This window comes from Spirosoma montaniterrae (genome assembly GCF_001988955.1).
GTDB classification, from domain to species: Bacteria; Bacteroidota; Bacteroidia; order Cytophagales; family Spirosomataceae; genus Spirosoma; species Spirosoma montaniterrae.
On sequence record NZ_CP014263.1, the window covers coordinates 4,945,515 to 5,176,200 of the forward strand.

Below are 230,686 nucleotides of genomic sequence, written 5' to 3' on the forward strand. Positions count from 1 at the left end.
GCATTCTGGCCTACACCGTGTTTGGGCAGGGCGCGAAAGACCCCATCAGCACCCCCGAACAGGCGAGGGCGTGGGTACAGCAGAACGCCAAACGCGGAGCCGATGGCATTAAGTTTTTCGGGGCCGAACCAACTATATTCAGAACCGCTCTGGAAGAGAACAAAAAACTGGGGCTGCGTTCGGCCTGTCACCATGCCCAGTTGGAAGTGGCTCGTATGAATGTGCTGGCTACGGCCAAAGCGGGCCTGACCAGCATGGAACACTGGTATGGCCTTCCCGAAGCTCTGTTTGAAGACAAAACCGTGCAAAACTACCCGGCCACGTATAATTACAACAACGAACAAAACCGATTCGAGGAGGCCGGTCGGCTATGGGAACAGGCCGCCAAACCTGGTACGCCAAAGTGGAATGCCGTGATGGACTCGCTTATCCGGCTCGACTTCACGCTCGACCCAACCTTTAACATCTACGAAGCCAACCGCGAACTGATGCTGGCCCGACGCGCCGAGTGGCACGACGACTATACGCTGCCCAGCCTATGGCGGTTCTACGGACCGAGTCGCATCTCGCACGGGTCGTATTGGCACAACTGGGGCACCGAGCAGGAGGTGGCCTGGAAACGCAACTACCAGCTCTGGATGCAATTCATTAACGAATACAAAAACCGGGGTGGCCGCGTTACGGCGGGTTCTGATTCGGGTTTTATCTATCAGCTCTACGGCTTTGCTTATATCCGCGAACTGGAGTTGCTGCGCGAAGCGGGTTTTCACCCCCTCGAAGTAGTGCGGGCCGCTACCATCAAAGGAGCCGAAGCCCTCGGCATGGCCGATCAGATTGGCTCGGTAGAAGTAGGTAAGTTAGCCGACTTTGTGATTGTGAAAGAAAACCCGCTGGCAAATCTGAAAACACTTTACGGCACCGGGGCTATTCATCTGAACGAGAAAAACGAAGTCGAACGCGTTGGGGGCGTTACCTACACGGTGAAAGATGGTGTGGTATACGATGCCAAACAACTGCTGGCCGACGTGCGCAAACTCGTTGCCGATGCCAAAGCCAAAGAAAACTTCGAGATCACTCAGCCCGGCGTTCCGGCGAAGGCCGGGAAAGTGGGGGGGAGTGGGAAGGACTAACCGGAGCAGCAGGACGCGCATTTCGTTTCTGTAGCAGAAACGGTATAATCAGGAAGCTAATACCGCTGAAGATCAGGTTGAAACCAAAGCCAACGGCGTGCAGGAACGTAGCGGCTGTAGCTCCCTGCGCCGTAGTAAAACCATACAAAACCAACGCCCGGCTGACAAAAAAGTGATACGTACCAATGCCGCCCTGTGTCGGAACGGCAATGCCCCCCAGCGAGCTGACGGTTAAAATGGTGAGTGCCGCCGACGGGGGTAACGACCGCGTGACGTCAAATGCCTGAAGCAGCAAATACGTGAACGCCCAACCCATTAGTTGATAAGAAACCGTCAGCCATACGAACAGAGCGGGTTTGGGCAGTCGCCGAATTGCCAGAAAACCCTCACGAAAGCCGTTGATGGCTCCTAACACTTTCGTAGTCAGCCGATGTTGGCGGATGTGCTGATTCGTGAATAGCCACCAGCCTATAAGCCCACCTGCGACTACCAGAACAAGCATGATTTCAGCCCAAAAAACATCAGGAAGGGCAAGGGTAAGGTTACTCAGGTAGGCTTTCATCCGAACAAACTCAACCAACACGGTCAACAGCAACGTCAGCAGTAACACAAACAAATCGATAACCCGTTCGCCTGCAACGGAGCCAACACTGTGCGAAAGCGGAATACCATCGGTACGTTGTAGGGTGCCGCATCGGGTCAGTTCGCCCGCGCCGGGAATAATCATACTCGCCATAGCTCCCGATAGTATAGCTATAGCAACTCGAAAGAGAGAAGGGCTGTAATGCAGAGCCTGTAATGTAAGCATCCAGCGAATGGCACGCAGCAGGTAATACATACCAAATACTACCGCTGCAACCAGCAAAACCCAATAATTTGCTTTTTGGAACTGGTCGGCAAGCTCGCCCAAAGGAACGTCTTTCAATACATACCACAGAAGCCCCAACGCCAGCAAAATAGAAATAGACTGGCTTACAAATCGCTTGTTCATCGGGGCAAATTAGTTATTTTACGAAACATACTATCGTAAGCTGGCAGAACTGGCACGGTATTAGTAGTTTTGATCTGTATACTCATTGGTATCGTCTAACCCATACAAAAATCTGTCCGTAACCTCTTTATGTCGAAGAAAAGGAAAGGTTCGCCCGTTGCTCCGGTCACGCCTTCGCCCAGCCGACTTGCCAAACCGCAGCCTGCTGCCGAACCCGTTTCGCTAAAATCGCAGCCCGTCGGGCCAGTCAAACCCGTTGAAACCCCCAACACTGAACAGCCTTTTGACTTAATTCGGTTCGACAGGCGGGTGAAGTGGTTTTTGGGCATATGCTTAGGATTGTTTCTGCTGCTCTCGCTGGCTAAAATTCATGCAGTTTCCATACCCATCTGGAATCAAATGATGCCCGATGGAAGTGATGCAAAGCGGGGGGTTATTTCTGGCGAATCGCGCCGAATCCGAATGGACGATTATGCAGTGATGGCACCGTGGATATTATCACAGACTAATCGAGGTTTGCCTCAGGAAAACGAAACAATTGGTGGTGGTAAAGCCCCCGTGCTGGTGACTCCGACTAATCATTTCAGCACACTGTTCCGTGCTGATTATTGGGGTTTCTTTTTCCTGAACGCTGAGCAGGGGTATGCCTGGGCATTCAATTTCCGGGCGATTCTGTCGCTGATAGGAGCAACACTTTTACTGCTGCTGCTCACACAAAATAATTTCTGGCTGTCTCTATTTGGAAGTACATGGCTATTTCTATCGTCAGGAACACAGTCGTGGACACACATACCAACTGTCATGATTGGTTCGGGCAGTCTGGCTGTAGTGGCTGCAATCTATTTATGTTTTGGTAAGAACAAAAGGCAGATCATTATTGCAAGTATAGGGCTATGCTATATGGTTTTATACTATGCGTTTATTTTATATCCGCCCTATCAGGTGCCGTTAGGCTATGTGTTTGCTGCTTTATTTCTGGGATACCTATTAACACATGTCAATAAGCAGCACCTAAGCTCTCAATGGCAAACTAAAATAATAGGAGCAATTAGTGCCTTGGCGGGGTCTGCCGTTATATTCTATCTCTACTTTACTGATTTGAAGCCGACCATCGATGCCATTACAAATACCGTTTATCCCGGCAAGCGTAGTGAATTGGGTGGTACAGGGTTCATTGCCAACTGGTTCTCGGAATATTTTAGCTGGCAGTTTAAAGACACGGCGTTTCCGGGTAGCTGGCTGAACCACTGCGAATTATCGCATTATATAACCTTTGCGCCAATTATCATTCCTTCATTGATACTTGTGTACGTTCTGACCCGCCAATTTGACTGGACGCTATTGCTACTTAGTGTATTTGTGGTGGCTGGCTATATCTGGATTGAAGTTGGTTTTCCAGCCTGGCTGGCAAAGCTGACATTGTGGAATATGAGCCCGACTCGTCGTATGCAAATTCCGTTTGGTATCGGGAACGTTTTATTGTCGGTTCTGTACCTGCATTATTTGACAACCGTTCGATTGCCGCGCAAAAATGAATGGGTACTGATGGCGGCTGTCATAATCGGTGTTATTGGTTTTGTTGGGTATGCTGTATACGTAAATGTTAATGACTCTGACGGTTTCTTCAAGGCATACCAACTATTTCTGCCAGCGGCTTTTTTTGCCGGATTGGGTATTTTATTGTTACCTACCTGGCAACCGTCTTACCGAACAGCCATTTTCGGAATTGCGATCCTCTTTTTTTTAAGCCCCAACTTAAGGCTTAACCCTGTCTCTAAAGGGTTGACGCCTATCACTGAGCATGTCTTGTACAAGGCTGTTCGTGATATTCAGAGCCGGGAACCCGAAGCCAGATGGGTGGTTTTTGGGGGGCAGTTCGTTTCGTATATGGTTACGGCAACTGGCGTTAATTTGCTAAGTGGTGTAAAATATACGCCACCAAGGCAGATTCTACGTGTTCTTGACCCGCAGGCAAAACGGGATTCAGCTTATAATCGTTACGCACACACGGTGTACAGCACATATATAAATCCGCAAAAACCAGACTCAGTTATCATGGTTAACACGTTTGAGGATGGCTATACAGTGGCTATGGACCCTTGCTCACCGCGCTTCAAAAAGCTGAATGTCAAATACATTATATTCGACCGGCAGCCGCAGCCAGTTGAAACGCGGTGCATGAAATTAGTTTCATCGTTAGGTTCGTTACAGATCTATCGAATAAACGATTGAGACCATGACTAAGGATAGAATTCTGGTCATTGTACCATGCTTCAATGAAGAAGAGGCCGTTGCAGCGGTAATTGAAGATATCAATCGGGCAAAAAACCGATATAGCCTACATCTTGACATACTGGCCGTCAACGACTGTTCGACGGATGGCACGTTGGCGGTGCTCAAAAGAGCGAACTGCCTGCATCTCGACCTGCCTGTGAACCTGGGTATTGGCGGGGCCATGCATGCTGGCTACAAATTTGCCTTCCGAAACGGCTACGACATAGCGGTTCAGATAGACGGCGATGGTCAGCATCCGGCAGATGAATTAATGAAGATTCTCCAGCCCATTTTCGATGGGGAGGCTGACATCGTAATTGGCTCGCGATTCTTAAACCGCAGCGGCTTTCAATCGTCGACCATGCGCCGGGTTGGCATCAATTATTTTCGCCGGCTAAATCAGATATTAATAGGGCAGACTATTTATGACAGCACGTCTGGCTTTCGGGCATTTAATCGGCTGGCTTTATCTACCGTGAACGTCTACTACCCTGATGAATACCCTGAACCAGAGGCTATTGTTCAGTTTGGTTTGCATCAACTCCGAATGACGGAAGTACCCGTGACAATGCGTGAACGACAAGGAGGAGTATCGTCTATCAATACCAGCAGAGCTATTTACTATATGGTCAAAGTGACATTGGGAACGCTGTTTATTTATGCCCGTCTACGAAATAAACTTAAGCATCAAATGGCATAAGTCATGGAAACGATACCTGTCGTCATACAAATTATTGGGCTGACTGGGGCCACCCTGTTCATGCTGTATATTTTTCGGTTGATTGTGCGCGGCCAGCTTCGGGAAGAATACTCGATTGTCTGGATATTATGCACGATTATCCTGATTGTTTTCTCAATCTGGCGACGCGGCCTGGAACAAATTTCGCTTGCCCTGGGCGTGTTTTACCCACCATCTCTGATTTTTCTGGCAGCCATATTCGCAATCATTATCTTTCTGGTACACTTATCGGTAGTGGTGTCTCGTTTACAAAATCATATCAAGACGCTTACGCACGAACTGGCTTATCTGAAACAAGAAGTGGCTATGTTAAAAGAAAACTCAGGACAAGCCGCTGACGGGCCACCCATATTAACAGAATCCTGATTGTATGGACCTACCTTCTATCAGCGTGATTACGCCATCTTTTAACCAGGGCCATTTCATCAGGCAAACCGTAGAATCTGTTCTTTGTCAGCAGTATCCCAAATTAGATTATACAATTATTGACGGTCTCTCAACTGATAATACATTATCGATACTTGAAACGTATAAAAGTCAGCTACGTCTGATTGTAGAACAGGACAGTGGCCAAACTGATGCTATCAATAAAGGTTTGCGTTCGGCTCAGGGAGAAATTGTTTGTTGGCTTAACTCAGACGATTATTTTCTGCCGGGCACGCTTCAGGCAGTTGGTACCTATTTTGCCCAGCATCCATCTTGTTTATGGCTAACGGGCGATTGTCTGATTGTTGACGAAGAGGGCACGATAATTCAGCAACCCATTCGGTATTATAAACGCTTATTGAGGCAATTACCTGTGCCTGTTTATCTGGGTCTAACAAATGCGGTATGTCAGCCCGCTACCTTTTGGCGACGTTCTATTCATGCGCAACTGGGCTATCTTGATGAGTCGCTCCGGTATACAATGGATTACGACTGGTGGCTGCGCTTGAAAAGCATACAACCTCCGGTTGTGCTGGCCCGGCCTCTCACAGCTTTCCGTATTCATAAAGATTCGAAGGGGGGCAGCGAATTTTCTCGTCAGTTTGAGGAGGATTATGCCGTTTTAACTAAGTACACATCCAACACATTGACCCGAACCGCACATAGATTGCACAATACGCTGATTAACAGTATTTATCGGGTGCTGAAAAAGGTGTAGGCATTGAGATATAAGGCTCGAACTTTTTGAAAAGAAAGCTGTGTGCCTATAAACAAGTAGATGCCAATCCATTTCAAAGGGTTTCTTGTGTGGCCTAAAGCAACGTTCTTAGCTTCGTAAGTCGATTTATATATATTGCCCCCTGTAATGTTTCCCTCTCTCATCGAAAAAACATGAATAAACCGCTTAGGAATACACGCCACTTCCCGTCGGTCGGTTATCTTATCAATCATCTGCAACCACAAGTCATAATCCATACAATACTGCAAATGCGTTTTTAACAGAATATTATGCTGTTTACAGAATGCTGGTCGGAAAAAAACATTTCCGCACATGATTGAGTCGGTAAACCACATTAAATGATAATCAAGATCACGCTTCAGGCGATTTTCGGTAACATTCGATGCTGTCCAATGAATTTTATAACTCCCATAGCATATAACCGGTTCTATACCTGTTTCGCTCTGGTAACTGTCCAGAAACGTATTTACATCATCGAGCACACAGTCGTCAACAAGGTAGTCGTCATTCCCCAACCAAAGTACATAATCGCCCTTCGCCGAAGCGATTCCTATATTTACGGCATCAGATAAGCCAATATCAAGGGGCTTGTCAACACGACGAACACGTTTGTCCAGTCTTGCTATATCATCGACTAACTGATGTGAGCCGTCTATTGATTTACCATCTACAACCACTACTTCGACGTTAGTGTAGGTTTGATTCCGAACACTTTCTATGCAGCGGATTATAAACTCGGCTCCATTAAAATTCGGAATAAGAATAGTAAAAAGGCGATTCATAAATCATCAGTTATTGCTTTACAAAGATGGCATCCTGCTGTAAAATGACGCCCGTTTTGGGATCAACCAGTTGCTCCAAAGACCCATAGTAAGCGTAACCAAAGTTCGTCAGGGTTTGATAAATCTCGTGAAAAGAAGAGTCGCCTTCATATAAGCTCTTAATAGCCGTTTCGATAATCACGATTCTGGCTTTATTGAACGTATCAACACCACCTGCAATAACATTTCGCTCATAGCCCTGTACGTCGATTTTTATAAGTATGTTACCGCTCAAATTGAGTTCGCTGGCTACATCGTCAAGGCGACGCACGGGTACGTGAATCTCTTTCGACTGATTCGTTTTAGGGTAACTCCTGCGATGTTCATCCGACATCCTGAGAATTGATGAGGCCGGACTATAGGCATTCTGGTTAAAAGGAACCTCGCCTGTCTTATCACCAATAGCATAATTGTATGCCGACAAGTTTTTGAATACGTTGGCTACGTATTCGAGTTTGGCAAAACAGGCAGGTATAGGTTCGAATGAGTGTACATAAGCAGAGGGAAATAGACTACAGAAGTTAATAGCCGCCTGCCCTACATTAGCTCCAATGTCTAAGATAGTATCAATCGCTAAATCGTGAAGCCACGGTGCCCTATATGCCCGGTTAGGCTGAATTTGTAGCCCGTGAGGTATCCATCGAACTAACCGGGGATTTGTTAGAAGGAAGAAAAAATCATCAATGTACTTCGCCAGTTTCATAAACAAATTGAATTAAATCAGCAAACAATTATCTGGACGATAGAATAAGCCTGTACCCGTTTTAGTGTATACTATGGGAGAGAGGCCCCAAAACTCCAATCGCTTAAAGCCAGCGTCTTTTAGCAAATTCAAACCAGCCTGCATTTGGCCACTATATTCAAGATTATCTACTATAATTACTCCATTAGATGAAACACATCCGATAGAGTTAGCAATACAATTATTACGATTTACACCGTCGACAATGACAATATCGTATAACAGGTTCCTTGTTTTAATATTTAATGAATAGGGAGTTTCGTCATTCACGTCCATAAAAGCCATATCATGATAGTCTGCTTTTAACTCCAGCGGCTCGTAAACAAGAATGGCATTATCGGGCAAATTTCCTTTAATGGTATTATACCAGTCTAAAGAATGCTCGATAGCATGAATAAGACCAACTCGTTTTGCGAACCAGCGGGTAGAATTGCCGCTACCATATTCATACACATTCATAAACTTATTGAGTCGAGGTTCAATAAATTCTATGAAGGGGTAACTTAACCAGGGAATGGGGCAATCAGTGACGTCAATGGCCTGCATCCGACGTACACTACGCAGCCAGCCACTTTGGTGCAGATAGCCCTTACGATCAAAAAGTAAGCCCCAGATCATTCTACTATTGAATCGGCGGGCAACTCTTAAGGCTTGTGTGTGCAGAAATTGATTCACAGATAAGAAACAAATAAAATTTTATAGTCCGCGACGGTAGGTGCAAATATTGGGCCATAAGATGACAACTGGTTGTAGGCAGCTACTCCTCCACCCGATAAATGCCCCGTTTGATAGCATCATCGAAAATAGCTTTAGCCTGCACCGGGTCGCCCCAGGGAAGTTGAACGCTGTTGGGGTTGGCCCGATATTGAGCGGCTGTCTGCCGAAGCTGAGCCGCACGGGCTTCAATGTTTCGGCGGTGGTGAACGTTTGTGCCCGACACAAACAGCAGCATCGCAAACAGCCCGTAAGCAACCGTTACGCTCGTTTGCAGTAGTCTGTGCGTAATTGCTTCTATTACCAGCACTACCTGACCCACAAACAGCATAACCGTGATAATGCCGTAACGCGTGCTGAACGCCTGCTGAACGCCAAACCCCGACCGCCCCGCTGTGAGCGATAGGCTTGTGAGGTATAAAAACAGAAGTAGCCCCACTAATGGCAGATAGTTCAGTAGGCGTCGGGTGTAGAACAGGTAAGCCACAGCCCCCGCTGTTATCAGGACCGATGCAATACCAAACAATAGGCTGATTGTGGGGCGGTTTGGGAAAAAAGCACCAATCAGTGAGAAAAAATATTGGATGGCCCGACCCGGATGATTCAGCAACGAATCGGCAATGTTGGGGTGATAGGGCGGGCGATAGTACTGCTGGAAATAGAGTATAATAACCATAGCTCCCAGCGCAGTCCAGATAGTTACTTTTCGGTATTGCTTCAACAAAAGCAATAGGGGTATGCCCGCTGCAAAACAGAACATGCCGTTGCCGCTGGTAAACGTCGCCAGTACTGCCATTGAACAGGCCAGTATAAACCAGGTCTGACCCGGTCTGACCAGACAATACAGACTGGAAAAGGCGAACGCAATGACATACAGGTTTTGCAAAGCCGCCATCGACCAGGTAGTTAATTCCCAGTATTGAAACAGGAACAGCGAATAGGCTACCGGGATAAAGAAAAAGAGCCGCTTCGGCCACGGATGCCGACGGAAAGCCGTTTTTAGGAAAAGTACCGCAAGCAATACGATAGACAGGTTTCCAACCAATGTCAGTCGGCGGAAATTCAGGACGCCAAACAAGTAATAATCTGCCAGAAAAACCAGCCGGTCGAATACGATACGATGCTCGTTATATTGTGAGAATAATAAGTCGACGCGTTTGGCAAAGCTGGTTTCAATGAAGACAAACGCAGAAACGAAAGAAAGTGCGCTATTAAAGTCGTCCTCGTATGGAAAATTATATGCGTTCTGGAAAACGGTAAGCGTATACCAACCGGCGGGTATGGCGAGCAATAGCCCCCAGAGCACCGGCAGAAATGGCATTAGCCTTCGCTGGTATGGATGGAGCGAGGGCAACTGAGCGTTTGCAGATAACGGCGTTCGGTTCGTACCGATCATCGAAATGGGCTATGAGAGCCTAAAATTACTAATGCTGCCCGACAAACCAAAAGGCTCGCCGTTCGGCATAGGTATGTTGGTCGCGGGGCGTCAGAAAACCGACATGACCACCCGTGCGGGGTGTTTCGAGGTAAATGTGTGGATGCGGTTGGGCCAGCCACCCCGGCGAACACTCAGGCGACAGCAATGGGTCGTTCTGGGCATTTAGCAGTAATGTTGGTACGGCAATATCCGCCATAAAATTGACTGCCGATGCCTGTTTATAAAAATCACTGGCACTTTGATACGCATTAACCGGAGCCGAAAAGAACTCGTCAAAATCGCGCCATTGCCGCACCTGCCGCAACTTATCCATGTCCAATTGTCCCGGAAACTGACTGGCCTTGTGGCTGATTTTGACCACTAACTTTTTCATAAACCGATTCCGATAGAACCGGTTAGAGGGGCGGTCGAGCAGTGCTGCACTGGCTCCCAGATCGGTGGGAGACGAAATGGCGACGCCCTGCCGAATAACGTCGGGCCGGTGTTTGCCATGAACGCCGAGGTATTTGAGCGTGATGTTGCCACCCATGCTGAAGCCAATCAGCGTAACGTGCTGGTAGGTCTTCGTTCGTAACGCATGACCAATTACTTCACCCAGATCACCGATTTCGCCATGATTGTATAACCGAAAAGCCCTGTTCATTTCGCCACTGCACGAGCGGCAGTTCCAGGCCAGCACGTCGTAGCCATTCTGGGCGAATAACTTCGCCATGCCACGCATATACTGTCGGTTGCTATCGCCCTCCAGCCCGTGCGTAAGAATAACTAATCGGGGTTTCCCTTTGTCAATCCAGTCGAGATCAACAAAATCACCATCGGCAAGCGTCAGTCGTTCGCGTTCGTAGGTCACGCCCGGCACCGTGCGAACCAAACTCGGAATAATGGTTTGCAGATGGCCGTTATATTGGTAGCTTGGCGGGCCGGTATAGGCCGAAAGAATAAGCGGCATACTGGTAATAACAGCTAATTTTGGGGGTTGTTTTGTCAGCGTTGTACTATGTCAGTTGCCAGATACGTATCGGTCATTCTCGCCAGCACCATCAAATTTGTGGGCGGCCCGCTGTCGGGGGCAGCTCTTGGACTGAGCTGGTTTGAGACGGCTCTTTGCACAATGCTGGGTATGATGTTGAGCGTAGTAGCAGTGGTATATGCGGGGGCCGCACTACAGGCACTCCTGCAACGATACCGTACAAAACCGCCCCAACGCTTTACGCGCCGAACCCGCCTGGCTGTGCGTATCTGGCAACGGTCGGGCATGGCTGGTATTGCCTTGCTAACTCCACTTATTCTGACGCCTATTGGCGGCACGGCTCTGGCGGTTTCGTTTCGGGTGCCTCGCCCTACCATACTGCTTTACATGCTGGTCAGCGCGATTCTCTGGGCAATCATTCAGACCATAGCCTTGTATCAGATTCCGGGACTGGCCGGGCTGCTGAACCGTTGACCTGTGCCAGCCACCGTTCGCTTTGGGCATACCGGGCTTCCTGTACTTCGGCCAGCGACTGACGGAAGTGGTGTAATACGCCCCAAACGTCGGTCTGAAAGCGGTTCTGCTGCTCCATCAACCTGAAAAATTCAACGGCATCAGCATGGGTTAAGTGGCCCGTTGTTCGTGCAATCGTCATAAAGGTCGCCATCACTTCGTCGGCCATGCGGGCATCTCCACAAATATACACATGGCAATCTGGTTGCTTAAGCATCGCCCATACATCGGGGTGATGTTGCCCAATCAGGTGTTGAACATACGTTTTTTGCGGCCCAACTCGCGAAAACGCGACCGATAAATGCGTCAGAAGGCCAATTTGCTCCCAGTGTTCCAACTCCTGCTGATATAGGTAATCGTGCTGGTTGCGGCAACCAAAATATAGCCGGGCCGATGCCGACGTAACGGATTCGCCCGATAACGCCAGGGTGCGTAGCTGCCACTCGCGGTACTGCAAAAAGCCAATAAACGGCGATAAGCCTGTGCCGGGACCAACCAGAATCATCGGCGCATCGGGGCGTTGTGGTGGCCGGAACCCCGACGTTCGAACCGACAGCCGCACAGTGGCTTTCTGCTCCGGGCTTAACCCCGCCAGGTAGTTGGAACATAAACCGGGCCGCACCTGACCCGATAAGCTAACCACCTGAATAACGCCGACCGTAACATGCATTTGGTCGGGATAGGTAGCCGGGCAAGAGGAGATAGAATACAGACGCGGCCTTTGCTTGGGTAGCACCTCCAGCAGTTGCCCAAACGATACCCGCACCGACGGAAAGGCATCGAGCAGATCGGCAATGGTGGCGTAACTTTCCTGCAAGTGCGCTTTCAGGCCCGTGCAGGCATCGTGCTGGTCGCCGAGGGCCAGCGTATCGGCCCAGTCGGTCAGGCGCGTTCGTTCTGGCGGGGCTTCGGCCTGCTGGGCCATCAGGTTAATTAATTCATCAAATGGCTCGCGCAGGGCCAGATCGAGTTCTTCGGTAAGTACCTGCCGTACCGATGCCGGTTGTGGATATGGATGATCGCCCGAAGAGCTTGCTCCTTCGTTATTGGCCGGGGCGGTCATAAACCAGGCATCGGCATCGATGCCTAAACGCTGACTGATGCGCTCGACCAGATCGGCGGGGTTGTGCGGATAAATTGCCACATGATCGCCCGTTTCATAGGTAAGCCCTGTTTGCCGGATGTCGAAGGCCAGAAACCGCGTAGAGCGGCTGTTGGGCACCAGTTCGCTAAGCAATTCGCGGTTTGCCAACACGGGTATAACCACACCGGGAAGGTGGTTTTGCGCATTGGTTTTTTGCGCCAAAGTTACTTGTTCAGGAGCGAGTAAGGTTACGGTCAGATGCCAGTCGTCGCTGCTGGTTTCATTTGTGTGTGGGCGGGAATCTCCCAATAAGCGCGTTACAATATCAAGCCATTGCCGAAACGTGTCGGCCTGACCGCGAATTTCGTCGCCCCGATGCATAATCGTGGTTCGTTTGCCGCCAATACGGGCCAGTTCACGGTCGATAGTGGCTCCGGCGGCACAGAAGTGTGGATAAACCGTACTGCCGAGTGCCATCACCGAAAAGTCGAATCCACGAAGCGAATTTGTTGGTATATGCCGCACCTGATCAACAAACGCCATCGCATTACCGGGCGGTTCGCCGTTGCCGAACGTAGACACCACCACCAGTACCGTCGACTCTTCGCCTAAACTCGCCGGGCTGTAGTCGTCTAAGGCCATCACGCGGGGGCGGTGGCGGTTTAACCGGCGGGCTGCCTGCCGGGCGTAACTCTCGGCAGTACCTGTTTCTGAACCGTACAAAATCAAAACGCGTTTTGGGCGTGCCCGGCTCACGGTGGTTGGCGTATGGCCGTTGGGCTGCGGTATGGCACCGGCCCAGGTTTCGGGGCACGTGTCTTCTCCGGCTACGGTCAGTTCATTGTCAATAACGGCCCAGCGGTCGGCAGCATAATGAAAATTAGGACTTAAATAGAAGTCGCGCATTTCGTGGTGCCAGACCGACGTTGAACTTCCGCCTGCTGCGGGTGTTACCCATGACCATTGCGCCGGACATTCCCGCCCGGCCCGTTTTTCGCGCTGATCGTGCGCTATGAACTGCCGGGAAGCCGTCTGATGATCGACCAGCGTAACTTTAGCTTTAGAGAACGAGTGCAAAACAGCAACGTTCAACTCCAGAAAGGCCCGGTCGCGCCATAGCGTTTGCTCGGTTGAGGTATCGAGACCCATTGTGCGGGCAATAAATTCGGCTTTATTATATCGCCCCTCTTCCCACAAATTGCGGGCAATTTCGGTTTCCATAAACCACCCGTTGAATGGTACACAACCGTAGCTGATACCGCCAATCTCCATCCGAAAATTAGTGATAGCCGGTATGGCGCACCACTGCAACTTCAGTGCGTCGAATTCGGGGTAAAATGGATGCTCGATAGGCACCATCAGCACGTCGTCTGGCTCGAATTCGTACATCCGGGGCAGATGACCGGGCACGTCGATGACCAAGGGCAGGTAATCGAAGGCCGTTTTTTGCGCTGGTGGCACCCAGCCCTGCCGAATAAGAGCTTTGGTTAAGGCCAGATTTGCCTGGTCGCCCAGTACAGAACCGTCTTCCAGTTCATAAGCGGCAAACCGAACATACTGACTATTCCAGATGCGCGGACCCCAGTGTTCCTGCGGCTGTTTTGGCCGAAACACATTCATGACAATCTGCATATTGCCGCCGTTAGTGGCAAGACGCATGTGTTCGGCACATTCCCGAAATATCTCGTCGGGGTCGGTAACGTGGCGCAGGTCGCGCACAATCAGATTCCGCCAGGCAATTCGGCCAATGCATTTCGAGGAGTTGCGCCAGGCGAGTTGTGCGCCATACGATAGCTCGTCGAAGGTGTGCGTATAGGTGCCTGTGGCATGAATTTCGCGTTCGATTTCGGCCAGCCGCCGTTCAGTTTTTGCAGCCTCCCAGTCTAACTCGGCAGCTATCTGACCGATAAACTCGCGTGCCTGCCGGATTGTCCGCTGCTGATTGACGATTGGCTGCTGCAATACGTGACTGACGCGGGTTAGCAGACGTTGCCAGGCTTGTTCGCGCTGGAGCGAGAAATTGGGAATATGCTGCTTCATAACCCGCAGCATTGGCTCAATCAATTTACCGTAGGCATCGGGCGGTACGCGGTGGTTGGTATGAACGCGGGCCAGTTCGCGCAACTCGGCCATGACATCATGACCCGTTTCAAGTGACTGAACCAGAAACGCAATGCTTTGCATTAAATGCTGCGCCAGCGTGTCGATATCGGTTCGCACAAAGTAGGGTAGAATGTCGGGGTGCGTTTCAAACAAAGCCCGGTAAAAATCGACGCCAATGGCAAGCGGTTTGGCAGCCAGCCGGTCGCCGTCGTGCCGCATGGCCCGTATCATGGCCGGGGTCAGGGCCTTGTCATAATCGTCAATTGCCTGTAGTGCGAGAGGTAAAATGTGTTGTGAGAAAAAACGATAGGGGGCCGACAGCGTGCCCAATGCCAGATTCTCGCGATCATATTCTTCGAGGTGTGGCACCTGGAGCAGCGTCCAGGTCCAGACACGCCGGGCCGTCAGCCAATGGCTGGGCCTCATACCCAGATCGGCCAGCAGTGTAACAGACGCTTCAATTGTTCGTTTTTGGGTCGACTGTTCGGGGTAAATGCCTCGGTAGCTTTCGCGTAGTATCCGCTCAGTATGCGGCATCAACTGCCGAACACCGGCGTCGAAGAGTTCGGCAAAGTAGCCTGGCATTTCATCGATAGCATCGCCGAAGCGTTCACGCAAACCGGGTTCTTCGTGCAGCAATCGCTCAAAAAACAACTCGATGAGCATGTCCTGAAAGGCCAGAAATTTATTCCATATATCCTTAACGAGTACCTGCTCCGGTGCCGTCAAGAGCTTATTGGCAGCCGGCTCATCGGTCGAGACAGGTAGCTCATCTCTCTCTTCATTCGTTGAAAATATAATCACAGTAGTAGTTTTGGTTGCCTGATGAGGGTCAGAGCAAATTCAGGCGACTCATAAGTTCTGACTTGTTGGCCCGGCTAATAGGAATCACCTTGTTACTGATAACCAAGGTGTTCTCTTCGATGTCAACAATTTTTCCGAGGTGCACGATGAACGAGCGATGTACGCGCAAAAATTGCGTACCTAACTTTTCTTCAAGCGACTTCATTGTGGTATACACCACGTGCGTCTGACTACTGGTGAATATTTTGACATAATCACCCGTGTTTTCTACATACGAAATGGCATCGAACGGCAGGCGAATATAGCGGCCATCGGTTTTGATGTAAATTTCGGTACGACCGTCGGCCACTTCGGGCCGGTTTCGTGCGCTGAGTTCCAGCACCTTTTCGACCGCCACCTTAAACCGGGGCAGCGTGATGGGCTTTTTTAAGTAATCAGTTACCTGATACTGAAAGGCATCGAACGCATACTCGGTCTTGCTCGTAGTCAGCACCACATACGGAATGGCAGGTAGCTGCTCAAGCAAATCAAACCCCGACAGGCCGGGCATCTCAACGTCGAGCCAGATCAGGTCAACGCTTTGCTCGGTCAGAAAATCAAGTGCAGCCGTTGCATTATCAAATACCGACAATACATCCAGCGACTCCTGTTGTTCGCACAGCCGTTGCAACGACTTACGCGCCATCAATTCGTCTTCAACGATAATACAGGTCAAACTCATTCGATTAGGCTTGACTTAGCTTTTGTAGTTCTTTTTTCAATACTGGCAATTTTTCGTCAATATTTCTAATGATAGTAGAACAATAATGTTCTAAATCATCTGTTTCAACACCTTCCGATGCTTTTTTTTCTATCTGCCGCATGGCGTCTTCCAGCGTCGTTAGTCCTACCATGCCAAGTGTAGGTTTGAGCCGATGCGCCAAACGAGCCACAGCGGGCCAGCTTTTGGCCCGGCAAAGTTCTGGTAACTCGTTGAATTCTGGAAGTACATCGGTCAGGAAAGACTGAAACATATCGGCAGCATAGGCGGCATCGCTGCCATATAATTCTTCCAGCCGTTCCCGGTCAAGGCCGTTGTCAGACGCGTACTCGTCCTTCGATACGAGCGGTTCGGTAGGGGCGTATCGTTGTAGAATAGCCAGCAATTGGCCCGGCTCGAACGGTTTGGTCAGAAAGTCAGTCATACCTACCTCCATAGCCGAACTTTTATGATCGAGCATAGCCGAAGCTGTCAGGGCCACAATAGGTACATGCTGATTTGGATTGTGCGTACTCCGAATGGCGACGGTGGCCTCGTAGCCGTCCATGATCGGCATCTGAATATCCATCAGAATCAAATCGAAAGGTTGCGTTTTAGCCACTTCAACAGCCTTCTTTCCATCTAAGGCTAATGTGTACGGAATTTTCCACTTGGTTAGCAAACTACCTATGTACTTTTGGTTCATAAGGTTGTCTTCTACCACCAGTACCCGGCAAACGGGCAGCGCATCGGCTACCTGCGCCAGTTTGTATTCGGGGCTGTTTTTGGGGTCGGGCAGCGTGTTGGCACGAGCGTAGGGTAAGGTAAACGTAAACGTGCTTCCCTGCCCAGACCGGCTTTTAACCGAAATTGTACCTCCCTGAAGCTCAACTAATTCTTTGGTGATTGCCAGCCCTAAGCCAGTGCCTTTGTGTTTGTGTCCCTGCGGGTTCACCTGCTTGAATTTCTGGAATACCAATCCCAGCTTCTCTGCCGGTATGCCAATACCGGTGTCGGCCACGGCAAACTCGATCCAGCACGTGTTTTCTTCTTCTTTGCGAACACGGGCCGTAATCTCGATGCTGCCTTCTTCGGTAAACTTTTCGGCATTGCCCACCAGATTGAGCAGAATCTGGTTCAACATCACATCGTCGCCTACGAAGTCGCCCGTTACGCGGGCGTCGAGCATCACGTCGATGGTAATTGGTCGTTGTTCAAGTTTCATCTCGAACACCTTCTGAGTGGCCCGCAGGAGGCCGCTCAAGTCGAAAACGCGGGGGTGAACTTCCACCCGGCCCGCTTCTATCTTAGTCATATCCAACAGGTCAGAAATCAGGCTATGCAAAAAATCGGCTGACGTTTTAAGAATGTCGATATACTCACGCTGTTGCCGCGATGGCTGCGTATCGAACAACAAATGCGACATACCAATGATGGCATTCAGGGGCGTTCGTATTTCGTGGCTCATGTTTGCCAGAAATTGTTTTTCGGCCTGACGGGCTTCTTCGGCAATGTGTTTGGCCGTTGCCAACTCTTCTTCGAGCTGTTTTCGTTCGGTCAGGTCGTAATGAATACCCATTGAGCCAACCTGTACGCCGGTTTCGTCGCTGATGGGTACGCCACTGATGAGCACCCAGATACGCTCGCCATTCTTGCGAATCAATTGTAGTTCATACGAACTGGCAATACCCAGCATCCGCTGCTGCTGCTGCCGTTCGAGCACGTCGGCAAACTCGTTGGGAATCAGCAGTTCAGCAGCATTTTTACCAATCAGTTCGTCTTCCGTGTAGCCCATCATACGGCAGAACCGTTCGTAGGCCCGCACCACTTTCTGCTCATTATCGACTTCAAGCAGGCCGAGTTCCATGTTATTCATGATACCCCGGTACTTCTCTTCACTCCGCCGAATTTGCTCGCGTGCGCGGTATTTTTCGGTAACGTCGGTATATCGCCACAGATGCCCTCTGTATTTCGCGTCTAAGAAAATGGGAATGTAGTCTAACTCGTAAATTTGCCCGTTACTCATGCTGATTTCCTCACCCACGCTGGTCTGACGCTCACGCAGCAGTTGGTCCATCCGGGCAACGAAAGCGTCAGGATGCACAAATAGGTGCTTGACTTCCTGGCGGGCCTGACCACAATCGTAACCCACTAATTCGGCAGGGCTGAGGGGAATCTGGAAGATGTCGCAGAATAGCTGATTTGCCAGCGTTACTTTACCATGTTCATCTTCTACCAAAACCCCCGACTGTAGATTGGTTATTAACGTTGCCAGCCGGATTTGAGTAGTCTGAAGAGCGATTTGGGCCTGTTTGCGGTCCGACACGTCGCGGGCAACGGCCACCATTTCGGCCACCTCATCGCCCGATTCGATTAGCCGAACTGTTTGCCCGATCCAGACCGAACGCCCGTTTTTAGCGATTACCGGAAACTCATGGTATGTGCTGTCGTGGCGGTTCTCCAGCATACCCTGGTAAAAATCGGCTAAGGGTTGCCGGTGTTCGGGAGTAACAAAATCAGTAAAGTGCTGCCCAATAATTTCGGATTCCGTATAACCCAATAATTTTTCAACCACCGGGCTAACAAAGGTGAAATACCCGGTTGGCGAAATTTTATAAATAATGTCCTGTACCGATTCAATGAGTTGCCGGTAGCGTTGATCACTTTCACGAAGTTCAGCTAACTTAGCCCGAATTTGTTGCTCCAGGTTTTCATTCAGGTGCAGAAGTTGCTCGTTGGCACTATGCAGTTGTTCGTTGGCATAGTACAGTTCGAGTGCTTTCGCTTCCAGAATAGCTTCGGCCTGCTGACGAGCCTGCCGCTCGCGGGCAAGCCTTCGTTTCAGTAAGTCAATGTTTTCCATACTGGCTCAGTCTTTCACAATATCGAACAGAACCACAGTGCCGTCGCTGGTCAGTTTTTTCTGAACCACAGTCGCCTTTTCGTTAAAATGGGTCAAACAGCCTTCAATCAGGCCATGCGCAAAGTCAGATAGTCGTCGTTCCGATTCGTATCGCATGGTAAGGTGGTTGGCGGCAGGCTGCTCAACAGTAAAATGAGGTAACTCAGCGTCAGGATATAGTTTTCTGACCTCAACGTGAATGTAATGATGCACCGAACTCAATAGTTCAAAGGCAGATGTTGCCCGCTCAACAAATGGGCGGTAACTGCGTGTAAAAGAAGCAAACATATATCGTCCGTACGTCCGAAGCAACTCTGGTACGGGTAGTCCTGTTTGTTGACTGAGATTGGTGACCAATGTTACCATCTCTCCGTGATCGTAAGTGCCTACGGCTGTATAAACGCCACCAGAAGCTAAAGATTCCTCACAAAGAAGAAGATCGACCAGCTCGTAACCAAACTTTTCTTCGACCATCTCCAGAAATTCAGTAAACACAATACCTTTCATGAAAAACCATTGGATTAAAATCGCACTAATTTATAAAAAAGCGGTAACATAATAGATTAGACAACAGATGAAAGTATATTTATCTATTGCGAATTCTGGCGAGTTTCACCAAAAAACGTGCAAAACATACGGTTCATCGAAATCTCAGGACCCTTTAGACGGAATTGATGCAGATTTGTATCATCAAAACGCACAGAAACAACAACGAATCTTAACCTCCTGCCCATACAACACAAATACAAGTCATGAAACTTACCCTAAACGACGAAGAAGTCATCCGGCAGTACTTGACCACCCGCCCTAACGACTGTTTTGAAACGCTTTACAACCGCTATGTGCAGAAGGTGTACAAACGGTGCTATTCCATCACAAAGGACTCGGAAAAGGCGCAGGATTTTACGCACGACATTTTTATTCGGATGTTCTCGCGGCTCGACCGCTTTCAGGAGCGTTCAACTTTTTCGACCTGGTTGTACTCAATTTCGTATAACTATTGCATGGATCAGCTTAAACTGACCAAGCGAAACCCCACCGTAACACTTGAAGAAGAATTAGACCATGAACCTTCTACGGCTTCCGACGAATCGGAAACGATGGAATATGGCCTTCAGCAACTGGCGCGGGCTATGAATGCGCTGGCTCCGCAGGAAGCGATGATTTTACGCCTGAAATATGAAGAAGGGCTTGACGTTCAGCAAATTGCTGCCAAACTCAACCTAAAAGACAGTGCCGTGAAAATGCGACTCAAACGCTCGCGTGACAAAGTGCGTCAGCTATGCGGCCCGTCGCTTTGGGGATAGGGAACCAATACGTCAAGCTACTTGTATATACATCTGTAAGCCATTTGCCGGGTTTACTCCTCAATCAATATTTGGCTTCATCAGCCCGCTGTTTTTTTCTGAATTTTCCTGCCACCCGGCAAATACAGCCCATTAGCGACTCACCGCCGACCCGGCAGGTTGAGTCGCTGATTTTTTTCTGAAATCGCCCCGAGAAAAGTATTTTTCAATCAGGCAGTACATCAGAATAAAAAAGTAACGGCTCCCCATCTCCTTGATTTTCAGTTTCGATTCGCCATACTTCCGGTTGGTCCAGCTATTCGGCACTACAGCGTAACTATAGCCCCGTACAATGGCCTTCAAAGGCAACTCAACCGTTAGATTAAAGTGTGGTGATAAAAAAGGCTTCACGCCTTCGATGGTTTCGCGCTTGTATAACTTGAAAGCGTTGGTGGTATCGTTGTAACTAATGCCCATTACAAGCCGCACAATGGCGTTGGCAATGCGGTTGATGAATTTCTTCAGGGGCGGGTAATCAATCACTTTCCCGTCGCGGCCCCACCGCGACCCAAATACGGCATCGACGTCGGTTTCGCGCATTTTGTTATAAAACCTCACCAAATCTTCGGGGTCGTCCGATAAATCGGCCATGAACACGGCCACACAATCGCCCGTGAAGCGTTCCAGCCCGTAGCGCACGGCATAGCCGAAACCGTTGGGGCCAGGGTTGGTGAAATAGGTCAGCGTTGGAATTTCGGTAGCTGCCAGTTCCTGCAGCACGCGCAGGGTGCCATCTTTGGAATTATCGTTGGTTACGCAGATTTCATGCTGAATCCCATGCTTCGCCAGCGTTTGGTATAACGCCCGCAAGGTAGGTGGCAGCGACTCTTCTTCGTTATATGCCGGAATAACAACGCTTAGTTTCATACGCAATGCGGGTGGAAACCCGCTTTTGACTCTAATTGTAAAAGAAAGATAGCAGTTTTTGATTTACATTCACTGCCGGTGTGGCATCAGCCGAATCGAACTATATAGTTTTCGCATTGGCTCCGGCAGCAAATAAGTCCAGACAACGTCTTTGGCTTTATCCCAGTCGGGTTGGGCCATATACAGATATTTGAGCGCAAGGCCAGCTCGCCGAAAGTAGCTTTGCTTATACTGTCGGGCATCGAGCATCATTCGGTAATACCGGGCAATGTTTCGGCGTAGCACACGGTCGTACTTATAATCGAGTTCGCGGTTGATGTCGGTATACATCTGGATGCGGTTCCGCAGAAAAGTCTCGTCGAAGTAATTGTCAGCGTAACTGGCCCCGCCCCGGTTTTTCCGATACACCGACATCACGTCGGGAATATAGCCAATCTTACCCAGTTTTGCTTTCAGAATCAGGCGCGGAATATCACCACTCGACGATTCGCGGAACCAGGTTGGATACTCGCTGATGTTGTTGCGGTACATGGTGCTCGACGTTGCCATGAACCAGATTTCATCTTCGCCGATCAGGTCATCGACCGTATAATACGGCTTCATGTCCGGCCCATTGAGCAGGTGCGAAGGCGTACCGTCTTCATAGGTAATAACGGCATTATGAAAAACCGTTGAGTAATCCGGGTGAGCATCTAACAGGTCGGCCTGTTTCTGGAGCTTAAGCGAGTCGGTCCAGTAGTCATCGCCGTCCATCAGGGCGTAGTACTCGCCTTTGGCGCGTTTAAGCGTTTCGAGGAAGTTGATACCGCCGTTTTTGCCCATATTGTGCGGGTGCAGAACGCCAATTACCAAACCGGGATGCGCCCGCTCATACTCCTGAATGATTTCACGCGTACCATCCGACGAAAAATCATCACCCACCAAAATCTCTATCGGGAACGTCGTTTGCTGCGCAAGGGCACTATCAATCGCTTTGCGAATAAACTTAGCCTGATTGTAGGTAATGATTAAAACGCTTACTTTCATTGTAAGAGGTTGTAAGTTGTAAGGTTGCAAGGTGTAAGGTTATGGCGGTACACCCTACCCCTTACAACCCTACAACTTATTTATGCGGTTACTTCTTTCGCCTGCACAATCTGCTCTTTCCAGCCCTGCGGCTCTTTATAGTCGGCGGGCGTTCCCCAGGGGTTATAAAACGGCAAAATTGCCACCCACCGACCGGCGGGGTCGTCCCAGCTAAAACGGTCGGCAAAGCTTGACGGGCTAACCCAGTGGGGCAGATCGTACCGGAACAGAATCATGTCGCCCATGTCCTGATAACCTTCTGTTTCAACGATATGGTCATTAATGACATAGCCCGTGCCGCCCGAATGGTAGTCCTGACCATATTGATTGAGAGCCAGAATCGTGCCTACTTTCTGCGGGTTCAGCGGGTGCCAGTGCCGTCCGAAGAAGCTGCCACCCAGCGGGTAATGCGTTACCTGCGGATGAAAATAGGGTTCACCCTTCCGAACGCCGTATGGCTCATTATTGCCCGTCAGTGAATTCCAGAATCGGCGCATAGGGTCGAAAACCTGGAGCAGGTTTTGTTGGGCTGGCTGTTCGAGGTCCAGAATGGCATCGAACGTATGGTCATGAAACAACTGCGGAGCCTGCTGAATTTTAGCAATGTGCAGTCGTTGTTTATGCTGGTTATTGTCGAACGTATCAGGCCCTTCGGCTAAGGGCGTTTTGGCGGCCCAGGCGCGGGTCGTCTCAATTACGTTGCGAAGTACGGCTTCGGGAATGCCGGTTTTGATAATCACGATGTTTGGCTCATTGACCAAACGCATCACCTCTTCGGGCGAAATTTCAGGAACGATCTGTCCGTCTTTAAATTCGGCGTTAACCTTGATGAGATACTTGGCTACTTCCTGCATACGATTATGTGGCAATTTGTGGCAAGTTAGACTCCTGTCCGGGCGAAAGCCACGTTGCGAGGGCTTTCTTACTGAGCGGAAACGTACAAAATTAAGGCATCTGCCCCAGTTAACACGCTGATCTTACTCAGGGTTTCATCTGATTTGTGGCATAGCCGAAGCCCGACGCCCCGAACCCGTTGCCATTATACAGCATTACCCACTGATTGCGGTGCGGGAAAATGTGACAATAATCCATCATGAGCGAGTCCCAGCCGTCTGCCGAGCGTTCGATGCCCGCCCGGTCGTCGTGGCGTTCCCAGTTGATGCCGTCTTTCGATTCGGCATAACCAATCCGGTAGCTGCGCTGCACGTCGGTGCGGTAATTGATGGCGTTCCGATACGAGAAGTACATTTTGTACAGCTCCCCGTCTTTATACACCGTTGGCCGGCCAATGGCGTCTGTAAATTCGTCATAACCCACACAAACGTGGCCCGTGCGTTCCCAGCGGATACCGTCCTGCGATTCAGCGTATTTTACGTCGTAAAATGGTTCGGGATGACCGTTGATGACCTCTATTTTTGTACACGACAAGTACCACATTCGCCACGAGTTACCCTCACGTATCACGCATGGTTGCGCTACCCACACCTGATCGTAGATCGAGCGGTCGAGCAGGGGGCCGGTGAACTTGCGCTCGAAGGTTAACCCACCGTCGCGGCTGATAGCCAGGCCAATGCCAAGCCGATAGCTGGCGGTTTCGCTTTTATTCCAGCCTGTGTAGTACAGCCAGATTTCATCGTCCGAATCGTCGGACTGAACCGGCAAAAACCACGAAGGCATAGCTCCGGTTTCATCGAACATACCCACGGCTCCTTTCGTCAGGCAGGGTTTATCGTGAACATACAGCACCTTACTAAGATCGTCGGGGTCAAGTTCAACGAAAGAGGTTGCCGAGGAACTGTTTTCGTCGCGGGTGGCAAAATAGACCCGGAGTTTGTCGTCGAGCGGATACCCAAATGGCACCTGCGCGTGGGTGCGGCTGAACGCCTGCGAGCCATCGGGTTTATAGATCAGTCCTTGTTTTGTCCACATAGGATGTTATAGCTGGTTGCGGTCTTGAGATAATGGTGATTTTGCCCGGTCGTTCCGCACAAAAATGCGTGTGTCGTGCACCATGCCAACGTATTGATACTGAGACTTTATAAGCTCCTGAAGTGGTTTTACCAGTTCATGTCCCTGCGTAGCGCGGTCGGTCATCCAGAGGTTGTTTTTTCCTACGGCGTCGACAAAGACGGCTGGTTTTGAGCGCATCATATTGCGAACGTAGCGTTGCTGGTAGGTTGCCTGTAACGGATGCGCAAACGCGCTGCGAATGGTATGATTTTCGGCTACGCCCTGCGGCATTTGGGTTTGCACGTAATAGTCGCATCGCCAACCCCAAACGGCCAGTTTTTCGCCAGGTCTGGCATATTTTGCAATCTCTTTCGACACCGGCGACTGCTGAATGGCCCAACCACCCTGCCATTCGCTGACGTAGGTATTCATCGGCTGTTTCTGAGCAATGCGCAGGCCCATCTGCACACCAAACACGAGCAGAAAAATTGCCAGCAAACCCAGCGGCCACCAGTGCCGCCGATTTTGTGGAGTACTTTGCAGCAACACGTCCCATGCCCGTGCCAGCAGCAGCAGCAGTGGCCCTATCAGAAAAAACAGGTAATGCACATACTCCGAACCTGTGCGCGTAATCGAGAAAATCGTTGCAAGTACGAGCAACACAACAAACCCTATTTTCTGCCAGCCTGGGCTAACTACCCGCACCGCCCGACGCCGGGCCATCACAACCGCCACCATAACCACAGCCAGTACCAACGTCACAAACCAGCCGAATGCTTCGCCTTTCTGAAAAAAAGCAGGCAAACGCAGCAGGCTAAGCAATTGATTGGAATCGCTGGCATACTGGAAGTTACCAATGATGTAGAACGTTACAAAATCGTCGTACATGCCATTGAGCCACATAAAGCCAATGAAAAGTGCCGAGAAGGCAAGCCCCCCCACGGCCAGCGCAGCCAGACGAACAGTTTTTTCGATACTCGTCAGGCCCGACCCTGCCAACACAACCAATCCTGCAAATAGCCCAATCACGGCGGCAATTGGTACGCCCTGAAGTTTACCATAAGGAATCATTCCTAACAGAAAACCAATTAGAGCCAGCCGCCAGATGGGCGGGCGCGTTTCGGTAAGCAATACCGCGTATAGCAGCGTACTCCAGCCCAACAACACAATGGCGACCAACTCGCTGTTGTAGTGGAGAAAATCGCCATTTTGCGTTAGGCCAAGCATAAACACCAGCGGTAGCAGAGCCAACCGGGCGGGCGTTTCACCAAACCAGCGTTGCGCGGTCAGAAAAAATAGCCATAAACTGAGCGCAACTAAGGCATAGGCCGTCAGGTGGGCCGAAATAAAATCGAAGGGTAGACCAACGAACGTAGGCAGGATCAGAAAGTAGCTGTCTAAAGGCCCTCCCGTTGTGCCATCGACCGACCGGAAATAAACGGGGTCTTGCCGCAACGTGAGAGCCTGCGCAATCATCTGACTTTCATCAGGATTGACCTCATTGTTGTAGACGATGCTGGGCAATCGGAGCAGAAACAGCAGACCAAGTGCGGCCACGGCAAATGCCGGACGGCTAAGCCGAAGCTGCACCGTTACCCACCCCAAAAGCCAGCATAAACCGTAAACAATCAGCCAGTAAATAAACGGGTTAGAATCGAACCGGAGCATAAGAATACCCGGACGCTTATTTAGCTACGGCCAGACGGGCTACCATGCTGTCGTGAATCTGCACCATCGTCGCCTTCAGATCATACGTCCACCACCAGCCCGGATAGTGGGCCTGGAACTTGCTCAGATCCGAGATGTACCAGATGTGATCCCCACTCCGGTTGGTCTCACTGTACTGGTAGTTCATCACGTTGCCCGAAATCTCTTCGCACAACCCGATGGCCTCCAGCATCGAGCAGTTGGCATACCGGCCACCACCCGCATTGTAGACTTCGCCCGCTCGGGGGTTCTGATAGAAATGCCAGAACATATTTACCAGGTCCCAACTGTGGATGTTGTCCCGCACCTGCTTGCCCTTGTAGCCAAAGATCGTGTATTGGGTGCCGGTGATGGCACACTTCATCAGATAACTCAGAAAGCCGTGCAACTGCGCCCCCGAATGGTTGGGGCCCGTCAGGCAGCCCCCCCGGAAAACGCCCGTCTTCATGCCAAAGTAGCGGCCATACTCCTGGACCATGATGTCGGCGGCTACTTTGCTGGCCCCGAAGATGGAGTGCTTGGTATGGTCCAGACTCATGTGTTCATCGATGCCGTGTTCAAAGTAGGCATGGGTCTGCTCGATTTCCCAGCGGGTATCGGTCTCGATGAGGGGCAGGAAGTTGGGATTGTCACCGTAGACTTTGTTGGTGGAGGTGAAGATGAAGACGGCTTCGGGGCAGTGCAGGCGGGTCATCTCCAGGAGGTTAAGCGTGCCGACGGCATTGACGCCAAAGTCGGTGAAGGGTTCGCGGGCGGCCCAGTCGTGGGAGGGCTGGGCCGCGGTGTGGAGGATGAGCTTGATGTCGGTTCCGAACTCCTGGAAGATGGTCTGGAGCTGGGGCACCTCGCGGATGTCGGCGGTGCGGTGGTGGTAGTTGGGGAAGGCGTCGGCGAGTCGGTTTCGGTTCCAGTCGGTGGAGCCGTCGGGTCCGAAGAAGTACTGACGCATGTTGTTGTCGATGCCGACGACGAGGTCGAATTTATCGGCGAAAAAGGCGACGGCTTCACTGCCGATGAGGCCCGCCGAACCCGTAACTAATGCAATATTCATAGTGTTTTCAGCGCGTATAGCGGCTTCGTTAACCGAAAAGTACTACTTATGAGGTTGTATTCCAGAACAAAGTAACGGAAATTTTCGCAGTTGTCGGTGCCGACAGACTACAGACCTGCGTAGTATTTTCGTAAATGGTTAAAGCACATTCAGCCTATACTTTAGATAGGTCTGTGCCAGCAGCGCAAATTTTTGCGGGTTTGGCACCCGGATGCGCTGGCTCTGGATAATGGAAGGCGGCAATTGTTTGATTTTATTGAAGAGCGTCTGATAGTACGTATAAGCCAGATATACGCCCATGCGGGCACCGCGAGGCAGGTTCATGATACCGATGTACGCTTCATCGAAATCGCGTTGAATATCTTCTTCGATACGTGTTTTGGCATCTGGGCCAAATTCAGAAAAATCGACGCCGGGGAAATAAGTGCGGCCCCGGTCTTCATAATCACTTTTAAGATCACGCAAAAAATTTACTTTCTGGAAAGCCGCGCCGAGTTTGCGGGCCGGTTCGCGCAGGTGATCGAACTGAGTGCAGTCACCTTCACAAAATACGCGCAGACACATCAGACCCACCACTTCTGCCGAACCATAAATATATTCGTTGTAGCCATCATCACTGTATGATTGCTCATACAAATCCATCTCCATGCTATGCAGAAAAGCATCGATAAGCTCGCGCTCAATCTTGTATTCGCGTACCACCAACTGAAACGATTGTAACACCGGATTCAGGCTAATGCCTTCTTCTATAGCCTGATACGTGTCGTGGCGGAAACGGGTAAGCAGCGTTTTTTTGTCGAAGTCGTGGAAGGTGTCCACAATTTCGTCGGCATAGCGAACAAACCCATAAATGGCGTAGATGGGCAGGTGAAATTTGCGGTCGAGGGTTTTGATCCCCAACGTAAACGACGTACTGTAATGCTCCGTGATTAATTTACTGCATTCCAGTGCGGTCTTATTGAACAACGCCATCATAGGGTTTTACGGAGAAAAGAATAGAGGAAAGTGGTAAGATGCAAAAAATTAAGCAAACTCCTTCACCACTTCATCAGCCACAACCAACCCCGAAATAAGTGACGGCGGTACACCCGGCCCCGGAACCGTGAGCTGACCCGTGTAGAACAGATTGTTCACTTTTTTGTTTTTCAGAGCCGGTTTCAGCAAAGCTGTTTGTCTAAGCGTATTTGCCAGTCCATACGCATTACCCCGAAAGGCGTTATAGTCACTCTTGAAGTCGCGGTGGGCGTAACTGCGTTTATACACTACATGGCTCCGAACGTCTTCACCCACGTAAGCTTCCAGACGCTCCATAATCATATGGTAGTACCGTTCGCGGGTAGTTTCGTCGTCGGCCAGATCGGGTGCGACGGGGATAAGCAGAAACAGGTTTTCGCAGCCATCGGGGGCTACGCTGGGATCGGTTTTCGACGGAGCCGACGCATAGAACAGCGGCTTGGTAGGCCACTGCGGGTCTTCGTAGATTTCGTGCGCGTGCTGTTTGAAATCTTCATCGAAAAACAAATTATGGTGTCGCAGCCGGGGAACGCGTTTGTTCACACCCAGATAAAACAGGAGCGATGAGGGAGCCATAACGCGCTTTTTCCAGTACGCGTCGTCATAATTACGATTTGCCGGGTCAACTAAGGCTGTTTCTACGTGATTATAATCAGCACCGGCCACAACCACGTCGGATTCAAAAACACCTTTGTCAGTTACCACACGACGGGCAGTTCCCTCCGTAACGTCGATTTTCTGAACGGTCTGATTGAGCAGAATCTTAACGCCTTTCTCCTCCGCCAAACTTACCATGCCCTTCACAATCTGATGCATGCCGCCCATTGGATACCACGTACCCATCGCCATTTCGGCATAGTTCATCAAACTATACATGGCAGGCGTATTTTCTGGTGTAGCACCCAGGAATAACACCGGAAACTCCACAATTTCGAGCAGACGCGGATGTGTGAAAAATTTGCGGGCGTGGGATGCGAACGACTGAAACACGTCTAAGCGCGTGACATCGTACAACAGTTTCAGGCTCAGAAACTCCGTAACCGAACGGCTGGGCTTCCAGACGAAGTTATTCATGCCCACGTCGTATTTGTACGACGCCTGATTCAGAAAATCGCGCAGCCGTGGGCTGCTGCCGGGTTCAAACTGCTCGAAAAGTTTTTCCAGATTGCTCAGACCAGCCGGAAGGTCGACGGCCTCGCTGGGGCTGAACACAACCGAGTAGGAAGGGTCGAGCCGAACAAGATCGTAGTAATCAGCGGGTTTTTTACCGAAGCGGGCAAAGTACGACTCGAATACGTCGGGCATCCAATACCAGCTTGGCCCCATATCGAACGTGAAGCCATTCGCTTCAAACACCCGTGCCCGACCGCCGGGCATACTATTTTTCTCAAGGATGGTTACGTCGTAACCTTTGGAGGCAAGGCTGGTGGCAGCAGAAAGACCCGCAAAACCAGCCCCAATCACAAGAACGCGCTTTGGCATCGGTGGTTTTTGAAATAGGTGACGATCAAAGCTTAGAGCGGTTGTAAACAGCCAATGGCTATGAATTTTAATCGTCAAACTACTTTTTTAACCACGAAAAGTAAAAAAAGTTGGACGGAATCCATCCAACTTTTCTGAACCTTCCTCTTTTTTAACCAAAAACTACTCAATCAATACACCTTAGACGGAGTGTATCGAGAAAAGTATCGCTTACGCATTAAAATAAGCGTAAACTTTTAGCTGGTCTTTCAATTCTTTGCGAGCTATGTGGATACGGTTTTTGACCGTACCGATGGGAATATCCAGCTTCGCTGCGATTTCGTGGTACTTGAAGCCCCGGAAATGCATCATGAACGGGGTTCGGTATGTATCGTCCAGGCTGTTTACGGCCCGGTTAATGTCGTCTTGGGCGAACGAAGAGTACGCCAGATTTTCGGTGCTGCTTTCCGTCGAGTTAATGTAGTGTAGGTTGTCGGTTGTGTCGATGAATGTGTTTTTCCGAACCATACGCTGGTAGTTCGTGATGAAGGTGTTTTTCATGATCGTGTACAACCATGCCTTCAGGTTGGTGCCGTCGGTATATTTGTCCCGATTGGTGAAAGCTTTCAACAATGTATCCTGCAACAAATCATTAGCATCCTCTACATCTTTGGTTAACCGGAGAGCAAATGGGCGCAGTGATTTAGATACTTTGCCGATATGATTGGTGAATTCGAGCGCGGTCATGGTTGTTTAAGAGTTTTATTTGTTGAATCAAATCTACACAGCTATTAAACAAATAAGCAACCACTCTTTGCAAATTTTTTTGACCTTTCTCAAAAAACAGCCTAAACAAGTCAGAAACAGGCATTTGAAAACATTAAAATTTCAAAAACAGAGACTATACGTTGCCCCCAAATAAGTGTGGAGTGTGGAATTTATCCCCCAATTTGTGGAATGTGGGGTGTAGAACTTGTTTAACATTCGGCTTTTTATCTTAAACAAAGTACACCCTGTTATTCGGCTAAACCAAACCTTCTCGCAATAAATCGTGTAGATGAACGAAGCCTTTCACCTGTTTTTGGTCAGCTACAACCAATTGAGAAATGTTCTTTTCCTGCATCAGCCGTAATGCCTCCACTGCATAATCGTCGGGGCTGATACAAACGGGTGTGGGCGTCATAACGTCCTGCGCATGAAGTTCCCAGAACGCGTTGTGCTGATAAGCCATGCGCCGAATGTCGCCATCGGTAATGATGCCTGCCAGCAAGCCAGCCTGATCAACAACCGCCGTAGCTCCCAGCCGATTAGCTGAGATGGTAAAAATAACATCGCGAACCATTGCGTCGGGAGATACACAGGGGCAGGCGTTGTGCGGAAAAATATCGACTACCTTTAAGTACAACTTCTTGCCTAATGAGCCGCCAGGGTGATAACGGGCAAAATCCTGCCGGGTGAAGCCGCGTGCGTCGAGCAAACTAACAGCCAGCGCGTCGCCGAGGGCCAGAGCCACGGTAGTACTGGTTGTGGGAGCCAGATTGAGCGGGTCGGCCTCGCGTTCGGCGTGGGCCAGCAACACAAAGTCGGCATGACGGGCCAGATACGATTTGCGGTCGCTGACGAGCGCAATCAGTGGCACCTCAGCCCGTTTCAGCAGTGGCACTAATGCCTTAATTTCAGCGGTGTTGCCGCTTTTGGAGATAGCCATCACCACATCATTGTGCTGAATCATGCCGAGGTCGCCGTGAATGGCGTCGGCAGCGTGCATAAACAACGCCGGTGTACCGGTCGAATTGAGCGTGGCTACGATTTTCTGACCGATAAGTGCGCTTTTGCCAACCCCCGTCACCACCAGACGACCCGCGCAGGCCAGCAGGGTATCGACGGCATCGTCAAATTGCTCGTCGAGTTGAGCAATGGCGTTTTGAATGGCCTCAGCTTCGGCCTGAAGTACCGAGCGGGCAATACTTTGATGATTTTTTGCTACTTTCAAGGCTTCTGTTCGCGAAGAAGAAAAAGAATGGTGTTATATTCGCTTACGTTTGTAATGCAAAGATACGGTAAGCCTGATTGTGTAAAGTAACTTTTGTACGTTTTATAGAATGATGCAGGTTGATCAGACGGTCTATGAGACCCTCAAAGAACGGCTTAAAGAGATTTTTGGATTCAGTCAGTTTCGGGGTGATCAGGAGGCCATTATTCACAGTATTCTATCGGGCCGCAACACGTTTGTGATTATGCCCACAGGTGCTGGTAAATCGCTTTGTTATCAGTTACCTGCTATTGTCAACGACGGTACGGCCATCGTGATTTCGCCCCTGATTGCGCTGATGAAAAATCAGGTAGATCAGCTCAATGCGTTTGGCATCAATGCTCAGTTTCTGAATTCAACCCTGTCTAAGACCGAAATGAATAAGGTCAAAAAAGACACGCTGAACGGTTCGCTGAAACTGCTGTATATCGCCCCCGAATCGCTGACTAAAGAAGAAAATTTAGACTTTTTAAAGAAAGCCAATATTTCATTCGTAGCTATCGACGAAGCCCACTGTATCTCAGAATGGGGGCACGATTTCAGACCTGAGTATCGAAAAATTCGGGGTATTGTCGATAACATCGGCAACCTGCCGGTTATTGCCCTCACGGCCACAGCTACGCCCAAAGTGCAGTTGGATATTCAGAAAAACCTGCAAATGGAGGAGGCCAATCTGTACAAGACCTCGTTCAACCGCAAAAATCTGTACTACGAAATAAAGCCGAAGGTCGACGCCAAAAAGCAGTTGATCAAATACATCAAGCAGAACAAAGGCAAGTCGGGGATTGTGTATTGCCTGAGCCGCAAAACAGTCGAAGAAATTGCCGAACTGCTGCGCGTCAACGACGTTCGGGCACTGCCCTACCATGCCGGGCTTGACCCACAAACGCGCATGGCAAATCAGGACGCTTTCCTCAATGAAGATGCCGACGTTATCTGCGCTACCATTGCGTTCGGCATGGGTATCGACAAACCCGACGTCCGGTTCGTGATACACTACGACGCGCCCAAATCGCTCGAGGGCTACTATCAGGAAACAGGCCGCGCCGGTCGCGACGGGCTGGAGGGCAACTGCATTATGTTCTACAGTTACGACGACATTGTTAAGTTGGAGAAATTCAACAAAGACAAACCCGTAACGGAACGCGACAATGCCAGGCACCTGCTAACCGAAATGGTTTCTTACGCGAACCTCGGCACGTGTCGCCGACGGCAATTGCTGGGCTATTTCGGCGAATATTTAGATAAAGACTGCGGTTTTTGTGACAATTGCCTGAAACCGACCGAAAAAATAAAAGTACAGCAGGAGGTAGTGCTGGCACTGCGGACGGTGCTCCAAACCGATCAGCGGTTCGACGTGGCGCACCTCGCCGATGTGTTGACGGCAACCGGCAATCAGTACGTAACGAGCTACGAACACGACCGGCTCGACGTGTATGGCAAGGGAAAAGAGTTTAACGAAGACTGCGGCTGGTGGTGTTCGCTCATAAAACAGATCGCAATTCTCGGCTATCTTGAAAAAGACGTCGATAACTATGGCGTACTGAAGCTGACGCAGAAGGGTCTGAACTATATCGAAGACCCGTACCCTGTCACGCTCGCCAAAGACCACGACTACGATCAGCAGGTGGCCGACCAAACCACCGACGATGACAAAGATGCGTCGCCGACGTCGGGCGGAGCCGCTTACGATGAGGAGCTGCTTAGCCTGCTGAAAGCGTTGCGCAAGAAAATTGCCAAAGAAAAGAACCTGCCGCCTTACGTCATTTTCCAGGACCCATCTATGGAAGAGATGGCGACGACGTACCCCACTACGCGCGAAGAAATGGCGCAGATCAACGGGGTAGGTATGGGCAAGGTGCAGAAATTTGGTAAGCCCTTCATCGAGCTGATTGCCAAGTACGTTGAAGAAAATGAGATCGAAACCGATAAAGACGTCGTCGTTAAATCGACGGTCAACAAATCGAAAGTTAAAATCTTCATTATTCAGCAAATCGACCGTAAAGTTGATTTAGATGAGATTGCCGAGTCGAAATCGTTATCAATGGAAGACCTGATGGAAGAAATCGAGCACATCTGCTACTCTGGTACGCGGCTAAATCTCGATTACTACATCAATCAGGTGATGGACGAAGACCGGCAGGACGAAATCTATGAATACTTCATGCGGGCCGAAACCGACAACATTGCCGTTGCCATGCGCGAATTCGGTGGCGACGATTTCACCGAACAGGACCTGCGCCTGATGCGTATCAAATTCCTCTCGGAAGTAGCAAACTGAGTGATGAATGATGAATGATGAGTGATGAGTGTTTTTTCAACTTGTTACTCATCGCTCATCGCTTATCACTCATCACTCAAAGAAATGAACATACTGATTCTTGGTTCGGGGGGGCGCGAACATGCATTTGCGTGGAAAATGGCCCAAAGCCCGCTTTGTGATACCCTTTTTGTTGCCCCCGGAAACGCCGGCACGACGCAGGTGGCTGTTAATCTGCCTATTGACTATAACGATTTCGACGGGGTAGCCGGAGCTATTCGCGCTCATGCTATCGACCTGCTGATTGTGGGACCGGAAGAGCCACTCGTGAAAGGCATTGTCGATTATTTGCGGCAACAGCCTGATTTGGCCGACCTGCGAATTGTTGGCCCCGATGCACAGGGGGCGCAACTCGAAGGCAGCAAAGATTTTTCCAAAGCGTTTATGCACCGATACGGCATTCCAACAGCCACGTCACGCACGTTCACACCCGACACGCTCACGGAGGGATTAGCCTATCTCGAAACGCATACACTTCCCATTGTACTCAAAGCCGATGGGCTTGCGGCTGGTAAAGGCGTTGTTATTGCCGAAACGCTGACCGAAGCGCAATCTACGCTGCACGATATGCTGGCTGGCGGTAAATTTGGCGATGCGGGCCGCAAAGTGGTGATTGAGCAGTTTCTGCGCGGAATTGAGTTGTCGGTGTTTGTGCTGAGCGATGGCACGAACTACAAAATTTTGCCCGAAGCCAAAGATTATAAACGCATCGGCGAGGGCGATACCGGTCCCAACACGGGTGGTATGGGTGCCGTTTCGCCAGTGGTGTTCGCCAATGAGTCGTTTCTGCGGAAGGTCGACGAAAAGGTGGTGAAGCCTACGTTGGCAGGTTTGCAGCAGGAAGGTATTCGCTATCAAGGTTTTATCTTTGTAGGTTTGATGAAAGTAAATGGCGAACCGTTCGTTATCGAGTATAATGCCCGCATGGGCGACCCCGAAACGGAAGTTGTTTTGCCGCGTATTCAGACTGATTTGGTCGAACTGATGGTGGCAACGGCAGATGGGGAATTAGACAAAATTACCTTGCAGATATCGGGGCAAACCGCCGTTACAACGGTGGTTGTATCGGGAGGATATCCCGATGCCTATGAGAAGGGCAAAGCTATTACAGAACTGGAGCGTCTGGACGATGTAACGGCTTTTCATGCCGGAACGCTGGCTCAGAACGGTCATATTTTGACCAACGGGGGGCGGGTGCTGGCCCTAACGGCACAGGCTAACTCGCTCGAAAACGCCGTTCGGAAGTCGCAGGAAGCGGCCCGGATGGTGCAATTCGACGGAAAACGATACCGCAAAGACATCGGGCTTGACCTGATTCGATACGCGGATTAACGATGAGAGATGAACGATAAGAGATGAGTAGTCGAGCCGCTCAGGTAAATGCTAAAACACTCATCGTTCATCACTTATCACTCATCACTATATAACTATGTCTTGTAAATCCTGTGCAACCGGTGGGTGCGGAACCCAACGTGGCGCGTCCGATGGTCAGAAAACGGCCACTGTCGGGTGTGGCAGCGGGGGGTGTAGCACCGGGGGCTGTAATAAACTGAATTCGTTCGACTGGCTGAGTGATATTGCCGTGCCGGGGATAAAACGATACGATGTCGTAGAGGTTAAGTTTAAAGGCGGGCGGAAAGAATACTACCGCAACGTGCATCAGCTTGACTTAACCACGGGCGATTATGTAGTCTGCGAAATGCAGTCGGGCTATCATATTGGGGCCGTGTCGATGCAGGGCGAATTGGTACGGTTGCAGGTGAAAAAACGGAGTGTCAAAATCAATGACGACACGAAAGTGATTCACCGCATTGCCACGCCGAAAGATATGGAACGGCACGAGCAGGCCATTCTGCGCGACCTGCCCGCGCTCTATCGTTCGCGCGAGATTGTGCGCGACCTGAAACTGAACATGAAACTCTCCGACGTTGAGTTTCAGTCGGATAACACGAAGGCTACCTTCTACTACTCGTCGGAGGAGCGCGTCGATTTTCGCGAGCTGATCAAGATGCTGGCGAGTGAATTTAAGGCCCGCATCGAGATGCGGCAGATTAGTCTGCGGCAGGAAGCGGGGCGTCTGGGCGGCATCGGCTCCTGCGGGCGCGAACTCTGCTGCTCGACCTGGCTTACTGATTTCAAAAACATCGCCACATCAGCGGCCCGCTATCAAAACCTGTCGCTCAACCCGGCCAAACTGTCGGGGCAGTGCGGGCGGCTGAAGTGCTGCCTGAACTACGAGTTGGATACGTACATGGACGCCCTGCGCGACATTCCAGCCATCGACAAACCGCTCGAAACGCAGAAAGGCCGGGCATGGCTGCAAAAAACCGACATCTTTCGTAAGCTGATGTGGTTTGGCTACAATTCCGAGAGTACGTGGCACTGCCTGCCCATTCCGCGCGTGCTGGAGATTGTGGAGTTGAATAAGCGCGGTGTAATTCCCGAATCGTTCGACGTGCTGACGCCAATTGGCGAAAAGGAAGCTGTTCCGATAGCCGCACTCAACAGCGACCTGCAAAAACTTGACGCCAAGTACGCTACAAAGAGTAGCAGCAAGAAGAAAAAGAAAAAATCGAAAGGCGGAGGTGGCGGAAATGCCAAACCCGCGCCGAATGGAACAGCGACTTAAAAATAAACAACCCCGGCTTGTGAAGGTCGGGGTTGTTGCGTCTAAAAATCACCCGTGTAAAACGGACTAAACACGTAGTAGCTGCTATCGCGTTTGGCCCGTTTCGGTGTAGTTTGAATGTATAAAATATAACGGCTTAGTCGGTTGGGGGTATTCGTAAGCCACTGCTTATAAGAACGCTCGCTTGTGTAGAGCCGGTCGACTTCCCGAATGTGAATAGTCTTGATGTCTGCCGGGGTTGCGTCGAGGCCGTTGATGTAAACGTCAATATCTTGCTGATAATCTGGTAGTAGGCTAAGATGATCGTCTTTGGTGCGTTCTACGAAAGCGCGTTTATCCTGAAAAAAGGTAGCTTCGAGCAACCGATTCATGGAAAAGGTATTGGCTTCACCAAACGGATTGTTTGTAATGGCAGACGCCATCAGAAATTGCTTCATGTCGCGCCGGTCTGCCGTGTTGGGCAAGGGTCGATGTGTAGTGCTGATTAATATTCGATGTCGGTCAGTGTCGGGTTGGCGGGATAGACTGGCCCGTCTGCTGTACATAAAAAGTTCGGCTACTTCGTCAAATGTTAGCTGTTCTAACGCATTTATCGTGGCTTCCTTGCCGTTAATATACACTTTCGTTTGTTCGCCGGTCGGCAGTTCGAGGGCTAACCGATTGTTGCGGATGCATAAATAATTCGGAAACGCTGTAAAATTGCCTGCTTTTACCCTACGTCCGTTCATTACTAAAGTACGCTCACGGTTTGGGAAAGCGGACACTATATACCACTCTTCATCAGCATCCAGCTCGCGAACGTGCCGGCGCGTTGCATTGGTTGGCGCAATGGGTTCAATGCGTTTCAGACTAATTTTTTCGGCCTGTCGCTCGTGCTGACAGGCCAATAATATCAATCCGATGACGCCAAGCCACAGCCCATATCGCCCCCACACTAAACGGTTCGATTTTGCCTGATTCAGCATCGCGATGCGTTGCTTCAGGTTGGGGCTGCTGAATCGGTTAGTGAAGGTATACATATGCTTACTTTTTAGCGAACTTGTCCGGGTAAGCAATTTCGAGCATGGGTGTACCCGCATAGCGGTCGTAGACGTCACGGTTGCTGAATCTGGTAATCAAGATAAGTCCTTGCTTTGCTCGTTCGTCACCAAATCTATAAACGGCTGCTTTTCCTTCGTATACCACCAGTTTCTTAACATTTAGCGGGTCGAGTTGGTGTAGTTGCTCCCGGCTCACTTCCTGACCGTCGATAAAAATGATGGCTTTACGGTATTCAGGATACGTGTCGAGGTGAAAATCGGGCGTTACATGAATGGCCGTTTGTCTTAAACCCATAAAGCTGCTTTCCAGAAAATCATTGCGGAAGAAAACGCGATAAACTCCTGATTGCAAGTTCATCGTAGACCTATAGTCCGACTGCTCTGCCGCATCACTCAGAAAGAATTGAGTGTTTTCACGCTGGGCTAATAGTTGCAACGACGCCGGAAATGACTCATCAATGGGGCCAATTTGGCACTGATTAGCGTTGCAGCGCAGACCAAACGACGGAATATTCATTCGACCACTTAAGCCGCCTACTGTGGTGCTAATCGGATGTCCGGGCTTCGGCACCTGCATACTCAGTGCAATTCGACTAATGCGCCCATCGCTTGAGTGCATCAACGTATCAACTGTTAATGAGATGTTGTTCTCAAGAAGAACCTGCCGCAGTGTGTCAAAACTCGATTGTGTAGTGCGGGCAGTAATCAGGCCATATATAGTTCCGTTCCTGCTCTTGACGTATGTATAGTCCACTTGTTTTTGGCAGGCAATGCCAAAGCCTGAAACACACAAGCATAACGCCACATAACGAATTAATAGCCAACGCTTCGAACGTGTTCGATTCATCATGACAATACGTTGTTTCAGAAACGATTTGCTAAATGAATTGGTTAGTCCCGGCTGATTCACCGACAGGCTCACTTTTACTAAGTTATATTGATACGCCCGCGCATCGACGCCCTCGGCCAGCACAGCGCGGTCGGCCTGAAATTCGAGCGTTTGATGCAGCAGGTGGCGGAACAAATACACCGCCGGATTGAACCAGCCGACAATGCACAATAACTCAGCAATAACCATATCGACACTGTGCCACGCCCGAACGTGTACGCGCTCGTGCCGCAGAATCTGCTCCAGTTCGTCGGGCGTGTGCCGGTCGGGGTTGACAACTACATACCGAAAAAACGAAAATGGCGATGCTACATTAGCATTCCGAACCAGTACGAAATCGTCGTAGGGTTCGTGTTCAGATTGTCGCAACAGTCGGCGCAGCGACCAGAGTTGACCCACAAACCGAACCATCAGACTCAGCGCAACCGCACCGTAGGCGAGCAGCACCCAGTTCGGCCACGACCAGCCGGGTTGGGGCATTGCGTTCGTGAAAGCGCGGTATGTGCGTTGATTGGGGTAAGTAATGGTCACGTCGGGCGTCGGTGGCGCGGGTGCCAGTTTGGGTAAAACTCGCTGCGCCGTTTGCTGCATCACCGCCCGCACGGGTTCGGGCCGGTAGTCGGGTAGTTGAAGTAGTGGCAACCCCACCGACGCAGTTAAGCCCAGCCACAACGCGGCCCGATTGGCGGCAAAAAACGTTTCGCGCCGAAGCAGCACGTAATAAGCCACTACCACCACCGCCAACAGCCCATTGGCAAGTAGCACATAGCGCAGCGTTTCCATAGTTACTTTTTTTCAATCATTGCCAGAATTTCGCGTAACTCATCGGCACTAATTTTCTCATTTTGAGCAAAGTAGCTTACCAGATTCTTGTACGAATTATCGAAATAATCGCCTACGACCTTCGTAATCACGAAGCGATTCTGGTACTGCTCTTTGCTGATGACCGAGTAGTATTCGTGCGTATTACCGTAAGCGCGGTGGCCGACGTAGCCTTTTTCTTCGAGGTTGCGTACAATAGTCGAAACGGTGTTGTAGTGCAGGGGCGGGTTCGTGAAATGCGGCACCATGTCTTTCACGTAACACGGTTCCATCTTCCAGAGTACCTGCATAATCTCTTCTTCTTTGGCGGTTAGCTTTTCCATACGACAAACGTAAAACTATTTTTGTAGTTTACAAACTATCTCCATCGTTTTTTGCGACTTTTGAAAAGCCCGGTCTGCGGACGTAATTTTGTTATGCTATGTTAAACGCTATGAGGTTATCAGGATGTGTGTTGCTGGTGGCGTGGTTGCTTATTGGCTGCGATCCGAACACCGTATACAAAGAATACACCGACATTGAAGACGGGAAGTGGTATATCAAAAACGCGCCCTCGTTTACGTTCGAGATCAAGGACGCAACGGTGCCGTACAATATCTATTACAATCTCAGAAATAACCTGTCATACGGGTATTTTAATCTGTATCTGACCCGTTACCTGCGCGATGCGAACGGTAAAGAAATTGAGTCGCGGCTCGATGAACTGATTTTGCTGGACCCCAAAACCGGCAAACCCAACGGCGACGGTCTGGGCGATTTGTTCGACCATAAGTTCTTGATGAAGCGCAATTACCGCTTCCCGAAGCCGGGGCAATACACCATGCAGATTCGGCAGTATATGCGGCAAGACCCGCTCCTGAATATTCAGAGTGTAGGCATCACCGTCGAGAAGGCCAACTGATTATGCTCTTTCGCCAGAACCGCTTCTTCTTTTTGCCCTATGCGCTGGCTTTGGTTGTGGTGGGCATGCTGCAACTGCTCTATTCGCAAACGCAGTTGATGCAGTGGGTAAATGCCCGCAACAGCCCCGCTGCCGACGTTTTTTTTACCTACGCCACCTACCTCGGCGATGGTGTTTTTTTCGTGGCGGTCTGCCTGATTGTGCTGATTTACAGCTGGCGGGTGGGGCTGATGACGTTTGCCAGTTTCGCGCTTTCGTCGCTGGTATCGGTGTTTTTGAAAACCGTAGTATTTACCAATTCACCCCGCCCGCTGCTGTACTTTGAACATTCCATTAAGCAATACCACCTTATCGAAGGGCTTGATATTCATAGTTATAATAGCTTCCCGTCGGGGCATACGACCTCAGCATTTGCGCTGTTTCTGATGCTGGCGTTGATCGACGACCGCAGGGCGCGGGGCTGGTTTTTCTTCCTGCTGGCCGCATTGACCGGCTACTCGCGGGTGTATTTGTTCCAGCATTTTGTCCAGGATGCTTACGTCGGGTCGCTGGTGGGTTCGGCGTCGACGCTGCTCGTCTGGTGGCTCATGCACCGGTGGGTGTACGCTACCGAATCCGGTCAGAACCGCGCACCAACTTTTCGTCGCGACGGATGAACCGGTTGGCAAGGGCGTTGCAGACCAAAGCCGCGATGATGGCATAGAAGCCCGGCAAGAACGTGCCCTGATCGTCGGGGTTGCCGTAGGCTTTTCCGGCATAGAGCGTTCGGTAGAGAATAATACCCATTACACCCGTCAGTAACAGCGCGTTTACGGCGCACAAAGCTGTCTGTGTCAGGCGGTTGCGATACTGTGAAATGGCGTACAACGACGAGAGCGCGACCAATGCTACCAGCAAACCCAAATACCAGACAGATGTTACCAACGTAGTAATGCCTTGCTTTTCGCTGTATTGCAGGGCCGTAAGCTGGGCCGTTTCAGAAGCCTGTGTACCAATTTTTTCCCACAACGGCAACGACAGGGCCACGCCCATTGCCACCACAATCAGAAACAGAAATATTGTTTGAACGCGTTGAATCATTGTTGTAACAGAAAAGAAATTTTGTCCGCAAAAGTAGCCTAATTCGTGACGATTATGCAAGCCGACATCCAACTCCTGCTCACTGCCGACGGGTCGCATACGGTCCGGCACGAAACCCTCGGCGTTACGTATCATTCCATACACGGGGCCGTGCAGGAATCGCAGCGGGTGTTTATCGAGTTGGGTTTGCAGGCTGCTTTCGAGCGATTTGCCAACGTGCCGCTGCGGGTATTTGAAATGGGATTTGGCACTGGCCTGAACGCCCTGCTGACTGCCCGCGAAGCCGAACGGCACGGTCGCCCGGTGGCCTACACGGGCGTTGAAGCCTACCCGCTACCGCCTGAAGAGAGTCAGAAATTGAATTTCGATGTGGCTTTAGGCACAACATTCCTGAATGCGCTGCACGCTTCGCCCTGGCACGAAACGGTCAATATCAGCCCATTTTTTACCCTTAACAAACAGCAAACGTCGCTGCAAAACTGGCAGACCAACGAGCGGTTTCATCTGGTCTATTACGACGCCTTTGCCCCGTCGGCTCAACCCGAACTCTGGGAGCCGGAAATTTTTCAGCGATTGGCGTGTTTCTTGCTACCGGGTGGTTTGTTGACTACCTACTGCTCAAAAAGTTACGTGCAGCGTAATTTGCGGGCGGCTGGTTTTACGGTTGAGAAACACCCCGGCCCGGCGCGTAAACGCGAGGTGCTGCGGGCTATTTCACCGCCAATTTTATGACAAGCAAGACGTTATCTATAAAACTGCTGTATCCATGAAACGTAGCCTGCTCTTTTTTGCCGCCTTCCTTATGCTGATCATCAGCGCGTTCCGCATGTCGCCCGCGCCGGTCAATATGCATCAAAATGCCAAAGCTGAACCAAAACGAATCAAATGGCTGACTGTTCAGGAAGCTTACGCGCTGACGCAGAAAGTGCCGAAAAAATTCGTCATCGACGTCTACACCGACTGGTGTGGCTGGTGCAAGGTCATGGACCGCGAAACGTTCACCAAACCGGCCATTGTCGATTACGTAAACCAGAATTTTTATGCCGTAAAGCTCAACGCCGAAGCACCCGGCGACATTACGCTGGGTAAGCAAACGTTCAAATACGTGAGCAGTGGCGGTGGTCGGGGCGTTCAGGAACTGGCTGCTGCACTTATGAAAAATCAGATGAGTTATCCGACAACGGTATTTCTGGACGAGAAATTTCAACTGATTCAGCCCATTCCGGGTTATCTGGAGCCGCGCACGTTCCACCAGATTATCACCTATTTCGGCCAAAATTATCACCAGAAAGAGCCATTCGACGAATATAAAACCGGCACCTACGCCAAAAACTTTCAGGGTTCGCTATCGAAGTAATTCTGTTCAGGTAAAGGGGAACACAGATTACACGGATTTTACGGATGAACACGGATATTTGTATAAGACAAATAAATCTGTGTCTATCCGTTAAATCCGTCCGGGCCGACGATTCGGTTCCCCTTTACCTTTGTGAAAATTAACCCGATACTCAATTTTATGAACAAACGACTGAGCCTGCTGTCAGCGGCAGGTATTGCATTTGCATTAGTGGCCGCGACACCGCCAAAGAAACCCGCTCATCTGCCCAAAGCCAATCCGCGCAAATACATCGACCCGCAAAATATGGATACGTCGGTGAAGCCGGGCGATAATTTTTACCAATATGCCAATGGCAATTGGTTGAAGCAGAACGCTATTCCGGCTTCGAAAACGTCGTGGGGGAGTTTCAACGAACTGCGCGAAAAAAGTCTCGATGCCATGAAAACGCTGCTCGAAGACGCCACCAAAACCACCACGCGGGGGCGGCTCTATCAGATGGTCGGCGACTTCTATACGAGCGGCATGGACAGCCTGACCATTGAAAAGCGCGGCTTCGACCCACTCAAACCCGATCTGGCGCGGGTCGATAAAGTAAATAATAAAACCGACTTCCTAAACGAACTGGCCTACCAGCGCACGCAGGGCAATAGCATGTTGTTCGGCTTCTTCGTGGCGCAGGACCGCAAAAACGTCTCCAAATACCTCCCGCAATTCAGTCAGGGCGGCACCAGCCTGCCCGACCGCGATTATTACCTGAAAAACGACGCCCGCAGCCAGAAAATTCGGGATGCGTATCTCGATAACGTGGCAAAAATGTTTGCCCTTGTCGGCGAAGAACCTACACGGGCCTCGCAAAATGCCGACATAATAATGCGGCTCGAAACAGCACTCGCCAAAGCGCAAATGCCCCGCGTGGAGTTGCGTGACCCATACAAAACCTACAATAAATTGACCGTTGCTCAGTTCAGTCAGCAAACGCCGGGCGTTAACTGGGCCGACCAACTGACCAAATACGGCGTTTCGGGGCAGGACACGGTACTGGTGCAAAATCCGAAGTTTTATCAATCGCTCGACAGTCTGCTCACCGCTACGCCTGTCGAAGATTTACGGACGTACATGCGCTGGCAGTTGGTGCGTGGGGCGGCTCCTTATCTGAGCGATGCGTTTGTGAGACAAAACTTTGCCTTCTCGCGGGTGCTGACCGGGCAGAAAGAACAAACACCCCGCTGGCAGCGCGTAAGCGGTCTGATTGATGGTTCGCTCGGCGATTTGCTCGGTCAGCTTTACGTACAGAAGTATTTCAAGCCTGAAGCTAAACAACGAATGCTTACGTTGGTCGACAACCTCGAAGCGTCGTATAAAGAACATATTCGGGGTCTCGATTGGATGAGCGAAGAAACGAAAAAGAAAGCTTTAACGAAGTTAACGGCTTTTAAACGCAAGATTGGCTACCCCGACAAGTGGAAAAACTACGACGGCGTAACCATCACCCGCGATGATTTTTATGGCAACGTAAAGTCGGCCAGCAAGTGGTCGTACAAGTATATGATTAACCGGCTCGGCAAACCCGTTGACCGTACCGAGTGGGGTATGACACCGCCCACCGTGAACGCCTACTACAGCCCGGTCAACAACGAAATTGCGTTTCCGGCGGCTATTCTGCAATTTCCGTTCTTCGATTTTGGAGCCGACGATGCCGTAAATTATGGTGGTATTGGTGCCGTAATCGGCCACGAGATGACGCACGGCTTCGACGATTCGGGACGGCAATACGATGCCGACGGCACCCTGCGCGACTGGTGGACGCCCACCGATGCCCAGAATTTTAAAAAACGCGCCGATCAGGTGAAAGAGCAGTTTTTTGGTTTTAAAGTGCTCGATTCGCTCAAAGTGAACGGCCAATTGACCCTCGGCGAAAACTTAGCCGACCTCGGCGGGCTGTCGATTGCCTACGACGCGTTCAAGAAAACGGCGCAGGGGCGGGCTAATCCGAAGAAAAGCCTGATCGACGGCTTCACGCCCGATCAACGGTTCTTTCTGTCGTGGGCACAAATCTGGCGTATCAACGTACTGCCCGAAACACAGGCCCAACTAATTCTGACCGACCCCCACGCGCCCGGCATTTACCGCTGCAACGGCCCGCTATCGAACATCACGGCCTGGTACAATGCTTTCGACGTGAAGCCGGGCGATAAGATGTACAAAAAGCCCGAAGACCGAATTAAGGTCTGGTAATTTTTGGGGACACAGCGATGCACGGAGGAGACACAGAGATACACTGAGCTATTCTTTTTGAGAAAAACTTTGTGTATCTCTGTGTCTCCTCCGTGCATCGCTGTGTCCCAAAGTTTCCCGAACAACTATGAAAACTGCCCATTTCCTTGCTCTTGCCCTGCTGACCCTGTCGTGCCAAACAAAACCGAAGCAGGAAACCACCGACAAACCCGCCACTGAGCAAACCGCAGCCCCCGCCGACCTGACCAAACGTCCCCCCAACGACGCGCCCCGTTCTGCTGCCGACCGGCTGGTTCGCGCCCTGTATTTTGAACACGACGCTAACGAAAACCCGTTTCTGGAAACGAAAGACCCATTGCTGGCCGAGCAGTATTTTACGAAACCACTGGCGGCTAAGTTGACCAAAAACGCTTCGAAGGCTGCGGCTAACCGAAGGAAAATCAACCCACTTTTCAACGTACCCGATTCGGCTATCGAGAAACGCTGGGTGCTGCCAGCCGTTATAGCAGGCGAAAAAGCCGTGGTGTTCGTAACGTATCAGACCAACGGCAAGGAGCAGGAAATGCGCTGCGAAATGGAGCAGCAGGCCAATGGTCGCTGGCGTATTGCTGACATTATGTATGCCGATGGCAAACGCCTGGCCGAGTTGGTGAACTAAGAACTATGTAGTCGATACAGTAAAGCCCGGTCATCTATACATGACCGGGCTTTTGGCTTGTCAAGGGGGAAAATACCCCAAAAAAAAGGGGGTTTTTGGGGCGAAAATACCTTGATCCCGGTATTGTCGGCGCGGGGGTGCGGGCCTAGTTTTGACAATCTGTTTGAGCATTGCCAAACGGAGTTATCCACACCTCTTTAGTCATGAACCCACTCCGCGATTCTATTAGCAAACTACTGTTTGCGGCTTACTGCTTAATCGGCATTGTCAATGCCCCGACTCGTGCTGCCAACGTTCCGGCAGACGAAGAGGTGCTGACGGTGGGCATCAGTTCGCTGATGCATGAGGAAACCAACGTGTCGGAGCAGTTCGCGCTTTTTCAGTTTTTTACCAGCAACCCGTTACTAATCAATGGAAAGCCAGTAGAAGTACTTCTGGCCGACCAGCCATTCTTCGCCAATTTCGCCATATCGGGTGTGGTTGGCGATAAGGGTGTTGACCTGAAAGTCTGGCAGGAAGGCAAAATTCTGAAGCGGGTCCGCACGACGTTTAAGGCCGGTAGCCGGGCCGCTTTGTTAAACACTATTTACGAGGCTGTAGCTCAGGCTATGTTTGCTGCCCTGAACGTGCCGCCCGACAAATCATTTAGCAAAGGCCGGAGTATGCGCGGGGTTTTGGTGTACCCGCCCGCTGCGGTCAACGCCGAGAGAGGCAGCGACCTCTTGCCCGGTTTCGTACCCTGTCCTGTACCCAACTCAGGCTTTCTGAACGACGCCTTCGTTTCACGCTCGACCATCAACATACAGACTCCCAAACGACTCGACGCCTTCAAAGACCCGGTCCAGATCGGGCAGTTGGGATACGCGCTCTATGACCAGCCTGACGAGTCATATTTTCTGCTACGAAACACCACCGTTCCCGACGCAATTAAAACCAACGTTCGCAAACTGGCTTTTCCGGTCTATAGCCGACCGGGCCTGCCGTTGGTTTATTTGGCCGCTGGCGAGCGTTTCGAGCAGACGCAGGACCCCGCCGGTGCAGCCAGTGCGTATCAGGCCGCGCTAATCGCCTGCAACAACCTGCATACCAGTCCATTCGAGAAGGCTGCTATCAAACAGGCCGCTTTTGGCCGCTTAGCCGAACTGGCCCGTCAGCGCGAACAGCCACAAACGGCTACGCTCATGAAACTGGCCCGCGACCTGAATCTGGCTTATCTGAACTCTGGATTAGCCGCGCAGGAAGGCAGTCAGTATTATTCGATTGTCAAACGGGTGGGCAGCATATGTGACCGCGTGGAAGCGCAGGCGCGACAGGTGCGGGCGCAGAAACGTAAAAACGGTTTTATGGCCTTAACCAGCCTGGCATCGGGTATTGCGGGCGTTGCCAGTGCCGACAATGCGGGCGCGTCGTCGCAGGCAATACAGTCAACTGCCGAAACTTACGGCAAGCAGGCACTCGACTACTTGGGGCAATCCGGGCAGTTGACACAGGAAGCCGAAGCCGCCATGGCCGACGTATCGTCTAATTTCGCGCTGCTGTTCGAGGACCGTATCGAAGCCATGGCCGACGACGATGCCGAGCAGATTGTGGCCGGGCAAACCTACCTCGCCCGTGAAATCACCTACCATTTACTGCACAGCCCCCTGCCTGAAATAGAACAGTTGCTGCTCGATTTTACGGTCGATAAAGGCCGGACTGGCGCGTTGCTGATGAACTACTTCGCCACGACCACTGAGGGTCAGCGGGTGGAACAGATTATGGCCCTGCGGAAGCAACTCAACAAAGTAGAAGCCCTCACCTATCTCTATGAGAGCCGGGGCAATAATGTACCTGCCAACCTGCGGAAAGAGTTTTAAACGGTTAAACTAACTCGGGTCAACAACAATGCGAACACGAATAGTTACCGGATCAATAATCTACCTTATCGCTTCATTGATAGCGAGTTCATACGCAATGGCGCAGTGTCCAGGTGCCACACCAGCCGCGTCAAACTGGTGTACGCTTCATTGCCATTGGTACGACTGTGTGCGACCCGGTGAGAAAACTCCATATGACTGCTGCGATTGCTTGCGTATCCGTCGAATAGATGAACAGAAGCGGATACAAGAACAATATCAGGCTCGTATCCGGTATGAAAGCGAAAAACGCGAAGCGGCCCGGAAGCAGGAAGAACAGGAGCGAGTAGCTGCTGAGGAACGCCGAAAACAAGACCAATATCGGCAGGCCCAACTCAACCTTGCAGCTCAGCAGGTAGAAATTAACCGCGAAGCTGAGGCCGCCCGGCAGCGCGAAGCCGCCGAGCAGCGACGACGCGAACAGGAAGCCGAAGAACGCGAACGAAAACGTCAGGCCGAAATTCAGCGCAAACAGATGCTCGAAGCGTCGATTCAGCAGCAGCTTCAGAATGCTACGGTGGCCCATCAGCAGGTGCTAACCGTTGGCGAAGTGAATCGGCAGCAGGTTGTAGGCGGTATTGGTGCGCTGGGGCAGCAGTTGGCCGAACAGTCGAGTCAGGAACGCGAACATCGGCAGCAGTCTGGCAGCGGCTGGCAACCTACCGATGCGCGGGTGCTGGGCAATGCGGGCTACACCGATTTGGAAGAAATGTCGGGCCGTACCGGGTCAGCCCCGCACCCTTCGGTAACCGCCCCGCCTGCCCGTGTCGGCGCGGGCGCGAACACGACCCAAACGCGTCCGTGGCCCACACCTGGCATATCAGCAACTACGCCCAAAGATGAGTTCGTAGCTACGGGGCCGGGCCGGTTTTATGTATGGGGAATATCGGGTGCGGGTTATGGCCTTTGGCTACAACAGGATGGTCGGCGAGTACTGCTCTACACCCTGACGCATCCTATTGCGGCCTTCATACCTGCGGCTGGCCAATCATTCTATCTCACCCAGGGCAACGCCGTGTATGGTGGCCGGGCTGGTCAGCCGCTTCAGGTGCTGGCTCAGGTAGCGGCTCCTATCGACGGGCTGGCCGTTGGCCCCGACGGGTCGCTGTTCATCTCGACGCCGGAGGGTGTAGTACGACAGCGAAACGGGCAGACGATTGTACTTAGCGGCCCCGACCGTCACGGCCCGTTGCGCCTGAACAATAAACAGTTAGAGGTATTCCTATCTGCCGAAAAACGTTCGGTTTCTGTTGTCATTCCTTAACTTCTATCTACATCATGAAACAACTGTTTACCCTACTCCGGCCCACGCTTCTGCTGTTGCTGTACCTTCATCAAGTAGGCGCGTCGGCCCAGACGCCCGCCCGGCGTCCTGACCAGATTGTGAAACTCGATAATTCGGTTATCGAGGTAATTATCAACGAAATTGACGAAACGGGAGTCAGCTACCGGCTTTTCGGTAATGCCAGCGGGCCGGTTAGTCGCATCAATAAAACCGACATCAGTTATATCCGCTATACCAATGGCGATGTAGAGCGATTTGCGCAAACGCCTGCTGCCACGGCTGTGGCTAAACCAGCCCAGACGCTGACTCGGCCAGCCGAGCCGGTAGCGAGTTCGGCACCAGCTACGCCTGCTCGTAAAGGTTTATCGGCATCGCAGCCGAAACCGGCCCGTAATGTGCCCGTTGCCGAAACCAATCGCTCAACCAATCGCCCGCAGGGGTTGCGCGACGCCGATTCTGGCGGATCGGGGCGGCAGACCAGCACACGCGGGCGGGCGTCGGAGCAGGCCGTGGGCGATAATCCTAAAGCCAGCGTATTTGCCACCGTCGGTGCCGGAGCCGCGCAGTATATGATTATTCAGAATACCGAGCGGTTTACGAGCCAGTTTGCCTTCGTGTGCCGGTTCGGGCTGGGCGTTCGGGTGCCGTTGTCCGAAAAACTGACACTCGAACCAACGCTTGAATACGCGCAGTTAGGCGGTGTCTGGACCGAAACCGACGATCAGGGAACAACCACTACGGCCACGCTGACGCTGAATAACGCGCAGTTTAGTTTGCCGTTGGTATATACTTCGACCAACACGGGCGGGCTGCGGTTTCTGGTGGGGTGCGGGCCGTATGGCATACTGGGAACAAGCGCGGTTATAAAAGCCAATGGTGAGAAAGAGATTCTTGAATACGGCTTCGACATGCGCCGGGCACACGTTGGAGCTATTGGCTTGCTGGGCGTTCGGAAAAATAAAGTAGGAGCATTGGCTTACGGAAGCTCCAGCCTCACAAACCTTTACGGCACAAAGTTTGGCGATACCAAAATCCGGGTACTTGCCTTTGGCCTTTCGCTTCGCTATTACTTCTGATTCACATTATTGCTATCGCACCATGAAAAACGCTATACGCATCGGAACGGGTTTACTGATTCTATGCCTCACCGATACCGGATTCGCACAGAACGCCCTGTACTTCACCAATGGCAACCGCATTGCGGGTGCACAGTTGGTTGAGCTAACCGACGAAAAAATCAAGTTTGCCGTGAAGCGGGGCGAGACAATGGTTAATTACAGCTACCGGCGCGAAAACGTGCTGATGGCGTTTAACCAGGACGGACACTTTTTGGTAACGTCAGACCTGAACGCCGACCCGACACAGGCTCAGCAACAGTTTCGTAGTTTTCTGATGGCTCAGCCGCGCCCGATTCAAACCGACCTGCTGGTGAAGGCCGTGCCACTAACGGTCATTCCGGCCACAATCTCTTATGAAAGTGACGAAGTAGTAAATTACCAGTTGCCGGGCGGAGGGGCCGGGTCGATTAGCAAAGCTGATTTGGTTGGGATTGTGTACCGCAACGGACGCCACCAGATTCTGCGCGACCCCGGCGAAGCGGCCCCGCTGCTCGCTACGGTTCGGCAGCAGCTTGCTACCGGCACCGGTTCTGTACCTGACCCAACGCCACAACCGGCCCCTGCACCCGCTGTTGCGCCCGTAGCTGCGGCTGTTATTGCACCTGCACCCATTGCCCCAGCCGTTACCGAATCTGCCCCCGCGCCGGTTGCGCCTGCTGCCGTTGCGCCGGTGCCGGTAACGCCCGCTCCGCAACCAATGATTGCTCAGACGAGCCTGACATCGACGCCCACAACCACACCAGCTCCTGTGGCAGTGGATAAGCCAAAACTCACCGACGAAGAATACCAGACGTATCGGACAAAGGCACTCCGAAAAGTCGATGAGTTTGCGTCGTATCTGAACGTGATTACCGATAAAAAGCTTACCGGTGACGAAAAAGACAAAGCCATTGAGCAGGCCGCTAAACTGTTTATGCCATCGGCCACAATTGAAGTTACTTCCGCCAGTCGGCCCGGTTCGCGCCGGTATCCCATCCGCGATTATTTGACCCGGCTGAAGCTGCTGCCCTACAGTTCAGCGAAAGTTGAATGGTCTGAAATACAATACATTAGAGAGTTGACACAAGCCGCCGATGGTAACTATTACGGTACCATAACGGGGCAACAGACTTTCACCGGCTACGGGCAGGGCGACAACGTGCTGTATTCCGACGTGACCCAGAAAAATGTGCGCGTGAAACTGCAATCGTACCAAAAGCTTATCGACGGGCAGGGGCAGGTTAATTGGGAAGTGCTACTGGGCAACATCGGTGTTGCGAATAATTAACCTCACCCGCGTTCCCTCCCCTGAAAGCAGGGGAGGGGTGAAGCTTGGAAGCTTCGCGTTTCTCATCTCTTCCCTGAAAGCAGGAGTTGGCGATCCGATGTTTCGGTGGGTTTTAGATCAGCTAATCATGAACGTGGTTTTACTTTTCCTCGGATGCTGTGCTTTGCCCGGTTTGTGCATGGCCCGGCCTGCGCCCTGTCTGCGGTTGGCGGGGGTAGTGCAGGACTATGCCACGCGCCAGCCGTTGGTGGCAACCCTTTCGCTGAAAACAGCCACCGGACGCGTTAAACTCGCCAGCAGTGCCGAAGCAACAGGCTCGTTTTCCGTCGATGTCAACTGCCCGGCTACAGCCTTAGTGATTGAGCGAACGGGGTATCGAACCCAGTCGTTGCCGCTTGATGGGAATGGGTCGACTGCCGGGCCGGTATACGTGTTTATCCCGCTGGTGTCGGTCGATAAGCAGGGTAGCGACCGGGCCTATCAGCAGTCGGAGCAAACGTTTTATGAGCAAAACCAGTCGGCCACACCAAGCGGGCGACCACAACGCGGCACGTTCGTCGTCACCGACGCCCTGACCGGAACCCCACTGCGGGCGCAGACCTGCCTGTTTTCGACCAACGCCAAAACCAAACGCTGTTTCGATGCCGACGCAGCCGGGCAGTTCCTGACGCAATTTACGCAGCAGGACATTGTGGCAATGGAAGTGCGAATGGCTGGTTATCAGCCGTATCAGGGCAATCTGATTGTAGAAAAAGTAGACGGGCGCAGCCTGCGGCACGACATTCGGCTACTACGGCAACTGACACTGCTGGCCGTACAAACTAACATAGCCAACGCCCGCTGCGAACTCCGCACCGCCGGGGGCGCGAAAACCATCGGACTGTTGCCGGTGCCGGGTGGCGAAGGGTGGTTTTGCGCTTACGACCTGCTGCCTCAGCGATACCAGTTGCAGATTACCGACGCCAGCGGGCGCGTAGTACGGCAGGAAGCGGTGACGGTGCGGCCCGGCCTGAATCTGCATCAGTTCATGCCCGAAAAGCCACCAACCACTGCCAGGCCACTGCCGGAGCCGGTAGTGGCCGTAACGAATCCGCCCGCACCGCCAAACGCTCCGCGCCGGAAATTGCAATTACCCGACGAACTGCCGCTCCTCTACTTCGATCAGGGCAGCTATCTGCTCGATGACGATGATAAGGACGTTTTACGGCAAGTGGCCGATTATCTGCGAACGCATCCCGGCTACCGGGTGAAATTAGTGGGCCACACCGACCCTAAAGGCGACGAGCGGCTAAATCGCTACTTAGCCGAGTTTCGGGCGAAGGTAATCGCCAATTTTCTGCACTGGCAGGGCGTACCCGACAACCGCATGGACGTAACGGGGCAGGGGAGCCGCTACCCGGTTTCGCCCTCCGACACCGACGAAAACAAAGCCAAAAATCGGCGCGTGTTCCTCAAATTAGAAGTTGATCCATGAGAAATAACTACATTTTTTACCTGCTCACGGCTGTTGGGCTGGCCGCGCTGCCGGGGTGCCATCAGGAACCGGATTTACCCGCGTCGATTATTCCGGCGAGTTGTCAGCTTGGCTTGGTCGAACTTGTCGAACAAGATTATCAGGTCAGAACGAACAACCAGTATGATGCTTTTGGGCAACTAAAAAAAGTTGACTATCAGTTTGTAATGCCTTCGCTGAACTACACCGCACAGACCGTTCACACGTACTCGTCCGACCGCTACTTGACGAATTCGGTAGAAACGGTTACTTATGTAGGTCGGCAACCGCAGTCGGGCGATGTGGTTTCGACGCGAACGACGTACCAGTATGACGGCACACCCAAACAAATCAGCCGGGTCGAATACGCCTATACCACCGCTGGCGGCAGGACGTACAGCGATACCGATGAATACCTCTATACGAATGGGCGACTAACGACCTACCAAACTAAAAACAGTGGTGGCGAAGTCATTCGCAAATACACCTTCGGAACCGACGGAAAACTACAGGCATACAGCGACGGGTCGGTTTGGACGAACACCGTAACAAACGGTAAGATTACGAAGCGCGAAAAGCCCGGCGATGGCAGTGTAATTACCTGTGCATTCGACAGTAAAGGGCAACGGCTGCAACTGGAAGAAACCTACCCGGCCACGAAGCGACGAATCGTGACGCAATACACTTACGACGACCGACTGAACCCCGCGCTTGCCCAGCTAAAACGGCGGGGCTTCCCCGACCTGGACCTCGGCGGCAGCACTCAGGTCAATAACCAAACGGCCATTCGCACGCAAACGTATCAAAACGACGCCCTCATCAGCGACGTAACGCAGACCATGCGCCATACCTACAACGCAGCGGGTTACTCGCTCGGCTCAGCCAGCAGCACCGGCGCCCGCATTCGCAACTATTACACCAACTGTCCCTGAACCATGAACGCGAAACAGTACCTTTTCATGCTCTGGCTAATTGGCTCATGGTCAGGTGGGTGGGCGCAAACGGCCCCGGCTTCGTTGTCGGCTCTGCCCAAAAAAGAAGCGGATGAGATTCGGTTTTTAGCCAAGAAAAAAATCGAAAAAGGACTGGCTGACCTGCTTAATACGCTTACCTTCGAGGACATTGGCGAGTTTGAACGCGACGCGCTGATTAAGAACAGCTTTCTGCCCAATGCAAATCAGGTGTTTTTCAGCGACGAGGTGATTCTGGAAGATGACATCGAACCCGAACATAAAAATCATGAAAACGTAGTTGACGTGCCGGTTGAAAAATACCTGCGTAACGTCGATTTGTTTTACGCCAAGACCGCCGAACCGAGCATTTCGTTCGGCAATGTTGTGGTTTCGCCAGTGCAGATAGGCGATGGCTTTCCGTATGTGAAGGTATTTTTCACGTCGAATTTTAAAAGCAAACACGCCAAACTCGACCAGCCGTATCAGTCCACAAGCCGGGTGGCCGAATTGCGGGCCGAAAAAGAGAACGGCAAATGGCAGGTTTACATCATCCGGCTGGCCTTTCTTCGACCCGGCGAAGGGTTGGCTAAATTAGGCAAACCGACGGGCGTAAAAAACCGCAAAACCACCGTTGCCGACTCGGCTAAAACCGAACCGCTCAAGGCCGTCGAACCGGTGGCAATCAAAGACCCGCAACCGAAACTGCCCGATGCAGTGCCGCAACTTTCGGTGCCTGCTGCCCAGACAACCGCCATAGCTGAAACGCAAAAATCAGCAGCGAAGAAGACCCGCAAAAAAGTGGAGGATAAAGCGGTTGTGGCTCCTGACCTGCAAAAAACACTGACAGCCGAACAGCAGCAACGCGCCCGTCGCTACCGTACACAGGGTTGGCTGTCGCTCGTGGGGGGCATAGCCGGGCTGGCCGGTAGCTATTTAACCTACTCGAAAATTCAGGCTGATTATCAGACGTATATGTCCAAAGTCGATGCGCTCAATGCCGACTATGACGTTTGGCGCGAAGTAGCCCGGCAACCCACGGGCGGGCGCATGGCCCCGCTGCCGCTGGCCGGATACGGGAGGCCCGGCATCTACGCGGCCTACGGGGCCGGGGCTGTGGGTGTTGGGCTAACCGTCAATGGCGTACTGCGGCTGATGAAGGCGGGCCGGGTAAAGCGAGCGAAGTAAACTATCTACACCAAAAAATTATCATTGTCATGAACAACAGCTACCGGCTGCTGGGCCTTCTCCTTCTCGTTACGCAAACGGGCGTGCTGGCGCAACTCGCCACCCGCCCTGCGGCAATCAGCCCCACGAATGTATGCCCTAAACAATCTATCACGCTCACGGCAGACGTAACCGACGACGGACGATTAGGGATACGTGAAAGCCCTACTGGTGGGGGTAAATATTGGGTCAGCTTTTATAATACAGCAAATCAGCTTGTACTTGATTTTCAGCCTTATAACGAAGAGTACGTCGGCACCGTTATAACTCGACCGGCTGGAACCTACACCGCTAATAACCGCATAACGGGTACTGTGCCCATTCCCGACAATCTACCACCTGGCACCTATTACTGCCGCATCTTTGCGGGTGAACAAAACGCCCGGCTAAACCCAAACAATGCCGCTAACAGCGGCAATTTTACGCTCCGGGCCACCCCCACCATGACCATTACCGACCGCGATAATGCAGGCAACGTGTTCGATGGAAACGTGTTTACAGGCGCGTCGGCGTCTGTTCACCTGATTATTACGGGCGAGGCTCCATTTACGTTCGATTACTTCAGCAACAGCCAATGGGTTGGCAATCCGAATAAAAACGATAGTCGCCAATGGATTTACCCAATCATTACGGGCGGGCTGTTCAACCAGTTTTCGATTCGCGGCTTCCGGGATAATTATTGCAGTAGCAGTACGGTCAGCGGTGCGGTAAACGTAACGGAAAAAGCGTTGTCGCTAACGAACCCAAGCCTGAACACAAACGGCATTTGTCCGGGCAATCCGTTGATAATCAATTATAACACCAACGGTTCAGGATCATTTCCGAATCCGACCGATTTCAAAGTACAATTGCTAAATACGGATGGGTCCGTCCTTCGCGAACTCGCTGCCCAAAGTCGCTCAAGTGACCCGGCGGGATATGCCGACGGCAACCCGCGCCAACTTACGGCCAGCATTCCGGGTGATTTGCCGCTGGGTGCGTACCGGGTTCGGGTGGTAGCAACGTCGTCGGCTTTTACGGTCAACAGCCCCAACAGCGATGTGTTTACCGTTACCCGCGCCGACGCGCCCAGTGCCCGAACCGCTTACAGTGTTTGCCAGAACGGGCCGGCTCAGACGCTGTCGGCGGAGGGGCAAAACCTGCGCTGGTATAATAATGCAGGGCAATTGCAGAATAATACACCCACGCAGGGCACCGATACGCCCGGCGTGTTCACGTACTATGTTGCGCAGGTCGTTAATGGTTGTGAGAGCGGGCGGGTTGAAATAAAAGTGACGGTCAACGGTAAATCAAGTTTACCGGGGGTAACGAACCGCGAGTTTTGCCAGAATGAGAACGCTGGTCAGTTATCGGCTTCGGGACAGAATCTAACCTGGTTCGATGGAAACGGGCAAAATCTTGGTGGCACTGCGCCAACTATTAGCACGTCGCAGGTTGGTTCGCAAACCTTCCGGGTGTCGCAGGACAACAACGGTTGCCGCTCCGATCAGGCCACGCTGACTGTGCGGGTTAAAGCCTTGCCACTGGCTCCTGCGTTACTCAGTCAGCCAGCCGCCGTTTGCCAGTTCCTTTCATTGAGCAACTCGGTGCTGACCAATGCCGTAAGCGGCCAGAATCTGCGCTGGTACGCAGCCGAGCAGGGCGGAAACAGCAACAATGTGGCTCCAACACCAGGCACCAGCACTCCCGGCACCCAAACGTATTTCGTGAGCCAGACCGTAGACGGTTGCGAAGGACTGCGTACCAGAATCGAACAAGTAGTTAACCCCGCTCCCGACCGACCGACCACAGCCACCAATCCGGTTCTTTACTGTGTAAACGATAGCCCGCGTGCGCTCTCCGCCGTTGGTACAGGACTGCGCTGGTATAGTCAGCCTGCGGGCGGTGCCAGTGTAAGCGAACCGCCTACGCCCGCTACCACCCAGGCCCGAACAACGGCCTATTATGTAGCACAGACGGGGGCCAACGGCTGTGAGAGTCAGCGACTTCAAATCGACGTCACGGTGCTGACTCAGCCGAACGCGCCGGGCATTGCGGCCAGCCAGTTCGTTTGCCAGAACACGCCAGCAGTGGCATTGCGAGCCACAGGGTCGGGGCTGCTCTGGAGCGGGTCGGGCATAACCGGCTCTTCCGAAACGGCTCCCGTGCCGCCCACCAGCACATCGGCGGCATTTGTGTATCAGGTGGTGCAGCGTGTCGGTAGCTGTACCAGCCCACCCGCGTCGACTACGTTCACGGTGCGCCCGGCCCCGGCGGTTCCAGCGGTTGAATCGCCCCTTAAACTCTGCAGCAGCACGGCTGCCCGCGACCTGACTGCTTCGGGGCAGAACCTCCGGTGGTACACGACTCCTGACCGTACCGACCCATCGACCAGCCGCGTTACCTTCAACCCAACCTCGTCGGGCAGTTTTCGGTATTACGTCACGCAAACCGATGGCAATGGTTGCGAAAGTCAGTCCAGCCAACTCGAAGTGCGGGTATCGGTACAGGCATCGGCCCGACTGACCGGCGATTCGATTGTAAACTTGTATGATAGTACCGCCATCCGGATTCGTATGACTGGTGATCCACCGTTTAGCCTGACGCTCTGGAACGGCCAAACTGTAGTTACATCTGATAACCCGTATGTGAAGTGGGAGAAACCGACCCCCACTGCTAACACGTATCAACTGCGTGGCATTGCCAACGACTGCGGAGCGGGCAACGCGGGCAACGTTTACCGAATCATTGTCTTAACGCCCTTAGCGACCGAACCCACCAGCGCACTTGTTGTGCTACGCGCGTATCCGAACCCCGCCACTGACCGAATTACGCTTGAATGGACAGCCCCCGCCCGCGAATCGGTAACGCTCGACATAGTATCAATTACCGGTCAATCGGTTTGGAAAGCTGTTCGGCGTGGTAGCGGGCAAATGCAGACCGAAACCATTCCAGTTGTGAATTACGCACCCGGTGGATATATGCTGCGGGCAAAACTCACGACGGGCAAGGCTGGCTGGCTACGGTTGATTAAACAGTGAGTCAGTACACAGTAAGAAATTATTTTTCAACAGAGATGTTGACAACACGATAAAAGCGTGTAATTTTGCAACTCCAAACCGAAAACGGGGCGGAAATTGTTCTTTTATAGTGTTTTTGGGGAGTTTCCAGAGTGGCCAAATGGATCAGACTGTAAATCTGCTGGCGTACGCCTTCGGAGGTTCGAATCCTCCACTCCCCACAGAAAAGAGGTTGTGAAGTTATAGAGTCATATAGTTATAAAGTTGGCGGGCGTGTTTGCAAAACTTTACGACTATACAACCGTACAACTCTACGACTTTTCTCTTGCGGAAGTAGCTCAATTGGTAGAGCGATAGCCTTCCAAGCTATAGGTTGCGGGTTCGAGACCCGTCTTCCGCTCCAGGATTTGAGTTATAAAGTTGTAAAGTCATAGAGTTATAAAGTTACTAATGCCTGACCAGCAAAACTTTACAACTTTATAACCATACAACTTTACAACTTACTTGTTTGCCTTCTTAGCTCAGTGGTAGAGCACTTCCTTGGTAAGGAAGAGGTCGTCGGTTCAAATCCGATAGAAGGCTCAAGACTTCGCGGAGAGGTCTATGAGTAAAGCCGTATCGTCATTGCGTTCTGAGCGCAGTTTCGAGCGGCTTGATTGACGTTCAGCGAGTTTATTTCAACACAAACAACAGTTCACAATAGCGTTTTAAACACATGGCAAAAGAGACTTTTGACCGCTCGAAACCGCACGTTAACATCGGTACGATTGGTCACGTTGACCACGGTAAAACGACGCTGACGGCTGCCATTACGAAAGTGCTGGCCGAAAAGGGTCTGGCCGCAATTCGGGACTTCTCCTCGATTGACAACGCCCCCGAAGAAAAAGAGCGGGGTATTACCATCAATACATCGCACGTTGAGTACGCTACGGCTGCCCGCCACTATGCGCACGTTGACTGCCCTGGTCACGCCGACTATGTGAAGAACATGGTAACGGGTGCCGCTCAAATGGACGGTGCTATCCTTGTAGTAGCTGCTACGGATGGCCCGATGCCCCAAACTCGTGAGCACATCCTGCTCGCCCGTCAGGTAGGCGTTCCTCAGCTTGTTGTCTTCATGAACAAAGTGGACATGGTAGATGACCCTGAGTTGCTCGAACTCGTTGAGATGGAAATCCGCGAACTGTTGAGCTTCTACCAATTCGACGGTGACAACATTCCTGTCATCCAGGGTTCGGCTTTGGGTGGCCTGAACGGCGATGCCAAATGGGTAAAAACCATCGAAGAATTGATGGACAGCGTAGATAGCTGGATTCCGCTGCCTCCGCGTCAGACGGACCTGCCGTTCCTGATGCCGGTAGAAGACGTATTCTCGATCACGGGTCGGGGTACGGTAGCAACGGGCCGTATCGAGCGCGGTGTTATCAACTCGGGTGAGCCGGTTGAAATTCTGGGCATGGGTGCCGAAAACCTGAAATCGGTTGTAACGGGCGTAGAAATGTTCCGGAAAATTCTGGACCGTGGCGAAGCTGGTGACAACGTAGGTCTGCTGCTCCGTGGTATCGAAAAAACCGATATCCGTCGTGGTATGGTAATCTGCAAACCAGGTTCGGTGAAGCCGCACTCGAAGTTCAAAGCTGAAGTATATGTACTGTCGAAAGAAGAAGGTGGCCGTCACACGCCATTCTTCAACAAGTACCGTCCGCAGTTCTACTTCCGCACCACCGACGTAACGGGCGAGATTTCGCTGCCTGCCAACGTTGAGATGGTAATGCCGGGCGACAACATTACGATTGACGTAACCTTGATCAACAAAATCGCTATGGAAAAAGGTCTCCGTTTCGCTATTCGCGAAGGTGGTCGTACCGTAGGTGCTGGTCAGGTAACAGAAATCGTTGAGTAATAACTGACTTAAAACAAGTGCATTTCATAACTGGGATGCACTTGTTTTTTGACTTTATTTCTTACCTTTGCAGTCCGTTTCAGGAAAAGTTATGGTCTGGCATTAAAACTGCTGATTGTTTACTGCTCACTGATGACTGATATACGGGTGTAGTTCAAGGGTAGAATAGCGGTCTCCAAAACCGTTGATGGGAGTTCGAATCTCTCCACCCGTGCCAATTCTTACTGAAAAATGGACAAGTTTATCGCGTTTCTGAAAGCCTCCTGGGAGGAAGTTCAGCACAACGTAACCTGGCCTAAATTCAGCGATTTGCAATCCAGTTCTACGTTGGTACTGGTGGCATCGCTGATTTTCGCGCTCATGGTTGGCCTGATCGATCTGGTATTTGAGAACGCGCTGAACGCCTTCTATCAGTCGTTCTGATTACAGCAGGCGTAGCAGTCAACGAAGGTTCGTTGGTTCGCTGACGTCAATAATCGAGAAGTTATGCCCAGCGACATCAAGAAAGCAAGCAAGTCGGCTTCCGACGAACCCAAAATACCCGTTGGTATTCACTGGTACGTAATTCGTGCCGTGTCGGGTCAGGAGAAGAAAATCAAATCGTACCTCGACAACGAAATCATTCGCCAAAAGCTGGATGAGGTTGTGCCGCAGGTGCTGATTCCGGCAGAGAAAGTATACGAGGTGCGAAATGGCAAGAAGCGTGTTCGCGAAAAATCGTTCTTTCCGGGCTATATTCTGATTTCGGCTGATTTAGCTAATAACCGCGCCCTCGATATGATTTTGAACATGCCGGGCGTTTTGGGCTTTCTGGGTAATTCGCAGGTAGGTACGACCTCGAAAATGCCGGTGCCGCTGCGTCAGTCGGAGGTAAACCGGATTTTGGGTAAGGTCGATGAAGAAGCACAGGAGGTGGCTACCCCGACGGTAGCTTTCCACAGAGGTGAGAATGTAAAAGTAATCGATGGGCCGTTCAGCAGCTTCATCGGTTCGGTAGAAGAAGTATTCGATGACCGGAAGAAACTGAACGTCGTCGTAAAAATATTTGGCCGGAACACTCCGGTAGAACTCAGTTACGCACAAGTAGAAAAAGAGAGCTGAGCTTCCAGGTTAGCTCTCTGCGTTTGATCGGTCTGCATCTATGCTTCCCTTTGAGAACAGCCGGTCAGGAAGTTGATGAATGAAGCCAAACAGACTATGTGACGAGTCTGCTGGTTGTCAAACATCAGAACGGGGCCGCTTCGGGCGGTCGTAAATCTTTTTTCACAATGGCAAAAGAAGTAGGTGGCTACGTAAAGCTGCAAGTCAAAGGCGGGCAGGCTAACCCCTCACCTCCGATTGGTCCGGCGTTGGGTTCCAAGGGTTTAAATATCATGGAATTCTGCAAGCAGTTCAATGGCCGGACGCAGGATAAGATGGGTATGGTGCTGCCGGTGCTGATTACGTACTACAAGGACAAGTCCTTCGATTTCGTCATCAAAACCCCGCCCGCTCCGATTCTCCTGATGGAGGCTGCGAAGCTGAAAGGCGGCTCGGCCCAACCCAACCGGAATAAGGTAGGTTCGGTGTCGTGGGACCAAATCCGCGCCATCGCCGAAACGAAAATGCCCGATCTGAATGCGTTTACGGTTGAAGCCGCCATGCGGCAGGTAGCCGGAACCGCCCGCAGCATGGGTATTACGGTGACAGGGACTGCGCCCTTCGAGAACTAATCAGACTTGCCCAAGCATTAACGAGACATGGCTAAGTTAACGAAAAAACAAAAGGAAGCTCAGTCGAAGTACGATGCCGCCAAAGAATACTCGCTCCAGCAGGCAGCCGAGATTCTGAAGGAGATTTCGTACACTAAATTCGATGCTTCCGTGGATATTGACGTTCGGTTAGGCGTTGATCCGCGTAAGGCCGACCAAATGGTGCGTGGCGTTGCTACGTTGCCCCACGGTACGGGTAAAACGGTTCGCGTTCTGGTGCTTTGCACGCCGGACAAGGAGAACGAAGCGAAAGAGGCTGGTGCCGATTACGTGGGTCTGGACGAATACATTCAGAAGATCGAGCAGGGCTGGACGGACATCGACGTGATTATCACGATGCCGAACGTTATGGCTAAAGTTGGTCGTCTGGGTAAAGTACTGGGTCCACGTGGTTTGATGCCGAACCCTAAGTCGGGTACGGTGACGCCGGAGGTAGGTAAAGCTGTTCGCGAGGTGAAGGCTGGTAAAATCGACTTCAAAGTCGATAAGCAGGGTGCCATTCACACCAGCATTGGTAAAGTGTCGTTTACGCCGGAAAAGCTGGCTGAAAACGCGCAGGAGATCATCAGCACGTTGCTGAAACTGAAGCCTTCGTCGGCTAAAGGAACTTACGTGAAAACGATCAACCTGTCGAGCACGATGAGTCCGGGAGTTACGATTGATAAAAGCACCGTTGCCGGTATTTAAGCCATGAAACGCGAGGAAAAAGGAGCCATTATTGAGGAATTAACTGGTAAGTTCCAGACGATTCCCTTCTTCTACATCACGGAGGCTAAAGGCATGACGGTTGCTGAAACCAACGACCTTCGCCGGATGTGTTTTGAACGGGGTATTGAGTACAAGGTGGTGAAGAATAGCTTCATCAAAAAAGCACTCGAAGCTCACGAAGCGGACTTTACGCCGTTGAACGAGACGGTGCTGCATGGTCAATCGGCGGTGATGTTTCACCCTGAAAACCAGAAAGCACCGGCGCAGCTTATCAAAGAGTTCCGTAGAACGAACGACAAGCTGCAATTGAAAGCCGCGTCGATTGACGCCAGCCTGTTTATTGGTGCCGATCAGCTCGATACGCTGATGGCCCTGAAAAACAAGCAGGAACTCATCGGCGAAATTATCGGTCTGTTGCAGTCGCCTGCTAAAAACGTTATTTCGGCGTTGCAGGGTGGCGGTAACAAACTGGCTGGCATTCTCAAAACGCTCTCGGAGCGCGAGGAGGCTTAATTTTCTGTCAAGGGCGGGTGCCCGAGACTTTCCAAACAATTGTATCACAATCAAATAAGAATACTAAAATGGCAGATTTGAAAGCGTTCGCTGAGCAGCTTGTAAGCCTGACTGTTAAAGAAGTTAACGAACTGGCTACCATCCTGAAAGATGAGTACGGTATCGAACCGGCTGCTGCTGCTCCTGTAATGGTAGCAGGTGGTGCTGCGGGTGGTGGCGATGCTGCTCCGGCTGCTGCTGAGAAGACTTCGTTCGACGTAATCCTGAAAGCACCCGGACCTGGTAAGCTGGCCGTGGTGAAATTAGTTAAGGATTTGACAGGTCTGGGTCTGAAAGAAGCCAAAGAACTGGTTGACACCGCACCGAAGCCGGTGAAAGAAGGTGTTGCTAAAGACGAGGCTGAAGCACTGAAGAAGCAACTCGAAGAAGCTGGTGCTGAAGTAGAAGTTAAGTAAGCAACTGCCTAATCGCATATCGCTCCAAGCAGGGGAGGCCAGGTAACTTATCTGGTCTTTTCCTGTTTGGAGAATTTTTGTCTTATGCTTGCAAAAGACAAACTTATTCTTATTGCCTTACGTTGTCTATTCACGCCCCTCGGGTAGGTTGACACCTGGGGTCTGAATAGCCGCTTAATTCGGGTGCCATTGCAAATCCTCGCAATGCGCTCACAGAGAATCGGTTACGCAACTAAACGAAGCACAATCTTGGCTACAAACGCGAAAATCAGTACGCGCAAAAACTTTGCGACGATTCAGCCAGTGATCGGATACCCAGATTTTCTGGACATCCAAGTGAAATCCTTCAAAGATTTTTTCCAGCTTGACACCCCGTCGAATCAACGTTCGGAGGAAGGGCTGTTCAAGGTTTTTCAGGAAAATTTCCCGATCTCTGACTCCCGCGAGAATTTCAAGCTGGAGTTCATTGACTACCTCGTTGACCCTCCCAAATATTCGGTCGACGAGTCAATTGACCGGGGACTTACCTATTCAGTGCCGCTGAAAGCCAAACTGCGTCTGTCAAACAACGATCCTGATAATGAGGACTTTGAGACAATTGAGCAGGAGGTGTTTCTGGGCAACATCCCCTACATGACGGAAAAAGGCTCTTTCGTCATTAACGGGGCAGAGCGGGTGATTGTTTCACAATTGCACCGGTCGCCGGGCGTGTTCTTCTCCATGAGTAAGCACACAAATGGCACCAAGCTGTACTCGGCGCGGATTATTCCATTCAAAGGATCATGGATTGAATTCTCGACCGATGTTAACAATGTCATGTATGCATATATCGACCGGAAAAAGAAATTTCCGGTAACGACATTGCTGCGGGCTATTGGCTTCGGTTCAGACAAAGACATTCTCGATCTGTTTGGCCTGTCGGAAGAAGTTCCGGCAACGCCCGCCAACCTGAAAAAGGCGATTGGTCGGCGGTTGGCCGCCCGTGTATTGCGGACGTGGACGGAAGACTTTGTAGACGAAGACACCGGCGAGGTGGTTTCGATCAGCCGGAACGAAGTATTGCTGGAACGCGACTCGGCGATTTCGGCAGACGACATCGATACGATTATGGAATCGGGCCAAAAGTCGGTCATCCTGCATAAGGAAGACATGAACATGGCCGATTACAACATTATTTATAACACGCTGCAAAAAGATAGCTCGAACTCGGAGAAAGAAGCCGTTGAGCAAATCTATCGTCAGCTACGGAACGCCGACGCTCCCGACGAGCAAACCGCCCGTGAGATTATCCAAAGTCTGTTTTTCTCAGACAAGCGATATGACCTCGGCGACGTTGGCCGCTACCGGATCAATAAAAAACTTCAGCTTGATATATCGGCTGATATGAAAGTACTGACGACGGAAGACATTGTCTCTATCGTGAAGTACCTCATCGGTTTGATTAACTCGAAAGCTGTTGTCGATGATATTGACCACCTCAGCAACCGGCGCGTCCGGACGGTGGGCGAGCAGTTGTATGCACAGTTCGGCGTTGGTCTGGCCCGTATGGCCCGAACCATCAAAGAACGTATGAACGTGCGGGATAATGAGGATTTCAAACCTGTTGACCTGATTAATGCCCGAACACTGTCGTCGGTCATTAACTCATTCTTCGGTACGAACCAGTTGTCGCAGTTCATGGACCAGACCAATCCGCTGGCCGAAGTGACGCACAAGCGTCGGATGTCGGCACTGGGGCCGGGTGGTCTTAGCCGCGAACGGGCTGGTTTTGAGGTACGTGACGTACACTATACGCACTACGGTCGGTTGTGTACTATCGAAACGCCTGAAGGTCCAAACATCGGTCTGATTTCATCGCTCTGTGTTTATGCGAAGATCAACAGCATGGGCTTCATTGAAACCCCCTACCGGATCATTGAAAACGGAAAGGTATCGATGGATAAGCCGGTGATGTATCTGACTGCTGAAGAAGAAGATACGCACTACATTGCGCAGGCCAATGCTGCAATTGATAACAAAGGAAACTTCCAGGTTGACCGATTGAAAGCCCGCTTTGAAGGCGACTTCCCAATAGCCGAACCTGGCAACGTAACCTTCATGGACATTGCTCCGAACCAGATTGTATCGGTAGCTGCGTCGATGATTCCGTTCCTCGAACACGACGATGCTAACCGTGCCCTGATGGGATCGAACATGCAGCGTCAGGCCGTGCCGCTGCTCCGCCCCGAAGCTCCGATTGTGGGTACGGGTCTGGAAGGCCGCGTGGCTGTTGACTCGCGGGCGTTGGTCATTGCCGAAGCCGATGGTGTAGTTGAGTTCGTTGATTCGACCAAGATTGTGGTTCGCTACGATTTAGACGACGATCAGATGGCCGTTACGTTCGATGAGGACGTGAAGACCTACAACCTGATTAAATTCCGCCGAACCAACCAGGATACCTGCATCAATCTGAAACCAACCGTGCTGAAAGGTCAGCGGTTAAAGAAGAACGACGTTCTCTGCGAAGGCTATGCTACGCAGGCGGGTGAACTGGCTCTGGGTCGTAACATGAAAGTGGCTTTCATGCCGTGGCAGGGTTATAACTTCGAGGATGCTATCGTGATTTCGGAGCGGGTAGTGCGTGAAGATATTTTCACCTCAATCCACATCGAAGAGTTTGAACTCGAAGTGCGTGATACCAAGCGCGGGGAGGAAGAACTAACGTCGGAAATTCCGAACGTATCGGAAGAAACGGTACGCAACCTCGACGAGAACGGTATCGTGCGCGTCGGAACGGAGGTAAAAGAAGGTGATATCCTGATCGGTAAGATTACGCCGAAAGGAGAAAGCGACCCAACGCCGGAAGAAAAACTGCTGCGGGCCATCTTCGGTGATAAAGCCGGCGACGTGAAAGATGCCTCGAAGAAAGCACCGCCTTCGCTAAAAGGCGTGGTGATCGACACCAAGTTATTTGCGCGCCCGGCCAAAGAAGACCGGGGTAAGCACAAAGACGAGGTGAAGGCCCTGATGAAAAAGTACGGTCGTGAATTGAACGACTTCCGGGCGCGGATGATCGACAAACTGGTAACGCTGCTCGATGGCAAAACCAGTCAGGGCGTGAAGCATAAGTTTGGCGATGAGGTGGTTAGCAAAGGAGTGAAGTTCAACCGGAAAAACATTACGGACAACCTTTTCCCCGATAAGAACCCCTACCGCGATGAAAGCGGCTATGCCGTACCGGAAGAAGTGAATCTGCTGGTCGATGTCAACCTTGAGGGCTGGACCGACGACGATAAGCTGAATCAGATGGTGTTGCAGTTGGTGAAAAACTACAACAACCGTCGGAGCGAAATTACGGGTCGGTTCAAGCGGGAGCGGTTTACCCTCGAAGTGGGCGACGAACTGCCCGCAGGCATCGTGAAACTGGCTAAAGTGTATATCGCCAAGAAGCGGAAGCTGAAAGTGGGTGATAAGATGGCCGGTCGTCACGGTAACAAAGGGGTGGTTGCCCGGATTGTGCGCGATGAAGACATGCCGTTCCTCGAAGATGGAACCCCAGTCGATATTGTGCTTAACCCGCTGGGCGTACCAAGCCGGATGAACCTCGGTCAGATTTACGAAACCGTACTGGCTTGGGCTGGTCAGAAGCTGGGCCGCAAGTATGCAACGCCAATCTTCGACGGAGCTACCGAACAGCAGGTTGTCGATGAACTCGACGCAGCCGGTCTGCCGTCGTTTGGCCGGACATTCCTCTACAACGGTTTGACGGGCGAACGCTTCGATCAGAAAGTTACGGTAGGTATCATCTACATGCTCAAACTCGGCCACTTGGTTGACGATAAGATGCACGCCCGTTCGATTGGCCCGTACTCGCTCATTACGCAGCAGCCGCTGGGTGGTAAGGCGCAGTTTGGTGGTCAGCGGTTTGGTGAGATGGAAGTATGGGCGTTGGAAGCTTTCGGAGCCTCGAACATTCTACAGGAAATTCTGACCGTAAAATCCGACGACGTGGTGGGCCGGGCGAAGGCTTACGAAGCTATCGTGAAAGGTGAAAACCTGCCGAAGCCAAACATTCCCGAGTCGTTCAACGTACTCGTTCACGAGTTGCGTGGGCTTGCTCTTGAAATTACGTTAGAATAAGGTATTAAGGCATAAGGTGCGCAGGTGTAAGAGTTTATTCTCAGGCACCGCTCACCTTATACCTTCTGCCCTTTTTAAAACCTATAATCTCCAACCAATGTCGTTCAAAAAGAACAAGAAACTCAATAGCGACTTCCAGAGCGTGACGATCAGCCTGGCGTCGCCGGAGTCTATTTTGGAGAGTTCCTACGGCGAAGTGACACAGCCGGAGACGATTAACTACCGGACTTATAAACCCGAAATGGGCGGCTTATTCTGTGAGCGCATCTTCGGGCCGGTGAAGGACTGGGAATGTCACTGCGGCAAGTATAAGCGGATTCGCTATAAAGGCATCATCTGCGACCGCTGCGGTGTTGAGGTAACGGAGAAAAAAGTGCGCCGGGAGCGTATGGGCCACATCGAACTGGTGGTGCCTGTGGCGCATATCTGGTACTTCCGTTCCCTGCCGAATAAAATCGGATACCTGCTGGGGCTATCGACCAAGAAGCTCGATCAGGTTATCTATTACGAACGGTACGTGGTTGTTCAGCCGGGTGTCAAAGCCGAAGATGGTATCAACCAGCTCGACTTCCTGACCGAAGACGAATACCTCGATATTATCGACAAACTGCCGGAAACCAACCAACGGCTCGACGACAAAGACCCGAACAAATTCATCGCCAAGATGGGGGCCGAAGCGTTGGAAATGCTGCTGTCGCGGTTGCAGTTAGACGAACTGTCGTACCAACTGCGTCATGCAGCGGCTACCGATACGTCGCAGCAACGGAAGGCCGAGGCTTTGAAGCGGCTGAAAGTGGTTGAAGCGTTCCGCGAAGCCAATGGCCGCATCGAGAACCGCCCCGAGTGGATGGTAATCAAGATGGTGCCGGTGATTCCGCCCGAACTGCGCCCGCTCGTCCCGCTGGATGGTGGCCGGTTTGCTACGTCGGATTTGAACGACTTGTACCGTCGGGTTATCATTCGGAACAATCGTCTGAAGCGGCTTATCGAAATCAAGGCACCCGAAGTAATTCTCCGCAATGAAAAGCGGATGTTACAGGAAGCCGTCGATTCGCTCTTCGACAACTCGCGGAAAGTAAACGCCGTTCGGTCGGAAGGCAACCGTGCCCTGAAGTCGCTGTCTGACATGCTGAAAGGTAAGCAGGGCCGTTTCCGGCAAAACCTGCTCGGTAAGCGTGTCGACTACTCTGGTCGTTCGGTTATCGTGGTTGGTCCCGAACTGAAGCTGCACGAATGCGGTCTGCCAAAAGACATGGCGGCTGAGTTATTCAAGCCGTTCGTGATTCGGAAGCTCATCGAGCGGGGTATCGTGAAAACGGTGAAGTCGGCGAAGAAAATCGTTGACCGCAAAGACCCCGTAATCTGGGACATTCTGGAAAACGTGCTGAAAGGTCACCCGGTTCTGCTGAACCGTGCTCCAACGCTGCACCGTTTAGGTATTCAGGCATTCCAGCCGAAGCTGATCGAAGGCAAAGCCATTCAGTTGCACCCGCTCGTGTGTACGGCGTTCAACGCTGACTTCGATGGCGACCAAATGGCCGTTCACGTGCCACTGGGTCAGGAAGCCGTATTGGAAGCGTCGTTGCTCATGCTGGCATCGCACAATATTCTGAACCCTGCCAACGGAGCACCGATCACCGTACCATCGCAAGACATGGTACTGGGTCTGTACTATGTAACGAAGGGGCGCAAAAGCATTCCTGAGTACCCAATTACGGGCGAAGGTATGATGTTCTATGGTGCCGAAGAAGTTATCATTGGCATCAACGAGGGTAAAGTTTCGAAGCACGCCAATATTAAGTGCCGGGTGAAAGTCCGGGATGAAAACGGGCAACTGGTTGAGAAAGTGATCGATACGGTAGCCGGTCGGTTGTTGTTCAATCAGGCTGTTCCTGAGGAAGTTGGCTTCATCAACGAACTGCTGACGAAAAAGAAACTGCAACAGATCATCGCCCAGATCTTCAAGATTTCGGGGGGGGCTCGCACGGCGCAGTTCCTCGATGAAATCAAAGAACTCGGCTTCCAGATGGCTTTCAAAGGCGGTCTGTCGATTGGTCTGAGCGACGTGATGATTCCTGAAGCCAAGCAGGGTCTGGTTGAAGAAGCCAAAGCCGAAGTGCAGAGCGTTTGGGACAACTACCTGATGGGTCTGATTACCGAAAACGAACGCTACAACCAGGTTATCGACATCTGGACGCGGGTAAACTCGCGCCTGACCGAAACGCTGATGAAGCAGCTCGAAGCCGATCAGGGGGGTTTCAATTCGATCTACATGATGATGCACTCCGGTGCCCGTGGTTCGCGCGAACAGATTCGTCAGTTGGGCGGTATGCGGGGACTCATGGCGAAGCCGCAGAAAAACCTGCAAGGCTCGGTAGGCGAGATTATCGAAAACCCGATTCTGTCGAACTTCAAAGAAGGTCTCGACGTATTGGAGTACTTTATCTCGACGCACGGTGCGCGGAAAGGTCTGGCCGATACAGCTCTGAAAACTGCCGATGCCGGTTATCTGACCCGCCGTCTGCACGACGTGGCGCAGGACGTTATCATCAGTGAAGACGACTGCGGTACGCTGCGGGGCTTACAAGTGTCGGCGTTGAAAGACAACGAAGACATCGTAGAGCCGCTGTCGGAGCGGATTCTGGGCCGGACAACGGTACACGATATTTATGATCCGCTGCTGAAAGGCGAAGATGGTAAACCATTGCTGATTCTGGCGTCGGGTGAACTGATTACGGAAGAAGTGGCCGCTGCCATTGACGAAACGAGCATCGAAACGGTTGAAATCCGGTCGGTTCTGACCTGCGAATCGCGGCAGGGCGTATGTGCCAAGTGCTACGGTCGCAACCTGGCAACGGGCCGTATGGTCGACATCGGCGAAGCGGTAGGCGTTATTGCCTCGCAGTCGATTGGTGAGCCGGGTACGCAGCTTACCCTCCGTACATTCCACGTGGGTGGTACTGCCTCGAACATTGCGGTCGATGCATCGATTAAAGCGAAGTTCGACGGCTTGATCGAGTTCGAGGAAATGCGGACGGTTGAGTCGGAAGACGCCGAAGGCAATCCACAAACGGTTGTGATGGGCCGCTCGGGCGAAGTTCGGATTGTTAATCCCGACGACCGCAACGTGGTGTTAATCAGCAACAACGTTCCATATGGCGCGTTCCTGCGGGTGAAAGACGGCGACACGGTGAAGAAAGGCGACGACATTTGCGCCTGGGACCCTTACAACGCCGTTATTCTGTCGGAACTGACCGGTACATTAACGTTCGACGCTATCGAAGATGGTGTTACCTACCGCGAAGAATTCGACGAACAGACGGGCTTCCAGGAGATGGTAATCATCGAAAGCCGCGACAAGGCGAAGAACCCGGCCATTGTGGTTCAGGGCACAACGACGCTGTCGCTGCACCTGCCCGATACCGATGCAAATGGCCTGGTGCAGAAGAGCTACAACCTGCCGGTTGGTTCGCGCTTAGTCGTGAAAGCGGGTCAGAAAATCAAAGCGGGTCAGCCGCTGGCGAAGATTCCGCGTAACGTGGGTAAAACCCGCGACATTACCGGTGGTCTGCCGCGTGTGACCGAACTCTTTGAAGCTCGTAACCCGTCGAACCCGGCGGTCGTCTCAGAAATCGACGGAGTGGTAACGTATGGAGCCATCAAGCGTGGTAACCGCGAAATCTTCATCGAGTCGAAAGACGGCACGAAGAAGAAGTACCTCGTACCGCTGTCCAAGTTCATTCTTGTGCAGGACAACGACTTTGTTCGGGCTGGTGCTCCGCTATCAGATGGTGCCATTACGCCGAGCGATATTCTGGCGATCAAAGGCCCGACTGCCGTTCAGGAGTATTTAGTGAACGAAATTCAGGAAGTTTACCGCCTGCAAGGGGTGAAAATCAACGATAAGCACATCGAAGCCATTGTGCGGCAGATGATGCAGAAAGTGGAGATCATCGACTCGGGCGATACCAATTTCCTCGAAGGTCAGGTAGTGGATAAGTGGGCGTTCCGTGAAGAAAACGACAAAGTTCTCGACGCGAAAGTAGTTATGGATGCTGGCGATTCGACCAACTTCAAGCCGGGTATGATTGTCACGAGCCGTCAGCTCCGCGATGAAAACTCCAGCCTGAAACGCCGTGATCAGGCCCTCGTAACCGTTCGCGACGCAATGGCCGCCGTTTCGCAGCCGACCTTGATGGGTATTACGCAATCGTCGCTGGGTACGGATAGTTTCATCTCGGCGGCTTCATTCCAGGAAACGACGAAAGTGTTGAGCGAAGCCTCGATTCGGGGTAAGCGCGACATGCTCGAAGGGTTGAAAGAAAACGTGATCGTAGGTCACTTGATTCCAGCCGGTACAGGTATCCGTCGTTACCAGAACACGATTGTTGGCTCGAAAGAGGAGCTGGAAACCATCACCGAATCGCGCGAACAGTTCGCCCGCAGCAAGAAACGGGCAACGGTGTAGTATTTATGCGTTGATATGAATAGAGCTGCCCCGGTCAACCACAACTGACTGGGGCGGCTTTGTTTTATACCTGAACGTAGCTAACTTTCCAATGTCATGATTAATCCATTTCTACAATCTTATCAAAATCAGCTCGTCAGCTTGTGTCGAAGATATGCTGTAGTGCGGTTGTACGCGTTTGGCTCAGTGACAACAACTAACTTTGATGAAGAGCTTAGTGATGTTGATTTGGTAGTAGAACTACCGGAGAGTTTGGCTCCTGAACAAAAAGGAGAGACCTATTTCAATTTGTTGTTTGATTTGGAGCGTTTGTTTAATCGAAGAGTTGATCTGCTAATGAACCCGTCTTTTCGTAATCCCTATTTTGCCCATGCCGTAGAGAAATCAAAAGAGTTAGTTTATGCAGCGTGATATACGAAAATATCTAACCGACATAGCTATTCATATAGATTACATCGACATTTTCTTAGGTGGAAACCGTGATTTCAAAATCTACGAGAAAGATTTGGCTACTCAATACGCTGTTGAGCGAGCATTAGGTATAATTGGTGAAGCCGTTAATCAATTACGTAAGACGGATGCTACTATCAACATCAGTGGTATGAACCATATTGTCGGTTTACGGAATATATTGATCCATGCCTACGATTCTATTAACAACGCAATTGTTTGGAGTGTAATCGTTAATCATCTGCCAGTACTCAAAATGGAGGTGACTGCGCTATTAGAAGAATTGGAAAGCAAATAGCGTTGTGAGATTAATCAGGCATTTTTCTTACTGATAATCCGATAAACAGTGGGTGACTTTCTGCTGTATTTTATTCAAAATAGTATTAATTCTCTCAGCCTCATGAACCCACAACAAAATCCTGACGGTTCGATTGATGTCGAACTGAGTGACGAAATTGCCGAGGGCGTTTACGCCAATCTGGCAATGATCGCCCATTCCAACAGCGAGTTTATTCTTGACTTTATTCGTCTGATGCCCGGTGTGCCGAAAGCAAAGGTAAAAGCCCGCATCATCCTTACTCCCGAACACGCCAAACGGCTCCTTGAAGCCCTGCGCGAGAACATCAGCCGCTACGAAGAGTCTTTTGGGGGTATCAGCGAGCCGAATGATACGTTTCGCTTCCCTCCAAGCGGTTTTGGCGGACCAGTAGGGCAAGCGTAACACAGTGAGCAGTTAACAGCGATCAGCCAACAATTTGCGATTATACGACATTGGATTGGGGGTAGCGTCAGCCAGACGCCAATGCAACATCAAATTGGTAGTAACAGGCAAGCATTCAGCTAATTGATCAAAACTGTTCGTTGATTCCTGTTGACTGCTCACTGTTTTTTCGTATCTTTGCACCTCAAATTTCGGGAAGACTGTTTTTTTGTAAACAAAACTAAGAATGCCTACCATACAACAACTGGTGCGCAAGGGTCGTGAAAAGCTGGTCGATAAGTCAAAATCGCCTGCTTTAGATTCCTGCCCCCAACGTCGGGGTGTTTGCACGCGTGTGTACACCACGACCCCGAAGAAGCCTAATTCGGCTCTTCGCAAAGTTGCACGTGTGCGTTTGTCGCACGGTAAAGAAGTGAACGCCTATATTCCGGGCGAAGGCCACAACCTTCAGGAGCACTCTATTGTACTGGTGCGTGGTGGTCGGGTTAAAGACTTGCCAGGTGTGCGTTACCACATTGTTCGGGGCGCGCTCGATACGGCTGGTGTAAACGGTCGTTTGCAGAGCCGCTCGAAATACGGTGCCAAACGTCCGAAACCAGGTCAGGCTCCGGCGGCTGGCAAAGGTGCTCCGGCCAAAGGAAAGAAAAAATAAGTTGTAGCGGTATAAAGTCATAAAGTTGTAAAGTTCGGTAAATCGGCAGCGCAACTTTATAACCTTACAACCATCCAACTTCACAACTCAAAATTTTTGACTGCCCGTTGAAAGACCACGGCAGAGTAAGATTCTAACATCTGAAGAAATCATGAGAAAGGCGAAACCGCCCAAGCGTTACGTACTACCCGATCCTAAGTATAAGGAGGTACTCGTAACCAAGTTTGTTAACAACCTGATGTATGAAGGCAAGAAAAGCCTGGCATACGCAATTTTCTACGACGCCCTTGATGTGGTTGCCAAGCGCACCAATGAGAGCGGTCTTGATACGTGGAAGAAGGCATTGAACAATGTAATGCCCTCAGTTGAAGTAAAAAGCCGTCGTGTTGGTGGAGCTACCTTCCAGGTGCCGACCGAAGTACGGGCAGACCGGAAGGTCGCGGTAGGCATGAAATGGCTGATCCGGTATGCTCGTTCGCGGGGTGAAAAAACAATGGTTGACCGGCTTGCTGCTGAAATCGTTGCAGCCTCGAAAGGCGAAGGTGCAGCCGTGAAAAAGAAGGATGATACGCACCGTATGGCAGAAGCCAACAAGGCGTTCTCGCACTTCCGGTTCTAAACATTTTTTATACAAACAGTTCTTCCCGCACGAAAGCCCGCTAATTGGTGGGTTTTCGTGTTTTCTGTACGTTTCGTTCCGTATTTTTGAGCTATGACAACGCTCAACAACAACCATCTCCGGGTTTCCATTCGCCCGCAGGGAGCCGAACTAACGTCTATTTTTCACAAATCAAGCGGTATCGAACACCTTTGGCAGGCCGATCCGTTGGTATGGCCGTGGCATGGGCCTAATCTGTTTCCGGTGGTGGGCGGTTGCCTGAACAACCAGTTACTGATAGATGGACAAGCGTACCCAATGGAGCGACATGGTTTTACCCGACGCAGTATGTTTGAAACAACTGAATCGAGCGATACGCACGCTGTGTTCACGCTACGCTCCAGCGATGTCACGCGGGTACACTACCCTTACGAGTTTCTATTTCAGGTTATTTACGAAATCGATGGACCTGTGCTCACGATAACGTATCGGGTCGTGAACGAAGACGACCAAACAGTTTATTTTCAGCTTGGCGCACATCCCGCTTTCACTGTGCCGTTTCGGACCGGAGAAGCTTATGAAGATTACTTCATTGAGTTTGAGAACGAAGAGCCACTCCAGACACATCGACTTACGGCAGATGGTTATTTCTCCGGCGAAACCGAATCTGTGCCAACCACTGGCAATCGCCTAATGCTGACGAAATCGTTGTTTGACCGCGACGCGCTTGTTCTCAAAAACATCTCGTCCCGTCGCGTGACATTGCAGAGCCAACACCACAATCACGCACTCAGCGTTTCGTTCTCATCATTTCCTTATCTTGGTTTATGGGCCAAACCCGGTGCCAATTTTGTGTGCATCGAACCCTGGTTAGGCTGTGCCGATAGCGACGGAGAACTTGTGCCTATTGAACAAAAGGAGCTGATTCAACAGGTCGCGTCAGGCAAGGTGTTTGAAGCCACGCTGACAATTAACGTTGAATGATTGAGTGGTTGAATGATTGAATGTATCCTGCTACTCCATTCAATCATTCAACCACTCAATCATTCAATTACTGCGTTTCTTCGAGTGGCTGGAAATCTTTAAACGTGCGCTTGATTGCCTTATCGGTGGCTTCTTTTTTGCTTTGCCAGTTGGCATCTAATTCAAGCGCAACTAACCCGCTCAGGCTCATAGAATTACGGAATTCGTCGGATTTTTTGATAAACTCGCTGCTTCGGCGGGCCGATTTCAGCGCAAACTCACGAGCGAAGACGTCGCCTTTGTTTTGAAGTTCGCTTTTTTTGCCCAGTACGTAATTGTATCGGTCAAGCAAATCCTTCATTGATTTACCGATTACTTCAGTTGCTTCGAGCGTACCCATCGTCAGCACCGCTGTGCCACCAATGGCCGAAATCAGCCGCGAATTGGGCGAATTAACGGCTGGAGCTACGCCCGTTACGGCACCTAATGATGCATTAGCCACCGAGCGATTTCGTTTGCCGCCTTTAGCCCGCTTATAATCACGCTTCAGCTCTTCTTCTTTTTCCGACAACTGCTCTACCAGCCCCCACGCCCGAACCAGCAATTGCCGGTACTGTGCATAGTAATAACGATCTTTTTCGGCTTCGTTCACTGTGTTGAAGACCGTAAATGTAACCCGACGTTCTTCACGATTCTGTGATTTATCGAGCGCGAAAAACGTGATTTGCACGTCGAGCGAGTCGTGAGGGTCTTTAACGAAGTCGTAGCCCGGTTGCCAGATGAACTCATATTGGTTCTCTGTATTTTTCACCAACGCCGTTTTAGGAATCTGCCGATTGTCGGATACGAAATCGAATGTAGCTACGTCATCTTCGCCATTAGGGTCCGACAGGTAGAATTTGAGATTGACCGTAGCATTTTCGCGTAGCCGATAGTGCGTATCTTTCGGAATTACCTGCACCGTAGGCGGCAAATCCATCTGTGTTACCTCTATTTTCAGGCGACCTTTGGTACGGGCTTTTGTGGGTTGATCTTCGACCCAAAATTCAATATACTGCGGGGCCTGTTTTAACTTGTTAAACTGATTGAGCGACAAAGTCCAGTTCAATTCACCCTGCGACGTTAACTTGCTGCCTTCTGGCATTTGATCGGCAATCGGAATAAAAACGATTGGGTCGCCATCGTCGTCGCGCACTACCTGCGGCTCCATCTTATACGCGTTCTGCGTCCGGTAGCTGACATAGAACGGGCGCAACTCACCAACAACCGGCGGTCGGTTCACGTGCAACACCCGAAACTCGACCGTCTGACTGGCCGAATGCCCACGTTGGTTATACACTTCAAAAGTTACCGGGAATCGTTTATTGGTTTGAATGCGTTCAACCAGGTCGAAGGAGGGCGTCCAGCTAAAATGGCCCAGCGAATCGAGTTGCATGCCTGCCTGCTTTTCCGAACCAAATCCAAACGTAAGCGTATCGGTTGGTCCGGCTCCGGTAGCTTTTAAATCAAACCGAACAGTGCCGCCTTCGGGCACTACGTTCCAGTTGGGTTGTGTCGGTAGAATCAGTTGGAGAGATTTGGTATCCTGCGCGTAGCCGCTTATGACAGTCAATGTCAGAAACGAATAAACCAGCGTACCGAATAGGCGCGTCATAGATGGTTAAGAATGGTATTACCTTAGAAAACGCAAAAGTAAAGCCAAGATTTTGCAGAAGGCTAATTCTGTCTACCCTTTTACACTTTTCTTAGCAAGCAGACTGTATTAACGCAAAAAAATTAAACTATTCCGGGAAATAGGCCAATAAAAAAAGCCCTTCTATACAAAGAGCTTTTTCTATGGCAACCTGCTAAACAACCTTAGTTTTTCTTCGGGGCCGTTTGGGCAGGAGCTGTACTGCCACCTGCCGTAGCAGGCTTGGCCGCAGCCGCAGCTTTAGCCGGGTCGATGCCTAACTTGCGCAGAACCAGTTCCGTGATGTTGTTCTCTTCAGGAGCAACGAGCAGAATGGGAATCGTGTTGGCACCAGCGTCGAGGTTAAACACATACTGGAAACCGCTTTCTTTAGCTACCGCATCGATGGCCTTTTGAATCTTCTGCACCACCGGATTCACTAATTGCTGATACTTATTTTGCAGCGATTGCTCTGCCGTGCGGCTGAACTCCTGAATGCGTTGTTGGAGACCCTGCAACTCGGTTTCGCGATCTTTGCGGATCACGTCCGACATTTGCGCGGCTCCTTTTTCATAGGCACTATACTTGTCTTCCAGTTCTTTCTGCATCCGCTTCAGTTCATTTTCCGACTGCGTCCGCTGAATAGTCAACTGATTTTGAATATCTTTTGCTTCAGGCGTCTGGCTCAGTACATAATCGATATTCGTATAACCTAACTTCAGCGGCCCGGCTGCCGAGGCAGTGGTGGTCGCGGTTGTTGAGGTTTGAGCCTGGGCGTTCAGGCCGCCCAACAGCAGGGCTGCGGCAAACGCCATGACGAGGTTTTTCTTCATCTCGAATTTGCTTGTTTGTATTACTTTGGATTTGTGATTGCTTTGTTGGCTGGGTTAGTTCCGGGCGTGCCCTTGCTGGCACCGTCGAGTCCTAACTCTTCCATGACGTAGTCGGTATAATCGTGACGCGGATTAGTATAGAGCATAACAAAATCAGACGCCTTATCGAACATAAAATCTAATTTTTTTTGCACGGATACTTTCTCAATTGCCCGATTCACCAATTCCATCGGTGCTTTCATGAGTTCCTTCTTTTTTTGGAAGAGCAGACCCTCATACCCAAACACCCGGTTGTTGTACTCGCGTGCTTCGCGTTCTTTTTCGCTCATCACGCGTTGCCGTTCGCGCTTCATGTCTTCGGTCAGCAGAATTTCTTCAGCCTGATAAGCGCGTTGCAGTTTTTCGATCTCAACGTACTTATCCTGAATGTCTTTCGACCACTTATCGGTGAATTTGTCAATCTCGCCTAACGCCTTCTGGTATTCAGGCATCTTGCTGAAAACAAACTCTGTATCGACATAACCGAACTTCTGCGCCTGTGCCGGAACACTCAGGCAAACGGCCCACAAAATTACGAAAAACAGGACTTTATTCATCGGTAACTGCACAAAAATTACGGGAAGTTGTTGATTGTCAGTTTCGATTACCTAACGCCCAAATTCATGGGTTAGATATATTCTATGGCGGAAGGTTTAACTGATGACTTTGTCATCCGACGATAGGAGGGATAACAAAATTATCTGAACTGCTGACCAATCGTGAAGTGGAACTGACCCGACGGCCCGGTTTTACCAGCCGCTGGCAGTGGGTCGAACCCGTAGCCGTAGTCAATACCAATCAGACCAAAAGCAGGCATGAAAATCCGCGCGCCAAAACCAGCCGACCGCTTCAAATCGAACGGGTTAAACTGCTTATAGCTGCCCCAGTTGTTGCCCGCTTCCAGAAAGCCCAGCACAAAAATCGTAGCCGACGGATTGAGCGAAACCGGATAGCGAAGTTCGGCAATGAACTTGTTGTAGACCACGCCACCGCGTGCGGCCTCCGTAGGCGTGGGCGTCCGGTCATAGTCAGCCGTGAACACGCTGCGGTCATTGTACCCGCGCAGACCAATAATGTCCTGCGCCAGCGCAAATTGCCCCTGTCCGGCCAATCCGGCACCGCCCAGTACAAACCGCTCGAATGGGCCGATTTCCGTTCGTTTGTTGTAATTGCCCAAGAAGCCCATATGAGCGCGGGCATTCAGTACTAATTTACCAAACACCGTCTGGAACCAACTGGCGTCGAACATCCATTTGTGGTACTCAACCAACTTGAACCGATCTTCCGGCTTTTCAATAGCCGCCGTATTACGGAACACCGACCAGGGGGGCGTAAACGAACCGCTTAGCGAAAACGACGAACCGCCACGCGGAAACTGCGGATTGTCGATGCTGTTGCGGGCTAATGTCGTATTGAACGTGATATTGTTCGATACGCCACTGTCGAAGCCTGGAATCTGGAACACGTTGTAACGATCCAGCACATACCGCTGATACGTAATCGAGTTGCTGAGCGAGAAAAAGTCATCGGGCACCCGCAACTGCCGACCTAAGCCCACCGTAAATGCCGTATTCTGGAATGAACCCGTCGGTGCCCGGCCCCGTAGCGGCTGAAACTGGGTACGCGGGTCGAGCGGATCGAAAAAGGTTTGGAAAACGGTGTGGCTGGCACTAACCGATAGGGCGTTCGGTTTGCGACCACCTAACCACGGCTCGGTAAACGATAGCGAATACACCTGAAACTGCCGCCCGTTGGCCTGAAAGCGCAATTGCACCCGTTGCCCATCGCCCGCTGGCAGTGGACGCCATGCACTGAAGTTCGGAATGTTCCGGGCCGAGAAGTTGTTGAACGTTAAGCCCAGCGTACCGACAAAGCCTACAAAGCCGCCCCAACCACCCGATAGTTCGATCTGGTCCGATGGTTTTTCTTCGACGGTATATTCAATGTCAACCGTTCCATCGTTCTGTGGTACGGGGTTGATACCGATTTTTTCGGGGTCGAAATAGCCCAGTGTAGACAGTTCGCGCTGGGTACGAATCAGGTTCGTTTTCGAGAATTTCTGGCCGGGCAGCGTCCGAATGGTCCGCATCACGACATGGTCGCTGGTTTTGGTGTTGCCGTTCAGAATCACCCGGTTAATAGTAGCCTGCTTGCCCTCGAAAACGCGGATTTCCAGATCAATCGAGTCGCCATCGATCATTTTCTCGACCGGCTGAGCATTGTAATACAGGTAGCCATCGTCCATGTAGAGCGAACTCAAATCTTGGCCGGGGTTGCCGTTCAGTTTCTTTTCGAGGTCTTCGGGGTTATACACGTCGCCTTTGCTGATGCCCAGCACTTCACGCAGCCGGGCAGCCGGGTAGAGGTAGTTGCCCGAAAAGTCGATGTTGCGATAGTAATATTTCTGCCCTTCATTCAGGTTCATGTTGAGCGAAATAGTTCGCCCACCTGCATTAATCACACTGTCGCTCTCAATGACGGCATCGCGGTAGCCAAGCTTGTTGAGATATGCAATCAGCTTCTGCTTATCTTCTTCGTACTTTTTCGGCACAAACTTCGACGGGCTGAAGAGCCGCCCAAAACGCATTTCTTTCGTATTCTTCAGCTTCAGCCGAATAGCCGACTCATCGACCTCGTTAAGACCCTGAAAGTTAATTTTGGCGATTTTTACTTTCTGGCCTTTATCGACCAACACGCGCATGGTAGCGTTGTTACGGGTGCTGTCGGGAATGGTTGTGATGCGGACTTTGGTGTTCAGATAGCCTTTGTCGACAAAGAATTTCCGAACGGCCATCTGGGTATTTTTGGTAATCGTGTTGGTCACGATTTTGCCCAGATTGAGTTTTACTTTGTCTTTAAGCTGATCCTGTTCGCCTTTTTTCACGCCCATAAACGACACCCGGTAAAGCCGGGGCCGCTCCTGCACCCGGAACATGAGCGTTATTTTGTTGTCGTTGACATTCGTGGCAAACATCTCCACGTTATCGAGCAGACCCGATTCCATGAGCTTACGAACAGCAGAACCAACAGCTTCGCCAGGAATACGTATTTTATCACCTACTTTCAGGCCCGACAGCGATACCAGCGAATTTGGGTCAAGGTAACGCGTACCCGTCACGGTCATAGCGGCAATCTGGTATTCTTTTGGGCTGGCATAGTTGAGCAGCGCATTCGTATCGTCGGTCGGTGTTTCAGGACCGCGCCCTACGCCCACGCGTACCTGTGCCTGACCGGGCAGCAGACTACCGAGTACCAGAACGGCGCCGATGATGTACTTTAGATGGTGTTTCAATGTCTTGTAATTATTTCACTAACTGTTCACTCGTTTTGCCAAATCGGCGTTCGCGTTGCTGATAGCTTAGCAGAGCTTCGTGCAAATGCTTTTTGCGGAAATCGGGCCAAAGCACATCGGGCATGTATAGTTCCGAATAAGCCAGTTGCCAGAGCAGAAAGTTGCTGATTCGCATTTCGCCACTGGTCCGAATCATCAATTCAGGATCGGGTATGCCACCCGTAGTAAGATGCTGACTGAATAGCATCTCGTCAATATCATCGGGTGTTATGTGTCCGTCGCGTACCTGAGCGGCCAACTGCCGTGCTGCCTCCAGAATTTCCCATCGGCCACTGTAGCTCAGGGCCAGAATCAGTGTCAGACCTGTATTATGGCTGGTTTCGCGGATGGCTTCGGCCAGTTCGCGCTGACAGTCTTTGGGCAGGCTTTCGGTGTTACCGATGGTTGCCAGCCGCACATTGTTGTCCATCAGTGTTTTTATCTCGTCGCGAATTGTGTGTACCAGCAAAGTCATCAGTGCATCGACTTCAAACTTGGGGCGGTTCCAGTTTTCGGTCGAAAACGCGTAAAGTGTCAGGTACTTAATTCCCAATTCGGCACATCCCTCCGTTACTTCTCGCACGGCCTTGATAGCGTTGCGATGCCCAAACACCCGCGCGGCTCCCTGCCGTTTGGCCCAGCGTCCGTTTCCGTCCATGATAACGGCTATGTGCTGGGGCAGATTGCCCGGCTCTATGTCTTCTTTCATCCCAATTGGGGAAATTTAAGAGTATTTAACAAACCGCGAAGATACGGATTTTCAGCGGTTAGTCTGTTTAAAGTTTCCGCGTACTTTTGCTCTATGAATACCATATTGACTCAATGGCAACGACTAACTGCACTCGTTTGTGTAGTACTAACCGCGTTTGGCTGTCAGCAGAATGACGACGCTGTGGCAACGCCTAAAACAATAACTGATCTGGTTCTTGAAGACAGTCAGTTCAGTCTATTGCGGGCGGCTGTCCAGTATGCCGAAGCCGGCGATGCGCTGAAAGCGGGCAACCTCACGCTGTTTGCTCCCAACGATGCCGCTTTTCAGGCGTCGGGCCTGACCGAAGCGGCTATTCGGTCGCTGCCCAAAGAGCAGGTGCGTACCCTTGTGATGTATCACGTACTGGCGTCGCCCGTGTCGTCAACGGCGGTGCCGCCGGGGCAGAACTCGGTGCAAATGGCGAGCCGGGGTGTGGCCTATCTGAACCGAACCAATTCTGGCGGTTTAGGTAATACTACGGCGTTACTTTTTATCAACAACGCACAGATAACCCGGCCCGATTTGGTAGCCACCAACGGCTATGTACACGTTATCGACCGGGTGTTGACGCCCTCGGCAGGCAGCCTGCTCGAAAGTATTCAGGCAAACCCGAACCTGACGTTTCTGGCGGCTGCCATTCGGCGGATTGGTGAGCCTACAACTCTACCGTTTCTGACAAGAGCCAGTTCGACCAGTACTTTTACGTTATTCGCGCCCAACGATGCGGCTTTCCGGGCCGATAGCCGGTTTGGTTCGCTGGCTGCCATTGAAGCGGCCAATCCGCAAACGCTCGCCAATGCGCTGCTCTATCACACCGTATCGGGTGTAGTGTTCTCGAACCAGTTGCAAACCGGCACCGTTGCCACGTTGTTGACCAATACCCGCCTGACGCTGACCGTTACAACCAATCAGATTTCGGTGAAAGGTAATCGAAATGCCACAGCCGCCACCATCCGAACGCCCGACCTGGTGGCTACAAACGGGGTCCTGCATATTGTTGACCAAGTGCTGATTCCGTAACACCTCAAAAACTCATGCTCTCAAAAATTCTTCTCATTCTGCTCGTTGTTCTGCTGCTATTCGTGCTGATTAGCATAGGCATAGGTTATACGATTTCAGCACCTCGCTACAAAGGACCAATCAGCGACCATTTCGATGGGAACGAATTTTTTACCCCCAACGCACCGAAGCCGGGCGGGTTCAAAGAAGTAATTGGCTGGCAACTGAACCACGAGCGAACTCAGCCGTGGGGCGCGTTTCACAACAACCAGCCCGGCCCACCGCCACCCGCCCGCGTATCCGGCGACCCAGTGCGTGTGACGTTCGTTAATCATTCAACGGTGTTACTGCAATTCGACGGGCTAAACGTGCTGACCGACCCTATCTACGAGCAGCGGGTTAGTCCGTTTTCATTTGCCGGCCCGAAGCGAAACTGCCCACCCGGTGTTCGGTTTGAGGATTTACCCAAAATTGACCTGCTGCTGCTGAGTCATAACCACTGGGATCACCTGGAAATTGGCACGGTAAAAAAACTCTGCGCCCGCGACCAGCCGCGCATAGTATGTCCGCTGGGTGTAAAAGCCTTTCTGGAGCAGCACGGTTGTCAGAACGTCAGTGAACTCGACTGGCAGCAGTCGGTCAGCCTGAACCCGCAAACTACCGTTCACTGCGTACCGGCGCAGCACTTTTCGGGTCGGGGCCTGTTCGACCGGAACGGAACGCTTTGGGCAGGCTATGTGGTTGATAATAAGACGGCTGGGAAATTATATTTCGCCGGTGACTCCGGGTATGGGCCGCATTTTCGGGCCATTGGCGAGCAGTTCGGGCCGTTGCGGCTGGCCCTCATTCCAATTGGTGCGTATAAGCCCAACTGGTTTATGTCGCCGGTGCATTGCAACCCTGCCGAGGCTGTGCAAATACACGAAGACGTGCGTTCGGAGCAGAGCGTTGCCATTCATTTCGGTACGTTTCCGCTGGCCGACGATGGCGAAACCGAACCCGTCGATGATTTACGGAAAGCCCTGATAGCGAAGAATATACCAGCCCAGCGATTCCGGGCGTTGAAAGCAGGAGAGGGATTTATTTTGAATTCCCGCCCATGAATTGCAACCCTTTTTATCGGGTTTTGGTCAGTATACAGGGTACGCGTCGAATTGAAGACATCATTTCATGTATAAGTTAGTTTTAGGTTTATTGGTTGTGTGGTTGGCAGGTGCGTTGTCGTCATGTAATAAAATTGCCGGAGTCGACCCCAGCACTACCCCCTCCGGTATTTTCATCCGCGACACCAGCATTCTGAACCGGTACGCGGCCAGTAAAGGGCTGGTGCTGACAACCACAGCGTCGAATCTGCGGTATGTTATTTCGAGCCGGAACCCAACCGGCAAGCAGGCTGCGCTGGGCGAAGAGCTTGAATTTAACTACGTACTGACCACTCTTACGCGTAAAGGTGGCACAGGGGCCGATTCGCTGGATGTTATTGAAAGACAAGTTGATACAACGTTCCGCGTGCAGCCGAATTTTTTTCCGTTTACAGATGGGTTGCTTATTTCGGGTCTGCAAGAGGCTATGTTGCTGATGCGTGAAGGCGAACGGGCTATATTTTTGATGCCATCGATTATTGGTTTTGGCAGTAGGGCGCAGTTGAATGGAGCTATTCCGCCGAATACGCCCATTCGGTGGGACGTAACGCTTCGGCGGTCGCGCTCCGAAGATCAGCGAATCCGGGAATATATTACCGCTAACAAACTGGTCGTTACCGACTCTACTACATTATCGGGATTGCGCATCATAAAAACACGCGCCAATCCTACCGGCGATTCGTTAAGTGCCAACCGCACCGCTATCTTCAACTATACAGGTCGACAGTTGCGGGCACGGTCGGCGTTTGGTTTCGACAGCACCGCTACCGGCCTGCGCCGGTTCAACGTACCCGGATTCAATGCCGGTCTTGCCAAACTTCGCGCCGGGGAGCGGGCCTTGCTTATCTTCCCATCGTCGCTTGGTTTTCAGAATGCCGGTATTGTTGTTAACGGAACATTTCTGGTGCCGCCCGGCACTCCGCTTCTTTACGACGTCGAGGTGACGTCGATTCGATAATCAAATTCAATTTTAGTGTATTTAGTGTATGGGTAATCATCGATTTTTTTTGCTTGGCCTGTTGCTGACAGGTGGGTTGGCCTCGTGTAGTCAGCAAGATGTTGGCATAACGGACGAAGAAATTTTTCAATCGAACAAAGCAGACATTGAGCGGTATGCCAGCAGCAAGGGTTTATCGACAACCGCCACGGCTTCTGGCCTGTATTATGCTGTAAAACAACCCAGTTCCTCAACTGTTACGCCAGCCGTGGGGCAGGAGGTTGAGTTCACTTATACGCTGTCTGTTCTGTCGAACAACAACGGCACCGTTACCGACCGCTTTGTCGATTCGGCCTATGCTACGAGACCCCGGTATCTGCATTTAGCCAATGTGAGCAGCGGTTTGTCGGAAGGTCTGGCCCGGATGCGCGAAGGCGAACAGGCCATTCTATTGTTGCCATCTGTCTATGCCTTTGGGCGCGACGGGGCTGGCAACGGGGTTGTACCGCCCAACGCACCCGTGCGAATCGACGTGTTGCTGCGTCGTACCCGAACGGAAGACCAGCAGATAAATGAATATTTGACAGCCAATAACCTGCGGCCAACTGAGGTAACGGTTCGAGGAGTTCGTTTCATTAAAACGCTCAGCATCCCCACCGGAGCGGCTCCCTCCAACGGTCAGCGGCTGTCGGTGCGGTATCGGGGGCAGTTACTACGTGAGAAATCCGCTTTCGACAGCACCGGCACCGGGCTTTACACAACGACGATTGGTCAGTCGGTGGCTGGCTTCGACGAAGGGTTATCCAAGCTTAGAGTGGGCGAAAAAGCTACGATCATATTTCCCTCGGCCATGGGATACGGCAGCAGCGGCAGAGGAACTATACCGCCGTATGCCCCAATGCGCTTTGACATTGAATTGGTATCGGCCCAGTAATTTTGTAGCCTGATCGGGCTAATCCGGTCAGGCTTTTTCATGAAAATTCAGCAGACGCTGCAACACGGCCCGGTGCGGGGCTTTCGATTTGGCTACTCGCCTACGCGGCTAATGCGGCCCGTGCCGGTCTGGTGCTATTACCTCAACGGGCTGCTAATCGACACAGCGCAACGGAATATGCAGCGCGACGTATTGCGCACGTTTGCCCGCTACCAAATTGGTCAGATTGCGCTGACGCACTTTCACGAAGATCACTCGGGTAATGCGGCTGCGCTGCGTGGGCAACATAACTGCCCCGTGCTGGCCGGGCCACTCACCGCCGAACGCATTGCCACCACGTTTCCGCTGCTGCCCTATGAGCGTTTCTGGTTCGGGCAGATCGAACCATGTCCCGGCGCATTGCCACTGCCCAATTTGCTTACAGCAGGCCCGTATACGCTCCGCCCAATTGCAACGCTCGGCCACTCAGACGATCATTACGTATTTCTGGAAGAGCGCGAAGGCTGGCTCTTTGCCGGTGATTTTTACATAGGTAATCTGAAAGTCTTTCGGCGTGGTGAGAATATTCATCAGATGATAGCTGCCACGCGGCACCTGCTCACCTATGATTTCGATACGGTTTTTTGCGGACACAATCCCGTACTGACGGGCGGACGTCGGGCTGTTGAACGTAAACTTCACTACCTCGAAACGCTGGTCGAACGTGTGCAGGACGCTCATCGGCGTGGTGTGCGTGGGCAGGCGCTGGTGCGGGCAGCAGGCTTGCAGGAGCAATGGTGGCTTCGGGCATTTACGACGAATGATGTTAGTTCTATGTATATAATAGAGTCGATACTAATGCGTTGATCGCCAAATAGATTATGTGGTAGTTTAAGGAAAGTTTAGAATATAAAAGCGATTTTGACCGTTTTATATACAATTCATTCTATTTTTACTCGAAAAATCGATTACTAACCTATGAGAAAATTATTTACACTACGCCTTGTTGGAATAAACGTGGCCTGCTGGTTACTGGCAGCCACTACCGTTCTGGCTCAGGGCGTTCGGGGCCGCGTTATAGACGGGGCTACCAGGTCGGCTATTCCGGGGGCAACCATCGTTGTCATGAATACCTCGGTTGGGGCGACCGCTGATGCAAATGGAGATTACTCGCTGAAGTTAGACCCCGGAAATTACACGCTTCGGGTAAGCTTTGTGGGGTATCAAACGGCCAGTGTACCCGTAACGGTTTCGTCTGGCGAGCCTGTTGTAGCCAATGTAACATTGAGCGATGCAGCCGAAAGTCTCGGAGAGGTTGTTGTGATTGGGTCACGTTCAACACAGGTGCGTACCAGTGTTGAGACAGTAGCCCCCGTCGACATTATTCAGTCGCGTGATTTGGTTGCAACCGGGCAGGTCGACATTACGCAGCAGTTGAATTTCGTGGCTCCATCGTTTAATTCGTCGCGTCAGACAGTTGCCGATGGTACAGACCACATTGACCCGGCCACTATTCGGGGACTCGGCCCCGACCAGGTGCTGGTGTTGCTAAACGGCAAAAGACGCCATAATCAGGCACTTATCAACGTAAACGGAACCATCGGGCGCGGCTCTGTCGGAACAGACATGAATGCTATCCCGTCGGCGGCTGTTGAGCGCATCGAAGTATTGCGCGACGGGGCTGCATCACAATACGGTTCTGATGCCATTGCGGGTGTTATTAACCTGCGTCTGAAAGAACGTCCGGGCACCAGTGTGATTGCTCAGGTGGGGCAGCAATACAAGGGCGATGGACAAGTGGCGCAGATTGGCGTGAACCACGGCATTAAGATTGGGCAAAAAGGCGGGTTTCTAAGCCTTACCGGCGAATTCCGCCATCGCGGAGCCACTAAACGCGCAGGCGATTACAACGGTCCGGTATACGTAAACTGGAACGTAGCCCGTGCCACAGGTGAAACAGATGCGGCTTACATTGCCCGTCGGCAGGGCTTGTACGACCAGGATCAGACCCGTATCCGGGCTAACAATTTCGATTTGTCGGACAACATGCTGATTGGCAACTCGCAGGTCGATAACATTGGTGGTTTTCTGAATGCCCGACTGCCCATAACCGCCAAAACGTCGTTCTACGCTACGGGGGGTATCAACTACCGGAATGGTAAAGCGGCTGGCTTTTATCGGTATCCATTTCAAACGTCGCAGGTTATTACCGCACTGTATCCCAATGGTTTTTTGCCGAATATCGAATCAAAAATCAACGATCAGTCGCTGCTTGCTGGTGTTAGTGGCGAGTCGAAAGGCTACCGTTGGGATATTAGCAATGTGTATGGGGGCAATAGCTTCCGTTTCGACGTAACGAACTCGAACAACGCGTCGCAGTTTGCGCAGGGAGCCAACGCGCAGACTAATTTCTATGCGGGTACGCTCAGCTTCTATCAGAACACAGCCAACGCCAGCGTTGCCAAAGATTACGGCTCGTCGGTAGGGCTTAAATCGTTTAACGTGGCGGTTGGGGCCGAGTATCGGATGGACTTTTACCGGATTCGGAACGGCGAAGAAGCCTCGTATCGCAACTTCGACCCCGCATCAGGCCGGGCCGGTGGTGCCCAGGTATTTCCGGGGTTTCAGCCAGCAAACGCGGTTAATGCCAGCCGAAACGTAGTGGGTGCGTACATCGATATTGAAACAGACCTGAGCGAGCGGCTACTCGTGAATACGGCAGCCCGCTACGAAAATTACAGCGATTTTGGTGGTAATCTGGCCGCAAAATTAGCCGCTCGTTATAAGTTCACCGACGCATTTTCCCTGCGTGGTGCGATAAGCAATGGGTTTCGGGCACCGAGCCTGCACCAACGGCAGTTTAGCGCGATCAGTACCGTTTTTGTGTCAACAGGTCAGGGACTCGAACCGCGTCAGACAGGTACATTCCGCAACGATAGCCCCATTGCCCAGGCTTTTGGCGTACCATCGCTCACGGCTGAACGCTCAGTCAATTACAGTGTTGGCGTTACGTCGCAACCACTTAGTAATCTGAGCATTACAATTGATACCTATCAGATTGACATTCGCGACCGGATTATTTACAGCAACCAGTTTACGCGCGGCACCAGTGGGGCCGGGCTAATTGTGGCTAACATCCTCAACGCGGCTGGGCAACAGGAGGTAAATGCGGCCCAGTTCTTCGCTAATGCGGTAAACACCCGTACCCGTGGCATCGACATCGTAGTTGCTACCAGCCCGCGTCTGAACAAAGGAACGCTCGACCTGACTTTTGCGGCTAACTTCAACGAAACACGGCTTACAGGCGACATTAAACGGCCCGCCAATTTACCAAACGACGCCGTGTTTGGTAACTTTTTGTTCAACAGACAGGATAGTGCCCGCCTGACGCTTGCACAACCCAAAAGCAAAATAGCCTTCACCGCCAATTACCGGCTAAATAAATTCGGAGCGGTGCTGCGCCTGACCCGATTCGGCGAGGTAGCTACCTACGACCCGGCAAATCCATTGCTCGACGAGTTCTTTAGCCCCAAACTGGTAACAGACTTCAGCGTTTCGTATCGGGTATTCAAGAACCTCACGGCTACACTTGGTGCTAATAATATTTTGGACGTATATCCCGACAAACTACAAAAAACGGCCCAGCCAACACCATCGCGTTTTGGTTCGGCAGTGCTCGACAATTCATCGTTCGGACGGTTTGTCTATAGCCGGAACGCCACTCAGTTTGGATTCAACGGGGGTTACTATTTCCTGAATTTATCGGCAAGTTTCTGATAAACGCAGCTACGAAAAAGCCTGCTAACATTAGTTGGCAGGCTTTTTCGTGACTCTTCGGTTAGAAATATCATTACTTCGGGGCCATCCGAATTGCACCGTCGAGCCGGATAACTTCGCCGTTGAGCATTGGGTTTTCCAGAATACTCTTTACCAGCAAGGCGTACTCAGCCGGTCGGCCCAGCCGCGACGGAAACGGCACCTGCTGACCGAGCGAGATGCGGGCTTCTTCGGGAAGGCCCATCAGGAGGGGCGTTTCAAACAGGCCGGGTGCAATGGTCATCACCCGAATACCCGACCGGGCCAGGTCGCGGGCAATAGGAAGCGTCATGCCGACAATGCCGCCTTTCGAAGCCGAATAAGCTGCCTGACCCATCTGCCCGTCGTAGGCTGCTACCGAGGCCGTGTTGATCAGCACGCCCCGTTCACCCTCCTGGTTAGGCTGGTTTTGCTCCATTGCCAGAGCCGACAACCGAATAACGTTGAATGTGCCGATAAGATTGATGGCGATGGTTTTTTGAAAAGCCGACAGCGAGTGCGCACCATACACGCCATCAACTTTGCCAATCGTTTTGCGGGCCTCGGCAATACCAGCACAGTTGACGTTGATGTGCAACCCACCGAACGTCTCAACGGCCAGATTGACAGCCGCCTGCACGTCGGTTTCGCTGGTGACGTCGGTTTTCTGAAACCGTACCGACTCTCCAAGTGCTGCGGCTAACGCCTGACCGCGTTCTTCGTTCAAATCAGCGATGATAACATTGGCACCGTGTTGCGCCAGCATGTTGACGGTGGCCTCGCCCAGCCCCGATGCACCTCCCGTAACGAGGGCCGTAGAATTCTGTAGGTTCATATCTTTTGTCAGGCTCAAACGCCATTCGGCAAAAAAGCTATCTTAGAGGTACAAACAACACGGCATCGGCCACAACTACGCCCGACGTGCCTTCATTGCTTAGCTCAAGATACGGCTTTCCAGTCGTGAGCGTGTGTTCGCCGAGGTTAATCCAGTCGCCGGTATGCTGTTGCTGGTCAAGCGTGATTTTTTGAACGGCTTTGCCCGTGTTGAGCCGCACGGTTATGTTATTGGCTTTATCGCGGTCCCGCGTTCCGGTTTGCGACCCGTGCTCGTCAGGATTGCCGCCCCCGCCTACCCGGTTAGGGTTGTAAACGTATACTATGTAACGGCCCGGTCGGTTATCTGGCAGCAGAAACCGTACCGACATGGGTTCTTTGGCCGGTTCGGCAACCAGCATCGACGTGCCATATTTGCCGCCATTGGTTTCCCGCAGCCAGTTGCCTTGCCGAACTACCCGCTGTGCGTCGTCATTATCGATTAGAATTTCGGGCTTCGCGCCATTCAGGAGCGGATTTTGCGCCAGTTGGTTTTGCAGTTTTTTTACGTCGATGTCCTGCACGGCTTTGTTTTCATCGATAGCCTGACACGCAGCTAAGGCCGACGACTGGGCCAGCACCATAAACACGGGTTCCATCCGAATGGAACCATAAGCTATGTGAGTGGCCGACAAGCAAACGGGCACCAGCAGATTTTGAATGCTGCCACGCTTTGGCACCAACGCCCGGTAGCTGACGGGGTAAGGCGGAAAGCCACCCACCTGCACGTCGCCCTCGTTCTTAACCATAGCCTGCCCATCTTTTTCGACGATAAGCCGCTGACAATTGTGTGAATCCATTGTATAAGCCGCCATACCAACGCCATCGGTCACGGTTGTTTTGCCTTCGCAGTTGGCCTGCGTCATCACATAATCGCCCACCATGCGCCGGGCTTCGCGGATATACAACTGGTGCGAGAAATTACCGTTGTCGGTATATTCATCTTTTGGATAGCCCCAGTTCAGCATTTCGTCGCGCAGATGTTTGGGTACGCGCGGGTCATGACCGATGAAATAAAACAACCCCTTCGTGTACTCTTCGTGGTCGCGGATTATTTCGGTTCGGCGTTCGTAACTGGCGTTTGGATAGTCGAAGTTAGCTCCGATCATGTCTGTCGAAAAGCCTCCGCAGTTGTTAATGTCCGTTTTGCGGTTGGGCATTATCACGAAGTGCATCAGGTTCCAGGTCAGTTCTTTCGGCTCGTGCTTCTGAATCTGCCGAAGCAGCAACGTATATTTGGTGGAGTCGTAACCAGCCGGGCGGGTAATCGGAATCCGGTTGGCGGGGTTGTCGGTCAGGCACATGCGGTAGTTGTATGCCTGTACTGAGGCATCGCCCGTACCATTGGGTTGCAGTTTGGCCGAACTAATGCCGTAGAGCAGACCGCTTTCGGGCTTGCCGGGAACAACATACGGATCAACACCGTCGGGAAACTGATGTTTGTCTAAAAGCTGAACGCCATTCCAGGTTTCGCCGTATTGGCTGTTGGCTTCGCGCCCAACCGTAAACGCTACGTCTGCCTGCGCCATCAGATCGCCTTCATACGAACAGTCGATAAACTGTTTGGCCCGAATCAGACCGCCATTATCGGGTTTTGGGCTGGTTTTTTGCAGAAACAGCCCCACAATTCGGTTGCCTTTTTTCTCGACGCCAGCCGCCCGGTGGTTATACAGTACAGTTATATTGGCTTCGGTAACGTATTGATTGAAAATCTGTTCGGCTACGTGCGGCTCAAACGTCCACTGCTCAAACTTGCCGTAATGCCTGCCGATACGGCGGTAAAAATCCCGTGCCAGCCCCGTAATTGCGAACTTATTGCCAATGTCGGTGGCACCCAGCCCGCCCGAACTAAGCCCGCCGAGGTGGCGTCCCGGCTCGATCAGCACCACTGATTTGCCCGCTTTTTTGGCTGCATAAGCCGCCATGACACCCGCCGAAGTGCCGCCGTACACGCAAACGTCTACCTGCGCTGGCTGAGCGAGGAGCGAGAAGGGAAGAAGGAATAGGAAAAGTGTTCTCATAAAATTGCCATTAATTCCCGCCAGTGTTGAATATCATACGTTGGCGGGTCGGCCACTAAAGTACCGGAAGGGTTGTAAAATACCGTATCCATCCCCACGCCCTTTGCGCCCAGAATATCGGCTTCATAGTTGTCGCCAATCATCAGGCTTTCAGAAATGCTGGCTCCGGCAGCTTGCAGGGCATACTCGAACACCAGCGGATCGGGTTTTTTAGCGTTGGCATTCTCGCTCGTAATCACATTCGTAAAATAATGCGCTATTTCGGCACTGTCCATCTTTACAGCCTGAATTTCAGCAAATCCGTTGGTAATGATGTGCAGCGTGTAGCGGCCCTGAAGATGGTCGAGCAACTCCCGCGCCGATTCCAGCAGGTGGGGCTTTCGGGGCAGTAGCCGCAGGTATTCAGCGTTCAGATCGTGTTGAACGGTTGCTTCGTCGATACCCAGCGAACGGTATACCATCGGGAAGCGGTGTTCGCGAATGTAGCTGTGGGCAATCAGATTTTTGTCATAATCGGCCCAGAGTTTTCTGTTGATCGCGATAAAATGACGGCTAAACTCCTCCGCCGACGCAATGCCTACCTCCGTCAGCCGAAATGTCTCGAACAATTCGGCCAGCGATTCGGCAGAGTTACGGTCAAAATCCCAAAGCGTATGGTCGAGGTCGAAAAAAAGGTGGCGGTACTTCATAGAAGAGTTGTAGGGTTATAAGGTTATAGGGTTATAAAGTTGCTCCGCCCGATTAGTTGCGCCCACAACATTACAACCCTATAACCTTACAACTGTATAACGTCAAAAATCGAGTTTAAGCCGCTCAACGGGCTGATCGTTCACTAAATGACTTTCCACAATTTCGGAAACGTCGTTGAGTTGAACATTACCGTAATAAGTGCCTTCAGGATATACGACAAGGGTGGGGCCGAAAGCGCAGGCATCGAGGCAACCCGTCCGTTGCGCCCGAATTTCTTTTTGCAGCCCGCGCTGCGTCAGTTCCTGCTTAAACGCTTCTACCAAAGCCAGACCGTGTTCGGTGCCGCAGCTTTTCTTGGGAGCGTCTTTCTGATTCGTGCAAATGAAAACGTGCTTTTTAAACTTCATGAGGGTGTTGTATTCGTTTGATAGCCAAAGATACACAGCATTCACCGCAACGCCGTCACCATTGCCCGGCCCGGCATGGTGCGATACCAGACAGTTTTGTGCGGTTTTAGCCCGGCAATGCGTTGCCATTCCTGAATTTCTTCAATCGAATAGTTACCTGCCGTACTGGTTAGCCCGTAGAACAGATCAGTGCTACTGCCGACCAATTCGGGTTTGCTGCCGGTTTCGGGCCGGATAAATTCATTCACGATAAACACACCCCCCGGCCTCAGAGCACGGGCAACTTTGCTGGCTACCAACTGATTTTGCTCCGGCGTAAAATGATGCGCCAGACTCGACAGCAGTACAATATCGTATTGAGCTTCGCCAAAATCATCGGTCAGGGCGTTGCCCGGCTGATGCCGAACGCGTTCGCCCATCCCCTGCCGGGCCAGTAATGGAGCGGCCTGCTCGATGGCTGGAGGCAGATCGAGAATAACGGATGTAAGACCCGGAAGTTTCTGGCACAAAGCCACCGAATGCTGCCCATGCGAACCGCCAATGTCCAGCATGGTTCGGGCTGATTTGGGTACCGGCACGCGCCGACCAAATTCGCGGGCTTCGGTGCTGCTGGCGGCTACCATTGCTTCCTGATAGTACCGCCACTGTTCGGGCGAAAGGGTATCGTGATAGTGAATGCCGCGTCCGGTTTCAAGGTAGGTGCCAAGATGAGCAAGCCAGTCCCACATTACCCGATTGTTGAATACCATCATACCGTGCACCGACAGCGGATCGCTCGATACGGCAAATCGCCGGGCCATGCGCGTAAGGGCGAAGCGGTTGTTACGAAACGTAAAATAACCCATTGCGGTGAGCAGGCCCATTAATTCGCCGAGGGCTTTCTGGTTTAGGTGTAGCACTGTTACCAGTTCATCGAGCGTTTTTGGCCCGGTTTTAACCGCGTCGAAAACGCCCCTGTCGGCAGCTTCGAGTACGGCCTTAGCCAGCACCGGCATAATCTGAGCATGAAGCAACGGAATAGGAGCGAGGTTGGCGCGCAGGGCCAGCCATTCAAGTGGATTTTCGGGCGTAATGGTTAGTTGCATGTAACATGCTTAACGGCTAATCTCAGGCAAAAGTTAACCCGAACAAAGGCGAAGGATTTTAGTTCTATTATATCCAACAGGTAGAGTTAATGTATTGACTCATTGGCCGATAGCCTGTAGAAAACGCTCAACGTGAAAAGAAATATACTAAGCGGTAGAGCCGCTGGTACACCACACCTTCTGTTGCCCGAAAAAAACCTCGTTGCGCACCTCACAGCGGGTAACAAAGATGCTTTCGCCCAACTGTATGATGTGTATGCACCAGCTTTACTGTCGGTAATTTGCCGAATTGTTGGCGATTCAGCCAAATCGGCTACCGTATTAGAGACGGCTTTTCGGCAAATTCACCAGCGTATTCCCACATATAAACCCAATAGTCAGCCCTTGTTCGTCTGGTTGATGGATATTGCCCGCCGTACTGCGCTTGATGCCGTTGCCGATGTCCAAAAACCTGCATTTCAGCCTCTCCAGTTATCAGCAACCGGCAGAATACGTGTGAGCCAAGCGGTCGCTGCTCCACCAGTAGCCACAACCGAACCGCACCTGAGCGAATTTTTGCAGGCGGTATTGCACAAAAACTGCACACCCGAAGAAGCAGCCCGGCTGCTGGGGTTGCCAGCCGACTCGGCACGGCAACAGCTACGTCTGGCAATGCTGCAATTTCGGGCGCAGCAGGTTTGATCAGGCTCGTTTGCCTTTCATGGCTACGGGCCGGGCCGGAGCTTTGCTGCCAGCAACGGTGTCGTGCTGAGTCATCGTAACGGGGTCCCAGCGTATCACTTTCTGTTTAAAGTAGCTTTCATTGCAGGCCAGCACCGGCGCGGCTGCCCGAAACCCAAACACGGGGTCTTCAATCGTTCCCTGGCTACCATCGCGAACGTTCTTGAAGAAATCGCCGAAATGCTTAGCGTGAGCGTCGTCATCTTTTGGCGCGTCGAACCGAACTTCTTTGGCCGGTTCGGCCACGCGTGCTTCGGGCGGATATTGTGCATCGTATTGTTTTCTGAACTCCTCCTGAACTTCTGGCGTAAAGGTAAAATAGCTGTCGTAGTTGCCATAGCCGGGGGCTAATGGTAGTTTTTTCTTGGTCAGAATCAGGTTGTCTTCCGAAAATTCGATCTGCCCTTCATTACCAATGATGCGCGTAACGTTGCTGATTTTGCCCGCGTTGGCGAAGTTGACCCGCAGCACCATCTGAAAGGCTTCGTGTTCATCGGTTTTGGGGTAATCCATCACGCTCGTCATTACGTCGGGCACGTCGCGGCCATCTTTCCAGTAGGCCAGATTCCCCGACGAGAAAATGCGCGTCGGGCCGAGCGAATTCGTTACGAAATGTACGCCTGTAATGAGGTGAACGAATAAATCACCTGCTACGCCCGTGCCGTAGTCTTTATAATTGCGCCACCGGAAAAACCGTTTTGCGTCGAATGGGCGTTTGGGGGCATCGCCCAGAAACCGGTCCCAGTCGAGTGTTGTCAGTGAGGCATCGGGCGGCACCGAGTAGTTCCACGCGCCGATGGCATTGAAGCGGTCGTTGTTCGATTCGATATAATTAATCTGCCCAATATCGCCTGCCTGCACCAACCGTTTTGCTTCCTGAAAAGCCGCGCTGCTGATACGCTGACTGCCTACCTGCATGGTTTTACCCGATTTCCGCCACGCGTCGATTACAGGTTTACCTTCGTTGATGTGCTGCACCATTGGCTTTTCACAATAAACGTGCTTACCCGCTTTCAGTGCTGCAATGGTAATGTGGTCGTGCCAATGATCGGGTGTTACCACCAGTACCGCATCGACGTCGGGCCGGGCCAGCACCTCACGAAAGTCGCGGGTAGTAAACAGGTCGGGATTCTGAAAAGCGGTTTTGGCGGTTTGCAATCGTCCGTCGTAAAGATCGGCTACGGCCACTAATTCTACGTCAGGATTACGCAGGGCCGCTTTAGTGTCGTAGTTGCCCTGGATACCCATGCCGATGGTGGCGATGCGAATTTTATCATTTGGGCTAACGCGCTTCAGGTTCGGAATATAGGCGGGCGCGTTGCCCAGCGCGGTTTGCAGCCCCCCGGCAGCGGTCAGGGCCGAAGCCGCCGAAAGGGTTTTTATGAAAGTACGTCGGTTGGCGTTCATGACGATTGCGGTTTTATGTAAAAGGGGCAGGCGGGGTAGGATTTACCCAGCTTAATACCCCTATGCCGCAACAGAGAATTCTTCTACCTTTGCAGCTATGCAATTGATTAACTCGATAGCCGCCGAGTTCAAGCGTGAGTTGCGCCAGCTATACGGCGACCAACTCGCCGGGTTAGTGTTGTTCGGGTCATATGCGCGGGGCGACCAAAACGAGGAGTCGGATGTTGACTTTGCGGTTGTGTTGAAGAACCCGGAAACGCGCTCAACCGACGAAGTGATTCGGCTTGTACCTGTCAGTACGGCCCTTAGTTTGAAGTACCGATGCATTGTGTCGGTGTTGCCGGTTTCTGAGCAAAAACTCAATACGTCGATGCAGGGCGTTTATCAGGAGATCAGACGGGAGGGAATTCGGTTATGAGTCGTTTGTATGAAGCGCAACAAGCTCTTGAGCGGTCAAAAGAAACAATAGACGAAGCTATTTATAATGTTGAAGGCGGCTTCACAACTGCGGCTGTCAACCGAGCTTATTACGCTATATTTTATTGTTTAACAGCCCTTCTGCACACTGAGGATGTTTACACAAAGCGGCATTCTGGTGCACATGGTAAATTCCACGAACTGTTTATCAGAACGGGAAGATTTCCGGCTGAAACGGCCCAATGGGCGCAGTATGCTTTTCAACTTCGTCAAACAGGAGATTACGATCTCGAAGCGGATATAACCGAAGAGCAGGCCGCGCAGTCTTTAGATTATGCCCGGCAGTTTTATAAATTGTGCCTATCCTATTTCGAGCAGTTGATAAGAGAAAGCTGAATAGGTACTATGAAGAAAACAGGTTGGAAAAAGCAGCGTGAACAAATAAAGGAGAAACTAATACGTTCCCGTCAGCAGCGTGCCGAAAAACTATATGGTAAACAAATTGGAATGATTGACGACTGGATGCGTAATTCAGACTTGCCTTATACTGATTGGGAATTTGACGGTGATAACTTGTACGTTTATGTTTCTTCTAAAGAATATCAGCTTGCGCGAGATGTGAAAGAAAATGAAGTAAGCGGACTTTATGGTATAGAAATGTACACGTTATCAGACCTTGTTGAAGCGATAGCAGGATTCGACCTCGTTACAAAAGAATTAAAAAACTTAGAGATGGTCGATAGTTTCAAATAGACCTGACATTTACGTAGAATTACATATAAGTAAAACTGTTAAATCGATTGAATTGTGAAACTCATCAGAAGCCCGTGGCAAGACACATTTTTTGCCTTATTAGGCGAGTGCAGGAATCGGCTACAAGTAGCATCCCCCTACGTGAAGCATAGCTTTGTTAGCCAATCCATTGCAGGCAAGTGCTCGTCAGCGAAAATAGAGTTGATAACGTCGCTCAAGTTTATGGATTTTTATCAAAAAGCATCTGACCTCGAGGCTATCAAACAACTACTGCAAACGGATAATCAAGCATTCAAGAACCAATCATTACATGCTAAATTGTATATTTTCGATAATCGAAAAGCAGTAATCAGTTCTGGAAACTGGACTCAGGGTGGGTTGGTCAGAAACTATGAGTATGGCGTACTTATCGAGGATAAAGAAACAGTTGATAAAATTTCTGACGATTATGAACAACTAAAATTAAACGAACATACAACGCCAATAACCTACGAACATCTACGTGAAGTCGAACAGTTAATTTTAGTCGCTCCGCGTATCCAACGTATCAAAGAAGCAAATTTCATCATTGCTAATGGGCTTTCCGGCTGGAAAAAAGATGTTTTTGATGTATTGTGTACTATTGGAAAAGAGGAAGTGAACCTTAGCGAGATATTGGCTTATACATCGCAATTAGAGCGTAAACATCCGAACAACAACCATATACAGGCCAAAATACGTCAATAGCTACAAAGTCTTAGAGATATTGGATTGTTAGATTTTCTTGGAAATGGAGTTTACAGAATGCTTTGGTGACAGCGAGTACCTTGACGTTCAATACTCTTCAATAAAATTTCCATTCTATTCTGCCCGATTCTGTCATAATCTGCGTTATTTCGCAGATAGTCTAATTGTCGTAAACTGCTGAATGGTAGGTATTATTATGGGTAGTCTCTCTGACCGTAAGGTAATGCAGGAGGCTGCCGACGTGCTGACCACGCTGGGCGTGTCGTGGGAAATGGAGATTGTGTCGGCGCACCGAACGCCCGAAAAAATGGTTGAGTATGCCAAAGCCGCCCGCAGCCGGGGCCTGTCGGTTATTATAGCCGGGGCGGGTGGAGCGGCTCATCTACCTGGCATGGTAGCCTCGCTCACCACGTTGCCCGTGGTGGGTGTTCCCGTGAAATCAAGCAATTCTATCGATGGCTGGGACTCGGTACTGTCGATTCTGCAAATGCCTGCCGGTGTACCCGTAGCAACGATGGCACTCGATGGTGCCCGCAACGCCGGTATTCTGGCCGCGCAGATTGTGGGTACATTCGACGCGACCGTTGCCGAGAAGCTGGCGAATTTCAAAGAAGAACTGAAAGCGAAAGTGGCTGACATGAACAATCAATTAGTGAACAGTGGAAACAGATAACCGCACTACAAATCCCCGGCCTGCCAGCAATTCAAACCTGCCTGCTATTACGCTGGTGGTGCTGATTGGCATCATTGCCGCGCTACTCTACGTGGGCTACGACTCGTTTATCGACAACACCGATGGTTCGGACGAACTGACGAGCGTGGCACTTGATACAATGGGGCAACAGCCCGTTGCGCAGAACGAACCCGATATGCTGATGGCTCCCGAAGAGGTCGATACGTCGTCGCAGCCCATGCCGGTCGATCTGTCGCAGGCCACCCCGCCCGCCGACGTCGTCGTAGCCAATACCGAAGCCGAAGACGTGGCAACGAGCAACCGCGAAACCACCGACGGGAAACCCGCGCCCGATGAAAAGCCGGTAGCCGTGGCCGAAAAACCGGTCAAGAAAGAAGAAGCCCCTAAAGCAGAAAAGCCCAAACCTGAGCCAGCCAAAGAGGTGGCTGTGGTTGAAAAACCAAAAGTGAAGGCAGGGGGGCAGGCTACTACGCACACAGTTGGCACGGGCGAAACGTTCTATGGCGTCGCCAATCGGTACAATATGAAAATTGCTACCCTGAAACAACTGAACCCCGGCGTAACGGAGCAGGACATCAAAGCGGGCGTTACCAAACTTAACGTTCGGGTGAGGGCCGTACACACCGTAGGGCCGGGCGACGTGCTACGGGTAGTAGCCGAGAAGTACGGCGTTAGCAAAGAAGCCCTGATGCGGGCCAATAAAAAAAGCAAAGACATCGCTACTCGTGGCGAAAAGCTGATTATTCCGTTCCCCGAAAAACAGTAGAGACGCGACCCTTCGCGTCTCGTTCGCGTCAGCAATACCCATCTGAACAAAAATTTATCCCGTGCCTGAGACGTAACCAAGCCATCCGGTATCAGGAGACGTAACTAAACCGTCCCGTGCCTGAGACGTAACTAAACCATCCGGTGCCTGAGACATAACCAAACCGTCCGGTGCCTGAGACGCGAAGGGTCGCGTCTCTACTTTCGTTCGTAGGCCAGCCCTATCGTAAATCGAAGGTCGTTGTTCTGTCGGCCCGATGCTACAACGCTTTCATAGGCATTGGCAAGGGTGGTACGCAGGCTGGTATTTGTGGTTAGTTTTACCTGAAGGCTCAGACTGGCATTCCAACGCAGATTTCGGGCGTTGAGCGCGGGCTGATAAAAGGCCGTATGCGTTACGGTGATGCGGTCGCCACTGAACGTATATTCGCCGAAGAGCCGGGCCGAACTGCGGATGACGTCAATGTCAGTGTTTTCAACAAAATCCGTGTATTCGTGCAGTAACACATTCGTTACAGATATGTATGCCCGCTTCTGGTTCAGGAGTTTATAGCCCAATCCGGCAGCATAGGTCCAGCGTCGGTTTATTTGCCTCAGATTACTTCGCTCAAATGAGCCAAATGCCAGATAATACAGCCGCTTCTCGTGGCGCAGCGTTGTCCGAAAGTCGCCAAACCACTCGCGTTCAGCCAATACGCCACTTTGACGCCCGTACACAAACGATGGATTGCTCGACAGTTTGAAGTAGTTACTCAACTGATAATCCAATGCGCTGGCTAATTGCAGTAAATCGCGGGTGACGTTACCCCGGTTAAAGGTGCCGTCGGCGGTAATTTTGTAGCGAAAAATGCGGTTGGGGAGGGCGGGAGTTGTGTCGGTCGGAGTGGCCGCGCTGGTGTCGTTCACGGATTGCTGGGCGTCGTTTTGCGTCGAATCGGGCGTTGATGGGCGCAGTGGATCGGGCTGTTCAACAATCTGTGCCCATGCCGAAGTTGCAAGAAATACTAAAAAGAAGAGAACACGCACGAATAAAGCAGGTCGTTGTCTGTTAGCAGCCGATTGAGTACCGGCTACAAAAATAAACTTTGAAGTCTATTAACTGGTTTCATCTTGTCGCTGACCGCTTGTCTAAATCCCGTGTTCGTTGGCAAAATCGAGCAGTTTGGCAACGTGGTCGATGTTGAGTTTGCGGTAAATATTTTTGCGGTGCGACCGAACGGTTTCAAAACTGACAAATAACTGCCCGGCAATTTGCTGGCTCGATAGTCCCTGCCGAATCAGGCCAATAATTTTTATTTCAGTAGGCGTCAGGCCGAACTCCCGTACAAACCAGTTGGTTTCGTGTTGGTGCCCGCTGGGTTCATCAGGGAAAACGCGTTCACCCGCCCAAACCCGTTGAATGGTCTCAACAATTGTTTCAATGCGTTCGTGCTTAAGCATGTATCCAGAAACGCCCAACGCACGGCATTCGTCAATAAATTTACGGTAATTATACATCGTCAGCATAACGATGTGCAGAGCCGGAAAATGGTGCAGCAGCATTTGAGCGCACTCGATGCCGGTTTGTTGAGGCAGATTAATGTCCATCAGCACCACCTGGGGCGACAGCCGCTGAACGGTATGCAGCACGTCGTCGGCCCGAAAAACCTGCCCTACCACCTCAACCGGCGACCCTTCATACGATAATTGCAGAACCAGCCCGTCGTTAAACAGCACGTGGTCGTCAACCAGCAGTATGCGGATTTTGGGCGTGTCGGTCATTGGGGTCGAGTAGGTAAGGAACGTCGATTCGGACGGTCGTGCCTGCCGGTCCGGTGTCGATAGCTACCTCGCCGGTCAGGCTTTTCACTCTGGAATCTACATTCTGCAATCCGATGCCCCGCTGATTATTTACTGTTCGGTCAGTAAAACCCCGCCCGTTATCTTCGATAGTGATGTTGAGATACGTATCGTGATAAACCAACTGCACTGTGGCGTCGGTGGCCCGGCTGTGTTTGACAATGTTGTGCAACAACTCCTGCACGGCCCGGTATAGAATCAACTCGGCTGAGGAGGGCAGCACCACCCGCTGCCCCGAACACACAAACAGAAACCGGATGCCCGAAGCCGTTTCGAGCCGGTGGGCAACTTCGGCCACGGCGTCGGGCAGTCCGAGGTCGTGGAGTTCAACGGGTAGCAGGTTGTGCGAAACGGTACGCACGTCGCGGATGATTTTGTTTAAAAGCTGCTCAGCATCGGGTTGATTGGGCATTTTGCCGCGTAGAGCGAGCAGACTGGTGCCGATGTCGTCGTGAAGGTCGGCGGCTAAGCGTCGGCGTTCGGTTTCCTGAGCATGGATTAATTGTTCCTGCGCTACCTGTAACGATTCGGCCTGTTGGCGGTTGCTTCGTTCGAGCAATAGCTGCGAGTGCCGGATAAATCGCTGCCGATAGAGCCAGCCGAGCGTAATCACGAACAATTCGACCGTAAAAGCCAGCCGAAACAGCAGCATATCCGGCAGAGGGCTGGGTTGTCCGCTGGCGTTCAGCAAAAAATTTACCGCATAAAAAAGCAGCATCGACCCCACAGCCGATAATAGAAACAGAGCCGTTGGGCGGTGCGCGTTTTGCCGGAGTGTCTGCGCAATATATCGGGCAAACAACACTGCGTACCCCATTACGCCCACAATACCAACTCGGTAGCCTAACCCCCAGCCGTTGCCAACAGCCTGCCTGTGGCGCACGGCCTCGATCAGCACCGCCAGTCCTACCAATAACCAAACCGGATTGTCCCATTGCCGGGCCGTAAGCCGGGGTAACGACAAAAACCGCCGACTAAATAGTATAAAACAACATAGGCCACTATTCAGGAAATGACCCAATGCATAGGGGTCATCGAGCCAGTGGAGAGAAGGCGGCAACATAACGCCCCAGCCGTCATTCAGCAGAGAATATATAGTCAAACAACTGATATAGACGGCATAGTAGAGAAAAATGCGCTGGGCGTCGATCAGGAAATTTAGCAGACCGATGAATACGGCCATCAGAAATATGCCTACGAAAAATGCCCACGTCCACGTGTCCTGTTGCTGATAAGACAGAAACTGGCTTGGCTCCCAGACCCGAACCCCAAATTTGAGGTAGTCGCCCGGTGGTACGCAGCCTTCGATAAACACAGTAGTAGGCTGATTTTCCAGCAGTGGCAGGGCCAGCACAAAATAGCGATGTCGTACAGGCAGATTCGGCCAGTCCGGGCTGGGTGCAGCGGCTAAGTCGGTATAAGCCACGGGCCGAAAACGGAGTGACGTATCAGGCCGAACGAGCGTAACCCAAACCGTGTCGAGAAAATGGCTGGTCAGCTCAAGCCAGACGGTGCGGTTGGTAGTAGACTGGCACCGGAAGAAAGCCCGACCTCTGGTGGTCGTGTTGCCGTAATGCACACCCGATACTGCCTGCCAGTCGGCTATTTGAATAGGTTGGTGGGTACTTAATTGAGGTCGAATGGGGTGCCGTTCCTGAAAAAGCGGAAGTTGTTCGGCTAATCTAAAGGCTGAATCGAGCCGCAAAATGGGCTGGCCCTTGATAGCCGAAACTACCAAAACGAAGATGCCGATAAGAGCCAGCCGGTGCATACGAGTTTTTGTTACAACACAAAGAAAATCAGAACCTACATACAAATAAGATAGAAACCGTGAAAAAGCCACTGCAATCCGGGTAATCTCCCATTGTCTGAAACCAGCACAGAAACTGACCTTTGTTGCAACGCCAACGGTCAGCGATGGCCTGATAGCGAGAAGTTTATCTATTCACACCAAACCATTTTATGGCTATGAAAAAGTGGCTACTGCTCACGCGGTTGAGCGCATTTGTTTTAACGGTATTTATACTGACGTATGCCTGTAAAGGGCCCGAAGGTCCACAAGGCCCCATTGGCCCACAGGGAACACAGGGTACTATAGGGGTAACCGGCCCGCAGGGGGTTAGCGGAGCAACCGGCGCAACCGGGCCGCAGGGCGTCAGTGGGGCAACGGGAGCCACCGGCCCCCAGGGACCGCAAGGCCCGCAGGGGCCAATAGGCAACGCTAACGTAGCGTACACTGCCTGGAGGGTTGTCGACAATAGCGGCAACTACTCACGCACGTCTGATAACATGATGGTGTACATGGGTAACGAAGGTAAAACAGCCTCTACGCTGCTAACGAAGGAAGTAATGGATAAGTCACTGGTTTATATCTACTTTAAATTTGGGCAGTTGCTCTACGACCAGTCGGTTGGCACAAATCAACTCCGCGAGCGTATTCAGCAGGGTAACGCTACAGGCATGACGAAAATACCGGGCCACACTACGAGCGAATTTAACGATTACATTTATTACAATGTCAGTCACGATTACTTAGGCGAAAATTACCTGCGATTCAATGTAAATCTGTTCACGCAAACCTGGGATCAGGCGCAGGCTAAGTGGGTGCCAAACTCCGAGATGGTCGGCAAAAACGCCCAATACTTCCGCGACATGGTAAAAGAACTGCCACAATATCGCATCGTTATCGTGAATGGGAGTACGCTGACTGGCGGTCGGCGGGCTGCGGTTGACTTCAAAGATTACGCGGCTGTAAAACAGGCATTTAACATCCCTGACTGATGCGTAGCAACGCCCGTCCCAGACGCGTAGTCCGGGATGGGCGTTGGTGCAGATACCGAACGATAATATCCCCCCATCCGGGTATGGCGGAAGTAATTAAGTTGATTGATATTTACGATCACTAAGCCTCTATTCACCAGACTTCTGTAAACAACTCCGGGCTAAAGCGCGGGAGCATTCAACCCTCAATACCGATGTTCGATAGAACAATACAGCACGGAGTTTTCAGGACGGTTTACAACGCCCCCGACCGCAGCAATGTTTCGCGCCCCGTTGAGGTCAGCGTCGCAACAGGTGCCGCAGTTTGTACATGTAAAGGACTTGCCCTTGCGGTGTCCAATGTGGTAGCATACGTGGCACGTCTTACTGGTGTAAGCCGGTGGGATAAACACCACTGGCACACCCGCCAACTGAGCCTTGTAGCTGATAAAGCTACGAAGCTGGTAGAACGACCACAAATTGTGTTCCCGCTTTTGGGTCTTGCCAAGCCGTTTATTCGCTCTATCGCGAATGCCTTCAAGATTTTCCAAAGCCAGACCGCGACCACTTGCTTTTGCTTTGGCAACCAGCCGCTTACTGATGGTATGGTTAATAAGGGTTCCCGTCGTGTGCTCCTTCTTCGAGATGCGTTTGAGCAAACGGCGGGTATTTTTAATCGTACTACGGGATGCACCGGCTTTCTTTTTGGCCTGAACACTGCCGCGAATAGCCGCCCGTTTCTTGCGGTATTGGCGAATGTCAGCACCCGCAAACCCTTCTCCGTCGCTGTCGGTCGCAATGTCAACAATGCCGAGGTCAACGCCAAGCAGTTGGTCTACTTCGGACGTTTCCTCATCGGGCAAATCACAGGTTGCCAGCAAGTAATACTTGCCGGGTCCGGCCCCCGGTTGCGGTAGACCAAATCCGACTCGCCTTGTTGGTAGGCCAACAGCCGTTCGTGATGCTGACCACCGACGTAAGGAATCGTAAGCCGACCGGCAAGCGTCCAGATGGAAACGGTCTTCTTATGGGGCTTGTAGGAAACAATTCGACTGTCGTAAGCAATGGCTCCAGTTGGTCGAAACTCGCGCTGAACTCTTTTGTCCAACTTATAAGCATCAACCACTTTGGCAATACAGCGAACGACCATTTGGCTACTGAGCCCAAAGCGTTCTTTGGTCGAATAGTAGAGCAATTTGTGCAAGCCAAACTGCTTAAACTGCTTGTTCTCCCAGGCGCCCTGACTGATAAAATTACAGGCTTGATTGGCGCGGGTGAGCGTATCGAGCAGGGCTTGTGCCTGTTCGATAGTGGGTAGGAGTTTGATTTTGGCCGTGAGTTTCACCCGGTCTGGATTGACAGCACTAAGGTAGTGAAAGTTCTCAATAGTTGAACCAAAGCAGAGGAAAAAGTAAGGCATTTCCTCCCCCGGCTAAAGCCGGGAGTATCCATGCCTTTTCCTTCATGAATGCCAAAACGCTACTGCTGACGTTTTACCTGGTTAGCCTCGGCACCGCTTTCGCTCAAACCAAACCGACTAAGATGAAATTTCTTGTCCACATCACCTGCGGCCCCGCCGACCCAACCCGTGCGGCACTTGGCTTTCTGGTTGCTAAAACGGCCCTGTCCGAGGGCCATACGGTTACGCTCTTTCTCGCGGGCGATGCTGCTGTGTTGCTCCGCGATGCTGAACTCGACAAAGTGGAAGGGTTGGGTACGGGCAAACTCCGCGAACACTACGACGCATTGGCGAAAGGGGGGGTACGGTTCTTCGTGTCGGGCATGTCGGCCAAAGCGCGGGGCATTACCGACGCCGACATTGCCGGAAAGCCCGCAGAATTTGCCATGCCCACCAAATTAGTTCAACTCGCTGCCGACAGCGACAGGTTGTTCACGTATTAACTTTCTTTCATAAAACCCCAACCATCAAAACGCCATGAAAACCCTGAACTGCCGCGATGCCGGTTTCGACTGCAACGCCCAAATTAAAGCCGAAACCGACGAAGAAATTCTGACGCAGGCCGCTGAACACGCCAGCACCGTTCACGGCGTGGCGGTAACGCCCGAACTGGCCGAGGGCCTGAAATCGCTCATTCGTGAAGAGTAACGATTACCGAAAATACAGTAGTCTTCAGGAAGTAAGGCTTATTTTAGGGGCGTCGAAGCCCTCAAAATAAGCCTTACTCTTTTTTTGCCAATGGACCCGAAACCCCTGCTTACGTCAACCCGGCTACAATCGCTCGATGCGTACCGGGGTTTTGTTATGTTGCTGATGATGGCCGAGGTACTCCGGTTTCACAAAATTCACGAGGCTCTGCCCAATAGCGACTTCTGGTCGTTCATGGCTTACCATCAGGACCACGTTGCCTGGGCGGGATGTTCGCTGCACGATTTGATTCAGCCGTCGTTTTCGTTTCTGGTAGGCGTGGCTCTGCCGTATTCCCTTGCCAGTCGGCAGGCGGGCGGGCAGTCGGTGGCGGTGCAGTGGCGACACGCGCTGTGGCGGTCGTTGCTGCTGGTGCTGCTGGGTGTTTTCCTGCGGTCGATAGGCAGCAAACAAACGTATTTTACCTTCGAGGATACGCTGTCGCAGATTGGTTTGGGCTATCCGGTTCTATTTGCGTTAGGATTTACGACGGTCGCGCGGCAGTGGCTGGCCTTTGGCGGGCTGGTGGCAGGCTACTGGCTGGTGAGTGTGTTGTATCCGGCACCCGGTCCTGATTTTCCGTATGAAACGGTTGGCGTTCCGGCCAACTGGCCGCATCATTATACTGGACTTATGGCCCACTTCAACAAAAACAGCAATCTGGCCTGGGCGTTCGATACGTGGTTCCTGAACCTGTTTCCGCGCGAAAAACCGTTCCTGTTCAACGGGGGCGGCTATGCTACGTTGAGTTTTATACCGACACTGGCAACGATGGTGCTGGGGTTGCTGGCCGGGCAATGGCTTCGCACGGGGTGGCCTGTGCCCGTGCTCCTGCGCCGACTGCTTCTGGCGGCTGGGGCTGGTATATTGCTGGGCGTGCTGGCGCAGTGGCTGGGCCTGTGTCCGGTGGTGAAGCGTATCTGGACACCCGCGTGGGTGTTGTTTAGCGGAGGTTGCTGTTTCGCACTGCTAACTCTGTTCTACTATGTTATCGACGTCCGAAAACACCAGCGTTGGGCGTATTTCCTGATTGTGATTGGCACCAATTCCATTGCGGCCTACTGCATTGCTCACTTCATCGAATCGTTTGTGGTCAGTTCGTTTTACACGCACTTCGGACCCGCGCCGTTCCTGGTTTTCGGGCCTGCCTACGAACCGCTGCTTCTCGGAATGGCTACGTTGCTAATCTACTGGCTCATTCTGCGCTGGCTCTACAAACGTCGTATTTTTATCAAAATCTAAAGCCCCAGATTCATAGGCCGTGCCGAATGGCGAACTGAATGAGGTCGGTGACTTTGCTGATGTTGGCGTAGCGAGAAAACCCGGTCAGTAAAAACGGGAAATTTCCCGTTGCTTTCCTGCATTGCGAATGAGGTACTTTACGATGAACTTTCTGCTTCTATATACAATGAACGCCCGAAACCTATTTTCCTTCGTCGCTTTTGTCTCCCTGCTATTTGGGTTGGGGCTTGTTTTCACTATCAAGCAGATGGCCGATCTGTACCTGACTAATCCCGGCTGGGTCAATCCCGGTACTACATTTGTCGCGCAGAGTTGGGGCGCGTTGCTGATCGCGGTGGGCGTGGGTTGCTGGGCCGTCCGCAACGATGGTCTCACGACCGGGAGCCGAGCCATGCTGTTAATGCTGGTGGTAACGAACGTGGGCTGGATTGTGCTGCATACGTTGGCAATCGTCAATGGGGTAGAAACTCCGATGGCCTGGTTTCAGGTAGTTATGTCGGTGGTCGTGGCTGGCTGGTCGGCCATGCTGCTACGTCGGCCAGTAGGCGCGATGGCCTGATTTTGTTAGTTGCTCTAATACTTTCTCGCTATGAGAAGAATCTATACGTTGACTATTCAATTGTGTTTGCTGTTTGTAGCCGTTACATGGTCTCCTACCCACGCCCAAACCACTGAAATCTTCAACTACAAGCAGGTATTGGCCGGCCCAAACCGAACCCTCACCGTCAGCATCAATACTGTTAATCGCGCTACCGGCGAGGTCGTGTTTGGTGGGGGCGACTCACGCGGACCTACCACGCCCGGCCTGACGTTTACGTGGGTTTGGGGCGATGGCACCAGCAACAACGGCTTCTTCCCACAAACCAAACGCTACGCTGACGTAACGAAAAATTACGTGGTGCGGGTCATTGCCAACTATTCACCTACCGAAAAAGATACGGTTGAGGTACTGGTTGATTTTGTGAAGGGAAAGATCACGCCCGTCGCGCTCGATGCTCGATTCAGAGTATTTTTGCCGAGTCAACCGGTTTCGTTGTCCAGTGCCAACGGATACAGTATCCCCGCTACGTTGCGCCCGCTGCCCGACAATTTGTTCACCGACGTGTCGCGGGCTGATTTTGAGTACCTGTTTCAAATCGGGTCCGTCATTGAACACGACTTTGTCAATGGCGACGTAGTGATGCCCGGCGGGAAGTTCGAGCAATATGCCCTGCGCGATTCGACTTTCGGCGGGGCTTATGCGCTGTGGTACACGCGTCCGGTAAGTTTCGGAATAGGCAACGGATTTCTGAAAGGAGCCGACAGCGACTTCTCGTCGATGTACCACGAAATGGCGCATAACATTACGCTCAACTTCCCGGCCAGTTATCAGTACGGCGGCAAAACCGACGGCCCGGCCAACGCTATTTTCTCGGAAGCCATCGCGCAGATTTTTCAGCACGCGGCTGGCTATGAGCTTATCAATAATTATCAGCAATACGGCCTGGATGATATATGGCTGTTTAAACTGAAGCAAAACTTCACCAGCAATGTCCGGTTTCAACGCACTCTGTTCAACGAATATATGAGCGCGGGGATGCCGTTTCAAACGTATTACAACGCGAATCAAAACGACGCAAAACGCAACCGCGAGGTACTACAGACCTTTCTGACGGTGCCGTATATGTTCTTCCGTTACACCGAAGAACAGGGCAAAGGCTACCGGGCACCCGTGAAACGGCTGATGCAGTTTCTGGGTCGGCTCAACGCCGACTGGCTGAAACGCTACGACCCGAAGACCGATAGCCCAGCGGCCAATGCGTTCCGGGCTACACTGTGGGTGGCGGCCATCTCGCATACGTTCCAGCGTGACCTGCGGGCCGACTTCCGCGCTATTGGCTACCCGGTCAGCGATGCCGATTGGGCATTTTTGAACCCGTCGGTGTTCAGCGTGTCGCCCGGCGTAGTGAGCGTATCGGCAACGGCAGGTAACGTGGCCTCGGTCAGCGTAACGACGTCAGCCAGTAGCTGGAGCATAGCGAATGCGCCAGCGTGGCTGACAGTTAGCCCCCGCCAGGGAACGGGTAGTCAGTCGCTGACCATCGCGGCTGCGGCCAATGCGTCGGTCAGTTCGCGTACCGGCGTAGTCACGTTTGCCGCTCCCGACTTTCCGGCATCGAGCGTAACGGTGGTGCAGGCCGGTGCTGCGGTGAATAGCTGCTCGCTCACAGCCGGGCTGTCGGGTAGCTCGCTCACACTTTGTCAGGGAAGCAGCATTACGCTGACGGCATCGGGTAGCCAGACGAACGTTGCGTATAGCTGGCAACGCGACGGAACGGCTCTGCCGAACATAACCCCAATGATAGTAATCAACAACAGCGGTACGTATGCCGTTACGCTGCTCGATCTAAACAACTGCACAGCTACGGTTAGTGCTACGGTGGTGGACGGTCCGGTGGTTGCGCCAGTTATTGCCGCCGTAAGCGTAACGTCCACCGGGGCGGTGTCACTGAGTGCTACACCCACCGGGCCGGGCCTAACGTATCAGTGGAGTCTAAGCGGAACGGCGATCACAGGTGCTACGTCAGTTACGTATGCTGTGCGGCAGTCGGGCGTCTATCAGGTGGCGGTGAGCAATGGCGTATGTGCCGCCACTTCGCCCCCGCTAACCGTAAACGTAGCGACGGGTTCGGGGCGCGTAGCGGCTGAGTCGGCACCGGAGTTGCTTCGCCTGAACGTATCGCCTAATCCGTCGTCGGGGCGTTTCATTATTCGGCTACAGCTTCCCGAACCGGCACCCGCTACGTTGCTGCTAACGGACGTATCGGGCCGCGTGGTGCAGGAGTGGCGGCTGAAAGCCAGCCGAACGGTGCATGAGCAGGAAGCTGACCTGCGTAACATACCGGCGGGTATATATCTGGTCGTGGCTGAATCTGGTGGTATGCAGGTGGTGAATCGAGTGCTGGTGGAGTAATTCGGGTAGGTGTACCGGTTGGCGTTTGCCGAACTTTCCGCAACTTTGGCGTCTGTTCTGCTACGCAATCAACCAAACTTTACCATGACTCATTGGGGAATTTTAGGACCGGGCCGCATCGCCCATAAATTCGCGCAGGATTTGCTGACGCTGCCCGATGCCCAACTCTACGCTGTGGCTTCTACCGATCAGCAACGCGCCGACGAATTTGCCCAACAGTACGGAGCCACGCACGCGTTCGGTAGCTACGACGGGCTGCTCACCCTGCCCGACCTCGACGTAGTGTATGTAGCGACGCCCCACGTCAAGCACTACGATAATGCGCTGATGCTTCTCAACGGCGGAGTGCCGGTTCTGGGCGAAAAACCGTTTGCCATGAACGGGCAGCAGGTGCGTGAGATGGTCGATACGGCACGGAGTAAGCGGGTTTTTCTGATGGAAGCACTCTGGAGCCGGTTTATGCCCGTGCTGCAACGCGCCCATCAGCTTGTGCAGGACGGAGCCATTGGCACCGTTACGAGCGTGCGGGCCGATTTTGGCTTTGCCGCGCCGTTTCTGCCCGAAAAACGACTTTATAACAAAGACCTCGGCGGTGGTTCGCTGATGGACATTGGGATTTACCCGCTGTTCTTTTCGTACCTGATGCTTGGCTTGCCGCAGACTGTAAAAGCGAGTGCCACGTTCGCCAGCACGGGCGTCGATGAGCAATGCGGTATGGTGCTCACCTACGCGGATGGCGAGATGGCCGTGCTGGAAAGTACCCTGCGAACCAAAACACCCTGCGAAGCCTTTGTTTTTGGTACAGAGGGGCATATTCGCATTCATTCGCGCTGGCACGAAACGCAGGGCCTGACGCTGGAACGCAACGGCCACGACCCTGAACTATTCACGGCTCAGCGCACTACGTTCGGCTACGACTACGAAGCCGCACACGTGATGCAATGTTTGGCCGAAGGCCGCACCGAGAGCCACCTTTGGTCGCTCGATGACAGCGTGAATTTAATGACCCTGCTCGATGCGGTGCGGGCTGAAGCCGGGATTGTGTACTGAATCGGTGCCACCTACTTTTTCCCTTACCTTTGCGGTATGACTGATCGTTACGCCCAGCGCGGAGTGTCTGCCAGCAAAGAAGACGTTCACGCGGCTATTGCCCAGCTCGATAAGGGCTTATTTCCAAAAGCATTCTGTAAAATTGTTCCCGATACACTGGCCGCTGATCCCGACTTTTGCACCATCATGCACGCCGACGGGGCCGGTACCAAATCGTCGCTGGCTTACCTCTACTGGCGCGAAACGGGCGATCTGAGCGTATGGCGCGGCATTGCGCAAGACGCCGTAGTGATGAATACTGACGACCTGATTTGCGTAGGAACCACCGGGCCGATGCTGCTGTCGAGTACAATTGGACGTAACAAAAACCTGATTCCGGGCGAGGTGATTGCCGAAATCATTAACGGCACCGAAGAGGTGTTACAAATGCTACGCGATCACGGTATCGAAATCCACAGCACCGGGGGCGAAACCGCCGACGTGGGTGATCTGGTGCGCACCGTCATTGTGGATAGTACCGTGATTGCCCGGATGCGTCGCGATCAGGTTATCAGCAACGACCGTATTCAGCCCGGCGACGTGATTGTTGGACTGGCGTCGTTTGGGCAGGCTACGTATGAAAAAAGCTACAACGGTGGTATGGGCAGCAACGGCCTGACCTCGGCCCGCCACGATGTTCTGGCGCATTACCTCGCCGATAAATACCCCGAAAGTTTCGATCCGGCTGTCGATAAATCGCTGATTTACAGTGGTAGCAAAGGATTGCTGGACAAACAACCTGATCTAAACGTTACTGTCGGGCAACTTATTCTTTCGCCTACGCGCACCTATGCACCTGTAGCAAAGATACTTTTAGACGAACTGCGACCTTATATCCACGGCATGGTACACTGCTCGGGCGGGGCACAAACGAAAGTGCTGCACTTCGTTGATAATCTGCACGTTATAAAAGACAATCTGTTCTCAATTCCGCCCTTATTCCGTCTAATTCAACAAGAGAGCGGTACAAGTTGGCAGGAGATGTACAAGGTTTTCAATATGGGCCACCGCTTAGAGATTTATTTACCCGAAGCTTATGCACAACGGGTTATCGAAGTATCAGAATCGTTTGGTATCGACGCACAGGTAATTGGCCGGGTCGAAGCGTTTACCGGAAAACAGGTGACAATTCAATCGAACGAAGGAACTTTCATTTATTAATTAACCGCAAGAATCGTTACTAATGTTTGAGTAAACTGTCTAAGGCATGTTATAAATACATAGCCCGGACATGAAACAACTTTACCTATTTATTACACTGTTTGCTCTGGGAGTATCGGCCATACCGCCAACTTCAACAGCTCAACCGTTTACGGGCGCATGGAGTTTTGAAGGTAACTCAGACGGTGTTTCATCAAATCCGCTAATTTCAGTTTCGTCGGCCAGTTATACCGGCGTGAATCTTTTGGCAGTTAATCCGTACACAACGGGTCATGCCGGGTTAGGAGCCAACATACAAAACTGGTCAACGTCGGTATGTAATAATACAGAATATGTACAGTTTTCGGTCAGCACCAATGGTACGGCGAAGATGACACTCAGTTCACTGTCATTTGCCTTTGCCCGCTCAGATGCTGGTCCTCGAAACATCAGCGTTCGGTCGAGCGTCAACGGCTACAGCAGTGATACCTACACGCAAACGGTTAATACTGGTTACCAAACGGCATCTATTGGCCTGAGTGGGTCAGATTATACAAATCGGACGGGAACCATCACGTTTCGGATTTACGCCTGTAACCCTACTGCCAGTGGTGGAACGCTTCGACTTGATGAAATCAAACTGAACGGAACCCCCCTTCCCGTCGAACTTGTTTCATTTACCGCCAAACCACAGGGCGAGCGCGTACAACTCTCGTGGGAAACCAGTTGGGAGCGTAATGCCGAACGTTTTGAGGTGCAACGCAGCCGCGACCTCGGCGAGTTTCTGACCATCGGCAGCCTGACTGCCAAAGGCACCACCGACCAGCGACAGCAATACGGTTTTATGGACGAACATCCGTTTGACGGGGCAAATTATTACCGGCTCAAACAAGTTGATTTCGACGGCACAACCGAATATTCCCGACCAGTAGCTGTTGTAATGGACAACCTGACACCTTCGCTGGAAATTCTGGGCAATCCGTCTGATAGGCAGGCCATTCGTGCTGCCGTTCGCAATTTGCCCGATGCCACATACCGTTTAACAACGCTGACCGGCCAGGATGTACTCGTTCAATCCGGCCCGATACAGGTCGATGGTTCAGTGACGATAACGCCTATCCAACCGCTGATGCCCGGCCTGTATCTGCTCCGCGCCGAAGCCGCAACAGGGCGTATTGTTCAGAGAGTGGCGGTAGAGTAAGGCGGCTGGAAAGCCGCAGATTATCGCAGTCTGCGGCTTTCCAGCCGCCTTACGTTAGGCTAATCAGCGGTCTCCCGTTTAGGGCCAGCACCAGCGTGAAAACCGCTAAAGCTCCGTAAAGAAGCCCGGCCAGCACGATTAACCTAACATCTTTGAGTACGTAAAACGACAGCAGTGGCAATACCTGCAACGCGTGCATGCCCACAAAATGCGCGATGCGTGGGTCGCCGTAGCGGGTACTCCAGTTAACAAGCGGTAGGCCCGCGCCCCCGTCCGGCCCGCCAATGGTATGACTTAGCCGGGCACCCATCACGAACCCTTCGAAGGCAAAAACAACGAAAATCAAAATACCGATACGAATGCCCCAGACATAGTAAATTGGTAACTCAGGAAAGCTACGCACAAAGAAGAGATAGCCGACGTAAGCCGTGTATAGCACCACAAGCGTAATGGCAATACCCATCAGCGAGTAAAGCGCACCGTAAACAGGCGTACTTATATTAAAATGCGACAACTGCCCCCGCGATGCCTGCCAGATGATATAAACAAGCTCGAAGCCGAGCAGGCCGATAACTGTCCAGTTGAATGGTCGAACATTAAAGTCAGGCATCAGGTAATGGCAAAACCAGGCCATTGCCCAAACGTAGAGCGTTGTCGATAACGTGAACTTGAACGGCTTATACCAGGCGTTTACACCCAGCACCTCAACCGAGGTGAACCGGGTCAGGGTCAGAAAGAGCAACGACAGCCCCAGACAAATCAAGCCGAACCAAAAGAGAGGTAGGTTACGTAGCCTCAGTTCGTCAACAAAATGATACATCAGCGCAGGGTTTTAAAGGTGAGTTATTGTTTTTAAGCCCGTTGATGCTTGGTCATGCCACTCATTACTTGCTGCATAATCCGCACTTTGCCCCAACGCGGCACCGTTCGGAGCGAGTATGTCAGTACTTTTGTCAGAAAACCGGGCAATACGGTGTGTTGCCGACCTAATGCTTTCAGAATGGGAACGCCAACCTGCTGGGGCGTTAAACTCATGTTCATGACCATGTTTGCCCGTTGGCCGAAACCGCTGCTTACGGGTCCCGGTGCTGCCGCCAGAACGTCTACGCCCAGCGAACCCAATTCAAGCGCAATAGCCTCGGCCAGTGTCTGTACGTAGGCTTTGGTGGCGGCATAGTGAGCTGCGTAAGGTACTCCCTGAAAGGCCACCAGCGAACTCAACAGAATGATCCCCCCCCGCTTCTGGGTAGCAAACCGCTGCCCAAAATGATGAGTAAGTTTCAGTAACGACTCCGTATTGAGCCGAAGCATATTTACCTCCTCGTCCAAATTTGATGCTCGAAACTCGCCCGATGTGCCAAAGCCAGCCGAGTGTATAAAAAGGCCGACAGGCTGGTTGCTGGTGGCTTCAAGCAGTTGACTGATACCAGTTTCTTCCGAAAGATCAGCCGCTACTGGTGTTACAACAACACCATAGCGCGTCTGTAAATCATTTGCCACACGCTCGAGACGTGTTGTAGTGCGGGCATTAATAATCAGATTTAGTCCTGACTCGGCCAACCGTTCGGCCAGTTCAAGCCCAATGCCCGACGAAGCTCCGGCAACAACAGCCAACGGACCATAGCGGGCTTTGAGCCGTTGTTGTTCTGACGTTGATAAGTTCATAAGTAAATTTGGGTTTAGTTGTTACTCTATGCCAATTCCAGTTCTTCTTTCATCGTCTTCACCTCCACTCTCGGTGGCAGTAGTTTGTACAGCACGGGCGTAACTACCCGCGAGAGTAACGTGCTGGAAATCAGACCGCCAATCAGTACCCAGGCCAGTGGGCTGTAGAGCGGGTTGCCTTCTACCGCCAGTGGCATCAGCCCGCCAATGGCCGTGAGCGACGTCAGTACAATCGGCACAAAACGTACTTCGCCCGCGTGTTCGATAGCTTCGATAAGCGGCATACCGTCGGCGCGGAGTTGGTTCGTGAAATCAACCAACAGAATCGAATTCTTAACTTCGATACCGATCAGGGCAATTAGTCCGATGATGGCAACAAACGAAAACGGGTTGCCCGTGAGCAGCAGCGCGGCAATGGCACCGATTACACCCAGCGGAATTACCGATAGCACAATCAGTGTGCTTTTGATGGTGCCGAACTCCAGAATCAGCACGGCCAGAAAGCCGAATACCGTTATCAGGATGATCGTGCCCAGCCCACCGAACGACTTCGACCGGCTTTCCAGTTCGCCAGCCGCTACGTAGCGAAAACCCGCCGGAAACTTCATGGTGTCGAGTTGCTTCAGTACGTCATTATACACGTTATCGACTAAATAACCCGTTTTTACGAAAGCCGTAACGCTCACGTAGCGGTCTTTGTCATAGTGCTTGATTAGGTTTGTTCCAGTCTCGAACTCTACGTCGGCCACCTGCCGGAGCGGCACAGCGGCACCCGTTACCGTGTTGACATACAGATTATTCAGTACCGTTTGGTCGGTGATGCGGCCTTTGGGTAGTGTTACCGAAATCGTGTATTCATCGTCTGAGTTTGGTTCTTTGAAGGTGCCGACGTTGAGGCCCGCTACGGCCATGCGAATGGTGCGGTTGATGTCGGCGATGGACAAGCCCAGCAGCCCGGCCTTTTCTTTATTGACCCGGATGCGAAGGTCGGTTTTGCGCGTTGCCAGCGGGTTATTGATATAAATAGTGCCCGGCGTTTGTTTCAGAGTAGCTTCCACGCGGGCGGCTACCGTGCGGAGTGTGTCTAAATTTTCGCCGAATACGCGAATGGCAATAGGAGCTTCCTGGTCGGGGCCTTGCTCAAAGTCTTTTACTTCGATTTTTGCGTTTGGATATAACGCAAATCGGTTGCGGTACTTGTCGATGAGGACGCGTTTTTCGGCAGGCTCAACATCGGTCAACTGCACGAAAAACTGCGCGAAATTGGTGGCTTCGTTCCGCTGAATTACGTTGTAATAAATGCGCGGATTGCCTTTTCCGACGTTGGTGGTGAAGTGCCGAACCGTCGAATCGCTTTTGAGTTGGCTTTCTACATACCGCGCTACCCGGTTGGTTTCGCCTAAACTGCTGCCTTCGGGCGTTTCGATATTGATCAGAAACTGCGGTTTCTCCGACGCCGGAAACAGCGCGAAACCGGCCCGCCCGGCCTGCGATACGGCCAATCCGAAAATAGCTCCGGCAACCAGCAGCGTCAGAACGGGCCGACGCAGGGCCGCGTGCAACAACCGGCTATATGATCCGCTGATGAGTTTTTTCAGTGCCCGCAGAAAAATATTACCTTCAGGATTGTGGCTGTGCTTCAGAATGCGGCTGCTCAGAAAGGGTACAATCGTAAGCGAAACGACCATCGACGCCAGCACAGTCATGACAACGGCCATCGGCAGCGACCGGATAAAATCGCCCGACGCTTCGGGCAAAAACAGTAGCGGCATAAAGGCCAGAATCAGCGTAGTTGTGCAGCCAATTACGGCCAGCGTAATCTGACTCGTGGCTTTGATAGCCGCTTCCCGTTTCGAGTAACCTTCGCGCAGATACCGCTCGATGTTCTCAACCACCACAATGCTGTCGTCGACCAGAATGCCGAGTGCTACAATCAGCCCGACGATGCTTAATTGATTGATACTGAAACCAAACGCGTCGAGCAGCGATAGCCCGATAGCCAGCGAAAGTGGTATCGAAACCATAACCACCAGCGCGGCCCGGAAACCCAGCGGCAGCAATGTGATCGACACCAATAGAATGGCGATGATAAAATCCTGTACAAAATGCCCCAGCCGTTTGTTTACGCTCGTGGCCTGATCGAAATTTTTGGTCAGCTTGATATGGGGCGGCAGCGACTGGGCGAAGGTTTCGATAATCGGATTCACCTGATCGCCCACTTTCTGAATGTTCTCGCCAATTTTCTGACTTGCCGTCACCAGCACGGCCCGGTGGCCGTTGAGCCGGGTAATGTGCGCTTCGTCTTCGAGGTTTTCCGCTACGTCGGCAATGTCGCGCAGGTACACGATTTTCTGTCCGTTGCTCGATACGATGGTATTCCGAATCTGCTCAATCGACTCATATTTACCCGCCGTTTTGACGTTGAATTTCCGCGTACCAACCTGCACGCTTCCACCCGGAATATTTACGTTTTCGGCCTGCAAGGCACCAATCACGCGGTTGACGGGAATACCTTCCTGCGCCATCTTCTCGATGTTGAGCGACACGCGCACGGTGCTTTGGGGATAGCCCCAGTCGTCTACGTTTTTCAGGCTTTTCACCTTTTCGAGCCGCTCTTTCAGGTCATCGGCATACCGCCCCAGTTCCTTATCCGAGGCCACCTCCGACTGTAACGCCACCTGCACGATATTCACGTCGGAGGGCGAAAACTTATTGATTTTAATGGAGAAAATATCTGATGGCAATTCGCTGCGCAGGGCGTTTGTCTCGCGTACCAATTCCTGATACTTCTCGTCGGGGTCCTGACCATACTCGTACTCAACCCGAAACACGGCTAATCCGTCGCCGATGGTGGTAATTACGTGGTCGATATTGTCGAGTTCGTTGAAGCGTTTCTCGGCAGGGTCGGCCACGAGTTCTTCCATGTCGCGGGCATCGGTGCCGGGGTAAACCACGACTACCGCAAAGTTGGGTGCTACAAATTCGGGGTCTTCGCCCCGTGGCATGTTCAGCAGCGAGTTGATACCGAGGGCAGCTACGCCCAGAAACAGCACCAGCATGAACTGCCAGTTTTTGACGGAAAAAGCAGAAATATTCATTTCTTTAAGTGAAAAATGAAAAGTGAATAGTGAAAAGTGACCACCGTAATTCAACCACTTATCATCATGCAGGAACAAGAAAGCATTATACAAACCAAGTCATTTGACTTTGCAACCCGTGTTGTTCGTATGTATCAATGGATAACTAAAAAACATCGTATCCATTCATTAGCCGATCAGGTGTTACGAAGTGGCACAAGTGTTGGCGCAAATGTTGAAGAAGCAACGGGCGCACTTACCAAAAAAGAGTTCATTGCCAAAATTGGCATTGCCTACAAAGAAGCCCGTGAAACTCGTTATTGGCTACGACTCTTAGGAGCAACAGACTACCTCAATGACAAAATGTATGGGTCGATGCTTGCCGATTGTCAGGAACTGATTCGCATTCTGGCATCTATCCAGAAAACATCCCAACGCAACGTAGCAAACCAAAAGCTGAAGGGCTGAAAAGCACTTTTCACTTTTCACTTTTCACTATAATTTCAGATTCCTCGGTCAGAAACGCCGAACCTGCCGTTACCACTTCCCGAACGCCCGATGGGGCATTGGTCAACAAAACTTTATCGCCATCCAGAAAGCCGATCTGTACAGGTAGTTTCTGCACTCGTTTCCGGTCCTGCGCCAGCACATACACGAAGCCTTCTTTGCCGTTGCCCTCCACAATAGACTCCACCGGCACTACGGCGTAGCTGCGACTTTGCGCCGGTACGAGCGTGGCTTTCGCAAACAACCCCGGAGCCAGCTTTACACCCGACGAACTAATCTTGATCTCCACTTCATACAACTTGCTGACCGGATCGGCGGCTTGTGCCAGCTTGCTAACGGTTCCGGTAAACGTTTTGCCTGGATACGCATCGAGGGCGATATTGGCACGGTTTCCGAGCCGGAGCCGCGCCCAGTCTTTGTCTGATACGCCCACGCGCACCACCCAATCGCCGGGGCGGTTGCCCGAGATGAAATATACCGATGCGCCAGGGGCTACATACTCGCCCGCGTTGGTGGCCTTACGCGTTACGGTGCCATCGACCGACGAGCGGATTTGCGCGAAATTGCGGTTAAACTGCGCGATGGTCAGGTTTTGCTTTGCTACGTTTTGGCCCGTGGTGGCGTTTTGTAGCTGTTCGAGCGTGGCGGCTGTGTCGGCGTAGAGGCTTTTAACCCGGCTGAAGTCGCGTTCGGCTTTTTCAGTGGCTAATTGCGCCTGACTCACCTGTGCGTTGATTTCGGTCAGGTCGAGCGTGGCTAAAAGTTGCCCTTTCTGAACCGTCTGCCCTTCTTCAACAAACATGCGGTTGATAATGCCGCCCACCTTAAACGACAGCCTCGCTTCTTCCGACGACGATACCAGCCCCGATGCCACTACGGGTTCGGCCCGCACGACAGTGCCAACGGGTGCCAGTTTCACCGGAATGATGCCTTCGGGTGTGGTATGGGTAGCGGCTGTTTTTTCAGCCGCTTTGCTGCCGCACGCCCATAGCAGAACGGCCAGCAGGAGGGAAGTAAGTACTTGCGTGATTTTCATGACAATTGGATCGTGTTTTGTGACATTTTGAATCGACTTAACGTTATTTACAGTATTGGCAACCAGTTCACGATATGAACCACCTTATTACGATTCACCCGGAGATTCAGAGCGGAACCCCTGTGTTTTTCAATACGCGGGTTCCAGTGAAAAATCTGTTTGACTACATCAAAGGCGGCCATACGATTGCCGAGTTTGTTGATGATTTTCCATCAGTAAAACCCGAACAGGCACGGGCTGTACTTGAGTTGGCTGAATCATCCGTTACGCTTAATTTTTCCCGTAATGCCCATCTTGTTGCTTGACGAAAACCTACCTAAAAAGTTGAAATACAGGTTCGGTGAAGGTTATGATGTTACGACTGTGCCAGAACGCGGATGGAGTTCGCTAAAAAACGGTGAGCTGTTAAAAGCCATGCACGATGCTGGTATTGAATTCCTGATTACGGCTGATAAGAATTTGAGCTACCAGCAGAATTACCAAAAATTGGGCATCAAGCTAATTGTTCTGAACACCGTAGATAATCAATACGAGTTCGTTCTTCCTTTTGTCCCTAAAATCAAAGCACTTTTCGGGCAGGACATCATTCAGGATTACAATTGGATTGACTTGTAGCCCTTACTCCACCGCTACCGCACGGTCGAGCGCGGCCCGTTTTACCAGCACGTCGGTGCGGGCCATCGAATGCTGGAGTTGGGCCGTGAGCCGGTCGTTCTGGTAGCGTAGAAACTCGATGAGCAGAGCCTGCCCGTTGCGATACTTGCTGTCGATGACGCGAAACGTGGCGTCGGCATTCTGGATGCCGCTTTGTGTGGCGGTCAGGCTTTCGTTGGCTGCGTCGAGGTCGTAATACGCCTGCAGCACCTGCAACTGAATCTGCCGCTGCACCTCCTGCATCCGGGTCTGCAGCGCGTCGGTCTGAATTCTGGCTTGCTGAATTTTCGACCGTTTCTCGTAGCCCCGGAATAAATCCCACTGCAATCCAAACTGCGCCAGCACATACGCCTGATTCTGAAATGTATAGCCAAAGCCCTGAAAACCAGCGTTTCCACCCACGTATACGTTTGGAATGCGGGCGTTGGCTTCGTTGAGTTTGACCGCCGTTTGAGCCGCCCGCAACGACCCGTTCACCTGCGCCAGTTCCTGCCGCCCGCGCAAGGCCGTTTGCTGTAGGTCGGGTAGCGTTTCTTTCTGTTCAGGTAAAATCCGCGTCAGTAATGAATCAACCTCTACAGGAGCCGTTAAGTCGCGGTTAAGCAGGAAGTTGACATACGCCCGCGCCGATTCGCGGTTTTTTTCGGCTACGGCCATCTGCTGGTCGACTTTGCTGATTTCGTACCGCGCTGAGCTGAGCACCTCTTTCGTGGCTACGTTGTTGCTTACCAACTTTTCGTTCAGCCGGGCCAGTTCGGTCAGTACTTTCCGCGAATTGTCGTAAATGCGAATGGCATCGAGTGTTTGCAGGTATTGATAGTAGGCCGTGCGAATGGTGTACCGCAGCTCGTTTTCGACTACGCGTTTTCGGGCTTCCTGCGCCGTAAGTAGCTGTTTCTGAATAAGGTAATTGTACTGAATATCGGTGTTGAAAATGCTGTACTGAACGCTGACTTTGGTATCGTGAAAATTGTTGGGAGCCAGCAACTCATTTACGTTCTGAATATTGGTCGGAAATCGGTCGGTACCAGTCATCTGATTGAGCGTCTGATAAACCGGATTCAGCAAATCGCCCACCGGAAACTGCAACCGCCGACCACCAGCCGCCAGCGAATACGTTGGGTTGAATGCCACGCGCGGGTAAAACAGCGACCGTGCCTGATTGATGGATTCGGTTACGCGGCTAATCTCCAGCGACTCCTGCCGTAATGCCAGATTGTTAGCCAGCCCATCGCGAACATAGCCATCCAGAATAGGAGAAGGCTGGGCGTGAGTAGTGATGAGTGATAATAGATGAACGATGAGTGCCAGCATTGCCCATAACGGCGGGCGATGAGGCAGGCAATTGGTTGTGCGTTTCATAATCGTATAACAGTTAATGAACAGTGTTTAGTGATTAGTCAAAAAAAAGGCTACAGCCCTTTTCGTATCGTTTGTACGAACAAGTCATACGCATTATCCATCAATTCTTTTTTGTTCGCTTCTCCAAACATATCCATGCGTTTGCGAAGAAATAAGGCCGTTAATCCGTGCACCATACTCCAGATAACCAAACTCGCCTGTTGGGCATCGGGGTGCCTGATTACGCCCGCGTCGATGCAGTGCTGAACTGCGTTCTGTAAGACAAAAAAAGCCCGATGACCATCTTCCCAAACATCTTCCCGGCATTCAAGGGCGTCGATAGGAGCGGTCATAATGAACATCAGGTCGAACAACTCCGGGTTGTCGAATGCGAATTGAATATAGAGCCTACCCATGGCAGTAAGTCTTTCCATTGGGTCCTGCACATCTGCAATGGGCGCAAACTCGGCAATCAGCTTTTGAAACGCCTGCTGATGAAGGGCAAAAAACAGCTCGTTCTTATCTTTGAAATACAGATAAATCGTAGCTGGGCTGTATTCAATGGCATCGGCAATGTTGCGAATACTGACTTTTTCGTAGCCGTTCGTCAAAAACAACTTCTGAGCGGCTTCTAAAATCAGCTTCCGCATTTCCTCTCTCTCCCGTTCTTTGCGCTCCAGAATACCCATTATTGTTCAACTTTTCGATACAAACATAATGAACACTGTTTAGTAAACAAGCAGTGTTGATATTTTTTTAAAAAAATTGAGTAAGTGGTACGTTAGGTACGCGACCTGTACGAATAATTTCTCGCTGCAACATTCCCTGCGGGTTTCTATCGTTATTTGTATAAAAAATTGTTTTCCATCTTTTTCATGAAAAAAATTGCTCTCTGGGCGGGGCTGTGGGCATGTTGCCTGACCGCCTTCGCGCAAACGGGACCAACCTCAACGTCGGCTTCCAAATATGACCCGCTCGCGCTCTTCCACCCGTTGTTCAACATGCAGCCTGGAAACGACTACCGCACAGGCAGCGGTGCACCCGGCCCGCGTTACTGGCAGAATCGCTCTGACTATCAGATCAATATCACGCTCGACGATCAGCAGAACACCGTTGCTGGTGAAGTCACAATTACATACACAAACAAATCGCCCGAAGCGTTACCCTACCTGTGGCTTCAACTCGATCAGAACGCTTTCAGCGACACGTCGCGGGCGGCTAAAACCACCCCCGTTTCAGGCGGACGATTTGGTAATCTGGGCTTCGCGGGCGGCATGACCGTAACGAGTGTGCAGGTAGAACAGGGCAAAAGTAAGTTCGTAAACGCCCCGTATGTCATTACCGATACGCGGATGCAGATTCGCCTGAGTGAAGCCGTGAAAGCAAACGGCGACGTGGTAAAAATAAAAGTAGCGTATTCATTTAAAATCCCGGAATACGGTTCCGACCGTATGGGAATGCTCCGCCGGAAAGACGGTATCATCTACGAGATTGCGCAGTGGTACCCGCGTATGTGCGTTTACGACGATGTTGAAGGCTGGAACGTACTGCCTTATCTCGGTGCCGGTGAGTTTTATCTTGATTATGGCGACTACGAATACGCCATTACAGTACCCTGGAACCACATCGTGGTAGGGTCGGGTGAGTTGCTAAACCCCGGCGAGGTACTAACTGGCGAACAAATCAGGCGGTTGGCGCAAGCCGCGAAGAGCGATAAAACCGTAATGATTCGCGATAAAAGCGAAGTAAACGACCCCGCCAGCCGCCCCAAACAGGCCGGTGTGCTGACCTGGCGGTTCCGCTGCCAGAACACCCGCGACGTAGCCTTTGCCACCTCGAAAGCGTTTGTCTGGGATGCGGCCAAAATGAACCTGCCGAGTGGTAAAACGTCGCTGGCGCAGTCGGTGTACCCTGCCGAGAGCGCAACGAACGATTCATGGGGCCGTTCAACCGAGTACGTGAAAGGCTGTATCGAGTTCTACTCAAAATACCTTTACGAATACAGCTACCCTGTGGCGACCAACGTAGCCGGTATTGTGGGTGGTATGGAATACCCCGGTATAGTGTTCTGCGACCACAAAGACAAGAAGGAGGCCCTCTGGGGCGTAACCGACCACGAGTTTGGGCATAACTGGTTCCCGATGATTGTGGGCAATAACGAGCGGAAGTTTCCGTGGATGGACGAAGGGTTCAATACATTTATCAACACCTTGTCTACCGCGAACTTCAACAACGGCGAATATGACCGCGAACGCGGTACGATGCACGACATTGCTCCAGCACTGTTTTTCCCAACCGAACCCGTGATGACCATTCCCGACGTGCAGCAATCGCGCGTACTGGGTATTCTGGCCTACTATAAACCTGGTATGGGTCTGAAACTGTTGCGTGAGTCAGTGCTTGGCCCGGAGCGGTTCGATTTTGCGTTTAAGCAGTATGTTAACCGATGGGCCTTTAAGCACCCCACTCCTTACGATTTCTTCCGAAGCATGGAAGATGGCGCGGGCGAAGACCTCGGCTGGTTCTGGCGCGGCTTCTTCTACGAGACCTGGAAATTAGATCAGGGCGTCAGAGAGGTGAAATACGTAGATGGTAATGCCGAAAAAGGCGCGCTGATTTCGATTGATAACCTCGAAAAATTTGCCATGCCCGCTGTGGTCGAAGTAACGGAGAGCAACGGTAAGAAAAGCCGCGTCAGCCTACCGGTTGAGGTATGGCAGCGGGGCGGCACCTGGACATTTAAACACCCATCGACCTCACCCCTGAAATCGGTTGTTGTTGACCCCGACCAGAAATTACCCGACATCAATAGCCGTAACAATACATGGCGGGCCGAAGCGCAGTAAGGAAGTTATAGGGTTGTAAAGTTGTAGGGTTGTAAAGTTGGCTGACGCATTATACCGGCGGAGCCAACTTTACAACCCTACAACTTTACAACCCTATAACTTTTCTATTACCATCGCTCCATACGAGTAGCCGCCCCCGAAAACGGTGACAACGATGCGCTGGCCTGACTGAAATTCGTCCCAGCGTTCGGAGAGGGCAATTGCACAACCGGCACAACCCGTATTGCCAAGCCGCTGAATATTCGAGATCAACTTTTCTTCGGGCAGGCCGAGGGTGTTCATGACGTTGCGCGAGATGCGCAGATTAGCCTGATGAGGCAGTACATAATCAATGTCGGCGAGGGTCAGGCCGCAGCGGTCAAGTATCTGTTGACTGGCTTTGGGCATATACTGGCAGGCGTTGATAAATACATCGCGACCAAAAGGCATTAACACTCCGCCTTCGTTCGGTTTCATCACTACGGCAGTAGTAGCTTTGGCTGTGTGTGCCGCTCCGCCGGTGAGCAACGCCCGTATGTAAAAGTCACCCTCGCTTTGGCGTTCTTTGGTAATCAACAAGGCCGCAGCCCCATCGCCCCATAAATGTCCCGAAACGGTATCTTCATCGTTGTTGTAAGCCGTATTATGCTCAGACACAATCACCAACGCCCGGCTGGCTTTATTGAGCGCGAAATAACCCTCAACCACTTCAATAGCGTTCAGCAGCGACGAACAGGCCGTTGAAACCGATACTACCGGAATGTCGGCAATCTCCAGGAAATGCTGGGCTTCGTGAGCCAGCGAAACAATGGTATCGTAGGGCGTATACGTGGCACCAACAATCAAATCAATGTCGGCGAGATTGACTTTTGCCTGCAATCGGCGGATAACGTCGAGCGTCATCGTGTTGGTATTTTCGCCGGGCGCGGCTTTCCGCCGTTCAACTATGCCGGTTCGCTCGATAATCCAGTCGCTCGACAGGCCATTGAGCCGGGTAAAGTGTTCATTGCCAACTACTGCCGTTGGCAAATAGTGGCTTACTGCATGGATGTACATCAGGTCAATCGCTTGAGCCGGTTAGACAATCGGCTCAATAAGTGCCGAAAGTTAAACCCTTCCGGGAAATCATGGTATCATACATTGGAACAATACTATAATGGCTTTAATAAATTTTATTTTAGGGTAATACTTGCCTGTAAAAACTCAAAAATTGCTTCGACTCCGTTTCCCAATTGTACATTGTTTCAACCGCTTGCCGACCACGTTGCCCCATGTCACGGGCCACCTGTTCGTTCTGAATAAAATAGAGTAAGGCATCGGCAATCGCTACCGGGTCGTTGGGCGATACACAGAAACCGCAACCGTGCCGTTCGACCACCTCGCGGTAGAGCGGAAAATCGGACGTGACAACGGGCAGGCCGAGAGCCATGTACTCGAATAATTTCGTTGTGTACGATTCCGGGTAATCGCCGACGGGGTTCAGCAGGGCCAGTCCTGCCGTCGCACCGGCAGCGTAGCGAAAGGCTGTTTGCTGATTGGTGTACCCGTAAAAAATCAGGTTGTCGCAAACTTTGGCAAAGCCCGGCAACCTCGTTAATACGTGATTTGGAATCGCGCAATCGCCAAATAGGTGTACGCGAAAATTGGGGTAATTTGCTTTTAAAGACGCCAGTGCCAGTAGCAGCGTATCAAACGCGCGCTCAAGGCTAATCCAGCCAATGTAAAAGAAAACAGGTGCCTGCGGGTCGGTCGCGTAATTGGTTCGGAACGGCTCAAAGAAAGGCAGCGTGGGATAGTTGTGAATAACCACCGACGGGCGGTTCAGGTGTCGATAGGTATCTGTATAACCATGTTCTGTAAAAATCAAATAAAAGTGCCGTTGCGCCATGCGGTCGGCCCGGCAAAACGCCCACGTAGCCAGCCGGGTTTGGTTACTGGCTTTGGCATCCAACTTCTTGTAAAGATTTTCGTGAACCTCGTATATGACCGGAATTTGCAGCAAAAGCTGTACGAACCGGGCGAGCGGCAGCAGTTCGGGATCGTATATGTGAAACAGCGCGGGTCGCAGCCGCAGCGTATGCCACAACACCAGCGGATAATTGACAAGTACCCGCTGCCAAACTCGCCGAAACCAAAACAGCGAAACGTAGCGAATGCCAGTCCATTCACCGGCTGAACCATTCGGCAGCAGTGCAATTAATTCATAATGAGGAGCCAATGTTGGCAAAACGCGGTAAGCAATACGCGGGTCGCTGGCCGGGTGCGCCGTACTGACGTGAAGAATTCTAATCACGTTTCAATATCACTTTACACCCAAAGAACGCAACTCAGCATCTATTTTCTGATTCCAGCGTTCCTGCGCGGCCTGATTCAGGCTGTGATTGGTTTCGGCATCGTACTGTTCCTGCATTTTGTTCATCTCGCGGTACGACTCAATGAACTGGTATTGAATGATGCTGTTATAATCATCCAGCGTCAGGTTATCGGGCTGAATTTTACGCTTAAACCGCTCAACGATAATCTTCGTAATATCGAAGTGCCGCTGTTCGTGGTTGAGTGCGTAGGGTGTTTTTGCATCGGCCCGGCCCCACGACGAATTTTTGAGCATATAGGCTTTTGCCTTGAGATTCAGCGTAATAACACCATTCTGCACGGTACTCCTGCCTTCGTAAGCGAAGCTGGTAAATACTTCAGCCGCGTAGTGGCTGCCCCGGCGCGGTTCGGCCCGGAAGTCCGACCAGGTCAGTGGGCGTTTTGGGTTATACTGCACTGTATCGTCAGTTGTTATTCGGTCGTCGTCAGTAAAAACTACCCGGATGCCCTTTGCCAGTTTTTCGTTCTGGTTGGCTTCCCGATTCATATAATTGTTCAGGTTTTTGAGCGACGCCACTACTGCCTGTCGAATAGTTGACTCAATCACGTCCTGATTATTGACCGGACGCACGTAATTAGCTCCACCCCGGTACTCGGTCAGGCGGGTATTGTTTTCTGAGCCGTCTTCGTTCTTGCCCAGCAAATCAAACCCAACGGCATACGTAAACGTACCCGACACGCGACTGCCTACCGCACTCTCCGACAGGCGCAGTTGCAGAATCCGCAGGGCAATAGGCCGCAGCGATTTATTCTGTCGCATGTTCTGGTTAATGAACTGCCGTAGGCTGGTGGCTGCTCCACCTTCGAGGTCAACGGGTTGGGCAGGCTGATTTGCCGCCAGCACTAACCGGGCCACAGCCCCGCGTTCGGGCCGTTGGTCGGTTACGGCGGCAATGTAATACTCTTTCGGGTCGAATGGCAGCGACTGTAATCGCAACCGGATGGGGGCAGGTGGGAGTGATAAGAACCCTAACAGGTAGAAAATAAGGCCAATAGAACGAATAACAACAAACATACAGATCAGCGACCCGACTATCAGGGCCTGCCAATTTGGTAACGAAATTGGCAGGCGATTCGTCGTTTATAAGTGAACAAAACGGCGGGATACAAGAAAATTTTATGTAGATGCGTTTCCCTGCAACAGGTGCCTTTAATGCATCGCTTAGGTTTGCTGTCTTGGCTTGTTGCGTATCACCAGCAGCACCGTCGAATGCATCTGTTGTATGATCAAACCAATCGATAGCTTTTGCGGCCCGGTCAAGAATGTGCATATCCTCCATACCATTTCGGGCGGGACGCTCCGCTTGCCGTTGATGATGGCTGAAGCGTCTTTCGACCACCTCCTGCACGGTCAATTTCTGGCCAGTAACTGTCAATGGTTTCGCGGATCAATTCGCCGGGGTGGGCGGGGTCAAAGAGTGCCATAGCGATATTTTCTAAGCGGTTTGCAAGCCAGCATTTGGAGATGGCCAAAAATGCCGTACTGTGTAAGTCTTTTCTTTTTTCTCTGCCTGGCGCAAATCGTAATTCTGTTGCATGTTCAGCCATAGTTGCGGGGTCGTGTTGAAGGCTTCCGCTAATCGCAACGCCATATTGGGCGTGATGCCGTAGTGACCATTTATCAACTGTGATAGCGTTTTTCGGGTAACGCCTAAGCCTTCGGCGGCATCCGTAATCGAAAGCTCCAATGGCTCCAAATACAAGCCTTTCAACACCTGGCCGGGGTGGGGCGGGTTCTTCATGGGCCCTTTCACGCCGTTATTTTCCATCGCTGTTTCTCGTCTAGTGATAATCCAAATAATCAACGTCGGTAACGCCTTCGTCCTCGAATTTGAAGATAATCCGATAATTTCCGGAAACCTTCACGGCCCAATACTCTTTCAAGTCCCCGGACAGTTTATGGAGTCCTGAGCCGGGAAAATCCATATCCGAAGGTGTCACTGCGGCATCGAGCAAACCCAAAATTAAACGGATCTTCCCTAACTGAGACGCGGGTAATTTGGCTGCGTCGTCCTTTTCATGAAAGAGACGTAATGGTTTGCTGCAAATGCTTTTAATCATGGTAGCAAATGTAACACGTTCCGTAACGGGTATCAAGCCGAGTAATAAAAAAGGGAGAATTTTTTACGCTCTCCCCTGCTGCAAGTGGCGGTTAGGCCATCTGTCGTTGCTCCTCCTCCATCCGGAGGGATGCTGTTTGTACAAACGTGCATCCCGCACGTTCGTACAAATAATTTACTCAATTAGCGTCGCTTTGCCGCTCATGAGGTCGTTTTCAACAGTTTTAAACTTCACGTCGCGCTTTACCGAACCATCGGCGTATTGCACACTCACGCGGGCGTTGCGGTCAACTTTGGCGACACGAACGGGTGCCTGCCGGGGCATCGGTGGCGCACCAGCCCCCAAAGCGTTGTTTTCAGCCATGCGCCGGGCATATTCTTCGGGGCCGGTGGCGAGGTGTTCGTCGTCGAAATCTTCCATGTTGGTGTGCAACTGAGGTTGCGGCTGCGGGCGTTGCCGCGTCGGAGCCTGCCGAATCTCCTGTTGCACCTCCTGTGCATCCTGCGCCGGAATGTCGGCTTTAGCCAGGAAGCTGATGGTGTCGAAGTTCACTTTGTTCAGGAACCGCTTGAAGAGTTCGACCGACTCGAACTTGTAGACCAGCAAGGGGTCTTTCTGCTCAAATACGGCGTTCTGCACCGATTGCTTCAGGTCGTCCATTTCGCGCAGGTGCTCTTTCCATTCCTGGTCAATCACCGATAGCGTCACGGCTTTTTCCATTTCCGTTACCAACGCCCGGCCTCTGCTCTCAACGGCCTCCTGCAAATCGACTACAACCGTCAATTCGTGCAGCCCGTCGGTAAACGGCACCACAATGTTCTTGATCTGATGCCCCTGTTCGTTCATAACCTGCGTCAGCACGGGCAGGGCTTTCTCGGCAATTGCTTGGTTTTTAGCCTGATAGTGAGCTTCGGTTTCTTCGTACAACCGTCGTACCTGATCGGGTTTCTTGAGTCGGCCAAATTCGTCGGCAGTCAGTGTAGGCGATACACCCAGCGCGGTCAGCAACTGGAGTCGTACCTCCTCGTAATTGCCTTCGGCGTTATTCACCGTTTCCTCCACCACGTCATACATGGTGTTGGCAATGTCGAGCGGCAGGCGGTCGCCGAAGAGCGCGTTCCGACGGCGTTTGTAAATGGCCTCACGCTGGTAGTTCATCACGTCGTCGTATTCGAGCAGGCGTTTACGAATGCCGAAGTTGTTTTCTTCGACTTTCTTCTGCGCCCGTTCAATCGACTTCGTAATCATCGAGTGCTGAATAACTTCGCCCTCTTCCAGGCCCATGCGGTCCATTACCTTCGCGATGCGCTCCGAACCAAATAACCGCATCAGGCTATCTTCGAGCGAAACGAAAAACTGCGACGTGCCGGGGTCGCCCTGACGGCCCGCCCGCCCGCGCAACTGCCGGTCGACCCGGCGCGATTCGTGGCGTTCTGTGCCAATGATGGCTAACCCGCCCGCCGATTTCGATTCGGGTGTCAGCTTAATATCCGTACCCCGCCCGGCCATGTTTGTGGCGATGGTCACGGTGCCGGTTTGCCCCGCCGACGCTACAATTTCGGCTTCGCGCTGGTGATATTTGGCGTTCAGTACCTGATGCTGAATTTTCCGCAACGTCAGCAGGCGACTTAGCAGCTCTGAGTTCTCGACCGAGGTCGTACCTACCAGCACCGGGCGTCCTTTCTCAACTAATGCCGTTATCTCATCGACAACCGCGTTGTATTTTTCGCGTACCGACCGATAGACTTTATCTTCTTCATCTTTCCGGCTAATGGCCCGGTTGGTCGGAATCACCACCACGTCCATCTTGTAGATCTGCCAGAACTCCGACGCTTCGGTTTCTGCCGTACCCGTCATACCGGCCCGCTTGTGGTACATGCGGAAGTAGTTCTGGAGCGTAACGGTAGCGTAGGTCTGCGTAGCATCCTCAACTTTCACGTTCTCTTTCGCTTCTACCGCCTGGTGCAGTCCGTCAGACCACCGCCGACCTTCCATAATCCGGCCTGTCTGCTCGTCTACAATCTTCACCTTGCCGTCCATAATCACGTACTCGGTGTCGCGTTCAAACAGCGTGTAGGCTTTCAGCAACTGGTTAACGGTATTAATGCGCTGCGTTTTAACCGCATAATCGCGGATAACGGCTTCTTTGCCCAGTAGCTTTTCCTGCTCCGATAATTCCGGGCTTTTTTCGATAGCGTTGAGGTCAATCGATAGGTCGGGCAGAATAAAAAAGTTGGGGTCTTCGCCCGAACCCGTAATATAGTCGATGCCTTTCTCGGTCAGGTCGATGCTGTTATGCCGTTCGTCGATAGTGAAATACAGCGGCTTATCGGCTTCTGGCATCAATTTCTGGTTCTCTGCCAGATAGATGGACTCGGTTTTTTGCAGCAAAGCTTTGTTACCCGTTTCGCTCAGGAATTTGATGAGCGGCTTATGCTTGGGTAAGCCCCGGTACGCCCGGAACAGCGACAGTCCGCCTTCCTTCTCGTCGCCAGCGGCAATTTTTTTCTTGGCATCGTTCAGATAATCGTACACCAATTTGCGCTGCGCTTCTACCACGCGGGCCACGCGCGGCTTCAGTTCGATGTAGTCCTGTTCGTCGCCACGCGGTATGGGGCCGCTGATAATCAGGGGAGTACGGGCATCATCAATCAAAACGGAGTCTACCTCATCGACCATTGCATAATGGTGCTTTCGCTGCACGAGTTCACCCGTTTCGCGGGCCATATTGTCGCGCAGGTAGTCGAAGCCAAATTCGTTGTTGGTGCCGTAGGTGATGTCGGCAAGGTAAGCTTGCTTACGCTGAAGCGTATTCGGCTGATGCTTATCGATACAGTCGACGCGGAGGCCATGAAACTCGAAAAGCGGCCCCATCCATTCGGAGTCACGTTTGGCGAGATAATCGTTTACTGTCACGATATGCACCCCGCGCCCGGCCAGACCGTTCAGGAAAGCCGGAAACGTAGCTACCAGCGTTTTTCCTTCACCAGTTGCCATTTCTGCAATTTTGCCCTGATGCAGTACCACCCCGCCAATAATCTGCACGTCGTAATGCACCATATCCCACGTGACGGGTGTACCGGCGGCATCCCAGCGATTTGCCCAATGGGCCTGATCACCGTCGATCACTACGCTTTTCTTACGCTGCGCCAGTTCTCGGTCAAAATCGGTGGCCGTAACCGTCAGTTGGTCGTTTTCAGTGAACCGACGGGCGGTTTCTTTCACCACGGCGAATGCCTGGGGCAGAATGTCGATCAGTACGCGTTCCAGTTCGGTATTGCGGTCGGCTTCGAGTTTGTCGATGCGGTTAAAGAGCCGCTCTTTCTCGTTCACGTCCACGTCGGCATGGCTGGCGGCTTCGGTAAGTTCGGCCAGTTGGCTGTCGATGTCGGCCAGCTCAGCAGCGATCTGCGCTTTCAGGTCAGCCGAAATCTGCCGTAACTGGTCGTTCGAGAGGTCTTTGAGCTGGGCAAACTCGGCGTTTACCTTCTCAACGTAGGGCAGCAGTTCTTTAACGTCCCGCTGCGATTTGGTGCCAAACAGCTTGGCTATGAGATTTATCATTGTATAGAATCGTAGGTCGTCTCAGTCGTGAATTACCCTGATCGGGTCTCGACTAATTTTCTACAAATTTAGTGTATTGGGCGTCGGACTGCAAGGAAGGTGGCAATCAGCTATCTTACCTTACTATATGGGAACGGGATTTTGCGGCTTACCTATTACTTTTGCGAATCAAATATTGGCCCAATAGCCATTGTTCATGCGTATCAACGACAAATTGTCACATTGCGTCCGCCGTAATCGTTCGTTTTGCTTTTTTTTCGCACTTGTTTTACTGACAAGTTCTTACGTAGTGTCGGCCCAGTCAACGCCTTCCCGCGTTGATCAGCTCAGTGATGAGCAGGTGCAGGAGTTTTATCGCCGGGCGCAGGCCAGTGGTCTGAGTGAGTCGCAGATTGAGCAGGCGGCTATGTCGCAGGGCTATACGCTCACCGATATTGCCAAAATGCGCAAGCGCATGACCGACTTACGCATGTCGTCGCAAAATGGGCGTGGTCAATCCGTTACGGATACCAGCCGGGGGCGGGTGCTGCCAACGGGCCTATCACGTCGGCTGGTTGATTCGCTGCCGTATACAACCCGGCGTGATTCTACCAAACTGCGCGTTTTTGGGGCATCGCTATTTGAAAATGCCAATCTGTCGTTTGAACCCAACATGCGAATTGCTACGCCCCGCAACTACATTGTTGGCCCCGACGATGAAATAACTATTGATATTGCGGGAGCCGCGTCTGATAACTTCAAGCTGAAAGTATCGCCGGAGGGTACCGTAAAAGTGCCTAATCTGGCTGCTATTTTCGTGAGTGGGCTAACCATCGAGCAGGCCGAACAGCGCATCATCAGCCGGCTGCGGCAGGGTGGTTATCAGGGATTGGGTGTGCCGGGTAGCGGTATTACGGCCAATGTGGCACTGACCAATATCCGTAGCATTCGGGTTACGCTCGTAGGCGAGGTAGTTCGGCCCGGCACGTACACGATTTCATCGCTTGGCTCGGCCTTCAACGCGCTTTACCTGGCTGGCGGTCCTAATCCGGAAACCGGCTCGTTCCGCAAAATCAGTATCATTCGGGGCAACCGTGTGGTTCGTACCATTGATTTGTATGATTTTATTCTTCGGGCCGACCAACGCGATAATATCCGGCTACAGGATCAGGACGTTATTCGCGTAGCTGACTATGGCACCCGTGTTGACTTGACGGGGCAAGTACGCCGACCGGCCATTTTTGAGGTACTGCCCGGCGAAACGTTCCGCACACTGCTGGGATTTGCCGGTGGTTTTGCCGACGATGCCTATCGGGCCAGTATCACTATCCGGCGCAACACCGATCGCGAACGTAAAATTCTGACGGTCACTGAAGCGGAGATGGCAACTACGGCACCGCAGCCTGGCGACAAAATTTTTGTCGGTAAGATTCTCGAACGCTACGAAAACCGCGTACAGGTAGCTGGTGCCGTGATGCGCCCCGGCGATTATGCGCTGGAACCGGGCCTGGAAACCGTTCGGCAGTTGGTAACACGGGCAGAAGGGTTACGAAAAGACGCATTTGTGAACCGGGCCAACATTGTGCGCGAACGCCCCGACATGGACCGCGAAAACCTCTCCTTTGATCTGGGCAAACTGATGCGCGGTGAAATTGCCGATATTCCGCTCATGCGGCAGGATAGCCTGACGGTGTTGTCGATTCGCGACCTGCGCGAACAATATTACGTTGTTATTGGCGGAGCCGTCAACAAGCCCGATACCATCGAGTACGTCAACAATATGAGTGTGGCCGACCTGATTGCGCTGGCTGGCGGTTTTCAGGAAGGAGCTAAACCAAATTTAGTTGAAGTGGCCCGGCGCATTCGTCAGGATTCGGCGGGTATCCGCGCTACAACGCTCGAAACATTCCGGTTTGCGGTTGATCGAAATCTGCAGCTTGGTTCTGTTGAGACGAATGCGGCTCACGATAGTGCGGCTGCGTTTCGCCTTCAGCCGTTCGATATTGTGTACGTGCGCACGTCGATAAATTACGAAGCGCAACGACAGGCATTTATTTTCGGCGAGGTAATGTATCCGGGCAACTATGCCATTGCTAACCGGCAGGAGCGCATCAGCGACCTGATTGCGCGGGCAGGTGGTTTGCGCCCTACAGCGTATATGCCCGGTGCCCAGTATCGACGGAATGGTCGGATTGTGGGCAGCGATCTTCGCCATATTATGGATGATCCTGGCGTAGAAGAGAATATGATGATTACAGACCAGGATACCATCTTCATTCCGCGTCGGTCTGAGACGGTGGGTATCGAAGGAGCCGTGCTGAACCCTTCGTCGGTGAGCTACAAAGTCAATTACAATTTTGACGATTACATTAGTGAAACGGGCGGATTTACCGATAACGCCCGGCAGCGGAAAGCATATATTATCTATCCGAATGGCCGGAAAGACCGCTCGCGCCAATTCCTGTTTTTCAAAGGACGACCACGGGTTGAACCCGGTTCAACTATTGTTGTGCCATTTAAGCCGATGGAAAATACAAAGATGTCGCCAATTGAGCGGGTGGGTATTCTTTCGCTGATTGGTACTTTAGCGGCCACCGCTGCCAGTATTATTGTTAATCTTAGCAGACAGCCGTAATCAGGCAAATAGATGTCAACTACTACCCTCTCACAGCCGACTATTCAACCCGACCGCGACCCGGATGAAATTGAAATTCGGGTGAGCGACATTATTCAGTTCGTAAAAGACAGTCGTCGGGCGATGTTCCTTTGGGGAGCGGCTTTAGCCATTGTTGGGGCAATCTATGCCTTTACGCAGCCGAACGAGTACACATCAACCGTGCGGGTTATGCCTGAGCTGAAGTCAGGATCAGGCGGAGGAGGTTTAGGCGACCTGAAATCGCTGGCGGGTCTGGCCGGTGTCAGTCTCGACGGGCTGGGTGGCTCATCAGAAGCTATTCGACCTGATTTATATCCCGACATTATGCAGAGTACATCGTTTATGCTGCATTTACTGGCGCAACCCGTTACTACTGCAGAAAATAAAAAGCCGCAAACGCTGCAACAGTATCTGCTTTCTCAGGGCGCGAATACAGTGATGGGGCGGTTGGGTAGCCTGCTTGGTTCGGACGATGAGCCGCAACCCGTGCCAGACGATGCTGCGGTTCGGCTCACGAAAAAGCAGGAAGAGCTAACAAAAAAAGTGGCACAGCGGGTTGGGGCGGTTATGGATAAAAAGTCGGGTATTGTGACGATTACGGCCCAAATGACCGACCCCGTCGTAGCCGCCACTATGGCGAAACAATCGCTCGATTACCTCACTAACTACGTAACGAACTACCGCACTGGCAAAGCGCGTAAACAAGCTAACTTCCTAAGTCAGCAGGTCAGTAATGCCCGTCGGCGTTACGAATCGGCAGAACTTGCCCTGTCGGCTTATCGCGACCGCAATCGGGCGTTGTTTCTGAACACGGCTAAGATAGAAGAACAGCGTTTGCAGGCCGATTACATGCTGGCGCAAACGGTTTACAACGATTTGTCGAAGCAGTTAGAGCAGGCCCGCATCAAAGTGCAGGAAGAATCGCCCGTTTTTCAGGTTCTCGAACCGGCCCGTGTGCCACTGCGTAAAAGCGGTCCCAAGCGAACAATGATTGTGCTGGGTTTTGGTATATTGGGGGCTATACTTGGCATGGCTATCTTCGGCTTTAAACGATTTTTTTCCTCTGCGAAGTAGTATATAAAGCTGGCTGTCATGAATTTAGCTCCGTCTGCTATTCGCGCTGAGTTGCAAAGGCTTCGGCAACATAGCTGGCAGAGCTTTTCGGGGCGAACCCGAACGACCTGGCTAAATAGCCTGCTGGGCGTAGTGGCCCGACTCGGCGGCATTGTCAGCACACTGTATGCAGTTCCCTTAACGATAGACTACCTGACGCCAGCCGTTTACGGGCTTTGGTTAACCATTGGCTCGATAACGGCTCTCCAGTTAATCACTGATTTAGGCATTGCCAATGGGTTGCGCAACCGGCTGGCCGAAGCCTGGGCCGCCAACAACTGGCCCGAAGCGCGGGCGTACTTAAGCACGGCCTACGTTTATTACGGTCTGGTACAATTTGCCCTGATTATAGTTTTTCTGGTGGTATACCGGTACATACCCTGGCAGCATTTGTTAACGGCCCAATACGATAACGCGACGCTGCAACGCGTTTTATTAGTGGTGGTTGTGACTACCAGCGTGCGGTCTGTCGCCGATTTGCTGAGTTGTTCCTTACTGGCCGTACAAAAGTCTGGGTTGGCGGCTTTGCTGCAACTGCTCATCAGCATAAGTACGCTGACAGGTATTTGGCTGGTGGCGAAGTTCGTGCAACAGGATCGCTTGTGGGCCGTGGCTTTAGTATCTGGCCTTTTGCCGGTATTGTTGCTGAGCATCGCCAGTCTTATTCTATACCGCACAACCCTGCGCAAACTTCGCCCAACGTGGCGGCTGATCGATTCTCGTCAGGCCCGTAGTCTGCTGCCGTTGAGTTCGTCGTTTTTAGTTATTCAACTTACTGTACTCGTTATTTATCATACCGATAATCTGTTAATCGCCTACTTATATGGTCCCGCAGCCGTAACGCCTTATGCTATTGCACTTCGTTGTTTCGGTGCATTGATTTTGTTGTTTTCGGTGGTGCTAACGCCCTACTGGTCAGCTTTTACGGAAGCATACGTAAAAAAAGATACCGTCTGGATGCAGTCGGCCTACAGGCATATGCAACGACTCTGGCTCGTTTACGCATTCGGTGTGTTGCTGGTGTTCGGTTTATCGGATCAACTTTATGCCTACTGGATCAACGACCGGGTGCATGTCCCGTGGCAGCTTAGTGCTTGTATGGCTTTATTTGCCGCTATCAACGGCTGGAACACCATTACCGCGTCTATCTCAAACGGCTTGAGCAAAGTACGACTACAAGTATATTACTCGGTCATCGCTGCGGCTATTAATATACCACTCAGTTTATTTCTGGCACGTAACTTGTCGCTTGGTAGTACGGGTATTATTTTAGCAACGGTAGGTTCACTATTTATCTGCACAGTATGTAGTACAAAGCAGGTCTACAAACTGTTGAGTGGCACCGCCACCGGTATCTGGAATCGCTGAAAACAAACACTCAACGGTTTGTCGGCACCTGAATTGGGCTGATAAATAGTGCACCATATGATATGTCCCATCTGCCAATCGGTCAGCCGCCCCCATTGCACGGCCACTGTTCTCCGGCAATACCACGTGCAGTATTATCAATGCAGCCGGTGCGATTTTATTTATACCGAAACACCGTACTGGCTGGCCGAAGCGTATGACTCAGTTATTACTCGCTTAGACGTGGGCCTTGTTTATCGCAACGAACAAATGGCGGGTCTTACGCAGGCAGTTATTACTACCTGGTTCGATAAATACGCTCAATTTATTGATTACGGGGGCGGATATGGCTTGCTGGTGCGGATGATGCGCGACCGGGGGTATGATTTCTACCGACAGGATGCGTTCTGCGCAAACCTGTTCGCTGAATCGTTCGATATAACGGAGGTGGCCCCTTTTCGGGCTGAGCTTCTGACGGCTTTTGAAGTGCTCGAACACCTGCCCGATCCGGTGGCCGAAATAGAAAAGATGCTGGCACTCAGTGACACTATTCTACTATCAACCATTGTGCAGCCTGCTCCGACAGTTACGCCCAACTCGTGGTGGTATTTTATTCCCGACACAGGGCAACACGTGTCTATCTACTCGAAACGTTCGCTGCAACTCCTGGCCGAACGCTTTAACCTACGCTATTACGGCGGTATGCAGGATGTACATCTGTTGAGCCGTAAACCAATAACACACTCATTGTTTCGATTCATCACCCGCCCGCGCATCACCCGGCTCGTCAATCAGTTTATTCCTCAACCTTCTTCAAGGCTATTGGCTGATTTCAATCAAATTGCCCGGCAGCTACCGAATCAGCAACCTCAATGACCGTTTTCTTCGACAATCAGGCGTTTTATATTCAGGAATACGGCGGTTTATCCCGGTATTTTGCCGAACTAATTGCTGGTTTGCACGACGAAACGGATATTCAGCCACTACTTTCCAATGGCTGGACAAACAATCAGCATTTACGCAATGCCAACCTAACTGACCGATCATTTTTCGCAGGTCGGTCGTTTCGGGGAAAAATACGGTTGATGCACCGGATGAATCGCTGGCACGATGCATGGCAACTACGTCAGCAGTCTTACGATTTATTTCATGCTACGTATTACGACACCTATTTTCTGGCTCATCTGCCGAAGCAAACGCCGTTGGTGGTCACGTTCCTCGACATGATTCATGAGAAGTTTAGCAGTCGATTTCCTGAACTGGCTCAGGATAAGATGGTTATCGAAGGAAAACGCCTGCTTGCCCGCCGTGCCAACCGGCTTATCGCCATCTCTGAAAGTACCAAACGCGACGTGGTAGAACTGCTCGATGTTGACCCTGCCAAAATTGATGTTGTTCACCTCGGCAGTTCCTTTTCCAGGCCAATTAACTGTTTGCCGACAAATTCGCCCGTATCGAAGGTCCGACCTTATCTGCTTTACGTTGGGATGCGGGCGGGGTATAAAAATTGGGCCGGGTTGGTAGAAGCAATTCACCCACTATTGAAGCAGGAGCAAATTCAACTGGTATGCGTGGGCAGTGGGCCTTTCAACTACGAAGAACAAACGCTGCTACGTGCGCTGGATGCAGAAAAGTGGGTAGTGCAGCAGGAGGCCACCGACCAGAAACTGGGCCAGCTTTATCAACATGCCGTGGCATTCTTTTTCCCGTCGTTATATGAAGGCTTTGGAATTCCTGTTCTCGAAGCGTTTGCCTGTGGATGTCCGTGCTTACTGAGCAACAGTAGCTCATTGCCCGAAGTGGCTGGCGATGCAGCCCTGTATTTCGACCCAGATGACGCCGATAGTATACGAACCGCTTTGCAAACGGTAATCAGCGACCAAGCCCTGCGCGCACGCCTGATTCAACAGGGTCAACAAAGAGCAACGCTGTTTACATGGTCGGCTATGCAGCGGAAAACGGCAGATATATATCGAAAATGCGTTTCTTAACGTGCAACGTATAATACAAAAAGCCCCGACGTATCAGGGCTTTAGTATAGGGTGGGAGACGGGGCTCGAACCCGCGACCTTCGGAACCACAATCCGACGCTCTAACCTGCTGAGCTACAACCACCATAGTTTGGGACTGCAAAATTAATGAAAAATGAAAAGTGAACAATGAAAAATGACGAAATATATTTCAATTTGCTGTTTGTATCTCAGCAGGCCGTTTTTCATTGTTCATTTTTCACTTTTTAGGCAGCTTTGCCCTGTTGATACCGCTTCTCGGCAGCATTCCAGTCAACAACGTTGAAATAAGCCGCGATGTAGTCGGGTCGGCGGTTCTGGTATTTCAGATAATACGCATGTTCCCATACGTCGAGACCAATGATGGGGAAGCCTTTGGTTTCGGCTACGTCCATCAGCGGGTTATCCTGATTTGGCGTTGAGGTAACGGCCAGTTCGCCCGACGAGTTCACGATCAGCCAGGCCCAGCCAGAACCGAAACGGGTTGTAGCCGCTTTGGTAAACTCCTCTTTAAACGTATCGAACGAACCAAATTTCTGATTGATAGCCTCGGCCAGTTCGCCCGTAGGCTGACCACCGCCATTACCCGAAATGGTATTCCAGAACAGCGTGTGGTTATAGTGTCCACCACCATTATTACGTACTGCCACCGGCGACTGACTCACGTTGGTGAGCAGGTCTTCGATAGTTTTATTGTCGAGGTCTGTACCGGCAATCGCGTTATTGAGGTTCGTCACGTAGGCGTTGTGGTGCTTGCCGTGGTGAATCTCCATCGTTTGTTTGTCAATATTAGGTTCCAGCGAGTCGCTTGGATAGGGCAATGGGTCTAATACGAAAGCCATTGGGGAATGAGTTTGAATGGAAGATGATTCGGTTGGGTTAACAAGCTGCCGGGAAATTATGTTCTTAACCGCTGGAAAAAACTTGCCAGCAAAGCCTGACTTTCATCGGCCAGTACACCAGTCTCGATTCGGGTTTTCGGGTGAAGTATCGACGGTTCTACGCGCCGATAACCCCGTTTTGCATCGTCGGCTCCGATAACTAACCGGCTAAGCTGCGCCCAGAAAATAGCTCCCGCGCACATCACGCAGGGTTCGAGCGTGACATACAATGTGCAGTCGGTCAGGTATTTACCACCGAGGTATTGCGTAGCTGCTGTAATCGCCAGCATTTCGGCATGGGCCGTTACGTCATTGAGATGTTCGGTCTGATTTCGCCCTTTGCCAATGATGCGATTGCGACAAACCACAACGGCTCCCACCGGTATCTCTCCGTCGTCGGCGGCTTCGGTTGCCAGTTCCAGCGCAATGCCCATGAAATAGTCGTCCGACATGATTCTGGATTACAGCTTTACGACTTTTCTTACCGTTTGGCTATTACCGATCTGAATACGAAGCAGATAGAGACCATTGGGCTGACTGCTCAGGTCGATGTCGTTTCGGCGGTTACGAGTGGTTCGCTCCAGCATAAGCCGCCCGCTCATATCGGTCAGCAGCAGTATAGCGGGGTCGCGTGTCAGAGCCATATCGATGTCGACGGTTAGTATAGTGGTTGTTGGCACCGGATACGCGTTGACAAGCGGACCAAGCGGATCGTCTTCTACGCTCAGGAGCGGCAAAATTGTAATGGTTGCACTGCCCGATAATGGGCCGGAACCGCAGAAGTTCGTGACACTTGTTAGCTGATAGGTCGTGTTTCTGGCGGGCCGTGCCTCAATAATGAGTGGGCTGGTGGCCGACGTGGCCGAGTAACTACGCAGGCTGTCGGCGTAAACCACCGTCCAGGGGCCATCGCCCCCAAACGCGAACGTCAGGTTGGCGGGCGTACCTTCGTAAATACGCTGCGTACCCGTTAATGTGGCCGAAGGTTTCGAGCGAACCGTCAGAATCGACGGGCTGTTCGTGCCGGGTACGGCTACGCCGGGATTGGTGGCTATGGCGCGAACGTAATACTGACCACTGGGCAGGCTCACGGGCAGGTCGACCAGCACGGGCGATGCGACCGACGAAGCACTGATGGCAAACTTCTTCGACGTATCGGCCACACTGATTAATTCGGCCTGAAAGGCGTTACGCGATGTAAATGAACCCGTTGTTGTGAAAGGAACAGCAAGGGGCGTCCCGGCGCACAGTGTCGACGCCGTTAACGAACTGGTTGTTACGGTCGGCACCCGTACATTGACCGTAGCCGTAGCCGGGTTGCCGGGCAATCCCTTCCCGCACCCGTTCGTGACCGAAACAATCTGGTAAACCGTGTTGCCGCGCGGTGTCACCGAAATTGTGGTATCAGCCGAGCGGGTTGTGCCGCTATAGCCGCCGGTGAGGGTGTAACTATATGGCCCAACACTGGTGAACTTCAACTGGAGCGGTGTTGCCAAACCGAGGTTGACCTGCGGCACAAGAGCTTGCAGCGACAGCGTAGGCGTGGCATTGACAATAACACGAATCGATGCCCGCGCACTATGACAACCGTTGGCACCAATCTGGAAAACCTCGAACTTATCGCCCAGTGGATCAACGTTTACGTTCAGCGTGGGCGGAGTCCACTCATCACGAATAGTACCGTAAGGATCGATCCACTGTAGCCGCCCACCCGGTGCAATCGACGCCGTTAAGGGTACTGTTACGTCGCCGATGCAATACGTCAGTACTGGTTTACCAATGGCGGGTACTGGCGACGTATTTACCGTTACTGACAGCCGCGCCTTAGGCCCTTCACAATCCCGAACGGTTTGGGTCACTTCGTATGTAATAACACGAGCCTGATCCAGAGATGGGGTCGGTGCGTCTTTCCCAAACCGATTTCCATCGGTGTTGTACCAGGTCAGATTTTCGCCCGTTGCTTCTACTGGTGTCACGTTCTGTTTCGGCTGGTCGGGCGTTTGCTGGCAATAAGCAACGTTTTTCACACTGGGCTGGCCCGGCAGCGGTTTAATCTCCACTTTTAGTTCAGCCTTTTCGCGGCTTTCGCAGCCTTCGCCGTTCGTTTGGGTTGCTTTGTACGTCTGGAAACCAACGCGGTCGGTGGCTGGTGTGGGTATGCCATTGATCGGTCTGTCGAAATCATCGTACCACTTCACAGAACTGCCATTGGCCGACAGTGGCCGCGACGGTCCGTTGTTACAGAACTCAATGTTCGACACGCCGGGTTGGCCGGGCGTTGCTTTCACCCGAACCGTGTACGCTCGGGTTGGGCTGGGACATCCTTCCAGTGTCTGACCTACCCGGTACGTATACGTCTGAACGTTTTCGCGCGGAGCTACCGGTGCCGACAGCGAAGGCGTACCATCGGCATTGAACCAATTGATCGACGCGTTGAGTACGGGCGTGGCCGTAGCTACAATTGGATCATAATATTGACAAAACTCAACATTTTGCACACTTGGCGCGTCGGGAGTATCTTTTACCCGAACCGGAATGGCCGCCCGGTCGCTCTCACAGCCTTCGGTATTCGTTTGCGAGACGTAATAGTTGGTTGTTCGCACGAATGGGGCCGATGTATTTACCACACTGGCATTCACTGAGCCTGTGCCGCCCGTTTCGCTGGTGCCGTACCAGAGCAGGTTAACACCCGTAGCCGAAAGCGGTCTGCCGGCTGTGCCTTCGCAAACGTCTGCCGGGGGCGTAAACGTTGGCTTGCCCGGCACGGCATTAACCGTAATGGTGGTCGTACTCCGCGAAACGCTTTCGCAATTGCTCAATGTCTGGCTAACCGAGAACGATTGCGGCCCTGTCCGGTCTGTCGACGGCGTTGGCGCATCGGCGAGTTGACCCGACGAACCGAACCAGGTTACGATTGCGCCTGGTGCCTGATTCGTGATCTCTAATTTACGGGAAGCGCGACCCTGACAAAAAACACCAGGGGGGGCAATCGTTGGCGTTGCGGGCCGGGGTTTAATTTCGGCGCGGATTGGTGCCCGCGAACTTTCGCAAGTAGAGTTGTCGATCTGACTTACGTAATACGTAGCCGTGGCCGTGTTGTCTACTACCGAGACTGTTTGCCCGGTGTTGGTGCCGCCGGTGCTGTTTTTTCCCCACCAGAGCAATTTGTTGCCCTCCGAGGCCACCGCACTCAGCGAATTGGGCGTGGCACCAACACAGGTTGGCTCGTAGGCAGAAACGCGGGGCGGTGCAGGCAGCGGAACAATAGTTACCGTAATGGTAGCCCGGCTGGCATCGGGTGTGCGACAACCATTCACAAGCTGACCAACATAGTAGGTAGTGGTTTGCTGATTGTTAACGGCAGGCGGCTGATTTGAGGGCGAATTGATGGTAGTAGCATTGGCCCACCAGACCAAACTCCCTCCGCTGCCGGGGGTAGCCTGTAAAGCTGGGATGGTTGCCCCCTGACAGTAGGTTAGCGAAGACATCGAAACGCTTGGCGGGCCGGGTAAGCTGTTGACTTTAAATTCAATGGACGCACGAGCAGCACTTTCGCAGCCGCTGGCATTTACCTGACTCACGTAGTAAAACGTGGTGCCTGTAGTGCTGGTCGGCGGCTGGGGAGCTATTTCGGAGAATGTACCACCTGTTGAAACGGTATACCAGCGTAAACGGGTGCTTCCGCCCGTAAGCATAGCCGACAATTGCCTCACCGGGTCGTTCAGGCAGGCGTTTTGGGGTGATTGAACCGAAGGGGGCGATGCAGGCCGTGGAATGACATCGACGGAGATGGCCGCCCGGCTACTTTCACACGTACCCACGGTCTGACTCACATAATAAACCCCATCGGCTGTATTACTTACGGCACCGGGATTGTCTGTTCGGGTGCCGCCGGTTGCATCTGTACCATACCAGTTGAGTTTGCCACCCGCCGAAGCCGTCGCCGACAACGTTGGTGCGGTTGTGCCTGCGCAAAAAGGGCTGGGGTTGGTAACGCCGGGGCTTGTCGGTCGAACAACGGTCAGGGTAGCTAAACTGATGCCGCTTTCTCTGATGGGTGCGCTCGACCGAACCCGGAACCGATAACCTGCTCCAGCGATTGTGCTGGCCGGAATGGTGGCATTAACTGTATACGTACCTGCTGTGCCTGACCGGGTGGCGGTCACGGTTGGAAACGAGGTGCCCGAACCATCTGATAAAAGAATGGTAAATTGATTCGTGGCACTAAAACTGCCTGTAGCCGTAAACGTAACGGCCACAACACCGGGGCAGGCCGACACCGAGTTAGGGCTAAATGTAGGTGCGCCAACGTTCTGTGCAAACGTTGCAGATAGTAGACCTACAAGACTAAAGCAGACAGTAAAAATGAGGTAAAAAATCCGTCCCTTCATACCAGAAAAATGAAATCCAATCACTTATTACCGACAAAATTAATTGTTTACTGATGATAGTTGGTCACTATCTGTTTGCTCAGTAGAGAAGTCGTTGCGGTGGGAATACACTGGTTGTTCGTAAGCTACTGAATAGGCGTATTTCTGCTTTTTTTAAGCCCGACTATTTTACTACTACGACGAGGTCGTAAAAAACATGAGCAAGAAAAATGCCACTCTTCAAAAAGTGGCACCTCGCTAATAAAAGAAAATGTTGTTTTGTTCATTGGATCGCGCTGTACACCAGTTCGTGGATTCGTCGGCGCAACTTTGTCGTATTGATAGACGTATTGCCCGCCGTGGGGTATATACGGTTCGAGAGAAATACAAAAATCAGTTCCTCATCGGGGTCAACCCAAACCACGTTGCCCGTGAAGCCCGTATGCCCGAACGACCGGGCCGACGCCTGCGAAGCCAGATAAACGCTGCTTTGGCTTTCTGCGTTGGGTTTGTCCCAGCCTAATGCACGATGGCTGCGGTTGCTGAGCGTTTGGCTGAAGTAGGGAACTGTCAGCGGATTAAAAATGCGCTGGTCGCCATACGTGCCTTTTTGCAGATTCATTTGCAGTAGCGTGGCAATCTCGCGGGCATTACCAAACAAACCCGCATGGCCCGATATGCCCCCCTGAACAGCCGCCATCTGATCGTGAACCGTACCTGTCAATAACTGATTCCGATAGTACGTGTCCTGCTCCGTTGGCGCACAAACCGGATTCAGCAACCGCTGCAAAGGCGTGAAACCAAGCTGATGCAGTCCCAGCGGTTTATACACGTTGTCGGTTACAAACCTGTCCAGCGGTTGCTTGCTAACCCGCTCCACAATTTTTTGCAGGAACAAAAAATTCAGGTCGCTGTAGACGAAAGCGGGCTGACCGCTCGTATCGGTCTTGCGCGACATAGGCGACTGAATGACCCATTTCCAGACTGAGTCGCGCAGGGCCGGAACGCCCCAGAGCGTAGGCGCAATCTGAAGCGTATGCAGGCTGTCGCGGGTTGCGCTGTAGTATTCGGTTTTCAGCCCTCCGCCCGCCGTGCGCGTGCGGTCCCAGGTAGTCGGATAAAACGACACCATACCCGACTGATGCCAGAGCAAATCCTGGAGCGTAATGTTTTGTTTGTTGGTGCCGCGCAGTTCGGTCAGATAGGCCGAAGCTTTTTGCGTCAGGTCGATCTGTTTGCGGTCGTGCAAAACCATTACCGCCTGCAAGGTTGCCAGCACCTTCGTCAATGAAGCCAGATCATAGAGCGTTTCATCGGTTACTTTGGGCGCACCGGGCGCGTAAGTCAGTGCCCCGAAGTTTTTGCTATAGACAATTTTGCCTTTGCGGGCCACCAGAATCTCGCAACCGGGCACCACCCGGTCGCGCACGGCAGCCTGTGCCATCGCGTCAATTTTGCTCAGCACCGCCGTTCGCATCCCCACGCTCTCTGCCGAGCCTGCCGACAGCCGACCTTCAGGGTTAAGCAGCTCGCCCAGACCCACTTTCAGCGTACCGATCGAAATGGGTAACATGCCGCGCGCGCCCAGGCCGCCAAACAGCACCTGTGGCACCACGCGTTGCATCTCGTCAAATTCCTGATAAGCGCACACGAGCGCGTCGGCACCGGCAAATTGCGGCAGGCTATAAGGCGACCCAAAGGCTGTGACAATCACTTTTGTGCCGCGCTGTTTCAGCCGCGTAATCAGATCGAGCGACACTTTCGTGATGCCGTACTTGCGGGTTGCCGATTCGCTCATGCGGTGATAACTGACTACCACCGTATTGGCATCGCCTACGCGCAGCATAATATTTTGCAGATCAACGTCCGACAGCGGTTTGTCGGGGATGGCGACGGTGGTGAAAGGCGCGTATTGATTCAACGTTTTCTGGAACACATTGCCCGGATCGGCACCAATTGCCACCGACGCCAGCCGCAGCGTGTCGAGCTGGCGCAGGGGAAGCAGGCTAACAGGATTGCTTACCACCGTAACCGCCTGTTCGCAAAGTTCCTGTTTCAGCAGTTGTGCCTCGGGCGAGTTTAAATCTGCCGACAGTCCGGCAAGATCGATAGGTTTATATTGATGCAGCCCCGCCCAGTATTTGGCCCGCAAAATTTTCTTCACTTTTTCATCGACAAACTCCTGCGAAATCACGCCCTGCTGAATAGCACTCAGAATGGTCAGTGTGGCCTCACGTACATTTTCGGGATACAGCAGAATGTCGTTGCCTGCAATTAGTGCCCGCAGGTTCACGTCCATCGCCTTCGACGACCGGCTGATGCCGCCCATATTCAGCGCGTCGGTGAAGACTAACCCTCTGAAACCCAACTCTTTCTTTAGTAACTCGGTTACTATTTTTTCCGACAGCGTGGCCGCCATTGCTGGTGTATTGTCGATGACTGGCACGTGCAGATGCCCCGTTACGACTCCCATCAGGCTGTCGGCAATGAGTTTGCGGAACGGATACAGATCAATGTCGCGCATCTCCTCCGGCGACCGGCTCACGGTGGGCAAGGTATGGTGAGAATCGACGTTGGTATCGCCATGACCAGGAAAATGCTTGGCGGTGGCAATCACCCGCGTTTGCTGGAGCCCGCGCATGTAAGCCGAGGCTTTCAGGGCTACGTTTTCTTTCGATTCGCCGAACGAGCGAACACCAATGACCGGGTTGGCCGGGTTGCTGTTGATGTCGGAAACGGGCGCGAAGTTGATATGGATACCGAGCCGCTGACATTGCCGACCAATTTCGGCTCCCATGCGGTAGATTACGTCGTTGTCACGAATGGCTCCCAACGCCATTTGCTTCGGGAAATCCATCGCGCTGTCCAAGCGCATACCCAAGCCCCATTCGCCATCGATGCCGATGAGTAAGGGTACTTTCGAAGCCGCCTGATAACGATTGGTCAGCACGGCCTGCCGATAAGGACCGCCCTGGAAGAAAATTAGTCCGCCAATATGCTGATTATGAATGAGATGCTCGATGTACTGATAATGATTTTCATGGCGGTTGGAGAACGTTGCTACCATGAAAAATTGCCCCACTTTCTGTTCGGGGGTCAGGGTTTTAAAGACGCTATCGACCCACTGACGACCGCTATCAGACATCGTAAAAACCTCTACAGGCCGGGCTGGAAGGCCAGGTTTGTAGAGGTTGGGCGCAGCTATCGCAGCCCGCCGAACGGGCGCGACCTTTGCCGGTTTATATACAATCCGATGCCAGGCCCGACGGCCCGGCTTGGTTAAGCCAAATGCAGTCAATAAACTGACGGACAGCAGACCGATCAGCACTATTGGTCGGATAACGTTGTTCCGCATGGATACTCAACTCAGTAGGTAAAAAAATAAGTACAATCAACTCACGGCGGTTTAGTGCGAAACCATAAAAGTAGTTAACAACCGCCGAAAACCATAACTCAATGCCAAATTGTCTGCCTTTTTAACGCAATTTTACGGTATATTAGATAGGTTAGCTGCCCGAAATGTTTAGAGCAACCGATGAAATTGACGAAAAAAATAAAGATTTTAATGCTTGCCGTTAGTTGTGCAAGCCTGACCGGTATGGCGCAAACATCCTCAAAGACTTACGGAACCATGCTGGATGCACTCTATAAAAAGACGGTGCCTTTAGTGACGGTGGCCGAACTGAAGAAAATGCCCAACACTATATTGCTCGACACGCGTGCCCGTGCCGAATACGACGTGAGCCATTTGCCCAATGCGCGTTGGGTAGGCTACGATGATTTTGACCTGAAACGAGTGCAGGATATTTCGAAAGATGCCAACGTAGTGCTTTATTGCTCAGTAGGTTACAGAAGCGAGCGCGTTGGCGAGAAGCTATTGGCGGCTGGCTATCGGCATGTACACAACCTGCACGGAAGCCTCTTCGAGTGGGTTAATCAGGGCAACCCGGTAGTAGATAATCAGGGGAAAACCACGCAGCGCGTTCATGCATACTCGCGGCTGTGGGGCGTTTGGCTGAAACGCGGAGAGAAAGTATATGACTGATTAAAACGCCTGGCTGGGCCGCATCTGCGAGAGGGCCGACAACAGCCGCTTGCTGAACGCAGCTTTATCCACAGCAGGTTGCCAGCACGATACGCCCGGCGACTGAACCCGCGTTTTGCGAACCGCTGCCGATGCCTTCGCCCGCATTTGCTTACGAGCCGCAAATAAATTGTGCGGATGCCCCATACCGATGGCCTGCCCGCTTACTCCCAGCAACACAATCCCGACAATCAGCAACGTTTTCATGACCTTGATTTTCTATGACAGCACAAAGATATAGGTTTTATTTAGTATCTTGCAATACATAGTACTAAATTTTTTTAGCCGGACGATCAGCCCGGCTAAAAATTACTCGACTACAATGCGCTTTACCGCCCCGTCTTCATTCTGAGTAACGGTTACGAAGTAAGTTCCCTTGGGGTTGCGGCCCAGATCGATTTGCCCGACAAACTCACCCGAAAAGTCGCGAAGGTCACGTTTTGCCACTTCTTTACCTTTTGGGTTCGTTACCACAATACTCACGTCGCCTTTGGCCGGGGCCGTAAACCGAACATTTAGCTGGTTGCGGTCAGGATTATTAGGAAATGCTTCCAGCCCGCGAATGGTTGAGGGTTTGCCGCCTACGTTACGCGCCCAGTCTTCAAACGGTCGGGCAAGTTGCCGGTCCCAGTCACGCGGGAACTGAAACTCGAACCGCTTGAAACGGTCGGCCAACGAATCGGCATTACGTCGATACTCAAACGTTCGGTAATCGCGTCCGTTACGGGGAGCGCGGTTGCGGAATGTATAGGCGTCGCCCTGCATCCGGTTGCGATCAGTCCGATTTCGTTCGCGGATAACCTCGCGGTCGGCGTTTTCTTCTACAATAATGGTCAATTGCCGCTGCCGACCATCTTTACGGGCCGCTTTCAGCGAATCGACAAGCTTCGTAACCATTGCATCGCGTTGCGGATCGGTCATGCCGTCGATACGGTACGTGCGTTCGGTTTCGCGCACGTCGTTGCCGTTCCGTTCGATAATCTTAACGGTTACTTCATCTTTCTGGGGTTGGGCTTTCGGTGATTCGGCTTGCTGTGCCGTTGCCAGCCCACCTGCCAGCGTGAACGCCAGCGCGAACCGGCATCCGATAAAAACTGTTTTTTTCATGTGTACTATGGTTGTTTGATGAAAACGCAATCGCGAAACGTATGGCATCCAACCGACTGTTAAAGTTTGTTAAGCCGCCAATTGGTTGCCGCCCGCCGTCGTATTTTTACAATAATTCCGAAGTATAAAGTTGCGATAGTGTATAGTTCAACGTTGATGGGGCATAATCTCGACCCGACACTTTATAACTCTACAACTCTATAACTTCTTCTGAATAGATGCAAAAGCAACAAAAACGTTGCATGGGTTCGTAAAAAATGTCGAGACAACGCATACGCTGGATTGTGATGCTGATGGCCGTAGGGTTGCTGGGCTTAGTAGGTCTGCAACTCTATTGGATTGGCAGTGCGCTCCAGTTGCAGAAAGAACAGTTTGCCTATAAAGTAACCGACGCGTTGCAGGAAGTGGTGCGGACACTCGAACGGCAGGAGATTGTGTACCTGACGCGGCAGCGCGTACATGCCCGCGAGCAGCAGAATCGGCTCATGGCAATTGCCAAGCCAACGCCAAAACCTGCTTTGCCGAAAGCAAAATCAAAAATACCGTCCGTATCCGAACGGTCGGTTGCTGCTGACCCCGCCGTTACCGACCGGCCTTCAACCGTAGCCGGGTTGCCAACGGGGGGGCAGTGGTTGTGCAATCAGACGTATTACACCCTACTGTGCGGCCTTTATCGGCTGAGCAAATGGTGGTGGTTGAAGAGTTTTTTCGGCAACAGGATGAACTGATGGCTGTGGGCGACTGGCAAACACAATTGCTTCAGCAGCAGCAGTTTGATCGGTGGGTTGAGACAATTATGACCGACGAGTTGAACCGAATCAATGCGCAGGTTGCCGAAAATGCGCGACAGCAGGAGAAACTGAAGCAGGCCGCCGAACGGCGAACCCAGCAGCAGACCCGGAAACTGGCGCAGGCAGAAAAGCCCACCAGTTTGAGCCAGAATCGGGCTAATGAGCAGTCGGCTATGATTAAAGACGTGCTGAAAGGGCTGCTCATGTCCGACCGGCCTATCGAAGACCGCGTAAACCGGCTGGCCTTGGATACGCTGCTTCGGCAGGCACTGACCGAGCGCGGCATCAGCATTCCGTTTGCTTATGGCGTCAGAACCCGTCAGAAACCGGCGTTTTTATTTACCTCGCTCGGAACGCAACCGAAGCAGTTCGATGAAAACGGCTATAAAGCAATCTTGTTTCCGAACAATCTGCTCGATACGGGCAATTTTGTGTACGTGTATTTTCCAACCCAGCAGGCGTTCATTCTGAGCCGATTATGGTTCACGTTTGCTGCCTCGGCGGTGCTGATTCTGGTAATTCTGGCCTGTTTTTACATTGCAATCAGCACCATTGTTCGCCAGAAAAAACTGGCAGACATTAAAAATGATTTTATCAACAACATGACTCACGAGTTTAAAACGCCTATTTCCACTATTTCGCTGGCAGTTGAAATGGCTGAAAACGTGGGGTTGGTCGGGGGTAACGACGATGCGCAGTCGCGGTTGAGCCGGTACATGGGCATTATCCGCGACGAAACCCGGCGGCTGGGGTCGCACGTAGAGAAGGTACTGCAAATGGCCCTGCTCGACCGGGGCGAAATCAGGCTTAAACTCTCGTCGGTGAACGTACACGACGTTATCGAAAAGGTGCTGAATAATATCGGTTTGCAAATCGAACAGCGCGAGGGCGAACTGGAACTTGAGTTTGAGGCCGAACACGAAATTATTGAAGCCGACGAGGTTCATATTACCAACGTGCTGTATAACCTGATCGACAACGCCATCAAATACTCGCCCGAACGCCCACACATCACCATCCGAACGCGAAATACACCTGCCGAATCGTCAGTCACGGGTATCAGTATTACGGTTACGGATCAGGGCTTAGGTATGACCAAAGACCAATTAAGCCGTATTTTTGAGAAATTTTATCGCGTACCAACCGGAAACCGTCACGACGTAAAAGGATTCGGGCTGGGACTCAGCTATGTGAAAAAAATGATTGACGAACATCACGGCCTGATCAACGTTGAGAGCCAGCCGGGCCGGGGCAGTTCGTTTGAAATAGTTTTACCATATAGAATGATTGACTGATTGAGTGGTTGAATGAGTTCTTGTGCGCTTCATTCAATCATTCGACCATTCATTTATTCAACCATTTAGTTATGCCATCTATTCTCCTCGTTGAAGACGACCCGAACCTGGGCCTGCTGGTGCAGGAATATTTAGTGCTGAAGGGCTATACCGCCGACCGGGTTACAGATGGTAATCAGGGTCTCCAACAGTTCATGGCAAATCCCTATGACCTGTGCATTTTCGACGTGATGATGCCTAAAAAAGATGGCTTCACATTGGCGAAGGAAGTGCGCATGGCAAACCGCGACGTACCAATTATCTTCCTGACAGCCAAATCGATGCAGGAAGATACCATTCAGGGGTTTCGGATTGGGGCCGATGATTATATTACCAAGCCGTTTAGCATGGAGGAGTTATTGCTTCGGATTCAGGCCATTCTACGCCGGTATCAGCGCACGACCGATCTTCCCGAAACGACTACCTTTCAAATTGGCTCGTTTGCGTTCGATTACCCGCATCAGTTGCTAACGCAAAATGGCGTTGCCCAGAAACTAACCAGCAAAGAATCGGAGTTATTAAAATTGCTGGCACAAAACCTGAATCAGCCCGTAAGCCGTAGCTTCGCGCTCAAGATGGTCTGGGGTGATGATTCATATTTCAACGCCCGCAGCATGGACGTGTACGTGACCAAACTCCGCAAGTACCTTAAAGCCGACGAGTCGGTGCAGTTGGTCAACGTTCACGGCGAAGGCTTCAAACTGATTGTTTAAGTTGTAAAGTTATAGGGTTATAAGGTTGTAAGGTTGCTGACGCACTTATAGCTCCGCCTGGCAAACTCTACAACTTTATGACGTTACAACCTTACAACTTTATGAATATCGTTCGTCGTCCGCGCCGGAATCGCCAATCGGCGGCCATACGCGACATGGTGCAGGAAACGCTCCTGTCGGTTACAGATTTTATTTTCCCACTGTTTGTGCTGGAAGGCCAGAACATACGTAGCGAAGTAGCGTCGATGCCGGGCATCTACCGCTACTCGACCGATTTGTTGCTGAACGAAATTCAGGCGTGTGTCGATCTGGGGCTACAGTCTTTCGCATTGTTTCCAAACTTACCGGAGAGCAAAAAAGACAAATACGCGACCGAAAGTCATAATCCCGACGGCCTGTATCTGCAAACTGTTCGGTCCATAAAAGACCGCTTCCCCGACGTAGTGGTGATGACCGACGTGGCAATGGACCCGTATAGTTCCGACGGACATGATGGCATCGTTGAAAACGGCAAAATCGTAAACGACCCAACCCTTGATGTGCTGGGCCACATGGCCGTAGCCCAGGCACAGGCCGGAGCCGACATTGTGGGGCCGTCGGATATGATGGATGGGCGCGTGGGCTACATTCGCCAGATGCTTGACGTTCATGGTTTTCAGGACGTAGCAATCATGGCTTATACGGCCAAATACGCCAGTGCATTCTACGGTCCTTTCCGCGACGCGCTCGACTCGGCCCCCAAGTTTGGCGATAAGAAAACATACCAGATGAATCCCGCCAACAGCCGCGAAGCACTCATCGAAGCCGAACTCGACAAGGTAGAAGGAGCTGATTTTCTGATGGTAAAGCCTGCACTCGCTTACTTGGATATCATCAAACTACTTCGCGATAATTTCGATTTGCCCATTGCGGCCTACAACGTCAGTGGAGAATATGCGATGGTGAAAGCTGCCGCCCGCAACGGCTGGCTCGACGGCGACCGGGCCATGCTCGAATCGCTGATGGCAATCAAACGCGCCGGAGCCAACGTAATTCTAACCTATTTTGCTAAAGAAGCCGCAGCACTGCTTGCCTACCGCTAACGAAATATTGAAGGATTTTCTACTGAGTCTATAGGTATTTATACGGTAACGTTGCGTAATTTTACGAAGGCGATAATCGACGTAGGTTGAGCCAGTTATCGCCTTCTCTCTACAAATGCGGAACTTGTATATGTGCCTTTTGCTGGCCGTGTTATCGGCGTGCCAGAAATCTACGTTTATCGATCCACAGCCAGCGCAGCCTTTTACGCCTGTCAAAGAAGTAGCCCAATCGCCATTAGTTGTGATTCTGGGTTCATCAACGGCCTCTGGAGCGGGTGCATCTGATTATAAGCATGCCTGGGCGGGGTTGTTCAGCAGTTATCTAAACAAGGGAAAAATCATTAATCTGGCAAGGGGGGGCTACACCACCTACCATATACTACCCGACGGGCAGGAAGGTCTGGTAGCTAAACGCCCCTCTGCCGACACGCTCCGAAACATTACGGCAGCACTTAAATTGCACCCTACTTTAATGATTATCAGCATGACTACCAACGACGTAGCCAACGGCTATAGCGTTGATGAGGTCATGTATAACCTACAAACAATTCGGCGGATTGCGCTCGACAATGGGGTAAAGCGCATCCTGATCACAACCAGTATGCCGCGCAAACTAAACGCGCAGGCTACGGCCCGGTGGCTACAACAGCGCGACCGAACTATGCGTGCCTATGAGCAGGACGCCGTTAATTTTTTCGATCCGCTGGCCGATGCTGACAATCTTTTCCAGGCTAACCTAACGCCCGATGGTATTCATCCGAACGACGACGGGCATCGGCTTCTTTTCAAGCAATTAGTAAGTCGGTTAGAGTAAACTACCGGGTGTTAACACCCATCACCCAGCTAAATCGACTGGCTACCACAGCCTTCACAAACAAAAGTGTGAGGATGTAGGAAAGTATGCCCCAAAAAAGCGAGATGCCAATTAACGTTAGCCCAGTGTAGTGGGGCTGATACATTAACGCATTGAGAGGTTTCCATCCATTTGCCAGACGAATTAGCCCGTTCACCGCGAACATGTGGTATAAATAAATACCAAATGACTCCTGCCGGGGCTTCATAAACGGTAAATACCGCAGCAGATTTGTACGCGCCAACAGAAAAAAAAGACTGATGGCGAACAACTGGTTGGTTATACGGATCGAGTTCAACGGGTCGCCAGCCTGTTTGTTCATCAACAATAACCCCTCAACCACCGCCCCTGCGAAACAGAATACCGTAATACCAGCCAAAACCGGATACGACACCATCTGTATACTCCGGGAAATGGCTTTGGTGCGGGCAATAGTGTAGCCCAGCCACAAAAAAAACACAAAACCCAGAACGGCGAGATTGTGCCGGGATGCTACCAGATTAAGATGGACATTGATTCCATAGAGAATATTAATGCCGATAAGCAGAGCCGCAAACCATGTTTTATGCAAGTGAGCACGACATAGTAGCAGGATCGCCAACGACAAAAAGTAGTTGGGCACGAACCAAAATGGCGAGTGGAACAACGTAAACACCAGCTTCTCACCCACGTAAGCAATAAGTGTGTCTAAACTTTCGGCTGGATAAGTATACCTATGAAAGGCTATTGATTTGAAGCAGAAAATAAGAAAAGCGACCGAAAAAGGTAGCAGAATAGTAGATAGGCGTCTCCTATAATAATGCGCAGGAGGATAATTGGTCAAATTGCGACCCAACAGGTAGCCCGATACAATGAAGAAGTGTATGGAGCCAAATCGCAAAAACTGGCTGTAGATAAGCATGGCTGTAGCCTGCCCCTCAGTCATTAAATTAAATATGGGATAGTTGATGGCTTCATGAACGGTTACGGAATCAGGCAATGGCGGAAAGGCAACGCAATGGACAACCACAATGGAAAACATGGCAATCATCCGAATCCAGCTAATAGCAGAGTGATCATGATTTGGGTGTAGCGATGACGTAACCGGGATGGGAGGTTGAGTAGCGGCTTGCATTATAAAATCGAAAGTTGGATAAGGCACTTAACTTTGCAAAGATTGTGCAACGACAGTCGACCGTATCTGTCGATAACGTAAGTTTTCAGATCGTATTATTCGATAATTTGAAATCTTTCTGTAGGCCCCAATTGTTCACTATATGAATCGCTTATTGTTATTAAATTGTAAAATCGTCAATGAGAACCAAGTTCGTGTTGCTGACGTATTAGTAGAAAATGGGCTTATTGCTCAAATCGGCCCCACCTTATCCGCTCAGCCCGGCACGCAGGTTATCGACGCCAGGGGCCAATATCTGCTGCCCGGCATCATCGACGATCAGGTGCATTTTCGTGAGCCGGGCCTGACCCATAAAGCCACCATCGGCTCCGAAGCGCGGGCGGCAGTGGCCGGGGGCGTTACGAGTTTTATGGAAATGCCCAACACTGTGCCGAACGCGCTGACGCAGCAACTGCTGGCCGATAAATACGCCATTGCGGCCCGCACTTCGCTGGCAAACTACTCGTTTTTCATGGGCGTCTCGAACCACAATCTGGACGAAGTATTGCGAACCGATCCGCGCACGGTCTGCGGTATCAAGGTGTTTATGGGGTCATCGACGGGTGACATGCTGGTTGACGATGAGCACGTATTGAACGAACTGTTTCGCGACAGCCCCATGCTGATTGCTACTCACTGCGAAGACGAAGCCACCGTTCGGGCCAACGCCGAACGTTACCGGGCCGAATACGGCAACGACACACCTGCCCGGATTCATCCATTAGTGCGGAACGAAGAAGCCTGCCTGCGGTCGTCGTCGCTGGCGGTTGAACTGGCCCGGCGGCACAACACGCGGCTGCATATTCTGCACCTGACCACGGCTGACGAACTGCACTTGTTCGATAACACGATTCCGCTCACCGACAAGCGCATTACGTCAGAAGTGTGTGTGCATCATCTGTGGTTTGATAGCCGCGATTACGAGCGGTTAGGTAATCAGATCAAATGCAACCCGGCTATAAAAGACGCTCATCACAAAGAAGCTCTGCTGGCGGCATTGCTCGATGATCGGTTAGACATTATTGCCACCGACCACGCTCCGCATACCTGGACTGAAAAAAGTCAGCCGTATTGGCAGGCACCGTCGGGTTTGCCGTTGGTGCAACATCCACTGCTGATGATGCTGGAATTTGTGCGGCAGGGCAAACTCACGCTCGAAACCGTAGTGCGCAAGATGTGCCACGCCCCCGCCGACTGCTTCCAGATCGACCGGCGTGGCTATATTCGCGAAGGGTACTGGGCCGACCTCGTGCTGGTAGACCCAGACACGCCTACAACCGTATCGAAGCAAAACATTCTGTATCAGTGTGGTTGGTCGCCGTTGGAGGGGCATACGTTCAGTAACACCATTACGCACACGATTGTATCGGGAACGTTGGCGTATCAGAATGGGCAGTTTATGACCGATCAGCCGGGGCAGCGAATGCTGTTTAACCGCTGAATCAGCAAAATTTTTCGGGGAAAATAGTTGCAGAAAACGCAAATAACCCCGTATCTTTGCAATCCCAATTCACGGGAAACCTTCTGCCGAAGTGGTGAAATTGGTAGACACGCACGTTTCAGGGGCGTGTGTCTTTACGGACATGCGAGTTCGAGTCTCGCCTTCGGCACGTTTCAAAAGCCCATTAGCGCATTGCTGATGGGCTTTTTGCTTATACTTGCTTTATCTTTTCTGGTAGTACGCTTATGCAACAACAACTCGACACCTGGATACGCGCCCTTGTACGCTGGTTTGGTTATGTTCCGAACCGTGATTTGTCGGGATGGATCTTGCTCATTACAGCGGTCTTGCTCGGGGTGGTGGTTAATGTGGTTGTTACGCAGGTTGTGCGGTTTATTGTGCGTCGGCGACCGTTTCAAACGCTGGCCTATCTAAAAGCGCATGCACGCTGGGCATTCTGGTTTTTCATTCCATCACTGTTCTTCCTGCTGGCTACCAATATGCAGTCGGCGCGGTTTCTTCGGCGGCACCCGGTAGCTGACAAAACCGCTGAAGTGCTTTTTATTCTGGCGTCGACGTGGTTGGTGGTCAAACTGCTGAAGGTGGGTGAACTGCTGCTGATTCGCCAATATGACACCACGCAGGACATAAACTTAGGCCATCGAAAGTTTGTGACGCGTATCCGCTTTGCCCGCCGGATGGTGGCAATTATGATATTCATTATTGGCGGATCGCTGCTGCTAATTTCGTTTCAGGGCAGTCGCAAAGTGGGCCTGAGCGTACTGACGTCGGCGGGTGTTGTGTCGGTGCTGATTGGTTTTGCGGCTCAGAAAACGTTGGCAAACCTGCTGGCAGGCATTCAGATTGCCTTTAACCAGCAAATTCGATTAGACGATGCCGTGGTGGTCGAAAAGGAGTGGGGCCGTATCGAAGAAATTAATCTGACAAGCGTGATTGTGCGCCTGTGGGACCGCCGACGACTGATTCTGCCGATTACCTATTTCGTAGAAAACCCGTTCGAGAACTGGACCCGCCATGAAGCTTCGATTACAGGGTCTGTATTTTTGTATTTAGATTACGACGTGCCGGTTGACAAGATTCGCGAAAAAGCCCGCGAGCTGGTCGAAGCCGACCCGCTCTGGAATGGCGACGTATTTGCCGTACAAGTGACCGACACGCAACCAACCTGCATTGTAGTGCGGGTGCTGGTGTCATCAGCCGACGCACCCTCCGCATTTGACCTACGTTGCCACATCCGCGAACAACTCATCGCCTACATTCGCGACGAATACCCGCAGGGGTTGCCCCAAACTCGGCTGTTATTGCCGGGCATGGATGGGCGAGGGGAGTAAGCACGAACCTGAAGCGGCTTAACGTTTAGGCCGCTAACCGACTGTTCTCTGCTCGTAAACCCATAACAGCATCTTCCATTAAGAAGCCTCGCAAACTAAGGTCTACGTCAAGCAGAGGCCAATGAATACCACTATCCGAAATTGTGTAGTTCGTCAGTTGTATGTCGGTGGCTGATACCAAAGAAGGATAGGCCGAAAGAGGTCGGCTGATGATCCGGCGATTTGACAAAATAAGCAAAAACACATCCACATCCCGGAAGAAAGCAAACCGGGCAATCCGCAATCCCTTCGAACCAATTAGTTGATCAAACTCATCTTGTTGAGCCATCGAAGCTTCATCAGCATTATCCGATAAGTAATTCAATAACCGTTTGCTAACCGAAGGTTGTGCGCCAGGCGTCGATGAGGGCTGCATAATGTTCTGAAATAAGCGTTACAATGTCTCGAATTTCGCTCTTTTTTAAAACCTCTATTATAGGTCATATCGATTTCTGGAACCAGCACAAACCGGGCTTCATTACTCGCCTTCATAACGTGAATATGAAACCGATAACCACGAATAAATAGAACGGTAGGCATATGGCAAGTTACACCTTTCCCCTTAGAAAGTCAGCCGTATAGTTTTGCCCTTCGGATAGTTTTACCATATCTTCGGGCGTACCCGTGAACGTGATGTAGCCACCAGTTTCGCCACCTTCGGGGCCGAGGTCGATAATGTGGTCGGCGCATTTGATGACCTCCATGTTGTGTTCGATAATCAGTACCGAATCGCCCTGATCGACGAGTGCGTTGATGGCTTTCAACAACTTACGAATGTCGTGGAAGTGCAGCCCGGTGGTCGGTTCATCGAAAATGAACAGCGTACCGCCTTTGTTCGGGTTGCCTTTACCCAGAAACGACGCCAGCTTAACCCGCTGTGCCTCGCCCCCCGACAGCGTATTGGCCGACTGACCCAGCCCGATATAACCCAGCCCGACCTCCTGCAATGGCAGCAGCTTATCGGCCATTTTTGGCTCGGCATCACGGAAAAACTCGATGGCTTCGTCAACGGTCATGTCCAGAATGTCCGACACGTTTTTGTCGCGTAGCGTAACTTCCAGCACCTCCTGTTTGAAGCGTTTACCGCCACAGCCTTCACATTTGAGGTAAATGTCGGCCATGAACTGCATTTCGATTTTCACCTCGCCCTCGCCCTGACAAACCTCGCAGCGGCCCCCATCGACGTTGAACGAAAAATGGCTCGGTTTATACCCCCGCGACTTCGATACACCCTGCTCGGCCATCACCTGCCGCAGATAGTCGTAGGCTTTGATGTATGTGACCGGGTTCGACCGGCTCGACTTGCCGATAGGGTTCTGATCGATCATTTCGATGGCCGAGATGCGGTCGACTGAGCCGGTTAGTTCGGTGTATTTGCCTGCTTCTTCGGCAGCATCGCCTTTTTGCCGCATCAAAGCCGGGTATAACACCTTCCGAATCAGCGTACTCTTCCCCGATCCCGACACACCCGTCACGACCGTGAGCGTATTGAGCGGAATCCTGACATCAACGTCTTTCAGGTTATTTTCCCGTGCACCTTTTAACTCGATAAAATTTGTAGACTTGCGCCGGAACGATGGCACCGGCACCGTTTCGCGGCCCGTCAGAAAGTCGAGCGTGTGGCTTTTTAGTGATGAGTGATGAGTGATGAGTGATGAGTTGGCATCATCTGATAACTTTTCACTTTTCACTTTTAACTCATCACTAATCCTCCCCTGAAACACCAGATGTCCACCCAGCGTACCGGCGTCGGGGCCAATGTCGATGAGTTGGTCGGCAGCCCGCATTACCTCTTCTTCGTGTTCTACCACAATCACGGTGTTGCCCATATCGCGCAGCGATTCGAGTACGCTAACGAGTCGTTTGGTATCGCGCGGGTGTAGGCCAATGCTGGGTTCATCCAGAATATACATCGATCCGACCAGTGCCGAGCCGAGCGAAGTTGCCAGTTTGATACGCTGATACTCACCGCCCGATAAGCTGTTAGTCAGACGGTTGAGCGTGAGGTAGCCCAGCCCTACGCGCTCCATGTAATCGAGCCGATTCCGAATCTCAATCAGAATGCGGTTAGCTACCTGTTGCTGATGGGCAGGCAGTTCGATAGTGCGAAAGAAAGCTGCCGTTTGCGTAATTGGCATCAAAACCAGGTCGGTAATGGAAACCCCACCCGCGTCCCCTCCCCGTTCAGGGAGGGGTGAGCCATCCGGGTCTTTTTGGCCCCTCCCTAATGGGGAGGGGTTGGGGTGGGGTAACTTCACATAACTCGCATCTTTCCGTAGCCGCGACCCCCGGCATTCGGGGCAGGTGGTTTTGCCCCGATAACGCGACAGCATGACGCGATACTGTACTTTAAACGTCTGACTTTCAACAAACTGGAAAAAAGAGTTCAGACCGCTGAAATAGTGGTTGCCGGTCCAGAGCAGTTCCTGTTCGTTGGGTGAGAGTTCTTTATAAGGCCGGTGAATCGGGAAGTCGAACCGGATGCCGTTGCGAAGAAGTGGTTTCAGGAATTCTTCGCTCATTTTTTCACTACGCCACGGCATAATGGCTCCCTCGAATACCGACAGATTTTTGTCGGGAATAACCAAATCGGGGTCGATGCCCAGCACTTTGCCGAAACCATCGCACCGGCGGCAGGCACCGTAGGGATTGTTGAACGTGAACAGGTTTACGCTCGGCTCCTCGAACGCGATGCCGTCTAACTCAAATTTGTCGGAGAATGTCCGCGATTCTTTACCAACCACGTCGACCCGGCACATGCAGTCGCCTTCGTTGAAAGCCGTTTGTACCGAATCAGAGAAACGGTATTGCGTATCTTCGTCGGGCTGACCCTCTTCGTCTACAACGACTGTTCCACGGTCGATCAGGATTTCAAGTGATAAGTGATGAGCGAAAAGCGTATTGCTGCCAATCTCGTTCAGCATTAACGCTTCATTTTTCACTGTTAATTTTTCACTTGCCAGAACGTCTTCAATCTGCAACACCTCATCGTCGACCACGATGCGCGTGTAGCCTTTTTGCAGCAAAATTTTCAGCTCGTACTCAAGCGAACGCCCCTCGTGAATAAGCAAGGGCGTCATAATCATGACCCGCTGCCCGGCCTCAAACGAGAAAATATAATTGACCACGTCGGTCACGGTATCGCGCTTAACTTCGCGGCCCGAAACGGGCGAGTAGGTAACGCCTGCCCGTGCAAAAAGCAGTTTCAGGTAATCGTAGATTTCGGTGCTGGTGCCAACCGTTGAGCGTGGGTTTCGGGTCGAAACTTTCTGCTCGATGGCAATGGCTGGCGAAACGCCTTTGATGTACTCGACCTCGGGTTTTTCCATGCGGCCCAGAAACTGCCGGGCGTAGCTGCTCAGGCTTTCGACGTACATCCGTTGCCCTTCGGCAAACAGCGTATCGAACGCGAGCGACGACTTGCCCGACCCCGACAGGCCCGTTAATACCACCAGTTTATTGCGTGGAATAGCAACGTCAATTCCTTTCAGATTGTGTACTTTCGCCCCTTTGATGATAATAAACTGTTTGGGGTCGAGCTGGTCAACCGAACGCGGCTGACTGGCCGTCGGGCGTTCAGTTTCCTTGAGTGAAGTCATTCGCTGTCAATGAGGATAAACTCTATCTAAGTTTTAACGGTTTTAGGCTCAGTTAGGTTCTTTAAAAATGAAGAATGGTCAATGGATAAAGGCATTGCACATTCTTCGCTGCACATGGTTGATGCACTATGCAATTTGCACAGGAAGATTTTATTCAGTTGGTAGCTGCGCTGATTATTGGCGGGGCAGTTGGGGCTGAGCGCGAATATCACGGTAAAGCAGCCGGGTTCCGCACCATGATTATGATTTGTGTTGGGTCGGCACTCTTTACAATGGTGTCAACTCGCATCGGTGGCTCTACCGACCGCATCGCGGCCAACATTGTGCAGGGCGTTGGTTTTCTGGGTGCAGGTATCATTTTCCGGGAAGAGAACCGGGTAAAAGGGCTAACCACGGCAGCCTCGGTCTGGGCGGTGTCGGCTCTGGGCATGTGTGTTGGCAGTGGCAATTACGACATTGCGCTTGTGGGCTTCTCGTTTATTATTGGCTCATTACTATTGCTCACAAACGTTTCCAAACGCATCGGTCGGGCGAATCAAACCCGCGATTACAAGATTGTGACGCTATTTCGGAATAAGACGCTGAACCAGTACGAGAAATTTTTTGAGGAGTGCGGTCTGTCGCCTACCCGACGGCAACAGCAGCGTATAGGAACGGAAATTATCGGTCACTGGCGAGTTGATGGTTCGCAGAAAAATCATGAAAAATGTATCAAGCGTTTACTGAACGACCCTGAGGTGAAAGAAGTTACGTTTTAACCAAACCATTCGGCATGGTCGCGGGTCTATCAAACGAATGCAACAAGCAGGGCCATATCAGCGTACTATCGAACGGGCCGATTTCGTTACTATTCCGTGTCGAAGGGCACTATTTCACGAACTATGAATCACTTACGAAAACTACTCGTTATCACGGCTTTGCTCAGCAGCACCGTGTCGTTTGCCCAATTGACCGATGACCCCGAAGACCGGCGCGAAGAAGGCCGCGAACCACTCCGAACCCAGACAGTTGACGGCCAACCACTTCCGCTAATGCAGCGGCTCCGGTTTGGGGGAGGCATTAGTGCGTTGCAATTCGGAAATCCTAATGCTGGTATTCCCTTCATCATCGGCGTATCGCCGGTGGTTGCTTATCAGGCCGCCGAACGTCTGGTACTTGGCGTAGGCGTCGATTATCAATATGCACGGCTGCGGGCGTTCGATACGTCGGGGCAGCGCGTAAACCTGACCGCCAACCAGTATGGCGGGCGCGGCTTTGCTATGTATGAACTGATTCCCAATATTGTACCGGGTCTTTACGCCCACGGCGAAGTAGCCTCGACCAGCATTCAGAATGGCTATACTATTCCCGGTCGGCCCCGGCCCGGTCGGTTCAACGTAACGGCACCGTTGCTGGGGGTTACTTACTCACAGCGTATTGGCCGGTTGGCGGGTATAAATGTGTCGGTGTTGTATAATCTGAATTTTACCGCGCAGGCCCGTTATTTATATAATAGCCCATTCGTATTTCGGATTCTGTTCTTCTGAGAACTCCCCGGCCAGACAGCCGGGGTTTTTTTATAACCGCCGGGCCGGAACACCCTCGACTGTAATTTTAACGGGCCTGATACGTCCCTGCTCGTCAAACTCCATGCGGTCGATGCAGGTTTCGCGATGATTACCGTCGGTTTCGGTAAGTGGTCGGCGGTGGTAGACGATATACCACTCATCGGTGCCGGGTAGCTGAATCACCGAATGGTGGCCCGCGCCTGTTGCTACTGTTGGGTCCTGCTGTAAGATTTTGCCTACACGCTCAAACGGGCCAAAGGGTGAATTGGCTACGGCATAAGCGACCGAATAGTTTGGACCAGTCCAGCCGCCTTCCGACCACATGAAATAATATTTCCCCTTTCGCTGAAACATAATCGGCCCCTCCACGTAGTTTTTGGGTGTAATTTCACGAAAGATTTTGCCATCCTCAAACGGCAGAAACCCCGTAAAGTCGGGTTTGAGCCGGGCCATATTACAATGGCTCCATCCGCCGTAGATGAGGTAATACTGCCCGTCGGTATCCCGAAAAACAAACTGATCGATGGGCTGCGCACCATTGTGAATCTCTCCTACCAGCGGCTTGCCAAGATAATCACGAAACGGCCCGGCAGGGTTATCGGCCACGGCCACACCGATGCCACCTATTTCGCCCTGATGCACATCGTTCGCGCCAAAAAACAAGAAATAGCGGCCATCTTTTTCGATAGTTGCCGGTGCCCACATGGCCCGTTTAGCCCAGCGGACGGCAGTAGTGTCGAGAATGCGGGCGTGTTTGGTCCACGTTTTAAGGTCGGGTGATGAGAACGCATCGAAAAAAACCTGCTGCTCGAAAGGGGCAGAATAAGTCGGATAAATCCAGTACTGCTTCCCGAAAATAACAGCTTCCGGGTCGGCGTACCATCCCGGAAACACCGGGTTTCCCGCCTGAGTAGGCTGAGGTGACTGACCCCACAAGGATTGAGACAGGCCGACTACTGATACGGATAGTATGAGCCAATTTTTTACAAAGGTGCGTATTGCCATTTCACTACCAGATAAGGTACGTACTACTACTTACTATCCTGTGCCTTAGTTCTACCTGCATACCCAGCCAATTGCGGAGCGGGTACTTTCAGCAATGCCTAATGCGATTCTTACCGAGCAATCAGGTGCCTATACGGCATTTTTAAAAGCCGGACTTTCACGCTGTTCTTACAAACTCCAGGCCGCCAACTTTGTAACGTTCTTGAACCAGACAAATCTCTGTTGATCAACAGTTTGTTGCTCCACGATGCCAGGTGCTTTTTAAACGAAAAAGCAACCGTCAGAAACCTGTTAACCTTGTTACAATCAATCATTCACTACCCAATTTACATGGCAACCATAACCAACGTCCAATTGTCAATCGACAATGTTTCAGGACAGAAACGTCGGAAAGTAACGGTAAAGTACCAATTGCGCTTCAACCCGCGTGAAGAAGCCGCAGGAACCGTTTTCGACGAAAAAGTCGTTTTGCGTGGCGACGACCCCATTTTTGACGACGAGCGGGCGATTATCGCATCAACGTTTGTGAAGGCGCAACCGGGCGTAGTATCGCGCTCATTCTCGAAAATGGTGTCGCAAAATCGCTTGGACGAAGACGGCGATACAATCATCTTTGGTGTACCCGTGCTTGTTTTGCGCGATGAGTTGTATGCTCGCGTTACACTCACGCCTTTTGAACCACGAGGTGCCCGCGCCGACTCGAACGTAGTGACCGGGCAGTTCGGTCCCGGCGCTTAGCCGAATCAACGCACAATCGGGTGGCTCCGTATGGCGGGTTATTGCCGGCTTGTATCGAGCCACCCGATTGCCTATGCTATGGCCTGTATGTTGCTGGATTTTCGAGGTTTCAACCCTAACACTAAATCAGCACCCTTTTCGGCAATCATAATGACAGGTGCATTGGTATTTCCCGATACAATTGTGGGCATAACCGACGCATCGATTACCCGCAGGCCGTCGATACCACGTACCCGCAGATCGGCATCAACCACGGCCATCTCGTCGGCATCAGTACCCATTTTGCAAGTGCCAACGGGGTGATACACGGTTTCGAGCTGCTGTAAGATATGCTGCCAGATCATGTCGTCGCTGCTGTAATCGGGCGGTGTTTGCACCCGGTGCCGATATGGCCCGAACCCATCGGCATTAGCCACGTCCAATGCCTGCCGAACGCCCCGAATCAAGACGCGCCGGTCGTCTTCGTGAGTCAGGTAGTTGGGCTGAATCAGGGGCGCGTCGAGCGGATTTGCCGACCGCAACCCCACGTAACCAACGCTTTTGGGCTTTAACAGGGTGGGCAGAATAATGTATCCATCGGTGGTGGGCCAGGTGTCAAGATCGTACATATCAACCGTGTAATCATCACCCATATGCGCCGGGGCGAAGTGTAACTGCATGTTCGGGCGGTCTTGTTCGGTCTCGGTTTTGATGAATGCCACGGCTTCGAGCGGGCTGATAGTCATCGGCCCTTTTTTCGACAGTAGCCAACTTCCCAACGCCTTCAACTGATTGATCGGTTTCAGATGAAAATTTGAGGAAATACCCCGCTGCGAACAGAGCGAACTGACACCCGTAAACAGATGATCCTGCAAATTCTGTCCCACGCCGGGTGCATCTTTTTTCACGACAACGCCTGCCCGATGAAGCGTATCTGACGGGCCAATACCCGACAGCATCAATAACTGGGGAGACTGAAACGCGCCTGCCGATAAAATCACCTCGCGCCGGGCCGTGGCGGTCTGGGTTTGATTTTTGCCCGTCACAAACTCAATGCCTGTAGCCCGGTCGTTTTGCAGCAACACCTGTTTGGTATGAGCACGCGTAAGTACGGTCAGGTTTGGGCGATTTATGATTGGCTTCAAAAAGGCTGTGGCTGCGCTATGACGTTTACCGTCTTTGATTGTGAACTGAAACAGACCCGCGCCCTCCTGTTCGGCCCCGTTATAATCTTTATTCTCACGAATACCCGTTTGACGGCACGATTGCAAAAAGGCCCCGGCCAGCGGAGTCTGGTAATGAGTAGCAAAGGTTACGTTGAGGGGGCCGCTTTTTCCATGATAGAGGGCATCCAACTGATCGAACTGCTCATTGTGTTCGGACCGGATGAAGTAGGGCAGCACATCGTCGTAACCCCAGCCTGGGTTGCCCAGCGCGGCCCAGTCGTCGTAATCGAGCCGGTGGCCGCGCACGTAGGCCATCGCGTTGGTCGAGGAGCAGCCACCCAGTGTTTTGCCGCGCGGCTGATACATGCGCCGATTATTGAGGGCAGATTGGGGTTCAGTCCAGAAGCCCCAGTCAACGGCAGTTTTGTTCAGTTTTGAATAAGCCGCCGGAATCTGTAGTTCAAACCTGGTATCAGGGCCGCCTGCTTCCACTAACAGCACCGAAATCGCTGGGTCTGCCGATAACCGATTAGCTAATACACATCCTGCCGAACCGGCTCCTACAATGATATAATCGAAGGTCATGGCTTACAATTTTGGTGTGATGAAGGTACAATTGTTTCATCATAAAATTATAAAGTAACAGCTAATCCCATGTAATTCTATTTTAATGCACTCGTTTCTAAACAAAAAGTCAGGAAGCTTATTGTATAAATATGTGCTACGCTGATTTCATAATTTGTTTATAGGTAAGTTCAAACGGCACTTTTTTTGATAGTATTTAAGCTGACTCAACGTGATAAGTTATGAACGAGGTGTATGTGTTGTCAGCAGGATTACGCTTTCCCGAAGGCCCAGCGTTCGACGCATCGAATCGCTTGTGGTGTGTTGAGCAGGAAGGTGAAAGCTTATACTGTCGGGATGCTGACGGTACAGAAAAACGAATAAAAACGGGCGGGCGTCCCAACGGAGCCGTAGCGCAGGGCGATTATATCTGGTTTTGCGATTCGGGCCAAAATGCAATCCGGCGCATTCATTGCCAGACAGAACAGCTTGAGACGATGGTTACTGCTGTGAATGGGAAACCGCTGGACATGCCCAATGATTTATGTTTCGACCGCTGGGGCAACCTGCTCTTCACCTGCCCCGGCCCGTCTGACACAAAACACGCGGGCTATGTAGCCGTTTGTACACCAGAAGGTTTTGTCGACATAGTTGCCGACAATTTGCTGTATCCCAATGGGTTAACATTTCTGCCAGACGGTAGAACGCTGCTTATCGCTGAAACCCATCAGCAGCGTATCTGGCAGGGCTACTGGGACGAAGAATCTCTTAGCTGGGAAAATATTCGCGTCTGGACAACCGTAATCGACGCCCCCGCCGATGCTACCACTCCCGGACCCGATGGCATGACCATCGACGCAGACGGTTGTTTGTATGTGGCTGTATTTGGCGCAGGTATTATTCGGGTGTTTACGGGCGAGGGTGAATTCTCGCGTGACATTAAGCTGCCGGGACAAAATCCAACCAATTGCATATTCGATCCATCGGGCCGTTTGGGATTAATTGTCACCGAAGCCGAGCGGGGCGAATTGCTATCCATTCGTCTCTGATTATCAAGGCAATTCGGCCAGCACCGTGACCCCGCCTTTCATACGGTCGCCGATGTTAACTTTCACTTCGGCGTCTAATGGTATAAAGACATCGACGCGGGAGCCAAATTTGATGAACCCCATTTCCTGTCCCTGTTCAACAGGCTGATTTTCTTTAACATACCAGCGAATTCGCCGGGCTACGGCTCCGGCAATTTGCCGGAACAGCACTTCCACGCCGTTCGCCGTTTCGATAACTACGGTTGTCCGCTCGTTTTCGGTGCTCGATTTCGGATGCCAGGCCACTAAGTACTTGCCAGGGTAATATTTAAAGTACCGGACAATGCCTGACACCGGATTTCGGTTAACGTGTACGTTGAGGGGCGACATAAAAATAGAAATCTGCCGCCGACGTGCTTTGAAATACTCGCTTTCGTCGGTTTCTTCAATCACTACAACCGTACCGTCGGCGGGGGCAATTACCTGCCGGTCGCTCAGGGTCAACTGCCGGTTAGGCACCCGAAAAAACTGCACAATCAACCCGAATAGTACTAAACTGGCTGCTGCTAACAGGCTGATAGCAATTGAGTTATCGGAAAATAGGTAAAAATAAGCCAGCAAATTCAGAGCTAGTAGTACCAGCCCTGTTGTCAGCATAATGGTGTATCCTTCGCGATGTAAACGCATGAATTGATTTATGGATTACGATTTACGATCTACGATTTCCTTAATCGCATAGATTTACCGACAAAAATCGTAAATCGTAACCCGTAAATCAAAAATCTATCAATATCCACCCCGAAACTTATAGGTGCTGGCTACTTTGTCGATGGCAACCATATAAGCGGCCAAACGCATCGGCACCTGATATTTCTGCGACGTCTCGAAAACGCGGTCGAAAGCATCTTTCATAACACGGTCGGCCCGGCGGTTGATGCGGTCGAGTGTCCATTTATAACCGATGCGATTCTGCACCCACTCGAAATAGGATACCGTTACCCCGCCAGCATTTGCCAGAATATCGGGTACAACCAGAATACCTTTACTGTTGATAATCTCGTCTGCCGAAGCCGAAGTAGGGCCATTGGCTCCTTCAACAATCATTTTAGCCTGAATCTGATCGGCATTGTCGTCGGTAATTACGTCTTCCTTAGCAGCAGGCACCAACACGTCAACGGCCAGCGAGAGCAGTTCCTCGTTCGATATTTTTTCGGCACCCGTGAAGCCTTCCAGTGTTCCTTTGTTAGCGTTTCGATAAGCAATGGCCGCGTCGATATCGATGCCTTTGTCGTTATAATAACCGCCCGAAATATCGCTGACTGCTTTTACCGTAACACCACGCTCCTGCAATAACTCAGCAGCAAATGAGCCTACGTTACCGAACCCCTGAATAGCGGCTGTAGTACGATAGGGATTCATCCGCAACTTGTCCATAGCAGCCAGCGCGGCCACCGTAACGCCCCGGCCCGTGGCCTCGGTGCGTCCCAGCGACCCACCCAGCACGAGCGGCTTGCCTGTAACTACCGCATTGACTGTCATGCCTTTAGCTTTCGAGTACTCGTCAACGATCCAGGCCATTTCGCGTGGGCCGGTGCCCATGTCGGGAGCCGGAATGTCGCGGTCGGGGCCAAATACGTCGAGCATCTGAACGGTATAGGCGCGGATCAGCCGTTCAATTTCGCCGGGCGACATCTCGCGGGGGTTGCAGGCGATACCGCCTTTGGCTCCACCATACGGGATATCGACAACGGCGCATTTCCAGGTCATCCAGGCGGCTAATGCGCGAACTTCATCAAGATGAACGCCCGGATCGAGCCGGATGCCGCCTTTGGCTGGGCCAAGAATATTGGAGTGAATAACCCGATAGCCTTCAAATACCCGAATGCTGCCGTTATCCATCGTAACGGGCAACCCAACAATCACCTGCCGGGCGGGCACTTTCAATATATCGTACATTTCGTCTGAAATACCCAGAAGGCGGGCTGCCGCATCGAAGCGCGACATCATTGACTCAAGCGGATTCTCTTTGTCTTTTATTGGTGCTGGTTCTATATAGCCCATAGCGATGTGAAAACTTGCCTAATAATAACCGGTTTGCTGGCGAAGTCTTATGCAAACTTACTAAATCAAGGATTACATTATCAAAAGTATATTTTTTCTACGATTAATCTAAATAAGCAATCCCGTATAATCGTTTATATCCAGAGCAACTACCAAAATCGTGTTTGAAAAAACCCGGCTGATACCGAAGAATCTTGGGTGAAATGTAAACTTTACAATTTGATAATTTTAGAGAAAAAAAGTATCTGTTGTATCTACTTGATTGACAACCCCGTTATTATTCTTTAATTTTGCGGTTAAATTTTTGGCACACCCATCTAAGAGTCCCACGTACCCATGGTTCAAGAAGAGAAGAAACGGTATTCGGAAGAAGAGCTAAAAGAGTTTGCGGAACTGATCGGCCAAAAACTTGATGCCACCCGCAGTGAACTGAACTACATCAAGGAAACACTCAGTAAGCGCAACGATAGCGGTACAGATAACACCTCGGGAAACTCGAAGCTTCTCGAAGATGGTGCCGATACCAGCGAACGAGAGAACTTGAGTCAGTTAGCGGCCCGGCTGCAAAAATTTATTCAGCAGTTAGATGCAGCAATGGTTCGGATTAAGAACGGCACTTACGGCGTTTGTAAAGATACAGGAAAGCTGATTCCTAAAGAGCGTCTTCGGGCTGTGCCTCACACCCAACAGACTATTGAGGCAAAACTGCGGCAATCGAATTAAGTAGCTATTGCCGCGCAGCAGACGGTCATATTTCCCAGCCTGTTCATGGATTGGGAGGTATGACCGTCTGCTTTTTTCGTACCGAATATTTAAAAAGGAGTGGCGTTTTTTCCACAATCCTGTGCCAAATATCCGCCAGAACAGCAATACAGTCCCAACGAATTAGCTATAGGCAAGTGGCTTTTTAATCAATTATCGTCTAAACAGTCTGACGCTCTATTCATTCACTGCTTTTTCTACGAAGAGCAAGGCTATACGGTCAATTTTTGAACAAATTGGACGGGATTTTGTAAATACGGCAGGTACAGAACTTTTTGATTACCATTATGCTCGAACGTCTGGAAGAAATCAGAGAAAATATATTCCACTACCTCGAAGCCCGCATCGAGCTGTTTACGCTCGAAACGCGTGGCAAGCTGGAGGAAGGCGTGGTGGTGGGTATTCACAGCATTGTGCTGGCATTGCTCGGTACAATGACAACCATCTTTTTGTTTAGTTTGCTGGCGGCTTATTTAAATGAAGTTACTGACAGCCGCTACCTCGGCTTTCTGATAGTAGCCGGGTTTTTCCTGATTCTGACGTTAATCTGGTTGTTTGCCAAAGACTTCTTCTCCAGTAAAATCCGGGTAGCAGCGTATAACGCGCTCAGGAAAAGCCAGGAGAAAAAGAAAGAGGAAAAATCGAACGCCGTAGAAGAATTGATGGCGAAAACCCGGTCGGACATGAGTCAGCAGCCGACTAACCGGACTATCGATTAATTAACCGCGAATCAACGTGTTTCTTTACTAATATAACCGATTATGGAAGATCCAAAAGTACCCTTTGCTGATACTACGGCCCGCCGGGCGCAATTGATGGCAGCAACAGAACGCTTCAAAACGTCAATCTCCAATAGTGTCGATTCGATAAAAGACGACGCCAGCGAGGCTGGTAAAACGGCCCTATTTGTTGCAGGTGCCGCTTTAGCCGTATATTTGGTTGTTAATGCCGTGTTGCCCAAGTCCGACGAGTACCGATATGCCGAAAAGTACGGCGAATCAGAAGCGTATGACGAAGACGATTACAGCGAGGAAGCGTATGACGATGAGCCTGCTCAGCCAACTACGCAAAAAGCTGTTAAGCAACAGGCGAAAAAAACTCAGAAAGCAGCGGCTGCCAGCGGTCTGATTGGTGGTTTGATTACTTCAGTGCTGACCAACATCGCCCGCGAACAGTTAATGGGCTTTATAAGCCGTATCCGTCAGAATAATGCCATCAATCCAACTGCCGACCCAACGAAATACCACGAAAAGGCCACAACACAGCCTGTTAACTACACTCCGTAATCATAAACTGGCGGGGTATAAAACCTGTGCCATTCTGCTCGACCCTGATAAGGTTGAGCAGAATGCACTGATCGACCTGTTGTCGCAAACGCAGCGGCATCCGGTCGATTTCTTTTTGGTAGGTGGCAGCTTGGTAACCAACTACGCGCACAAGGAAGTAATTGCTACGATTCGCCAGTATTCAACCACTCCAGTGGTTTTGTTTCCGGGCAATCCGTTACACATCGAACCGACAGCCGATGCCATTCTGTTTTTGTCGCTGATTTCGGGCCGTAATCCTGAATTCCTGATTGGGCAGCATGTTATTGCGGCTCCACTACTGAAACAAAGTGGTCTGGAGATATTGCCAACGGGTTATATGGTAGTCGATAGTGGTGCGCCAACCACGGTATCTTACGTAAGCGGCACCATGCCGTTGCCCTACGATAAGCCCGCTGTGGCAGCCTGCACGGCGATGGCGGGTGAAATGCTTGGGCTGCAATTGATGTATTTAGATGCAGGCAGCGGTGCCCGCAGACCCGTATCGGCTGAGATGATTACTGCCGTTCGGGCCGCCGTCGATACGCCAATAGTGGTTGGCGGAGGTATCAATTCGGGGGAGAAAGCTTATCATGCCCTCAAAGCCGGTGCTGATTTAGTCGTCGTAGGCAATGGTGTCGAGCAGAATCCCGATCTACTACCGGAGTTGTCGACGGTTGTTCGCGAATTCAATCAATCCGCCGTTCGTGCTTAATTCATGAAAACATACAACAAATGGCTGACAATGACCGTGCTGATTGCCGGTCTGCTCGGCACCGCATCGGTCGACACAATGGCCCAGTCGCGGTTAACGAAGGTGTACACCGTGCCAGAACGCGAACCGGAATTTCCGGGCGGTAAAGCTGCCCTCAGCCGCTATTTGGCCGCTACCATCAAAGTTCCTGGCTCGTTGACGCGCAATTCATACAACACCGGCCCCATATCGGCGCGGTTCATTGTTGATGCTGATGGCTCGGTGCGCGACGTGCGCATACTGACCAAAACGCTCGACAATAAAACCAAAAAAAGTTTACAGGGCTTTATGGCGTCGATTATTACGTCGGTCGAACAGATGCCCCGCTGGCGACCGGGCGAAGTTGACGGACGACCTGTACCTGTGTTCTACACGCTACCTATAGAAGTAACGTTATAACAAAAACCCCCGACCAGATTGGCCGGGGGTTTTTGTTAAACGTTCATCAGCGATTCGCGACGGCGCATCTTGCCCGCCGGAATACCGAACATCATCTTGAACCGGCGGCAGAAATAGGCAGTGTCTTTGTAGCCCACCTCCGAACCGATGGCCCGAATGCTTTTCTTGCTTGTGCGCAGCAGGCCAACGGCAGCTTCCATACGCTGGTATTCGATGTAATCCTGTGGGTTAATGCCCGTCAGCATTTTGAAGTACTGCCCAACGTAATCTTCCGATACGTTGGCAACGTTTGCCAGCACCTTGTTCGACAGGTCGCCACCGAGGTTGTCTTTGATATAGGCAAAGATATCGATCAGGCGCGGGTCTTTGAAATACGTGCTGTTCGTTACCAACTGCTCGACAAACAGGCGGTTCTTCAGGATGTACCGAATGACATCGATGACAATCTCTTCGGTTTTGATCTTGATAATCCGCCCTTTACCCGCCAGATCGGTCATTTCTTCGGCCAGAATCTGATTAATGGCAATCGCCAGCGATTCTTCGCGCTTGATAATGAACGGCGGCACGTCGAGCGAATTGAAGAAATTGACCGAATCGAATACTTTAGCTTCAAACGACACATAGCCGAACGAGTTGGGTAAGTGCCCAATCAGCTTAGGATCGTTGTTGCCCTCCCAGTACGACTCGCGGTGAGTCATAAAATCTTCATTCGAGACCGTTTTCGGGTTCGATGAATCGCCATAAGTGACCGTTACGTGCTTACCGCCCGGAATGAACAGCATGTCGCCCACGTCAACTTTTATTCTATCATCGCCAATCGAGACTTCGCCATTGTATAGAATCAACAGCGTGTTTTCGACGTCGTAAAAATTCTTTATCGTGATCGGTTGTAAAATCCGAATGTTGCGGGCTTTTATGAATTTGACGCCCAGCGATTCGATAATCTTATTATAATCTTCCATAGCGGATGGGGTGTATAGTCTGAGTGTCTGCGCTCAAATTTGCACAAAACTAATAATTTGTACAAAACTAATACAAGTATAAAAGTTTCCAGAAGATAAAAAAAACGCGCGAATCCATGAAGGATTCGCGCTCAGACTACGGAATAATACTATTTGTGTTAAAAAAAACTTATCGAACGAGCTCGCGGGCAATCACTAATTTTTGTATTTCAGACGTACCCTCGTATATCTGAGTGATTTTTGCGTCGCGCATGAACCGTTCAACGTGAAACTCTTTTACATACCCATAGCCGCCATGAATCTGCACGGCTTCGGTGGTGGCCCACATGGCTACGTCTGAAGCAAATAGTTTTGCCATCGCAGCAGCCTGTACGTAATCTTTGTGTTCATCTTTGAGCCGGGCGGCTTTGTAAACCAGCAGCCGGGCAGCTTCTATCTTAGTTGCCATTTCGGCCAGTTTAAACTGAATGGCCTGATGGTCAAAGATTTGTTTGCCAAACGCTTTGCGCTCCTGACTGTACTTCAACGCCAGTTCATAAGCTCCGGCAGCAATCCCCAACGCCTGAGCGGCAATGCCAATGCGCCCCCCGTTGAGCGTCGACATGGCGAACTTGAAGCCAAAACCGTCGTCGCCGATACGGTCTTCTTTTGGCACTTTCACGTCGGTAAACAGCAGCGAGTGCGTGTCTGACGCCCGAATACCCATTTTGTCTTCTTTTTTGCCGACTACAAAACCGGGTGCCCCTTTTTCCACAACTAAGCAGTTGATGCCCCGGTGCCGTTTTTCGCGGTCGGTTTGGGCAATTACCAAGCAAATGCCCGACGTGTTGCCGTTGGTGATCCAGTTTTTAGTGCCGTTCAGCAGGTAGTGGTCGCCTTTGTCTTCGGCGGTCGTAGCCTGCGAAGTAGCGTCGGAACCGGCTTCGGGTTCTGATAGGCAGAAGGCGCCTATGGTTTCGCCCGTAGCCAGCCGGGTCAGGTACTTTTGTTTCTGCTCTTCGGTGCCATAGGCTTCTAAACCATAGCAAACCAATGAGTTATTCACAGATACGATTACAGAGGCCGACGCATCGACTTTGGAGAGTTCTTCCATCGCCAATACATACGATACCGTATCCATGCCGCCCCCACCATAGTCGGGCGAGACCATCATACCCATAAATCCCAGCTCACCCATTCGCCGAATCAGTTCGGTCGGGAATTTCTGTTCGTTGTCACGCTCGATCACGCCCGGCAGCAGCTCGCTTTGCGCAAAGTCGCGGGCGGCTTCCTGCACGGCCCGGTGTTCTTCCGTCAAGTTGAAATTTAATCCCTGTAACTCCAGCGTTGCCGTTGCCATAGGTTGCAAGTGGTTTTGGTTTGTTGTAAAATGAATGGTACAAAGATAACCTGAACCAGGAGTCTGAACCATGATTAGCCATGATTTTCAGGATTACTACAAGATTCTATGCACTGCTCATTTGATTCTGTAAAACAAACACACCGCATAAATCCCGTTTAACCTTGTCAATCCCGGCTAATCCTGGTCAGACATCCCATTTAATCCTGTCAATCCTGGCTAATCCTGGTTCCTATTCAAACAGCAATGTAATCAACTCGGCTACGCAGGCTGGTTTTGTTTCGCCTTCTACCTCAAACGCGCATTCAACAATGGCCCGCACTCCCCGGCTACCCTCGTTTGCATGTTGCGGTTCGGCATGATGAAGCCAGGCTTTCATGCGCAAACGGCTACCTACCGGAACGGCGTTGGTAAACCGGATTTTATTAGCCCCGTAATTGATGCCCATTTTCACCGATTCAACGCGGTAAATCTCAGCCATGAGTTTGGGAGCCAGCGAAAGGGTAAGAAATCCGTGAGCAATTGGCGTTCGATAAGGCGATTCGCGGGCCGCTCGTTCGGGGTCGGTATGAATCCACTGATGATCGCCGGTAGCCTGAGCGAATAAATTGACCATCTCCTGTGTAATGGTCATGTAGTCTGTTTCGCCGAGTGGCTGACCCGCGTGGGCGGCAAATTCATCGAGGTTGGCAAAGGTTTGCATAGAGGGCAAAGAGAAATGAATAATGTAAGCTGAATACCTGTTATTCAGCCGTGCAATATCTTTACCGGATGAACACGGTTGGTAGTACTCAGTTTTTTTCCTTCGAGCAGAGCCAAATTGCTTACCGTGTGTTTGGTAACGGCCCAACGGCATTGCTGGCGTTTCACGGTTTCGGGCAGAACGGAGCCGTGTTTGAGCCATTAGCCGCTACTCGGTTTACAGTTTATGCCATCGATTTGTATTATCACGGCAGCACGTTCGTCGGTAATGACCTACTAACTAAATCAGACTGGCAACGGTTTATTGATGCTTTTCTACAGGCGCACCGCATTGATCGATTTTCGCTCATCGGTTTCAGCCTCGGTGGTCGGTTTGCCCTGACGCTGGTCGAAGCCTTTGCCGGGCAGCTCGATCAACTGCTGCTCATTGCGCCCGATGGCATCACGCGGAGTTTCTGGTACGAACTTGCCACCAGCACAGCCGCCGGGCGGGCATTGTTTCGGTACGTGTTGCGGCATCTGCCTTTGCTGAGCTACTTCGGCCACAGGCTGGTGCGGCTGGGTTTGCTCAACCGAACGGTCATGCGCTTCGCCGAAATCTCGCTCGCCACGCCCGAACAGCGAACGCTCGTGTACCAGACCTGGACGCAGTTTCGGCACATCCGGCCTGATTTGGAAATTGTTTCTACTCAATTGATTGCCAATCCGGTACGTGTCCGGTTTTTCACGGGCGAATTTGATCGTATCGTGCCGGGAAATTATATTTTGCCGCTCACCAAACGGCTTCGGCACTATGAAGTAACCGTTTTGAAAACGGGTCATAACCGGCTGATTGAGTTGGTGGCAGAAAAAGTCTGATCTTACTCAGCGCAACGCCCGCTGAATTACGCGCCACAGACCGGCAATAGACACCAGAATCAGCCCGGCAATGATGATTTCGCCCCAGATGCTTTGGTTCGGGTCTTCGAGCAGGGTTCTGATTTCGCGGGCTTCGTGGCCCGACCAAACCGCCAGCAACGTGCGCGGTGTCATGCCCAGAAAACCGCCAAGCAGAATGTTTTTCAGTTTCGCCCCCGACAGCGCAAATAATAAATTGGTGAGACCGAAGGGTAGAATAGGGGAGAGTTTGGCGAAAAAAATGACTTCGAGTTCTTTGTTTAAGATACGGTCGAGTACCGACTGTGCTTTCGGATTGCGTCGCAGAAACCGTATGAATCGGTCGTGGTCGAGCCAGTGAACGAGTTGATTGATAAAGAGAATGCCCCCGAAGTTGATAACAAAAATGGGTAAAACCGCTCCCCAGCCCAGAAAGTAGCCAAACAGAAGAGCCAGCATGGTGGGGGGCGTCAGTGCGGCAGACGTTATGGCACAGACCAGCGTAACAACGGCCCATTGCCCGCCTGAAAAACCAGCGATGGCCGCTTCATGGACAACGGCATAGTACGACAGCACCGACGTGAAGACAATGGGCGTGACAGACATCAGCACACCCGCAACGGCTGGACCGGTAAGTTTTTGGCGAATAGATTGTTCCACTGAATAGCTAAACCGTGAGCGAAGCGGTTTCGTTACCTTTGCATATGAACTTCGGAACCAAAGCCATCCATGCCGGTATTGAGCCGGACCCTACAACGGGCGCAATTATGACGCCCATATACCAGACGTCGACGTATGTGCAGGAGTCGCCGGGTAAGCACAAGGGCTACGAATACGCCCGCACGCAGAACCCTACCCGAACGGTGTTGCAAAATAACCTCGCAGCTCTCGAAAACGGCAGGCATGGCATTTGCTATTCGTCGGGGCTTGGCGCAACCGACGCTATACTGAAACTGTTCCGGCCCGGCGATGAGATTATTGCCAGCAACGACCTCTATGGCGGCACGTATCGGATTATGGTACGCGTATTTCAGGAATTCGGGCTGAAATTTTCGTTCGTGAACCTGGCCGACCCGTCGCTGCTGGAAGCGGCTATAACGCCCGCCACCAAGATGGTCTGGATCGAAACGCCTACCAATCCGCTGCTGCGGCTGGTTGATATTACGGCTATTGCGGCTATTACTAAATCGCGCGGCATCCAACTCGTAGTCGATAATACGTTCGCGTCGCCCTACCTGCAAAACCCGCTCGATCTGGGAGCCGACATTGTGGTGCATTCTGTCACGAAATATCTGGGCGGTCACTCCGATACGGTAATGGGGGCAATTGTATTGAACGACGACGAAACGGCGCAGCGACTGGCCTTTATTCAGAATGCCTGTGGAGCCGTGCCAGGGCCGCAGGATTGTTTTTTGGTGCTTCGTGGTATCAAAACCCTGCACGTCAGGATGCAGCGGCACTGCGAAAACGCCCAGAAAGTAGCCGAGTTTCTGCAACAGCACCCGAAGGTGAGCCACGTGTACTATCCCGGTTTGCCCACCCACCCCGGCCACGAATTAGCCAAACAACAAATGCGCGGCTTTGGCGGAATGCTTTCGTTTGAGCTGGCAGGCGACCGCATGGACGAAGCCGTGCGCGTGATGGAAAGTTTCAGCGTATTCTCGCTGGGCGAGTCGCTGGGTGGGGTTGAGTCGTTGTGTACGCACCCGGCCAGCATGACCCACGCCAGCATTCCGAAAGAAGAACGCGAGAAAAATGGCCTGAAAGATACCCTTATCCGACTGAGCGTTGGCATCGAAGACGTAGACGATCTGATTCAGGATTTAACGCAGGCAATACAGTAGCTGTTACTTTATTGGCCTTTGTCTGTCTATTAAGTAGAAGATTGGCGGGTGGATTGCGAATTTTTTGAGAAAACGGCTAACTATACGTCCACCGCACGGCTACTATGCGCTCTATTTATCTATTCGTTTTGCTTGGTTGCGCTCTATTGTCACAGGCGCAGGTGCCAGCCGGTTTTGTACAACGTCAGATTGCCCGGAACCTGAATCCAACGACACTGACCTTCTCGCCCGATGGCCGGTTGTTCGTGGTTGAAAAAGACGGTGACGTGCGCGAAATCATCGACGACGTGCTGGCTCCTGACCCGTTTCTAACCGTTGGCAATGTTGACGTCAGCAACGAACGCGGGCTGTCGGGCTTGTGTTTCCACCCCGATTTTCCCCGGACGCCCTACCTCTACGCATACTATACCGTGAAAGGCCGCAATGCCAACCGGCTTAGCCGATTCACGGTATCGGGCAGCACGGCAAATCCGCAAAGCGAAACGGTGCTGATGGAATTTGATCAACTGGTTGGCTCCATCCACAACGCCGGAGCCATGCGGTTCGGCAATGACCGTAAACTGTACGTAACTATTGGCGATGGCGGTAGCCCCGGATCGGCGCAAAGTATGACGTCGCTGCTGGGCAAAATCCTGCGGCTCAACGACGATGGAAGTATTCCTGCCGACAACCCGTTTTATAACCAGGTTAGCGGGCAATTGAGGGCCATTTACGCGCTCGGTTTTCGCAATCCGTTTTCAATGGACATTGACCGGGCATCGGGCCGTATTTTCGTCGGCGACGTTGGTGGATCTAATTTTGAAGAGGTTAATGAGGTGTTGGCTGGGCGGAATTACGGCTGGCCGATTATCGAAGGACGCCGGAATGGGCAAACCGCACCCGCCAATTATCAGGATCCAATGTATAGTTACGACCACAATACGGGTTGCGCCGTAACGGGCGTTGCGTTTTATAACCCAGCTACGGTTCGTTTTCCAGCCGCGTACCAGGGTAAGTTTTTCTTTGCCGACTATTGCCGGGGTACTATTCAGATGCTCGACCCACAAACCGGTCGGCTCATCAGCGATTTCGTAACGGGAATCGACCGGCCCGTAGCAATTGTTGTCAGCCCCGACGGATACCTGTACTATGCGGCCCGCGCCGGGCTGGGTGGTGGCTCATCGCAGGATAACACGTCGACCTGGAACGGCGCAGTGCATAAGGTGTCCTACTTTGATTCGGGAAAACCGTACATCACCAACCAATCGACTAACGTGCTGGTGCCGGTTGGTGAAGCCACTACGTTCACGGTTGAAGCGGTAGGCCAGAAACCCATGACCTACCGCTGGTTTCGGAACGACCGGCTCATTAGCGAAACAAATCAGAATACGTTCACGATCAGCAGCCCGGCACTTGGTGACAACGGCGCGGTCTTTCGCTGCGTGGTGGTAAACGCGCTCGGAACCGACGAATCGACACCCATGACGTTGCGCGTGGTGCAGGGGCAGCGGCCCGTAGCCCGGATCAGGCAACCCGCTACCAACGCGACGTATCGGGCCGGTGGTGTTATCAACTTTGCGGGCGATGCGCTCGATGCCAGCCAAAAGCCGCTATCCGGGGCCAAACTGACGTGGTGGATCAACTTTCACCACGATGACCATACGCACCCGGCTCTTAGCCCAACCACCGGCTCCGTCTCCACAGGAAGTTATACCATACCCCGTTCGGGCGAAACATCGACCAACGTCTGGTATCGGGTGCATTTGCGGGCTACCGATGTGTCGGGCCTGTTTTCAGAAACGCATGTTGACGTAAAGCCCGAACTGGCCTTAGTGACGGTCGCCAGTAATCCGTCGCTGGCTGATTTGTATCTGGATGGCGAACCCCATCAGGCAGGTTTCACGTTTGAGTCGGTCGTTGGCACAATCCGCACGCTCGAAACCCGGCCCTACCGGGCTACGGCAGATGGTTTTGCGAAGTTTCTGGGCTGGAACAGTCAACTGAAAACGAGCCGCGTCGATTACGAAATACCGGCCCAGAACGCCACGCTGACAATGACCTACGAAATGCTGCCCTCGTCGGGCGGGAATGGCTTGTGGGCCGAATACTATGCAAGTACAGACGAGTTTAAGGAATTACCCACGCTGGTGCGAATTGACCCAACTGTTAACTTTGACTGGGGAGACAAGGGGCCAAGAGGTGTGGGCGATGATAAATTTGTGGCACGCTGGACCGGGAAAGTGCTTGCACCGTTCACCGATACGTATACATTCTACGTACAATCCGACGATGGTGTCAGGCTGTGGGTCGATGACAAACTATTGATCGATAAATGGATTTTTCAGCCCGAAACGGAGTGGTCGGCGCGAATCGATTTAGTAGCGGGGCGGCAGTACAACATCCGAATGGAGTACTTAGAAAATCAGGGCGCGGCTGTTTCCCGGTTGTTATGGAGTACATTGACACAGTTCGACAAAGCTATTGTAAGCAAAGGACAATTGTTTGCCGTACAGGTCATCACCGCTACCGAGCCAGTTGCTGAGGCCAGTCTGACGGTGTTCCCCGTACCTGCCCGCGAACAGGCAACCGTGCGCTACGAAGCTACCGCTGCCAGCCCAGCCCAACTTGATGTAATCGATCTGCTGGGGCGGGCGGTTTTCTCGCGTTCGGTACGCGTATTGCCCGGAACAAATGAATACGTAATACCCGTTTCCGAGTGGCCGACTGGTTTATACACTGTTGCGCTGAAAACCGAAAACGGTAAGGTTGTCAACAGGCGGTTGTTGGTGCGGTAGATGCTATTTTTCCCTGTTCTGCAAGCCCCCGAATTAATTCGGGGGCTTGCAGAACAGGGAAGCAGTGGGAATTAAAACCGCATCCGAATGCCGGCCAGAAAGTTTCGTCCGGCTTGTGGGTAGAAATAATTGTCGGCGATGAGTCGACCCTCCGAGATATAAGCGTAGGTGTAGCCGTTCGACTCGTACAACTCGTTCAGCACGTTATTGAGCAGGAGCGTAAACGAAATTTCCTGAGCAAACGATGGCTTTATTGTGTAAATAACCCGAATGTCGTTCGTGAAATAGGGGTCGAGTCTTCTGCTGGCGTTCGAGGTATTGTCTAAATATTGCTGCCCCACATACTTTGATAATAAGCTCAATTCCAGCTTGTTGGCTGGGGTAAATAGCAACTGAGACCCGGCAATTACGTTTGGCGAGAACGAAATATCGGTTTCGCGGTAGGTGCGGCTTTCCTGTTCGCCCGTGTCGAAATTGTCTATGAATTCAGTAAAGTTGCGAATTCGGTTGCGGCTGAATGTAGCATTTACGTTCCAGCGGAGTTTTTGCGCCAGTTTCGCCCCCGCTTCCAACTCCAGCCCGGCCCGGTAACTGACCGGAATATTGACGCGGTTATAGGCTCCAACGTCGTTGATCTGCCCCGATAACACCAACTGATTCCGGTAATTCATGTAATACGCATTGGCCGTAAACGCCAGTCGCTGCGTTTGCCATTTCCAGCCCGCTTCGTAGTCGATTAATCGCTCGGCTTTGGGGCGGCTTGCGGGTGTCGATTGGGTGAAATTGTCGCGGTTGGGTTCGCGATGGCCCACGCCCACCGATGTATACAGCGTGTTGCGGTCGTTCAGCACGTAGGTCAGGCCCGCTTTCGGGTTGAAGAACGTCAGGTTGGCGGTTTGCTGCACATTCCGAAGTTGCCCGTCGAAGCCCAGAAACGAATAGCCCACCGTCCGTACCTGTAAATCGGCAAAGGCGTTCAGGTTGGGCGTAAACTGGTAAAACGCTTTGGCATACAGATTGGCGTCGGTTTTGGTAGCGTCGTTGTCGTAATAACGGTCGCGGATATTGGTATTCCCGGCGATGCGTGCCCAAATGATTTCGCCGAAATGTTTGCCCTGATATTGATTCCAGCCACCACCAATGTTGGCCGTTAGCTTGCCGAAACTGTTGTAATCGAACGAAAACACGGTGCCGTAAAAATGATTGTCTAACCACCGTCGGCGGATAAAATCGGTCTGCCTAATCGTAGAATCGCCAATCATCACATTCGGCAGGCCATAGTCGCTGTAAGGTTCGTCGGGACGGAACTGCTCGAAATAACCCCGGCCCCGCGTGTAGAAAAACGACACGTTCGACCGCCATTTTCGGCTCAGTTCATGCGACGTAATCAACTGATACTGATCCTGCTGGTAGTTGTCTGTTTCGTTGTCATACGTGTAGGGGTTGAATGTCCGGTTGGTTTTCAGCAGATTCTCCGGCACCCCGCCCCACGATTGGTAGGTTTGTTCCTGGCCCGAAAAAATGTTGAGCCGGATAAAACTTTTGCCCGTATAATAGCCACCGGATACATAGAACGACCGCAAATCGGAGAATGCCCGGTCGATGAACCCGTCAGAATAAATCCGCGATAGCCGTGCATCCACCACAAAATGGTTATTCAGCAGCCCAGTTCCGGCCATAACCGTAGCCCGACGCGTACCAAACGACCCGCCCGACAGGTTGGCCTCAGCATAGGGTTTTTTCTCCAGCGAATTGGTTTGAATATTCACCGACGCCCCAAACGCACCCGCGCCGTTGGTCGACGTGCCTATGCCGCGCTGAATCTGAATGCTGCTTACCGACGACGCAAAATCGGGCATGTTCACAAAGAACGTCCCCTGCGATTCGGCATCGTTGTAAGGAATACCGTTGAGCGTCACGTTTACCCGCGTGGCGTCGGAGCCGCGTATCCGAATGCCAGTGTAGCCAACGCCTGCACCCGCGTCGGAGGTGGTCACAATAGAGGGCGTGAAATTGAGCAGTTGCGGAATGTCCTGACCCAGATTGAGTTTGGTTAAATCCCGACGCGTCACGTCGGTATAGGCAATAGCCGATTTCTGATTGGCCCGCGTTGCGCTCACCACCACTTCATCGACGGCAATGGCCGTTTTCTGTAGTGTGATCGATACGGTTTTCATCTGAGCCGGGTCGATGGTCTGCGTTTGTGCTTCGTAGCCCAGCAGCGAAGCCCGCAGCGTTATAAGGCCGGGTTTAAGATTCGACAGCCGGAATACGCCGTTCGCATCGGCAAACGTGCCAATGTACGTACCTTCAACAGTGATGGCTGCACCGGGCAGCGGATCGTCGGTGTCGCGCACGGTGCCGGAAATGGAGAGTTGTGCCCAAACAGGCACGACCAACAGCCACAGCAGGGCCGTCGATAGAGAAAAGTAGGTCGTCTGTTTTTTCATGACGAAAAAGCGACGATAGGCAAAGGGGCCGGACCTACCTTTGGTTTGATGGTTTGTGTATCCGGGCGAACAACCCGTTCGCCCTACATTTCCCTTCGCAGCATTACCTGTGCAGGTTCAATGGGTATAATCTCAGCCCGTTATATTGGGGCACCCCTTAGAAGATTAGCACGGCAAATATAAAGTAATTTTAATATAACAAGGTTACTGAGCGGACGTTATGCTATCTGAGTAACCTTATTCTCCAATTTGAGTTTATTGTAGACACCACGTTTGACGTAGACCTCAGGCCCTCTTATGAATGAATTTGATTTAGTTGTTCTGAATGAAAACATACCGGCCAAACGCCTGAAAGCAGGTGATGTCGGCACCATCTTAACCGTTTACAGTGAAGGCAAAGCATTTGAGGTTGAATTTGTCACGTTGACGGGCGAAGCCGTGGCGATTGAAACCTTATTGGCGCATCAAATTCGGGCGGTTCGGGCGTCAGAAATCATGAGTGTACGCGATACGGCTGTTCTGGAAACGGCAAATCCGTAAACTTTTGAGCATTATGCTTTTCCGTAACGCAGATTCCTTCTAATTTTGCAATCCAAATTGCAAAAGCATGAGCAAAAAGAATCCCGGATTAGAGTTTTTAGAAGACCCGGACGCATTAGAAGGCAAATTAGAGGAAGTTGGTGACTTCTTCCAGCAAAACCAAAAGCTGGTACTGGGAGTTGTTGGGGGTATTCTGGCCTTGATCGTCGGTTTCTTTGGTTACAGATATTACATCAGTACGCAGGACGAAACGGCGCAGGCTGAATTATTTCCGTCCGTCTATCAACTCGAAGCCGACTCAACCAGCAAAGCAATCAACGGCAACGGCAGAACGCCCGGTCTGCGGGCCGTGGCTGATAACTACGGCTCAACCGATGCCGGTAATCAGGCCAAGTTGCTGACAGGCGTTGCTTTCATGAAGCAGGGTAAGTACGATGAAGCGATAGACTATCTGAAAGGTTTCTCAGCATCGGATTTGCTGTTGCAACCCCGTGCCTACGCGCTCATCGGCGACGCCTACATGGAAAAGAAAAGCTACGATGAAGCGGCTGAGTATTACAGTAAAGCGGCTGATTATAAGCCGAATAAGTACTTTACGCCCGGTTATCTGCTGAAACTGGCGATTGCCCAGGAGCAGGCCAAACAGAACGACAAGGCTATCGAAACGTACAACGACATCATCAATACCTACGCGCAATCGACCGAGGCTGTTCTGGCTAAGAAGTACAAATCCGTGCTCGAAGCAACAGTTGGCGAGTCGTAAGCGTATCTGAACAAATCAATACAGCGAAGGGACAAAGCCAACCGAGGTTTTGTCCCTTTTTTTGACCTGTGATTCGTCAGATTTTTTTGATTAATCAGATTCATTTTTCGCTCGCCCTGAGCCGAAAATCAGTACACATAGCAATCAACAATAGTTGATAAATTGCAAGTTAAATCAATCAGCGAAATCAGGTCAATCCGACGAATCACAGTTCTGACATGTCATCAGCCCACAAAAACCTTAGCGTCTTCGCTACCGACGACCTGCCCGATGTGAGCCATCGGCGGTTTGCTATTCTGGTTGCCGAATGGAATACCGAAGTGACCGAAGCCCTGTTCAACGGGGCCTATGAAACCCTGCTGGCCTATGGCGCAAAGGCGGAAAACATTATTCGTGGCAATGTGCCGGGCAGCTATGAGTTGACGCTGGGGGCGCAATGGTTCGCTCAGCGCGATGACATTGATGCGGTAATTGCGCTCGGCTGCGTGATTCAGGGCGAAACCAAACACAACGATTACATCAACCACGCCGTAGCCCAGGGCCTGACCAACGTAAGCCTGAAAACCGGCAAGCCCGTGATTTTCGGCGTATTAACGCCTAACGACCAGCAACAGGCCCTCGACCGGGCGGGCGGCAAACATGGCAACAAAGGCGATGAAGCCGCTATGACAGCCATCAAAATGCTCGGATTACAGAAACTGGTTTATTCGTACCAATTTAACTAATGAATGATGGAATGATTGAGTGATTGAATGAGCCGCCAAACCACGTCGGGTTTATTCAGTCATTCAATCACTCTACCATTCAGTCATTCAACCACTATGCACGTCTGGAAATTTGGCGGTACATCGGTCGGGAAGCCCGAACGGATGCAGTCGATTCGCCACCTGATTACCGCCGACGATACCCGTAAAATCGTCGTGCTGTCGGCCCTGTCGGGGTCGACCAACGCCCTGTTAGCTATTGGCGAGGCTTTGAAAAATAATAATGATGCCGAAGCCAACGCGCAAATCGACAAACTCAACGCGCATTACGATGCGTTTGTGAGCGAACTCTACAAAACCGATGCGGGCCGGGCGGCTGGTCGGCAGGTGGTTGATGCCGAGTTTTCGTTCATCCGGTCGCTAACCCGCATCAAGCCGTTTACGCTCAAGCAGGAGAAAGAACTCGTGGCCGAGGGCGAACTGCTCAGCACGCAGCTATTTCATGCGTTTCTGGCCGAAGAAGGTGTTTCGTCAACGCTGTTGCCCGCGTTGGAGTTTATGCGTATCGACGCTGATAATGAGCCGGAAATTCAATTTACAGAAGAAAAACTGGCTGAAATATTGCCTGCTCATGCCGATAAGCAAATTATTGTGACGCAGGGTTTTATCTGCCGGAATCCGCGTGGCGAGGTCGATAACCTGAAGCGGGGCGGCTCCGATTATACAGCCTCGCTGATTGGCGGAGCTATCCGGGCCGAGGAAATTCAAATCTGGACCGACATCGACGGGATGCACAACAACGACCCGCGCATCGTGAAAAATACGTTTCCCGTTCGTGAACTGACATTCGATGAAGCGGCTGAATTAGCCTATTTTGGTGCGAAGATTCTGCATCCGTCTACCATTACGCCCGCCCGCATGTTTGGCGTACCGGTGCGTCTGAAAAACACGATGGACCCCACTGCGCCCGGTACGCTCATCGCCGACCGCACAAGCGATCAGGTATTCAAAGCCGTAGCGGCTAAAGATGGTATCACGGCTCTGTATATTCACTCGACCCGGATGCTGAACGCTTACGGTTTCCTGCGCCGGATTTTCGAGATTTTCGAGAAGTACAAAACACCGGTCGATATGATTACGACGTCGGAAGTGTCGGTATCGGTCACGATTGATAATACCGAACGCATTCAGGAAATTACCGACGAACTCAGCACATTCTGTACGCTCGAAGAACCCGACTACGACCAAACGATTATTTGCATTGTTGGTAATTTTAGTGCTGATAACGAGGGGGTTGCCGTGCGTGTGTTCAACGCGATGAAGAACATCCCCATTCGGATGGTATCGTATGGCGGCACCGAAAGTAACCTCTCGCTGCTTGTTCACGGCAAGTATAAAGCCGACGCGCTGAATGCCCTGAATGAAGGGCTATTTTCGCTGTAACTTTGCATTCCCAACTGCCATGACCGACGCCGAATTCTTACAGGCCGTAAAACGCTCCGTGCTGGAAATCGATCCGCAGGCCGAGGTGTGGCTATTTGGTTCGCGGGCAAGGGGCGACGCACGACCCGACTCGGACTGGGATTTTTTGGTGCTGACTGAGAGGCCCGTTAATCGACAGTTTAAGTATTTTGTCTGGGATCATTTATACGGTCTGGAACTGACATCCGGGCAGTTGATTAGCACTCTTATTCACCAAAAAGAGGAGTGGGAGGATTTAGAGGTCACAGACCTCTACCAGAACGTTAAAGATGAGGGCAGGCGGCTATGAAGAAAACCAAAGAAGATGTAGTTGCCTATCGTTTACAGAAAGCGGTCACCGATTTGGATACGGCAAAAGCTATGGCTGCGATTCAACAGTGGGACGGCGCGATTAACCGGCTTTACTACGCAGCCTTTCATGCCCTAACAGCCATCATGCTTGAGGAAGACATACGGGTAAAATCGCACAAAGGCGTTATGATGATGCTGGGCGATCAATACATAAAAACCAATCGCATCGATGGGCAGTGGGGAAAGTTTTATAGTCACTTATTTAAAAGTCGCAACGACAGCGATTACGAAGATTTCGCCGTTTTCACCGCCGATGACGTGCTGCCTTTGTTGACCCAAACCGAAGAATTCATTACCGTTATCAAACGGCTGATTATAACGAACTAATGCTTCAACTTCCCTTCATTCGCGAAAATAAAGACACCGTGCTGGCGGGCCTGCGTAAGCGGCACTTTGCCAACGCCGATGCCATTATTGAACAGGTTCTGACGCTCGATCAGCAACGGCGCGATACGCAACGCGATCTGGACGATACGCTGGCGCAGTCGAACGCTAAAGCCAAAGAAATTGGTGCGCTCATGAAAGCGGGTAACAAAGCAGCCGCCGAATCCGCGAAAGCTGAAACCGCCGACCTGAAAGTACGCTCTAAAAATTTAGACGACGCGCTAAAAACCGCCGAACAGCAGTTGCAGGACTTGCTTGTAACCATTCCGAATATTCCCCACAGCAGCGTACCCGAAGGCCGCACCGCCGATGATAACGAAGTGGTACTGGAACACGGCGACATACCGACACTCCACGCCGATGCTCAGCCGCATTGGGACCTCATCAAGAAGTACGACATTATCGACTTTGAACTCGGCGTCAAAATTTCGGGCGCGGGCTTTCCGGTCTACAAGGGAAAGGGTGCTCGGATTCAGCGGGCTTTGATCAATTTCTTCTTGGACGAAGCACTCGCGGCTGGCTACGTAGAAGTGCAGCCGCCCATTGTGGTCAACGAAGAGTCGGGCTTCGGGACGGGACAACTGCCTGATAAAGAAGGGCAGATGTATTATGTTACAGAAGATAAACTGTACCTGATTCCGACCGCCGAAGTACCCATCACGAACCTGTACCGCGACGTAATTGTAGCCGAAAGTCAGTTGCCCATTTGCAACGTGGGGTATACGCCCTGTTTCCGGCGCGAAGCGGGGTCGTGGGGGGCGCACGTGCGCGGGCTAAACCGGCTGCATCAGTTCGATAAGGTTGAAATCGTGCGTATTGAGCGGCCCGAAAACTCGTATGCCGCCCTCGAAGGCATGAGCCTGCACGTGCAGTCGCTGCTGCAAAAACTTGAACTGCCGTACCGGGTGCTTCGGCTCTGCGGGGGCGATATGGGCTTTACCTCGGCCCTGACCTACGACATGGAAGTATGGTCGGCGGCACAGGGACGTTGGCTCGAAGTTAGCTCGGTATCGAACTTTGAAACGTATCAGGCCAACCGGCTGAAGCTGCGGGCTAAAATCGAGGGAAAAACCCAGTTGCTGCATACGCTCAACGGCTCGGCACTGGCCCTGCCGCGCATTCTGGCGTCGATTCTGGAAAATAATCAAACACCCGATGGTATACGTATCCCGAAGGTGCTGGTGCCGTACTGCGGCTTCGATGTGATTAACTAACAGGCATTTGCACTCCTTCCTTGTCCATGCCATCGTTCCTGAAATGGGCCGTCTTGTTGTTAAACTGGCCTGCGTTCGTTTTCGCGCAGCTTCAAATTACGCACCCAATGCCCCGGCTGGTAGTGCAGCGCGGAACCGATGGAACGGGGCGGCTTTACATTACGGGTCGGCTGGCGGGCGCGGCTGACCGGGTTGAAGCGCAGCTTACGCCCGTTTCGGCAGGGCAGGGGAGTGCGACGCCCTGGCAAACGGTGCAGACTAACCCGGCAAACGGCCTCTTTCTGGGCTACATAACCGGGCCGGGCGGCTGGTACGTGCTGACAGTACGCACGATTGTCAACAACACGATTACTGAATTCGCTACCGTACAGCCGGTAGGCATTGGCGAGGTGTTCATCACCGCCGGACAGTCGAACTCGCGCGGGTTGGGTTTTGGCGACAACGACCTCGGCACGGCAACGGGCCGGGTTGTGGCTATCGATTCTACCAACGACACCTACCCACCGGGAGCCGTTTACGCCGTATCGTCAGGCGATCCATTTCCAGTCCCGGTTTTTAAGACGCTCACGGCGGGTAGGCGCATTTATCCAAGAGCCGAAAGTTCGTGGGGCTGGGGCGAACTGGGCGACTATATTGTGAATCGTTACAACGTGCCGGTCGCTTTTTACGTAGCAGGCTGGGACGGTTCGACTGCTGAAAACTGGCACCGAACTGCCAACGGCCTGCCCACCTGCAACCGCTACTGGTGCGACGCCGACTGGCCGTATCTGCAACCCTATACCAATCTGAAGCACTCATTACAGTATTATGCATCGGTATCGGGCGTTCGGGCGGTGCTTTGGCATCAGGGCGAGGCCGAATACGACTATGGCAACGGAAGCAGCAGTGTGCCACAGTATTACGACCGGCTGGTGGGCATCGTTCAGAAATCGAGACAGGACTTTAATGGGCGAAACCTGCCGTGGGTGGTAGCAAGAGCCTCGCGCAATAACGATAATCCGCCCACATTGCCCCAACTGATTGCTGAACAGCAGCGTGTAATCGACACGCCCGGCCTGAATGTATTTCAAGGGCCCTACAACGATACCATCGTCAATCGAAATGCAGGCGATATAGACGTTCATTTCCGCAATGCGTTTCGGCCAACGCCCCATCCGCAGTACTACCTGAATCCGAACAGCATACCGGCGAATATGGGGCTGTCGCGGTTTGCCCGCAACTGGAACGCCAGCCTGAACAATGCTTTTTTCCAGAACGCCCAGCCGTCGGTGCCCAGCGTGTTTGCGGCCACCGGCTCCGTTGCCAGCTATGTACTCCCCGGCGACAGTCTCTTTGTGCCGTTCGTAACGTCGGGTACGTTCAACGCGGGTAACGTCTGGCAAGTGCAACTGCTTGATTCGTTAGGGCGATATATCAGCACGCTGGGGAGCGGCCCAGCCAGTCCGGTGCGGGTAAAACTGCCCGGCAGTTACCAATCGGGGCGGTATCAGGTGCGCGTAGTGGCGAGTTCGCCCGCGCTGCCTGCCGTACCGTCGAATCTGTTTCGCATCACCACCAACATACCGCTGGCCGATGTAAGTTTGTCGATGCAATCCGGGGCGCGTACACTGGGGCAAAGTGGGCCGGTAGGTATAACTCTGCTCGTTCATAATGCCGGGCCGGGCGCGGTTGGTAGCGTAACCGTGCGCGACCGTTTGCCCGCTAACCTCACCGTGCTGAACGCGCCGGGCCTGTCGGTCAGCAACGGCGTTCTGACGGGTACGCTCACCAACGTAGCCGCCGGGGCTACGGTGCCGCTGAGTTTCACCGTTCAACCCACGGCGGTAGGGCAATACCGCAATGCTGCCGAAATCAGCCAGTCGTCTATGCCCGATCCCGACAGCCAGCCTAACTCGGGTACTGGCGACGGTCAGGACGACGCGGCCATTATCGATTTCCGTACCACACAATCGGGCGGTGGCATATATGTGTCGCCCAACCCCGATCAGGTGCCGCTGCCAGCCGTGCAGTCCAACCAACCCGCGCCCAGCCCGACCAAAGCTGATATTAGCCTTAGCCTGACCGTGAGCAACCGCAGCCCACGCCTGAACGACGTAGTTTCGTATAGCCTGACGCTCACCAATGTGGGTGGGCAACCGGCTACAAACCTGAACGTGGCGGCCTATCTGCCCGCCAGCCAAACATTTGTGCCGGGCGATAATCTGATTGTGTACGGAGCCAGTTTAGTAGGAAGCCTGAACAGTTTAGACGCCGGTAGCAGCTATACGTTTATGTTCCGGGCGCGGGCTACGGCCATCGGGCGCGGTATCTGCGCGGCCCAACTCACCTCAGCCACCCCCGCCGACCCCGACAGCACCCCTAACAACGGCACCACCAACGGCGAAGACGACACCGCACAACTCGACGTGCGGGTACGGTGAACGGGGCTAAACAGTGCAGCGTTGGTAGCAGGAATATTATCTGTTGCTGGCGAGCTTATGAACAAAATCTTCACTCACCTCAACAGTTTGGGCTATCTGACTAACGGTTAAAATGCCCAAACTCAAGAGGTTTTTAACGGTCTCTGTCTTTACTGATAAATTCTCAGCTTCTTTAGCTTCTTTAATTCGTTGCTTTTCAGCCTTCACGGCCTCTGCGTTGGCGGCTGTTACACGAGCGAAATAGGCCCGCTCTTCCGGGGTCATCTTTCGGGTGTCCAACTCCTCAATGGCACGGCGGAGCCACTCCTCATTCCAGAATGCCGGGTATTGAGTCGGTTCGGTTGTATGAAGCGTCTTCATCGTGTAAATAAGTTTATCTAAATCGGTTTCTACCTCAGCTATTGATTTGGTGAATTTAGCTAACTCTACAATGATAAATGTCATTTGTGAGTCAATAGTTTCGCCCTGTTCGCTTCGCAGATTGGCAACCGTATGAAAACGGGTTGTTGGTAATATATTCTTCACTAAAATGGCAATAGCGTAGATTCGGGGCAGGTTAGCATAGTCAAATTCGCCCCGCTCCACTACGGTATTGAATTTGTGCAAGGCGTAGAATTTCATGCGTTGTACAAAGTGAGGGGCCAGTCCTAACTGCATTTCGACAATGAACTGTGTACCGTTTTCGTCGGTACAGGCTAAATCAAAAATGCCGCTCCGACTGTCTATGGTCAACGCTTCGAAAGCATTTTTGTCGAAACGCACGTCACGAATTGGCGTCTCTGATTTAATCAGTGCCTGCAAAGCTACCCGCAAAAACAGGCTATCTGCTTCATTGCCGAAGGTTGCCTTAAAACCGTAATCAGAAAGGATTGAGATAAACCGTCTGTCTTCACTGTACAAGTCCATACAGTACAGACGCGAAAACGACGGGAAGTATCGGTGCGGAGGAATAAGTAACGGGCGCGGGGGTTGGTGTTGGGCGACTGATTACACGTTCCTAAACCTTTACACAACCGTTTATTTAAGCTAAAAATCGTCTTCAGTGGGCGTGCGTTCTGTCACAGAGACAGCCGACCGCGCGAAGCGCAATCAACTACACTTTGATACTAACCAGCCGAAAAACAACACAATCAGAATCAAGAAAATGATTTGGATGATTGTCGTTACCTTATCGTTATTTTTAAGATGTCTGTACGCTCCATCCAAATCTCCATTTCTTATTAGATGCGGTGACTCACTTGTAACAATTTCTGTTGCTCGCTCTTGATTACCATTTTCATATGCTTTGTAGAAATTTTTTTTCCAACTACTCTCATGTGCAGCTTTTTTAGCCATAAGGACCTGCTTTTCTTGGGTTGCCCGTTTAGCTGGATTCCATTTAGTACCGCATGACAAACAGTAAACATCAATGTTACTACTGCCGTGAAAACCTGCGAGCACTCCAACTCCGCCAGTCACTATAGCACCTGCTACAGCTTTTCCACCACTAAAGCCCCTTTTTTGGGCTGAAATTTGCGTTGATTTACACTTTGGACACTGTACAGATTCGCTCATGTCTTATTTCAAACCATATAATGTTGATTGTAACAAAACTATCCTTTTGTGACAGTTAGCTTATAAGACGGACGCCGACCTCTAAGCCTACATTTGTATTACTCAGACATTTAATTTATCAGCCCAAAAGCGGAAATAGAAGCCCAAGTATTGCCCTTTGCGACGTACTTCTGTCGGCGGGAAGCCAGTTCTTACAGAACGGACAATAAAGAACAAATAGATTTTAGACTAAAATTTCACTAACCTGATCGGTTGGCCTATCGGACAAGACCTGCTGAATTCATCCTATACAAGATGCTACCCAGCCAACTACTCCAACAACTAATCCCATAAGAATTAGCATAATAAGCTTGGAATTCCTGTCTTCTTTTTTCAGGTCTTTGTAAATCTCTGGCAGAGTGGAAGCCTCTAACATGTAAGGCCGTTGGTCAAGAATAATCTCCTCCGCTTTGTACAAGTAACTGTTTTCAAACGCATGATAGAAATTAGCCTTCCAACGTTTTTCATCTAAAACTTGGGCTTGTCGCTGCTCTGTCAACCGGCGTGCTGGCGACCAAGTATGACCACATTTTAGGCAATGTACGTCTACATTGCCACTGCCATGAAAGCCCGTAAGTACGCCAACACCACCTATAACTACAGCACCAGCAACGGCTTTGCCACTACTGAAACCACGTTTTTGGGCTGAAATTTGATTTGAATTGCACTTAGGACAATGTATAGAGTCACTCATAAAGACTCGAAATTTGATTGTGATGAGTATTACAAACCTGCCAAACCGGGGCGTTCCTGGGTCGTCAGAAACTTGAATATAAAAACCAAAGCCGCTTAAACGGGGTGTTTGGCCCGACAGCCGCAATCCAGAAACAGAATCCTATATCTGACTTTGCTTACAACGACAATCAGTTTGAAGGATACAGGCTATCAATGCAACAACTGCATCACAGTCATTGCGCTGCCTATATGCTGAAACTGTACAACAATAATAAGTTGTCAAATACTACTTTATATATAAATTTATTGAATGGTAAATTTAAAGTTTACCTTATTTGAAGAAAAGTACTTATGCTCCACTCATCCCCCTCTTCCTGAACGCTTTACGCTGACTTCTCGTTAAATTCAGACCCGCCGATGCTTTCTTTATAGGTAAAACCGTTGATCGATTCGTTTATACAACTGAGTCGGGTTTTCGTTTGTCTGAATCGTATGAAAACGCAATGGATGGTGTTGGGCGCGGTGGGCGGTGCGGTGGCACTGACGCTGTCGTCGTTTTTGGGGGTGTTTGAGAAGCGCGTTGACTATAACACGCAGATTAAGCCTATTCTCAACAAAAACTGCATTGCCTGTCACGGGGGCGTTAAGAAGGCGTCGGGCTTTTCGCTGCTCTTCAAACATGAAGCACTGGCCCCGGCCAAGTCGGGCAAACCGGCCATTATTCCCGGCGACGCCGACAATAGCGAACTCATCCGGCGGCTTACACTCACCGACCCCGACGAGCGGATGCCGCTCGATCACCCGCCCCTGAAACCCGACGAAATTGACCTGCTCACCAAATGGATCGATCAGGGTGCCGAATGGGGCGATCATTGGGCCTATCAGCGCGTGGAACGGCCCGACGTGCCGGAAGTTGGCACGTTCTGGAGTCGCCTTGGTTTGGCCGAAAGCGACGAAACAAAATGGGTTAAAAACGAAATAGATCATTTTATTCTGCGCGAGTTAGAGACGCAAAATCTTACGTCGTTACGTTCGCCCGAGGCTGACCGGGCTACGCTCATCCGGCGCGTGTCGCTCGACCTCACGGGGTTGCCACCCACCGAGCGGGAAGTGGCTGACTTTGTGAACGATAAATCGCCGGACGCGTATGAAAAAGTGGTTGACCGGCTGTTGGCGTCGCCCGCTTACGGCGAACGCTGGACGGGCATGTGGCTCGATTTGGCCCGCTACGCCGATACCAAAGGCTACGAGCGCGACCCTGGTCGGAAAATCTGGCGATACCGCGACTGGCTCATCAAAGCCTTCAACAGCGACATGCCGTTCGACCGGTTCACGACTGAGCAACTGGCGGGCGATTTGTTACCCACACCTACCGACGATCAATTGGTCGCAACGGGCTTTCATCGCAATACCATGACCAACGACGAAGGCGGCACGCAGGACGAAGAGTTCCGGGTGGCGGCTGTCATGGACCGGGTTAATACTACGTGGGACGTATTCCAGGGTACGACCTTCGCCTGTATTCAGTGCCACAGTCACCCCTACGACCCCTTTACGCACGATGAGTATTACAAGTATCTCGCCTTCTTCAACAACGCCCGCGACGAGGACGTAACAACCGATACACCCACGCTGCGATTCTACAGGGACAAAGATTCGGTAGAGGCTTTGGCCCTGAAACACTGGATGCTGAAGAACGTTTCGGCACGGGGCGAATCGGCGCATGAGCGGTTTTTGCGGACGATGGAGCCGAAGTATAACTCGCACAGCATCAAACAGGTAGCTAATGCGTCGCTGCTCGATGCCAAGTTTTTCGGGGCGCAGCACAATGGATTGGGGCAATTGGATGGCGTTGACATGACCGGCAAAAACCGGCTGTTGCTCGCCTGGGGTACGAAGGACGCTGGAGCCAGCCTTGTTGTTCGGCAGGATAAACCCGACGGGCCGGTGTTGCTTACGCAGCCCGTACCGAAGACCGGCAATCAATGGAACGATACCATTCAGGCATTTTCGATACCGGCGGTGGCTGGGCGGCATACGCTGTTTTTCTCGTTCAGTAACCCCAAAAATCCCAAAAACTGGACAATGATTAAGTGGGTGGCCTTGCAACAGGCTCTGCCCGATGCCGCGCAGGAGAAACGCTATCTAACCCTGCTCAACAAAGAAGTCGACCAAACGCCGATTATGCTCGACGGTACGGGCGATCTGGCCCGAACTACGCATATTTTCGAGCGGGGTAACTGGCTGGTGAAAGGCAAGCGCGTATCGCCCGACGTGCCGAAGATTTTTCCGGCAATGGACGCTAAACTGCCCAAAAACAGGCTCGGTCTGGCCCGCTGGATGACCAGCCGCGACCACCCGCTCACGGCCCGCGTAGCCGTAAACCGATTCTGGGAACAACTCTTCGGCGCGGGTATTGTCGAAACGGTCGAAGACATGGGTACGCAGGGCATTCCGCCCACGCACCGCGAACTGCTCGATTATTTAGCAGTCGAATTTATGGAAACCGACCGCTGGAGCGTAAAGAAACTGCTGAAACGTCTGGTACTGTCGGCTACGTACCGGCAGCGGTCGGAAGCCTCGCCTGAACTGTTGGCAAAAGACCCGTTCAACAAACTGCTGGCGCGGGGGCCGCGCGTCCGGCTTTCTGCCGAGGCCGTGCGCGATCAGGCGTTGGCCGTGAGCGGGTTGCTGAGCCAGAAAATGTACGGTCCAAGTGTAATGCCGGTGCAACCCGATGGCATCTGGCAGTCGCCCTACGACGGCGAAAGCTGGAAGCAAAGCGAGGGCGAAGACCTGCACCGGCGGGCATTGTACACCTACTGGAAACGCACGGCCCCGTATCCATCGATGGTGACGTTCGACAGCCCCAGCCGCGAGTTTTGCCAGTTGCGCCGACTTCGTACCAACACCCCGTTGCAGGCTTTGGTCACGCTTAACGACCCGGTCTATGTTGAAGCTGCCCAGCACTTAGCCGAGTATATGCGACAGCACGGCAAAACGCCCGAACAGCAGATTCAGGCCGGTTTCCGGCGCGTGATGCTCCGCGATCTGGCTCCGAAGAAGCTGACTGTTTTACTGCAACTGTACCGAAATACGGAAGCGCACTATCAGCAAAAACCCGACGAAGTGAAAAAACTGATGGCCTGCACAGACGCAACGCCCCAATTGGCCGCGCTGACCGTTACGGCAAATACGATGTTGAATCTGGACGAGGTGATAACGAAAGAGTGACTTTACCCCACCCCAACCCCTCCCCTGAAAACAGGGGAGGGGCTTAGCTGGATACCAATGGGACAGATTTTACACAATAGAAAGAATATGGAAGAACTGCGTCGGGAACTGCGAAAACAGCTTACCGATGCCGAAGCTATACTTTGGAGCTATCTGAGAAGCAATCAGTTAGGTGGGCGAAAGTTTAGGCGACAACACAGCGTTGGTAGTTACGTACTTGATTTTTACTGCACTGCCGAACGGTTGGCGATTGAAGTCGATGGCTCTGTACACCAACAGCCAGAAAACCTTCTGCACGATCAGGAACGGGATGACGCGCTGGCGAATCTTGGTATCAGAACGATACGCATTAAAAACGATGAGGTCGAAGCAGACATAAGCAGCGTTTTGCAACGAATTAGTGAACAGTTCGTAAACAATTCACATTGAGCTTCCCCCCTCCCCTGAAAACAGGGGAGGGGCCGGGGGTGGGGTAAAAACACTATGAACAACCTGCTCAAAGAACTTCAACAAGCCGCTGCCGAGCGCGAAACCCGGCGGCATTTTCTGCATACCTGCTCAACTGGGCTGGGCGCGATGGCCCTTAGCTCTATTCTGGGCGGCTGTGGTTTCTTCGGAAAAGAGAACGGCACGGCTGCCGTAGGTGGCCCGTCGCCCATTACTGACAACCCTTCTCTGCCGCAGCCATCGCAATTTGTGCCGAAGGCGAAGCGGGTAATCTACATTCACATGGCCGGGTCGCCGAGCCAGTTGGAACTGTTCGATTACAAGCCCGAATTGATCAAGTACAACGGCAAAGACTGCCCGCAGGAACTGCTCGAAGGAAAGAAATTTGCCTTCATTCGGGGCGTTCCGAAAATGCTGGGGCCGCAGGGTAAATTCGCCCAGCACGGACAGTCGGGTGCGTGGGTGTCTGACTATCTGCCGCATTTACAGGGCGTTGTCGATGAAATCTCGTTCCTCAAAGCCATGCATACCGACCAGTTCAACCATGCACCCGCACAGTTGCTGATGCATACGGGTAATGCCCGGCTGGGTCGGCCCAGCATTGGCTCGTGGGTGACGTATGGGCTGGGTACTGAAAACGATAACCTGCCGGGCTTTGTGGTGCTGGCATCGGGTGGCAAACAACCCGACGCGGGCAAGTCGGTTTGGGGAAGTGGCTTTCTGCCGACGGTGTATCAGGGCGTGCAGTGCCGCACCGACGGCGACCCGGTTTTGTATGCGTCTGACCCGGCGGGCATCAGCCGCGACGTGCGCAAACAAACCATCGACGCCATCAGTCAGATTAATCAGCAACAGTACGACGACGTGAAAGACCCCGAAATTCTGACCCGTATTGCCCAGTACGAACTGGCCTTTCGGATGCAGATGTCGGTGCCCGACGCGATGGACATCAAGAGCGAACCGCAGTATATTCTCGACAGTTACGGCGTTGACCCGGCCAAAGGCTCATTTGCCCGGAACTGTTTGTTGTCCAGAAGGTTGGTTGAGCGTGGCGTTCGCTTCGTGCAGTTGTTCGACTGGGGTTGGGATACACACGGCACGAGTGCCGACGGGGCCATTGAAATCGGGTTGAAAAACAAGTGCCGCGAGTCGGACCAGGCGGTGGCGGCTCTGCTGAACGACCTCAAACAGCGCGGGCTGCTCGATGAAACGCTGGTCGTATGGGGCGGTGAGTTTGGCCGCACGCCCATGCAGGAAAACCGCGACGGGCAGGTGCTGCCGTTCATGGGCCGCGACCACCACCTCGAAGCCTTCACGGTCTGGATGGCGGGCGGGGGGGTTAAACGCGGCTTCAGCTACGGCGAAACCGACGATATTGGCTACTATGGCGTGAAAGACAAAACCCACGTCCACGACCTCCAAGCCACGATTCTGCACCTGCTCGGCTTCGACCATGCCAAATTGACCTATCAGTTTCAGGGTCGCCCGTTCCGCCTGACCGACGTGGCCGGGAAGGTAATCAAGCCGATTTTAGCGTAAGTTTACTGCGCTATGCCCAACCGCATCTTTCTTATTCACGGGTACGTTGAAGACCCAACCATCTTTGACCAGTTGGTGCCGTTGCTGCCACCGGCTGAGTATGTGCGAATTAATTTGTCGGAGGAGTTTGCCCGCTGGCAACCTATCGGCCCAATCAATGTGAGGTCACTGGCAAACTATATAGCCGGTCAGTACAACATTACGGCGAAAGACGTTGTAATCGGCCACTCGATGGGCGGCTGGACGGCTATCAACATCAAAGAAGTTACCGGCGCAACGGCCATTCAACTGGGGTCCTGGACCGATCAGAAGAAGATTCTGTTCCCGACCGATAACCTGACGTTCATCCGGTTTTTGCTTGTGACGGGCGTTACTCAAAGTAAAGTATTCAACAGTTTTTTTAAGAGGCAATACCCTTTCGATGAGTCGCGGGAGGTGTACAATCGGCTGATCGATGGTTCGCGGCAGATGAGCCGACCGTATTTGTGGCAGCAGTTGCAGACGCTTTTTGCCAACGTGCCGCCCCTAACCGTTCAGCCCGATTTGCGGATTCATGCCCGACCCGATAACGTGGTTCGGTATCCCGATGAGCCGTTTGTGGAAGTCCCCGGCGACCATTTCTGTTTGGTTTGCCATGCCGAAGCCGTAGCCAAACCTATTCGGGAACTGCTGAGCAATCGCCCCTGAGCGTTCGCAGACACTCAAAATACTTCGCCTAAACCGAAGAAAAATCCCTTGGCACCGTTGTTTCCCTGAGCAAAATCAATGCACAGCGTTGTTCGGCTCTGTTTCTGAAAAAGAACCCGCAGGCCAACGCCAGCCCCGGTTTTCCAGAACCGAAACAGATTTACGTCGTCCTCGGAAGCTGATTGCGCGTTTACGAAACAGACACCGCTGAGTAGTTTATTCCGCGTGATGGGGAAGCGGTATTCGGTCTCGAAATAACCATACGATAAGCCCTTAAAATTGCCAATGGTATAGGCTCGCCCACTGCGGGCGTAGGTATCGTAGCCCGTGGCTGGTAGCTCAAGGTAAGGCAGCGTGCCACTCAGTCTGTAAGATGCCCAATGCCAGAAAGCCAGTACGTGTTCAGGATTCTGTTGGCTCAATGACCAGTATTTGCGGAAATCGTAGACCAACTGAACGGCATTTTTGGTGCTGCCCAACCAACGCTGGTTGACGCGTAAAGCAAAATCGGCATATATACCGTCGTAAGCCCGAATCGGGTGTTCGCGGGTGTTGTACTGAAAGGCCAGCAGCAGGCCATTGGCAGAATACCGGGTTGGGTTAAACCCATTTTTCAGACTGTACAGATAGTGTGGCGTTTCCAGCCCGGCGGCTTGCTTCTCGTCGGCAATCTGGGCGCGAATGTCCATACTAACACCTCCGCCCATGTAGGTGTGCGCCCCAATTTTACGGTATAGTTTTTCCGTCAGTCGGATATAAGTAAATCTGATGGGGAAGGCACCCTCTCCATTTTGTAACGGAAACTCATTGATAATGAAGCGGTTTTCGCGAGACGTGTTTTTTCCTGTGCCAATGCCGTAATCAACAAGTCCGAATCGGGCCAGTTGCCAGTGGCCCTGAAAATTCCATTGATTGCCCGTCGTAAATATATTATGCCGGGCCTGCGCTGTGAGTATGCTCTTCGACGTATACAACGCTTCCAGGCCGAAAACCGAATAAGCCGTTGTTGCGGCATCGCCATACTGCCTGCCAGCAGTTACTTTTCCGCCGATAACAAACCCGAAGCTTGGATTATACCCCAGCGACGGTAAGAAGGCCACACTGGAGGGCGATTCTTCTTTTTTCGGTGCTGATTTCTTCAATAACGACCGGAGAATGTCGCCGACGTCTTTTACACGCTCCTGTTCAGAGGTATCTGCATGGTCAGGCGTTGATAACTGTGCCTGTGCGGTTAAAGCGGAAAAAGCGAGTAGAGCAACCGAACCAATAAACAAGATTAGCCCGAACGGTCTGCTCTGCCTCAACCGCCGGTTGGTTATTGCCATCGGGGTCGGATTCTTGGGTTAGTGCAGTGTTTCGGGTTCATACGCCCAAAGTAGTCACTAACTGATAATATGTGAGAAGAACCCCCGAAATTTAGATCCTTTTCAACATGCTAATACCGACCTATTGCCTTCTCATAATTCAGCCGCGCCACTAAATACGCATAGGCCGCTTCGAGGTAGTTCTGCTCGGCGGTTTGCAGCGATTTTTCGGTATCCAGCACTGCGCTGTACAGCACCGAACCAAGCCGGTATTTGTTCTGCCGGGTCTGATACACCTGCTTCGACAGGTCAAGGCTGGCCTGCGTAGTTTGCAGGTTCTGGCTGGCATTGGCGAGTTCGGTGCGGGTGCGCTGCACTTCGTAGGCAATGTCGGCCTGGGTTTGTTGCAGGTTCAGGGCGGTTTGCTGCGTGCGGAGTTTGTAGGTTTGCAGGTCGGACCGCTTTTTAAACTGGGCCGATAGCGGTACGTTGACCTTCAGGCCGACGTAGTTAAAGTTCGTCCAGGCGTTGCTGTTGCCGTAATTGAAACTGTTATCCTGAAACTGAGTCGAATAATTGCCATAAACTGACAGATTGGGCTTCAGACCATCCAGTACGCGCTGTGTTCGGAGGTTGTTTTCGGTTTGCTGAAGCTGCAATTGCCGAATTTCCGTGCGCTGCACGAATCCGTCTGCGGTAGGCAGTTCTCTGGTCAGGGTAGCAGGATCGAGTTTGTCGGTCAGTTCAACGGCTGTGGTATCGGGCAGATTTAGCTGATAGCGCAGGTTAATAAGGGCTAACTGGTAGTTCTGTTCGGCTTTGCGGGCCGAAACATTGGCGTTCTGGTAGTCGAGTCGTGTGCTGAGATAGTCACTTTCGAGTAATGTACCAAGTTTATAGTTGCCTTCGGCAATGGTCAGGTACGTTTGATACCGGTCGGCTTCGGCACGGGCTGTAGTTTGCTGCAACTCGCGCAGCAGTACATTCAGGTACGCTTCGGCTATCTGCACTTTCAGATTAGTCTGCCGCTGACTCAGTTTTTCTTTTTCAAGAGCTACTGTATTGGCCGCAATCTGGCGGTCGGTTTTCAGGTCGGGCCGGTAAAGCGGCTGCGTCAGATCGAGCGAGAGAGCCGTATTGTTGCGTGTGCCAAACGCCACGGTTTGCGGTTCGGTATTACCGAAAGCACCGGCAGGTAACACCGTCTTTTGTAGCTGCGTGTTGTAGCGCAGATTGCCCGACAGGTTCAGATCGGGAATCCAGTCGTTTCGGCGTTGTTGTACGGTATTTTCGGCCAGCGATACGTCGATAGTATTGGCGCGGGCGTCGTAGCGATTTGCCAGCCCGAGCGCAATGGCGTCGTTCAGGCTAAGCCGCGTTTGGGCGTTGGCCGGGCCAGCCGCAGCCAGCCACAAACCCATGAGCCACCCGCCCGCTATAGAAAAAATGCGTTGCACATTCATGATGATACGTTGTTTTAAAATCTGCTGACTGGCCGTCAACATCCACTATCTGACTACATGCGGAAGATTTGCACGGGTTCGAGCTTTGTGATTTTACGCATGGCAATCAGGCTGCTAATCAGGCTGATAACGAGCGTGACGACTACCAGCAGCGCAATCAGCCAGGGCGGATACGAGACGGCCATGCGCCCGCCCGCCATTGCCAGTTTCATCAGCATAAGAAAACCGTAGGCCACGCCGTAGCCCAGCACCGCATATAGCCCCGCCTGCGTCAGAATCAGCCGCCGAATCAGGCCGTTGCTGCCGCCAATGGCTTTGATGGTGCCATAGTCCCGGATGCGGTCTTTTACCGACGAGAACATGGTTAGGCCCACAATGGCGAAGCCCGATATAATGGCAAACAGCACCATCATACCGAAGCTGACGGCAATATTGCTCGTTTCGAGCATATAGCGCAGGGTTTCGTTGCCAAACTCGCTACCGGGCATGGCCTTCACCTGCCCCAACTCCTGCCCGATGCGCTGAATCAGGGCCGGGCGGGTCGTCACCGCCGTATCGACGTCTACCAGAAATGCATTCACGTAATTGGCGTCCATATTGCTCAATTTCCGGGCGCGTTCGAGGGTCGTAATCATATACGATGAGCCAAAGCCGGTCATGCCCCGCGATACGCCACTAACATAAACGCGCTGATCGTTGATGGTGAAATAATCGCCCACGCTCAGGCTGTCCATCGTGGGCATGTCGAGTTGATCGACAATCACGGCGCCGTCGTTGATGAGTTCGCTGAGGTTGGTTTCGGGCGTGTAGGCCGATGCTCCACCTTTAAAATCAGGAGCCTGAATGCCAATCAGTTGAATCGACGTTTTGGTGCCTTTGGTGGTCTTGGCCGAGCCACCCGCCAGCACCACCGGGTACACCGCCCGAACGCCCGGAACAGATTGCAGCTCGCGCCCAACCCGCACGTCGATGTTCAGCATCTGCATGGCCGACATCGACTTCTGGTTCACGACCCAGATGTAATTCGGGTTGTGTTTTGCCAGCCCGCGCATATTATCGATCATTGAATTGAAAATGCCCAACTGCTGACCAATCAGCACCACCGAAATCACGATACCGGCCAGTATGCCCAGCATCTTACTGATGTCGTAGCTGATAAACCGAAAGGCTGTCTGTAACATGGTAGTGGCTCAATTGAGGTGAATAAGGCAATCGACCCGGCTGTTAATCAGCACGTTGGCATTGGGCAAAAGCCTGACTTTTACCTCGCGCACCCGGCGGTCTTCCTGGCTGGTTTCGTCGGCAAAGAGCGATTTCTTTTTCAGATAATCAGCCGCAAAAACAACCTCGCCCGTGGCTATCACCCGGCCCGTTGCCTGCGATCTGATGTCGGCCCGCTGCCCCGACTGTACACGCTCGGCAAAGAGTTCGTCTACCTCTGTTACGGCCACCAACGGCCCGGCTGGGGCCATCTGGGCAATTTTGGTCTGCGCCGTTACATAATCGCCCAACTTCACTTCCCACGCCAGTAGTTTGCCCGCGTAGGGTGAACGCACCGTTTTCTGCCCGGCCTGAACGCGGTAGTAGCGTACATCTTCGCTCATCTCGCGAAGTTTGGCCTGTGCCTGTTTCAGATCGGCCTGCCCTTTTCGGTATTCCTGCCGACGCTGGGCTGCATTGGCTTCGCTGTCGCGCAGCGTTTGGCCCGTAATGCCCTTGCTGACATACAGTTGCTGATTCAATTCATAGTCGGCCTGGGCTTTATCGGCGGTGAGCCGAAGCGTTTCTACGTTGGCCTGCTGAGCGGCAATGGTAGCTTGCTGGGTTCCGAGTTTGGCCCGAAACTGGCTAATCTGCGCGTTATCGGTCGTTTGATCGAGCGACAACAGCACCTGCCCCTTTGCCACAAGCTGGCTCTCCGCGACGGGCCGGTTGGCGATGGTGCCATTCGTGCCGGCGTACACGTCGATCAGACCGGCTTCGGGTTCGATCCGGGCCACGCCCACTACCTGCGTGATGGGCTTCGGTTTGGCTGGTGCTGCTCCTGAGCTGGCTGCCGAATCGGTCGACTGACACGAACTGCTCAACAAACCCGTTGCCAGCAGCAGCGCATAGCTATACAAAGTGATTCGTTTCATGCCGTAATCTGGTGAATGTCGATGGGTGTTACTATCCCGTTTTTTACTTCTACGGCCCGGTCAGCGTAGGGCGTCAGGCGTGGGTCGTGCGTAACTACGGCCACGGCTTTGCCGCTGCGGGCCAGTGTGCGGAGTTCATCCATCACGATGCCCACGCTGTCTTTATCGAGCGAAGCCGTCGGTTCGTCGCACAGAATCAGTTTCGGATTCGTGACCAACGCCCGCGCAATGGCAATACGCTGCTGCTGCCCGCCCGATAACTGTTTCGGAAACTTCCGGCGATGGTCGAGCATGTTCAGGTTGGCAAGAGCCTGTGTGGTGCGCTCGTTCACTGCGGCCCGCGAAAGGCTCTGCATCCGGAGGGGGAACGCCACGTTTTCTTCGGCGGTGAGCGGAGCGAGGAGGTTAAATTGCTGAAATACAAACCCAATGGTGTTGAGCCGAACATTGGCCATCTGGCCCGCGCTGAGGCCCGCTACGTCGTGCCCATCGACCATCAGGCTGCCTTCGGTGGGTTCAATCAAACAGCCAATCAGCGATAGTAACGTAGTTTTGCCCGACCCGCTTGGCCCGATAATCAGCAGCAATTCGGCTTCGTTGACTGTCAGCGTGGTTTTGTCTAAGGCCGTAAACGTACCGGCGGGCGTCTGATACACTTTACTGGCCTGATTCAGTTGAGCAATCATTTTACCAGCAGCGAGTTGGTCGAAACGGTTTGGGCACTGAAGTAGCCCACAGCTCCGCCCGACAGATTCGTGTTCGGATTGGCTGGGCTGGCACTTTGCCCACCGAGCAAATCAGACAATGATTTGAAGTAATCGTACACCCCCGCGTCGATGCCCTGCATTTCTACCCGCACGTTGTCGTTTGGCTCAACTTCGTCGGCACTGGCACCCGGCGAAAACAGCGCAATGCGGTTACGGATGCCGTTGCGAAGCCGGTCGTCGCTAATGAAAATGGCGTCTTGCCGTTTGTCGTTTATCCACATCACGAAGCGGTATTGATTAATGGCATTAGCTGGGTCGTCGAAATGGGCGTAGATGGCTTTGCTGCCCGGCCCGGCGTCTTCATACGTCAGTTTATCGAGTACAACCGGTTGCGGCATGGTCGAGGTGGCCGTGTATAATTTGCCGCCGACTGTTACCGACAATGTATAGGCACGGCCCGGAGTACCCCGCAGCGTTCTGGTCTGGTACAAACCGTTGCCTACTCCGCGCAGCGTGTCGCGTTGGCCGGTGTTATCGGTAATCAGTACGGTGGCGTTGTCGAGGGTTTGGCCCGTACCCGATTCGTTGAAGTTGGCCGTTTGTGAGACCCGCACCGTGTATGGCCCCGCCTGATCGGTGATATTGCCTTCAATAACCGTCTTCGTGTCGGTATCGCGCAGGTCAACGTCAATTACTTTTTCGCAGGAAGACAGCCCAAGCAAGGCTCCCAGCAGCAAACTATATGATTTAGCTTTCATGAAATATTGAACGCTGATGGTTAAAATTTGAAGTTGTACGTTACCGACGGCACCCACCGGAAGAGCGAGGTTTGCACGGCTTCGAGACGCGACGGGTCGGTTTCATTAGCCCGAAAATTAACCGTGTAAGCGTTTTCTCGACCGTAGGCGTTATAGACCGAGAAGTTCCAGCTACGTTCCTGGGTGTCGGTTTTGCGTCGTATCCAGGTCAGGCCGAGGTCGAGCCGGTGGTAGTTGGGCATCCGGTAGCCGTTGCGCTCAGAATACAGACTAATCGTCTGACCATCAAGTTGATACTTGCCCGTTGGGAACGTTACGGCATTGCCGGTGTAGTAGATAAAGTTGCCCGACAGAATAAGCTTAGGCGCAAGCTGATAGGTGCCAACTAAGGCAATGTCGTGGGTACGGTCTTGCCGGGCCGGGAAATAGCTGCCGTTGTTGACTTCGGCAAACCGGCGTTCGGTGCGCGCGAGCGTGTAGCTTACCCAACCCGTGAACCGCCCGGTTTTTTTCTTCAGCGACAGTTCAAGGCCGTAGGCCCGGCCATCGCCATAAATCAGGTCGGCTTCCACGTTTTCGTTGGCGCGGAGTTCGGCCCCGTTGCGGTAGTCAATCTGGTTTTGCAGGTTTTTGTAATACGTTTCTGCCGAAAGCTCGTACTGATTATCGCGGAAGTTGCGGAAGTAGCCCACCGACACCTGATCGGCCAATTGCGGCTTCACGTTGTTGCTGCTCGGAATCCAGAGGTCGGTTGGGTTGGTGGCCGTGCTGTTGCTCAGCAGGTGCAGGTACTGCGCGTTGCGTTCATAGGCCCACTTAATCGACGACTGGTTGTTGACGATGTAATTGAATGAGATGCGCGGTTCGGGGTTGATATACGTTTTGGCGACTTCTCCACTGCCGTACTGAATGGTGTTTTTGATGCTCCGGTCGGGGTTGTATTCGTAGTACGTGCCGGGGCCGACCGCACTGTAGCCCGACAGGCGTAGCCCGTATTTGAGCTTAAAACGGTCCGAAAAACTATGTTCGTGCGAGCCGTAGGCGGCCCATTCCCAGCCGTATTTGTTGGTCAGGTTCGGGTCGTTGATGGCGGCTTCTGACCCTGTCGTTACCGTACCCGGTATGATAGTGTGATAGATGAGGTTGGCCCCAAATTTCACCGAGTTCCGGTCGTTGGCGAAATAATCGAAGTCCTGCTTCAGGTTCCAGTCTTTGATACGCGACGAAATTTTGATTTCGCTGCTGCCCGAACCCAACCCGATGTTATAACGGTAGTTACTGTAAATCAGCGAGGTATTGGAGAATAACCGGCTGCTGTAGAGATGATTCCAGCGCAGTGTGCCTGTAGTATTGCCCCAGTCGATACCAAACGATTGACCAAAGCCAAGTTTGTCGGTTCCGAAATACCCGGATGCATACACCCAGTTTTTGTCGTTGAGTTTATAGTTGGCTTTGGCATTAAGGTCGTAGAAATACAGCTTGCTGTCGCGCAGTGTCGAGTCGGGCGAAGCCTTCAGAAACAGGTCAGCATAGGTGCGTCGGCCTGAGACGATAAACGAGCCACGATCTTTTTTGATTGGCCCTTCAACCGTCAGGCGGCTCGAAATCAGGCCAATACCTCCGCTGACGCTCAGGCGTTTGGTATTGCCTTCTTTCATCTTGATGTCGAGTACCGACGACAGCCGCCCGCCATACTCTGCCGGAATGCCGCCTTTATAGAGCGTGGCATCTTTGAGCGCGTCGGAGTTGAAGACCGAGAAAAAGCCCAATAGGTGGCTGGCGTTATAAACAGGGGCCTCATCGAGCAGAATCAGGTTCTGGTCCGACGCTCCGCCCCGTACAAAAAAGCCGCTGTTGCCTTCGCCCGCCGACTTCACGCCCGGCAGCAACTGAATGATTTTCAGCACGTCTTTCTCGCCGAACAATACCGGGATAGTGCTGATGGACTGGATGTTGAGTTTTTCGGCACCAATCTGATTGCGCGTGATGGCATCGTCCTGTTTTTCGCCTTTCACCTCCACTTCGGTCAGGTTTTTGGCCTGATCGGTCAGTTCAATGTTCAGCGTTTGGTTGCTTTTGAGCGCAACGGTGCTGGTCTGCGTGGCGAAGCTAACGTATTGAATGGTAACGGTATAGGTACCTTCGGGCAGCGAGAGCGAGTAAAAGCCGTAAGCGTTTGTGACAGCACCAGTAGCGAATTTATCACTTTTTGCCAGCACGGTCGCGCCAATCAATGATTCGCCGTTGGCCGCGTCTTTCACTGTACCGCTGATGGTAAATTTCGTTTGTCCCATCGCCCAGCCCGACCAGCCGCAAAGCAGCACTGCCAGCCATAGTGTGTTGGATAACGTTCGTTTCATCAAACTCATTTTCTTCGTGTTTCTTACTTGACGACACAAAGAAAAGGGCTGATTTTCAGTGAATTTACATATGAAAAACAGGGTGTATAAGCACAGCCGAATGTGTAGAGATTGAGCAGAGAAGTGTAGAAATTTCGCTAACTCACTCACCCCGGTACTTTGCCAGAAACTCGTCGGCGTAGCGGCCACCGACGGGAATTTCGAGTGGGCCGTAGGGCGGGTTATTGAGCAGAAGTTTGGTTTTCTGGAACGACGACACCCGATTGAGCGGGATGATGAACGACTGATGCACCCGGCAAAACCGGTCAGAATCCAAACGGGCTTCGATGGCTTTTACATTGAGCCGGGTCAGAACGGGCTTGCCTGCCTGCGACGCCAGAAAGATTTTGACGTAATCTTTCAGCCCTTCGATATACAGAATGTCGTGGTGGTAAATCTTTACTTCTTTGTATTCCGAATGCACGAAGAAATACGTGTCGGCCTGCACGTCGGTTTCGGGGCGGTGGCGTTGCTGAAACAGATCGATGGCTTTATTGCAGGCTTTAAACAGTCGCTCGAACCGAATCGGCTTCATCAGGTAATCAACCACGTCGAGTTCGTAGCCTTCCAGCGCGTATTGCTCGTAGGCTGTTGTGAAGATGACCAACGGTGGTTTCGGCAGTGTACGCAGAAATTGCGTACCGAGCAGCGTCGGCATCTGAATGTCGAGAAACATCAGGTCGACACGGTCCTGCTGAATCAACTCCATCGCTTTCAGCGGATTGGTAAACGTGCCGATAAGTTCGATAGACGGAATTTTTTGCAGATCGTCGGCCAGAATACGCAGCCCAAACGGTTCGTCGTCTATGGCGATGGCTCGAAAAGTAGTCATACGTTACGGGCCAGGTGCGGCTCTGGAGTAAGCTGAATCGTTAAATCAACGCAAAATAGACCGTTCTGCTGGTAAATGCGGAGTTGGTGCTGATCGGGATAGTGTAAAGCCAGCCGCCGTTCAATGTTTTGTACGCCAATACCCGAATCGGGCGAAGGTGCCGCGTTGACCAAAATTCGGTTGCGCGTCTGAAACGTAAGCAGGCCATCGCTGAAGGTAAGCCGAATCTCGATAGGGGAGTCGTCTTCGGGATGCAAACCATGCTTGAACGCATTTTCCACAAAATGAATAAATAGCAGCGGCTCGATCAGCACCTGCCGGTCGTCGGCACACACCCTGAACGTCAGCCGGTTGTTGGGCGTCAGTCGCATCGTTTGCAATTCTACGTAGTGTTCGAGGTACTCGATTTCCCTGGCCAGCGTCACCGGCCCTTTATCGACCTGATAAATCATGTATCGCATCATATCCGACAGTCGCAGAATGGCTTCTTCGGTTTCGTCGGATTTTTGCCGGGCCAGCCAGCGCAGATTGTTGAGCGTATTGAACAGGAAATGCGGACTGATTTGTAGTTTCAGCGACGTCAGTTCGGCTTCCTGCTTCTGGATAATCATCTGCTGCCCGGCGGCAATGTGCTGGTTGCGGTCACGGTAAATGGCTAAACCGCTGCTGACACTGGTGAGCATCAGCAGCGACAAAAATGAGATCAGAATAATCGGCAATGGAACACCCCAAACCGGCTTCATTTCCATCGATGTGGATGTCGGTAATCGTCGGGCTATGTCGGTTAGTACGTCGTTTAAATAAAATTGGAAGTAGAGCGAATCGGCAAGATACAGCAGCACCATCAGCACGCTGAACGCCAGTATGAATGGACCGAGTTGCCGGGTTTTCAGCACATTAGGGGTCAAAACGTGCAGATTCAGGTAGAAAAAGACAATGCTGAGTACGTCGTTGATAACCTTGATGCTGAATACCTTCAGTACGTCGCGCGGTCCCATCACCTGCATCAGCGACAGAATCAGGAATGGGAAGCTCATGTAAATCAGCCACACCATCGCCTGGAATGGAATAGAAAGCCGGGGTGAAATGTGCCGGAGCCGTTCGGAGAAAGAGGATGGATTCATGGGGATAATCTAACTAAGCTTATGCCAATACACGCGGCTTCTACCTTTCATTCCACCCAACGGTCGGGTGTAGAGATTTAGAAAAGTGTGTAGAGATTCCAAAATGGGTCGAAGTATAGAACAATCGGTAGTAAATTTGAGAATATTCTGCTTATGCTACCACCGTAGCAGATTATTCATCCTTTATGAAGTTCGTACATCAATCTTGTGCCTGGCTTCCGTTGCTTGTGCTGTTTGCCAGCTTATCCGGCTGTAAAGAAAAACCATTGTTCGAGCGGCTCGACTCGTCTGAAACGGGCATCGAATTCGCCAATACCATTACCGACAGCGACTCGCTGAATATTCTCAACTACCAGTACATTTATAATGGCGGGGGCGTTGGCGTTGGCGATTTCAACGGCGACGATAAGCCCGATCTCTTTTTTGCTGGCAATCAGGTAGCCAATAAACTTTATCTCAACGAGGGCGATCTGAAATTCCGCGACGTGACCGGAACAGCGGGCGTGGGCGGGCAGGGTCGCTGGTGTTCGGGCGTGTCGGTGGTCGATGTCAACGCCGATGGGAAAATGGACGTATACGTGTCCACTACGCTCCATAAACAAGCCGCCCGGCGAGCTAATCTGCTCTACGTCAATCAGGGGAACGACGCCGACGGAAACCCGCGCTTCCGCGACATGGCTGCCCAGTATGGCATTGCCGACACGACCTATACCACGCATTCGGCCTTTTTCGACTACGATAACGACGGTGATCTGGACCTCTACGTGCTGGTCGACCAAATTTTTGACGAGAAAACGACCGCCAATCTCCGCGAACAAAAATCGGACGGAACATCGCCCAACGTTGACCGGCTGTACCGGAATATGACGATGGAAAGAAGGAGCAAGGGGCAAGGGCCCCAGCCATCCATGCCTCTTTTCGTGGACGTTTCGCGTGAGGCCGGAATTTTGTTTGAGGGTTTCGGGCTGGGCATGAACATCTGCGACATTAACCGCGACGGCTGGAAGGATATTTACGTGACCAACGACTTCGCCAGCAACGACCTGCTGTACATCAACAACCGCAACGGGACGTTTACCAACCGCGCCCGGCAGGCGTTTAAACACACGAGCTACTCGGCGATGGGCAACGACGTGGCCGATATTAACCACGACGGACTGGCCGATATTGTGGCAATGGATATGCTGCCCGAAGATAACCTTCGCAAAAAGAGCCTGATGGGCGGCAGTAATTATTTTGTGTACCAGGAGTGGGACCGGCTCGGCTACGAACACCAATATGCCCGCAACACGCTACAACTCAATCGCGGTGTGCCGCCCGGCAACGCCGATACGTCGGGCGTAAAATTACCGGCGTTCAGCGAGATAGCGATGCTGGCCGGTGTGGCCGAAACTGAATGGAGTTGGGCACCGCTACTGGCCGACTTCGACCACGACGGCCACCGCGATTTGCTGGTAACGAACGGCTTCCCCCGCGACGTGACCGACCGCGATTTTACCAATTATTACAGTGGCGTCAATAACCTGCTGACCGACGCCATGCGGGTGGAACTGATCGCAAAAATGCCAACCGTGAAGGTAAGCAACTACGGTTTCCGGGGGCGGGGCGATGGCACCTTCGAGAACCTGACCGACCGCTGGGGCCTCAATGAACCAAGCTTCTCGAACGGAGCCGCCTACGCTGACCTCGACGACGATGGTGATTTGGATTACGTTATCAATAACATCAACGACGAAGCGTTCGTGTACCGGAACACGCTGACCGAGAAGAACCCGGATAAGGCGCACTTCCTGCGGGTTCGGTTCGTGGGTGCCGATGCCAATCCGGGTGGGTTGGGTGCCATGCTTGACTATGAACTACCCAACGGCAACAAAGAAGTTTATGAACACACGCCGTATCGTGGCTTTCTGTCGAGTGTGGAGCCGGTAGCTCATCTGGGGCTGGGCGAGGCAACGACGGTTAAAAATCTCAAAGTTACCTGGCCCGATGGCCGGGTTCAGGTATTGCCGAGTGTAAACGCTGACCAGACGATTATGGTGAAAATAGCCGATGCGCAGCCAGCCACTTCGTCTGCTATAACGCCTACCCAACCAGTAACGTTATTGCGCGATATTACCGATTCGCTGGGGCTGGCCTACAGGCATGAAGAGGCTGATTTTATTGATTTTAACCAGCAAAAAACGCTGCTGCACAAGTTCTCGGAATATGGCCCCGCACTGGCCGTGGGCGACGTAAACGGCGACGGTACGCAGGATATGATTGTTGGCGGCAGCACCGACCGGACCGCTGGCTTGTTACTCCAACAAACCGATGGGCGATTTACGGTAAAAACGTTGCCTGCCAAACTCGCTGAAGATGCCGGTCTGCTGCTGTTCGATGCCGACGCCGATGGTGATCTGGATTTGTATGCCGTGAGCGGGGGCGTTGAGTACCGACCCGACCAGATGACCGACGCGCTGCAACATCGGCTTTACGTAAATGACGGGCGCGGCACGTTTACGCTCGCGCCCAATGCCTTACCCAAAACCGGCGTTAGTGGCTCCTGCGTAAAAGCCGCTGATTATGACGGCGATGGCGACCTTGACCTGTTTGTAGGGGGGCGCGTAGAACCCAACAAGTACCCCGCCCCCGTGCGAAGTTTTATTCTGCGGAACGACGTAAAGCGGGCGGAAGCCCGCACTGCCGAAACAAGCACGACTAACGCCAGTGGGCGAGACTCCCCCCGCTTTACCGACGTTACAACCCAGGTGGCCCCCACCCTCGTAAAAGGCGGTTTGACCTGCGATGCACTCTGGACTGACGTTGACAACGACAGGCAGATCGATTTGCTCATTGTGGGCGAGTGGGAAGCTCCGACCGTGTTACGGAATAACAAAGGTCGTTTTGACCCCTTGAAAGCCAGTGGTCTGGAAAGCAAAACCGGCTTCTGGAACTCGCTCACGGCGGGCGACTTCGACAACGACGGCGACACTGATTATTTAGCCGGAAATCTCGGTCAGAACACCCTGCTGCGGGCTTCGGATGAACGACCGGTGCGTATGTACGCGGGCGACTTCGATAACAACGGCTTTTATGATGCTTTCACGACAGTGTATTTCAAGAACGCTAAAGGGCAGTACGAAGAGTACCCGTATTTCGGCTGGGACGATATGGTACGCCAGATGATCGGTATCAAGAAACGGTACATACAGTATGCCGCCTTCGGGCAGGCCACCATCAACGACATTCTGACCGAAGACGAACGCAGTCAGGCTCTGAAACTGACGGTCAACTGTACCCAGACGAGCTACATCGAAAATCTGGGTAACGGTACGTTCAATGTTCGCCCGTTGCCGCTTCCAGCGCAAACGGCCCCCGTGTTCGGGATGCTGGCGCAAGACATTGACGGCGACGGAAATTTAGATGCGGTACTGGTTGGCAACGACAGCGGCAGCGACCTCGTAGCCGGACGCATGGACGCCTTCGACGGGCTGGTGCTGCGGGGCGATGGCAAAGGTGGTTTTACGGCCCTGACTCCGCAGCAGAGCGGTTTCTACGTGCCGGGCTACGCTAAAGCCGTTGTAAGCTGGCCCGATGCGGCTGGCCGGTGCCGGCTGGCGGTTTCGCAGAATCGGGGGGCGGTCAGAATTATGGCGTTCCAACAGGCGCAAACGTTCGCGCCGGTCGATGCGAAGACGTGGGCTGTAGACGTGCGCCTGAAAAATGGCCGCATTCGTCGGCAGGAAATCCCTTACGGATCATCTTTTTATTCGCAGTCGGCGCGGGGTGTGTGGCTCCAGCCGGGCGAGTCTGTTGGTAAGAAGTATTCGTTTTGAAGCGATTAAATAGCAACGTGATTTGGCGTGATTCTTGTTTATATCCTGATTATCCTAAAAATCAGACATCTATGCGCATCATTACGTTTTTTGGTGGCCTACTACTGGCTGTACTGCAAATCGCGCTCACGTTGATGCTGGCAACGGGATTTCTGGCGTTCATTGTGCCCGGAGTTGTGGTACGTCACGCGTTGAAGCTGTGAGTATCCGGGCGGAGTCACCCCACCCCAACCCCTCCCCTTAAACAAGGGGAGGGGCTTATTCGGTTAATCGTAATCATTGCCGGACGTTCTCCGGCGTCACGCGGGCGGTGCGGGTGCGAACCGCCGACGTGATAAAAAAGCCGGTGGCTTTGCGCCCGTTCGGATTGGTATTCAAAACGTTGGTTGGTACGTTGGCCGGGGGCGTAGCAAACAGCCCGCCGTTGGTAATCTGATTGCGCAGGTTCTCCCAGAAGATATAGGCTTCGGGCGAAATCGACTCCAGATCGACCCGCACGGTTTCGTTCAGCCTATACAAACTGTCGGGATTGATAGACTGGCGAATAGGCCGGATAAACACCAGCCCGTCGGTGTTGGCGCTACCCCGAAATGAGCCATCCTGCGAGATAATGATGTTGCCAGGACGGTTCTGCAACGTACCGTTGCGGAAAAACTTGATTCGGTAGTAATCCACTGCGCCCGGCACGTCACGGGCATAAAACTCGGCCTGATACCCTTCTGTAGTCGACAGCGGGTTGATGCTCTCTTTTCTGAAAATCAATGAATCGATGTTTGGTACGCGGTTCAGACGACTTACAGCGCGGTAGGTTTCGTCCTGATACGTAATGCTCAGGCTATACGTGCGACCAACGCGCCCCAGTGTGTCGCGGTTGGTGGCGGGTTGCCACACATACAGGCCGTCGTTATCGGCATCGGTAAAATTGAAGGTCTGGCCCGCATCGTCGGCTACGCGCACGGTGGCTCCGGTGGCTGCTGGTGGGGCACTATTGTTGAAATAAGGTGCCGTTTGCGTGAGCCGAATCTGCTGCTGTCCCGGCTGGTCGGTAAGCGTAGCCTCCACTGAAAGTTGGGTTGGCCCGGTATCGAGGTCGGCGTCAATCACCGTTTCGCAGCCCGTAAGCCCGAAGATGGCAATGGCCGAAAGAAGAATAAATAGTTGCGGTTTCATGGATGTTATTTCTATCCCTCACCCCCGGCCCCTCTCCCATAGGGCGAGGGGTGTAAACATCTTGGGAGCCTTGCTCCCCTCGCCTTACGGGAGAGGGGCCGGGGGTGAGGGCGTTTAAAACTTGAAATTATACGTTACCGATGGAATGAGCGTCGCGAAAACTGAGTACCGAACGGCCTCCGTGCGGGTCGATTGCGTCACGGTCGTTACGTAGCGGTCGGCCAACTGGTCGAAAACTGTAGCCTGCGAGGGTTCAACCTGCCGGAAAAATACCGAGAACGGGTTCTTGCGGCCATAAACGTTGTACACCGAAAACACCCAGTTGTCTTCTTTGCGTTTACTGGGCCGACGGCGTCCCTGCAACGTAGCGGCCAGATCGAGCCGGTGATAAGCCGGAATTCGGTAGTTGTTGCGGGCATTTTCGGCGTTTTGCGGCACCACAAATCCGCCAAACTCAAATCGATTGGTGGGGAAGGTGGCTGGCGTGCCGCTGGCGAGCGTGAATGTAGCCGAGAAATTCCATCGCTTGGCCTGCGGAGGGTCGAACAGCAGCACCGTTGTCAGGTTGTGCCGCCGGTCGAAGCGAGCCGGAAACCAGTTACTATTGTTGATTCCGTCTACCAGCCGTTCGGTGCGGGCGAGTGTGTAGCTCACCCAGCCGTTTACGGTGCCCCGGTTGCGTTTGAGGTAAAATTCAGCCCCGTAGGTTCGGCCCCGGCCACTGAGCAAATCGCCTTCCAGATACTTGTTCAGAATCAGGTTAGCTCCGTCAACATAGTCGATCTGGTTTTGCAGCCATTTGTAATACAGTTCGACAGAAGCCTCAAATTCGGTGCCATTCTTGCCGAAATTCTTGAAGTAACCGCCTGCAATCTGATCGGCAATTTGGGGTTTGATGTTGTTGGTCGAGGGCGTCCAGACGTCAAGTGGTGTGGAGGCCGTTGTGTTTGAAACGAGGTGAATGTACTGCGCCAACCGATTGTAACTCAGCTTCAGCGAACTATTATTGCTTAGTTCATACTTGGCCGAGAAACGCGGTTCAAAATTGCCGTAGGTCTGAATATTTTCGCCCCGCTGGTAAGTACGCGTCGCAACGGGAGGCCGGCTGAAGCCCAGCGGCACGTCGGTCGAAAAGTCGTAGGCTTCGCCGGGGCCGATGTAGTTGTAGAGCGAGTAGCGGAGGCCGTATTGCAGTTGTATTTTTTTGGACACTTGCTGCTCGTTACCAATATACAGCGCGTTTTCAAGGCCATATTTACTCTCTAAACCAAACGTAACCACGCGGCCCGCGCTGGCTGCCGTGGCTGTGCCGGGCTGAAAATCGTGCAGAATGCTCTGACCGCCGAACGTGATGGTGCTTTTGCCCAGAAACAGCGTGAAATCAGGCTTGATACTGTAGTTAACAATGCGCGATTTTGTGCGAAAATAGTCGCCCGCGTTTTCGGGCCGCCGTTTCAGGTCGGAGTCAAGCGAGTAATCGTAGTTGCTGTAGTAAGCCGTGGTGTTCAGGAATAGCTTATCGCTGAAAACGTGGTTCCAGCGGGCCGAAACCGTAGCGTTGCCCCAGTTGAAGCCAAAATCGGCACCGAACACGTCGCGCCCGAAATAGCCCGACAGAAACACCGTGTTTTTATCATTGATGCGGTAGTTGGCTTTGGCTGTCAGGTCGTAAAAATAGAATTTAGCCCCGCGCAAATCGTTGTTCAGGAAAGGTTGCGCCAGAATATCGGCATACGACCGCCGACCCGCCACAATAAACGAGCCACGTCCTTTAAACAACGGTCGCTCATACGATAAGCGGCTGAAAATTAAGCCAATACCACCGTTTAGTTCGGGCTTCTTGGCATTGCCCTCTTTCAATCGAACGTCTAAGATAGACGACACGCGCCCGCCGTATAGAGCCGGAATGCCGCCTTTTACCAGTTTTACATCTTTCACGGCGTCGGGGTTGAAGACCGAGAAAAACCCGAACAGGTGCGACGAATTGTAGATCGGTGCCTCATCGAGCAGCACTAAATTCTGGTCGATACTGCCGCCCCGCACGTTGAACCCCGTTGCGCCTTCTCCCACGGTCGAAACGCCGGGCAATAGCTGAATGCTCCGAATCACATCGACTTCGCCCAGCAGAGCCGGAATCCGTTGCAGCGTTTTTACGTCAATTTTGTTGACGCTCATTTCAATCTTCTTCACGTTGTCGTCTTCGCGGTCTGCCGAAACAACCACTTCCTGAAGCTGTTTGCCTTCTTCGCTTAGTTCGAGATCGAGCCGCACGTTTTTGTCGGCCAGCGTAACGGTACGAGTCAGTTTTTCGTAACCAACGTAGGTGATAACGAGGTTGTAAGAACCCGCCGGAACCGGCACAGCGTAGAAGCCGTAGTTATTAGTAACGGCTCCAGTGCCTAACTCTTTCACATAGACCGATACGCCGATCAGTCCTTCGCCGTTGGCGGCATCTTTGATGTAGCCGCTGATAGTCAGCTTCTCCTGCTGAGCGGGGCGGTTCAGCACGTTTTGCGCTGACTGTGCCTTCGTTTGCGTCGGTGGCAGTAAAAACGCCAGACCGAGCAACAGGACATAGGATGAAAACTGTTTCATGATTGTACGGTAGGTATCCGCGCTGGGACCACCCCCATCAGGTTGTTTATGGAAACGAACACAAAGGTATGGTGCTGGTTGAGGACAGCCTTGATAAATGTTAAGAAGCGGAAGAAACCGACTATGAACGGTATGTACTGGTCAATGACGCGGAGCAGGCAACAGCTATATCCCTTAAACTAAACTACGCAGCATCCTGTTTTTCAATGGCTTTAATCAACTTCTTTGCTTCCTTATCGTCGGTTTCAGGAAACCTGATTGGCAATGATTCCAGCATGTCTGCTAAAATCTGTGCGATGATAAGCTGCTGATTGGCCCGGTCGTCGCTTGGAATCACGTACCAGGGGCAGTGTTTCGTGGCCGTTGCGTTGATCGTGTCTTCGTAAGCCTGCATGTAAGCAGACCAGTGTTCGCGTTCTTTGAGGTCGTTTTCGCTGAATTTCCACTGCTTTTCTGAATCGCGAAGTCGCGCAATAAGCCGCTTGCCCTGCTCTTCTTTTGAGACGTGCAAATAGAATTTCACCGTCGGGAAGCCATTGCGGAACAGATAATCTTCAAAATGCACGATGTCGGTGAAGCGTTGTTTCCAAAGAACTTTATCATCTTTTGGTAGCAGGTTTTCGGGGATGTAGCCTTCACGCAGCCGTTCGGGATGAACGCGCAGGGCCAGTACTTCTTCGTAGTATGTCCGGTTAAACACGCCGACGTAGCCGCGTTCGGGCAATTCCTGCCAGAATCGCCACAGAAAATCGTGTTTCAGATCTTCTTCACTCGGTTTCTTGAAAGCCGCCATCCGAAACCGCGACGGATTCACGCCCTTCAGTACGTGCCGGATGCTGCTGTCTTTGCCACCCGCGTCCATCGCCTGGAAAAGTACCAGCAGGCCATAATGCTCGTCGGCGTGCATTCGGTTCTGAGCCTGATCCATACGCGAGGCCAGTTCATCGAGTTGGCGGGCGCGGTCGGCTTCATCGGCATAAAGCGGCTCTACAAGCGTGGGCACGTCGGCGATTTTGAACGGCTTCGTGCCGTCGTAGCGATAGTTTTTCATAACGGAGTGGCGCGGCTTTCCAGCCGCATTACTGGCTGCGAATCACTGGAATCAATTTTTGTAACTCATCGAACCGTTTTTTGTCGGGGTCTGGCTCGGCAATGGGTAGTTTCTGGATTTCCTTGATTAGAATCCGGCCTACGAGCAGGCGCATGTTTTTCTTGTCGTCGGCGGGTATCACATACCAGGGGGCGTGTTCGGTGGCCGTTGCGTTGATGGCGTCTTCATAAGCTTGCTGGTAGTCGTTCCAGAAGCCGCGTTCGGTTACGTCGCCTTCGTCGAATTTCCAGTTTTTTTCGGGGTCTTCGATACGGGCAATAAGCCGGTCGGCCTGTTCGTCTTTCGAGACGTGCAGAAAAAACTTCACCGTCGGAAAGCCGTTCTGGTGCAGAAACTGCTCCATGTGCCGAATGGCCGCGTACCGATCCTCGAAGAGTTTTTTCAGGTCGTTGGTTGTTTTTTCGGGTAGCCGCTGGCTTTTGGTCAGAATCTCCGGGTGTACTTTCGTAACCAACACTTCTTCGTAGTACGAGCGGTTGAAAATACCGATGGTGCCGCGTTCGGGCAGTTCGCGCCAGCTTCGCCAAAGCCAGTCGTGTTCGAGTTCCTGCTCGGTGGGGCGTTTGAACGAGTAGACCTTCACGCCTACCGGATTGGTACCGGTAAACACGTTCTGAATGGTGCCATCTTTCCCGGCTGCGTCGAGGGCCTGAAATACCGTCACCAGGCCGTAACGGTTGTGGGCATACATCCGGTTTTGCCATTTGTCGAGTTCGGCGGCCTGTTCGCGCAGCAGCGTTTCGTACTCGTCTTTATCGGCATAAAGGTCGGGTATTTTGGTAGGTGCTTTGCTGATGTTCAGGGTTTTGCTGCCGTCGTAGCGGAAGCGGGCGGTGTCGAGTTCTTTCACAAGTAGACGGGTAAACTTTACCGGTTGACGTTACGTTATCAGTGTAGTAACAACATACCAAACCAATAGTTGCGACCATGCTGCGCAAACCTTTCAGGCTCTTCACTGCTTTGTTGCTCTCGGCCCTGTGCCTGAATGCGCTGGCCCAGTCAAAACCCAAACGTATGACGAATCAATCTGCCAATCTGGAAAAGGCTACCTTCGGCACAGGCTGTTTCTGGTGTACGGAAGCCATGTACGAATCGCTCGACGGTGTAATCAGTGCCGTATCGGGCTACGAAGGCGGTAAGAACCCTAACCCGACCTACAAAGAAGTTTGCACCGGCACCACCGGCCATGCCGAGTGTGTGGAGGTAACATATGACCCCACCAAAATTACTTATCAGGAGTTGCTGGAAGCATTCTTCCGCAGTCACGACCCCACTACACTGAACCGGCAGGGGGCCGACGTAGGTACGCAATACCGCTCGGTGATTTTTTACCACAACGACGAGCAGAAACGCTTAGCTGAAACGGCCAAATCCGAACTGAACAAAGCCGGTGCCTACGCCAACCCGATTGTAACGGAGATCAGCCCGGCCAGCAAATTCTACGAAGCCGAAGCCTACCATCAGAACTACTTTGCCCAGAACCCCGACCAGGGCTACTGCGCCTTTGTAATTGCGCCGAAGCTCGATAAGTTTAAGAAAGTGTTTAAAGAGAAACTGAAGCCAGAGGTGGCGCATAACTAAGTAATAATGCTCCCTTTTGCAAAGCAACTCGAACCGGGTTGCTTTTTTTGTTGCTCTGGTGTGGGGCTGGTGTATGGCTGGCGCAGGTGGAGACGCAAAGGGTTGCGTCTCTACAGGTGACCATCCGGCGTAGAGACGCAACCCTTTGCGTCTCCACCTGCGCCAGCCACACAACAGCCCCACCATATACCAAATCAATACATCAGCAGAGCCATAGTGTTGACGTGTGGTAGTAGCCGTATGATTTTTTGGAAGGTAGATTTTGAGATGAATTATTTTCTGGCTTAGATTTACGCTCGTTCTGCTGATGCTTTATGACCGATAATTACCTATTTGACCGATAAATAAGACATCGCTATGAACGTTTGTTTATTCATCTTTACTTTGCCTAAAGTTTTACGTTAATCCTTTGCATCACATGAGAAAATTTCACTTTTCGATTCTGCTAATTCTCGGTTTGCTCGTTGGCACCGAGTCGTTTGCCCAAATGGCGGTTGATAAAGGCAGTAAGTTCCTAAACGCTGGTATTGGTTTAGGCGGCTGGGGCGGCATTGGCTACTCAGGAGGACTGGGCTTTGGGGCGTCATTTGAGTTAGGCGTTGCCAAAAACATCACAGTTGGCGGTGTCGGCGCATTCCGAGGCTACAGTGGTGTTGGCTCCTATTATAGCATCGGCGCACGTGGCTCTTACCATTTCAACGAAATTTTGAGCCTTGCTAACGACAAAGTAGATCTCTACGCGGGTCTTGGCCTGATTTATAGCGGCTGGTCCTGGAATGAAAGTTTTGTTGGGTTCCGTGGGTCATACGGTGGTATTGGCCTGGGTGGTCATCTCGGCGGTCGTTACTTCTTTAGTGACAAAATTGGTGGCTTCGCTGAAGCTGGCTTTGGCGTCGCGCCCTTACAACTTGGCGTAACATTCAAGTTCTAATCCTGCCGTACACTAAAGACACGAAGAATCCCCGTCAATCAGGTTGCCGGGGATTTTTTGTGTCTGCTTATTTCTGTGCCACCTCTTTCAAACTCGATACGCCCATGTTCCAGAGAATGAAGGCGTAGATGTCGGCGGTGATTAGTAAATAGCCCCCCCCCAAATGAACTGCCGAAAGTCGGATGACGGCCTGTGACGGCCAATTAACGCGTACTCGGTTATGGCGGTGCTTTTAACCCGATGTTTTAGGACAGCGGCATCTTGTTCAGTTGGCGTTTCTTTCACCTCAAAAGCTTTTTTGCCGTTCAGAATGAAATCGATTTCAGCACCACTTCTATTTTGATAATATTGAACCGTCCCCAGGTTAGCCAATTGATTGGCAATGGCTGTTTCAAATACAGCACCGCTACTTACCTGCGCTAATCGATTAAGTAGTCCGCTATCACTTAGGTAGAACTTGGACTGATACGCAATTGCCCGGTCGGCATTGGCTGTAAAGGCTTCTACAATTTTGACAAAATACGTGTAATTCAGTAATGATAAGTAGTCTTTTACTTTATGTCGGCTGATACCGAGCAAAGCTCCTATTTTTGAATAATCAACTTTACTCCCAGTACGATTCGCCAGTAGTCGCATCAGTTTGTAAAGATCATCGCTCACCGAAAAATCGGATAGGAGCCGAATGTCCAGTTCAATATGTGCATTGATTATATCGTCAAGGTACTGTTCTTTATCCTTATCTGTTTCAGAAAGAACCACTTCGGGGAAACCTCCAAATTGAAGATACCGCTCATAATGCGCCTGATACCTGTCGTAAAAGGCCGGTTGATAGGCTTGTAGTGCAAATGGCTGCAAACGAGTTGGCTCGACTTCGTTGAAAATTAAATATTCAGCAAATGACAGCGGGGCCATTTCAAAAATGGTTTTACGGCCTGCCAAACTCTCTGTAAAATGATTGCGTAAATAAAAAGAACTTGAACCCGTTACAATAAATTTTACGGGGTAGGTGTCGTATAAGTACTTAATAACACTGGTGCTGTTCGGCACAAGCTGAATTTCATCAAGCGCAATAACCGCCGGTTCATTAAAATTAATACCTTCTACCTGTAGGTTTATTTCGATGTCTGTGTAGGAAGACTGGTTAAGAATAAATCGATTATTGGCTTTTTCTAAGTCTAAATATAGCTTGTTGGTATGGGGTACTAATGAAAGAAGATGCTTTACGGCGGTTGATTTGCCCACCCGTCGCATCCCTGTGATAACCGTGACCTGACGTTTCGACAGGTGGGCTTCCAAAGCCGTGTATATTGACCTGAAATGCATTTCTGTTAGAAATTTTAACAAAAAAACACTTTTTCTGTCAAAAGCTCATACAAAAAGCCAACTTTTTCTGCTGGCTTTTTGTCAATAACTGCAATACTACCTACTTCTGCGCTACCTCTTTCAAACTCGATACGCCCATGTTCCAGAGGATAAAGGCGTAGATGTCGGCGGTGGTTTCAATGTTCTTTTTGGTGTTGCTGGCTCCGTGGCCTGAGTTGGTATCAATCCGAATCAGTACGGGGTTGTTGCCCTTGTAGACCTCCTGCAAACGGGCTGCGTACTTGAACGAGTGAGCCGGCACAACCCGGTCGTCGTGGTCGGCGGTGGTGATGAGCGTGGCGGGGTAGTTCAGGCCCGGTTTCAGATTATGCAGGGGCGAGTAGGCGTAGAGTGCCTTGAACTCGTCGGGATTATCGCTGCTGCCGTAATCGGCAATCCAGTTCCAGCCGATGGTAAACTTGTGAAACCGCAGCATGTCCATCACGCCCACGGCGGGCAGGGCCACCCGAAACAGGTCGGGGCGTTGGTTCATGACCGCGCCCACCAGCAGTCCGCCGTTCGAGCCGCCCTGAATGGCTAATTTGGCCGAACTGGTATATTTCTGGGCAATCAGATACTCGGCAGCGGCAATAAAATCGTCGAACACGTTCTGCTTTTTCAGCTTCATGCCCTGCTCGTGCCATTTCTCGCCGTATTCCGAACCCCCGCGCAGGTTGGCCTGGGCATAAATACCGCCCTGCTCCAGAAACGCAATGCGCGTGGGGCTGAACGCAGGTGGCAAACTCACGTTGAAACCGCCATAGCCGTAGAGCAGCGTCGGATTCGAGCCGTCGAGCCGGATGCCTTTTTTGTAAACAATGAACATGGGCACCCGCGTACCGTCTTTGCTGGTATAAAACACCTGCTTCGTTTCGTAGTCGGTTGGTTTGAAATCGACTTCAGGCGCGCGGAACACGGAGCTTTGCCGGGTGGCAATGTCGTAGCGGTAAATCGTTGGCGGGAACGTGAACGACGTGAAGGTGTAGAACACAAATTTGTCGTCTTTTTCGCCCCCAAAACCGCCAGCCGCGCCAATGCCGGGTAGTTTGACCTCGTTTTCGGGCTTGCCCGCATAATCGAATACCTGAATCAGCGAATTCACGTCTTTTGAATACTCAACGAACAACTTGCCACCAGCCGCGCTAACGCCCCCGTCGGTGATGGGTTCGGGCCGTTCGGCAATAAGTGGCTTCATCTGCCCCGTTTTTGTGTCGAACGCCATCACTTTCTGGTTTGGCGCGTCGGCATTGGTCAGGATAATGAGCCGGTCGCCATCGTTGTCAATGACGCCGTAACTAAAGTTCGTGACCTCGGCTACCACGGGTGCAAACGTTTTCTGGCCCTTTGTCGCGTCCAAGAAAAACAACGCGTTCCCGTCTTTGCCTTTGCCCCGGTCGCTGACGCTCAGAACGGCAAACCGCTCATCGTCGGTAGTGCTCAGAATGTGAAACCGCTGCGGATTCTGCGGGTCTTCATACACCAGCCGGTCGTTGCTTTGGGGTGTATTCAGTTTGTGATAGAAGACCTGATGATTTTCGTTTTTAGCGGCTAACGCGCTGCCTTCGGGTTTGGGATAGCGGCTGTAGTAGAACCCGTCGCCCTGCCAGGCCGCGCCCGACACCTTCACCCATTCGAGCGTTTCGGGCAGGTACTGCTTGGTGTCGAGGTTCATGATGCGGTATTCCTGCCAGTCGGAGCCTCCTTTCGAGGTGCCAACCACGGCGTAGCGGCCATCGTTCGAGAGCGAAAACGCGCCCAGCCGGGTGGTGCCATCGGCAGACAGTTTGTTGGGGTCGATTACTACTTCGGGCGTACCGTTCAGACCCTTCTGTCGGTATAGCACCGACTGATTTTGCAGTCCGTCGTTTTTCGAGAAATAAAACCAGTCGCCCTTTCGGCGCGGGGCCGAATATTTCGGGTAATTAAAAATCTGTTCGAGCCGGGTTTGCAGTTGCTTCCGGTAGGGGATTTTCTCTAAATAATCGAACGTGACCTTGTTCTGGGCTTTTACCCACTCGGCGGTTTCGGCAGAGCGATCATCTTCGAGCCAGCGGTAGGGGTCGGCAACGGCGGTGCCGTGGTAGGTATCGACCTGATCCGCTTTTTGTGTAGCCGGATAGGAAAGAGATTGGCTGGCCTGACCCAGCGCGACGGACGAACTCAACATACAAAGCAGTTGAATAGAATTAATACGACGCATGAGTTGATGAAATTGCAGGAAGAAACCCTGCTGTTAGGATGTAAGAATCAACAAAGATAAGCCCGAAGCGGTCAATCTGATTTATTCGATGCCGATTGGTCAATGTGTTTGGAAAAGTGGTAAATACGTAGCTCATTTACAGTTGCTTATCATTCCTCTTATATCAATCAATGGGGCTACCACTACGTGTTAACAGACGTTTGTTGCTTATGCTGTTTTGTTGCCTGCTGGCACAGAACGGACACGCGCAGATGGTCAGACCCGACGCCCCGACTACGTTTCGGGTCGAACATATCGGTGTGAACGATGGACTGACGCAGGGTTCGGTCTATGTGATGCACAAAGACAGCCGAAACTTTCTGTGGTTCGGCACGCAGGATGGCCTGAATCGCTACGATGGTCATCGGTTCCGAACGTTTCGACCCATTGAAACCGGCAGCGGCACCGACTCGGCGGGAACCATCCGGGGCAGCAATATTTTCGGCCTGATTGAAGACCCCGATGGCAACCTTTGGATTGGCACCGAGGAGGGGCTTAACCGATACGACCGTCAGCGCGACCGATTCGATCTGATGCCGACACCAGCCGCTGGCCCACGCCGGAGCCGGGTACTTCCATTTTATGTCGATAAAACCGAACTGCTGTACCTGAGCGATGTGGAAGGCTTAGTGAGTTACCGCTACCGCAGCAAGCAGAAAACGATACTCAGTTCTGAATTTCACCCATCTAAAGAGTATGATCTGCCCAGTTCAGCCGTCCGAATGCCCAACGGCGATATTTGGCTTCATGCGCCCAAAGGGTTGGTGCGCTACAACTCCCGAACAAAAACTACAACCCGCTATTTCAGCGATTATCCCGATAACTCATTCGGTCCGGCCACAACCGTTTTCTCGTTTTACATCGACAAGGCCAACATCGTCTGGATGGGATGCAGCAGCGGACTGTTTCGCTTCGACCCGGTGCAGCATACCGTACAGGCATACCAGCAGTATCAGGGGCGACCAATCAGTGCTGTTTACAGCATTGCACCCGATCAGCGGGGGCGGCTTTGGCTCGGCACGCAGCACGATGGCGTACTGTTTTTAGACACACGGTCGCAGTTGATGGGTCAGATCAGCGCGTTTACCAACATCAGGGAGCAACTTAACAACTACGAAATCAGCAAAATTTACGTTGATAACACCGGGCTTATCTGGGCAAATACCGACCCGAATGGCCTGGCGCGTATTATACCCGACGCGTTTCTGTTTGGTGGTCTGATGAAACAGCGAACCGCCGAGACTACACCCGCCGATCAGCAACTGAGTAATTATTCGGTTCGCGGCTTCATGGAAGAGCGGTTCGACCGGATTTGGGTGGCTACAGAGGGTGGTATCGATGTTGTTGACCCACGCGCCAACCGTGTGGTGCAACGCTATCTGGCTAAGGAAATTCAGAGCGACATGCCAATGCACCATACGATAAAAAGCGTATATCGTGACCCGCAACGGCGCATTTGGGTCGGCACGCCGGGAGGAGTGATGGCTTTTGACCCGAAAACGCAACGTTTTGATCCAATCCGGTTTTCGGATGAGGCCAGTAGTGGCGTATCCGAAAACTATGTTCGGGTGCTGGTTGGCGTGAACGATACATTGCTGATTGCCGGTACGGAAGATGGCCTCTATGGGCTGAACCCCGTTCGCCGTCGGTTAGATAAGCTACCCATTTTAACTGGTCGCAATATTTTTAATGTATGGTTCGATGCGGCTGAGCGGCAGTTGTGGGTGGGCACCTATCTGAACGGATTCTTTCGTTACCAACTGCCCACCAAACCGGGCGAAGCCTGGAAACTAATACAGACCGGGCTGGATGGCTACATGGTGTTGCACCTTCGTCCTGATACACTACGGCAGGTGATGTGGCTGGCAACCGACCGGGGCCTGGCTGCCTGTAAACTGGCTACGGGCAAAGTAAAACTCTACACCGAACGGCAGGGACTGGCGAACTCATTTGTCTACGGCAGTTTGGCCGACCTCGACAACAACGTCTGGATGAGTACCAACCGGGGCATTGCCCGGCTTGACCCGAACACCGGAGCCATAAAAAATTTTATGCTCGACGATGGCTTGCAGGGCTATGAATACAATGGCAATGCCTATCTCCGCACTGCGTCGGGCGAGTTGTATTTTGGTGGTGTCAATGGCTTCAATCGTTTCCGGCCCGATCATTTCCGCTCGTCGTCGCTCAGCCCTTCGCTGCATATCTATAACCTGACTATCAACGAAGAACCCTTTCAATCGGATCAGTACATCGGCGAGCGAACCGCCGTTGACCTGGATAATGGGCAGAATACGCTGGCAATGGAGTTTGCGGCTATTGATTTTATCAGCAATGGCCGCAACATGTATCAATACCAGCTCGTTGGGTACGATCCGCAATGGGTGATGGCAGGTGAGCGCAACTATGTTCGCTACGCCAATCTGCCACCAGGCAACTACACGTTTCAGGTACGGGCGGCTAATATGGACGGACACTGGAGCAGCCGGGTGCGTAAGCTTGTCATACACATTAACGCCCCATTCTGGCAGCAATGGCCGTTTCTGCTGCTAACAACGCTGGGCCTGGGCCTGATTATTCTGGCGTGGGTTCGGCAACGCGAAAACGCCATCCGAAACCAGCAGGCCAGTCGGCTCCGGCTGGCCTACGATATTCAGGAACAGGTAAAACGCGACATTGCCCGCGATCTGCACGATGAAATTGGAACCCGGCTGGCAACCATCAAACTATATACGACCCAACTGACCCAGCAGGTAGGCGAAACGCCCCCTATTCTATCCCTCAAGTCAACTATTTTCGGTTTGATTAATGATACCATCGGCGACGTGCGGAATTTGTTGCGCAAACTGAACCCTGCCACGCTCGAACAACACGGCTACGTAGCCGCTGTGGAAGAATTGTTTTCGCGGATCAATGCCAGCAGTATGGTTCGGGCGCAGATGGTGGCCGATGAACACGTGAAAAACACCTCGGACGAAACAGCGGAGCGACTGCCCAAAGATATCGAAGTGATGCTCTACCGCATTACGCAGGAGTTAGTCAGCAATTCGCTGAAACATGCCAATGCGCACTTCCTGGAACTCCGGTTTATGCAACAGGCCGACCGCATACTGCTCAACTACCTCGATGATGGCGTAGGATTCGACTACGACCGGGCGCGTCGGAACGGAACAGGCTTAGGATTGGGTAATATTGAATCGCGGGTGGCTCTGCTCAACGGGCGCGTAACCTGGCAAAGCGAACCCGACCACGGCACCCGCGTATTGATTGACATACCGCTCGGCCCGCTACCCAAACGACGTTTCTACGAAAGCCTGACCGACCAGCCTAATGCGAGCCATTGAGCGGAATTAGGCCCTGCTGATCGTGCTGGAGCAACAACTCGAACAATTGTACGGTGGCGGCTGCGTCGCCCTGCGCCCGATGCCGGCCATTGAGCGGAATACCGAGCGAGTGGC

The 230,686-nt window shown here is 51.9% G+C and carries 193 protein-coding genes, 6 tRNA genes and 1 pseudogene (2 of these 200 only partly in view); 111 read left to right on the top strand and 89 right to left on the bottom strand.

Annotation, left to right across the window (positions count from 1 at the left end; genetic code table 11):
• Positions 1-1,130, top strand: the 3' portion of a protein-coding gene (locus AWR27_RS21285; RefSeq protein ID WP_077133045.1) for an amidohydrolase family protein. 508 nt of this gene lie to the left of the window's left edge; only the last 1,130 of its 1,638 coding nucleotides appear in the window; its start codon lies beyond the left edge, outside the window; it ends in the stop codon at positions 1,128-1,130.
• On the opposite strand, the gene AWR27_RS21290 is transcribed toward AWR27_RS21285, so the two are convergent.
• Entirely contained in the window at positions 1,072-2,121 is a 1,050-nt protein-coding gene (locus AWR27_RS21290) for a lysylphosphatidylglycerol synthase transmembrane domain-containing protein (RefSeq protein WP_077133046.1), read from the bottom strand. The genes AWR27_RS21285 and AWR27_RS21290 overlap by 59 nt on opposite strands.
• Before the next feature lie 129 nt (positions 2,122-2,250).
• Between AWR27_RS21290 and AWR27_RS21295 the strand changes: the two genes are divergently transcribed.
• The 4 genes from AWR27_RS21295 to AWR27_RS21310 are packed head-to-tail and all read left to right on the top strand — an operon-like array spanning position 2,251 to position 6,278.
• Positions 2,251-4,353, top strand: coding sequence for a DUF7657 domain-containing protein (locus AWR27_RS21295; protein WP_077133047.1), 2,103 nt, complete (start codon positions 2,251-2,253; stop codon positions 4,351-4,353).
• 4 nt (positions 4,354-4,357) lie between these two features.
• On the top strand, positions 4,358-5,095 hold the full coding sequence (locus AWR27_RS21300) for a glycosyltransferase family 2 protein (RefSeq protein WP_077133048.1): 738 nt from the start codon (positions 4,358-4,360) through the stop codon (positions 5,093-5,095).
• Between the two features lie 3 nt (positions 5,096-5,098).
• Positions 5,099-5,500: a DUF2304 domain-containing protein gene (locus AWR27_RS21305; RefSeq protein ID WP_077133049.1), complete on the top strand. Its 402-nt coding sequence runs from the start codon at positions 5,099-5,101 to the stop codon at positions 5,498-5,500.
• Positions 5,501-5,504: 4 nt separating this feature from the next.
• Positions 5,505-6,278, top strand: coding sequence for a glycosyltransferase family 2 protein (locus tag AWR27_RS21310; RefSeq protein WP_077133050.1), 774 nt, complete (start codon positions 5,505-5,507; stop codon positions 6,276-6,278).
• Here the strand turns inward: AWR27_RS21310 and AWR27_RS21315 are convergent.
• The 5 genes from AWR27_RS21315 to AWR27_RS21335 all read right to left on the bottom strand — a co-directional run bounded on the left by AWR27_RS21315 (position 6,254) and on the right by AWR27_RS21335 (position 10,963).
• On the bottom strand, positions 6,254-7,081 hold the full coding sequence (locus AWR27_RS21315) for a glycosyltransferase (protein ID WP_077133051.1): 828 nt from the start codon (positions 7,079-7,081) through the stop codon (positions 6,254-6,256). The two genes, AWR27_RS21310 and AWR27_RS21315, sit on opposite strands and share 25 nt — an antisense overlap.
• 10 nt (positions 7,082-7,091) lie before the next feature.
• Positions 7,092-7,823 (bottom strand): FkbM family methyltransferase, encoded by a 732-nt coding sequence (locus AWR27_RS21320; RefSeq protein ID WP_077133052.1) that lies wholly within the window; start codon positions 7,821-7,823, stop codon positions 7,092-7,094.
• A 12-nt stretch (positions 7,824-7,835) separates the two neighbouring features.
• Positions 7,836-8,537 carry an FkbM family methyltransferase gene (locus tag AWR27_RS21325; protein ID WP_157579284.1) on the bottom strand — a complete coding sequence of 234 codons (702 nt, stop codon included), beginning with the start codon at positions 8,535-8,537 and terminating at the stop codon, positions 7,836-7,838.
• Between the two features lie 82 nt (positions 8,538-8,619).
• Positions 8,620-9,897, bottom strand: a complete 1,278-nt coding sequence (locus tag AWR27_RS21330) for a hypothetical protein (RefSeq protein ID WP_077133054.1) — start codon at positions 9,895-9,897, stop codon at positions 8,620-8,622.
• A 103-nt stretch (positions 9,898-10,000) separates the two neighbouring features.
• Complete coding sequence (locus AWR27_RS21335; RefSeq protein WP_077133055.1) at positions 10,001-10,963, bottom strand: YheT family hydrolase; 963 nt, start codon at positions 10,961-10,963, stop codon at positions 10,001-10,003.
• A 48-nt stretch (positions 10,964-11,011) separates the two neighbouring features.
• Between AWR27_RS21335 and AWR27_RS21340 the strand changes: the two genes are divergently transcribed.
• Entirely contained in the window at positions 11,012-11,458 is a 447-nt protein-coding gene (locus AWR27_RS21340; protein WP_077133056.1) for a hypothetical protein, read from the top strand.
• On the opposite strand, the gene AWR27_RS21345 is transcribed toward AWR27_RS21340, so the two are convergent.
• The 4 genes from AWR27_RS21345 to AWR27_RS21360 are packed head-to-tail and all read right to left on the bottom strand — an operon-like array spanning position 11,400 to position 19,636.
• Positions 11,400-15,488 carry a nitric oxide synthase oxygenase gene (locus AWR27_RS21345; RefSeq protein WP_157579285.1) on the bottom strand — a complete coding sequence of 1,363 codons (4,089 nt, stop codon included), beginning with the start codon at positions 15,486-15,488 and terminating at the stop codon, positions 11,400-11,402. The two genes, AWR27_RS21340 and AWR27_RS21345, sit on opposite strands and share 59 nt — an antisense overlap.
• Before the next feature lie 28 nt (positions 15,489-15,516).
• On the bottom strand, positions 15,517-16,209 hold the full coding sequence (locus AWR27_RS21350; protein ID WP_077133058.1) for a LytR/AlgR family response regulator transcription factor: 693 nt from the start codon (positions 16,207-16,209) through the stop codon (positions 15,517-15,519).
• Positions 16,210-16,213: 4 nt separating this feature from the next.
• The gene (locus tag AWR27_RS21355) at positions 16,214-19,090 is read right to left on the bottom strand and encodes a PAS domain S-box protein (RefSeq protein WP_077133059.1); all 2,877 of its coding nucleotides are present in this window, start codon (positions 19,088-19,090) and stop codon (positions 16,214-16,216) included.
• Positions 19,091-19,096: 6 nt separating this feature from the next.
• On the bottom strand, positions 19,097-19,636 hold the full coding sequence (locus AWR27_RS21360) for a heme NO-binding domain-containing protein (protein ID WP_077133060.1): 540 nt from the start codon (positions 19,634-19,636) through the stop codon (positions 19,097-19,099).
• 245 nt (positions 19,637-19,881) lie between these two features.
• On the opposite strand from AWR27_RS21360, the gene AWR27_RS21365 reads away from it, so the two are divergent.
• Positions 19,882-20,436 carry an RNA polymerase sigma factor gene (locus tag AWR27_RS21365; protein ID WP_077133061.1) on the top strand — a complete coding sequence of 185 codons (555 nt, stop codon included), beginning with the start codon at positions 19,882-19,884 and terminating at the stop codon, positions 20,434-20,436.
• A gap of 132 nt (positions 20,437-20,568) precedes the next feature.
• Here the strand turns inward: AWR27_RS21365 and AWR27_RS21370 are convergent, their stop codons facing one another.
• The 10 genes from AWR27_RS21370 to AWR27_RS21415 form a co-directional block, all read right to left on the bottom strand.
• Positions 20,569-21,342: a glycosyltransferase family 2 protein gene (locus AWR27_RS21370; RefSeq protein WP_077133062.1), complete on the bottom strand. Its 774-nt coding sequence runs from the start codon at positions 21,340-21,342 to the stop codon at positions 20,569-20,571.
• 69 nt (positions 21,343-21,411) lie between these two features.
• Positions 21,412-22,368, bottom strand: a complete 957-nt coding sequence (locus AWR27_RS21375) for a glycosyltransferase family 2 protein (RefSeq protein ID WP_077133063.1) — start codon at positions 22,366-22,368, stop codon at positions 21,412-21,414.
• Positions 22,369-22,448: 80 nt separating this feature from the next.
• Complete coding sequence (locus tag AWR27_RS21380; protein WP_077133064.1) at positions 22,449-23,261, bottom strand: hypothetical protein; 813 nt, start codon at positions 23,259-23,261, stop codon at positions 22,449-22,451.
• Positions 23,262-23,388: 127 nt separating this feature from the next.
• Positions 23,389-24,336, bottom strand: coding sequence for a glycoside hydrolase family protein (locus AWR27_RS21385; protein ID WP_077133065.1), 948 nt, complete (start codon positions 24,334-24,336; stop codon positions 23,389-23,391).
• Positions 24,337-24,342: 6 nt separating this feature from the next.
• Positions 24,343-26,025 carry a hypothetical protein gene (locus AWR27_RS21390; RefSeq protein WP_077133066.1) on the bottom strand — a complete coding sequence of 561 codons (1,683 nt, stop codon included), beginning with the start codon at positions 26,023-26,025 and terminating at the stop codon, positions 24,343-24,345.
• Positions 26,026-26,041: 16 nt separating this feature from the next.
• Complete coding sequence (locus AWR27_RS21395; protein ID WP_077133067.1) at positions 26,042-27,115, bottom strand: NAD-dependent epimerase/dehydratase family protein; 1,074 nt, start codon at positions 27,113-27,115, stop codon at positions 26,042-26,044.
• 138 nt (positions 27,116-27,253) lie between these two features.
• Positions 27,254-28,090: a phytoene/squalene synthase family protein gene (locus AWR27_RS21400; protein ID WP_077133068.1), complete on the bottom strand. Its 837-nt coding sequence runs from the start codon at positions 28,088-28,090 to the stop codon at positions 27,254-27,256.
• Positions 28,091-28,138: 48 nt separating this feature from the next.
• Positions 28,139-29,611, bottom strand: coding sequence for a phytoene desaturase family protein (locus AWR27_RS21405; RefSeq protein ID WP_077133069.1), 1,473 nt, complete (start codon positions 29,609-29,611; stop codon positions 28,139-28,141).
• A 210-nt stretch (positions 29,612-29,821) separates the two neighbouring features.
• Entirely contained in the window at positions 29,822-30,337 is a 516-nt protein-coding gene (locus AWR27_RS21410) for an RNA polymerase sigma factor (protein WP_077133070.1), read from the bottom strand.
• A 277-nt stretch (positions 30,338-30,614) separates the two neighbouring features.
• Positions 30,615-31,583, bottom strand: a complete 969-nt coding sequence (locus tag AWR27_RS21415) for a KpsF/GutQ family sugar-phosphate isomerase (protein ID WP_077133071.1) — start codon at positions 31,581-31,583, stop codon at positions 30,615-30,617.
• Positions 31,584-31,692: 109 nt separating this feature from the next.
• Here AWR27_RS21415 and recQ point away from each other — a divergent pair, with 109 nt between their 5' ends.
• The 3 genes from recQ to AWR27_RS21430 all read left to right on the top strand — a co-directional run bounded on the left by recQ (position 31,693) and on the right by AWR27_RS21430 (position 36,571).
• Complete coding sequence (gene recQ, locus AWR27_RS21420; RefSeq protein WP_077133072.1) at positions 31,693-33,903, top strand: DNA helicase RecQ; 2,211 nt, start codon at positions 31,693-31,695, stop codon at positions 33,901-33,903.
• Positions 33,904-33,987: 84 nt separating this feature from the next.
• A complete protein-coding gene (gene purD, locus AWR27_RS21425; RefSeq protein ID WP_077133073.1) occupies positions 33,988-35,274 on the top strand; it encodes a phosphoribosylamine--glycine ligase in 1,287 nt (428 codons plus the stop codon).
• A 97-nt stretch (positions 35,275-35,371) separates the two neighbouring features.
• The gene (locus tag AWR27_RS21430; protein ID WP_232325896.1) at positions 35,372-36,571 is read left to right on the top strand and encodes a PSP1 domain-containing protein; all 1,200 of its coding nucleotides are present in this window, start codon (positions 35,372-35,374) and stop codon (positions 36,569-36,571) included.
• Positions 36,572-36,612: 41 nt separating this feature from the next.
• On the opposite strand, the gene AWR27_RS21435 is transcribed toward AWR27_RS21430, so the two are convergent.
• The 3 genes from AWR27_RS21435 to AWR27_RS21445 are packed head-to-tail and all read right to left on the bottom strand — an operon-like array spanning position 36,613 to position 39,645.
• On the bottom strand, positions 36,613-37,590 hold the full coding sequence (locus AWR27_RS21435; RefSeq protein WP_077133074.1) for a hypothetical protein: 978 nt from the start codon (positions 37,588-37,590) through the stop codon (positions 36,613-36,615).
• Positions 37,591-37,594: 4 nt separating this feature from the next.
• Positions 37,595-39,283: a M56 family metallopeptidase gene (locus AWR27_RS21440; protein WP_077133075.1), complete on the bottom strand. Its 1,689-nt coding sequence runs from the start codon at positions 39,281-39,283 to the stop codon at positions 37,595-37,597.
• Between the two features lie 2 nt (positions 39,284-39,285).
• Positions 39,286-39,645 carry a BlaI/MecI/CopY family transcriptional regulator gene (locus tag AWR27_RS21445; protein WP_077133076.1) on the bottom strand — a complete coding sequence of 120 codons (360 nt, stop codon included), beginning with the start codon at positions 39,643-39,645 and terminating at the stop codon, positions 39,286-39,288.
• Between the two features lie 110 nt (positions 39,646-39,755).
• Here AWR27_RS21445 and AWR27_RS21450 point away from each other — a divergent pair, with 110 nt between their 5' ends.
• Both AWR27_RS21450 and AWR27_RS21455 read left to right on the top strand, forming a co-directional pair.
• Positions 39,756-40,223, top strand: coding sequence for a gliding motility lipoprotein GldH (locus AWR27_RS21450; RefSeq protein WP_077133077.1), 468 nt, complete (start codon positions 39,756-39,758; stop codon positions 40,221-40,223).
• Between the two features lie 2 nt (positions 40,224-40,225).
• The gene (locus AWR27_RS21455; protein WP_077133078.1) at positions 40,226-40,879 is read left to right on the top strand and encodes a phosphatase PAP2 family protein; all 654 of its coding nucleotides are present in this window, start codon (positions 40,226-40,228) and stop codon (positions 40,877-40,879) included.
• Here AWR27_RS21455 and AWR27_RS21460 read toward each other — a convergent pair.
• Complete coding sequence (locus tag AWR27_RS21460; protein ID WP_077133079.1) at positions 40,830-41,303, bottom strand: DUF4293 domain-containing protein; 474 nt, start codon at positions 41,301-41,303, stop codon at positions 40,830-40,832. The genes AWR27_RS21455 and AWR27_RS21460 overlap by 50 nt on opposite strands.
• Positions 41,304-41,357: 54 nt before the next feature.
• Between AWR27_RS21460 and mnmC2 the strand changes: the two genes are divergently transcribed.
• The 31 genes from mnmC2 to AWR27_RS21615 all read left to right on the top strand — a co-directional run bounded on the left by mnmC2 (position 41,358) and on the right by AWR27_RS21615 (position 75,090).
• The gene (gene mnmC2 / locus AWR27_RS21465) at positions 41,358-42,035 is read left to right on the top strand and encodes a tRNA (5-methylaminomethyl-2-thiouridine)(34)-methyltransferase MnmC2 (protein WP_077133080.1); all 678 of its coding nucleotides are present in this window, start codon (positions 41,358-41,360) and stop codon (positions 42,033-42,035) included.
• Between the two features lie 34 nt (positions 42,036-42,069).
• Positions 42,070-42,660: a thioredoxin family protein gene (locus AWR27_RS21470; protein ID WP_077133081.1), complete on the top strand. Its 591-nt coding sequence runs from the start codon at positions 42,070-42,072 to the stop codon at positions 42,658-42,660.
• Positions 42,661-42,819: 159 nt separating this feature from the next.
• On the top strand, positions 42,820-44,877 hold the full coding sequence (locus AWR27_RS21475) for a M13 family metallopeptidase (RefSeq protein WP_083732929.1): 2,058 nt from the start codon (positions 42,820-42,822) through the stop codon (positions 44,875-44,877).
• Between the two features lie 127 nt (positions 44,878-45,004).
• Positions 45,005-45,535 carry a hypothetical protein gene (locus AWR27_RS21480; protein ID WP_077133082.1) on the top strand — a complete coding sequence of 177 codons (531 nt, stop codon included), beginning with the start codon at positions 45,005-45,007 and terminating at the stop codon, positions 45,533-45,535.
• A gap of 203 nt (positions 45,536-45,738) precedes the next feature.
• On the top strand, positions 45,739-47,391 hold the full coding sequence (locus tag AWR27_RS21485) for a hypothetical protein (RefSeq protein WP_077133083.1): 1,653 nt from the start codon (positions 45,739-45,741) through the stop codon (positions 47,389-47,391).
• 211 nt (positions 47,392-47,602) lie between these two features.
• Positions 47,603-48,694, top strand: coding sequence for a hypothetical protein (locus AWR27_RS21490; RefSeq protein WP_077133084.1), 1,092 nt, complete (start codon positions 47,603-47,605; stop codon positions 48,692-48,694).
• Positions 48,695-48,708: 14 nt separating this feature from the next.
• Positions 48,709-49,791, top strand: coding sequence for a hypothetical protein (locus AWR27_RS21495; protein ID WP_077133085.1), 1,083 nt, complete (start codon positions 48,709-48,711; stop codon positions 49,789-49,791).
• A gap of 22 nt (positions 49,792-49,813) precedes the next feature.
• Complete coding sequence (locus tag AWR27_RS21500; RefSeq protein WP_077133086.1) at positions 49,814-51,100, top strand: hypothetical protein; 1,287 nt, start codon at positions 49,814-49,816, stop codon at positions 51,098-51,100.
• 127 nt (positions 51,101-51,227) lie between these two features.
• Positions 51,228-52,574 carry an OmpA family protein gene (locus AWR27_RS21505; RefSeq protein ID WP_198045057.1) on the top strand — a complete coding sequence of 449 codons (1,347 nt, stop codon included), beginning with the start codon at positions 51,228-51,230 and terminating at the stop codon, positions 52,572-52,574.
• Positions 52,571-53,524: a hypothetical protein gene (locus AWR27_RS21510; RefSeq protein WP_077133088.1), complete on the top strand. Its 954-nt coding sequence runs from the start codon at positions 52,571-52,573 to the stop codon at positions 53,522-53,524. The genes AWR27_RS21505 and AWR27_RS21510 overlap by 4 nt, the downstream gene beginning before the upstream one ends.
• A gap of 3 nt (positions 53,525-53,527) precedes the next feature.
• Positions 53,528-54,730: a hypothetical protein gene (locus AWR27_RS21515; protein WP_077133089.1), complete on the top strand. Its 1,203-nt coding sequence runs from the start codon at positions 53,528-53,530 to the stop codon at positions 54,728-54,730.
• Positions 54,731-54,759: 29 nt separating this feature from the next.
• Positions 54,760-57,789 (top strand): Ig-like domain-containing protein, encoded by a 3,030-nt coding sequence (locus tag AWR27_RS21520; RefSeq protein WP_077133090.1) that lies wholly within the window; start codon positions 54,760-54,762, stop codon positions 57,787-57,789.
• Positions 57,790-57,906: 117 nt separating this feature from the next.
• A tRNA-Tyr gene (locus AWR27_RS21525) sits at positions 57,907-57,989 on the top strand.
• 106 nt (positions 57,990-58,095) lie between these two features.
• A tRNA-Gly gene (locus AWR27_RS21530) sits at positions 58,096-58,171 on the top strand.
• A gap of 107 nt (positions 58,172-58,278) precedes the next feature.
• Positions 58,279-58,350: transfer RNA gene (locus tag AWR27_RS21535), tRNA-Thr, on the top strand.
• Positions 58,351-58,483: 133 nt separating this feature from the next.
• Complete coding sequence (tuf, locus tag AWR27_RS21540; protein ID WP_077133091.1) at positions 58,484-59,671, top strand: elongation factor Tu; 1,188 nt, start codon at positions 58,484-58,486, stop codon at positions 59,669-59,671.
• Between the two features lie 143 nt (positions 59,672-59,814).
• Positions 59,815-59,888: transfer RNA gene (locus tag AWR27_RS21545), tRNA-Trp, on the top strand.
• Between the two features lie 14 nt (positions 59,889-59,902).
• Positions 59,903-60,094: a preprotein translocase subunit SecE gene (gene secE / locus AWR27_RS21550; protein WP_077133092.1), complete on the top strand. Its 192-nt coding sequence runs from the start codon at positions 59,903-59,905 to the stop codon at positions 60,092-60,094.
• Between the two features lie 63 nt (positions 60,095-60,157).
• The gene (gene nusG / locus AWR27_RS21555; RefSeq protein WP_083732930.1) at positions 60,158-60,772 is read left to right on the top strand and encodes a transcription termination/antitermination protein NusG; all 615 of its coding nucleotides are present in this window, start codon (positions 60,158-60,160) and stop codon (positions 60,770-60,772) included.
• 167 nt (positions 60,773-60,939) lie between these two features.
• Positions 60,940-61,383: a 50S ribosomal protein L11 gene (gene rplK, locus AWR27_RS21560; RefSeq protein ID WP_077134135.1), complete on the top strand. Its 444-nt coding sequence runs from the start codon at positions 60,940-60,942 to the stop codon at positions 61,381-61,383.
• Positions 61,384-61,410: 27 nt separating this feature from the next.
• Positions 61,411-62,109: a 50S ribosomal protein L1 gene (gene rplA, locus AWR27_RS21565; RefSeq protein ID WP_077133093.1), complete on the top strand. Its 699-nt coding sequence runs from the start codon at positions 61,411-61,413 to the stop codon at positions 62,107-62,109.
• A 3-nt stretch (positions 62,110-62,112) separates the two neighbouring features.
• On the top strand, positions 62,113-62,643 hold the full coding sequence (gene rplJ, locus AWR27_RS21570) for a 50S ribosomal protein L10 (protein ID WP_077133094.1): 531 nt from the start codon (positions 62,113-62,115) through the stop codon (positions 62,641-62,643).
• Between the two features lie 68 nt (positions 62,644-62,711).
• Positions 62,712-63,098, top strand: coding sequence for a 50S ribosomal protein L7/L12 (gene rplL / locus AWR27_RS21575; protein ID WP_077133095.1), 387 nt, complete (start codon positions 62,712-62,714; stop codon positions 63,096-63,098).
• Between the two features lie 249 nt (positions 63,099-63,347).
• Positions 63,348-67,217 (top strand): DNA-directed RNA polymerase subunit beta, encoded by a 3,870-nt coding sequence (rpoB, locus tag AWR27_RS21580; RefSeq protein WP_077133096.1) that lies wholly within the window; start codon positions 63,348-63,350, stop codon positions 67,215-67,217.
• 97 nt (positions 67,218-67,314) lie between these two features.
• Entirely contained in the window at positions 67,315-71,685 is a 4,371-nt protein-coding gene (rpoC, locus tag AWR27_RS21585; RefSeq protein ID WP_077133097.1) for a DNA-directed RNA polymerase subunit beta', read from the top strand.
• Positions 71,686-71,781: 96 nt separating this feature from the next.
• Positions 71,782-72,096 (top strand): nucleotidyltransferase family protein, encoded by a 315-nt coding sequence (locus tag AWR27_RS21590; protein WP_077133098.1) that lies wholly within the window; start codon positions 71,782-71,784, stop codon positions 72,094-72,096.
• Positions 72,086-72,433, top strand: a complete 348-nt coding sequence (locus tag AWR27_RS21595; RefSeq protein ID WP_077133099.1) for a HepT-like ribonuclease domain-containing protein — start codon at positions 72,086-72,088, stop codon at positions 72,431-72,433. The genes AWR27_RS21590 and AWR27_RS21595 overlap by 11 nt, the downstream gene beginning before the upstream one ends.
• Positions 72,434-72,535: 102 nt before the next feature.
• Entirely contained in the window at positions 72,536-72,856 is a 321-nt protein-coding gene (locus AWR27_RS21600; RefSeq protein ID WP_077134136.1) for a DUF3467 domain-containing protein, read from the top strand.
• A gap of 226 nt (positions 72,857-73,082) precedes the next feature.
• On the top strand, positions 73,083-73,508 hold the full coding sequence (gene rpsL, locus AWR27_RS21605) for a 30S ribosomal protein S12 (protein WP_077133100.1): 426 nt from the start codon (positions 73,083-73,085) through the stop codon (positions 73,506-73,508).
• A 151-nt stretch (positions 73,509-73,659) separates the two neighbouring features.
• A complete protein-coding gene (gene rpsG, locus AWR27_RS21610; RefSeq protein WP_077133101.1) occupies positions 73,660-74,127 on the top strand; it encodes a 30S ribosomal protein S7 in 468 nt (155 codons plus the stop codon).
• A gap of 93 nt (positions 74,128-74,220) precedes the next feature.
• Positions 74,221-75,090 (top strand): aldose 1-epimerase family protein, encoded by an 870-nt coding sequence (locus tag AWR27_RS21615; RefSeq protein WP_077133102.1) that lies wholly within the window; start codon positions 74,221-74,223, stop codon positions 75,088-75,090.
• Positions 75,091-75,157: 67 nt separating this feature from the next.
• Here the strand turns inward: AWR27_RS21615 and AWR27_RS21620 are convergent, their stop codons facing one another.
• The 5 genes from AWR27_RS21620 to AWR27_RS21640 form a co-directional block, all read right to left on the bottom strand.
• Positions 75,158-76,723, bottom strand: coding sequence for a hypothetical protein (locus AWR27_RS21620; RefSeq protein WP_077133103.1), 1,566 nt, complete (start codon positions 76,721-76,723; stop codon positions 75,158-75,160).
• A 203-nt stretch (positions 76,724-76,926) separates the two neighbouring features.
• Positions 76,927-77,574: an OmpH/Skp family outer membrane protein gene (locus tag AWR27_RS21625; RefSeq protein ID WP_077133104.1), complete on the bottom strand. Its 648-nt coding sequence runs from the start codon at positions 77,572-77,574 to the stop codon at positions 76,927-76,929.
• Positions 77,575-77,594: 20 nt separating this feature from the next.
• Positions 77,595-78,170 carry an OmpH/Skp family outer membrane protein gene (locus tag AWR27_RS21630; protein WP_077133105.1) on the bottom strand — a complete coding sequence of 192 codons (576 nt, stop codon included), beginning with the start codon at positions 78,168-78,170 and terminating at the stop codon, positions 77,595-77,597.
• Positions 78,171-78,310: 140 nt separating this feature from the next.
• Complete coding sequence (gene bamA, locus AWR27_RS21635) at positions 78,311-80,905, bottom strand: outer membrane protein assembly factor BamA (protein ID WP_077133106.1); 2,595 nt, start codon at positions 80,903-80,905, stop codon at positions 78,311-78,313.
• 10 nt (positions 80,906-80,915) lie between these two features.
• Positions 80,916-81,653, bottom strand: a complete 738-nt coding sequence (locus AWR27_RS21640; RefSeq protein ID WP_077133107.1) for an isoprenyl transferase — start codon at positions 81,651-81,653, stop codon at positions 80,916-80,918.
• A gap of 93 nt (positions 81,654-81,746) precedes the next feature.
• Here AWR27_RS21640 and AWR27_RS21645 point away from each other — a divergent pair, with 93 nt between their 5' ends.
• The 6 genes from AWR27_RS21645 (at position 81,747) to AWR27_RS21670 (ending at position 89,463) form a co-directional block, all read left to right on the top strand.
• The gene (locus AWR27_RS21645) at positions 81,747-82,715 is read left to right on the top strand and encodes a fasciclin domain-containing protein (protein ID WP_077133108.1); all 969 of its coding nucleotides are present in this window, start codon (positions 81,747-81,749) and stop codon (positions 82,713-82,715) included.
• Between the two features lie 14 nt (positions 82,716-82,729).
• Positions 82,730-83,797, top strand: coding sequence for an MBL fold metallo-hydrolase (locus tag AWR27_RS21650; protein WP_077133109.1), 1,068 nt, complete (start codon positions 82,730-82,732; stop codon positions 83,795-83,797).
• Positions 83,798-83,864: 67 nt separating this feature from the next.
• Positions 83,865-84,794 (top strand): FKBP-type peptidyl-prolyl cis-trans isomerase, encoded by a 930-nt coding sequence (locus tag AWR27_RS21655; protein ID WP_077133110.1) that lies wholly within the window; start codon positions 83,865-83,867, stop codon positions 84,792-84,794.
• Positions 84,795-84,822: 28 nt separating this feature from the next.
• The gene (locus AWR27_RS21660; protein ID WP_077133111.1) at positions 84,823-85,707 is read left to right on the top strand and encodes an FKBP-type peptidyl-prolyl cis-trans isomerase; all 885 of its coding nucleotides are present in this window, start codon (positions 84,823-84,825) and stop codon (positions 85,705-85,707) included.
• 39 nt (positions 85,708-85,746) lie between these two features.
• Entirely contained in the window at positions 85,747-86,553 is an 807-nt protein-coding gene (locus tag AWR27_RS21665) for an MBL fold metallo-hydrolase (RefSeq protein WP_077133112.1), read from the top strand.
• 111 nt (positions 86,554-86,664) lie between these two features.
• Positions 86,665-89,463 carry a TonB-dependent receptor gene (locus tag AWR27_RS21670; RefSeq protein ID WP_077133113.1) on the top strand — a complete coding sequence of 933 codons (2,799 nt, stop codon included), beginning with the start codon at positions 86,665-86,667 and terminating at the stop codon, positions 89,461-89,463.
• Positions 89,464-89,536: 73 nt separating this feature from the next.
• Here the strand turns inward: AWR27_RS21670 and AWR27_RS21675 are convergent, their stop codons facing one another.
• From AWR27_RS21675 to AWR27_RS21695, 5 genes are all read right to left on the bottom strand, one after another.
• A complete protein-coding gene (locus AWR27_RS21675) occupies positions 89,537-90,316 on the bottom strand; it encodes a 3-hydroxyacyl-CoA dehydrogenase (RefSeq protein ID WP_077133114.1) in 780 nt (259 codons plus the stop codon).
• A gap of 37 nt (positions 90,317-90,353) precedes the next feature.
• A complete protein-coding gene (locus AWR27_RS21680) occupies positions 90,354-92,375 on the bottom strand; it encodes an FAD-dependent oxidoreductase (protein ID WP_077133115.1) in 2,022 nt (673 codons plus the stop codon).
• Positions 92,372-93,064, bottom strand: coding sequence for a YjjG family noncanonical pyrimidine nucleotidase (locus AWR27_RS21685; RefSeq protein WP_077133116.1), 693 nt, complete (start codon positions 93,062-93,064; stop codon positions 92,372-92,374). Before AWR27_RS21685 ends, AWR27_RS21680 begins: the two co-directional genes overlap by 4 nt.
• Positions 93,065-93,166: 102 nt before the next feature.
• Entirely contained in the window at positions 93,167-93,472 is a 306-nt protein-coding gene (locus AWR27_RS21690) for a (2Fe-2S) ferredoxin domain-containing protein (protein WP_077133117.1), read from the bottom strand.
• A gap of 41 nt (positions 93,473-93,513) precedes the next feature.
• Positions 93,514-94,557, bottom strand: a complete 1,044-nt coding sequence (locus AWR27_RS21695) for a class I SAM-dependent methyltransferase (protein ID WP_077133118.1) — start codon at positions 94,555-94,557, stop codon at positions 93,514-93,516.
• A 132-nt stretch (positions 94,558-94,689) separates the two neighbouring features.
• Here AWR27_RS21695 and AWR27_RS21700 point away from each other — a divergent pair, with 132 nt between their 5' ends.
• Positions 94,690-95,238: an RNA polymerase sigma factor gene (locus tag AWR27_RS21700; RefSeq protein WP_083732931.1), complete on the top strand. Its 549-nt coding sequence runs from the start codon at positions 94,690-94,692 to the stop codon at positions 95,236-95,238.
• Here the strand turns inward: AWR27_RS21700 and AWR27_RS21705 are convergent, their stop codons facing one another.
• On the bottom strand, positions 95,239-96,684 hold the full coding sequence (locus AWR27_RS21705) for a Gfo/Idh/MocA family protein (RefSeq protein WP_077133119.1): 1,446 nt from the start codon (positions 96,682-96,684) through the stop codon (positions 95,239-95,241). It lies immediately after the preceding gene.
• Between the two features lie 97 nt (positions 96,685-96,781).
• On the opposite strand from AWR27_RS21705, the gene AWR27_RS21710 reads away from it, so the two are divergent.
• The 6 genes from AWR27_RS21710 to AWR27_RS21735 all read left to right on the top strand — a co-directional run bounded on the left by AWR27_RS21710 (position 96,782) and on the right by AWR27_RS21735 (position 100,040).
• On the top strand, positions 96,782-97,102 hold the full coding sequence (locus AWR27_RS21710) for a nucleotidyltransferase domain-containing protein (RefSeq protein WP_077133120.1): 321 nt from the start codon (positions 96,782-96,784) through the stop codon (positions 97,100-97,102).
• Positions 97,099-97,497, top strand: a complete 399-nt coding sequence (locus AWR27_RS21715) for a HEPN domain-containing protein (RefSeq protein ID WP_077133121.1) — start codon at positions 97,099-97,101, stop codon at positions 97,495-97,497. Before AWR27_RS21710 ends, AWR27_RS21715 begins: the two co-directional genes overlap by 4 nt.
• 9 nt (positions 97,498-97,506) lie before the next feature.
• Entirely contained in the window at positions 97,507-97,854 is a 348-nt protein-coding gene (locus AWR27_RS21720; RefSeq protein WP_077133122.1) for a hypothetical protein, read from the top strand.
• A gap of 54 nt (positions 97,855-97,908) precedes the next feature.
• Positions 97,909-98,580 (top strand): phospholipase D-like domain-containing protein, encoded by a 672-nt coding sequence (locus tag AWR27_RS25595; protein WP_077133123.1) that lies wholly within the window; start codon positions 97,909-97,911, stop codon positions 98,578-98,580.
• Positions 98,581-98,761: 181 nt separating this feature from the next.
• Positions 98,762-99,253 (top strand): 5-(carboxyamino)imidazole ribonucleotide mutase, encoded by a 492-nt coding sequence (gene purE, locus AWR27_RS21730; RefSeq protein WP_077133124.1) that lies wholly within the window; start codon positions 98,762-98,764, stop codon positions 99,251-99,253.
• The gene (locus AWR27_RS21735) at positions 99,240-100,040 is read left to right on the top strand and encodes a LysM peptidoglycan-binding domain-containing protein (protein WP_077133125.1); all 801 of its coding nucleotides are present in this window, start codon (positions 99,240-99,242) and stop codon (positions 100,038-100,040) included. The genes purE and AWR27_RS21735 overlap by 14 nt, the downstream gene beginning before the upstream one ends.
• Positions 100,041-100,237: 197 nt before the next feature.
• Here AWR27_RS21735 and AWR27_RS21740 read toward each other — a convergent pair whose 3' ends face one another.
• The 3 genes from AWR27_RS21740 to AWR27_RS21750 form a co-directional block, all read right to left on the bottom strand.
• Positions 100,238-101,065, bottom strand: coding sequence for a DUF481 domain-containing protein (locus AWR27_RS21740; protein ID WP_077133126.1), 828 nt, complete (start codon positions 101,063-101,065; stop codon positions 100,238-100,240).
• A 102-nt stretch (positions 101,066-101,167) separates the two neighbouring features.
• Positions 101,168-101,800 carry a response regulator transcription factor gene (locus tag AWR27_RS21745; RefSeq protein WP_077133127.1) on the bottom strand — a complete coding sequence of 211 codons (633 nt, stop codon included), beginning with the start codon at positions 101,798-101,800 and terminating at the stop codon, positions 101,168-101,170.
• On the bottom strand, positions 101,763-103,649 hold the full coding sequence (locus AWR27_RS21750; RefSeq protein ID WP_077133128.1) for a sensor histidine kinase: 1,887 nt from the start codon (positions 103,647-103,649) through the stop codon (positions 101,763-101,765). Before AWR27_RS21750 ends, AWR27_RS21745 begins: the two co-directional genes overlap by 38 nt.
• A 197-nt stretch (positions 103,650-103,846) precedes the next feature.
• On the opposite strand from AWR27_RS21750, the gene AWR27_RS26000 reads away from it, so the two are divergent.
• Complete coding sequence (locus AWR27_RS26000) at positions 103,847-104,659, top strand: collagen-like triple helix repeat-containing protein (RefSeq protein WP_261340788.1); 813 nt, start codon at positions 103,847-103,849, stop codon at positions 104,657-104,659.
• 185 nt (positions 104,660-104,844) lie between these two features.
• Here AWR27_RS26000 and AWR27_RS25605 read toward each other — a convergent pair whose 3' ends face one another.
• Positions 104,845-105,501, bottom strand: coding sequence for an RNA-guided endonuclease InsQ/TnpB family protein (locus AWR27_RS25605; protein ID WP_232325897.1), 657 nt, complete (start codon positions 105,499-105,501; stop codon positions 104,845-104,847).
• Positions 105,474-106,058 (bottom strand): hypothetical protein, encoded by a 585-nt coding sequence (locus AWR27_RS25610; RefSeq protein WP_198045061.1) that lies wholly within the window; start codon positions 106,056-106,058, stop codon positions 105,474-105,476. Before AWR27_RS25610 ends, AWR27_RS25605 begins: the two co-directional genes overlap by 28 nt.
• Positions 106,059-106,102: 44 nt before the next feature.
• On the opposite strand from AWR27_RS25610, the gene AWR27_RS21765 reads away from it, so the two are divergent.
• From AWR27_RS21765 to AWR27_RS21800, 8 genes are all read left to right on the top strand, one after another.
• Positions 106,103-106,540, top strand: coding sequence for a DsrE family protein (locus tag AWR27_RS21765; RefSeq protein ID WP_083732932.1), 438 nt, complete (start codon positions 106,103-106,105; stop codon positions 106,538-106,540).
• Positions 106,541-106,574: 34 nt separating this feature from the next.
• A complete protein-coding gene (locus AWR27_RS21770; RefSeq protein WP_077133129.1) occupies positions 106,575-106,745 on the top strand; it encodes a DUF1059 domain-containing protein in 171 nt (56 codons plus the stop codon).
• A gap of 90 nt (positions 106,746-106,835) precedes the next feature.
• The gene (locus AWR27_RS21775; protein ID WP_077133130.1) at positions 106,836-108,026 is read left to right on the top strand and encodes an acyltransferase family protein; all 1,191 of its coding nucleotides are present in this window, start codon (positions 106,836-106,838) and stop codon (positions 108,024-108,026) included.
• A 142-nt stretch (positions 108,027-108,168) separates the two neighbouring features.
• Positions 108,169-108,585: a hypothetical protein gene (locus tag AWR27_RS21780; protein ID WP_232325898.1), complete on the top strand. Its 417-nt coding sequence runs from the start codon at positions 108,169-108,171 to the stop codon at positions 108,583-108,585.
• Between the two features lie 30 nt (positions 108,586-108,615).
• The gene (locus AWR27_RS21785; protein WP_083732933.1) at positions 108,616-110,979 is read left to right on the top strand and encodes a BACON domain-containing protein; all 2,364 of its coding nucleotides are present in this window, start codon (positions 108,616-108,618) and stop codon (positions 110,977-110,979) included.
• An 84-nt stretch (positions 110,980-111,063) separates the two neighbouring features.
• Entirely contained in the window at positions 111,064-112,029 is a 966-nt protein-coding gene (locus tag AWR27_RS21790; protein WP_077133132.1) for a Gfo/Idh/MocA family protein, read from the top strand.
• A gap of 36 nt (positions 112,030-112,065) precedes the next feature.
• Positions 112,066-113,229 (top strand): AIR synthase related protein, encoded by a 1,164-nt coding sequence (locus tag AWR27_RS21795; RefSeq protein WP_077133133.1) that lies wholly within the window; start codon positions 112,066-112,068, stop codon positions 113,227-113,229.
• A 70-nt stretch (positions 113,230-113,299) separates the two neighbouring features.
• Positions 113,300-114,409 carry a fibronectin type III domain-containing protein gene (locus tag AWR27_RS21800; protein WP_077133134.1) on the top strand — a complete coding sequence of 370 codons (1,110 nt, stop codon included), beginning with the start codon at positions 113,300-113,302 and terminating at the stop codon, positions 114,407-114,409.
• 49 nt (positions 114,410-114,458) lie between these two features.
• On the opposite strand, the gene AWR27_RS21805 is transcribed toward AWR27_RS21800, so the two are convergent.
• The 3 genes from AWR27_RS21805 to AWR27_RS21815 are packed head-to-tail and all read right to left on the bottom strand — an operon-like array spanning position 114,459 to position 119,172.
• Positions 114,459-115,229 carry a hypothetical protein gene (locus AWR27_RS21805; RefSeq protein WP_077133135.1) on the bottom strand — a complete coding sequence of 257 codons (771 nt, stop codon included), beginning with the start codon at positions 115,227-115,229 and terminating at the stop codon, positions 114,459-114,461.
• Positions 115,230-115,261: 32 nt separating this feature from the next.
• A complete protein-coding gene (locus tag AWR27_RS21810) occupies positions 115,262-116,074 on the bottom strand; it encodes an SDR family NAD(P)-dependent oxidoreductase (RefSeq protein WP_077133136.1) in 813 nt (270 codons plus the stop codon).
• A gap of 26 nt (positions 116,075-116,100) precedes the next feature.
• Entirely contained in the window at positions 116,101-119,172 is a 3,072-nt protein-coding gene (locus AWR27_RS21815; RefSeq protein WP_077133137.1) for an efflux RND transporter permease subunit, read from the bottom strand.
• 66 nt (positions 119,173-119,238) lie between these two features.
• Here AWR27_RS21815 and AWR27_RS21820 point away from each other — a divergent pair, with 66 nt between their 5' ends.
• Positions 119,239-119,619 (top strand): four helix bundle protein, encoded by a 381-nt coding sequence (locus AWR27_RS21820; protein WP_077133138.1) that lies wholly within the window; start codon positions 119,239-119,241, stop codon positions 119,617-119,619.
• A 10-nt stretch (positions 119,620-119,629) separates the two neighbouring features.
• Here the strand turns inward: AWR27_RS21820 and AWR27_RS21825 are convergent, their stop codons facing one another.
• The gene (locus tag AWR27_RS21825; protein ID WP_077133139.1) at positions 119,630-120,694 is read right to left on the bottom strand and encodes an efflux RND transporter periplasmic adaptor subunit; all 1,065 of its coding nucleotides are present in this window, start codon (positions 120,692-120,694) and stop codon (positions 119,630-119,632) included.
• A 74-nt stretch (positions 120,695-120,768) separates the two neighbouring features.
• Between AWR27_RS21825 and AWR27_RS21830 the strand changes: the two genes are divergently transcribed.
• Both AWR27_RS21830 and AWR27_RS21835 read left to right on the top strand, forming a co-directional pair.
• On the top strand, positions 120,769-120,999 hold the full coding sequence (locus tag AWR27_RS21830) for a DUF433 domain-containing protein (protein WP_077133140.1): 231 nt from the start codon (positions 120,769-120,771) through the stop codon (positions 120,997-120,999).
• Entirely contained in the window at positions 120,980-121,309 is a 330-nt protein-coding gene (locus AWR27_RS21835; RefSeq protein WP_077133141.1) for a hypothetical protein, read from the top strand. Before AWR27_RS21830 ends, AWR27_RS21835 begins: the two co-directional genes overlap by 20 nt.
• 3 nt (positions 121,310-121,312) lie before the next feature.
• On the opposite strand, the gene AWR27_RS21840 is transcribed toward AWR27_RS21835, so the two are convergent.
• Both AWR27_RS21840 and AWR27_RS21845 read right to left on the bottom strand, forming a co-directional pair.
• Positions 121,313-122,710 carry a TolC family protein gene (locus tag AWR27_RS21840; protein ID WP_418346592.1) on the bottom strand — a complete coding sequence of 466 codons (1,398 nt, stop codon included), beginning with the start codon at positions 122,708-122,710 and terminating at the stop codon, positions 121,313-121,315.
• 50 nt (positions 122,711-122,760) lie between these two features.
• A complete protein-coding gene (locus tag AWR27_RS21845; RefSeq protein ID WP_077133143.1) occupies positions 122,761-123,378 on the bottom strand; it encodes a TetR/AcrR family transcriptional regulator in 618 nt (205 codons plus the stop codon).
• 186 nt (positions 123,379-123,564) lie between these two features.
• Between AWR27_RS21845 and AWR27_RS21850 the strand changes: the two genes are divergently transcribed.
• Positions 123,565-125,535, top strand: a complete 1,971-nt coding sequence (locus AWR27_RS21850; RefSeq protein WP_077134140.1) for a M1 family metallopeptidase — start codon at positions 123,565-123,567, stop codon at positions 125,533-125,535.
• Positions 125,536-125,628: 93 nt separating this feature from the next.
• Here AWR27_RS21850 and AWR27_RS21855 read toward each other — a convergent pair whose 3' ends face one another.
• The 6 genes from AWR27_RS21855 to secA all read right to left on the bottom strand — a co-directional run bounded on the left by AWR27_RS21855 (position 125,629) and on the right by secA (position 133,512).
• The gene (locus AWR27_RS21855) at positions 125,629-126,570 is read right to left on the bottom strand and encodes a 3-oxoacyl-ACP synthase III family protein (RefSeq protein WP_077133144.1); all 942 of its coding nucleotides are present in this window, start codon (positions 126,568-126,570) and stop codon (positions 125,629-125,631) included.
• A gap of 121 nt (positions 126,571-126,691) precedes the next feature.
• Complete coding sequence (locus AWR27_RS21860) at positions 126,692-127,807, bottom strand: glycosyltransferase (protein WP_077133145.1); 1,116 nt, start codon at positions 127,805-127,807, stop codon at positions 126,692-126,694.
• Positions 127,808-127,816: 9 nt separating this feature from the next.
• On the bottom strand, positions 127,817-128,902 hold the full coding sequence (locus AWR27_RS21865; protein WP_077133146.1) for a hypothetical protein: 1,086 nt from the start codon (positions 128,900-128,902) through the stop codon (positions 127,817-127,819).
• 421 nt (positions 128,903-129,323) lie between these two features.
• On the bottom strand, positions 129,324-129,629 hold the full coding sequence (locus AWR27_RS21870) for a HigA family addiction module antitoxin (protein WP_232325899.1): 306 nt from the start codon (positions 129,627-129,629) through the stop codon (positions 129,324-129,326).
• A gap of 40 nt (positions 129,630-129,669) precedes the next feature.
• Complete coding sequence (locus AWR27_RS21875) at positions 129,670-129,948, bottom strand: type II toxin-antitoxin system RelE/ParE family toxin (protein ID WP_077133148.1); 279 nt, start codon at positions 129,946-129,948, stop codon at positions 129,670-129,672.
• Between the two features lie 174 nt (positions 129,949-130,122).
• Complete coding sequence (gene secA / locus AWR27_RS21880; RefSeq protein ID WP_077133149.1) at positions 130,123-133,512, bottom strand: preprotein translocase subunit SecA; 3,390 nt, start codon at positions 133,510-133,512, stop codon at positions 130,123-130,125.
• 196 nt (positions 133,513-133,708) lie between these two features.
• Between secA and AWR27_RS21885 the strand changes: the two genes are divergently transcribed.
• Genes AWR27_RS21885 through AWR27_RS21905 form a run of 5 tightly spaced genes read left to right on the top strand, consistent with a single transcriptional unit; the run spans position 133,709 to position 140,598 of the window.
• Complete coding sequence (locus tag AWR27_RS21885; protein WP_077133150.1) at positions 133,709-136,126, top strand: SLBB domain-containing protein; 2,418 nt, start codon at positions 133,709-133,711, stop codon at positions 136,124-136,126.
• 12 nt (positions 136,127-136,138) lie between these two features.
• On the top strand, positions 136,139-137,221 hold the full coding sequence (locus tag AWR27_RS21890) for a GNVR domain-containing protein (RefSeq protein WP_077133151.1): 1,083 nt from the start codon (positions 136,139-136,141) through the stop codon (positions 137,219-137,221).
• A gap of 18 nt (positions 137,222-137,239) precedes the next feature.
• A complete protein-coding gene (locus tag AWR27_RS21895; RefSeq protein ID WP_077133152.1) occupies positions 137,240-138,628 on the top strand; it encodes a lipopolysaccharide biosynthesis protein in 1,389 nt (462 codons plus the stop codon).
• A 57-nt stretch (positions 138,629-138,685) separates the two neighbouring features.
• Positions 138,686-139,483, top strand: a complete 798-nt coding sequence (locus AWR27_RS21900; RefSeq protein ID WP_077133153.1) for a class I SAM-dependent methyltransferase — start codon at positions 138,686-138,688, stop codon at positions 139,481-139,483.
• Positions 139,480-140,598 carry a glycosyltransferase family 4 protein gene (locus AWR27_RS21905; RefSeq protein WP_077133154.1) on the top strand — a complete coding sequence of 373 codons (1,119 nt, stop codon included), beginning with the start codon at positions 139,480-139,482 and terminating at the stop codon, positions 140,596-140,598. The genes AWR27_RS21900 and AWR27_RS21905 overlap by 4 nt, the downstream gene beginning before the upstream one ends.
• 49 nt (positions 140,599-140,647) lie before the next feature.
• Here the strand turns inward: AWR27_RS21905 and AWR27_RS21910 are convergent.
• The 5 genes from AWR27_RS21910 to AWR27_RS21930 form a co-directional block, all read right to left on the bottom strand.
• Positions 140,648-140,723: transfer RNA gene (locus AWR27_RS21910), tRNA-His, on the bottom strand.
• A gap of 120 nt (positions 140,724-140,843) precedes the next feature.
• A complete protein-coding gene (locus AWR27_RS21915) occupies positions 140,844-141,458 on the bottom strand; it encodes a superoxide dismutase (RefSeq protein ID WP_077133155.1) in 615 nt (204 codons plus the stop codon).
• Positions 141,459-141,514: 56 nt separating this feature from the next.
• Complete coding sequence (locus tag AWR27_RS21920; RefSeq protein ID WP_077133156.1) at positions 141,515-141,949, bottom strand: nucleoside deaminase; 435 nt, start codon at positions 141,947-141,949, stop codon at positions 141,515-141,517.
• A 9-nt stretch (positions 141,950-141,958) separates the two neighbouring features.
• The gene (locus tag AWR27_RS21925) at positions 141,959-145,888 is read right to left on the bottom strand and encodes an Ig-like domain-containing protein (RefSeq protein ID WP_077134141.1); all 3,930 of its coding nucleotides are present in this window, start codon (positions 145,886-145,888) and stop codon (positions 141,959-141,961) included.
• Positions 145,889-146,150: 262 nt separating this feature from the next.
• A complete protein-coding gene (locus tag AWR27_RS21930) occupies positions 146,151-149,222 on the bottom strand; it encodes a glycoside hydrolase family 3 N-terminal domain-containing protein (protein ID WP_077133157.1) in 3,072 nt (1,023 codons plus the stop codon).
• A gap of 210 nt (positions 149,223-149,432) precedes the next feature.
• Here AWR27_RS21930 and AWR27_RS21935 point away from each other — a divergent pair, with 210 nt between their 5' ends.
• Positions 149,433-149,912: a rhodanese-like domain-containing protein gene (locus AWR27_RS21935; protein WP_077134142.1), complete on the top strand. Its 480-nt coding sequence runs from the start codon at positions 149,433-149,435 to the stop codon at positions 149,910-149,912.
• Here the strand turns inward: AWR27_RS21935 and AWR27_RS21940 are convergent, their stop codons facing one another.
• Both AWR27_RS21940 and AWR27_RS21945 read right to left on the bottom strand, forming a co-directional pair.
• Positions 149,913-150,158, bottom strand: a complete 246-nt coding sequence (locus AWR27_RS21940) for a hypothetical protein (RefSeq protein WP_077133158.1) — start codon at positions 150,156-150,158, stop codon at positions 149,913-149,915.
• A gap of 102 nt (positions 150,159-150,260) precedes the next feature.
• Positions 150,261-151,058, bottom strand: a complete 798-nt coding sequence (locus AWR27_RS21945; RefSeq protein ID WP_077133160.1) for a T9SS type A sorting domain-containing protein — start codon at positions 151,056-151,058, stop codon at positions 150,261-150,263.
• A 257-nt stretch (positions 151,059-151,315) separates the two neighbouring features.
• Between AWR27_RS21945 and AWR27_RS21950 the strand changes: the two are divergent.
• From AWR27_RS21950 to AWR27_RS21965, 4 genes and pseudogenes are all read left to right on the top strand, one after another.
• Positions 151,316-153,144: pseudogene (locus AWR27_RS21950) on the top strand (sensor histidine kinase).
• A 71-nt stretch (positions 153,145-153,215) separates the two neighbouring features.
• The gene (locus tag AWR27_RS21955; protein ID WP_077133161.1) at positions 153,216-153,896 is read left to right on the top strand and encodes a response regulator transcription factor; all 681 of its coding nucleotides are present in this window, start codon (positions 153,216-153,218) and stop codon (positions 153,894-153,896) included.
• A gap of 101 nt (positions 153,897-153,997) precedes the next feature.
• Positions 153,998-154,978, top strand: coding sequence for a porphobilinogen synthase (hemB, locus tag AWR27_RS21960; RefSeq protein WP_077134143.1), 981 nt, complete (start codon positions 153,998-154,000; stop codon positions 154,976-154,978).
• 115 nt (positions 154,979-155,093) lie between these two features.
• Positions 155,094-155,792, top strand: coding sequence for an SGNH/GDSL hydrolase family protein (locus AWR27_RS21965; RefSeq protein ID WP_077133162.1), 699 nt, complete (start codon positions 155,094-155,096; stop codon positions 155,790-155,792).
• Position 155,793: 1 nt separating this feature from the next.
• On the opposite strand, the gene AWR27_RS21970 is transcribed toward AWR27_RS21965, so the two are convergent.
• Entirely contained in the window at positions 155,794-156,945 is a 1,152-nt protein-coding gene (locus AWR27_RS21970; RefSeq protein ID WP_083732935.1) for an acyltransferase family protein, read from the bottom strand.
• A 142-nt stretch (positions 156,946-157,087) separates the two neighbouring features.
• On the opposite strand from AWR27_RS21970, the gene AWR27_RS21975 reads away from it, so the two are divergent.
• From AWR27_RS21975 to AWR27_RS21985, 3 genes are all read left to right on the top strand, one after another.
• Positions 157,088-158,425 carry a dihydroorotase gene (locus AWR27_RS21975; RefSeq protein ID WP_077133164.1) on the top strand — a complete coding sequence of 446 codons (1,338 nt, stop codon included), beginning with the start codon at positions 157,088-157,090 and terminating at the stop codon, positions 158,423-158,425.
• Positions 158,426-158,510: 85 nt separating this feature from the next.
• Positions 158,511-158,594 (top strand) — tRNA-Leu (locus AWR27_RS21980).
• 76 nt (positions 158,595-158,670) lie between these two features.
• A complete protein-coding gene (locus tag AWR27_RS21985; RefSeq protein ID WP_077133165.1) occupies positions 158,671-159,777 on the top strand; it encodes a mechanosensitive ion channel family protein in 1,107 nt (368 codons plus the stop codon).
• A 25-nt stretch (positions 159,778-159,802) separates the two neighbouring features.
• On the opposite strand, the gene AWR27_RS21990 is transcribed toward AWR27_RS21985, so the two are convergent.
• Positions 159,803-160,192 carry a DUF2442 domain-containing protein gene (locus AWR27_RS21990; RefSeq protein ID WP_083732936.1) on the bottom strand — a complete coding sequence of 130 codons (390 nt, stop codon included), beginning with the start codon at positions 160,190-160,192 and terminating at the stop codon, positions 159,803-159,805.
• 172 nt (positions 160,193-160,364) lie between these two features.
• Entirely contained in the window at positions 160,365-163,415 is a 3,051-nt protein-coding gene (uvrA, locus tag AWR27_RS21995; RefSeq protein ID WP_077133166.1) for an excinuclease ABC subunit UvrA, read from the bottom strand.
• Between the two features lie 128 nt (positions 163,416-163,543).
• Between uvrA and AWR27_RS22000 the strand changes: the two genes are divergently transcribed.
• On the top strand, positions 163,544-164,173 hold the full coding sequence (locus AWR27_RS22000) for an MgtC/SapB family protein (protein ID WP_077133168.1): 630 nt from the start codon (positions 163,544-163,546) through the stop codon (positions 164,171-164,173).
• Between the two features lie 123 nt (positions 164,174-164,296).
• Positions 164,297-164,941, top strand: coding sequence for a hypothetical protein (locus AWR27_RS22005; RefSeq protein ID WP_077133169.1), 645 nt, complete (start codon positions 164,297-164,299; stop codon positions 164,939-164,941).
• 30 nt (positions 164,942-164,971) lie between these two features.
• On the opposite strand, the gene AWR27_RS22010 is transcribed toward AWR27_RS22005, so the two are convergent.
• Positions 164,972-165,967 carry a glycoside hydrolase family 43 protein gene (locus AWR27_RS22010; protein WP_077133171.1) on the bottom strand — a complete coding sequence of 332 codons (996 nt, stop codon included), beginning with the start codon at positions 165,965-165,967 and terminating at the stop codon, positions 164,972-164,974.
• A gap of 330 nt (positions 165,968-166,297) precedes the next feature.
• On the opposite strand from AWR27_RS22010, the gene AWR27_RS22015 reads away from it, so the two are divergent.
• Complete coding sequence (locus tag AWR27_RS22015) at positions 166,298-166,705, top strand: hypothetical protein (protein ID WP_157579288.1); 408 nt, start codon at positions 166,298-166,300, stop codon at positions 166,703-166,705.
• A 71-nt stretch (positions 166,706-166,776) separates the two neighbouring features.
• Here AWR27_RS22015 and AWR27_RS22020 read toward each other — a convergent pair whose 3' ends face one another.
• The gene (locus tag AWR27_RS22020; protein WP_077133173.1) at positions 166,777-168,435 is read right to left on the bottom strand and encodes a GMC family oxidoreductase; all 1,659 of its coding nucleotides are present in this window, start codon (positions 168,433-168,435) and stop codon (positions 166,777-166,779) included.
• A gap of 221 nt (positions 168,436-168,656) precedes the next feature.
• Here AWR27_RS22020 and AWR27_RS22025 point away from each other — a divergent pair, with 221 nt between their 5' ends.
• Complete coding sequence (locus AWR27_RS22025; RefSeq protein WP_077133174.1) at positions 168,657-169,463, top strand: SMP-30/gluconolactonase/LRE family protein; 807 nt, start codon at positions 168,657-168,659, stop codon at positions 169,461-169,463.
• A gap of 3 nt (positions 169,464-169,466) precedes the next feature.
• On the opposite strand, the gene AWR27_RS22030 is transcribed toward AWR27_RS22025, so the two are convergent.
• Together AWR27_RS22030 and AWR27_RS22035 are read right to left on the bottom strand one after the other, a co-directional pair.
• The gene (locus AWR27_RS22030) at positions 169,467-170,129 is read right to left on the bottom strand and encodes a phosphatidylserine decarboxylase family protein (protein ID WP_077133175.1); all 663 of its coding nucleotides are present in this window, start codon (positions 170,127-170,129) and stop codon (positions 169,467-169,469) included.
• Between the two features lie 99 nt (positions 170,130-170,228).
• Positions 170,229-171,503, bottom strand: coding sequence for a Glu/Leu/Phe/Val family dehydrogenase (locus AWR27_RS22035; protein WP_077133176.1), 1,275 nt, complete (start codon positions 171,501-171,503; stop codon positions 170,229-170,231).
• 336 nt (positions 171,504-171,839) lie between these two features.
• On the opposite strand from AWR27_RS22035, the gene AWR27_RS22040 reads away from it, so the two are divergent.
• The 5 genes from AWR27_RS22040 (at position 171,840) to AWR27_RS22060 (ending at position 174,722) form a co-directional block, all read left to right on the top strand.
• The gene (locus AWR27_RS22040; protein WP_077133178.1) at positions 171,840-172,226 is read left to right on the top strand and encodes a TraR/DksA family transcriptional regulator; all 387 of its coding nucleotides are present in this window, start codon (positions 171,840-171,842) and stop codon (positions 172,224-172,226) included.
• Between the two features lie 326 nt (positions 172,227-172,552).
• Entirely contained in the window at positions 172,553-172,984 is a 432-nt protein-coding gene (locus AWR27_RS22045) for a phage holin family protein (RefSeq protein WP_077134145.1), read from the top strand.
• A 42-nt stretch (positions 172,985-173,026) separates the two neighbouring features.
• Positions 173,027-173,551, top strand: a complete 525-nt coding sequence (locus AWR27_RS22050; RefSeq protein ID WP_077133180.1) for a hypothetical protein — start codon at positions 173,027-173,029, stop codon at positions 173,549-173,551.
• A complete protein-coding gene (locus AWR27_RS22055) occupies positions 173,475-174,284 on the top strand; it encodes a phosphoglycerol geranylgeranyltransferase (RefSeq protein ID WP_077133181.1) in 810 nt (269 codons plus the stop codon). Before AWR27_RS22050 ends, AWR27_RS22055 begins: the two co-directional genes overlap by 77 nt.
• Positions 174,285-174,287: 3 nt before the next feature.
• Entirely contained in the window at positions 174,288-174,722 is a 435-nt protein-coding gene (locus AWR27_RS22060) for an energy transducer TonB (protein WP_077133183.1), read from the top strand.
• 35 nt (positions 174,723-174,757) lie between these two features.
• On the opposite strand, the gene AWR27_RS22065 is transcribed toward AWR27_RS22060, so the two are convergent.
• From AWR27_RS22065 to AWR27_RS22075, 3 genes are all read right to left on the bottom strand, one after another.
• Complete coding sequence (locus tag AWR27_RS22065) at positions 174,758-175,684, bottom strand: helix-turn-helix domain-containing protein (RefSeq protein WP_077133184.1); 927 nt, start codon at positions 175,682-175,684, stop codon at positions 174,758-174,760.
• A gap of 169 nt (positions 175,685-175,853) precedes the next feature.
• Entirely contained in the window at positions 175,854-177,023 is a 1,170-nt protein-coding gene (locus AWR27_RS22070) for an acyl-CoA dehydrogenase (protein WP_077133185.1), read from the bottom strand.
• 232 nt (positions 177,024-177,255) lie between these two features.
• Complete coding sequence (locus AWR27_RS22075) at positions 177,256-177,726, bottom strand: MaoC family dehydratase (RefSeq protein ID WP_077133187.1); 471 nt, start codon at positions 177,724-177,726, stop codon at positions 177,256-177,258.
• A 50-nt stretch (positions 177,727-177,776) separates the two neighbouring features.
• Here AWR27_RS22075 and AWR27_RS22080 point away from each other — a divergent pair, with 50 nt between their 5' ends.
• Positions 177,777-178,583 (top strand): alpha/beta fold hydrolase, encoded by an 807-nt coding sequence (locus AWR27_RS22080; protein WP_232325900.1) that lies wholly within the window; start codon positions 177,777-177,779, stop codon positions 178,581-178,583.
• Positions 178,584-178,589: 6 nt separating this feature from the next.
• Here the strand turns inward: AWR27_RS22080 and AWR27_RS22085 are convergent, their stop codons facing one another.
• Positions 178,590-179,261, bottom strand: coding sequence for a TVP38/TMEM64 family protein (locus AWR27_RS22085; RefSeq protein WP_083732938.1), 672 nt, complete (start codon positions 179,259-179,261; stop codon positions 178,590-178,592).
• 44 nt (positions 179,262-179,305) lie between these two features.
• Between AWR27_RS22085 and AWR27_RS22090 the strand changes: the two genes are divergently transcribed.
• Complete coding sequence (locus AWR27_RS22090; RefSeq protein ID WP_077133189.1) at positions 179,306-180,445, top strand: cystathionine gamma-synthase; 1,140 nt, start codon at positions 179,306-179,308, stop codon at positions 180,443-180,445.
• Between the two features lie 104 nt (positions 180,446-180,549).
• A complete protein-coding gene (locus AWR27_RS22095) occupies positions 180,550-183,219 on the top strand; it encodes a PQQ-dependent sugar dehydrogenase (RefSeq protein ID WP_077133191.1) in 2,670 nt (889 codons plus the stop codon).
• A 71-nt stretch (positions 183,220-183,290) separates the two neighbouring features.
• Here AWR27_RS22095 and AWR27_RS22100 read toward each other — a convergent pair whose 3' ends face one another.
• Positions 183,291-185,669, bottom strand: a complete 2,379-nt coding sequence (locus AWR27_RS22100) for a TonB-dependent receptor (RefSeq protein ID WP_077133193.1) — start codon at positions 185,667-185,669, stop codon at positions 183,291-183,293.
• Between the two features lie 297 nt (positions 185,670-185,966).
• Between AWR27_RS22100 and AWR27_RS22105 the strand changes: the two genes are divergently transcribed.
• The 8 genes from AWR27_RS22105 (at position 185,967) to AWR27_RS22140 (ending at position 193,527) form a co-directional block, all read left to right on the top strand.
• Positions 185,967-186,209 (top strand): DUF4926 domain-containing protein, encoded by a 243-nt coding sequence (locus AWR27_RS22105; protein WP_077133195.1) that lies wholly within the window; start codon positions 185,967-185,969, stop codon positions 186,207-186,209.
• A 67-nt stretch (positions 186,210-186,276) separates the two neighbouring features.
• Positions 186,277-186,972, top strand: a complete 696-nt coding sequence (locus AWR27_RS22110; RefSeq protein WP_077133196.1) for a tetratricopeptide repeat protein — start codon at positions 186,277-186,279, stop codon at positions 186,970-186,972.
• Between the two features lie 218 nt (positions 186,973-187,190).
• The gene (gene ribH / locus AWR27_RS22115; RefSeq protein WP_077133197.1) at positions 187,191-187,697 is read left to right on the top strand and encodes a 6,7-dimethyl-8-ribityllumazine synthase; all 507 of its coding nucleotides are present in this window, start codon (positions 187,191-187,193) and stop codon (positions 187,695-187,697) included.
• Between the two features lie 96 nt (positions 187,698-187,793).
• Positions 187,794-189,119, top strand: a complete 1,326-nt coding sequence (locus AWR27_RS22120; RefSeq protein ID WP_077133198.1) for an aspartate kinase — start codon at positions 187,794-187,796, stop codon at positions 189,117-189,119.
• Positions 189,120-189,138: 19 nt separating this feature from the next.
• Positions 189,139-189,447, top strand: coding sequence for a nucleotidyltransferase domain-containing protein (locus AWR27_RS22125; protein WP_077133199.1), 309 nt, complete (start codon positions 189,139-189,141; stop codon positions 189,445-189,447).
• A complete protein-coding gene (locus AWR27_RS22130) occupies positions 189,444-189,836 on the top strand; it encodes a HEPN domain-containing protein (protein WP_077133200.1) in 393 nt (130 codons plus the stop codon). Before AWR27_RS22125 ends, AWR27_RS22130 begins: the two co-directional genes overlap by 4 nt.
• Complete coding sequence (gene serS / locus AWR27_RS22135) at positions 189,836-191,107, top strand: serine--tRNA ligase (RefSeq protein WP_077133202.1); 1,272 nt, start codon at positions 189,836-189,838, stop codon at positions 191,105-191,107. The genes AWR27_RS22130 and serS overlap by 1 nt, the downstream gene beginning before the upstream one ends.
• Positions 191,108-191,133: 26 nt before the next feature.
• Entirely contained in the window at positions 191,134-193,527 is a 2,394-nt protein-coding gene (locus tag AWR27_RS22140) for a sialate O-acetylesterase (RefSeq protein WP_077133203.1), read from the top strand.
• A 36-nt stretch (positions 193,528-193,563) separates the two neighbouring features.
• Here AWR27_RS22140 and AWR27_RS22145 read toward each other — a convergent pair whose 3' ends face one another.
• Positions 193,564-194,433, bottom strand: coding sequence for an Rpn family recombination-promoting nuclease/putative transposase (locus AWR27_RS22145; RefSeq protein WP_077133204.1), 870 nt, complete (start codon positions 194,431-194,433; stop codon positions 193,564-193,566).
• Positions 194,434-194,616: 183 nt separating this feature from the next.
• Complete coding sequence (locus AWR27_RS22150) at positions 194,617-195,081, bottom strand: hypothetical protein (protein WP_077133206.1); 465 nt, start codon at positions 195,079-195,081, stop codon at positions 194,617-194,619.
• Positions 195,082-196,287: 1,206 nt separating this feature from the next.
• On the opposite strand from AWR27_RS22150, the gene AWR27_RS22160 reads away from it, so the two are divergent.
• The 4 genes from AWR27_RS22160 to AWR27_RS22175 all read left to right on the top strand — a co-directional run bounded on the left by AWR27_RS22160 (position 196,288) and on the right by AWR27_RS22175 (position 201,702).
• Positions 196,288-199,029 (top strand): DUF1553 domain-containing protein, encoded by a 2,742-nt coding sequence (locus AWR27_RS22160; RefSeq protein WP_077134147.1) that lies wholly within the window; start codon positions 196,288-196,290, stop codon positions 199,027-199,029.
• 87 nt (positions 199,030-199,116) lie between these two features.
• Entirely contained in the window at positions 199,117-199,458 is a 342-nt protein-coding gene (locus AWR27_RS22165) for an endonuclease domain-containing protein (protein WP_232326070.1), read from the top strand.
• Between the two features lie 54 nt (positions 199,459-199,512).
• Complete coding sequence (locus tag AWR27_RS22170; RefSeq protein WP_077133211.1) at positions 199,513-201,015, top strand: DUF1501 domain-containing protein; 1,503 nt, start codon at positions 199,513-199,515, stop codon at positions 201,013-201,015.
• Between the two features lie 12 nt (positions 201,016-201,027).
• Complete coding sequence (locus AWR27_RS22175; RefSeq protein WP_077133212.1) at positions 201,028-201,702, top strand: alpha/beta fold hydrolase; 675 nt, start codon at positions 201,028-201,030, stop codon at positions 201,700-201,702.
• A gap of 14 nt (positions 201,703-201,716) precedes the next feature.
• On the opposite strand, the gene AWR27_RS22180 is transcribed toward AWR27_RS22175, so the two are convergent.
• From AWR27_RS22180 to AWR27_RS22220, 9 genes are all read right to left on the bottom strand, one after another.
• Positions 201,717-203,027, bottom strand: coding sequence for a BamA/TamA family outer membrane protein (locus AWR27_RS22180; RefSeq protein WP_077133213.1), 1,311 nt, complete (start codon positions 203,025-203,027; stop codon positions 201,717-201,719).
• Between the two features lie 110 nt (positions 203,028-203,137).
• Positions 203,138-204,469, bottom strand: a complete 1,332-nt coding sequence (locus AWR27_RS22185) for a TolC family protein (protein WP_232325901.1) — start codon at positions 204,467-204,469, stop codon at positions 203,138-203,140.
• A gap of 53 nt (positions 204,470-204,522) precedes the next feature.
• Positions 204,523-205,650: an ABC transporter permease gene (locus AWR27_RS22190; RefSeq protein ID WP_077133215.1), complete on the bottom strand. Its 1,128-nt coding sequence runs from the start codon at positions 205,648-205,650 to the stop codon at positions 204,523-204,525.
• A 9-nt stretch (positions 205,651-205,659) separates the two neighbouring features.
• Positions 205,660-206,607: an HlyD family secretion protein gene (locus AWR27_RS22195; RefSeq protein ID WP_077133216.1), complete on the bottom strand. Its 948-nt coding sequence runs from the start codon at positions 206,605-206,607 to the stop codon at positions 205,660-205,662.
• Complete coding sequence (locus AWR27_RS22200; RefSeq protein WP_077133217.1) at positions 206,604-207,293, bottom strand: ABC transporter ATP-binding protein; 690 nt, start codon at positions 207,291-207,293, stop codon at positions 206,604-206,606. The genes AWR27_RS22195 and AWR27_RS22200 overlap by 4 nt, the downstream gene beginning before the upstream one ends.
• On the bottom strand, positions 207,290-208,072 hold the full coding sequence (locus AWR27_RS22205) for a DUF4249 domain-containing protein (RefSeq protein WP_077134148.1): 783 nt from the start codon (positions 208,070-208,072) through the stop codon (positions 207,290-207,292). Before AWR27_RS22205 ends, AWR27_RS22200 begins: the two co-directional genes overlap by 4 nt.
• Positions 208,073-208,092: 20 nt before the next feature.
• Positions 208,093-210,432, bottom strand: coding sequence for a TonB-dependent receptor (locus AWR27_RS22210; RefSeq protein ID WP_077133218.1), 2,340 nt, complete (start codon positions 210,430-210,432; stop codon positions 208,093-208,095).
• 142 nt (positions 210,433-210,574) lie between these two features.
• The gene (locus tag AWR27_RS22215; RefSeq protein ID WP_077133219.1) at positions 210,575-211,303 is read right to left on the bottom strand and encodes a LytR/AlgR family response regulator transcription factor; all 729 of its coding nucleotides are present in this window, start codon (positions 211,301-211,303) and stop codon (positions 210,575-210,577) included.
• Complete coding sequence (locus AWR27_RS22220) at positions 211,300-212,427, bottom strand: sensor histidine kinase (protein WP_083732940.1); 1,128 nt, start codon at positions 212,425-212,427, stop codon at positions 211,300-211,302. Before AWR27_RS22220 ends, AWR27_RS22215 begins: the two co-directional genes overlap by 4 nt.
• 185 nt (positions 212,428-212,612) lie before the next feature.
• On the opposite strand from AWR27_RS22220, the gene AWR27_RS22225 reads away from it, so the two are divergent.
• Positions 212,613-216,242 (top strand): VCBS repeat-containing protein, encoded by a 3,630-nt coding sequence (locus AWR27_RS22225; protein ID WP_077133221.1) that lies wholly within the window; start codon positions 212,613-212,615, stop codon positions 216,240-216,242.
• Between the two features lie 71 nt (positions 216,243-216,313).
• Positions 216,314-216,445 (top strand): hypothetical protein, encoded by a 132-nt coding sequence (locus AWR27_RS25995; protein WP_257788519.1) that lies wholly within the window; start codon positions 216,314-216,316, stop codon positions 216,443-216,445.
• Between the two features lie 73 nt (positions 216,446-216,518).
• Here the strand turns inward: AWR27_RS25995 and AWR27_RS22230 are convergent, their stop codons facing one another.
• The 4 genes from AWR27_RS22230 to AWR27_RS22245 form a co-directional block, all read right to left on the bottom strand.
• Positions 216,519-217,412, bottom strand: coding sequence for a DUF4249 domain-containing protein (locus AWR27_RS22230; RefSeq protein WP_077133222.1), 894 nt, complete (start codon positions 217,410-217,412; stop codon positions 216,519-216,521).
• 114 nt (positions 217,413-217,526) lie between these two features.
• A complete protein-coding gene (locus tag AWR27_RS22235) occupies positions 217,527-220,007 on the bottom strand; it encodes a TonB-dependent receptor (protein WP_077133223.1) in 2,481 nt (826 codons plus the stop codon).
• 184 nt (positions 220,008-220,191) lie between these two features.
• Entirely contained in the window at positions 220,192-221,058 is an 867-nt protein-coding gene (locus AWR27_RS22240; RefSeq protein WP_077133224.1) for a PPK2 family polyphosphate kinase, read from the bottom strand.
• Positions 221,059-221,086: 28 nt separating this feature from the next.
• Positions 221,087-221,968, bottom strand: coding sequence for a PPK2 family polyphosphate kinase (locus AWR27_RS22245; protein WP_077133225.1), 882 nt, complete (start codon positions 221,966-221,968; stop codon positions 221,087-221,089).
• 164 nt (positions 221,969-222,132) lie between these two features.
• Here AWR27_RS22245 and msrA point away from each other — a divergent pair, with 164 nt between their 5' ends.
• A complete protein-coding gene (gene msrA, locus AWR27_RS22250; protein WP_077134149.1) occupies positions 222,133-222,699 on the top strand; it encodes a peptide-methionine (S)-S-oxide reductase MsrA in 567 nt (188 codons plus the stop codon).
• 418 nt (positions 222,700-223,117) lie between these two features.
• Positions 223,118-223,630, top strand: a complete 513-nt coding sequence (locus AWR27_RS22255) for a hypothetical protein (protein ID WP_077133226.1) — start codon at positions 223,118-223,120, stop codon at positions 223,628-223,630.
• Between the two features lie 141 nt (positions 223,631-223,771).
• Here the strand turns inward: AWR27_RS22255 and AWR27_RS22260 are convergent, their stop codons facing one another.
• Together AWR27_RS22260 and AWR27_RS22265 are read right to left on the bottom strand one after the other, a co-directional pair.
• Complete coding sequence (locus tag AWR27_RS22260) at positions 223,772-224,926, bottom strand: ATP-binding protein (protein WP_232325902.1); 1,155 nt, start codon at positions 224,924-224,926, stop codon at positions 223,772-223,774.
• A 127-nt stretch (positions 224,927-225,053) separates the two neighbouring features.
• On the bottom strand, positions 225,054-227,192 hold the full coding sequence (locus AWR27_RS22265; protein ID WP_077133228.1) for a prolyl oligopeptidase family serine peptidase: 2,139 nt from the start codon (positions 227,190-227,192) through the stop codon (positions 225,054-225,056).
• A gap of 209 nt (positions 227,193-227,401) precedes the next feature.
• Here AWR27_RS22265 and AWR27_RS22270 point away from each other — a divergent pair, with 209 nt between their 5' ends.
• A complete protein-coding gene (locus tag AWR27_RS22270) occupies positions 227,402-230,572 on the top strand; it encodes a ligand-binding sensor domain-containing protein (protein ID WP_083732941.1) in 3,171 nt (1,056 codons plus the stop codon).
• Here AWR27_RS22270 and AWR27_RS22275 read toward each other — a convergent pair.
• A protein-coding gene (locus tag AWR27_RS22275; protein WP_077133230.1) for a 3'-5' exonuclease crosses the window boundary here: on the bottom strand, positions 230,556-230,686 show its end. Its footprint extends 397 nt past the window's final position; only the last 131 of its 528 coding nucleotides appear in the window; its start codon lies beyond the right edge, outside the window; it ends in the stop codon at positions 230,556-230,558. The genes AWR27_RS22270 and AWR27_RS22275 overlap by 17 nt on opposite strands.

Bases quoted from the DNA above. Each gene is read 5' to 3' on its own strand.
- AWR27_RS22150 (WP_077133206.1), bottom strand. From the start codon at position 195,081: ATGAGCGAATCTGTACAGTGTCCAAAGTGTAAATCAACGCAAATTTCA.
- AWR27_RS21450 (WP_077133077.1), top strand. From the start codon at position 39,756: ATGAGGTTATCAGGATGTGTGTTGCTGGTGGCGTGGTTGCTTATTGGC.
- AWR27_RS21660 (WP_077133111.1), top strand. From the start codon at position 84,823: ATGGGTAATCATCGATTTTTTTTGCTTGGCCTGTTGCTGACAGGTGGG.
- AWR27_RS22000 (WP_077133168.1), top strand. From the start codon at position 163,544: ATGCAATTTGCACAGGAAGATTTTATTCAGTTGGTAGCTGCGCTGATT.
- AWR27_RS21975 (WP_077133164.1), top strand. From the start codon at position 157,088: ATGAATCGCTTATTGTTATTAAATTGTAAAATCGTCAATGAGAACCAA.
- rplK (WP_077134135.1), top strand. From the start codon at position 60,940: ATGGCAAAAGAAGTAGGTGGCTACGTAAAGCTGCAAGTCAAAGGCGGG.
- AWR27_RS22235 (WP_077133223.1), bottom strand. From the start codon at position 220,007: ATGAAACAGTTTTCATCCTATGTCCTGTTGCTCGGTCTGGCGTTTTTA.
- AWR27_RS21515 (WP_077133089.1), top strand. From the start codon at position 53,528: ATGAACGCGAAACAGTACCTTTTCATGCTCTGGCTAATTGGCTCATGG.
- mnmC2 (WP_077133080.1), top strand. From the start codon at position 41,358: ATGCAAGCCGACATCCAACTCCTGCTCACTGCCGACGGGTCGCATACG.
- AWR27_RS22185 (WP_232325901.1), bottom strand. From the start codon at position 204,469: ATGAATGTGCAACGCATTTTTTCTATAGCGGGCGGGTGGCTCATGGGT.
- AWR27_RS21935 (WP_077134142.1), top strand. From the start codon at position 149,433: ATGCTTGCCGTTAGTTGTGCAAGCCTGACCGGTATGGCGCAAACATCC.
- AWR27_RS21830 (WP_077133140.1), top strand. From the start codon at position 120,769: ATGAACCACCTTATTACGATTCACCCGGAGATTCAGAGCGGAACCCCT.
- AWR27_RS22240 (WP_077133224.1), bottom strand. From the start codon at position 221,058: ATGAAAAACTATCGCTACGACGGCACGAAGCCGTTCAAAATCGCCGAC.
- AWR27_RS22020 (WP_077133173.1), bottom strand. From the start codon at position 168,435: ATGACCTTCGATTATATCATTGTAGGAGCCGGTTCGGCAGGATGTGTA.
- AWR27_RS21395 (WP_077133067.1), bottom strand. From the start codon at position 27,115: ATGAATATTGCATTAGTTACGGGTTCGGCGGGCCTCATCGGCAGTGAA.
- AWR27_RS21335 (WP_077133055.1), bottom strand. From the start codon at position 10,963: ATGCCGCTTATTCTTTCGGCCTATACCGGCCCGCCAAGCTACCAATAT.
- AWR27_RS21410 (WP_077133070.1), bottom strand. From the start codon at position 30,337: ATGACCGCGCTCGAATTCACCAATCATATCGGCAAAGTATCTAAATCA.
- AWR27_RS21715 (WP_077133121.1), top strand. From the start codon at position 97,099: ATGAGTCGTTTGTATGAAGCGCAACAAGCTCTTGAGCGGTCAAAAGAA.
- AWR27_RS22050 (WP_077133180.1), top strand. From the start codon at position 173,027: ATGGAAGATCCAAAAGTACCCTTTGCTGATACTACGGCCCGCCGGGCG.
- AWR27_RS21775 (WP_077133130.1), top strand. From the start codon at position 106,836: ATGGACCCGAAACCCCTGCTTACGTCAACCCGGCTACAATCGCTCGAT.
- AWR27_RS22075 (WP_077133187.1), bottom strand. From the start codon at position 177,726: ATGCAAACCTTTGCCAACCTCGATGAATTTGCCGCCCACGCGGGTCAG.
- AWR27_RS22070 (WP_077133185.1), bottom strand. From the start codon at position 177,023: ATGGCAACGGCAACGCTGGAGTTACAGGGATTAAATTTCAACTTGACG.
- AWR27_RS21375 (WP_077133063.1), bottom strand. From the start codon at position 22,368: ATGAAAGTAAGCGTTTTAATCATTACCTACAATCAGGCTAAGTTTATT.
- AWR27_RS21965 (WP_077133162.1), top strand. From the start codon at position 155,094: ATGCGGAACTTGTATATGTGCCTTTTGCTGGCCGTGTTATCGGCGTGC.
- AWR27_RS21970 (WP_083732935.1), bottom strand. From the start codon at position 156,945: ATGCAAGCCGCTACTCAACCTCCCATCCCGGTTACGTCATCGCTACAC.
- AWR27_RS21305 (WP_077133049.1), top strand. From the start codon at position 5,099: ATGGAAACGATACCTGTCGTCATACAAATTATTGGGCTGACTGGGGCC.
- AWR27_RS21915 (WP_077133155.1), bottom strand. From the start codon at position 141,458: ATGGCTTTCGTATTAGACCCATTGCCCTATCCAAGCGACTCGCTGGAA.
- AWR27_RS22010 (WP_077133171.1), bottom strand. From the start codon at position 165,967: ATGGCAATACGCACCTTTGTAAAAAATTGGCTCATACTATCCGTATCA.
- AWR27_RS21380 (WP_077133064.1), bottom strand. From the start codon at position 23,261: ATGCAGGAAGTAGCCAAGTATCTCATCAAGGTTAACGCCGAATTTAAA.
- AWR27_RS21685 (WP_077133116.1), bottom strand. From the start codon at position 93,064: ATGAAGTACCGCCACCTTTTTTTCGACCTCGACCATACGCTTTGGGAT.
- AWR27_RS21795 (WP_077133133.1), top strand. From the start codon at position 112,066: ATGACTGATCGTTACGCCCAGCGCGGAGTGTCTGCCAGCAAAGAAGAC.
- AWR27_RS25995 (WP_257788519.1), top strand. From the start codon at position 216,314: ATGCGCATCATTACGTTTTTTGGTGGCCTACTACTGGCTGTACTGCAA.
- AWR27_RS22060 (WP_077133183.1), top strand. From the start codon at position 174,288: ATGAAAACATACAACAAATGGCTGACAATGACCGTGCTGATTGCCGGT.
- AWR27_RS21940 (WP_077133158.1), bottom strand. From the start codon at position 150,158: ATGAAAACGTTGCTGATTGTCGGGATTGTGTTGCTGGGAGTAAGCGGG.
- AWR27_RS21665 (WP_077133112.1), top strand. From the start codon at position 85,747: ATGAAAATTCAGCAGACGCTGCAACACGGCCCGGTGCGGGGCTTTCGA.
- AWR27_RS22205 (WP_077134148.1), bottom strand. From the start codon at position 208,072: ATGAAAGCTAAATCATATAGTTTGCTGCTGGGAGCCTTGCTTGGGCTG.
- AWR27_RS22005 (WP_077133169.1), top strand. From the start codon at position 164,297: ATGAATCACTTACGAAAACTACTCGTTATCACGGCTTTGCTCAGCAGC.
- AWR27_RS22100 (WP_077133193.1), bottom strand. From the start codon at position 185,669: ATGAAAAAACAGACGACCTACTTTTCTCTATCGACGGCCCTGCTGTGG.
- rplJ (WP_077133094.1), top strand. From the start codon at position 62,113: ATGAAACGCGAGGAAAAAGGAGCCATTATTGAGGAATTAACTGGTAAG.
- rplL (WP_077133095.1), top strand. From the start codon at position 62,712: ATGGCAGATTTGAAAGCGTTCGCTGAGCAGCTTGTAAGCCTGACTGTT.
- AWR27_RS21315 (WP_077133051.1), bottom strand. From the start codon at position 7,081: ATGAATCGCCTTTTTACTATTCTTATTCCGAATTTTAATGGAGCCGAG.
- AWR27_RS21675 (WP_077133114.1), bottom strand. From the start codon at position 90,316: ATGAACCTACAGAATTCTACGGCCCTCGTTACGGGAGGTGCATCGGGG.
- AWR27_RS21785 (WP_083732933.1), top strand. From the start codon at position 108,616: ATGAGAAGAATCTATACGTTGACTATTCAATTGTGTTTGCTGTTTGTA.
- AWR27_RS22170 (WP_077133211.1), top strand. From the start codon at position 199,513: ATGAACAACCTGCTCAAAGAACTTCAACAAGCCGCTGCCGAGCGCGAA.
- AWR27_RS21485 (WP_077133083.1), top strand. From the start codon at position 45,739: ATGAACCCACTCCGCGATTCTATTAGCAAACTACTGTTTGCGGCTTAC.
- AWR27_RS21370 (WP_077133062.1), bottom strand. From the start codon at position 21,342: ATGAAACTAAGCGTTGTTATTCCGGCATATAACGAAGAAGAGTCGCTG.
- AWR27_RS21820 (WP_077133138.1), top strand. From the start codon at position 119,239: ATGCAGGAACAAGAAAGCATTATACAAACCAAGTCATTTGACTTTGCA.
- AWR27_RS21360 (WP_077133060.1), bottom strand. From the start codon at position 19,636: ATGAAAGGTATTGTGTTTACTGAATTTCTGGAGATGGTCGAAGAAAAG.
- AWR27_RS21430 (WP_232325896.1), top strand. From the start codon at position 35,372: ATGTCTTGTAAATCCTGTGCAACCGGTGGGTGCGGAACCCAACGTGGC.
- AWR27_RS21475 (WP_083732929.1), top strand. From the start codon at position 42,820: ATGAACAAACGACTGAGCCTGCTGTCAGCGGCAGGTATTGCATTTGCA.
- AWR27_RS21815 (WP_077133137.1), bottom strand. From the start codon at position 119,172: ATGAATATTTCTGCTTTTTCCGTCAAAAACTGGCAGTTCATGCTGGTG.
- AWR27_RS21405 (WP_077133069.1), bottom strand. From the start codon at position 29,611: ATGCCAAAGCGCGTTCTTGTGATTGGGGCTGGTTTTGCGGGTCTTTCT.
- AWR27_RS21810 (WP_077133136.1), bottom strand. From the start codon at position 116,074: ATGAACTTATCAACGTCAGAACAACAACGGCTCAAAGCCCGCTATGGT.
- AWR27_RS21805 (WP_077133135.1), bottom strand. From the start codon at position 115,229: ATGTATCATTTTGTTGACGAACTGAGGCTACGTAACCTACCTCTCTTT.
- AWR27_RS22145 (WP_077133204.1), bottom strand. From the start codon at position 194,433: ATGGACTTGTACAGTGAAGACAGACGGTTTATCTCAATCCTTTCTGAT.
- AWR27_RS22165 (WP_232326070.1), top strand. From the start codon at position 199,117: ATGGAAGAACTGCGTCGGGAACTGCGAAAACAGCTTACCGATGCCGAA.
- AWR27_RS22190 (WP_077133215.1), bottom strand. From the start codon at position 205,650: ATGTTACAGACAGCCTTTCGGTTTATCAGCTACGACATCAGTAAGATG.
- AWR27_RS21400 (WP_077133068.1), bottom strand. From the start codon at position 28,090: ATGATGGCGTTGTTCAATAAGACCGCACTGGAATGCAGTAAATTAATC.
- AWR27_RS21710 (WP_077133120.1), top strand. From the start codon at position 96,782: ATGCAATTGATTAACTCGATAGCCGCCGAGTTCAAGCGTGAGTTGCGC.
- AWR27_RS21990 (WP_083732936.1), bottom strand. From the start codon at position 160,192: ATGCAGCCCTCATCGACGCCTGGCGCACAACCTTCGGTTAGCAAACGG.
- AWR27_RS21825 (WP_077133139.1), bottom strand. From the start codon at position 120,694: ATGAAAATCACGCAAGTACTTACTTCCCTCCTGCTGGCCGTTCTGCTA.
- AWR27_RS21645 (WP_077133108.1), top strand. From the start codon at position 81,747: ATGAATACCATATTGACTCAATGGCAACGACTAACTGCACTCGTTTGT.
- AWR27_RS21750 (WP_077133128.1), bottom strand. From the start codon at position 103,649: ATGCACCGGCTGGCTCTTATCGGCATCTTCGTTTTGGTAGTTTCGGCT.
- AWR27_RS22030 (WP_077133175.1), bottom strand. From the start codon at position 170,129: ATGCGTTTACATCGCGAAGGATACACCATTATGCTGACAACAGGGCTG.
- AWR27_RS21640 (WP_077133107.1), bottom strand. From the start codon at position 81,653: ATGAAAGAAGACATAGAGCCGGGCAATCTGCCCCAGCACATAGCCGTT.
- AWR27_RS21840 (WP_418346592.1), bottom strand. From the start codon at position 122,710: ATGAAACGCACAACCAATTGCCTGCCTCATCGCCCGCCGTTATGGGCA.
- ribH (WP_077133197.1), top strand. From the start codon at position 187,191: ATGTCATCAGCCCACAAAAACCTTAGCGTCTTCGCTACCGACGACCTG.
- secE (WP_077133092.1), top strand. From the start codon at position 59,903: ATGGACAAGTTTATCGCGTTTCTGAAAGCCTCCTGGGAGGAAGTTCAG.
- AWR27_RS22055 (WP_077133181.1), top strand. From the start codon at position 173,475: ATGCCATCAATCCAACTGCCGACCCAACGAAATACCACGAAAAGGCCA.
- AWR27_RS22230 (WP_077133222.1), bottom strand. From the start codon at position 217,412: ATGAAACCGCAACTATTTATTCTTCTTTCGGCCATTGCCATCTTCGGG.
- AWR27_RS22125 (WP_077133199.1), top strand. From the start codon at position 189,139: ATGACCGACGCCGAATTCTTACAGGCCGTAAAACGCTCCGTGCTGGAA.
- recQ (WP_077133072.1), top strand. From the start codon at position 31,693: ATGATGCAGGTTGATCAGACGGTCTATGAGACCCTCAAAGAACGGCTT.
- AWR27_RS21800 (WP_077133134.1), top strand. From the start codon at position 113,300: ATGAAACAACTTTACCTATTTATTACACTGTTTGCTCTGGGAGTATCG.
- AWR27_RS21765 (WP_083732932.1), top strand. From the start codon at position 106,103: ATGAATGCCAAAACGCTACTGCTGACGTTTTACCTGGTTAGCCTCGGC.
- AWR27_RS22215 (WP_077133219.1), bottom strand. From the start codon at position 211,303: ATGACTACTTTTCGAGCCATCGCCATAGACGACGAACCGTTTGGGCTG.
- AWR27_RS22035 (WP_077133176.1), bottom strand. From the start codon at position 171,503: ATGGGCTATATAGAACCAGCACCAATAAAAGACAAAGAGAATCCGCTT.
- uvrA (WP_077133166.1), bottom strand. From the start codon at position 163,415: ATGACTTCACTCAAGGAAACTGAACGCCCGACGGCCAGTCAGCCGCGT.
- AWR27_RS21495 (WP_077133085.1), top strand. From the start codon at position 48,709: ATGAAACAACTGTTTACCCTACTCCGGCCCACGCTTCTGCTGTTGCTG.
- AWR27_RS21440 (WP_077133075.1), bottom strand. From the start codon at position 39,283: ATGGAAACGCTGCGCTATGTGCTACTTGCCAATGGGCTGTTGGCGGTG.
- AWR27_RS22105 (WP_077133195.1), top strand. From the start codon at position 185,967: ATGAATGAATTTGATTTAGTTGTTCTGAATGAAAACATACCGGCCAAA.
- AWR27_RS21705 (WP_077133119.1), bottom strand. From the start codon at position 96,684: ATGAACGCCAACCGACGTACTTTCATAAAAACCCTTTCGGCGGCTTCG.
- rpsG (WP_077133101.1), top strand. From the start codon at position 73,660: ATGAGAAAGGCGAAACCGCCCAAGCGTTACGTACTACCCGATCCTAAG.
- AWR27_RS21850 (WP_077134140.1), top strand. From the start codon at position 123,565: ATGAAAAAAATTGCTCTCTGGGCGGGGCTGTGGGCATGTTGCCTGACC.
- AWR27_RS21350 (WP_077133058.1), bottom strand. From the start codon at position 16,209: ATGAGTTTGACCTGTATTATCGTTGAAGACGAATTGATGGCGCGTAAG.
- AWR27_RS21895 (WP_077133152.1), top strand. From the start codon at position 137,240: ATGAATTTAGCTCCGTCTGCTATTCGCGCTGAGTTGCAAAGGCTTCGG.
- AWR27_RS21920 (WP_077133156.1), bottom strand. From the start codon at position 141,949: ATGTCGGACGACTATTTCATGGGCATTGCGCTGGAACTGGCAACCGAA.
- AWR27_RS21330 (WP_077133054.1), bottom strand. From the start codon at position 9,897: ATGCCATTTCTGCCGGTGCTCTGGGGGCTATTGCTCGCCATACCCGCC.
- AWR27_RS21780 (WP_232325898.1), top strand. From the start codon at position 108,169: ATGAACTTTCTGCTTCTATATACAATGAACGCCCGAAACCTATTTTCC.
- AWR27_RS21630 (WP_077133105.1), bottom strand. From the start codon at position 78,170: ATGAATAAAGTCCTGTTTTTCGTAATTTTGTGGGCCGTTTGCCTGAGT.
- AWR27_RS21625 (WP_077133104.1), bottom strand. From the start codon at position 77,574: ATGAAGAAAAACCTCGTCATGGCGTTTGCCGCAGCCCTGCTGTTGGGC.
- AWR27_RS21510 (WP_077133088.1), top strand. From the start codon at position 52,571: ATGAGAAATAACTACATTTTTTACCTGCTCACGGCTGTTGGGCTGGCC.
- AWR27_RS21455 (WP_077133078.1), top strand. From the start codon at position 40,226: ATGCTCTTTCGCCAGAACCGCTTCTTCTTTTTGCCCTATGCGCTGGCT.
- AWR27_RS22095 (WP_077133191.1), top strand. From the start codon at position 180,550: ATGCGCTCTATTTATCTATTCGTTTTGCTTGGTTGCGCTCTATTGTCA.
- purD (WP_077133073.1), top strand. From the start codon at position 33,988: ATGAACATACTGATTCTTGGTTCGGGGGGGCGCGAACATGCATTTGCG.
- AWR27_RS21835 (WP_077133141.1), top strand. From the start codon at position 120,980: ATGCCCATCTTGTTGCTTGACGAAAACCTACCTAAAAAGTTGAAATAC.
- AWR27_RS22195 (WP_077133216.1), bottom strand. From the start codon at position 206,607: ATGAAACGAATCACTTTGTATAGCTATGCGCTGCTGCTGGCAACGGGT.
- AWR27_RS21300 (WP_077133048.1), top strand. From the start codon at position 4,358: ATGACTAAGGATAGAATTCTGGTCATTGTACCATGCTTCAATGAAGAA.
- AWR27_RS21600 (WP_077134136.1), top strand. From the start codon at position 72,536: ATGAACCCACAACAAAATCCTGACGGTTCGATTGATGTCGAACTGAGT.
- AWR27_RS21470 (WP_077133081.1), top strand. From the start codon at position 42,070: ATGAAACGTAGCCTGCTCTTTTTTGCCGCCTTCCTTATGCTGATCATC.
- AWR27_RS21590 (WP_077133098.1), top strand. From the start codon at position 71,782: ATGATTAATCCATTTCTACAATCTTATCAAAATCAGCTCGTCAGCTTG.
- rpoC (WP_077133097.1), top strand. From the start codon at position 67,315: ATGTCGTTCAAAAAGAACAAGAAACTCAATAGCGACTTCCAGAGCGTG.
- AWR27_RS21390 (WP_077133066.1), bottom strand. From the start codon at position 26,025: ATGCTCCGGTTCGATTCTAACCCGTTTATTTACTGGCTGATTGTTTAC.
- AWR27_RS21295 (WP_077133047.1), top strand. From the start codon at position 2,251: ATGTCGAAGAAAAGGAAAGGTTCGCCCGTTGCTCCGGTCACGCCTTCG.
- AWR27_RS21650 (WP_077133109.1), top strand. From the start codon at position 82,730: ATGCTCTCAAAAATTCTTCTCATTCTGCTCGTTGTTCTGCTGCTATTC.
- AWR27_RS21720 (WP_077133122.1), top strand. From the start codon at position 97,507: ATGAAGAAAACAGGTTGGAAAAAGCAGCGTGAACAAATAAAGGAGAAA.
- AWR27_RS21690 (WP_077133117.1), bottom strand. From the start codon at position 93,472: ATGAAGTTTAAAAAGCACGTTTTCATTTGCACGAATCAGAAAGACGCT.
- AWR27_RS22220 (WP_083732940.1), bottom strand. From the start codon at position 212,427: ATGAATCCATCCTCTTTCTCCGAACGGCTCCGGCACATTTCACCCCGG.
- AWR27_RS21365 (WP_077133061.1), top strand. From the start codon at position 19,882: ATGAAACTTACCCTAAACGACGAAGAAGTCATCCGGCAGTACTTGACC.
- AWR27_RS21985 (WP_077133165.1), top strand. From the start codon at position 158,671: ATGCAACAACAACTCGACACCTGGATACGCGCCCTTGTACGCTGGTTT.
- AWR27_RS21460 (WP_077133079.1), bottom strand. From the start codon at position 41,303: ATGATTCAACGCGTTCAAACAATATTTCTGTTTCTGATTGTGGTGGCA.
- AWR27_RS22065 (WP_077133184.1), bottom strand. From the start codon at position 175,684: ATGGAAGATTATAATAAGATTATCGAATCGCTGGGCGTCAAATTCATA.
- AWR27_RS22160 (WP_077134147.1), top strand. From the start codon at position 196,288: ATGAAAACGCAATGGATGGTGTTGGGCGCGGTGGGCGGTGCGGTGGCA.
- AWR27_RS21595 (WP_077133099.1), top strand. From the start codon at position 72,086: ATGCAGCGTGATATACGAAAATATCTAACCGACATAGCTATTCATATA.
- purE (WP_077133124.1), top strand. From the start codon at position 98,762: ATGGTAGGTATTATTATGGGTAGTCTCTCTGACCGTAAGGTAATGCAG.
- AWR27_RS21355 (WP_077133059.1), bottom strand. From the start codon at position 19,090: ATGGAAAACATTGACTTACTGAAACGAAGGCTTGCCCGCGAGCGGCAG.
- AWR27_RS21445 (WP_077133076.1), bottom strand. From the start codon at position 39,645: ATGGAAAAGCTAACCGCCAAAGAAGAAGAGATTATGCAGGTACTCTGG.
- AWR27_RS21385 (WP_077133065.1), bottom strand. From the start codon at position 24,336: ATGTGGACAAAACAAGGACTGATCTATAAACCCGATGGCTCGCAGGCG.
- AWR27_RS21320 (WP_077133052.1), bottom strand. From the start codon at position 7,823: ATGAAACTGGCGAAGTACATTGATGATTTTTTCTTCCTTCTAACAAAT.
- AWR27_RS21955 (WP_077133161.1), top strand. From the start codon at position 153,216: ATGCCATCTATTCTCCTCGTTGAAGACGACCCGAACCTGGGCCTGCTG.
- AWR27_RS21655 (WP_077133110.1), top strand. From the start codon at position 83,865: ATGTATAAGTTAGTTTTAGGTTTATTGGTTGTGTGGTTGGCAGGTGCG.
- AWR27_RS21340 (WP_077133056.1), top strand. From the start codon at position 11,012: ATGTCAGTTGCCAGATACGTATCGGTCATTCTCGCCAGCACCATCAAA.
- AWR27_RS21615 (WP_077133102.1), top strand. From the start codon at position 74,221: ATGACAACGCTCAACAACAACCATCTCCGGGTTTCCATTCGCCCGCAG.
- AWR27_RS21905 (WP_077133154.1), top strand. From the start codon at position 139,480: ATGACCGTTTTCTTCGACAATCAGGCGTTTTATATTCAGGAATACGGC.
- AWR27_RS21670 (WP_077133113.1), top strand. From the start codon at position 86,665: ATGAGAAAATTATTTACACTACGCCTTGTTGGAATAAACGTGGCCTGC.
- serS (WP_077133202.1), top strand. From the start codon at position 189,836: ATGCTTCAACTTCCCTTCATTCGCGAAAATAAAGACACCGTGCTGGCG.
- AWR27_RS22130 (WP_077133200.1), top strand. From the start codon at position 189,444: ATGAAGAAAACCAAAGAAGATGTAGTTGCCTATCGTTTACAGAAAGCG.
- AWR27_RS21885 (WP_077133150.1), top strand. From the start codon at position 133,709: ATGCGTATCAACGACAAATTGTCACATTGCGTCCGCCGTAATCGTTCG.
- tuf (WP_077133091.1), top strand. From the start codon at position 58,484: ATGGCAAAAGAGACTTTTGACCGCTCGAAACCGCACGTTAACATCGGT.
- nusG (WP_083732930.1), top strand. From the start codon at position 60,158: ATGCCCAGCGACATCAAGAAAGCAAGCAAGTCGGCTTCCGACGAACCC.
- AWR27_RS22210 (WP_077133218.1), bottom strand. From the start codon at position 210,432: ATGAAACGAACGTTATCCAACACACTATGGCTGGCAGTGCTGCTTTGC.
- secA (WP_077133149.1), bottom strand. From the start codon at position 133,512: ATGATAAATCTCATAGCCAAGCTGTTTGGCACCAAATCGCAGCGGGAC.
- AWR27_RS21870 (WP_232325899.1), bottom strand. From the start codon at position 129,629: ATGAAGAACCCGCCCCACCCCGGCCAGGTGTTGAAAGGCTTGTATTTG.
- AWR27_RS21890 (WP_077133151.1), top strand. From the start codon at position 136,139: ATGTCAACTACTACCCTCTCACAGCCGACTATTCAACCCGACCGCGAC.
- AWR27_RS21680 (WP_077133115.1), bottom strand. From the start codon at position 92,375: ATGAGAACACTTTTCCTATTCCTTCTTCCCTTCTCGCTCCTCGCTCAG.
- AWR27_RS22175 (WP_077133212.1), top strand. From the start codon at position 201,028: ATGCCCAACCGCATCTTTCTTATTCACGGGTACGTTGAAGACCCAACC.
- AWR27_RS22270 (WP_083732941.1), top strand. From the start codon at position 227,402: ATGCTGTTTTGTTGCCTGCTGGCACAGAACGGACACGCGCAGATGGTC.
- AWR27_RS21480 (WP_077133082.1), top strand. From the start codon at position 45,005: ATGAAAACTGCCCATTTCCTTGCTCTTGCCCTGCTGACCCTGTCGTGC.
- AWR27_RS22225 (WP_077133221.1), top strand. From the start codon at position 212,613: ATGAAGTTCGTACATCAATCTTGTGCCTGGCTTCCGTTGCTTGTGCTG.
- AWR27_RS21790 (WP_077133132.1), top strand. From the start codon at position 111,064: ATGACTCATTGGGGAATTTTAGGACCGGGCCGCATCGCCCATAAATTC.
- AWR27_RS22265 (WP_077133228.1), bottom strand. From the start codon at position 227,192: ATGCGTCGTATTAATTCTATTCAACTGCTTTGTATGTTGAGTTCGTCC.
- AWR27_RS22255 (WP_077133226.1), top strand. From the start codon at position 223,118: ATGAGAAAATTTCACTTTTCGATTCTGCTAATTCTCGGTTTGCTCGTT.
- AWR27_RS21500 (WP_077133086.1), top strand. From the start codon at position 49,814: ATGAAAAACGCTATACGCATCGGAACGGGTTTACTGATTCTATGCCTC.
- AWR27_RS22180 (WP_077133213.1), bottom strand. From the start codon at position 203,027: ATGGCAATAACCAACCGGCGGTTGAGGCAGAGCAGACCGTTCGGGCTA.
- AWR27_RS21435 (WP_077133074.1), bottom strand. From the start codon at position 37,590: ATGTATACCTTCACTAACCGATTCAGCAGCCCCAACCTGAAGCAACGC.
- AWR27_RS21930 (WP_077133157.1), bottom strand. From the start codon at position 149,222: ATGCGGAACAACGTTATCCGACCAATAGTGCTGATCGGTCTGCTGTCC.
- AWR27_RS25610 (WP_198045061.1), bottom strand. From the start codon at position 106,058: ATGCCTTACTTTTTCCTCTGCTTTGGTTCAACTATTGAGAACTTTCAC.
- AWR27_RS21290 (WP_077133046.1), bottom strand. From the start codon at position 2,121: ATGAACAAGCGATTTGTAAGCCAGTCTATTTCTATTTTGCTGGCGTTG.
- AWR27_RS22120 (WP_077133198.1), top strand. From the start codon at position 187,794: ATGCACGTCTGGAAATTTGGCGGTACATCGGTCGGGAAGCCCGAACGG.
- AWR27_RS21925 (WP_077134141.1), bottom strand. From the start codon at position 145,888: ATGAAGGGACGGATTTTTTACCTCATTTTTACTGTCTGCTTTAGTCTT.
- AWR27_RS21745 (WP_077133127.1), bottom strand. From the start codon at position 101,800: ATGACCGACACGCCCAAAATCCGCATACTGCTGGTTGACGACCACGTG.
- AWR27_RS22110 (WP_077133196.1), top strand. From the start codon at position 186,277: ATGAGCAAAAAGAATCCCGGATTAGAGTTTTTAGAAGACCCGGACGCA.
- AWR27_RS21900 (WP_077133153.1), top strand. From the start codon at position 138,686: ATGATATGTCCCATCTGCCAATCGGTCAGCCGCCCCCATTGCACGGCC.
- rpsL (WP_077133100.1), top strand. From the start codon at position 73,083: ATGCCTACCATACAACAACTGGTGCGCAAGGGTCGTGAAAAGCTGGTC.
- AWR27_RS22200 (WP_077133217.1), bottom strand. From the start codon at position 207,293: ATGATTGCTCAACTGAATCAGGCCAGTAAAGTGTATCAGACGCCCGCC.
- AWR27_RS21520 (WP_077133090.1), top strand. From the start codon at position 54,760: ATGAACAACAGCTACCGGCTGCTGGGCCTTCTCCTTCTCGTTACGCAA.
- msrA (WP_077134149.1), top strand. From the start codon at position 222,133: ATGACGAATCAATCTGCCAATCTGGAAAAGGCTACCTTCGGCACAGGC.
- AWR27_RS22040 (WP_077133178.1), top strand. From the start codon at position 171,840: ATGGTTCAAGAAGAGAAGAAACGGTATTCGGAAGAAGAGCTAAAAGAG.
- AWR27_RS21865 (WP_077133146.1), bottom strand. From the start codon at position 128,902: ATGTTTGTTGTTATTCGTTCTATTGGCCTTATTTTCTACCTGTTAGGG.
- AWR27_RS21875 (WP_077133148.1), bottom strand. From the start codon at position 129,948: ATGATTAAAAGCATTTGCAGCAAACCATTACGTCTCTTTCATGAAAAG.
- AWR27_RS22025 (WP_077133174.1), top strand. From the start codon at position 168,657: ATGAACGAGGTGTATGTGTTGTCAGCAGGATTACGCTTTCCCGAAGGC.
- AWR27_RS21845 (WP_077133143.1), bottom strand. From the start codon at position 123,378: ATGGGTATTCTGGAGCGCAAAGAACGGGAGAGAGAGGAAATGCGGAAG.
- AWR27_RS21770 (WP_077133129.1), top strand. From the start codon at position 106,575: ATGAAAACCCTGAACTGCCGCGATGCCGGTTTCGACTGCAACGCCCAA.
- AWR27_RS21620 (WP_077133103.1), bottom strand. From the start codon at position 76,723: ATGACGCGCCTATTCGGTACGCTGGTTTATTCGTTTCTGACATTGACT.
- AWR27_RS22015 (WP_157579288.1), top strand. From the start codon at position 166,298: ATGGCAACCATAACCAACGTCCAATTGTCAATCGACAATGTTTCAGGA.
- hemB (WP_077134143.1), top strand. From the start codon at position 153,998: ATGAATATCGTTCGTCGTCCGCGCCGGAATCGCCAATCGGCGGCCATA.
- AWR27_RS21945 (WP_077133160.1), bottom strand. From the start codon at position 151,058: ATGAAAAAAACAGTTTTTATCGGATGCCGGTTCGCGCTGGCGTTCACG.
- AWR27_RS22090 (WP_077133189.1), top strand. From the start codon at position 179,306: ATGAACTTCGGAACCAAAGCCATCCATGCCGGTATTGAGCCGGACCCT.
- AWR27_RS21505 (WP_198045057.1), top strand. From the start codon at position 51,228: ATGAACGTGGTTTTACTTTTCCTCGGATGCTGTGCTTTGCCCGGTTTG.
- AWR27_RS22045 (WP_077134145.1), top strand. From the start codon at position 172,553: ATGCTCGAACGTCTGGAAGAAATCAGAGAAAATATATTCCACTACCTC.
- AWR27_RS21695 (WP_077133118.1), bottom strand. From the start codon at position 94,557: ATGCAACTAACCATTACGCCCGAAAATCCACTTGAATGGCTGGCCCTG.
- AWR27_RS22140 (WP_077133203.1), top strand. From the start codon at position 191,134: ATGCCATCGTTCCTGAAATGGGCCGTCTTGTTGTTAAACTGGCCTGCG.
- rplA (WP_077133093.1), top strand. From the start codon at position 61,411: ATGGCTAAGTTAACGAAAAAACAAAAGGAAGCTCAGTCGAAGTACGAT.
- AWR27_RS26000 (WP_261340788.1), top strand. From the start codon at position 103,847: ATGAAAAAGTGGCTACTGCTCACGCGGTTGAGCGCATTTGTTTTAACG.
- AWR27_RS21855 (WP_077133144.1), bottom strand. From the start codon at position 126,570: ATGTACATCCATGCAGTAAGCCACTATTTGCCAACGGCAGTAGTTGGC.
- AWR27_RS21310 (WP_077133050.1), top strand. From the start codon at position 5,505: ATGGACCTACCTTCTATCAGCGTGATTACGCCATCTTTTAACCAGGGC.